Raw genomic sequence first — 192,523 nt, forward strand, 5'->3', positions numbered from 1 at the left:
TTCAGAAAGGCGGAAGCGTAGCCGGGGTAAGCCAGGGCCGCGTCGCGGGTTTTCTCCGCCGCCAGCGCCTGGAAGCGTTCGGCGAAGGTGGTCCACAGCTGGTGGATATCGTTCAGTCGCTGCTCGCGTGCGGCGGCGGCGTCGCGAATGCCGAGCTGGCCCGGCAGGCCGCAGTAGTTAAGCAGCAAGTTGCCGATGGCGGTGCCGATATCGAAGCCAATGGGGCCGAAATAGCCGAACTCGGCGTCGATGGCCTTCAGGCTGCCTTCGGCAACGAAGATCGACCCGCTGTGGATATCGCCGTGCAGCAATGCTTCCGCATGGGCAAAGAAACGGTGCTTCAGCGCCGCCACCGCCAGCTTAAGCTGGGCGTCGTCGCGCAGGGCGGCGACATCGGCCTCCAGCTCCGCCGGGTAGTTATTACGCTCGTGGATCTGATACGGGTCGTTAAAGAACAGATCCTCGGTGATCTCGCACATCGCCGGGTTACTAAACTGCGCCACCTGCGCTTTTTTCTCGTGGGGATGGAGATAGAAATCGCTGGTGTGAAACAGCACCTGCGCCAGATAGTCGCCAAGCTGGCGGGCCGCCTGCGGGTAGTAGACGTTAGCGATAAGCTCCCCGCGCCAGATGCGGTGGTCGGAAAGATCTTCCATCACCATCACCGCCAGCTCAGGATCAAAATGGTGGATTTTTACCGTGTGCTGCGGGCTGTGCTGATAGTGGGCGACCAGGGTCTGCGCTTCCAGACGGGCACGGTCGAGGGTCAGCGGCCAGGATTCGCCGACACAGCGCACGTAGGGCAGGGCCTGTTTGACGATCGCCCGGCTGACGCCCTGGCGATCGAACACTTTAAACACCAGATTGAGGTTGCCATCGCCCACTTCCTGCGCGCTGACCAGCTCCGATGGGTTGTCGATGCCGGCGAACTGCTGCGCGTAAGCCACGGCATCGTGGGCGGTGAAGGTATGGTATTGCGACATTGCCTCGATCCTCGAATTCTGATTAAGCCGTTCAGACGTCTATACTTCTGAATTCCATCCTGACACAATGTGATACAACAACGCAACAGGGATTTAACGACATGCAGACATTACAGACCACCAGCCTGCGGGTGAGTGAAAATCAGCTTTTTATTCTCGACCAGCAGGCCTTGCCGCAGGAAAAACGCTGGCTGGCGGCGGATAACGTTGCGCTGCTGGTGGACCATATTCACGCCCTGCGGGTGCGGGGCGCGCCGCTGATTGGCCTGTCCGCCAGCCTGCTGCTGGCCCTGCTGGCCCAGCGCGGACTGAACCGGGATGAACTCCAGCAGGCGCTGGAGACGCTGCGCGCGGCGCGGCCGACGGCGGTCAACCTGATGAATAATCTGGATCGCATGAAGCAGGCGCTGGCCCGGGAAGATTACCCGCAGGCGCTGGAAGCGGAAGCTTTGCGTCTGGTCGAAGAAGATAAACAGCTGTGCGACCGCATCGCTGAGGCGGGCAGTGCGCTGGTGAAGTCCGGCAGTCGACTGCTGACCCATTGCAACACCGGTGGCCTGGCGACCGCCGGGGTGGGGACCGCCCTGGGCGTTATTGCGCTGGCGCACCGGCAGGGAAAGGTGGCTAACGTGTGGGTCGATGAAACCCGGCCGCTGCTGCAGGGCGGACGTTTAACCGCCTGGGAGCTGGGCGAACTGGGCGTGCCGTATCAGTTGATCACCGATTCAATGGCCGCCAGCCTGATGGCGCAGGGGCAGGTGGACGCGGTGTGGGTCGGCGCCGACCGTATCGCCGCCAACGGCGATGTGGCGAATAAAATCGGCACCTACTCTCTGGCGGTTTTGGCCCATTATCACCAGATCCCGTTTTACGTCGCTGCCCCGCAGACCACCCTCGACCGCTATTGCCCGAACGGCGCGGCGATCCCCATTGAGCAGCGCGCCGCGGCGGAAGTGACCGGGGTGGCGGGCAGCTTCGGCGCGGTACAGTGGGCGCCGACGGGGGCTGCCGTTTACAATCCGGCGTTCGACGTCACGCCTGCTGGGCTGATAAGCGGCTGGGTGCTGGACAGCGGGGTGGTCACCCCGGCGCAGGTCGCCGCCGGGGCGTTTGCGCCGGACAACGGATAGCAGACACCGTGCCGGGCCTGGAAAAAACGGCTTTCCCAGGCCCGCGCCGCTACGGCAGAACCATCGTTATCGTGGGGGCGGACGGCCGGTCGATACGCTGACCGAGGGCGGTAATAGCCGCCTGGAAGGGACACAGCGTACCGACGTCGGTCTGACGGCAGCCCGGCTGACGCCACTCCTGACGCAGCATCGGGTGCTGCGCGTCCGGCGTCTGCAGACGACGCAGGTCGTCGAGGCCCTGGGCCTGGAAATAGATCCGCAGATAGCGTTCCCCGCTCTTCGCGTTGCGCCAGCGCTCCAGCACCAGGCTACTGCCCGGCGGGATATTTCCCCGGCTGTAGCCCGGCAACTGCCAGCTAAAGTTCATCAGCGTGCGCACCATGGCGATATTGGTGTCATGCGCCACCAGCAGCAGCCAGCGTACGTTCGGGGTCGCCTCCGGTTTGACGCCGTCGAGCATGGCGTTGAGCAGCACCGACCCGCGTTTTTGCGCGGTATACAACACATCGTTACTCAGATCGTAGTTTTCCGTTAACAGCGGCAGCAGGGCAGTGATCTGACTGGCCTGGGTGATCTTGCCCCACGCCAGCTGGCTGAGAGGCAGGTTTTCACTCCAGCCGAGACGCAGCGTCTCCACCATATTGGCCATCACGCTCAGTCCGCTAATGGTGGTCTTTCCGCTTTTGCTCTGCTCGATCTGCCAGGGGGTGTCGAAGATCGGGCAGGGTTTATCGGCCTGACAAACTGCCTGTTTCAATAATTGGATAGTCGGCGCCAGCGCCTGCCTGCGCTGCGCCAGATCCCCGGCCTTCTCTTTCACCGCCGCCAGCTGGCGGGCGGGGTCGGTTTGCGTGGCGGCGAACTTGTCGGTCTGAAACAGGGGATCGGCATCCCCGCTGACATAATGGATAGCAACGCCGCAGCCCGGGAAGGCGCCATCCACCAGCGCCTGGGCGGTCGCCCGCGTCCGCTGCAGCGGGCTGGCGCGCACGTAAATCGACTCCGCCGTCGGGCATCCCGCCTGCAGCAGGCCAAGCTGGCGATAGTGCTGGCCTTCCTCACGTCCTTTGTTAACCACGGCGGCATAGCCATGGCCGGTGAGCTCGCCGTCATGGGTGGTCCACTCGGTCCATGGTCGTCCGGTGGCGGCCTCGATGGCTTCCCGGTTGCCGGCTGTCGGCGGACGAATACCGTGGCGGCTGAGCTCGACCACTTTCTCCAGTTGCCAGTCCGCGGCGGCGGCAGATTGCAGCGCCAGCAGCGGCAGCGCACAGGCGATAAACAGGCGTAACAGCCCCTGATGTCTTACAGGCATCATATCTTCTTCCTTATTCGTTAATCGGTTATGAGGAGAATGAGGTCTGCCGTTCGACGGCATGGCGTCGGGCGACGATGGCGGCAGTGGTAAAACAGAGTAGCGCGGAACCCAGACCGGTACCCACCCAGAACAGCGCCAGCGTGCTGAAATCATACAGCGTTTTGCCGTTCTCGAGGATCGCCGTTTTATCAATAATGATCCCGGTGAGAAACTCGCCCAGGCCGGCGCCGGCGTAGCTGGCGATGCCGATGGTGCCGAGCGCGGCCCCGGCGGCTTTGCGCGAGGAGATATCGACCGCGATCAGCCCGCCGAGGAAGCAGGTCAGAGCGCCAATGGTGGCCCCGAAGATAATCATCGCCAGAATATCAGTGTAATAATTGTGCGGCGACCAGAGCATCAGGGCGAAGCCGGCGGTGTTCAACAGGCTGATAAAACCAGCCATCACGCTGCGGTTGCGCGGGAAAAAGCGGTCGGAGAGCATGCCGGCGATAATGGTCCCGGCGATCCCGGCGATGGCGTTGACGCCGATAATCCCGGACGCCTCCAGCGTGGAATAGGCTTTATCCTGCTCGAGAAAGAAGATCCCCCACGAGTTGACGGCGTAGCGGTCGATGTACATAAAGGCGGAGGCGAGGGCGAGGGTCCACAGCGCCGGGTTGCGCAGCGCCAGCAGCTGGTTTTTAAACACTGAGCCGCGCGCTTCGGTCTCCTCCTGCGGTTCATCGCGGATGACGTTGATGGACGGGAAGCCGCTGCTCTGCGGCGAATCGTGCATGAACAGCACCAGCAGCACCACCCCGGCGGCGCCGAGCGCGGCGGTGGACAGGTAGCCCATCTGCCAGCCAAATCCGGCGATCACCGCGGCGATCACCATATAGGTCACCGCCTCGCCGATATTATGCGCCGTCGACCAGATGCCATAGAAAGTGCCGCGCTCCTTAACGCCGTACCAACGCGCCAGCGAGACCGCGCAGGGGCCGACGCCCATCGACTGGGCCCAGCCGTTGATCCCCCAGAAGATGGCCAGCAGCAGGGCGTTAGTGGTCATCCCCATCATCAGGTTCATCCCGGCGCTGAGCAATAAACCGAGGCTCATATAGCGCACCACGTTGGCGTGATCGGCGATAAAGCCGTTGACCAGTTTGCCGATGGCGTAGCTGAAGAACAGGGTAGAGCCGATCATACCGAGCTCCGTCGGGGTGATCCCCAGCTCCACCAGCGCGCTTTTGGCGACGGTGAATGATAACCGGCAGACGTAAAAGGTGACGTAGGCCAGGGTCATGGCGATAAAGGTTTGCCAGCGCACCCGGCGAAAACGGTGTTCATCAAACTCGGCGCCCGCTTTCGGCGGCGACGCCCGGAAAAAAGCGATAATTCCAGACATAGGTGGTTCTCCGCAGGTCGGAGGCGTGACTGATTGATGTGGTTCGTCCGTGAGTGAAGTTATTGTTACTGTGTAGAGTACATAATCAGAGATAGCCTGACCCGTAAGGGTTAATGTAAGGGTTGTGGGATCATCTTTTTCAGCTGCGGGTAGAGCGTCTGGCTGGCCAGCAGCAGCGGATTGCCGCGCTGGATCCCCTCCTGCGCCAGAAAATCGTTGCTGGCGCCGCCCGCTTCGCGCATCAGCACCAGCCCCGGCAGGGCGTCCCACGGGTTCATGTGCGGCTCGTAGTAGCCAATCAACCGGCCCGCCGCCGCCCAGGCGCTCATCAACGCCCCGGAACCGTTGCGGATAAACATGCCGCCGTCGATGAGCAGCGCCTGCAGAAACGGCAGAAAGTCCGCCGGGGTGACGCGATGCGAGGTGCCGACGCCTATCACGCCCTCTTTGACCGTCGCCCCAGGGTGCGGACGGATCGGGGCGTCGTTGAGCCAGGCGCCATGGCCCCGCAGGGCATGAAATAGCTCGCGATGGTTGGGGTCGTAGACCACGCCGATGACCGGTTCGCCGTCGGCGACGATCGCCAGCGACAGGCACCAGGCATGCAGGCCGTTGAGGAAACAGCTGGTGCCATCGATGGGGTCGACCACCCACAGGATCCGGGCGTCGGGCAGGCGGGTGCCGCTCTCTTCGCCGAGAAAGCCATCTTGCGGAAACGCGCTCTGAATGCGCTGTTTGACAAAGGCCTCCACCCGTTTGTCGGCCACGCTGACCACATCCTGCAGGTCGTCGCCTTTATGGTCGACGGTCAGCGCCTCGCGCTGTTGATAGTATTCAAACGCCAGCTCAGCGCCCGCTTTCGCCAGCTCGCAGGCCAGACGGTAGCGGGCCTGTAGCGCTTCTGATTCCTGAGATTGCATAGTGACTCCCTATTTTTGCACACGTGTGCATTTTGCGTGAAAAAAACAGCCCCGAAGGGCCGAATGAGTGTGGCCGGGTTTCGCAGAAGATTCTGTGATCGCTCCAGCATAAAATGATTTTTTCATTTCGCACTATGACGAATAATTAGTTTCACTGGCACTTCGCGATGGCGTGAGGGCAGGCTGAAGCGGGCGATCCGCGTCATTAACAGATCCACCGCGTGGTGGGCCAGCAGGGCGGTATTCTGCTGAACGGTGGTGAGCTGATAGGGCTGCCAGTCCGCCTGCGGGATATCGTCAAAACCGACGATGGCCGGCAGCGGGGCGGGGGCGTCCCGCAGGCCATCCAGGGCGCCCAGCGCCAGCATATCGGTGGCGCAGAACAGCGCCTGCACCCCGGGGTTTTCAGCAACCAATTCTCTGGCGGCCTGGTAGCCGGCCTGATAGCCGCCGCCGTCGCAGAAGCGGCTGCTCACCGTCATGCCCGACGTCCGGGCGATAAAAGCCTCATAGCGCTCGCGGGTGCTGAAGTTCTCGCGATTTTCGCCAATAAAGCCAACCTGCTGCCAGCCTCGACGACTGAACAAGCCCGCTACCAGCTTCGCTCCCTGGGCGTTATCGCTGCACACCCGGTCGCAGCCGGCGAGGTCCGCATGACGGTTGATCAGGGTGACGGGGATCTTGCGCGCCAGATACTCTTCCGCCAGCGACAGCGGCGGCGCGCCGGAGGTGATGATCACCCCGGCGACGTGATAGCTCAGCAGTTGTTTAAGCGAGGGGGCGAGCTGCTGCGGATCGTCAGCGTTCATCAGCAGCGGCATAAAGCCATTGAGCGCCAGCTGATGGACCAGCGGCGCCAGCAGTTTGCTGCGAAACGGGTTGTCGAAACCGGCGGTGACGATGCCGATAAAATTACTGCTGCCAGTGATCATCGTCCGGGCGATGATATTCACCTGATAGCCCAGGGCTTCCGCGGCGCTCAGCACCTTCTGCCGGGTCTTCTCCGACACCGAGGCGCCGGGGGTGAAGGTGCGGGAGACCGCCGAGCGCGAGACGCCGGCCAGTCTGGCCACATCCTCGGCCTTAATCCATTTTTTATCGCTCATCGTCGTTTCGCGCCGTCTGTTTTCCAGGAAGCCGACGCCCGGGCGGGCGTCGGTCACGCACACTGCCTGAAAAGGTATCACAGAAAGGCGTCGTCGCGCAGCGCCTTGCGCCCTATGCCGGGTAGCGGATGTGCTCCACCTCACGCTGCAAAATCACCTTGCCGTGGCGAATGGAGGTCAGCACCCGTGCCTGACGCCGGACGGCCTCGTAGTCGTTTTCCGCATCGAGGATCAGCAGGTTCGCCGGGCGGCCTTCGGCGAGGCCGTAGTTATCGCCCAGACACAGCGCCCGGGCGCTGTTATCGGTGACGAAGTCGAGGCAGCGCTGCAGATCGTCATAGCCGAGCATATGGCAGATGTGCAGCCCGGCATCCAGAATACGCAGGATATTGCCGTTCCCCAGCGGGTACCACGGATCCTGAATCGAGTCCTGGGCAAAGCAGACGTTGATGCCGGCGCGATCCAGCTCCGCCACCCGGGTGACGCCGCGCCGTTTCGGCCAGCTGTCAAACCGGCCCTGCAGATGAATGCTTTCGGTCGGGCAGGAGATAAAGTTGATGCCCGAGGCTTTCAGCAGGCGAAACAGCTTCGAGCAGTAGGCGTTATCGTAAGAGCCCATCGCGCAGGTGTGGCTGGCGGTGACCAGGGCCCCCATGCCGCGCACCCGCGCCTCCTCCGCCAGTACTTCAAGGAAACGCGACTGCGGATCGTCGATTTCATCGCAGTGGACATCCACCAGGCGGCCGTAGCGCTGGGCGAGGTCCATCAAAAACATCACCGAGCTGACCCCTTTGTCGCGGGTATTCTCATAGTGGGGAATGCCGCCCACCACGTCGGCGCCCATCTCGATGGCGCGGGTCATGAGTCCGCGGCCGTCGGGGTAAGATTCGATCCCCTCCTGCGGGAAGGCGACAATCTGCAGATCGATAAGATCGGCGGCCTCTTGTTTCACCGCCAGCAGCGCCTTCAGGGCCGACAGCGACGGATCGGTGACATCCACATGGGTCCGGACGTGCTGGACGCCGAAGTCGCGCAGCATGCCGATGGTTTTCAGCGCCCGCTGGCGGGTGTCCTCCGGGGTAATACTCGCTTTGCGCTGGCTCCAGCGGGTGATGCCTTCAAACAGGGTGCCGCTGCGGTTCCACTCCGGCTCGCCCGCGGTGAGGGTGGCGTCAAGATGAATATGCGGCTCGACGAAGGGCGGGATCGCCAGCCGGCCCTGGGCGTCGATATCCCCGGCGTCGGCAGTCTGCATCGCGGCCTGGGCGGTGATGCGGTGAATCATCCCGTCCTGCAGGTCAAGAGTAAACAGCGCCTCCTGGCGGCGCAGGCGAGCGTTAATAATTTTCATGGTGGGTCCTGTAAATGGTTTTGCGATAAACGCCAGATCACCAGCGCGACCGAGGCGTTGAGATGAAACTGAGGGTGGCTGACCGGGTAGCCGGTCAGTTTTTCAATACGCTGGATGCGTTGATGCAATGTGTTGCGATGCAGGCCCAGCCGGTCGGCGGCCCGCACCACGTTGCCGTTCTCCTGCAGCAGCGTCTCGAGGGTCTCCAGTAGTAGCCATGGCGCTTTGCGGCCCGGCTCGATCAGGCAGCCCAGAGTGTCGTGCATAAAATCGTTGAGCAGCGCCGGGTCGCTGACCGCGGACAACAGTTTGATAAACCCCAACTGCTGATAGTCGCTGATACGCTGGGTCGGCCGCAGGGTATCGCACAGATCCAGTGCCTGGCGCGCCTGCGACAGCGCCCGCGGGTAACCCTGCAGCTGCCTGACCGGCGCGGAGAGGCCGCAGAGCAGCGACAAACTATCCTCTCCGTCCGCCAGCGCCTGCAGCCACTGCTGCAGCCATTTTTTCTGCTGAAAGCCTTCCCCCTCCTCATCCGGCAGCAGGAAAAGGAACATGTTGCTGCGCTCCAGCAGCGGGAAGGGGTTGCCCTGCTGGTTGAGCTGCTGCTGCAGCTGCTGACGCACGCTGCGGTGGGCCTGCAGCAGCCAGGCTTCGGCCTGTTCGGGCGGGAACTGGCGAAACAGGCGGGACAGCCCCTCCAGACGCAGCGCCGCCAGCCGCAGCGGACGGGTAAAATCGAGCTGCTGGTGGAGGGCGCGCTGATGGAGCATCTGCAGATCCGGATAGTCGCCGGTGACCAGCTGCATCAGAATGTCGCGCTGTGACTGCAGGGCGTTTTCGCTGCGGACCAGCGCGGTGCCGATGCGCTCGGTGACAATCACCATCTTCAGCAGGTAGGGCTGCTCAATCAGCGGAATGCCCAGCTCGTCGGCAAGGGCGATCAGCGTGGCGGGAATGGCGTGGATATAGGCCTCGCCGGTGAGGATCACCATCCCGGCGATGCCGCGCTGTTTCCCCTCCATCAGCAACTGGATCAGGTTGGCTTCATCACGGGGATGGTTGATGCCGGTGATAAAGACCAGCTCGCCGCCCATGATCCACTCGGCGATATGTTCATTTTCCGCCACGTAGTACCAGCGTACGGCCCGCTGCAGCCCTTGCTTTCCCGCCCGCAGTCGCAGGGCGGAGAGTCCCTCAAGGGCCAGCAGTTCGCTGACCGTCAGGCTCATGGCTCCTGCTCCGCGACGGCGGCAGGCTGGCGTTTGCTTAGCAGGGTCAGGACGATATAGACCAGCGCGGAGACGGTGATCCCCACCAGCGGCGCGATCCACGGTGACAGATAGGCCACCACCGCGCCGGCGGCGTAGGCGCCGAGTCCCAACCAGTTAAAACGTGGCAGGCGGGCGTTCTGCAGCAGGGGATAGCGCCCGCCGCGGGCGAACCAGTAGTCGGCGAGGATCACTCCGCCAATGGGCGGAATAATGCTGCCCAGCAGCACAAGGAAGGTGATCAGCATTTCATACATACCGCCAATAGCGAGCACAATACCCACCCCGGCGGCGGCGATGGTTAGCGTCCGGCGACGTTCGCTGCGCAGCAGATGGCAGGCGGCGGCAGAGACGTTATAGATGGTGGGGCCCTGAATGGTCAGCAGGTTGAGACACAGCATGATCACCGCGGCGACCGACAGCCCCTGCAGGATCAGGACTTCCACAATATCGGCCTGTTGATAAACGATGGCGCACCAGGCGCCGGCCACGATCATCAGCCCGTTACCGATGAGGAAGCTGCCCATGCTGGCGAGAATGGCGGTCCGGCTGGAGTTAGCCAGCCGGGTCCAGTTTGTCGCCTGGGTGGCGCCGCTGGCGAAAGTCCCGAAGACCATGGTGATGGCCGCCGACCAGGTCATGGTGTCGCTCGGCGCAATGCGGGTCATTGCCTGCCAGCCGCCGGCGTGGTGCAGCGCCAGATACATGGAGACCATCAGCAGCACAAACATCAATGGCACCGACAGGCGCGACAGCGCGTCCAGTCCCTTGTAGCCCACCAGCGCGGTGACGCAGAACAAAATACCAAACAGCACCATCAACGGCTGGGTCAGCGCCTCGGGTAGGGCGAGGATCTTCACCAGCGAGATAGCGACCGTGGCGGTCCCCCAGGCGTACCAGCCCAGCTCGGCAAAGCCAAGAATAAAGTCGGCCAGCTTGCTGCCGATCTCCCCGAAGCAGAAGCGGCCCATCAGCACCGTATTCAGGCCGCTGCGCGCGGCGATCCAGCCCAGCGACGCGGCATAGAGAGCCAGCAAGGCGTTGCCGATGACGGCTATCCACAGCAGATTGACGATGGAAAAGGAGACGCCGAGTTTGCCGCCGGCAAACATCGTGCCGGTGAAAAAGGTAAAGCTGAATAACACCATGGCGATGGAAAATACGCCTTTGCGTCCGGTGGCGGGCGCTTCGACGAGGGGAAAATCATTGCTGTTTGACATCCTGGAACCTCTGGCTGGTAGATGGGCGGTGATAGCCGGAAGTAGCAAGAGATGTGCCAGGAAAAACCGGGCACGGGGAATATCACAAGATGTGCACAGTGCACAGTAATGATGGGGTAAAGACGATGAGATGCCATTTTAGTGGGCATCCTGCCATGTTTTGCACCAGTCCAGGGCAGAGGAGGGCGGCGAGCGCATCCCTGGCGCAGGAGGAGAATTTCAGCCAGGACGATCCGCCAGTTTTTGGCCAGGGAGTAGTGGAGAATAGTGGTGTACTGAAAACGGTTGGTTAAATCACTGTGAATAAAGGTTATTTAATATGCATTTATGATATAACCATTTGTCTTATGTGTGTTTCCTGAAATATTGTCCCCTCCGGTTAGCGGTGTTAGTATCGGGTAAATAGCCATTTAGACGGCTAAATAAATCATCGCTAACCTAAGGAACTGCTATGTGGCAAGAAAGACTCGCGCAACTGGTCACCACCTGTCATTGGATCGGGGCGAAAGGCTGGGCGCCGGCGACCGGCGGCAATATGTCGGTGCGCCAGGATGACACCTGGTGCTGGCTAAGCGAGTCGGGCCGCGATAAAGGCAGCCTGACAACCGAGGATTTTCTGCAGGTTGAGATCGCCACCAATCAGGCGCCTTCCGGACGGAAGCCGTCGGCCGAAACCGGCCTGCACACCCTGGTGTATCGCCTGTTCCCGGAAGCCAACGTGGTGCTGCATGTGCATACCGTCAACGCCACCGTGCTGTCGCGCATCGAAAAAAGCGACACGCTGGCGCTGCAGGGGTATGAAATGCAGAAAACCCTTAGCGGGCAGCACAGCCATCTCGATACCGTTCCGGTCGCCATCTTTGATAATGACCAGGATATTGACGCCCTGGCGGCGCGGATTGCCGATTATGCGCAAACGCGCCCGCTGCGCTACGGTTTTCTGCTGCGCGGCCACGGCCTGACCTGCTGGGGGAAAGATATTCAGGAGGCCCGCCGTCAACTGGAGGGGCTGGAGTTCCTGTTCGAGTGCGAGCTGATGCGCCGCCGCTACGAGCCCTGAGCCGGAGCAGGTATGGATTTTTATCTTGGTATTGATATCGGCACCTCGCGGGTGAAAGCGGTGCTGTTTGATCAGCATTTCACCGCCTGCGCCAGCGCCGCGGAAAACACTTCACCCCGCCTGTCAGCCAATGGCTATGCGGAACAGGATATGACCCAGCTGTGGCATTCGGTGCTGGCTATTCTGCGCCAGATTGCCCGCCACCCGGCGCTGCAGGCGGGGCGGCTGCGGGCCATCGGCCTCGCCGGGCAAGGGGAGGGGGTCTGGCTCAGCGATGAGCTGGGCGAACCGGTGGGCCCGGGGATCCTGTGGAGCGACACCCGCAGCCATGAGCTGATGAGCGACCTGCTGCGCCGACCCGGCTTCGACCGCCGCTATTTCGCCGATACCGGCACCCACCTGCAGCCCTGCAATACCAGCCTGCAGCTGTACTGGCTGAAACAGTATCAGCCGGCGCGGCTGGCGGCCGCGCGCTATCTGTTTTTCGCCAAGGACTGGATCCGCTTTCGCCTGACCGGCGTGGCGGCGCTGGAGCTGACGGACGCCAGCAGCTCGTTACTTAACCAGCAGACCGGCGGCTGGTCCTCGGTGGTGATGACGGAGATGGGGCTGGACGAACTGCTGCCGCTGTTTCCCCCGCTGCTGGCCCCGGATGCCCCGGCCGGCACGCTGAGCGACGCGGTGGCGGCGCTGACCGGGCTGCCCGCCGCGACGCCGGTGGCCGCCGGGGCGCTGGATGTCTGTAGCGCTGCGCTGGGCTGCGGCGCGGTCAACGAAGGGGATATCTACACGATCCTTGGCACCACCTGCTGCACCGGGATCGTCTGCCGCGGCCCGCAGACGGTGAACGAGGCGACGCGCTTTGTCACCCATACCGAAGCCGGACAGGTGATCTCGCTGTTTCCGATGCAGGCGGGTACGCCAAACATTGACTGGCTGCAGCAGCATATTTCGCTGGACGGCGATCTGGATCGGCTGGAGCAGGCGATCGCGGACGTGGAGCCAGGCAGCGGCGGCGTCTTCTGGCAGCCGTACCTCAATGGCGAACGCGCGCCGTTTTACAGCCCTGACGCGCGGGCCGGCTTTTTCGGCATTAGCCCGCACACCACCCGCGCCGAACTGCAGCGCGCGGTGTTTGAAGGCCTGGCCTTCGCCATTGTCGATGCGCTACAGGGTTATCCGCAGGGCGGCGAGCTGTATCTGACCGGCGGCGGCGCAGCCTCGGCGACCTGGCTGCAGATTATCGCCGACTGTACCGGGCGTACGGTGGTCTCCAGCGCCTTTAACGAACTGAGCGCGCGCGGCGCGGCGATTCTGGCGGCCCGCAGCGTCGCAGCGCTGGCCGAGACGCCTCCGCTGGCGCAGACCCGCTATCAGCCGCGCCCTCAGGCGCATGCCCGCTACGCGGCGCTGTATCCCGTTTACCGCCTGCTGCGTGAGCAGATGCTGCCGGTATGGCAGGCCAGACAGGCCGCCCTTCAACCTCTTTCTCAGGACGTACAACCATGAAAATCGTTTTTACCGCCGAGCATGCTGGCGACCTTAGCGCCTTCCACCCGCTGGGCGAACTGCTGGTGGAGGGATGGGCGCTGGGGAAACCGAAGCTCAGCGCCGGTCAGCTGATTGAGCTGGCCCATGACGCCGAGGTGCTGGTGACCAGCTATGATGAGGTGACAGACGCGGTAATGGCCGCCTGTCCGCGCCTGCAGGTGATCGCCTGCACCCGCGCGAATCCGGTGAATATTGATACCCAGGCCGCCCAGGCGCGCGGCATCCGGGTGCTCTACACCCCGGGGCGCAATGCCGATGCCGCCGCGGAGCTGACGCTTGGCCTGATGCTCAGCCTGGCGCGCCATATTCCGCAATCCCATGCGGCGCTGAAGCGGGGGGAATTCACGCAGGCTGACAATGCCGCCGCCGCCACCCAGCAGGGTCTGCGGCGGGATGTGGTCTGGGACGTGAGCCCGGAAAGCCCCTATGAAGTGTTTAAAGGCAATGAACTGCGCAATAAAACGCTGGGGCTGGTGGGGTATGGCAACATTGGCCGCCGGGTGTCGCGTATCGCCCGGGCGTTCGGCATGGCGGTGTTGGTGGTGGATCCGTTCGTCGCCGCAGAGGATATCAATGAGCCAGGACTACAGAAAACGACCCTGGAGGCGCTGTTCCGCGAGGCGGATATCGTCAGCCTGCATCTGAGCAGCGGGCCGCACAGTGACGGGCTGGTGAATGCGGCGCTGTTAAACAGCATGAAGCCCGGCGCGCTGCTGATCAATACCTCTCGCGCGGCGGTGGTCGACGAGGCGGCACTAATTGATGCCCTGCGTCACGGCCCGCTGGGCGGCGCGGCGCTGGATGTCTATCACCGCGAACCGCTGTGGCGCGATCATCCTTTTGTCACCGAGTTCGATAACGTGATTATCACGCCGCATATCGCCGGAGCCACCCGGGAGAGTATCGCCAAACACACGGCGATGATTGCCGCCGATCTTCAGCGCTATGTCGCCGGGGAGCCGCTGCTGTACCAGTGGCGTTAAGCCGCTTGCGCCGCTGCGGCGGCGCGGGCCCGGCGTCAGGGGCGATGGGCCGCCATAAAAGCCTGGGTCTGTTCCCAGTCCACTACCCCGGCATCCGATCCCATCCCGGTCGCCACCAGCGCGGCCACCGCCGAGGCGACGTCACACGCTGCTTTCACGCTGAGTCCGCGCGCCAGCGCGGCAATAAACCCGCCGCAGTAGCTGTCGCCGCAGCCGGTGGTATCCACTGCCTCGACCGGCCACGGCGCAATATGCTCCAGCGCGCCATCGCGACGGATAAGCCAGGAGCCGTTCTCGCCGTCTTTCAGAATGCAGGTGCCCACGCCGAGTGCCAGGAAGAAGCGGCCGATGGCCTCCGGCTGCGTCTCGCCGGAGAGAAAGGCGGCTTCCTCCAGCGAAGGCATGAAATAATCCACCGACGGCAACAGGGGCCGCAGTAGTTCGAGGGTGTCTTCATTCGGGGCGATAAGGTCAAAGCTGGTGGTGACTCCGCGTGCTTTAGCCGCCTGCAACAGCCGCGCGCTCTGTCCCTGGTCCATTGCCGCCAGCAGTCCGGTCCCGCCGTGATGCAGGAAACGACAGTCGAGGACGGCGTCAAATTCCGCTTCACTGACGAACAGGGCGTCGGATGCGCCCCGGCAATGCAGGGCCGGACGCTCGCCGTTGGGGCGAATCGGCAGGATCGTCGCCGAGGTCTCTTTCAGCGCGGTGCGCTGGATAAGCGAGCAGTCGATGCCCAGCCGGGCATAGCTGGCGAGGATAAAGTCGGCCTTTTCATCTTCACCCAGGCAGGCCACCGCTGCGGTGCGGATCCCCAGCTTCGCGGCGTTGATATTGGCCCCTGCGGCGGTGCCGGCGGGGTTGAGGCGAATTTGCTCAATAAAGGCGACGCCGCCGCGCGGCGGGATCGCCACCACCGGGCGCCCGGCGATATCCAGAATAGTCAGGCCGACAAACACGGCGTCAAAGGTTGCCATCGTTCTCCCGTTTAGCGATGCGTTTGGCGCAGGCGCGCCTGCCAGAAAGAAAGGGCGAGGGCCACCACCAGAATCACGCCGACCAGCGCGTCCTTCACCAGATAATTGAGCCCCATCAGGTTCAGGCCATTATCAATAATGGCAAGGAACAGCACGCCGCCGAGGGTGCCGAGGATGCTGACCCGGCCCAGACGGTTAAAGGCGGTGCCGATAAATACCGCCGCAATGGCGTCCATCAGGTAAGACTGCCCGGCCAGGGGAGTAAACTGCCGCAGGTTGGCGGAGAGGATCACCCCGCCGATGGCGCAGAGCGCCGAGGCGGCCACCAGCACGCCGAGCATGGTCAGGCGATCGCGGATCCCGGCGATACGCGCCGCTTCGCTGTTCTGGCCGATGGCGCGGACATATTTGCCCCACAGCGTGCGCTCGGTGACCAACCATGCCACCAGCCACAGCGCCAGCACAATCACCACCGGCGTGGGGATCCCACCAAGGTTGCCCACTGCCAGATCGTGATATTCCGGCGCCATCCGCCGATAAGCTATCGCGCCGCCGCCGTCGGTATAGATGCGCTCGGCGCTGCTGGCGATAAACCAGGTGCCGAGCGTGGCGAGGAAGGGGCGGATCCGGCAGATGAGGATCAGAAAGGCATTGAGCAGGCCAATCAGCACGCCGCCAAGCAGGGCGCAGCCTACCGCGGCCTGCCACGGCAGATGCCAGGTTTTCAGGGCAACGAGGGCGAAGGCGGCGCCGAAATCGAGCGCAACGCCCACCGACAGATCAATCGCCCCGGCGCTGACAATCAAGGTCATCGCCATCGCCACAATCAGCAGGATCGCGCTGCCCTGCAGCAGGTTGGCCCAGTTATCCACGGTTAAAAATACCGGATTCGCCCAGCCAAACAGGGCGATGGCCAGCAGGGTGATGACGCCAAATCCGGCTCGCGACAGCCAGGCCAGCGGGCTGCTGGCCGTCTGTTCCGCCGGAGCCGGCGTTTTCAGGGTAATTTGGCTCATGCCTCGCCTCCTTTGTGTCTGACCGCCGATGCCGCCAGCACCACCAGGATCAGGCCGCCTTTAATGGCGCCCATCCAGAAGATATTGACCCCCAGCAGGCCGAGCCCGTTAGAGAGGGCGTTGACCAGAATTGCCCCCAGCAGCGCCCCCCAGATGGTGACCACCCGACGGCGCGAGAAAGCGGCGCCGATAAAGGTCGCCAGCACGGTTTCCAGCAGCAGCGGCGTGGCCGTCCCGCTGGAACTGCCGGAGCCCTGGCTGAGCAGCGGCAGAATAGCCAGCCCGGCGGCAATGCCCGCTAACAGCCAGACCAGCAGGGTCAAGCGGCGCACGTTCAGGCCGCTCATCTGCGCCATATCGCGGTTGCCGCCCACCGCCTGCACATGCTGGCCGAAGCGGGAGTGGTGGAGCAGGAACTGGAACAGGATAAATACCCCCAGCAAGTAAATCAGCGGCCAGGGCAGGCCCAGCACGCTGTTATCGCGAAAGGCGACCATCAGCGGATCGCTGACCGCGATGCGTCGCTGGCCGGTCAACAAATCTGTCAGGCCGGTAAACGCCACGGAGGTCGAGAGGGTAGCCAGCAGCGGCGGCAGGCCGGCCGCCAGCACCAGGAAGCCGTTGATCGCCCCGCAGAGCAGGCAAACCGCCACCAGCAGGGCCAGCAGCAGGAGATACGGCGTGTGCCATTCGGCCAGCCCAAGACTGAGCAGCGCGACGCCGAGCACCGCCGTCGCCGGCAGGGAGAGGTCGATGCCGCCGGAGACCACGTCATCCCCGCCAACGGCGATGACGCAGACCAGACCGAAACAGAGGATCGCCAGCGGAACGCTCTGGACCAGCATCAGGCTGATATTTTGCCAGCTGAGGAAGAAAGGAGACTGTACGCTGAGCCATACCAGCAGCGCCAGAAACAGGATCAGGGGAAATTTTTCAATCAGCGTCGCCAGGCCCGGACGGCCGCGACGCGGGATAGCGGTACTCATGGTGAAGGCTCCTGTCCGCCGTTGATCGCCACCAGCAGGGCGTCCAGCGTTAGCCCGCGGGTGGGCAGATTGGCCGCCAGCGCGCCGCGCCAGAGGACCAGGATCCGGTCGCATAGTCCGAGCAGTTCGGGGGCATCGCTGGAGGAGACCAGCACCGCCCGTCCTTTATCGGCCAGCTGGCGCGTACGTTGATAAATATCGCGACGGGCGCCGATATCGACCCCAAGGGTGGGTTCATCGAGAATAAACAGCCGGGCATCGGTGCCGAGCCAGCGGGCGAGGATCGCTTTTTGCTGGTTGCCGCCGCTCATGTAGCGTACCGGCAGCGCCGGGCGTCCCGGGCGGATCGCCAGCTGTTCTATCCAGTAGCGCGCTTTCTGCTCGGCGATACCCCGCCGCTCCCAGCCAAAGGTGGCGGTCTCCGGAAGTGAGGCGAGATTAATATTGTCGGCGGTGGTGAAGGGCAGGATCAGCCCCTGATGGCGGCGGTCGCGCGGCACCAGCGCCATTCCGGCGCGGATCGCTTGCTTCGGCGTACGAATACGCCGCGGCTGGCCGTCGAGGTGGATCGTACCGCGTTCCGCCGGGCGTAAGCCGTAGAGTAAGTCGACCAGCACATCGCGTCCGGCGCCCAGCAGGCCGGCGACGCCGACGATTTCGCCCGGCTGAATATCAAAAGAGAGATCCTGCAGCTGCCGCCCGTCGCTCAGCTGGCGCACCGAGAGCAGCGGGGCCGCCCCGGTGTCTGCCGCCGGGTGCTGGCGCGGGGTATACAACTGGTCGATTTCCCGGCCGACCATCATGGCGATCAGCGCCTCGGTATTCTGCAGCAGGTCGCGGTCCGGGTAACCGACCACTTCCCCGTTACGCAGTACGGTGCCGCGGTCGCAGAGGGTGGCTATCTCATTGAGGTAGTGGGAAATATACAGAATGGCAATGCCCTGGTCGCGCAGGCGAAGGATGGCGGAAGAGACCAGACTGGCCTCCTGCGCCTCCAGGGGGGCGGTGGGCTCGTCGAACACCACCAGCCGCGCCGCGCCGTCGATCAGCGCGCGGGCAATCTGCACCAGCTTGCGCTCGGCCAGGCTCAGGTCGCGCACCAGCCGTTCGGGGTCGATCGCCAGCTGCCAGTTTTGCTGGAAAAATTGCGCCGTGGCGGCCTTCATCCGTCGGCGATCCAGCGCGCCCCAGCGGGTGCGATACTCCTGGCCGAGAAACACCGATTCCGCGACGGTAAAGTGCGGGATCAGGTTAAGCTCCTGGTGGATAACGCGGATGCCGGCGGCTTCAATGGCTGCCGGGTTGCCGAGGGGCAGCGGGTGACCGTCGAGGGTCGCGCTGCCGCTGTCGGCCTGATAGACGCCGGCGAGGATTTTAATCAGCGTCGATTTACCGGCGCCGTTCTCGCCAATCAGGCCATGAATTTCCCCGGGATTGAGACGCAGGGTGACTGAATTAAGCGCCGTAACGCTGGCAAAACGTTTGCCGATCTGGTCCATGACCAGACCCGCGGCGGGGCGCTCCCCGCCAGGGTGTTGATTTATCACTGCAGTTCGCCGTATCCCAACTGTTTATACACCGCTTTCGCTTCCTGCGGACCTTTCACCGGTATCACCGGGATAAAGGTTTGCACCGGCAGTTTCTGACCGGCAAAGTAGCGGGCCACGTTGTCGGCGGAGGTCTGGCCAATCAGATGCGGCTGCTGCGCGACGTTAGCCACAAACGGGCTGCCAGGCTCTGCCATGATCTCCAGCGTCTCCGGACCGGCGTCGATGGCCGTCACTTTCACGTCCTTATCACGGCCGGTCTCTTCCAGTGCCTGGACGATACCGATGGCCGGTTGATCCCAGCAGGCGACATGGATCGCATCCAGTTTGCCTTTCGGATACTGGCTGAGTAATTCGAGGGTTTTCTTCCGCGCGTCTTCTGGCGAGTTGGCGAACTGCTCCGCCAGCTCAGGCTGGATAATATGAATATCCGGATAATCCTTAAGGACATATTTCCACTGATCGTAACGAATTCCGCAAATACGCAGCGCGCTGGAGAACGCGTTAAATACGGCGACGTTGCCTTTACCGCCTAATTCATCCGCCATGTAGCGACCGATGGTCGAGCCTAAGGTGTAGTTATCGGAGGTGGTATTGTTGACCGAATATTGAGAAACATGATCCACGGTAAATACCGGGATACCAGCATCACGCAATGCTTTAAATTTTGGTTCGACGGCGCTGTCGCCGAGAATACTAATTACCGCGTCCACCTTGCGTGACAGTAAAATATCGTGATTATTGGCATGAACCTGATTATCGCGGCCGCCATCGACGCCAATGACTTTGCCTCCCAGTTTCTCCACTTCCTCTGTCGCACCTTTAAAGGCCTCGCGATCCCAAAAATGCTGAGTGCCAACAACGGCAACGCCAATGGTTTTTCCCTGTAAGGAGAGGGCGTCTGCGGCAGTGACGCTCAGCGAGGCAAGGGAAAGCACTCCCAGCGCGGCAGGCAATAATTTTCTCTTCTGCGACATTGTTATTATGATCCTGTGATGAAGGTGGTTGCGGACCGGTAGCATGACAAGAAGCACCTCGCCACCTCAAATACAAAATAAGTCTAAGTTATGCCGGGAATGTTATATCGCAGAAACGCCAGAGAAAAAGGTTATTTTGCCACCGGGAACCTGAAAATATTTCATGATGCAAAATATACCTTTTTATTTTGTGGTTTTATTTTTTGCTTATTCCGTGTTTATTTAACGGATAAAGACGGCTTTCTGTTTATTGTGATGGCGTGGAGAAATAAGGCCCTTGCAGGGAAATGCAGGTGATTGCGCGGGCTAATAGTTTTTTTAGCAGAGTAATGTCTGGCTGGGGCGGGGATATTTCCGTCATTTCCTCGATTTATATTAACGAGTTTTTTGGCTGAGAAGAACGCGAGTGCTATGAAGAAACAGCATAATTATACGGTGATGCACTGGGGAACGTGGCAGGTGGAGAGCCGCGAGGGCGATATCGTGGCGGTTAATCCGGTGCCCTGGGATAAAAATCCGTCACGCATCGGTCAGTCGCTCCCCGACGCGGTGACCAGCCAAACGCGCATTCGCCGTCCGGCGGTGCGCGCCGGCTATCTTCAGCAGGGGCCGGCGTCACGAGAAGGGCGAGGCAAGGAGCCCTTTGTCGAAGTCAGCTGGGAGGTGGCGCTGGACCTGCTGGCTCGCGAGCTGCGCTCGGTCAAGGCGCGCTGCGGCAATGAGGCGATCTACGGCGGCTCTTACGGTTGGGCCAGCGCTGGACGCTTTCACCATGCGCAGAGCCAGCTGCACCGTTTTCTTAAGGGCTTTGGCGGGTACACCGCCAGCACCAATACCTATAGCAGCGCCGCGGGCGAGCGCATTCTGCCGCATATTCTCGGGCCGTTGAGCCCACTGCACCGTCAGCATACCCATTTTTCCGAGCTGGCGCGGGAGTGTCAGCTGTTTGTCGCGATTGGCGGTCTGCCGCTGCGCAATGCCCAGGTCAACGGCGGTGGCGCCAATGACCATATGCTGCCGTACTGGCTGGATAAGATGCAGGCCAACGGCACCCGGTTTATGAATATCAGTCCGGTGCGCAATGACCTCAGCGCGGTGCCCGACGCCGAGTGGCTGGCCATTCGGCCGGGCACCGATACCGCACTGCTGCTGGCGCTGAGCTATGTGCTGATCGCTGAGTCCCTTTACGACCAGGCGTTTGTTGCCAGCCATACCGTCGGGTTTGCCCCTTACCGCGCTTATCTGTTGGGCGAGCACGACGGCGTAGCGAAAACCCCGGCGTGGGCGGCGGCGATTACCGGCCTGGATGCCCAGCGCATCGCCGACCTGGCGCGGGAGATGGCCCGCCACCGGACGATGGTGAATATCTCCTGGTCTATCCAGCGCGCCCGTCAGGGGGAGCAGGCCTATTGGGCGACGGTGGCCCTGACCGCGCTGCTGGGACAGATCGGCACGCCGGGCGGCGGCCTCGGGTTTGGCTATGCCTGCACTAACCTGGCGGGCGCGGTGCGAAAAGCGTTTTCCGGCCCACGCTTACCCGCCGGGGAGAATGCGGTGGATAGCGTTATCCCGGTGGCGCGGCTGTCCGATATGCTTCTGCACCCGGGAGAAGCCTATGAGTTCGACGGTCAGCAGCTGCGCTATCCCGACATCCGTCTGGTTTACTGGGCGGGAGGCAATGCGTTTCATCATCATCAGGACATCAACCGACTGTGCGAGGCCTGGCGCCGTCCGGAGACGGTGGTGGTGCATGAGCAGTACTGGACCGCGCAGGCTAAATTCTCCGATATCGTCCTGCCAGCCACCACCTCGCTGGAGCGAGAGGATATCGGCAGCGGCGGTCACGACGGGTTCATGATCGCCATGAGCGCGCAGATCCCGCCGGTGGGCGAAGCGCGTGACGATTACGCCATTTTCCTCGATCTGGCCGATCGGCTGGGCTTCGGAGAACAGTTCAGCGAGGGGCGGGACGCCGGGCAGTGGCTGCGTCATCTCTATGAGGAGTCAAGACCGCGGGCGCAGGAGGAGGGTATTGCGCTGCCTTCGTTCGAGGACTTCTGGCAGCAAGGGGTACTGGAGTACAGCGCGCCGGAGCGGCCGCAGATCTTTCTCGCCGATTTTCGCGCCGATCCGCAGCGCTATCCGCTCTCCACGCCCTCCGGCAAGATTGAACTCTTTTCCGCCACCGTCGCCGGGTTTGGCTATCGTGAATGCCCTGGCCATCCGTGGTGGGATGAACAGGAGGCCGCCCGGCAGCGGCAGGAGGCGGCGCGCTGGCCGCTTCATCTGCTCTCCAGCCAGCCGCGCGCCCGCCTGCACAGTCAGTACGACCACGGCAGCGTCAGCCGGGCGACGAAAATTCAGGGACGCGAGCCGCTGTGGATGCATCCGAGCGATGCGCAGGCAAGAGACATCCGCGAAGGCAGCGTGGTGAAGGTCTATAACGACCGCGGGGCGATTCTGGCGGGTGTGCACCTGAGCGAGCAGATTTTGCCCGGCGTGGTACAGATGTCCACCGGCGCCTGGTATGACCCTCTGGATCCGAATGAAAAAGGATCGCTCGATAAGCACGGTAATCCCAACGTGTTAACCGAGGATCGCGGCAGTTCGCGCCTGGGGCAGGGCTGTAGCGCCCAGAGCTGTTGGGTGGAGATCGCCCCGTGGCGTGAGGAACTGCCGCCGATCACCGCCTTTGATCCGCCGAGGTTTATTGCGGTTTAGGTGTGGGGGAGCGCCAGCGGCGGGGCGGGTAGTCCGGAGGAGGCGCGGTATGCACCGCCTCCTGCAAAGCCCGCGCCTGGCGGTTTAAGACTGACGACAGTTTGACGTTACGCCAGCCGCGGGTAGGCGCTGGCGATATCGTCACCGGTAAACTGGGCGATCCAGCCTTCCGGGTTATCAAAAATGCGAATGGCGGTGAAGTTCGGTTCTGAACCCATATCAAACCAGTGCGGGGTGTGGGCAGGCACCGAAATCAGATCATTCTTTTCGCACAGTACCTGGAACACCTCTTCGCCAATGTGCAGGCAGAACAGGCCGGCGCCCTCGACAAAGAAACGCACCTCGTCTTCGCCATGGGTGTGCTCGTTAAGGAATTTCTCCCGCAGCGCCGCTTTCTGCGGGTTATCGGCGCGCAGGCTGATGACGTCCCAGCTCTGGTAGCCCTTCTCGGCGACCAGTTTGTCAATCGCATGCTGATAGGCGGCAATCACCGTTTCTGCGCTGGGGGCTGCGCCCAGATCGCGGTCGGCCTGCCAGCGCTCGAAGCGGACGCCTTTGGCGTTAAGTTGATCCTGAATCGCTTTGGCGTCGGTGCTGTGCCAGAGCGGTGTTTGCGGATCGGTCACGGAAAAAAGGGTTAATGCGCTCATGCTGGGATCTGCTCCGGATGAATGTCGTCAAAACGCTGAACCTGGGGATGGTGGCTCGCCGGGTCGCGGTCGCCGCGTACCAGCTGGATCGTGCGCAAACCCGCGGCCTCGGCGGCGTCGAGTTCCTGATGGATATCCGACAGGAACAGGATGGTGCCGGGGGCATGGCCCAGGTGTTCAGCAATGTTACGGTAGGATTGCACTTCGCGTTTGGCCCCTACCAGGGTATCGAAATAGCCCGTGAACAGATGAGTAATATCACCTTCATCGCTGTAGCCAAATAACAATTTCTGCGCGGCGACGGAGCCTGAAGAATATACATACAGATCAATGCCCTGCGCTTTCCATTTCTCCAGGGCCGGCAGTACGTCCGGGTAGAGATGGCCGGTAAAGTCGCCGTTGACGTAGCCGTCACGCCAAATGATCCCCTGCAGCGCCTTTAGCGCCGTGGATTTACGGTCTTCGTCCATAAAGGCGAAGAGGGTAGTGATAAGGTCGGCGGTGCTGGCGGCCGGAGCGTCTGTCTCGCGGCGCAGGTTGTCGAGAATGGTTTTGACGGGCTCAGCGTACTGCTGAGCGGTCACAAAGCCGGCCAGTCGTTCGCGGGCGTAGGGGAACAGCACGTTATGCACGAAGCGGATGTCGCTGGTGGTGCCTTCTATGTCGGTCACGATGGCGCGGATCATGGTTTCTCCAGAGTGGGCGTGGCGCGGAATAACATTAGCATTTAGACGTCTAAGCGTCTTGATTGCCAAATATTAACATCGTGTTATAGTGGCTTCAACAACAGCATTACAATCGGTATAAAAAGAATGAGTAATAACCCTTTGATTCCAGAGAGTAAACTCCCGGCGCTCGGCACCACGATTTTTACCCAGATGAGCGCCCTGGCCCAGCAGCATCAGGCCATCAACTTGTCACAGGGCTTTCCCGATTTCGACGGCCCGCGCTATCTGCAGGAGCGTCTGGCGTACCATGTGGCGCAGGGGGCGAATCAGTACGCCCCGATGACCGGCGTGCCAGCGCTGCGCGAGGCGATCGCCGGGAAGACGGCGGAACTGTATGGTTACCTGCCCGACGTCAATAGCGATATCACGGTCACCGCCGGGGCGACGGAGGCCTTGTACGCGGCGATCACCGCTCTGGTGCGCCGCGGCGACGAAGTGATCTGTTTCGATCCCAGCTATGACAGCTATGCTCCCGCGGTGGCGCTGGCCGGCGGCGAGTTACGCCGTATTGCGCTGCAGCCGCCGCATTTTCGCGTCGACTGGCAGCAGTTTGCTGCGGCGCTGAGCGATAAAACCCGGCTGGTGATCCTCAATACCCCGCACAATCCATCAGCTACCGTCTGGCAGCGCGAGGATTTTGCTGCCCTGTGGCAGGCAATCGCCGAACGCGAGATCTATGTCCTCAGCGATGAGGTTTATGAGCATATCAACTTCGCCGCTGACGGCCACGCCAGCGTACTGGCGCATCCTCAGCTGCGCGAGCGGGCGGTGGCGGTCTCCTCGTTTGGCAAAACGTTTCATATGACCGGCTGGAAGGTCGGCTACTGCGTGGCCCCGGCGGCCATCAGCGCCGAGCTGCGCAAGGTGCACCAGTATCTGACCTTCTCGGTGAATACCCCAGCGCAGCTGGCGATCGCCGACATGCTGCGCGAAGCGCCGGAGCACTATCGTGAGCTGCCGGCGTTCTATCGGGAACGTCGCGATCTGTTTATTGACGCGCTGCGCCCGAGCCGGCTGGAACTTCTGCCCTGTGAAGGGACCTATTTCCTGCTGGCGGACTACAGCGCTATCTCCGATCTTGACGACGTTAGCTTCTGCCGTTGGCTGACGACCGAAGTCGGGGTGGCGGCGATCCCGCTCTCCGTCTTCTGCGCCGATCCGTTCCCGCACAAGCTGATCCGCTTGTGCTTCGCCAAACAGCCGGCGACCCTGCTGGCCGCGGCGGCGCGTTTGTGTCAGCTGTAGTTACTTAATCGTCCACGCCTGAGAGAACTGGCGGCCAGCGAACATCTCCGTCAGGCCGCTAATTTGTTTCAGGCGCAGCACCTCATCGGCATCCATTCCCAGCTCTTTGCCGATCTTCTGCGGCGTCCAGCCGAGCTGGGTCAGTTCGCGGACGATTTCCGACATGGCATGAATTTGGTGACGTCCGCGCGCCCGGTTGTGGCGAATGGTCGCCGCTATCAGCCCGTCACGCGAGGCAACGTCGTCCGTCAGGCAGGTCACCGGCAGGTAACCTTTCAGCGTTTTTTTCAGCGCGGCTTTGTTGCAGGCCAGCTCATGACGGTGAAAACCGTCGACAATCGTATACGCCTGCGGGCTTTGCTGGATGACGACGACCGGCTGGGTAAAGCCATCGGTTTCCAGCGAGGTCTGTAACAGGCGTTTTTCCGGTGGCGCCACGTTATTCGGGTTGTAGTCGTTGGGGATGACCTGTTCCTGTTTTACCCACAGCACGCAGTCAACGGGCTGGGAGCGGAAGGGGCTGCGCTGGTGGAGCACTCGGCGAAACTCGTTGATTGCCTCGATGCGTGCCTCGTCATCCAGCGTTTGCAGATAAGCATCCAGCGCCTGCGTCAGTTGTTGTTGCATAATATCCCCCATTGTTGGCGATGTTTTTCCATGCGTTTACGGTAGCGCTGATAGTGGCTGCTTTTGGTCGGGCTAAACGAGAGCTGGCGGCACCAGTAGTCGTTATTGAGCAGCACCTTGCAGACTCGCCGCCAGGACGGGATATCTTTGGTGCCAATGTCTGCGGGCTGGGTGTCGGGAATATCCTCCATGCCTTTTTTCAGATACCAGCGCAGATAAACGGCAATTTTGTTACGGTAGTGCTCGGCAGTGGTTTCCGGCATGCTGTCGAGCAGGAACAGGGCGTAGCTTTTCCACGTCAGGTGGTCGGGCTTGTCGATTTTTCGATGACCGTAGAATTGATTATCATGCCCGGCATAGACCCCACCGCTGTGCGCGCCGCTCACCCGCTGACACATCGCAGCCCAGCGTTCAGGCTCCAGCACATGGTAGAGCCACAGTCCCTGGCGCTGCTCCGGACCGAACGGTTCGCAGATGCGCATATAGCGCAGCGGTACCCCAGCCTGATACATCAGATCGTACAGTGGGTTATAGGACTGACCGCTTTTGGCAAACCAGGTCCAGATGTCGGCGGTTTTCCAGTCATAGAGTGGGTAGATGTACCAGGCATGGCCGCCCGGCGCCGAGGTGGTCCACGGTTTATCGTCGGCGAAACGCTGTTTGCGCTGCGAAGAGATGGTCATAAAGCGATTCAGTGACTCGTCGGCGCGAATGCCGACCAGCACGGCAGCGGGGCGCCGCTGTGAAAACCACTCGGCAAAGTGGCTGACAAAGGACTCAAAGCTCATCCCCGGTTGGTAAAACGAAAAATAGCCCGGGTGGGTAATTGCCCAGGGCGGCGGCTGACGGACCCAGTCGGTCCCGGGCTCCCAGCATTGCCATTGCGGTTTATACTGCGTCAGGGCATTTTGGGTTGTTAGCGGCAGGGCAACCCAGTAAAAGGCGTCGATCACATCCTGATACTGGAGGCGTAGTTTTTCGCAGTGGGCGATGGTGCAGGAGAACTGCGCTTCCCAGTCAATAAACAACACACTGATTTTTTTCCCCTGTAACCGTGCCGCCTGGGCGGTTAAATGCAGCATGACGGTGGAGTCTTTTCCACCCGAGAAAGAGACGCAAATACGTGAAAAATTATCCAGCACCCACTGGATGCGCTGCTCAGTTGCCTGCAGCACCGATTCCGGTAAGGGATATTTGATGAACGACATGACCATTAATCCTTTAACAGTAGAAATTCCCGTTCGCTCAGTATAAACGATGAGGGCTGCGAAATTAATGGTCGATTTGCATTCTGACAGGGTGCGAAAAATAGGCGGAAAAGTTACTCGCTGTTATTAAGTTGGGGGCGTGATACATCTCTGTTATTCATTAAGATTGTGATTAATTCAGATAAGAAATGATTTTGTGTTGATGATTGGTGATAGTTAATATATATCGTGATGTCCGGAAATAGCTCGTCTATATTGATGACGTGAAGTTGCATGGCCGGTGAAATAAAGTCATGTAAATAGGAAGGGACGAAGCCAATTAAGTCGGTTTTATTGATCATGTTAAGAATGGTCATAAAAGAGTCGCTGCGAAAGGCAATATTCCGCGGATTTAACCATGGCGTGCTGCTTTGCTGGACACGCTGAATGACAGGATCGTTGGTGATATAGTGGGTGAAAAATTCCTGCGCCAGCGCATCAATCGACGTGAGTTGATCTCGCCGCGGATGGTCCGCCCGGCAAACCGCCAGGGTCTGCACTGTCTGATAGGGCTGACACAAAGTGGCACGGTTGATAATGGGCATTCGGGTGAACACCAGGTCTGCCTGGCGATACGCCAGCAGCTCCTCAGCCGATTCCGTAGTGGTCAGGTTATGGTGCTCAATCTGTAAATTGGCCTGATGACAGAGCTGGTTAATCATAAAATGGCTATTGACTGAACAGAACAGCGGGGGGCCATATATCACAATACGTTTACGCAGTTCGGAGCGATTATTGAGATTGATGGTTTTTTCCAGCTGTTCAAGATTTTGTTGCAAATGATAATGAAGATTGACGCAGGCGGTGGTGGGTGTCATCCCTTTCCCGACGCGAACAAATAACGGATCGTCTAACTGCTGGCGCAAACGCTGCAACGACTGACTCACCGCTGACGGGGTGATAAATAACATGGCGGCTGCTTTGCTGATGCTTAAATGTTGATAAATACACTCAAAAATAACCAATAAATTTAAATCGAACTTTTTCAGATCGTAAAGATTTGCCATTAATGCAGTCCTGTGTATTATCAGCGCGGGTAGAAATATTCTTAGTGAGAATGTTGGTTGGCTTAATATTTGCGGTGTGAATTTAATTACCGGGCTATAACGTTAAGTTCTGCTTAATATATCTTATTGTCGACAGGGGCGCCAGCGGTCCTTGTTATCCGGCGCCATTATGCAATGAGATTATTCTTGTTCGCCCATCATGATATGCAGCTTTTCTTTATCTGGCAGACCGACCACCTGCTGTAACATATTATCCTTATTCATATAGTAAATGGCTGGCGTAACGTTGGCCCCCAGCTCGTCCATCAGCTGCTGATTAACGTTGAGCACTTTCATCTTCTCCGGTGGGATAGTCTGCGGGAGCGTCAGGGCCATTTTCCCGTTTGATTGCTCGTAATCATGCCAGGTCTTCGCCGGATCCTTGGCGGCAAGAATGGCGGCGGCGGTGGCCGGGCTTTCTGGCTTGATCACGCCCACCAGCAGGGTGCGAATCTGTACTTTACCGGCTTCCACCCAGGGACGGGACTGCTGCCAGAACTGTTTACAGTAGGGGCAGAAGGGATCGGCAAAGACATACAGCACGATGGGGGCGTCCTTGTGGCCATCCTGCAGCCAGTTGGCCTGAGCCATCTTCTGCCACATCTCCTGTCCTGCCGGAGTATAGAGTTCTTTCTGAAACAGCTGCTCGCTGAGGTTGGTGCCGTTCTCATCATACATATAGCCGGAGATCGCGTGTTTACCGTCTGGTGTTAGGTAGATGGCGACCCCCATGTCCTGATATTTTCCCAGCCAGCCTTTCATTCCCCCCGGTGCGTCAAAAGGTTTGATGATAGTAATGCCCTGTTTTTCAATCGCTTTTACCGGGGCGGGTAGGTCCTCCGCATGGCTGCATAACGGGAAAAGGCTGAGTAACAGCAGACGCTTTAACATGAGTATTCCTTGTAAAATCAGCAGGTAAGGGAAAAGCATTGCCGAACCTATTACAGTCATAGGTAAGAACAGCTGAACGATGGATTGCCCTTTCCTGGCATGGGTGATGTAATCCTGGATGCTGTTACATTAAGGTAATGTAGAGCGCAACACATAGCCAGTCTGACTGGCGCTGAACCTACCTTCGGGTATTTCAGGTAACGGGGCCGCCTGAAAGGGTGGCCTTTTTACTTTTGTCGCGGCAAATGATGCGAAAAACAGCGAACAGCGCTGAACGCGTCGACAGGTTCACATAGTTGTCTTGTTCCGGTTGTTAGATAACGCTTATTGATTCGATAATGTAAACGCATTGGTCGGGTCAGGAAAAATTCGTTAACTTAGACCTCAACGAAAACACGGAGGAAGTATAGATGTCCTTAATTAACACTAAAATCAAACCGTTCAAAAACCAGGCATTCAAAAATGGTGAATTCATCGAAGTCACCGAGAAAGACACCGAAGGCCGCTGGAGCGTCTTCTTCTTCTATCCGGCTGACTTCACTTTCGTCTGCCCGACCGAACTGGGCGACGTGGCTGACCATTACGAAGAGCTGCAGAAGCTGGGCGTAGACGTTTACTCTGTGTCTACCGATACCCACTTCACCCACAAAGCGTGGCACAGCAGCTCTGAGACCATCGCGAAAATCAAATACGCGATGATCGGCGACCCGACTGGCGCCCTGACCCGTAACTTCGACAACATGCGTGAAGATGAAGGTCTGGCTGACCGTGCCACCTTCGTGGTTGACCCGCAGGGTATCATCCAGGCGATCGAAGTTACCGCTGAAGGTATCGGCCGTGATGCGTCTGACCTGCTGCGTAAAATCAAAGCGGCGCAGTACGTTGCTTCTCACCCAGGCGAAGTCTGCCCGGCTAAATGGAAAGAAGGCGAAGCGACACTGGCTCCGTCTCTGGACCTGGTCGGTAAGATTTAAGTCTGTTTGTGCCCGGCGGCGCTACGCTTGCACGGGCCTACAAGATTGTAGGCCGGGTAAACGGCGTGCCACCCGGCAATCAATGGGCGCTTTGGCGCCCATTTTATTCCAACACCATGATGCAAGCGCATTCAGGCCGCCTGGACGAGGCCGCTTGCATGATGATGTTTTAAGCCCAGGAGATAACAATGCTCGACACCAACATGAAAACCCAGCTCAAGGCCTACCTTGAGAAGCTGACCAAGCCTGTTGAGCTGATTGCCACGCTGGATGACAGCGCTAAATCGGCAGAGATCAAGGAACTGTTGGCTGAAATCGCTGAACTGTCAGACAAAGTCACCTTTAAAGAAGACAACACGCTCGCGGTACGTAAGCCATCATTCCTGATTACGAACCCAGGTTCCGACCAGGGTCCACGCTTTGCGGGCTCCCCGCTGGGCCACGAATTTACCTCGCTGGTGCTGGCGCTGTTGTGGACCGGCGGTCATCCGTCGAAAGAGGCCCAGTCGCTGCTGGAGCAGATCCGTGATATCGATGGCGATTTCGAGTTCGAAACTTACTATTCGCTCTCCTGTCATAACTGCCCGGATGTGGTGCAGGCCCTGAACCTGATGTCGGTGCTCAACCCGCGTATCAAGCACACGGCGATTGACGGCGGGACCTTCCAGAATGAAATTACCGATCGTAACGTCATGGGCGTTCCCGCGGTGTATCTGAATGGTCAGGAGTTTGGTCAGGGGCGGATGACGCTGACGGAAATTGTCGCCAAAGTGGATACCGGTGCGGAAAAACGCGCAGCGGAAGAGCTGAACCAACGTGACGCTTACGATGTGCTGATCGTCGGCTCCGGCCCGTCCGGCGCGGCAGCGGCGGTCTACTCTGCGCGTAAAGGTATTCGTACCGGCCTGATGGGCGAACGCTTCGGCGGCCAGGTGCTGGATACCGTGGATATCGAAAACTATATTTCGGTGCCGAAAACCGAAGGCCAGAAACTGGCCGGCGCGCTGAAAGCGCACGTCAGCGACTATAACGTCGATGTGATCGACTCCCAGAGCGCGACCAAACTGACGCCAGCGGCGACAGAGGGCGGCCTGCATCAGATTGAAACCGCCTCTGGCGCGGTGCTGAAGGCGCGTAGCGTGATCATCGCCACCGGGGCGAAATGGCGCAATATGAACGTACCGGGCGAAGATCAGTATCGCACCAAAGGCGTGACCTACTGCCCGCACTGCGACGGTCCGCTGTTTAAGGGCAAACGCGTAGCGGTAATTGGCGGCGGGAACTCTGGGGTAGAAGCCGCTATCGACCTGGCGGGCGTCGTAGAGCACGTGACCCTGCTGGAGTTTGCTCCAGAGATGAAAGCCGACCAGGTGTTGCAGGATAAAGTCCGCAGCCTGAAGAATGTCGACATCATTCTCAATGCGCAGACCACGGAAGTGAAAGGCGATGGCAGCAAAGTCACCGGCCTGCAGTATCGTGATCGGGTAAGCGGTGATGAGCACCATGTCGCGCTGGCGGGGATCTTCGTCCAGATTGGCCTGCTGCCTAACACCACCTGGCTGGAAGGCGCCGTTGAGCGCAACCGCATGGGTGAGATCATCATCGATGCGAAGTGCGAAACCAATGTCAAAGGCGTATTCGCCGCTGGCGACTGCACCACCGTGCCGTACAAGCAGATTATTATCGCGGCAGGGGAAGGGGCAAAAGCGTCGCTGAGCGCCTTCGACTACCTGATCCGCACGAAAACCGCATAACAAGTCAGACAATAAACCTGCATAACAAAGAGGCTACCCCAGGGTAGCCTCTTTTTTTATCCTTTATTTCGTCACGCTTACCTGACGACCATCACCGGGATATGGGCATGGCGGATCACGCTCGAGGCATTGGATCCGAGCAGGTGGGTACTGATGGACGGGTTGCGTGAGCCAATCACCACGACGTCGGCGTTAATTTCGCTGGCCAGTTCGTTGACCATATCGCGCACGCTGCCGAAACGGACATGCAGCTTGATACGCGATGGGTCAATGCTGAAATGGCTGACCATCGTCTGCAGACGGGTTTCCGCCTCATGCTGCAGGTGTTCTTCAAACCGCCGCAGATCGGCGGTAAAGCGGCTCATGGTGAAGCTCGCAGAACCGGGTAATACGTGGAGCAGATGGATCACCCCGTCCTGCTGGGCCAGAAACTCCGCATGCCGGACGGCCTTATCGCTCAGCGCCATCTCAAAGACATCAACGGGCATAATGATAGTCTTATACATATGCATTCCTCCTTGTTCGTTTGCGTCTATATCAACATATTATATGCGGATATAGTGTCATTCAGGTCGCAAAACTGTCAGTCAGGCAGGTGCAAAGCGTAAAAAAAGTTAGCGGGGGAAGAAACAGCAGAAAGAGGATGTATGGACATCCTCTGAATAAAGCGCGAAACGCCTCAGGCAGCAGGGATTAGCGGTGGAATTCGCCAGCGGCTTCCGGCTGGTACAATAGCTCCAGCACTTCCAGGTGTGTCGATGCACCGCCCGGCAGCTCCCAGTGAATGGTGCTGCCGACTTTCAGACCCAGCAGCGCGGCGCCCACCGGCGCGAGGACGGAGAGCTGGCTGGCGCTGTCAGTTACCTGTGACGGAAACACCAGCGTCCGCACGCGCTCTTCGCCGCTGGTTAAATCGCGGAATTTTACCTTACTGTTCATGGTGACGACGTCATGCGGCATCGCTTCCGGCGCCAGCATTTGCGCGCGGTCGAGCTCGTCATTCAGGGCATCGGCAACCGGTAAGTTGGCGAAAGCCGGCTGCTCCAGCAGCCTGTCGATACGTTCGGCATCCAGTTCGTTAATGATGATTGCGGGTCTGGTCATTGCATACTCCATGTTATCCAGGAACCTGTCCGTAAAAGAAAACCCTCGCCGAAAAGGGCAAGGGTTAAGGTTTTACCATCATACTGAGAGTTGCCGGCGGTTTGAAGTGATGAAACGCACATTCAGCGTGCAACGCCACCCGGAGGGCGGCGTTTTCTGCTCAGCACGTCGCTTTGCGCTACTCACCAACCTTATCCAGGATAAACTGGGTTCCACAGTTGCCCGGGTGAGGCTGTGGCAGAAAGGCGGAAGTGGCCAGCGGGGCGTTAATCGTGGCGGCGTTGAGGGAGATTTGCATCTCAGTCAGATAGGCCGGATTACCGTTACAGGTTAATTTAAACGCCTTCACGCTTTGTGGACCCCAGGCGCGGGCCACCGCGGCATCGAAGTCGGCGCGGCTGACGGTTTGACCATAATGCTTCGCGAGGAAATCGCCTACCGGGCTATGCTTAATTTCCCCATTCAGGCGCACCATGGTGCCAAAATAGCTATCGGGATCAAAGCCGAAGCAGACGCCATGTTTGGCGTATTCGTAGCGCTCCAGGCAGGAGGTGCCGCCCGAACCCGGCATCACGTTATTGAGCTTATTGGCCATCTCCAGCGACAGGCCGGTTTCCGCTGCCTGGCATTTGCGGTTCGCTTTCACTTCCGGCATGTCGGGCACCGGGCGCGTGGCGCAGCCGTAGCGCATCCAGCGTCTTTCATCCACGCCGCGTGCGGCAATCGATTTTGGCAGTCCGGGCCACAGGCCGTGCACGGTCAGAAAATCGGCTTTGTTCGCCGTGTCCTGTTGCAGGCGGCACTCTTCCGGTTCGCTACGGTTGCGGTCAAGCATGCTCTGACAGAATCCGGTTTGCCAGGAGAGGGCAAGGACGTAGCGGTCAAAATCAGCGTATCGCGTCGCGGTGAGCGGTTCAGCGCCGGCCTGAGTGGCGGTGAGCACAAGGGCTATCGCGGCGAAATCCTTCCTGAACATGTTTATTCCTGATTGTGGATGACAAAAGATAACGGGGAGTTATTAAAGCATAAAAAAGGCGCCTGCTGGCGCCTTTTCGCGTGGTTAGACCATTAGTGGACTGCGCTGCCGGGCACCAGAATCTCAGTGGCGATAATCACCACCAGCAGGCCAACCATCACCGGCACGGAGGTGCGTTTAACCACTTCGAACGGCGAAATTTTCGCCATCCCGGCAACGGCGACCACTACCCCAGAGACCGGCGATATCGTGCGGCCGAGGTTAGAGGCCTGCAGCATCGGAATCGACAGGTAAGCCGGATTGATGCCGGAAGAGTGCGCCAGCTTGGGGATCATCTCAACAAAGGCATAGAACGGGGCATTACCGGAGCCGGTAGTCATCGCCGCCAGCATGGTCAGGATCACCAGCACCAGCATCAGAATAATACTGGCCGAGCCGAACGACGTGGCGATGGAGATCAGCCCGTTGATAAAGCCGATGGTGCTTAACCCCTGGGCAAAGACGCCGGCAGCGACCAACAGCATTACCACGCCGGCGAAGGCGTCAGCCATCCCGCGGTAGGCGACTTCCAGCCCGCTGAAGACATTCTTGGTGTTAAACCCGCGCAGGAACTCAAGGATCGCCGCCAGCAGCATGCAGCCGACGAGGATAGTGATAATGTGCAGTTCCGGTCCCCATTTACCATCAAAGATCAGTACGCCGATGATCGGGGTAAACGGCAGAATGGCGTACAGCGCCGGGGCGGTGGTGGTGATGTCGTTGACATCCAGCATTTCGTGGGAAATGTTCTCTTTTTTATCCAGATAACGCTGCCAGAAGAAGTGGGCAATCGCCATGCAAATAATGGCCGCGATGGAAATAGGCAGCGTGGTCTTGAAGGCAAAGTCGATCAGCGGCATTTCAGCGGCTTTCGCCGCCAGCACGACATCGCCAGAGGTAGGCGAGAGGATAATGGCCGCTGGTGAAGCGCAGATGGCGGCAGCCGCCCCGCGACTGATACCGACGTTCACCATCACCGGGAACAGCGTCGCCATCAGCAGCACGCCAAGGCCGGTCGCAGAGGAGACCGCCAGCGACATCAGGCAGGCGACAAAGTAGGCGGCAATCATCAGCAAATAGGGCGAATTAATATAGCGCAGCGGCTTTGACGCTAATTTCACCACCATATCATTGGCGCCAATATGGGTCATATAGGTGGCGAAGCCGCACAGCATCATAATCATCATACCCAGATCGCCACCGCGGCTCATGAGTAGAATCTTAATGTATTCAATAATATCGGTAGCGGAATAGCCGGTGCTGTCGGTGTTTCCCGGCAAGACTTTATGCCCCAGCAGGGCGCTGACGATCAATAAGATTAAGCCCCCGACGAACAGCACCCCGGTGGCCGAGTAGCCCTTAATGATATAGCGGGCGACGCCCACAATGACCACAATCCCGATCAGGATCTCAACAAACGTCAGCATTTATTACCCCTAAGCCCAAAGAATATGTAGATAAAAAGCGTCACACCAAATTTTAATGTGCGAATGTGCCGAAAAAACGGACAAAACTCGCTGATGCAAATCAATAAAGCGATAAGAACTACGTGTCACCCGTCTCGCCTGGATATAATCACCAGATGGATAGTTAAAAGGTTCTGATGGTCACCGGGCGAAAATCAGGAGTTTGCCTTATTTCGTTCAACCTGTATTGAGGCTATCTTTGCTATTTTAGGCGGCTTTTAAATGAAAGTGGTAATGGAAAAGTGTTGATGTTACGTCGTTTTTCACTGTTTTCTCTTGGTTTTTTTGGATGGTTGTTGGTATCCGTAAACGCCAGCGCGTCGTTTTCATCGACCCTCAGCGAAGGTTACCATACCTTAAGTAATAACGTGGCGCAGACCTGGAATGAGCCGGAGCACTATGACTTGTACGTTCCAGCCATCACCTGGCACGCGCGGTTTGCCTACGATCAGGAAAAGATTGATAAGTATAACGAACGCCCCTGGGGGGCGGGTTTTGGTGTCTCCCGCTGGGATGACAAAGGAAACTGGCACGGCCTGTACCTGATGGCGTTTAAAGATTCTTTCAATAAGTGGGAGCCTATCGGTGGCTATGGATGGGAGAAAACCTGGCGGCCACTGTCTGACCAGAACTTCCGTCTTGGCCTCGGCTATACCCTCGGGGTAACGGCGCGCGATAACTGGAACTACATTCCTATCCCGGTGATCTTGCCATTAGCATCAATAGGTTACGGTCCAGCAACCTTTCAGATGACCTATATTCCAGGCACTTACAATAACGGTAACGTTTACTTCGCCTGGGCTCGTATACAGTTTTAATTCGCTAAGTCTTAGCAATAAATGAGATAAGCGGTGCGTCTTGTGGAAAAACAAGGACTAAAGCGTTACCCACTAAAAAAGATAGCGACTTTTATCACTTTTTAGCAAAGTTGCACTGGACAAAAGGTACCACAATTGGTGTACTGATACCCGACACAGCATTAGTGTCGATTTTTCATATAAAGGTAATTTTGATGTCTAAGATTAAAGGTAACGTTAAGTGGTTTAATGAGTCCAAAGGATTCGGTTTCATTACTCCGGAAGATGGCAGCAAAGATGTATTCGTACACTTCTCTGCAATCCAGTCCAACGGTTTCAAAACTCTGGCTGAAGGTCAGCGCGTAGAGTTCGAAATCACTAACGGTGCCAAAGGCCCTTCTGCTGCAAACGTAATGGCTATCTAACCAACACGTCAGTAGAATATAAAAACCCGCTTTAAGCGGGTTTTTTTTTGCCTGTTTTCAGGGTCTTAACGGCTGGCAGCCTGCGAGAAAAGCCAGAAGGCGGCCGCTGTCATAGCAAACGACCCCAGCAAATTCACCAGCACGTTGAGGAGTGCCCAGCTCACCCGTCCCTGTTGCAGGAGAAAGACCACTTCTGCAGAGAAAGTGGAGAAGGTCGTCAGCCCACCGCAGAATCCGGTGGTAATCAGCAACTTCCACATCGGGTCAATATCGGTTAGACGATTAAACCACGCCAGCCCGGCGCCAATCACAAAGGCACCTACCAGGTTGGCCGTCAGCGTCCCAATCGGGATAGCATGATGCACAGGATTGAGCTTCATGCCGAGCCACCAGCGCAATACGCTGCCGGTGCCACCGCCGATAAAAACGGCGCAAAGAAGTTGAAACACGGTTGTTTCCTGCTATTTGATATAAGAGAGCCTCAAGTGTAGCGCGCGACGGGCGCGGTTGGCTATTCATAACCTGACGGAGAAAAACATGCGGGTAGCGGCAGGACAATTTGCCGTCACGCCAGTATGGCGGACGAATGCGCAGACCTGTGTGGCGATGATGCAACAGGCTGCGCGTGAAGGGGCGGCGCTGCTAGTGCTGCCGGAGGCGTTGCTGGCGCGGGATGACAACGACCCGGACATGTCAGTGAAATCGGCTCAGTCGCTGGATGGGGAATTTTTGCAACTGCTGCTGGCTGAGAGCGGGCGTAACCGTTTGACCACGGTTCTGACGCTGCACGTGCCGTCAGGAGAGGGCAGAGCGACCAATACGCTGGTGGTATTGCGGGGTGGCGAAGTGATAGCGCATTATCACAAGCTCCATTTATACGATGCCTTCGCAATGCAGGAGTCGCGGCGGGTGGATCCTGGCCAGCAGATCCCGCCGGTGATTGAGGTGGCAGGATTACGCGTTGGCCTGATGACCTGCTATGATCTGCGCTTTCCGGAACTGGCGCTATCGCTGGCGCTGAACGGGGCGGAGCTGCTGGTACTGCCCACCGCATGGGTGAGGGGGCCGCAGAAAGAGCACCACTGGGCGACGCTGCTGGCGGCGCGCGCCCTTGATACCACCTGCTATATCGTGGCGGCAGGCGAGTGCGGGACGCGGAATATCGGCCAGAGCCGCATTATTGATCCGCTGGGAACGACGCTGGCGGGGGCAGGGAGTGAGCCGCAGGTGATCTTTGCCGATGTCTCCGCGGAATACCTTGCCCGGGTTCGCGAGCGTTTGCCGGTGCTGCAGAACCGACGATTTGCGCCACCGCAATTATTGTGATGTTTTTTTAAACAAGGCTTGATTCACCTTGTTACAGATTGCTATTGTGTCCGCGCGTCAAATACCCGTATTGTTTATCCGAATAATTCGCTGTGCACGTCAGGATGGACACCCCTGCACTAACTCCTTGAGGAGAAGGCTCTGGGCCGAATCACGCAGCCCACGCACAGGTGGATTACAATATGACGGATAAATGCGTGTATGATGGCGTATTCGCAGCTTGTATAGAGAAGAAGGTTAGCTATGGGTGAGATTAGTATTACCAAACTGCTGGTAGTCGCAGCACTGATTATCTTAGTGTTTGGTACCAAGAAATTACGTACGCTGGGCGGCGACCTGGGTTCGGCTATCAAGGGCTTTAAAAAGGCCATGAACGAGGATGACGATAGCGCGAAGAAAGCCACCGTGGAAGAAGAAGCGCCGGCGCAGAAGATCTCTCATAAAGAGTAATTGACCCGATGCGTCCCTCCGGAGGGATGCTGGCGGAACGGCGAAGAGGCCGCGACGAATATCGTTGCGGCCTTTGTCGTTTTTGGCGATGCCGCGCAGAAAAGATGCAACGAACTGTTACGAAAACGCGAAGCAGAGGAAGCGGAGAGGGGCCGCTGCGGCGAAAAATCGCGCAGCGGCAGAAGCGGCAGTTACTTCACTTCCATCCCTTTAGCCTGCAGGTCGGCATGGTAGGAAGAGCGAACGAAGGGACCGCAGGCGGCGTGGGTGAAGCCCATCGCCATTGCTTCCGCTTTCATCTCTTCGAACTCTTCCGGGCTGACGTAGCGCTGTACTGGCAGGTGGTGACGGCTCGGCTGCAGATACTGGCCTAACGTCAGCATGGTGACGCCATGGCGACGCAGGTCGCGCATTACTTCAATGATCTCGGCGTTGGTCTCACCCAGACCGACCATCAGGCCGGATTTCGTCGGGAGCTCCGGGTGCGCTTCTTTAAAACGCTCCAGCAGCTTCAGCGACCAGTTGTAATCCGCACCCGGGCGCACCTGACGATAAAGACGTGGTACGTTTTCGAGGTTATGGTTAAAGACGTCCGGCGGGGTCACCGTCAGGATTTCGAGCGCGCGATCCATACGGCCGCGGAAATCCGGCACCAGCGTTTCGATCTTAATTGACGGGTTTTTCTCGCGAATGGCGCTAATGCAGTCGGCAAAATGTTGCGCTCCGCCATCGCGCAGGTCGTCACGGTCCACTGAGGTGACCACGACATAGCGCAGACCCATATCGGCGATGGTTTGCGCCAGCTTCTGTGGCTCGTTCGCATCTGGGGTGACCGGACGTCCATGCGCAACATCGCAGAACGGGCAGCGACGGGTACAGATCGCGCCGAGGATCATAAAGGTCGCGGTACCGTGGTTGAAGCATTCTGCAAGGTTCGGGCAGGAGGCCTCTTCACACACGGAGTGCAGGCCGTTCTTACGCATCGCTGCTTTGATACCCTGGATACGGGACGAATCTGCCGGAAGTTTGATTTTCATCCATTCCGGTTTTCTGAGCAGAGCTTCACGCTCAGTTGCCACGTTTTTCACCGGGATAAGGGCCATTTTATCGGCGTCGCGGTACTTAACACCGCGTTCCATCACAATGGGTTTACTCATAGCGTGCGTGTTCCAGTTGCGAGTCACGAAGGAAAGCGAATTAATTCAATGAAATGTTGCAATTATCAACTATTTTTGAATCAAGAGCAGGCAGTATACCATTGAAAAGGGGCAGAAAGCAGCCTGCCTGCCTCGCAAATTGTAAAATAGTTGTTGTTTTATCCTTTTCCTTTCCGTGCGCTACGCCTTAAATGCCTGGATTACCGTCTCGATAATCTCTTTCAGCAACGGCTCCTTCCCACTCTGTTTATTGTAGTGCAGTGCGACATTAATTTTTTCGTCCTGCAGGGAGTGAAAATCCAGGGTTTGCAGTGACCAGAGCCGGGATACCATGGCGAACAGGCGCTCGGTGGTCAGCCCCAGCATGTCGCTCTCGGCGATCATGGCTGCCTGGGTCAGCAGGTTAAAGGTGCTGAATCCGCAGCGTCGTTCGCCCATCTCTTCCTGCAGTCGGCGGTGAAGGGTGGGGTAGCGCTGGCCTTCCGGCAGCAGCAGCGCAAACTCATACTGAGCGAGGTGAGCTTCATCCTGCGGGCCGTGCAGCGCGGGGTGTTCAGCACGGCAGTACATCCGCACCCGATCCTGGTACAGCACGTGATGGCTTATCGCCTGGCCGCTGTGCAGATGAGTGTCAATTAACAGATCCACCTGGCGCTGGTCGAGCTGTCGCGCGGCGTCGGTGATGGCGATGTTGTGCAACAGGATCTGCGGAAAGGCCGGTTTCAGCGCGCTGGCCACGATTGGCATCAGCAGCGCCCCCATCCCTGGCGTGGTGGCGATAGTGATCACCCTCTGCTGGTGGGGGCTACCGGCGATATCCAGCGCACTGAGGAAAGCCTCCATACCCCGGCTGATGTACTGATGAAGATGGGTGGCATACGCGGTGGGCATCACGCCTTGCCCCTTGCGGATAAACAGCGGGTCAGGAAAAAGCGCCCGCAGTTTGTTAATCGACTGGCTAATAGCCGACGGTGTGATATTCAGTATCTTAGCGGCGTTGACGATGCCTTTATGGACGTAAACGGCTTCGAAAATAGTTAACAGGTTGAGGTCAATATTGCGCAGGATGCGAAACATCTGGCGGTCATAACGTTCATCCTGTCGTTCAGGGGATTCTGACGGAGACGTATTCTCTGGCACGCGATGAGTCCGGTTGGGAATGATAGGGCAAGTATAGCGGCCCACCGCATCCCGTACGTGACAATTGATTGCAAAAATAATGTGTTAATCGTTTAGCGCCCCGCCGCCAGCGGGGCGCTGATCTACCGTTTACGGCTGGGGGAGATATTCGTGCGGGGGATGGTCCAGCAGTGCCAGCAGATTGGCGACCAGCCGCGGGGCGACAGTCTGCGGAGAGACCTCTGGCTGCCACTGGCGCATTTGCGTCATCTCCATGCCGGCATAGCCGCAGGGATTGATGCGCAGAAACGGCGCGAGATCCATCGCGATATTGAGCGCCAGGCCGTGGAAGGAACACCCTTTGCGGATCCGCAGTCCCAGTGAGCAGATTTTGCGATCGCCGACGTAGACGCCTGGGGCGTCGGCGCGGGGATGCGATTCGATGCCGTACTCGGCCAGGGTATTGACGACCGTTTGCTCCAGCAGCGTCACCAGCTCGCGCACACCCAGCTTGCGGCGTTTAAGGTTCAACAGGACGTACATCACCTGCTGTCCTGGGCCGTGATAGGTCACCTGGCCGCCGCGGTCGCTCTGGATCACCGGAATATCGCCGGGCACCAGCACGTGTTCCGCTTTGCCAGCCTGGCCCTGAGTGAAAACCGGGTGATGTTCCACCAGCCAGATCTCGTCGAGGGTGTCTTCATCGCGGGCGTTGGTGAATTCATGCATTGCCTGCGAGATGGGTTCGTAAGGTTGCAGGCCAAGCTGCCGGATAAGAATTTTATTGTGCTGCAAAACAACATCTCCGCCGGGAAGAGAGGACTCAGGGCGGGGAGTATATCACAGCAGGGCGGAAGGGGATGAAAGGACCCGGCACGGCAGCCGGGTCGAGGAAAAGGTTACAGCACCATCCGTACGATATCGATATTGCCTAACTCTTCGTACAGCGTTTCCACTTGCTCAATGTGGGTGGCGTTGATGGTGATGGAGACCGAGTGGTAGTTACCTTTGCTGCTCGGTTTTACTGACGGCGAGTAATCACCAGGCGCATGGCGCTGTACCACTTCCACCACCTGATCAACCAGCTCCGGCAATGCCTGCCCCATTACTTTGTAAGTAAAGGGTGTAGGGAATTCCAGCAGTTCGTTAAGTTTGGTTTTCATGTCAGCTCCGGTGTTACGACAAAATAATAACTCCCACCAAGGGCGGGAGTTATCAGGTTACTTGGATGAATAGTATATGGGGATGGAAATCACACTTTCAAGTGTTCGATTTTTAACCAAACCAGTGGTGGAACATTAACTTAATGTAATCAATAATTTTGCCGAAGAAATTCCCTTCCGGAATTTCCTGCAGCACCACCAGCGGGCGCTGATCGATGGTTTTGCCATCCAGCTGGAAGTTGATGGTGCCGACCACCTGATTTTTCTGCAGCGGGGCGTGCAGTTCAGTGTTATTCAGCACATAGCTGGCTTTCAGATCTTTCATCCGGCCACGCGGGATGGTCAGGTAGACATCTTTATCCACCCCCAGCGAGGCGCGATCGCTGTCGCCGAACCAGGCCGGTTCGGACGCAAACTCTTTGCCGGCTTTAATCGGGTTGACGGTTTCGAAGAAGCGGAAACCCCAGGTCAGCAGTTTTTTACTTTCCGACTCACGACCTTTGAAAGTACGCCCGCCCATGACCGCCGAGATAAGACGCATCTGGCCTTCGGTGGCAGAGGCGACGAGGTTATAGCCCGCTTTGTCGGTATGACCGGTTTTGATGCCATCGACGTTCAGGCTGTTATCCCACAGCAGGCCGTTACGGTTCAGCTGGCGGATACCGTTGAAGGTAAACTCTTTCTCACGATAGATGGAGTACTCATTCGGCACATCGCGGATCAGCGCCTGGCCAATCAGCGCCATGTCGCGCGCGGAGCTGTACTGCCCGTCGGCATCAAGACCGTGAACGGTCTGGAAATGGGTGTTTTTCAGGCCCAGGGCGTTAACATAGTTGTTCATCAGGCTGACGAAGGCGTCCTGGCTACCGGCAACAAAGTCGGCCATGGCCACGCAGGCATCGTTACCCGACTGCAGGTTGATACCACGGATCAGCTGCGAAACCGGAACCTGCATTCCTGGCTTGAGGAACATCAGGGAAGAGCCTTTGAAAACCGGGTTGCCGGTGGCCCAGGCATCGTTGCCGACAGTGACCAGATCGGACTCTTTGAATTTACCCGCTTTCATCGCCTGACCGATAACATAGCTGGTCATCATTTTAGTCAGACTGGCCGGGTCGCGACGGGAGTCGGCGTTATTTTCTGCCAGCACTTTGCCGGAGTTATAATCAATTAGCACCCAGGATTCGGCGTCAATCTGCGGGGCGCCTGGGATCATCGTTTTGATATTCAGGTCATCGGCGCGGGCAGCGGAGGAGAGCGCTGCAACGGAGAGCGCCGTGATGAGTAAACGAGCGGTGAAAGAGGTCTTCATGGTCAGAACAACGGCATCCGTGATGGAGTTAAAAAAAGTGCCTTACTATAGCAAATGCTCTGCGGGCCAGCATCCGACATTGCGCATGAGTTTGTTAATGACTTTTACATGCGCATCTTGAGCGGGCCGCCCGCGGCGTTTAGTTGGCGTGAGTAATAAAGGACTGCAGCTGCGCTTCGCTTTGCAGGCGCTGCTGAACCGCACTGGCCTGCGCCTTGTCAGCAAACGGGCCCAGCTGAATACGCCATACCGCGCCATTCTGCGTGACCCGGCCTGGTACGGAGAACTGCTGGCTCAGGCGCTGTTGATACTGCTTCGCCCGCGCCTGATCGCTCACCGCGCCAACCTGGACGACAAAATTACCGCTGGCGCTGGAGGTGGCGGTAGAGGAGGCGGCAACGGCGCCGGCGGTCGCGGCAGTGGCCGCTGTAGCCGCTACGCTACCCTGGATGGAGCCTGGCGCGGTGACGGGAGCCGTTTGCGTCGCGACGGCAGCAGCAGGGGCCGCAGTGGCAGCAGTCGTGGCTGCCGGCTCGCTACTCTCCAGCACGCCGCTGTTCAGCGGCGTCGGGGCGCCGAGGAAACCGCCGCTGTTCACCGGGGCGCCGACACTGTCTTCCGGCTTCAGGGTGTTGTTGCTGATCGGGCGAACGTCGGCAGGCGCAGGCTGGCTCATGCCTGTGGCGTCACCGCCGTCCAGATTCGGTCGAGCGGGCAGGGCGTACGTTTGTTTGGCGACGGTGGTGCAGGCCATTCCCGGACCGGAAAGCGAACCGTCAGGCGCAACGATGATGGGGTCGATACGCACCTTGGTGTTGTTCGAGGTGTTCAGACGGTCAGCGGACGCACGGGAAAGCGAGATGACGCGATCGTTGCCATACGGGCCGCGATCGTTAATCCGCACGACGATCATGCGCCCGTTAGCGAGGTTGGTGATCCGCGCATAGCTCGGGATTGGCAGTGTGGGGTGCGCTGCGGTCAGTTGGGTCGGATCGAAGGCTTCGCCGCTGGCAGTCAGGTTACTGTTGGGCTCAGCGTCATAGATCGCCGCAAAACCGGTCTGAGTAAAGTTTGCCGGATCCTGAACGACTTTGTAGCTTTTGCCGTCGCGCTCATAATCCTGATTCGCCGTGGCGTTCGGCGTTTCATACTGCGGATCGGCACCACTGATCTCAACCGTCGGGCCATTACAGACGGCCGGCTGTGGAGTACTGACCGTTTTTTGTTGCACGTCATCACTCGAACATGCCGCCAGCAGCCCCGCTGCTATGCAGATCCCCAGCCATTGCTTACGCATTGCAAACCCCTTTAAACGCTTTTCGACAACATTTTTCTGTGGGTATGGATCGACATCACGATACCAAACCCGGCCATCAATACGATCAGGGCGGAGCCCCCGTAGCTCACCAGCGGCAACGGTACGCCCACCACCGGTAAAATACCACTCACCATACCAATATTTACGAAGACATAAACGAATAAAATCAACATTAAACCACCGGCCATGACCCGGCCAAAGGTGGTTTGCGCCTGGGCGGCGATCCACAGTCCGCGCATGATCAGCAGGATATACAACGCCAGCAGGATCAGCACGCCAATCAGCCCCAGTTCTTCGGCCAGTACGGCGAAGATAAAGTCGGTGTGGCGTTCCGGCAGGAACTCCAGTTGCGACTGCGTGCCGTGCAGCCAGCCTTTGCCGCGCAGACCGCCGGAGCCAATGGCAATTTTAGACTGAATAATGTGATAGCCGGCGCCCAGCGGGTCGGTTTCCGGATCGAGGAGCATCATCACGCGCTGGCGCTGATAGTCATGCATCAGGAAGAACCACAGGATCGGAATAAAGGCGGCGACCAGCACCACGGCGATCCCGATAAGACGCCAGCTCAGGCCGGAAAGGAACAGCACAAACAGCCCGGAGAGAGCGATCAGAATCGAGGTGCCGAGGTCGGGTTGTGCTGCCACCAGCAGGGTCGGCAGAAAAATCAGCACCAGCGCAATCGCGGTGTTCTTCAGCGAGGGCGGACAGACGTCGCGGTTAATAAAGCGCGCGACCATCAGCGGCACGGCGATTTTCGCTATCTCCGACGGCTGAAAGCGAACGATACCGAGATCCAGCCAGCGCTGCGCCCCTTTGGAGATGGCGCCGAAAGCATCAACGGCCACCAGCAGAATAATACAGAAAATATAGAGATAGGGCGCCCAGCCTTCATAGACCCGCGGTGGGATCTGCGCCATGACAATCATGATCACCACGCCCATGGCGATCTGGCCGATTTTACGCTCCATCATGCCGACGTCCTGACCGCTGGCGCTCCAGATAACCAGCGCGCTATAGGTCAGCAGCGCCAGTAAGATCAGCAGCATGGTGGGGTCAAGATGGATTTTATCCCACAGCGATTTTTTGTTCGGATTATCCGTCATTATTGATCCTCCCCTGCGGTGACCGCCGGGTTTTCGCTTGGCAGCGTGGTGTTGTTATCGCCCAGCATAATGTGATCGAGGATTTGGCGCATAATGGTGCCGACCGCCGGGCCGGCGCCGCCGTTTTCCAGGATCATCGCCACGGCAACCTGAGGGTTGTTATAAGGCGCAAACGCCGTCATCAGTTTGTGGTCACGCAGACGTTCAGAGATCCGATGCGCGTTATAGGTTTCGTTAGCTTTCAGACCGAATACCTGGGCGGTACCGGACTTGGCCGCGATCTTATACGGCGCGCTGGCGAAGTATTTGTGCGCGGTGCCGTTGCCGCGGTTGGCCACGCCGAACATGCCGTCTTTGGCGATTTCCCAGTAGCCTGAATGGATGTCGCCCACCGGCGGCTCATGCGGCTGGACCCACGGAACGGGCTTGCCGTCTTCCACGGTGCTTTGCAGCAGATGCGGCACTTTCACCACCCCGTCGTTAATCAGGATCATCAGCGCTTTGTTCATCTGGATGGGAGTGGCAGTCCAGTACCCCTGACCGATGCCCACCGGAATGGTGTCCCCCTGGTACCAGGGTTTCTTGAAGCGCTTGAGCTTCCATTCACGGGTTGGCATGTTGCCCGAGCGCTCTTCAGAAAGGTCGATACCGGTGTAGTGGCCGTAGCCAAACTTGCTCATCCACTCTGAGAGGCGATCGATGCCCATGTCATAGGCGACCTGATAGAAATAGGTATCCGCAGACTCCTCCAGCGCTTTGGTGACGTTGAGATGGCCGTGACCCCATTTTTTCCAGTCACGATAGCGTTTATCGGAGCCAGGCAGCTGCCACCAGCCAGGGTCGAACAGGCTGGTATTGCGGGTGATCACCCCGGCGCTCAGCGCCGAGACGGCGACGTACGGTTTTACCGTCGACGCCGGCGGATAGACCCCCTGCGTCGCACGGTTGACCAGCGGCGTGTTCGGATCGTTGAGCAGGCCGGAGTAATCTTTACTGGAGATGCCATCGACGAACAGGTTCGGGTCGTAGCTCGGCGTAGACACCAGCGCCAGAACGGCGCCGGTACGTGGATCGGTGACCACCACGGCGGCACGGCTACCGGCCAACAGGGTTTCGATATACTGCTGCAGCTTGAGATCGAGGGTGAGGTAGATATCGCGTCCGGCCTGCGGCGGCACCTCTTTCAGCTGACGAATGACGCGGCCGCGGTTGTTCACTTCAACCTCTTCGTAACCGGTCTGACCATGCAGGACGTCCTCATAATAACGCTCAATACCCAGCTTACCGATGTCGTGGGTCGAGGCGTAGTTAGCCAGCTTGCCCTCTTTGTCGAGGCGGTCGACGTCTTTATCGTTAATTTTTGAGACGTAGCCAATGACGTGCGTCAGCGCGGAGTTATAGGGGTAGTAGCGACGCTTGTAGCCTTTGACTTCCACACCGGGAAAGCGGTACTGGTTGACGGCAAAGCGGGCAACCTGCACTTCACTGAGGTTGATCTTTACCGGAATCGAGGTAAAGCGATGGGAGCGGGCTCGCTCCTTTTTGAAGCCGGCGATATCGTCGTCGGTTAAATCGACGACGTCACGCAGCGCATCCAGCGTCTGCTGCACGTTATCGACTTTCTCCGGCATCATCTCCAGCTGATAAATGGTGCGGTTAAGCGCCAGCGGGGTGCCATTGCGATCGTAAATAATGCCGCGGCTCGGCGGGATCGGCACCAGCTTGATGCGGTTTTCGTTCGAACGCGTCTGATAGTCATTGAAGCGAACGATTTGCACATTGTACAGGTTGGCGACCAGAACGCCGGTAAGCAGCAAAATCCCCAAAAAAGCGACCAGCGCCCGGCGCACGAACAGCGAGGATTCAGCCGTATAGTCGCGGAAAGAATTCTGTAATTTCATTCGCTGCTTAGTCTACCCTGATCATCATTACTCACGGTGGTACGGGTGGTTGGTGGTAATGCTCCACGCCCGATACAGACTCTCGGCCACCAGTACGCGCACCAGCGGGTGAGGTAAGGTGAGGGTGGAGAGCGACCAACTCTGTTCCGCCGCTGCTTTACAGGCTGGAGAGAGGCCTTCCGGGCCGCCTACCAGCAAACTGACGTCGCGCCCGTCCTGTTTCCAGCGTTCCAGTTCGCGCGCCAGCTGCGGCGTATCCCATGGTTTTCCCGGAATATCCAGGGTCACGATACGGTTCTTACCGGCAGCGGCCAACATCATCTCGCCCTCTTTTTCGAGGATGCGCTTGATATCGGCGTTCTTGCCGCGTTTACCGGCGGGGATCTCCACCAGTTCAAACGGCATATCTTTGGGAAAACGGCGCAGATACTCGCTAAAGCCGGTCTGTACCCAGTCCGGCATTTTGGTGCCAACGGCCACCAGCTGCAACTTCACGCATTAACTCCAGAGTTTTTCCAGCTCGTACAGACGACGGCTCTCTTCCTGCATGACGTGAACCATCACGTCGCCGAGGTCGACGACGATCCAGTCGGCGGCGGCTTCCCCTTCAACGCCCAGCGGCAGCATGCCGGCGGCGCGGGATTCCTGAACCACGTGGTCGGCGATGGACATCACGTGACGGGTGGAGGTGCCGGTGCAGATAATCATGCAATCGGTGATGCTGGATTTGCCATGTACATCAATGGCGACGATGTCCTGACCTTTCAGGTCATCAATTTTGTCGATAACAAAATCCTGGAGTGCTTTACCCTGCAAGTGTTCCCCCTGGGTGCATGAAGATTGATAATGATAAAGAGCCTGACAGTATACCTGAACTGATGAAAAAGTCGGGTGAAATGTCTGTCGGCAGGCGTTCGTGGCGGGGTATCATCCCATCCCTCGCCGCGGATTGCATCGCCATTTTTGTAAAACAATTTCTGCAAACATACTGTGGCGGATGCTGCCCGGCAGCGGAGAATAACAGCCTGCCGTGGCCTGTCAATGGTCTGGCGGGAATTCTTCTTGCGGCTGCCAGACAGCCTGGCTATTTAATACGCGCAGGGTGGTGAAATCGTCGCGCATATCGAGGAGGCTCCAGGCGCCATGGGCAATGGGGAAATGCCACATCGCCGCCGCGGGCATCTGCAACAGCAGGGCCGTCAGCAGGCTCAGGACGCCCTGATGGCCGACAATTAGCAGGTGGTCAAGATGGCGGCAGTCGGCCAGCGTTGTGGTGAATCCGCTGACGCGGCGGGAAAACTTCTGAAAGCTTTCGCCGTTGGTCGGGGCCGCGTGCTGCCAGTCATCACACCACGCGGCATAGTTTTGCGCATCCTCCCGCTGGAGATCGCGATGATGACGCATCTCCCAGTCGCCGAAAAACATTTCATTGAGCGCGGCATGGCACTCACGCGGGATATGGCGATCGCCAAGCAGCAGATCGGCCGTTGTTCCGGTTCTCGCCAGCTCACTACAGAATACTTTATCGAAAGGCACCGCGCGCAGCCGTTCGCCGAGTGCTCGCGCCTGGGCGACGCCGCGCGGCGTCAGAGGAGTGGGGGCATGGCCGCTGTATAACCCGGCAACGTTGGCTTCGGTTTCACCGTGGCGAACTAACCATAATTTCATGATGATGCTCAGACAGGCGGTGGAGACGTGGCGCTACGATAGCGCTTTTTTAGCGTCAGGCCCAGTCCGGGATCAGCAATAGAGTCCCTGATCGCGGATGTAGTCCAGCACGGTGGCCGGTAGCATCTCGGCGCAGGATTCCCCGCGCTCGAGGCGCTGGCGGATAATCGTCGCCGAGATATCGAACCATGGCGTCTCAGCCAGGTAGATGGCCCCGGCGGGGCGGTTATGCAGGCGCTCTACGTCGTGAGTTAAGTGGCGATCCAGCCAGCGCTGATCCGCGCCGTGCGCCATGGTCAGCGGGTAACCCGGGCGGCGGCAGACGATCAGATGAACGTTATCAAGGATGGTTTCATAGTGGTGCCAGGTGGGGAAGGTGAGCAGCGAATCCTGGCCGATGATAAACGCCAGTGGTTTTTCTGGCCCCTGCTCCTGACGCCACGCCTGCAGCGTGTCTGCCGTCCAGGAGGGGGTGTCACGCTGCAGTTCGCGTTCGTCGAGCGTGAACAGCGGCTTATCGGCGATCGCCAGCTTAAGCATATGCACGCGCTGGGCGCTGGTGGCTTCCGGCTGGGGACGGTGCGGCGGGACGTTGTTAGGCATGATGATGACCTTGCTCAGGCCAATCTGATTCGCCAGGATCTCGACCGGCTTGAGGTGACCATAATGCACCGGATCGAAGGTGCCGCCATAGATTGCCTGCAACTGAGTCATATCAACCATCAATAAAAACGTCCGCCAGGGCTTTGTGGCAGAGCAACAACGAAAGACTTTCCAGTTCGGGCCAGACGTCGTGCCCGTAATCCTGTTTAAAGGTCAGTTCTGCACGGGTCAGGAGGGTCACCGCCTGGCGCAGCTGTTCCCCGCTCAGTCGGGCGAGGGCATCGCTGAGCAGCTGACGGCGGTTTTGCCAGACCCGATGTTTATCAAACAGCGAGCGCAGCGGCGTGTGCGTCGACTGGCGTTTGAGCGTGACCAGCAGCAGCAGCTCCCGCTGTAGCGTACGCAGCAGGATCGCCGGCTCGCAGCCTTCAAGGCGGAGCTGTTGCAGAACATGCAGCACGCGCTTGCTTTTGCCTGCCAGTAGCGCATCGACCCAATGGTAAGGGGTAAAGTGGGCGGCATCGTTTACCGCCTGCTCAACCCGGGGCAGGGTCAGCTTACCGTCCGGCCAGAGCAGCGCCAGACGCTCCAGCGCCTGCGCCAGCGCCAGCAGATTACCTTCGTAACAGTAGCACAGCAGCTGACTGGCCGCGTCGTCGAGCTGCAGCTGATGCTGTTTGGCCCGGGCGGCCAGCCAGCGCGGCAGCTGTGCGTATTCCGGCGTCTGGCAACTGACCTGGACGGCCCGCTGCGCCAGGGCGGTAAGCCACGCGGCATTCTCCTGGGCTTTGGTCAGCTTATTCCCGCGAACTATCAGCAGCAGGTCGTCGTGCAGCAGGCCGATCAGGGTCGCCAGCTGTTCGTTGATCGCCGCGTTAGGGCCGTTTTCCGGCAGGATTAGCAACAGCGTTTGCCGGCTGGAGAACAGACTCAACGCCTGGCTTAACGCGAAAATCGCCTGCCAGTCGGTGCTGTTATCGATGGTGAAGGTGTGGTGCTCGGTAAAGCCCTGGGCGGCAGCGGCTTCACGAATGGCGTCCTGGCTTTCCTGCAACAACAGGGGATCGTTGCCAAGCAGCAGATAGGCCGCGCGCAGCCCTTCAGTGAGCTGCGCGCGGAGCTGTTCCGGGTACAACCGAATCATCATTGACCCAGAGTGGTGGAGACGCGGTTACCCGAGGAAGCCGGTGCCGTGCTGCTGGCGACCGGTTTCTCTTCCTGCTGGGTTGCTTCAACATCTGCAACCTGTACGCTCGGCAGCTTACGAATCAGCTGTTCCGCTGCTTTGTCGTACATTTCCTGGATAATCATATCCTGCTCGGCGTCTTTCGCTAACGCCGCCTGCGGGTTATCGAAGAACGAACGATAGACCTTAGTGGTAATCGGATAGATATCGTGACCCGGGATCAGGACGCTGGCATGAACGGTCATGACCATCTGATATTCCGCGGTACGACCATCCTGGAACACCGAGGCGGTATCTTTCTGAATCGACGATCCATCGAGGCGCAGAGAAGGAACATCTTTACGCAGCGTGCTGGCGTCGATCAGGTCCACGCCATTAAGACGCAGCTGATTACGTACCGCGCGACTTAACGGCCCGTTCGGATCGCTCGACTGAAGAATCATGGTTTTCATGGTGGTGGGCACCTTCGTAGTGCTACGCAGATGCCAGCCACAGCCGGCGGTGACAAGCACCGCCAGGGATAACAACATTGTTACCAGATATCGCACGCTTCCTCCCGCGCTTAGCCAACGACCAGATTGAGCAGTTTACCCGGAACGTAAATCACTTTACGTACGGTTTTACCGTCGAGATATTTTGCGACCAGATGTTCCTGGCCGGCACGCTCGCGGACCTGCTCTTCAGTTGCATCTACCGCAACGGTAATTTTACCACGAACTTTGCCATTGACCTGGACGACGACGAGGGTGCTGTCTTCCACCATCGCGCTTTCATCCGCCACCGGCCACGGCGCGTTGTCGATATCGCCTTCGCCGTTCAGCTCGCGCCACAGGGTGAAGCTGGCGTGCGGGGTGAACGGGTTCAGCATACGCACCACCGCCAGCAGCGCTTCCTGCATCAGGGCACGATCCTGTTCGTCTTCCTGCGGCGCTTTCGCCAGCTTGTTCATCAGCTCCATGATCGCCGCGATGGCGGTGTTGAAGGTCTGACGACGGCCGATGTCATCAGTCACTTTGGCGATAGTTTTGTGAATATCGCGACGCAGCGCTTTCTGATCTTCACTCAGCGCCGCCACGTTAAGTGCCGCAACGTCCCCTTTGGTGGTGTGCTCGTAGACCAGCTTCCAGACGCGTTTCAGGAAGCGGTTAGCCCCTTCAACGCCAGATTCCTGCCACTCGAGGGTCATATCCGCCGGGGACGCAAACATCATGAACAGACGCACGGTGTCCGCGCCATAACGCTCAACCATCACCTGCGGGTCGATGCCGTTGTTTTTCGACTTGGACATCTTGCTCATGCCGGTGTACACCAGCTCATGGCCTGCCGCGTCTTTCGCTTTCACGATGCGGCCTTTTTCGTCGCGCTCAACGATGGCGTCAACCGGGGAAACCCAGTTACGTTCGCCGTTTTCGCCTACGTAGTAGAAGGCGTCAGCCAGCACCATGCCCTGGCACAGCAGCTGCTTCGCCGGCTCATCGGAGTTGACCATGCCCGCGTCACGCATCAGCTTGTGGAAGAAACGGAAGTAGAGCAGGTGCATGATGGCGTGTTCGATACCGCCGATGTAGATATCTACCGGCAGCCAGTAGTTGGCCGCTTTCGAATCCAGCATCCCTTCCTGATACTGCGGGCAGGTGTAGCGCGCATAGTACCAGGAGGATTCCATAAAGGTGTCAAAGGTGTCGGTTTCGCGCAGCGCCGGCTGACCGTTAACGGTGGTCTTCGCCCACTCAGGATCGGCTTTGATCGGGCTGGTGATGCCGTCCATGACCACATCTTCCGGCAGGATCACCGGCAGTTGATCTTCCGGTGTCGGCAGCACGGTGCCATCTTCCAGGGTCACCATCGGGATCGGCGCGCCCCAGTAGCGTTGACGGGACACACCCCAGTCACGCAGGCGGAAGTTAATTTTACGCTCGCCCACGCCCATGGCAGCCAGTTTGTCGGCAATGGCGTTGAAGCCGGCTTCATAATCGAGGCCGCTGAACTCGCCGGAGTTAAACAGAACGCCTTTCTCGGTCAGCGCCTGTGCGGAGAGATCCGGCTCGGAGCCGTCGGCAGCCAGGATAACCGGCTTGATGTTCAGACCGTACTTGCTGGCGAACTCATAGTCACGCTGGTCGTGGCCCGGAACGGCCATGACCGCGCCGGTGCCGTATTCCATCAGCACGAAGTTTGCCGCCCAGACAGGAATTTCTTCGCCGGTCAGCGGATGAATGGCTTTAAATCCGGTATCGACGCCTTTTTTCTCCATCGTCGCCATGTCGGCTTCGGCCACTTTGGTGTTACGGCATTCGTCGATAAAGGCAGCCAGTGTCGGATTGTTCGCTGCAGCCTGCTGCGCCAGCGGGTGACCCGCCGCGACGGCCAGGTAGGTGCAGCCCATAAAGGTGTCCGGACGGGTGGTGTAGACGGTCAGCTTATCGGCGTAGTTGTTGACGTCAAAGGAGATTTCCACCCCTTCGGAACGGCCGATCCAGTTGCGCTGCATGGTCTTCACGGTGTCTGGCCAGTGATCCAGTTTATCCAGATCGTTCAGCAGTTCATCGGCGTAGGCGGTGATTTTAATAAACCACTGCGGGATCTCTTTACGCTCGACTTTGGTATCGCAGCGCCAGCAGCAGCCGTCAATAACCTGTTCGTTGGCCAGTACGGTCTGGTCGTTCGGGCACCAGTTCACCGAGGAGGTTTTCTTGTATACCAGGCCTTTTTTGTACAGCTCGGTGAAGAATTTCTGCTCCCAGCGGTAGTATTCCGGGGTGCAGGTCGCCAGCTCGCGGCTCCAGTCATAGCCAAAACCCAGCATTTTGAGCTGGTTTTTCATGTAGGCGATGTTGTCGTAGGTCCATGGTGCTGGCGCGGTGTTGTTTTTCACTGCCGCGCCTTCCGCCGGCAGACCAAACGCATCCCAGCCAATCGGCTGCAGGACGTTTTTGCCCAGCATACGCTGATAACGGGCAATCACATCGCCGATGGTGTAGTTACGCACGTGACCCATGTGTAGTCGACCAGAAGGATAAGGAAGCATCGACAGGCAGTAATACTTCTCTTTGCTCTCGTCTTCAGTTACTTCAAATGTACGATTTTCGTCCCAGTGAAGCTGGACTTTCGATTCTATCTCTTCCGGGCGGTATTGCTCTTGCATGGCAGCCAGTGGTCCTGTTTTCAATACAGCTACAAAATGTAGCCAATGGATGTGTTATTTCAGATCGGCATAGCATAGCCCAAACGCCCCCGTCAAAACAGCCTTTCGCACATTAACATCGGCAAAAGCCGCGCTGATTATTTCGCGACTCTGTGGCTTGTCAGACACAGCGGGAGAGGAATAAGGTCTATTATCAGAAGACGTTAACCACACCGGAGGCGAAATGATGAACAAGGTTGCTCAATATTACCGTGAACTGGTCTCCTCGCTCAGCGAACGGCTCCGCCATGGAGAGCGAGACATCGATGCGCTGGTGACGCAGGCGCGTGAAAAAATCGTCCGCGCCGGCGATCTCACGCAGAGCGAGGTCGAGTCGGTGATTGCGGCGGTGAAGCGCGATCTCGAGGAGTTTGCCCGCAGCTACGAAGAGAGTCATGAAGACGAGAGCGACAGCGTGTTTATGCGGGTGATCAAAGAGAGCCTGTGGCAGGAGTTGGCTGATATCACCGACAAAACGCAGCTCGAGTGGCGCGAAGTCTTTCAGGATCTGAATCACCACGGCGTGTACCACAGCGGAGAGGTGGTTGGTCTGGGTAATCTGGTCTGCGAGAAGTGCCACTATCACCTGGCGGTATATACCCCGGACGTGCTGCCACGCTGTCCGAAGTGTGGCCACGATCAGTTCCAGCGTCGGCCCTTCGAACCTTAAGCAGTGTGAAAAAACGATGCGCGAGCCTTCGCGCATCGTGGACTGCCTTATTTCACGGTGTTGATTTCGGTGCTTTTGAAAAACTGATAGCCACCCATATCGCTGGCATATTTCTGCGATGAGTTAAGCACCAGCTTGTTAGCGCGGAGGGTGCCGACGTCACAAGTGTTAAACCCTAACCAGCCGCAGCCGCGACCGCTGTTAACGACCTTTTTCGCGTTCATCGTTAACGTCCCATCCGCCTGAATCAGATAATAGTTGGAGATGTTGCCTTTGTTCAGCGTGTCAAGCAGCAGGTCTCCGGTACTATAGATTGTCCCTTCGTTCGTGATGTCGCCTTTCACAGTGAGTGCAATATTCTGGGCTGAGATTTTGCCGTAGTTATGCACGACGCCATGATCGGTCGTAATATCAGCCGCTTTCATATAACCATTCTGATTCAGCCAGTAGCTGTGAGCGGTAATGGCATTGGTGGCTTCCATGCGACCACTGGTGCTTTGCGCCAGCGTGCCGTTGGTCTGCAGGTTGATATTTTCGCCGGTGATATTACCGAGGTTATAGATTTCCCCGCTGTTTGCGCTGCCATCCTGCTTAAGGGACTGAACGGTGGTTTGGCCGGTAGAGTTAATGTTGCCGGTGTTTTTAAAGCTGTCGCCAACAAATGTCAGGCTGGTATTTTTGGCGCTGATTTTTCCTTCATTGAAGAAATCGCCCATCGCCGTGATGGAAATCTGGTTATTCGAGAGCAATGAGGATTTTTCCTCGTTGCTGATTTTCCCGCCGCTGGTCAGCGTTAAACCGTTGGTGCCGGTGATCGAACCGGATTTAAAGCTCGTGATGTTACTGTTGGCGGAGGCAATCAGCTGGCCGCCGGTGAGCGATCCAGTATTGACGATAGAGCTCCCACTGGAAAGCATTAAGTAATAAGCGCCGGCGATGCTGCCGTCATTGGTGATCCCCGTGGCGGTGGAAACCTGGCTCAGCAGACCGTTGCCTTTTATCGTCCCTTTGTTCAGCAGATTACCGTTGCTGGTGAGCTGCAGCGTGCTACTGGCGATAATTGAGCCATTGTTACGTACGCCAAAGCCGATGTTATTGCCGACCATGCTGATGCTATTGGCGGTGATGCCGCCAAGGCTGCTGACGTCGATGCTGTATTGCGGGTTGACCGTCATTTCGATAAGCGTCGCTTGTTTACCTGCAGAGGTTATCGCGCCAGAGCTGTTATCCATGGTGAAGCGACCTGCGCTGACCAGGGCATTATTGGCCTGCACTTTACCATTAATCTTAATTGCGTCGGCGAGCAGAACTGCATAGCTGTTGGCGGCGTTCATGCCGTTTTCGCCGATGGTGAGGGTGCCGCCCGTCACGGTATAGCTGCCGATAGCGCCATCGCTGGTCATGTTGACTTTACCGGTGGTCAGGATGGCCTTGTTGGTATTGACAAAGCTACAACCGGAGCAGGTGATGCCGTTCGGGTTGGCGATCACCACATCCGCTTTCTGGCCGTTAACTTCGATAAAGCCCTTCAGGCTACTGGCGTTTTTGGAGGTGACTTCGTTCAAAATCACCGAGGCGCTGCCGGCGGTCAGGTTGTTGTTGCGGGCAATATTGCCCAGCGTGCCGTGGCTGACATCCTCGCCGCTGTTATTAAGGACGGTGCCATTAGTACCGACGTTGAAATCGCGGTACAGGTTATGGGAGACGCCGGCGGCGTTCGGCTTTTCAATATCGATAACCGTGGCGCCGGACGAATGCGTATAGCTGGTCGGGTCGGCATAGACCACCGACGAGGTTAATACTGCCGCCAGCGCGACATAAGAAGCTTTAAACTTAAACATTTTATTTATTCCTTTAAATTAAGATTAATAAACAACGTAGCTGAAAGGGTCGATAATGACTGAATTAATACCTCCACTGTAATGAAAAGCCCATATTCAGGGCGTCGCTATGAAACTTATCCGGCTTACTGAGCGGGGTGCTAATAAACAGATCGTATTGCGTTGACCATAATTGTCCGCGCAGGCCGCTGACGGCGCCGGAGAGCACTTTGCCTTTTTGATACAGATCGGCGCCGATAAGGCGACCCACATCCGCGCCCAGATAGAATTGCCGCTCGTGGGTGGGCAGATCCCAGATAAAATCGTTGCGCCAGTACCATCCCTGATTGCCGGACAGGCTGTTTTCACCGTCAAAACCGCGCACGCTCCAGCGGCTGCCAATATTGAATTTATTATCGGAAGCGAGTTTATCCGGACTGAACTGCGCGCTCACTCGCGGAGCCCAGGTAAATTTGTCGCCGGTGGCGTCAAATTTCATCATCGCCTGCAGATTGCCATGGACGATACGCGACAGCGGGCTGTATAGCCCGGCTTTCTCTTCTGGCGTTGGCATCGAGCTGAGCCACGGCAGACTGCGCTGGATGCCGATGCTGGCATCGACAATCTTTTTATTAAAGTAGTGCTGGTGGTTGAGGGTGAACTCCCAGGCGGGCGTTTGCTTGCGCATTACCTGTAGTTCACTGCCGCCGAAGTAATAATGCGAGGTGCTCTTGGCAATCCGCAGATCGGCGGTGGTTTTTTGCTGCCGGGTGTGGGAGAGCAAACGGCTCAGCGTGGCGCTGTAGTAGCGATTCTTGCTCTTATAATCCATCGTCGACCAGTTGCCGTTAAACTGCTGGCGATACTGGCTGTATGCTCCGTAGGCGCTCAATGACCAGTAGCCGAAGGGAATAGAATAATACAGGCTGCCGTTGTGGTTACCGTCGTTATGCTGATTGAATTCAATATCGCCCCCGCCGGAAAGGTACAGGATATCGTTGAGAGTGGTCAGGTCGTAGAGATAGAGGGCGCCGCCGGCCTAGTAGCGGCCGCTGGCTTTGCTGCCGGCGTCGTCAAGCCAGGCGCCAAGCTGCCATTTTTTCTCCAGGCTGCGGGCAATCTGGATATCGCTTTCCCCCTCGTGCTGCCCCGGCAGCAGTTTCATGTGCGCGGTGGCGCCGGGCAGGCGCTGCAGATTGACCATGCCCTGCTCGAGGTCGCTTAAGCGCAGGATCGTGCCGGAAGAGGTTGGCAGTGAATTCCACAAGCGGGTGGTGTCTGAGCCGTCGGCATAGTCGATAGCGCCCACTTTGCCATAGTGCAGCGTCAGCCTGAGAATGCCTTGCTCCAGCGACTGGGAGGGCACATCAATCAGGGAGGTGATGTAGCCTTGCGCGATCAGCTCATTTTGCAAGGTATAGGCCAGCAGACGAATGCCTTCACCGCCCAGACAGCGCCCCTGCGCCTGCTGCGCCGTTTTCGCCAGTAATTGGCGGGTAAGCATCTGGTTATCGGAATCGATATCGACCCGGTTGATCAATTTGCAATGCGTTTCCTCAGGAAAAGGGATACCCTGCGGCGCCACGCGCTGTTGTGAAGACTGAAAATCCTGTTGCTGCGGCGTCAGCGCCTCCTGACGGGCTTTATCCTGCTCCGTCTGGTGAGCAGAGGTGGTCAATTGTGTGGCCCCGGCGGCTGAGGTGCCCGCCAGCGTGATACACAGCAGCCCGGTGAGCGTGCGAGATTGAATTAACATGAAGCAATATCCATTTGTTTCATTGGTTCGGTGACGCATCAGTTATCCTGCGGGTGGCAGAGAACACTGATGGTCTTTATTTCGGCGCAGGCGAGGTCAGGCAAGAATATTATATTCAATTAATAAAATAATCGTGCGACGAACCTGTTACGAGGCGTTATATGCTAGCGGTGGTAGTGAGGCAGATCCACGAATTCATTATTGAATTCTTTATGAATTGATCGATTTAATAAATAAGTTCAGGTTTTATCGGTGAGGTTTATTTAGTACGTAAATGGTAGTGGCGATAACCAGCCGCATAAATAATATTGACGAATAACATGGCGGGAAAGATAAGCTGCGCATACCGGGCGGTATGCGCAGAGAAAAACCATTAATGAAGTATTTTGGCGAGGAAATCTTTGGCGCGATCGGATTGCGGATTGGCAAAGAAGGCTTCTTTATCGGCATCTTCGACAATCTTCCCTTCATCCATAAAGATCACCCGGTTCGCCACCTTGCGGGCAAAGCCCATTTCATGGGTCACAACCATCATGGTCATCCCCTCGTTGGCCAGTTCGACCATGACGTCCAGCACCTCGTTGATCATCTCCGGATCAAGCGCTGAGGTGGGTTCATCAAACAGCATGGCGATCGGGTCCATACACAGGGCACGAGCAATGGCCACACGCTGCTGCTGGCCGCCGGAGAGCTGTGCCGGATATTTTTCCGCATGCGCCGCCAGGCCAACGCGCTCCAGCAATTTGAGGCCCTTCTTGCGCGCTGATGCTTTATCGCGGTTAAGCACTTTGACCTGAGCCAGCGTCAGGTTGTCGATAATCGACAGATGCGGGAACAGTTCAAAATGCTGAAATACCATCCCGACGTGCGAACGCAGTTTGGCCAGATTGGTCTTTTTATCGTTAACCACGGTGCCGTCGACGATAATCTGCCCCTGTTGCACGGGCTCAAGGCCGTTTACCGTTTTAATCAGCGTGGATTTACCCGAGCCTGACGGCCCGCAGACCACCACGACTTCGCCTTTTTTCACTTCCGTGGAGCAATCGGTCAGCACCTGAAAGTGACCATACCATTTTGAAACATTTTTCAGGGTAATCATTACACAGTCCTTTTCTTCAACCAGCTGACCAACAGCGAGGCGCTGAGACTAATCACAAAATAGACGCCGCCCGCGAACAGGATCATTTCGACCTGGGTTCCGTCACGCTCGCCAATCGTGGAGGCGGTACGGAAGAAGTCGGCGAGGCTCAATACATACACCAGCGAGGTATCCTGGAACAGGACGATCCCCTGGGTTAGCAGCAGTGGCACCATGGCGCGGAAGGCCTGTGGCAGGATCACCAGCCGCATTGACTGCCAGTGGGTCATCCCCAGCGCCAGCGCGGCGCCGGACTGGCCGCGGGAGATGCTCTGGATGCCGGCGCGGATAATCTCTGAGTAGTAGGCGGCTTCGAACATCGAAAAGGCCACCATCGCCGAGATCAGGCGAATATCCGTCTTCGGCGACAGGCCCAGCACGTTCTGCAGGAAGCCCGGGACAATCAGGTAGAACCACAGCAGGACCATCACCAGTGGGATAGAGCGGAACACGTTGACGTAGGTTTTAGCAAACCAGGCCAGCGGCAGAAAGCTGGACAGGCGCATCACCGCCAGCAGGGTGCCCCAGACGATGCCGAAAATAATGGCTATCACCGTAATTTTCAGGGTGATCACCAGCCCCGCCAGCAGATAGGGCATGGACGGAACGATCGAACTCCAGTCAAAATCGTACATTATTTGCCTCCCAGATTGCCAGGCAGGCGAACCTTACGCTCGACCACATACATAATCAGCATAATCACCGCGTTGATGAAGACGTAGGCCAGGGTGATGGCCGTAAAAGACTCCCAGGCATGAGCGGAGTAGTCCAGCAGTTTGCCCGCCTGCGCGGCCATATCGGCAAGACCGATGGTAGAGGCGATGGCCGAGTTCTTCACCAGGTTCATCATTTCCGAGGTCATCGGCGGCACGATAACGCGATAGGCGTTCGGCAGCAGCACGTAGCGGTAGGTTTGCGGCAGGGTCAGGCCCATCGCCAGACCGGCGTTCTTCTGCCCGCGCGGTAGCGACTGAATGGCGGCGCGAACCTGTTCGCAGACGCGCGCGGCGGTAAACAACCCCAGGCACAGCATGGAGGAGACAAAGAACTGAATGTTCGGATCCAGCTCGGATTTAAACCACATGCCGATATTTTCTGGCAGGAATTCCGGCACCACCAGGTACCAGGTAAAGAACTGCACGATCAGCGGCACGTTGCGAAACAGTTCGACATAGCAGGTGCCAATCCCTGAGAGCAGACGATTGGGGACCGTGCGTAAAATGCCAAACAGTGAGCCGACGAGAAAAGCGATGATCCAGGCCGAGATGGAGAGGGCGACGGTTATCTGAAAACCGCTCCACAGCCAGCCCAGGTAGGTAGTGTTGCCGAAGGGGGCCTGTTGCAGGAAAATCCCCCAGTTCCAGTCTATTGACATACATGACTCCTGGAAAAAAAAGGGTAGCCATTGCTACCCTCGAAGACGGTTGTCCAGCTTGTTTCGGTATTCGCGGCGGCTGGGGAACGACCAGCCACCGTATAGTCTGTCCGTGCTGTGACAATCATCGGGAGGGCAGGATATCCTGCCCCTGGTTGTTATAATTAGTTCAGTGCTTTGTCATTAGGTGATTTGAACAGCGCTTTCATGTCGTCAGACAGTTCGAAGTTCAGGTTAAGGTTTTTCGGCGGAATTGGATTTTTGAACCATTTATCAAACCATTTCGCCGCTTCGCCAGAGGTCTGGGCTTGGGCAACGGTTTCATCGACCAGCGCTTTGAACGACGGATCGTCTTTACGCAGCATGCAGCCATAGGCTTCTTTCGACTGCGCAGTGCCGACGATTTCCCAGTTATCCGGTTTCTTCGCCTTCGCGCGTTCGCCCGCCAGCAGGGCGTCATCCATCATAAAGGCCACGGCGCGTCCGCTTTCCAGGGTGCGGAAAGAGTCGCCATGATCTTTGGCGCTGATAATGCGCATATTCATTTTTTTCTCATCGTTCAGCTTATGCAGCAGGATCTCTGAGGTGGTTCCGGAGGTGACAACAACGGCTTTGTCTTTCAGGTCCGGGAAATCTTTGATCGGACCGTCTTTCTTCACCAGCAGACGGGTGCCGACCACGAAGATGGTATCGGAGAAGGCGGCCTGTTTCTGGCGCTCGAGGTTGTTAGTGGTTGAGCCGCACTCGAAATCAAAGGTGCCATTCTGCAGCAGCGGGATACGGTTCTGCGAGGTGACCGGGATCAGTTTGACCTGCAGGTCAGGTTTATTCAGCTTTTTCTTGATGGCATCAACGATGGCGTTGGAATAGTCCTGAGAGTAGCCCACAACCTGCTGCTGGTTATCGTAGTAAGAGAAAGGGACTGAAGATTCACGATGACCGACAACGATAACCCCATTTTTGGCGATCTTATCCAGGGTGCTCTGGCCTGCCGCCGGGGCGGCATCTTCTGCGTGTGCCACACCGGCGGTCACACCCATGACCAGCATTGCGGCGGCCAGTTTACGTAATTGCATATCCAACTCCTTATCCGTAGCGTCAGCGACGCTATTGATACCCATTGTGATTGTGTGTGTTGTTATTCGGGGCACGCGTCCACGTGCCGCATTTGTATGTGTTTGTTAGCATTTAGTTTGGCTTAATGTAAAGATTTTGCTGTTTTATTGTTTATTTTTGCGAAGTGCTCCGCACCAATGGGAGGCAAATATCTTCCATTGCACCAAAATAGCGCGACCGCCGAACGTTTATGGTGCAACCTGGTTGCACTGGGTCGGACGATGTCGCTACCAGGGAAAATAAAGCAATGACTGTGCCAGGATGGCAAACAGGGTGAGAAAAAACGCCGGCGACGGGCGTCGCCGGCGGAGAGACTTATCGGCGACGCTGACGCAGGCTCATCAGCAGCGCAGCGAAGCCAAACAACGCCGTCAGCGCCCATAGCGGCCAGTTGCCGGTGCGGGCATAGGGGGTTAAGCCGCTGGTGGGTGTCACGGTGGTCGTCAACACTTCGCGGGTAAACTGCGGGATCATCTTCTGGATCTCGCCGCGCGGGCCGATCACCGCAGTAATGCCATTATTGGTGCTGCGCAGGAGCGGTCGGGCCAGCTCCAGCGCACGCATCCGCGCCATCTGGAAGTGTTGCCACGGACCGATGGACTTACCGAACCAGGCGTCGTTGGAGATGGTCAGCAGGAAGTCGGTGTCCGGCCGGAAGTTATCGCGTACCTGTTCCCCGAGGATGATCTCGTAGCAGATGGCGGCGGTCAGCTTCAGGTTATGTGCCATCAGCTGCGGCTGCACGTAGGGGCCGCGGCTGAAGGAGGACATTGGCAGGTCAAAGAACGGCGCCAGCGGACGCAGAATCGATTCCAGCGGCACAAACTCACCGAACGGCACCAGATGGTTCTTGTTGTAACGGTTGGTCGAGTCGTAGCGGTACGGGTTATCTTTACCGAGGGTAATGATGGTGTTGTAGGTATCGTAGCGGTTCTGCTTATTGAGACGCGCATCGACAATGCCGGTGATCAGCGAGCTGTCTTTTGCGCGCAGCAGATCGTCCATCATGCTGAGGAACTGCTGCTGGTTGATCTCCAGATCCGGGATCGCCGACTCGGGCCAGATAATCAGCTGCGAGTGGCCGATATGAGGCTGGGTCAGCGCCAGGTACGTTTTCAGGGTGTTGACCAGCTGCTTCTCGTCCCACTTCATGGCCTGCGGAATGTCGCCTTGCACCAGCGAGACCTGGGTCGCGCGCTCCGGCAGCAGCTGATACCACTGGATATAGCGCAGCGGGAACGGCAGGGCGAACAGCAGCGCGGCAATAGCCAGCGGCTTCCAGTTGCGCTGGACGAGGGCCAGGGCCAGCAGGCCGCTAACCATCATCAGCAGGAAGTTGATCGCCTCGACGCCCATCACCGGCGCCAGGCCTTTCAGCGGGCCGTCAATCTGGCTGTAGCCGAACTGCAGCCACGGGAAACCCGTCAGCACCCAGCCGCGCAGGAACTCGGTGATTTGCCAGACGACGGGGGCGGCGATAGCCACCCGCAGCCAGCTGGTTTTGGGCCACAGCCGGGCGAGCAGGCCGGCAAACAGGCCGGTATAGAGCGAGAGATAAGCCGCCAGCAGAACGACGAGGAAGACGTTAACCGGACCTGGCATACCGCCGAATTGCGCGATGCTGACATAGACCCAGTTGATACCGGTGCCAAACAGCCCGAATCCCCAGAAATAGCCGATCCCGGCGCTTTGCAGCGGGCGTCGGTTGAGGGTCAACGCCTGCAGACCGGCCAGCGAAACGATAGCTGCCGGCCAGAAATCATAAGGTGAAAAAGCCAGCGTTCCGCTGGCTCCGAATAGCAGCGCCAGCAGCAGACGTACGCGCTGACGTTCAAGAAGAGAGGCAAATACCATTTAGGCTAATCGTCCCGTAAATTAACGCCTGTTGCCACAGGCTATGCTGTTTGCCAGCAGGGAGAGGGGACAGCCGGGGATCGCCCACGGTCTGTCTCCCGGCTGGCCGTGACCTTCAGCGCCGCGGCTTACTCTTCCAGCTTCGGCTGGGGAGCGTCATCGGGCAGCTTTACATGCACCTGAATGATACGACGGCTATCTGCCATTGCCACCTTGAATTGGTAACCATCAATGTCGATAGATTCGCCGCGGGCCGGCAGATGGCCGAAGGCCTGCATCACCAGCCCGCCAATGGTATCCACTTCTTCATCGCTGAAGTGCGTGTCGAAGGCGTCGTTGAAGTCTTCGATGGAGGCCAGAGCGCGCACCGTCCAGGTGTGGCGGCTCAGCTGGCGGAAATCAATATCTTCTTCTTCGTCGTATTCGTCTTCAATTTCCCCGACGATGAGCTCAAGGATATCCTCGATGGTCACCAGGCCGGAGACGCCGCCGAATTCGTCAATAACGATCGCCATATGGTAGCGCTGTGAGCGAAACTCTTTCAGCATGCGGTCGACCCGCTTGCTTTCCGGGACGACAACCGCCGGCCGTAACACTTTTTCCATGCTGAAGGCTTCGGCATCGCTGCGCATAAACGGCAGCAGATCCTTAGCCATCAGAATCCCTTCGATGTGATCTTTGTCTTCACTGATGACCGGGAAGCGCGAGTGAGCGGATTCGATGATGACATCAAGGCACTCGTCCAGCGTCTGGTTGCGTTTCAGGGTTATCATTTGTGAACGGGGGATCATAATGTCGCGGACTCGCTGGTCGGCGATATCCATTACCCCTTCGAGCATGTCACGCGTATCTTCATCGATAAGATCGTTCTGCCCGGAATCACGGATCAGCGCCAGCAGTTCATCACGGTTTTTCGGTTCTCCGTGAAAAAGCTGGCTGAGTAACAGGGAGAAAAATCCCTTTTTGCTGTTTACTGTGTCACTACTGTGTGAATTGTCGTCGCTCATGGCGTCGTTTGGGTTCTCATGTTGATTTAACTGTCGCTCGTCGCGCGTAAACTCAGCGCCGGACGGCATGGGTTGCCTGACGATCAGGCTGGTAAAATGCAGGAACAGCGGCCGGATGCGGCGCAAGCGCCGCCATCCGGCAGGAGGCTATTCAGCAATCTTCTCGGAAATGTACGGGTCCTCATAGCCCAGAGCAAGCATTATCTCTGTTTCGAGGCCTTCCATCTCTTCCGCTTCGTCGTCTTCGATATGATCGTAGCCCAGCAGATGCAGGCTACCGTGCACCACCATATGGGCCCAGTGTGCTTCCAGCGGCTTCCCTTGCTCGCTGGCTTCCTGCTCCACCACCTGACGGCAGATGATCAGATCGCCGAGCAGCGGCATTTCAATCCCCGGCGGCGCTTCAAACGGGAAGGAGAGAACGTTGGTCGGTTTATCCTTGCCGCGGTAGGTCAGGTTCAGCTCGTGGCTTTCTGCAACATCGACCAGACGAATCGTTAACTCTGACTCCTCCTGAAATGGCGGAATGACGGCATCGACCCAGCGCTGAAAAAGGGCTTCGTCCGGCAGGCCGCTGGTCTCTTCGCAGGCCAGCTGTAAATCGAGGATCACCTGACTCATTTTTGCTCCTGTTCCTGGGCTTCGCGTTTGCGCTCGGCGGCCAGTTCTGCTTTACGTTTCTGGTCTGCGGCTTCCCACGCCTCATAGGCGTTAACGATGCGGGCAACCACCGGATGGCGCACCACGTCTTCGCTATGGAAGAAGTTGAAGCTGATCTCATCGACTTCGGCCAGCACTTCGATGGCGTGGCGCAGACCGGATTTGGTGCTGCGCGGCAGGTCAATCTGCGTGATGTCGCCGGTGATCACCGCCTTGGAGTTAAAGCCGATGCGGGTCAGGAACATCTTCATCTGTTCGATGGTGGTGTTCTGGCTTTCATCAAGAATGATAAAGGCGTCATTCAGCGTTCGTCCGCGCATATAGGCCAACGGAGCCACTTCGATGACGTTACGCTCAATCAGCTTTTCCACTTTCTCAAAGCCGAGCATCTCAAACAGCGCGTCATACAGCGGGCGCAGATATGGGTCGACCTTCTGGCTCAGATCGCCGGGCAGGAAGCCGAGCTTTTCGCCAGCCTCGACGGCCGGACGGGTCAGCAGAATACGGCGGATCTCCTGGCGCTCCAGCGCATCGACTGCCGCCGCCACCGCCAGATAGGTTTTACCTGTACCCGCCGGGCCGACACCAAAGGTAATGTCGTGATCGAGAATATTGGCGATGTATTGTGCCTGGTTCGGCGTACGCGGTTTGATCACCCCGCGCTTGGTCTTGATATTGACGGCTTTCCCGTACTCCGGCACGCTCTCGGCGCTCTGCTCCAGTACGCGTGCTTCTTTGATCGCCAGGTGGATCTGCTCCGGCTCAATATCCTGAATCTGACCGCGCATCGGCGCCGTATCGACATACAGGCTGCGCAGAATATCGGCGGCGGCGTGTACGCAAATGGCGCGTCCGGTCAGTTTAAAGTGATTGTCACGGCGGTTGATCTCAATGCCTAACCGACGCTCCAGCTGTTTGATGTTGTCGTCAAACGGGCCGCACAAGGCTAACAGGCGTGCGTTATCCGCTGGCTCCAGGGTAATTTCACGAGTGTCTATGTTCAAACTGTTCCTCTTTACGCAGGTGGCCGGACGCGGCGCGTGGCCGGCTAATCAGGAAATTATTTACGTCACAGGAAAATGGCGCAAGCATCGCTGTAGATATAGGGACGGAGAGAGGAATTACAAGGCCTGCCGGAACCGACAGGCCTGAAGGGATCACGGATGATAGATACCCACGCCAAGATCGTTCTCTTTACGGGTGCGGGCAATCACTGATTCAGGTGATTCAGCGATGCGCAGACCCATCTCCGCTTCGGTACGCACGATTTTGCCGCGCAGCGAGTTGGTGTAAACATCGACGATTTCAACATCGACGAATTTACCGACCATATCCGGCGTACCTTCGAAGTTGACCACGCGGTTGTTCTCGGTGCGCCCGGAAAGCTCCATCAGGCTCTTACGCGACGTGCCTTCCACCAGAATGCGCTGTACCGTGCCGAGCATGCGACGGCTCCAGGCCATTGCCTGCTGGTTGATCCGCTCCTGGAGAATATACAGACGCTGCTTTTTATCCTCCTCCGGCACGTCATCGACCATATCGGCCGCCGGGGTGCCCGGACGAGCGGAGAAGATAAAGCTGTAGCTCATATCGAAATTGACGTCGGCGATAAGCTTCATCGTCTTTTCGAAATCGTCTGTGGTTTCGCCAGGGAAGCCGACAATAAAGTCGGAGCTTATCTGAATATCCGGGCGCGCCTCACGCAGCTTGCGAATAATCGCTTTGTACTCCAGCGCGGTATGGGTGCGTCCCATCAGATTCAGAACCCGGTCAGAACCGCTCTGCACCGGCAGGTGCAGGAAGCTCACCAGTTCCGGCGTATCGCGATAGACCTCGATGATATCGTCGGTAAATTCGATCGGGTGGCTGGTGGTGAAGCGAATACGGTCGATGCCGTCGATGGCGGCGACCAGACGCAGCAGATCGGCAAAGCTGCCGGTGGTGCCGTCGTAATTCTCACCGCGCCAGGCGTTAACGTTCTGGCCCAGCAGATTGACCTCACGCACGCCCTGCGCCGCCAGCTGGGCGATTTCAAACAGGATATCGTCGCACGGACGGCTGACCTCTTCTCCGCGGGTGTACGGCACCACGCAGTAGGTGCAGTATTTGTTGCAGCCTTCCATAATCGAAACAAAGGCGGTCGGGCCGTCGGCGCGCGGCTCTGGCAGGCGATCGAACTTTTCAATTTCCGGGAAGCTGATATCCACCACCGGGCTGCGGTTGCCGCGCACGGCGTTAATCATCTCCGGCAGGCGGTGCAGGGTTTGCGGCCCGAAAATAATATCGACATAGTGCGCGCGCTGGCGAATATGGTCGCCTTCCTGGGAGGCCACGCAGCCGCCAACGCCAATAATCAGGTCCGGATTCTTCTCTTTCAGCAGCTTCCAGCGTCCGAGCTGATGGAAAACTTTTTCCTGGGCCTTCTCACGAATTGAGCAGGTATTGAGCAACAGCACATCTGCTTCTTCCGCCACTTCGGTCAGTTGATACCCATGTGTCGCATCCAGCAGATCGGCCATCTTTGATGAATCATACTCGTTCATCTGACAGCCCCAGGTTTTAATATGGAGTTTTTTTGTCATTGACTTGCTCATGCTCAGTAATAGATATCCAAAACGCGGGGATATATACAGGGTGAATTTCGCATTCCAGGGCGCGTATTGTAATGCTTTGGTCGCCCCCTGACCAGTGCGAGCGTTATCACCGCAAGGGGACAAAAAATCCGGTAAACTTAACGGATTCTGCTTTAAGGATAATAGCCATGACAATTCACGCAACAGATGTCGCCATCGTGGGCGGCGGCATGGTCGGCGGCGCCCTGGCGTTAGGGCTGGCGCAACAGGGATTTACCGTGACGGTGCTTGAGAAAGCGGCGCCACCGGTTTTCGATCCGGCATCCGCCCCGGATGTGCGGATCTCGGCTATCAGCGCGGCTTCGGTCGGCCTGCTGAAGAGCCTCGGCGTCTGGGATACCGTAAGGGCGATGCGCGTCCACGCTTATCGTCGTCTGGAGACCTGGGAGTGGGAGAGCGCGCACGTCGCCTTTGACGCCGCAGAGCTCAAACTGCCGGAACTGGGCTATATGGTCGAGAACAAGGTCCTGCAATGGGGCCTCTGGCAAGCGCTGGCGGCGCATGAAGGGGTCACCCTGCGCGTTGGTAGCGAACTGGAGGCGATGCAGCGCGGCGAGGCGCATACCGCGCTGCATTTACGCGAGGGGGAGGCGATCCACGCCCGGCTGGTTATCGGCGCCGACGGCGCCAATTCCCAGGTGCGGGAGATGGCCGGCATCGGCGTACACGCCTGGCAATATCAGCAATCCTGTATGCTGATCAGCGTCGAATGCGCCGACGATCCCGGTGACAGCACCTGGCAGCAGTTTACCCCCAGCGGACCGCGCGCCTTCCTGCCGCTGTTCGACAACTGGGCCTCGCTGGTCTGGTACGACACGCCGGCGCGGATCCGTCAGCTGCAGGGCATGACCATGGTGCAGCTCCAGCAGGAGATCGCCAGTCACTTTCCGGCACGGCTGGGTCGTGTGACGCCGCAGGCGGCGGGTGCTTTTCCGCTCACCCGGCGTCATGCGCTGCAGTATGTCCAGCCCGGCCTGGCGCTGGTGGGCGATGCGGCACATACCATTCATCCGCTGGCGGGGCAGGGGGTTAACCTTGGCTACCGCGATGTGGATGCCCTGCTGGAGATCCTGGCGGAAGCGCGCGGTCGAGGCGAAGACTGGGCCAGCCTGCCGGTGCTGAAGCGCTACCAGGCGCGGCGGCGAGCGGATAATTTTATCATGCAGTCGGGGATGGATCTGTTTTATGCCGGATTCAGTAATGACCTGGCGCCGGTGCGGATGCTGCGCAATATTGGCCTGATGGCGGCTGAACGCGCCGGGGTATTGAAGCGCCAGGCGCTGAAGTATGCGCTAGGCTTGTAAAACTGACTTCCCGGGCAGGGGCGGAGTGGAAAGCGCCTGCCCGGCAGTCAGTACCGAGTATGGTCGTCAGGACGCCAATAGCAAAAAAGCCCACCGAAGTGAGCTTTTTTGCATTTAAGTGGCTGGGGTACGAGGATTCGAACCTCGGAATGCCGGAATCAGAATCCGGTGCCTTACCGCTTGGCGATACCCCAATTGTCTGTTGCGCTTTACCGTAACTACCCCGGTTGAGGGCTACAGTGCGTTCATTGCTGAGCGACTTTTTAATTTGGCTGGGGTACGAGGATTCGAACCTCGGAATGCCGGAATCAGAATCCGGTGCCTTACCGCTTGGCGATACCCCAACAAACTGTTTACGGATTTATCGATGTGTATCGATACGTCCTGAATATGGTGGCTACGACGGGATTCGAACCTGTGACCCCATCATTATGAGTGATGTGCTCTAACCAGCTGAGCTACGTAGCCAAATTGTCTTACTGTTTCTTCGATGGCTGGGGTACCTGGATTCGAACCAGGGAATGCCGGTATCAAAAACCGGTGCCTTACCGCTTGGCGATACCCCAATACCGTCGCGGTGAACCGCAAATATCGAAGAAATATGGCTGGGGTACCTGGATTCGAACCAGGGAATGCCGGTATCAAAAACCGGTGCCTTACCGCTTGGCGATACCCCATCCGTACAACGCTGACTGGTGAATGGTGCGGGAGGCGAGACTTGAACTCGCACACCTTGCGGCGCCAGAACCTAAATCTGGTGCGTCTACCAATTTCGCCACTCCCGCAAAAAAGATGGTGGCTACGACGGGATTCGAACCTGTGACCCCATCATTATGAGTGATGTGCTCTAACCAGCTGAGCTACGTAGCCATCTTTTTTCGCGTAACCTTATCGGCGTTGCGGGGCGCATTATGCGTATTGGGCCTGCGAGCGTCAACCTCTTTTTCAAGGAAAATCGTTGTAATGTGACTGTTTGGTTAGGTTGCGAACAGCTCGCTGCAATATTCGGCAATTATTGGTTATTTATCGTTTTTCAGCGGTATAAATCCTGCAAAAAGAAAACGGACCCCGGAGGGTCCGTTTGGCGTTTCAGCACCCGTCAGGGCTTATTTGTAGGCCGACTGGTGGACGCCCACCGCGCGGCCTGATGGATCGTTCATGGTCTTGAACGCTTCATCCCACTCAATGGCTTTCGCTGAAGAGCAGGCCACCGACGGACCGCCTGGGACACACTCTGCCGCGCTCGGCAGCGGGAACAGCTCTTCGAAGATCTCGCGGTACAGATAGCCTTCTTTGGAGGTCGGCGTGTTGTACGGGAAGCGGAAGCTCGCCGTTTCCAGCTGCTGATCGCTGACCTGTTTCGCGGCCACTTCTTTCAGCGTATCGATCCAGCTGTAGCCGACGCCGTCAGAGAACTGTTCTTTCTGCCGCCAGGCAACGCTAGCCGGCAGGTAAGATTCGAAGCATTCACGCAGCACGTGTTTTTCCATTTTGCCGTTGCCGCACATCTTATCCTGCGGGTTAATGCGCATCGCCACGTCGAGGAACTTCTTATCGAGGAACGGCACGCGGGCTTCCACGCCCCAGGCGGACATCGCTTTGTTGGCGCGGGCGCAGTCAAACATATGCAGCGCCTGCAGCTTACGCACCGTCTCTTCGTGCAGTTCTTTGGCGTTCGGCGCCTTATGGAAATAGAGGTAGCCGCCGAACACTTCGTCCGAGCCTTCGCCGGAAAGCACCATTTTGATGCCCATGGCTTTAATTTTACGCGACATCAGGTACATCGGCGTCGAGGCGCGAATAGTGGTCACATCGTAGGTTTCGATGTGATAGATAACGTCGCGGATCGCATCCAGCCCTTCCTGGACGGTAAAGTGAATTTCGTGGTGCACGGTGCCGAGATGGTTGGCCACTTCCTGCGCTGCTTTCAGATCAGGAGAGCCTTCCAGACCGACCGCGAAGGAGTGCAGCTGCGGCCACCAGGCTTCGCTACGTTCCTGATCTTCGACGCGACGGGCGGCGAATTTCTTGGTGATAGCCGAGATGACCGATGAATCAAGACCGCCGGAGAGCAGCACGCCGTAAGGCACATCGGACATCAGGTGGCTTTTCACCGATTCTTCCAGCGCCTGACGCAGCTCGTTCTTATCGGTAACGTTGTCTTTCACCGCGTCGTAATCGAACCAGTCGCGCTGATAGTACTGGCGAATTTCGCCGTCTTTGCTCCACAGGTAGCTACCCGCCGGGAACTCTTTAATAGTGCGGCATACCGGCACCAGCGCTTTCATTTCGGAGGCGACATAGAAGTTGCCGTGTTCGTCATGGCCCATATACAGCGGAATAATACCGATATGGTCGCGACCAATTAAGTACGCGTCTTTCTCGCTGTCGTACAGGGCGAAGGCGAACATCCCCTGCAGGTCGTCGAGGAACTCAGGGCCTTTTTCCTGATACAGCGCGAGGATCACTTCGCAGTCAGAGCCAGTCTGGAACTGATAGCGGTCACCATACTCCGCGCGTAGCGCCTGATGGTTGTAGATCTCGCCGTTAACGGCCAGCGCATGGGTTTTTTCGGCGTTGTACAGCGGCTGGGCGCCGGCGTTGACGTCGACAATAGACAGGCGCTCGTGCGCCAGAATCGCTTTGTCGCTGGCATACACGCCAGACCAGTCCGGACCGCGATGGCGCATCAGGCGGGAAAGCTCCAGCGCCTTTTTACGCAGCTCGCCTGCGTCAGTTTTAATATCCAGTACGCCAAAAATAGAACACATAGCCTTCTCCATTACCCTGTCGTGTTTGATGTTGTGCTGGCTTCGTCTCGTGGCGAAGCCTGAGTGCGTGCTTAAGAAAATGCCGTAAAGGGGGCGCTGGCGCAAGGGTTTTGCGGCCTGAAAAAGAAAAAACGCAACTGTGATTGTTGAACAGTAAAAAAAGAGTATCTTTTGAGCGACTTTATTGAAGAATACGCATTTATAGGCCGTTTTTATTAGATGGATGACTTTTGGCAGGCGCTATAAATGAAAAACCACGTCCTGCGACGTGGTTGGCATCAGAAAATATCGATTTCCGCGACGGAAGGGTAAATCCACGACGGGCGAAACGGCATGCTGTCGATGTCATCGAGGGTGGAGACGCCGGAGAGCACCAGAATAGTCTCCAGCCCCGCCTGGAAGCCGGCCAGAATGTCAGTGCGCAGGTTATCGCCGACGATCACTGTCTGCTCGGAGTGAGCCTGCATTTTGTTCAGCGCTGAACGGATGATCCACGGGCTGGGTTTACCGACGTAAAACGGCTTACGGCCGGAGATCTTCTCGATCCCGGCGCACAGCGCGCCACAGGCCGGGTAGAAGCCGCGACCGTGAGTATCCGGGTTGGTGGCAATGAAGCGGGCGCCGTTGGCAACGAAGAAGGCGGCCTTATGCATCATCTCCCAGTTGAATGAACGGGTTTCCCCGACGATGACAAAATCCGGGTTCACATCGGTGATGGTAAAGCCGGCTTTGTACAGTTCGTGGATCAGCGCCCCTTCACCCACCACATAGGCTTTCTTGCCTTCCTGGCGGCGCAGGAAATCGGCGGTGGCCATCGCCGAGGTGTAAAACGCGGTATCCGGCACGTCGATGCCGGCGGTGGCGAAACGGTTGGCCAAATCCTGGCCGGTTTGCGACGGGTAGTTGGTCAGCATTACCAGCGGCATGCCTTTATCGAGGATGCGTTTGATAAACTCGGCAGCGCCGGGAACGGCGACGTTATCGTGCATCAGCACGCCGTCAATATCACAAATTATGTTTTGAATGGTCATGGTGGGTCCAGAATCATTAACAAAGACGAAACTATACTCGTCATCGATGAGGTTTCACATCGCTGGTGGACCATACCCACCAGCGACAGGGTGATGCGGATCGTTTCGCGCTATCAATAAAGAGGCGATTAGCTCTCAAGCAAGCGCTGCAGCAGCGTGCCATTGAGCATAGCGCGTTTGACCAGCGCGAAGGCGCCAATCGCTGAGCGATGGTCGAGGGTAGAACGCACCACCGGCAGGTTCTTGCGAAACGCTTTCAGCGCCTGGGCGTTAATGCAGCCTTCGATGGCCGGAAGAAGGACCTTTTCAGCTTCCACTATTTCGCCGGCGACAACGATTTTTTGTGGGTTGAACAGGTTAATCGCGATGGCGATCGTTTTCCCGAGGTGACGCCCCACGTACTCAATCACCTCGCAGGCCAGGGCATCGCCCTTGTTGGCCGCTTTGCAGATAGTTTTGATCGTGCAGTCATCCGGCGTCAGACGGCTCTGGTAGCCCTGCTCAAGCAGGTGGCGAACCCGCTGTTCGATGGCGGCATTGGCCGCGACGGTCTCCAGACAGCCGAAGTTGCCGCAGTGGCAGCGCTCGCCCAGCGGATCGACCTGAATGTGGCCAATTTCGCCGACGTTGCCGTTCCGGCCAATAAAAATGCGCCCGTTAGAGATGATGCCCGCGCCGGTACCGCGGTGCACGCGCACCAGGATGGAGTCTTCGCAGTCCTGACTTGCACCGAAATAGTGCTCGGCCAGCGCCAGGCTGCGGATGTCGTGCCCGACATAGCAGGTGACGTTGAAGCGTTTTTCCAGCGCCCCGACCAGGCCCCAGTTTTCCACCGCAATATGCGGCATATAGCGGATCACGCCGCTTTCCGGGTCGACGAGGCCTGGCAGGATCACCGAGATGGCGATCAGCTCGCGAATTTTGCGCTGACAGTTTTCGATAAAGGTGGCGATGATATTCAGCAGGGCGTGTTCCAGCGTTTCCTGGGTGCGCTCGGGCAGGGGAAAATGTTCCTCTTCCAGGGTCTTGCTGCTTAAATCATACAGGGTCAGAGTGGCGTCATAGCGGCCAAGCCGCACGCCGATGGCGTTGAAGTTGCGGGTTTCAGCGATGATAGAGATAGCGCGGCGGCCTCCGGTGGAGGCCTGCTGATCGACTTCTTTGATCAGGCCGCGCTCAATAAGCTGACGCGTGATTTTGGTCACGCTGGCAGGGGCAAGCTGGCTTTGTTCGGCTATCTGAATGCGCGAGATAGGCCCATGCTGGTCAATCAGGCGGTACACGGCCGCGCTGTTCAGTTGTTTTACGAGGTCAACGTTACCAATTTGAGCTTGTCCGCCTGCTGTCATACTTTTACTTACTCAGTGACGACCTCGTTACCATTAACGATGGTCTTGGTGATTTTATAATCGCGTGTAAAGGCGGTCAGGTTAGCGACCATGCCCGGCGCAATGCTGCCGAGCTGCTTGTCCACACCGATAGCGCGCGCGGGATAGAGCGTCGCCATCCGCAATACTTCGTCCAGTGCCACGCCGCAATGCTCCACCAGATTACGCACCCCTTCAATCATGGTCAGGGAGGAGCCGCTGAGCGTGCCGTTTTCATCTACGCACAGTCCATTGCGGTAGTATATTGTTTTCCCGGCAAAAATGAACTGGTCAATATTCGCCCCCGCCGGCGCGGTGGCGTCGGTGACCAGGCACAGTTTGTCGCCTTTCAGGCGCTTGGCGTTACGTACGTTGGCATAATCGACATGCATCCCGTCGACAATAATACCGCAGTAGACATCCGGCTCGTCAAAAATCGCCCCGGCCAGACCCGGTTCGCGTCCGGTAATGTACGGCATCGCGTTATACAGGTGAGTGGCGAAGGTAATGCCGGCGCGGAAGCCGACTTTCGCCTCTTTCAGCGTGGCGTTGGAGTGGCCGGCGGAGACGACGATCCCGGCGGCAACCAGCTTGCGGATCACTTCCGGCTCAACGCGCTCAGGGGCGAGGGTCACCTTGGTGATCACATCGGCGTTATCGCACAGGAAATCGACCAGCGCGGCGTCCGGTTTACGCACGTAGTCCGGGTTGTGGGTGCCTTTCTTGACGATATTCAGCCACGGTCCTTCAAGATGCAGACCCAGCGCCTGATTCGGGTGTTTTTGCAGGTATTCGCGCATGACGCGGATACCTTGCTTCATCAGATCGTCACTGGAGGTAATCAGCGTCGGCAGGAAGCTGGTGCAGCCTGAACGTTCGTTCGCCTTCTGCATGATCTCCAGCGTTTCAACGGTGACCGCCTCTGGGCTGTCGTTAAACTGCACGCCGCCGCAGCCATTGAGCTGAACGTCGATAAAACCGGGGGCAATTATTGCGCCGTTGACCGAGCGCTGCTCCATGTCAGACGGCAAATCCGCCAGCGGACAGAGACGTTCGATTAGGCCATCGGCGATAACAACCGCATGGTCATCGAGAATTTCATGACCGGTATAAACCCGGCCCTGGGTTAATGCATACATTACGACCCCCGGTATATACGCCCCATCAGGTCAGCGATCGTTCGTTTGCCGCCGGCATGATGATGCATACAAAGAAAAAGAGGGTCCCGCGCAAGTGGCGGGACACGACTACATTACAGACCTTTAATATTTTCAGCTTCTAATTCGTTGAAATATTTCAGGGTTTTCACTTTCAGCTCCATGGTGGACGGCTCGTCGCAGACAATCACCGCCTTCGGATGCAGCTGCAGGCAGGTAATGGTCCACATATGGTTGACGTTACCTTCTACCGCCGCCTGCAGCGCCAGCGCTTTCTGATGACCCAGCACCAGAATCATCACTTCTTCTGCATCCAGCAGGGTGCCTACGCCCACGGTCAACGCGTATTTCGGCACCAGATCCACATCACCATCGAAGAAGCGGGAGTTCGCCACACGGGTGTCATGGGTCAGGGTCTTAATACGGGTGCGGGACGCCAGAGAAGAGGCCGGTTCGTTGAACGCGATGTGACCATCGTTGCCTACACCGCCCATGAACAGGTGGATTTTACCGTAGGAACGAATTTTTTCTTCATAGCGACGGCATTCCGCATCGATATCCGGCGCGTTACCATTCAGCAGGTTGATATTTTCTGCCGGAATATCAACGTGGTCAAAGAAATTACGGTGCATGAAGCTATGATAGCTTTCCGGATGCTCTTTTGGCAGGCCGACATATTCGTCCATATTAAAGGTGACGACGTGTTTGAAGCTAACCTGGCCTGCTTTATGCATTTCAACCAGCGCTTTGTAGGCGGTCAGAGGAGTGCCACCGGTTGGCAGACCCAGCACGAACGGGCGGTCCGCAGTCGGTTTGAATGCATTAATACGGTTAACGATGTGGCGGGCAGCCCATTTACCGACCTGCTCAGCGGTTACCAGGGGGATCAGTCTCATTCTTCACCTCTATAGTTAAAGTAGATTCTGGCGGATTGGCGCCAGCACTCTGAGGAGAGTATTGCAGCAACTGCGCCGACCGGGGTCAATCCGTGTTGATTTTTTGAATGATAAAATAAGTTTTCGATGTTAGCCAGTGAAAGGGAGGGGTGAATACGATATTTGGTGATAAAAGTCACAAAAAATACCCGTTTAATTTGCGATACGAATTAATTTTTCACACACTTTGCCGGTAAGTGATAAAACCGACCTTGTTACACAATAAAAAAGTGGCTTAGAAAATGAGCCTCATCGGGGTCTCATAGGGGGAATAAGATGAATATTTTAGGTTTCTTTCAGCGACTGGGTAGGGCGTTGCAACTCCCTATCGCAGTGCTGCCGGTCGCGGCATTACTGCTGCGTTTCGGGCAACCAGACCTGTTGAATGTACCCTTCATCGCGCAAGCGGGTGGGGCAATCTTTGACAATCTGGCGCTGATCTTCGCGATTGGTGTGGCATCAAGCTGGTCCAAGGATAACGCCGGTTCTGCGGCGCTGGCCGGTGCAGTAGGTTATTTCGTGATGACCAAAGCGATGGTCACCATCAACCCGGAAATTAACATGGGCGTACTGGCCGGTATCATTACCGGTCTGGTGGCAGGGGCGGTGTACAACCGCTGGGCCGGCATTAAGCTGCCGGATTTCCTGAGCTTCTTCGGCGGCAAACGCTTCGTGCCGATCGCCACCGGCTTCTTCTGTCTGATCCTCGCCGCACTCTTCGGTTACGTCTGGCCGCCGGTACAGCACGCTATCCACGCGGGTGGCGAATGGATCGTCTCCGCTGGTGCGCTGGGTTCCGGTATCTTTGGCTTCATCAACCGTCTGCTGATCCCAACCGGTCTGCATCAGGTGCTGAACACCATCGCCTGGTTCCAGATTGGTGAGTTCACTAACGCCGCAGGCGCTGTGTTCCACGGCGACATCAACCGCTTCTACGCCGGCGACGGCACCGCGGGGATGTTCATGTCCGGCTTCTTCCCGATCATGATGTTTGGTCTGCCGGGTGCGGCGCTGGCGATGTATCTGGCGGCGCCGAAAGCGCGTCGTCCGATGGTCGGCGGTATGCTGCTGTCTGTTGCCATCACTGCGTTCCTGACCGGGGTAACCGAGCCGCTGGAATTCCTGTTCATGTTCCTGGCTCCGCTGCTGTACCTCCTGCACGCGGTGCTGACCGGTATCAGCCTGTTCATCGCAACAGCGCTGGGGATCCACGCAGGCTTCTCCTTCTCCGCGGGTGCAATCGACTACGTGTTGATGTACAGCCTGCCGGCCGCCAGCAAAAACGTCTGGATGCTGCTGGTGATGGGCGTGGTGTTCTTCTTTGTCTACTTCCTGCTGTTCAGCGCGGTTATCCGCATGTTCAACCTGAAAACGCCGGGTCGTGAAGACAAAGCCGACGACGTCGTCACTGAAGAAGCCAACAGCAACACCGAAGAGGGGCTGACCCAGCTGGCGACCAGCTATATCGCTGCGGTGGGCGGCACTGACAACCTGAAAGCGATTGACGCCTGTATCACCCGTCTGCGTCTGACCGTGGGCGATTCGGCGAAAGTGAACGACGCCGCCTGTAAACGTCTCGGCGCATCCGGGGTGGTGAAACTGAATAAGCAAACCATCCAGGTTATCGTCGGTGCGAAAGCAGAGTCTATCGGCGATGAGATGAAAAAAGTGGTTACCCGTGGCCCGGTAGCGGCAGCGGCAGCCGCACCGGCTGGCAATGTCGCCACCGCAGCGCCAGCGGCTAAACCGCAGGCGGTAGCGAACGCGAAGACCGTTGAGTCGCTGGTTTCACCGATTACCGGTGACGTAGTGGCCCTCGAGCAGGTGCCGGACGAAGCCTTCGCCAGCAAAGCCGTCGGCGACGGTATCGCGGTGAAACCGACCAGCAATATCGTGGTGGCCCCGGCCGCTGGTACCGTGGTGAAAATCTTCAACACTAACCATGCGTTCTGCCTCGAAACCAACAACGGTGCGGAAATTGTCGTCCACATGGGTATCGACACCGTGGCGCTGGAAGGCAAGGGCTTCAAACGTCTGGTTGAAGAGGGCACGGACGTGAAGGCCGGTGAGCCGATTCTGGAAATGGATCTGGACTTCCTCAACGCCAACGCGCGCTCGATGATCAGTCCGGTAGTCTGCAGCAACAGCGATGACTACAGCGCGCTGGTGATACTGGCGAGCGGTAAGGTTGTTGCCGGCCAGACGCCGCTGTATGAGATTAAAGGCAAGTAAGGCTCCTGAGTCGAGTTTATGCCTCAGCGGCGAAGGGAAACCTTCGCCGCTTTTTTTTCCAGCAATCGGCCCCATAATCCTCTTCTGATACCCATTTTACGTAACTAATAGTTGTCACTACGTCCTGCTTGTAAGATCATGTGCCGTTATACGTTGTTTACGCTTTGAGGAACCCGTGATGAGTGAGGCAGAAGCCCGCCCGACTAACTTTATCCGTCAGATCATTGATGAAGATCTGGCTACCGGTAAACATACCACCGTTCACACCCGCTTCCCGCCGGAGCCGAACGGTTATCTGCACATTGGCCATGCGAAATCCATCTGCCTGAACTTCGGCATCGCGCAGGATTATCAGGGCCAATGCAACCTGCGTTTCGATGACACCAACCCGGTGAAAGAAGATATCGAATACGTTGAGTCGATTAAAAACGACGTGCAGTGGTTAGGTTTCCACTGGTCCGGGGACGTTTGCTACTCGTCTGATTACTTTGATCAGCTGCATCAGTATGCGGTTGAGCTGATCAACAAAGGTCTGGCCTATGTTGATGAACTTTCTCCTGATGAAATTCGCAAATACCGCGGCACCCTGAAAGCGCCGGGTAAAAACAGCCCGTATCGCGACCGCAGCGTGGAAGAAAACCTGGCGCTGTTCGAAAAAATGCGCAGCGGCGGCTTCGAAGAGGGCAAAGCCTGCCTGCGTGCGAAGATCGATATGGCGTCGCCGTTCATCGTGATGCGCGACCCGGTGCTGTACCGCATTAAGTTCGCTGAGCATCATCAGACCGGCAACAAGTGGTGCATCTACCCGATGTATGACTTCACCCACTGCATCAGCGATGCGCTGGAAGGCATCACCCACTCGCTGTGTACCCTGGAATTCCAGGACAACCGCCGCCTGTACGACTGGGTGCTCGACAACATCAGCATTCCGGTTCACCCGCGTCAGTATGAATTCTCGCGTCTGAATCTCGAATACACCGTGATGTCCAAGCGTAAGCTGAACCAGCTGGTGACCGAGAAGCACGTGGAAGGCTGGGATGACCCGCGTATGCCGACTATCTCGGGTCTGCGTCGTCGCGGCTACACCGCTGAATCCATCCGCGAGTTCTGCAAGCGCATCGGCGTGACCAAGCAGGACAACACCATCGAGATGGCGTCGCTGGAGTCCTGCATTCGTGAAGATCTGAATGAAAACGCCCCGCGCGCGATGGCGGTGATCGATCCGGTGAAACTGGTTATCGAGAACTATCCGCAGGGCGAAAGCGAAATGGTGGCGATGCCGAACCATCCGAACAAGCCGGAAATGGGCAGCCGCGAAGTGCCGTTCAGCGCCGAAATCTGGATCGATCGCGCTGACTTCCGCGAAGAAGCCAACAAACAGTACAAGCGTCTGGTGCTGGGTAAAGAAGTGCGTCTGCGCAATGCCTACGTGATCAAAGCGGAACGCGTGGAGAAAGATGCCGAAGGCAATATCACCACTATTTTCTGCACCTACGATGCCGATACCCTGAGTAAAGATCCGGCCGACGGTCGCAAGGTCAAAGGCGTGATCCACTGGGTGAGTGCGGCGCATGCGCTGCCGGTGGAGATCCGTCTTTACGATCGCCTGTTCAGCGTACCGAACCCGGGTGCGGAGGAAGATTTCCTCGCGGTGATCAATCCGCAATCACTGGTGATCAAACAGGGATATGCGGAGCCGAGCCTGGCGCAGGCCGAAGCAGGCAAAGCTTACCAGTTTGAACGTGAAGGTTACTTCTGCCTCGACAGTCGCTATGCAACCGCAACCAGTCTGGTGTTCAACCGCACTGTCGGGCTGCGTGATACCTGGGCGAAAGTCGGCGAATAAATTTCCCTTCCTGTAAAAGCGCCGCACCTTGCGGCGCTTTTTTTGTTTCAGAATCAGCTAATTAAACTTTTTATTTTCGCGATGCGAATTAATCCTGTTACTGCACGGTAATAAATAGCGCTTCTGATGTTTCCCGTCACATACAAAAAACCAATGTAATCGCTTTCAATTCTCGCTTTTTTCCCTGATTTTGCAATGACTTCCATAACAAAATCATCAGAGATAAGACTGTAACAAAAAGACATAAATTATGTGCGCTTTGTCATAATCTTAAGCTTTGCCTCACGAAAAACATTGATAATTCGCGTCACGAAAAATAGTCTATCTACAGTGGTTTCGCGGCCTTTTTCACCGCCCCACATTTTGCAGTTTTATTTATTTTTTTAGCGAATGACCGTTGGTCTTCGCCTTTTAAAACGTCAAAGAGGATATGCACATGCGTACGTTTAGTGGCAAACGTAGTACGCTGGCGCTGGCTATTGCCGCCGTCACCGCGATGTCGGGCTGGGTTGTGATTCCGCAGGCCAGTGCAGCAGGATTTATCGATGATTCAACCTTAACCGGCGGTATCTATTACTGGCAGCGTGAGCGTGACCGTAAAGATGTGACCGACGGCGACAAATATAAAACCAACCTTTCCCACTCCACCTGGAACGCCAACCTGGACTTCCAGTCCGGCTATGCCGCCGATATGTTTGGCCTTGATATTGCTGCATTTACCGCGATTGAAATGGCTGAGAACGGCGATAGTGGCCACCCGAACGAAATCGCTTTCTCGTCGCGCAACAAAGCCTATGACGAAGATTACTCTGGCGATAAGAGCGGCATCAGCCTGTATAAGGCCGCTGCAAAATTCAAATACGGTCCGACGTGGGCGCGCGCGGGCTATATCCAGCCAACCGGCCAGACCCTTCTGGCGCCGCACTGGAGCTTTATGCCAGGTACCTATCAGGGGGCGGAAGCCGGGGCTAACTTCGACTACGGTACTGCGGGCGCATTAAGTTTCTCCTATATGTGGACGAACGAGTATAAAGCGCCATGGCATATCGAGATGGACGACTTCTATCAGAACGACAAGAAAACCAAAGTCGATTATCTCCACTCCGTCGGTGCCAAATATGATTTCAAAAATGACCTGGTGCTGGAAGCGGCATTTGGTCAGGCACAAGGCTATATCGATCAGTATTTTGCAAAAGCCAGCTACAAATTTGACGTCGCCGGCGCGCCGTTGAGCACCAGCTACCAGTTCTATGGTACCCGCGATAAGGTCAGCAACGGCGGCATCAACGATATCTATGACGGCACCGCATGGCTGCAGGCACTGACCTTTGGCTATAAAGTGGCGGATGTGCTGGACCTGCGTCTGGAAGGTACCTGGGTGAAGGCCGAAGGCCAGCAGGGCTACTTCCTGCAGCGTATGACCCCAACCTACGCCTCTTCCAACGGCCGTCTTGATATCTGGTGGGATAACCGCTCCGACTTCAACGCCAATGACGAAAAAGCGGTCTTCTTCGGCGCGATGTATGACATGAAAAACTGGGACATGCCGGGCTGGGCGTTTGGCGCGTCTTATGTGTACGCCTGGGATGCGAAGCCGGGGAGAATGTCCTCACCGGATGCGTACTACGATCCGAACTATCGCCTGAAAGAGTCAGCTTACAGCCTGGATGCACTGTATACCGTGCAGGAAGGCCGGGCGAAGGGCACCCTGTTCAAACTGCACTTTACCCAGTACGACAACCATTCCGATATTCCGAGCTGGAGCGGCGGCTACGGCAACATCTTCCAGGATGAGCGCGACGTGAAGTTCATGGTTATCGCCCCGTTCACTATTTTCTGATGCCTGCGCGGCGGGCGTGAGCCTGCCGCACCTCTGGGAGAACGACAATGAAAAAAATGCTGCTTATTGCCATGATGGCATCGGGTTTGGTGGCCTGCGCCACGTCACCAGCGCCAAAAGAAGACACCAAACTCAAAGATGCCTATAGCGCCTGTATTAATACGGCGGAAGGGAATCCGGACAAGATTGAAGCCTGTCAGAGCGTACTGAATGTGCTGAAAGAGGATAAACAGCACCAGCAGTTTGCCAACCAGGAGAGCGTTCGCGTGCTGGATTACCAGCAGTGTATTCAGGCCACTCGTACTGGCAACGATCAGGCGGTGAAAGCGCGCTGCGACCAGATCTGGAAAGAGATCCGCAGCAATAATAATACCCCCCATTAAGTCAGACGGCTGTGGCAAACGGGCGGAGCGCATCTCCGCCCGTTTGTTTTTTTAGCGTTGACTCTCCGCCGGTTGATAGCCGCGGCTCAGGCGTACAAACAGTAGCGCGGTGGCAACGAATCCGCACAGCGCAGCGCACATCAGCCACCAGCCCGGTGAACTTTTATCACCGGTAAGCTCGACCAGGGCGGTAGAGATAGCCGGCGTCAGGCCGCCAAAAATGGCAGTAGCGAGACTAAAGGCCAGAGAGAAGCCCACGGTGCGGACGTACACCGGCATCACTTCGGTGAGCGCCGCCACCATCGCGCCGTTATACATGCCAAAGAAGAACGAGAACCACAGCAGGACCAGCGTCATACGGGTGAAATCGGGCGCGGCGGTGAGCCAGTGCATCACCGGCCAGGTGGTGAGCAGCGCCAGCAGCGTAATGCCCATCAGCACCGGGCGACGACCGATCCGGTCAGAGATCGCCCCACCAATCGGTAACCAGATAAAATTAGAGATGCCCACCAGCATGGTCACCAGCAGGCTATCGCGAGCGCTGAGGTTCAGCACTGCTCTGCCGTAGGTCGGCGTATAGACGGTGATAAAATAAAAGGTGGTGGTGGTCATCGCCACCAGTAACGTCCCCGCGGTAATAATGCGCCAGTTCCTGGCGATGGTGGTCAGGATCTCTTTGGTATCCGGGCGATGTTTACGCTGCAGGAACTCTTCTGTCTCCTGCAGCGAGCGGCGCAGCACGAAAATCAGCGGAATGATCAGACAGCCAATGAAGAAGGGAATGCGCCAGCCCCAGTCAGCGATCTCCTCATGCTCCAGCGTGGCGTTCAGCGCATAGCCAATCAGCGCCGCCATGACGATAGCCACCTGCTGGCTGGCGGACTGCCAGCTGGTATAGAACCCTTTATTGCCCGGTGTGGCGATTTCCGACAGATAGACCGACACCCCGCCAAGCTCGACGCCCGCGGAGAACCCCTGCAGCAAGCGGCCCACTAACACCAGGATCGGCGCCAGCACGCCGATGGTCTGGTAGCCAGGGACCAGGGCTATCAGAAGCGTCCCGCAGCCCATGATCGCCAGGGTGACCATCAGCCCTTTGCGGCGCCCGATTCTGTCGATATAGGCGCCGAGGACCACCGCGCCGATGGGGCGCATCAGGAAGCCCGAACCAAATACCGCAAAGGTCAGCATCAGCGCCGCAAAGTCGCTCTCCGCCGGAAAGAAGGTGCGGGCGATATAGGTGGCATAAAAGCCAAACAGGAAAAAGTCGAACTGTTCAAGAAAATTACCGCTGGTCACGCGGAGGATAGCGCCGACGGTGCCGGCGCGCGTGGGTTGTTGCGTCATAGGGTGTGCTCTCCATTGTCTTTATCTTGTTGTTATTGGGTTCAGAGGAAGTGGGTCAGTCGCCGGCGACGCCCACCTGTTTTCCGCGCCGCTTCTCAATCGCCCACTTGAGTAACGCCGCACAGCGGTAAAATCCGTGGGCAAATTTTCCGTAGGGAAGGGTTAAAAACAGCGCCATCACCACCCCGAGATGAACAGCGAGCAGGATGCCCATCCACGAAGTATCTCGTACCGCCAGCAGGGCCAGTCCGGTGAAACTGGTCAGCAGCAGCAGCAGGATAAAGCCGCGATCCATCGGTTTTTGTTGCGCATCGCCGTGCAGTGGCGACCGGCGCAGGTTCAGCCATAGCAGGCCAGCCGGGCCGACCAGCAGGCCGATGCCGCCGAGGGTCCCCAGCAGCACCGGGACGCTGAAGAACGGGTAGGGGGCTTCCAGGCCGGCGAAATAGTGATAGCCGGTGGCCACCACGGTGGCGGCGAAGCAGAGCATAAAGCCGTAGAAGGTGAAGTGGTGGAAACGGCGGCGCATCAGCGTGAAGGCGTCATCGGCTTCGTTGCAGCCTTTGCCGTGCCCGCCATCGAGATATTTCAGCGTCAACGCATCCTGTGAGGCCTTTGCGATATCAACAGGCTGCGGCTGGCCCGGGGAGATCTCGCGCCAGAAGCGGATCACCCCGGTCATCAGTAAGCCAATCGCCAGCACGAAGACCGAACCAAACATCCACGCCAGCAGGTTATGCGGGAATATCTGATAGAAATCGCCGGCCAGAGGAGAGTGAAGCAGCGAGCCTTTAAGCCCCATCGCCAGCAGCAGAAAGAAAATCAGTCCGCCGACCAGCGCCAGCACGGTGGTCACGCCAGCCCGGCGGTACAGGCTGCCAAAGGCGGCGGGCTGGGCGTAATGCTGATAGGTCTCGAGCCGAACTTCGGCCATCGCCTTTGGCACGTTAATCGCGAATTCGTGCGGCGGCGCGTACTGACAGGCGTGCAGGCAGGCGCCGCAGTTATGACACAGGTTAGCCAGATAGTTAATATCCGCTTTGCCAAAGGCCAGGCGCTGGGTCATCGCCGGAAATACGGCACAAAACCCTTCGCAGTAGCGGCAGGCGTTACACACCTGCATCACCCTTTCCACTTCCGCCTCCGGCTCGGTGATGATCTGCGCCTCAATGATCAGCTTCTCAAGCGACTTCATGGTGTTTCTCCTGCTGTGCCGCCCGGGCGGCTTGCTGGCCGGCGATGCGGCCGAAGGTCGTGCCGATCGACATCCCGACGCCGGCGGTGTAGCCCTTGCCCAGCACGTTGCCGGCCATCATTTCCCCGGCGACAAACAGATTACGGCTGGGTTTGCCGGCGAAGTGGACGGCGGCGGTTTTGTCGACGTAGAGCCCGAGGTAGGTGAAGGTGATCCCCGGACGGAGGGCGTAGCCGTAGTAAGGCGGCGTATCGAGGGGCCGCGCCCAGTGGGTCTTTGGCGGCGTCAGGCCTGCCGTCGCGCAGTTATCCAGGCGGGTATGATCGAACTGGCCCGGCGCGCAGGCGGCATTATATTCGGCGATGGTTTGCGTTAAGCGTTCGCTGTCCAGGCCGAGCTGGCGGGCCAGCTCGGGAAGGGTGTTGGCCTGAGCGCCGGGAAAGACGGGCGGCATAAAGTGGCCGATGGCTTTGCTGTCGATGATCGAGTAGCCGATCTGTCCGGGCTGGTGGGCGACCAGCCGGCCCCAGATGGCATAGCGTTTGGGCCAGAAATCTTCCCCTTCATCGTAAAAGCGGTCGGCATCGCGGTTGACCACCACCCCCAGCGACACGCAGTCGACGCGGGTGCAGATCCCGCCATCGTAGAGCGGCGCCCGGGCGTCAATGGCGACGCAGTGGGACTGCGAGGGATCGCCGATGATATCTGCCCCGGCGTCGATCATAAACTTGAGCAGCCCCCCCTGGTTGAAGCGGGTGCCGCGGATGAGGAAGTTATCGGCGGGCCATTCACCGCGGTCATTTTGCCCCCAGGCCTCGCGCAGCCACTCGCGGTTGGATTCAAATCCGCCGGCGGCGAGGACGCAGCTTTTTGCAACAATCCGTTCCTCGCCCGCCAGCGCGGCGACAAATTCGCCGTTGCGCAGCTCGAGAGCCTGCACCGGCGTGTTGTAGCGGATCTGCACCCCCATCTGCTCCGCGCTGCGGTAATAGGCATTGACCAGCGCTTTGCCACCACCCATAAAAAAGGCGTTGGTGCGGGCCACGTGCAGGGCGCCGGAGAGCGGTGGCTGAAAGTTCACGCCGTGCTGGCGCATCCAGTCCCGGCATTGTGACGAGGTGCGGATCACCAGTCGGGCCAGCGCTTCGTTGGTGTTACCCTCGGTGACGCGCAGCAGATCTTGCCAGTACTCTTCTTCCGGGTAGCTGTCGACCAGCACGTCCTGCGGCGCATCGTGCATACAGCGCAGGTTACGCGTGTGCTGCGAGTTGCCGCCGCGCCACTCCCGCGGCGCCGCCTCCAGCAGCAGCACCGAGGCGCCAGCTTCCCGGGCGGTTAAGGCGGCGCATAGCGCGGCATTGCCGCCGCCAATCACCAGTACATCCACCATTATCGGCTCCCTTACAATTTAATTAATTGTTAAATTTGTAATGGAAATGTAGGTGGTAACGGCAGTGGGGCGCTATGGTGTAGTGCTAAAGAGGGGTTTAGTGAGCGTAAAGGGTAGCGCCTGGCCAGCGGTCAGACTCCACCAGCTGACGCATGACTTTGCTGAGTATCACTCGAGCCGCAAGGCCTGCCGGAGTGAGTTCATCATCGGACAGACTGACCAGAAAGTTGGGGCGACTGAGTACCGGATTAACGACGTCGATCACCCTTAGCGCCTGATGATCGAGATGGGAAATGGCGGCCCCGGGCTGCAGGGTGGCCCCCAGTCCGCTGCGCACGGCCTGCATCAGCAGAGCCAGACCGTCAATGTCCGCCACCACCTCAACGCTGAGATTGTGTTGCTGGCAAACCGCCTCCAGCCTGCCGCGCAGGCCGTGGCCCTGGCTTGGCATAATCAACGGCAGGGAGGTGAGCTGGTCAGGAGAGATGTGGTCCTCCTGCAGGGGGGCCAACAGCGTATGGGTGCCAATCAGGAACAGGCGCTCTTCCAGCACCGGTCTGGCGCTCCAGCGCAGGATCTTTTCCTGCTGGAAAACGATAGCTAAATCGAGCTGGCGGGTGTTAATCATCCGCTCCAGATTACCGGAGAGGCTTTCCACCAGATGCAGGCGCACGTCGGGATAGCTTTCGCGCATCGCATTGATGAACGGGACGCCGAGAACGGAGGCGGTGCTGGGGGCCATGCCGACGCTAACGTGGCCTGACAGGCGCGCCTCGCGGGCGGCGAGGATGGCATCATCGGCATGGCGCAGCGCCAGCTGTGCCTGCGAGTAGAAAGCGAGACCCGCGCTGGTGGGCGTGACCCCGCGGGAGGTCCGCTGCAGCAGGCGAATGGCCAGTTCGTTTTCCAGGCGCGCGATCTGCTGGCTGAGCGCCGAGACGCCGATATTGAGATCGAGCGCGGCGCGCCCCATGCTGCCGGTTTCAACAATGCGCACAAAATAGCGTAGCTGGCGAAGTTCCATATCAACTCTCCGGACAAAACGGGGACGCGGGAAGGTCACCTTTGGGATGAGAGCGAGAAGGGCGGCAGAGGCGCCCATAAAAAAGCCAACCGGCAGGTTGGCTTTTCAGTCTCAGCGAAGCGGGAAATTATTTTTCCACCGCGTCGTGGGCGTGTTCGTCCTCGCGGCAATCACCTTCCGCACAGTGACCATACAGATACAGACTGTGGTTGGTCAGGCGGATGCCGTGGCGGGAGGCAATTTCACGCTGGCGCAATTCGATCGAGTCATCGCTGAATTCGATCACTTTGCCGCAGTCGAGGCAAATCAGGTGATCGTGGTGATGCTGCTGGGTCAGTTCGAAAACGGATTTACCGCCTTCAAAATTATGACGAGTCACGATACCGGCATCATCAAACTGGTTGAGTACGCGGTAAACAGTCGCCAGACCGATCTCCTCGCCCATGTCGATCAGGCGTTTATATAAGTCTTCCGCACTGACATGATGGTTATACGGTTCCTGCAGCACTTCAAGGATTTTCAGTCGAGGAAGTGTGACTTTCAGGCCAGCCTTCTTTAATGCGGTATTGTTGTCAGTCATGCGGAATCTGTCCTGTTGCTAAACGATCTACTTCCTTCAACGGAAGTCATACAGAAATTAACCCGACGTAATGCGTCTCATTATAGAACTGCCACTGGTAAATGAAAACTGCAAGCATCAGGCCTGGTTTGCTGTCAAAAACGAGGCACCAGCTACAAACTGCGTCACGTGCCTCGTAGAATCAGAGGACATTGTACAGATATGTGATTAAAAGTTAAAAACTTGTAGCTATTAGTTTGATTGCTTTTGTCTATTAATGCGACGCAACTCAATGATTGCGCCGCTTAATCATCAGGCGTTTTTGATTTCTTCGAGGTGCAGCTCTTCGGCAACCTGCTTCACCCATTTCTCAACGCGCTCGTTGGTCAGCTCCGGCTGGCGGTCTTCATCGATGGCGAGGCCGACGAAGTGGTCGTCATCCGCCAGGCCTTTGGAGGCCTCAAAATGATACCCGGCTGTCGGCCAGTGACCGACGATGGTCGCGCCGCGCGGCTCAATGATGTCGCGGATGGTGCCCAGCGCGTCGCAGAAGTATTCTGCGTAGTCTTCCTGGTCGCCACAGCCGAACAGCGCCACCAGTTTACCATTGAAGTCGATCTCTTCCAGCGTCGGGAAGAAGTCGTCCCAGTCACACTGCGCTTCCCCGTAGTACCAGGTGGGGATACCGAGCAGCAGAATGTCATGGGCTTCCAGGTCTTCTTTGCTGCTTTTGGCAATGTCGTGAACATCAGCAACATCTTTACCAAGCTGCTTTTGAATCATTTTTGCAATATTTTCGGTGTTGCCGGTGTCGCTGCCAAAAAAGATGCCGATGATTGCCATGAGTAAAATAACCTCTTGAAACTTAAATGATGTGGTAGGGACGCGATGCCCATAGATAACGGCAATCATAGCAGAACAGGCAAGGGCGCGGAAACAGCAATCACGCCCGACTGCACACTCTGCTACACGAATGCGGATTTTTCGCGGAAAGTTAGACTTTTCCCTGGCTGTGCAGGGCGCGCAATTGGGTCATCAGCATCTCTTCAATGAGATCGCTGCGGCTCATATTACGCGCTTCCGCCAGTTCATTGAGCGCATCGACCGCGTCGGCGTTGAGTTTTAACTCGACGCGCTTCAGCCCGCGAACCTTATCGCGTTTCAGCTGGTTACGTTTGTTGATGCGCAGTTGTTCATCGCGCGACAGCGGATTGGTTTTCGGTCTTCCCGGGCGACGCTCGTTTGCGAACAAATCTAATGTCGTACGGTCCGTTTGTTCTTTTGCCATGATTCTGAGTGACTTCGGGGAAACAAGCAGCCGGGCTCTAGCCGGCGCAGATAGCGCGCCATCATACATCAGGCGAACGGCTGCGCCAACGACCGCGGGCATTCTGCGGCGCGGTCGGGCATATTTTAGCCAATCAGGCGGCGATGCTCGTCAGATAGCGGCGGATGGCGCGTAACACCGCTTCGGGTTTCTCGGCATGCACCCAGTGTCCGGCGCCAGCGATGACGTGCGCCCGGGCCTGCGGGAACTGCGCCAGCAGCGCGTCGCGGTAGGCGTCGGTCACATAGGGCGAGTTGCCGCCGGGAATAAACTGCGTCGGATGCGGCCAGGCTGGAATAGTTTCCCAGCCGACAATATGCGGGTACTGGTCCCACAGCACCGGCACGTTAAAGCGCCATTCGCCGTCGACAAAAGATTTCAGCAGAAACTGAATCACGCCTTCTTCCCGCAGATGCTCGCGCATCACCTGCGCCGCCTGCTGGCGGCTGCTGGCGGGGGATTCGCTGACGGCGCGGATAGCGGTGAAGATCTCGTCATGGCGGCGCACATGATAATCCACCGGCGCGATATCGATCGCCACCAGTCCGCTGATGCGTTCCGGCGCCAGGGCGGTCAACGCCATCACCGCTTTCCCGCCCATCGAATGGCCGATAAAGGTGGCGCGCTCGATCTGGTGCGCGTCGAGCGTATCGAGCAGATCCTGCGCCATCGCGGGGTAGGTCATCTCTGGCGATCGCGGCGACAAACCGTGGTTGCGCATATCGACCTGCACAATATCGTGGTCGGCGATCAGGTCGCGGGCGAGGATGCCCAGGTTGTCCAGGCTGCCAAACAGACCGTGGACCAGCACGATCGGGGAGTGGTTGTGCGGATTCTGTGCAGATTGCGCTCGGCTATTTAATTTCATGGCAAAGTTCTTTTTTTCGCTCCGTCGGGTTAGGGTATTATGTTGGACATTCTGCCATCCGGCTGCAAGACCCAGAAGTTTTCTGAGTTTTACCGCCATCCTGGTTTGACGCTATCCGCGGTTGGGATTTGTACTTATAATCCCAACGATTTGTATTCAGAAAAGATATCGCACTGGATTAAGATGAAAACAATTGAAGTTGATGATGAACTCTATCGCTATATTGCCAGCCACACTCTGCATATCGGCGAGAGCGCATCCGACATTTTACGGCGCATGCTGAAATTTTCCGCCGTTTCCCAACCGGCTACACCGGTCAGCAAAGCCGCGCCGGCACTGGCGCCAGCGCCTGCCGTGGAGGTGAAACCCGCTAACCCGGCGAAAGATAAAGTCCGCGCCATGCGCGAGCTGCTTTTATCTGATGAATACGCCGAGCAGAAGCGCGCGGTGAACCGTTTTATGCTGGTGTTGACGACCCTCTATTCCCTGGACAATAAAGCATTTGCCGAGGCGACCGAGTCTCTGCATGGCCGCACGCGCGTCTACTTCGCAGAAGATGCGCGTACGCTGCTGAAAAGCGGTAATCAGACCAAACCAAAACAGGTTCCTGGTACACCGTGGTGGGTTATCACTAATACCAATACCGGCCGTAAATGCAGCATGATTGAGCACATCATGCAGTCGATGCAGTTCCCTGCGGAGCTAATCGAAAAGGTTTGCGGCACGATCTAGCTTTTTAACATTTGCACCAGAAGGATCAGGCAATGGCAATCGATAAACGTGCGGGGCAGCCTGCGCAACAGAGTGATTTGATTAACGTCGCCCAACTGACTGCTCAGTACTACGTGCTGAAGCCTGAAGTCGGTAATGCGGAGCATGCGGTAAAATTCGGCACCTCTGGCCATCGCGGTAGCGCGGCGCGCCACAACTTCAACGAACCGCATATCCTGGCCATCGCCCAGGCCATTGCGGAAGATCGTGCGAAGAACGGGATCACCGGTCCGTGCTATGTCGGCAAAGATACCCACGCTCTCTCCGAGCCGGCGTTTATTTCGGTGCTGGAAGTGTTAACCGCCAACGGCGTTGACGTGATCGTGCAGGAAAACAACGGCTTCACTCCGACGCCGGCGGTCTCCAATGCGATTCTGGTGCATAACAAGAAAGGCGGTCCGCTGGCAGACGGCATTGTGATCACCCCGTCCCACAACCCGCCGGAAGATGGTGGTATTAAGTACAACCCGCCAAACGGCGGCCCGGCTGATACCAACGTCACCAAAGTGGTGGAAAACCGCGCCAACGAACTGCTGGCCGCGGGCCTGCAGGGCGTGAAACGCATTTCTCTGGACGCGGCGCTGGCTTCTGGTCACGTTAAAGAACAGGATCTGGTGCAGCCGTTCATTGAGGGGCTGGCGGATATCGTCGACATGGCGGCGATCCAGAAAGCGGGCCTGACGCTGGGCGTCGATCCGCTGGGCGGGTCTGGTATCGAATACTGGAAACGCATTGGCGAACACTACAAGCTCAATCTGACCATTGTGAACGATCAGGTTGACCAGACTTTCCGCTTTATGCACCTCGATAAAGACGGCGCCATCCGTATGGACTGCTCCTCAGAGTGTGCGATGGCGGGCCTGCTGGCGCTGCGCGATAAGTTCGATCTGGCGTTTGCTAACGATCCGGATTACGACCGCCACGGGATTGTCACCCCAGCCGGGCTGATGAACCCGAACCACTACCTGGCGGTAGCGATCAACTACCTGTTCCAGCATCGTCCGCAGTGGGGCAAAGAGGTGGCGGTGGGTAAAACGCTGGTCTCCTCCGCGATGATTGACCGCGTGGTGAACGATCTGGGCCGCAAGCTGGTGGAAGTGCCGGTGGGCTTTAAATGGTTTGTAGACGGCCTGTTTGACGGCAGCTTCGGCTTCGGCGGCGAAGAGAGCGCCGGGGCTTCCTTCCTGCGCTTCGACGGCACGCCGTGGTCCACCGATAAAGACGGCATCATCATGTGCCTGCTGGCGGCGGAAATCACCGCGGTGACCGGGAAAAACCCGCAGGAGCATTATAACGAACTGGCTGAACGCTTCGGTGCGCCGAGCTATAACCGTTTGCAGGCTTCCGCAACCTCCGCGCAGAAAGCGGCGCTGTCCAAGCTCTCTCCGGAAATGGTCAGCGCTGACACGCTGGCGGGCGATCCAATTACTGCCCGTCTGACCGCGGCGCCGGGCAACGGGGCGGCGATTGGCGGCCTGAAGGTGATGACCGACAACGGCTGGTTCGCGGCGCGTCCGTCAGGCACCGAAGACGCCTACAAGATCTACTGCGAAAGCTTCCTCGGCGAAGAACATCGCAAGCTGATTGAAAAAGAAGCGGTAGAGATTGTGAGTGAAGTGCTGAAGAACGCGTAACGCAGCCAAACATCAGGCCCCTTGCGGGCCTGATTTTTTTCGCAAGGATAGCGATGAAAATACAACGGAAGACCCTGTTTTTATTCTGGGCGTGGATGGATCTCTTTTTCGTCCTGCAATTCTTATGGTGGAATATTGCCCACCGCCGCCTCCCTTTTTACGACGATCTGCTGGCTTATCTCCAGCTATTGCACACCTGGGGCTCCGCGGCGGTCTGGCTGTACCCGCTGAATGTTCTGCTGATTATCAGCATCCCGCTGTCGATGATCCTCTTTTTTCGCCAGAGCCGCTATGCGCTGTGGCTGGCCTGGGGGCAGGCGCCGCTCAGGCTGGTGTTTATGCAACCTTCGCTGTCACTGGGTCTGTGGCTGATTCAGGCTGCCGGCATCAGGCATGTAGCGATCCTGGCAGGTTTTCTGCTGCTCTCTGAAGGGCTGAAACTCGCCAGCCTCTGGTACTGCAGAGGCGGGATTCACGGCATAAAGCGATAGCCAATGCCGGTTTCGGTCAGCAGATGCTGCGGCCGTGCCGGATCGGCCTCCAGCTTTTGTCGCAGATGACCCATATAGATCCGCAGATAGTGGCTGTGCTCCACGGCGTTAGGCCCCCACACCTGATTCAGCAGCTGACGCTGGGTCAGTACTTTACCGGGATTATTCAACAACGCCGCCAGCAGGCGAAACTCGATGGGCGTCAGGTGGATCTCTTCGCTGCCGCGCAGGATGCGGCGGGCGGGGATATTGACCTCCAGGTCGGCGAAGCGCACCACTGGCTCATCGTCCTGCGCCGCGCCGTGGCGACGCAGCGCAACGCGCAGGCGGGCCTGCAACTCGCCGATGCCAAAGGGTTTACTTAAGTAGTCATCAGCGCCGGCATCCAGGGCGGCAATTTTGTCATGCTCTTCGCTACGCGCTGACAGGACGATAATCGGCATCTGGCTCCACTGGCGCAGGTCGCGAATAAAATCAATGCCGTCACCATCCGGCAGGCCCAGATCGAGGATCACGAGGTCGGGCTTACGAGTGGCGGCTTCAATCAGCCCACGCTGCAGGGTTTCTGCTTCAAATACGCGCATGCCGTCGGCTTCCAGCGCGGTGCGCAGAAAGCGACGGATAGCGTGTTCGTCTTCGATAATCAGAACGTTAATCACAATTCCTCAGGTAGCTCTTCCAGTTCAGGGGGCGCTTCTCTCGGCAGTGTAACACGGAAAGAGGCACCTCCCTCGGGCCGGTTGCTGGCGGAGATGGTCCCGCCGTGGACGTCGACGATGGCCTGACAGATGGCAAGGCCCAGCCCGACGCCAGGGATCGCCGACTCTTTGTTGCCGCGGGCGAATTTATCAAAGATAGCCTGTTCCTGGCCCGTCGGGATCCCCGGACCATTATCCCATACTTCCAGCGACAGCTGCCTGGCGTCCGCCTCGGCGCGGATGCCGATGTCTGCCCGGGCGCCGGCATACTTATGGGCATTTTCCAGCAGGTTGATCAGCACCCGCTCGAACAGCGGCCCATCGACATGCACCAGTTGGAGGGGATCGGGTAAATCCAGCTGAATGTGCTGGCCGCCGAGACTCGGTTCGAGCATGCGCAGCGCGCTGCCGACCACTTCCTCCAGCGTCAGCCACTCCTTATGCAGATTAAAGCCGCCGGACTGGATCCGCGCCATATCCAGCAGGTTGTTCACCAGTCGCGTGGTGTTGAGTACATGCTGGCGAATTTCGTTGGCCTGCGGAGCATGTTTTGAACCTTCGCTGGCCAGATCGAGAGTCAGGATTTCCGCCTGGCCAAACAGCACGGTCAGCGGAGTACGCAGATCGTGCGACAGGGCAGCGAGCAGCGAGTTACGCAGGCTTTCGCGCTCGCTGGTCAGCCGGGCCTGCTCTTCGCTGGCGGTCAGAGTGAGGCGCTCCAGGGCGCTGGCCACCAGCAGGGTGAAGGTCTCCAGCAGCCGCTGCTGTTCCGGGATCATCAGCTGGCGCAGATTCTCCGGTTCCACCACTAAGAGCCCCCAGGTTCGGACGGCGCTCTTCAGGGGTAAAATCTGGTACGGCACGCCGGGCAGGGTATCGGTGCCGGCGCCGGCAGGTTGGCCCTTATCAAAGCTCCAGCGGGCGATGGCATCATCCCACGGGGTCAGCCCTGGCTGGTGGGTTAAGGGCAGCAGTTTTCCCTGGGCGTCCGGCAGCAGCAACTGGCTGCGGGCCTGAAAGGTGGAGGCGATAAACCGCTCGCTGGTGATGGCGATATCCAGCGGGCTGCGACCTACCGCCAGCGCTTTAGACATCTCATACAGGTGACGGGTACGGCGTTCACGGTAGCGCGCCACCCGTGCCTGGTAGCGCACGCCGGCGGTAAGGTTACCGATAAGCAGGCCCACGGTGAGCATCACGCCGAAAGTGAGCAGATACTGGACATCTGACACCGCCAGCGTCCCGCGCGGGGCGACAAAAAAGAGATCGAAGCTGATAACGTTGATCACCGTCGCCAGCACCGACGGCCAGCGGCCATAGACCAGGGCGATGATCACCACCCCCAGCAGATAGAGCATTACCAGGTTGGCGGCTTCGAAGGCCATCAACCACTGCATGGCCACCAGGGTAATGATGGCGCATAGCGCTACCGCCACCGCGCAGCCCTGCAGCTGCAGACGCCACTTTTCCAGCGCCGTACGGCTGTCGTTGGCCCGGGCAGGGAGGGGGGACGGTTTTTCATCGAGGGCGATCACCACCAGATCGAGGTCCGGCGCATGGCGAGCCAGACGGTCGGCGAAGCCGCTGCGATCCCACCAGCGGCGTTTGCGCTGGCGGCCAATGACGATTTTGCCGAGGTTATGCTCGCGGGCGTAATGGAGGACCGCTTTCTCTTCCGACGGGTCGGAGAGGGTGGCGGTTTCGGCCCCCAGCTCCTGGGCCAGACGCAGCGCGGCGAGGATAGCCCGTCGCCGGGCTTCCGGCAGGCGGTGCAGGGAAGGGGTCTCGACATACACCGCATGCCAGACGCTGCCCAGGCGGGCGGCGAGCCGGGCGGCGGCGCGCACCAGCTTTTCGCTGCCGGTGTTGTGCCCGATACAGAGCAGGATCGCATCGCGGGTATGCCAGACTTTCTCCTGACCCTGGCGGTCGCGCCAGGCGCGCATCTGTTCATCGACGCGGTCGGCGGTGCGGCGGAGGGCCAGTTCACGCAGCGCGATCAGGTTTCCTTTGCGGAAAAAGTTTTCGATGGCGCGCTCGGCCTGGCCGCCGATATAGACTTTGCCCTCATTGAGCCGCTGGCGCAGATCGTCAGGGGGGAGGTCCACCAGCACCACGTCGTCTGCGGCGTCAAAGAAGGGATCGGGGACGGTCTCCCGCACCTGAACGCCGGTGATCCCGCTGACGACGTCATTCAGGCTTTCCAGATGCTGGACGTTGACGGTGGTAAAGACATCAATCCCGGCATCCAGCAGTTCATCCACATCCTGCCAGCGCTTCGGATGGCGGGACCCGGGTGCATTGCTGTGCGCCAGCTCATCCACCAGAATCAGCGCCGGACGGCGGGCGAGGGCGGCGTCGAGATCGAACTCATAGACGTACCGCCCACGATGAGCGAGCCGCCGCGGCGGCAGAGTGCTCAGGCCCTGCAGCATCGCAGCGGTCTCTTTTCGGCCGTGGGTCTCCGCCACGCCAATCAGAATATCCAGCCCCTGGGCGCGCAGCCGCTGCGCTTCCGCCAGCATCGCCCAGGTTTTCCCCACTCCGGCGCAGGCGCCGAAGAACACTTTCAGTTTGCCGCGATGCGGGGCGGCGGTGTGCTGTAGCAGGCGGTCAGGGTCCGGGCGCAGCGGCTCGTCACTCATTTACTTATCCTTCAGGGCATCCAGCGCCATATTGAGTTGCAGTATATTCACCACCGGCTGACCAAGGAAGCTCAGCAGCGGGGTTTGTGTGGCCTGGTTCACCAGCAGGGTGACCTGCTCAACGCTCAGCTGGCGCGCTTTAGCCACCCGGGGCACCTGCCACAGTGCGGCGGCCGGGGTCAGGTTGTTATCGAGACCGCTCGCTGAGGTGGTGACCAGCTCGACCGGTACCCGCGGGTCGGCGTCCGGGTTAGCGGCGCGCAGAGCCTGTACGCGCTCGCTCACTGCTTTATCCAGCGCCGGGTTGCTGGCGGCGAGGTTGCTGCCACCCGAGGCCATCGGATTATCCGCCGTCTCAGCGGTGGCCGACGGGCGGCTCTGGAAATAGCCAACTGCGCTAAAGTTCTGGCCAATCAGTCCGGAGCCGCGCACCTCACCGTTCAGGCGGATCAGCGAGCCGTTGGCCTGTGAGTTAAACCACCATTGTCCCAGACTGGTGGTGAGCAGAGGATAGACGCCGCCAGTGAGCAGCGTTAACAGAATAAATAGCACAAGTGCTGGACGAATCAATGACATAGTTTTTTCCTCACACCAAACCGCTCAGGGTCAGCAGCAGGTCAATGGCTTTAATACCGATAAAGGGCACCAGCAGACCGCCGAGGCCGTAGATCCACAGGTTGCGGCGCAGCATCGCCGACGCGGAGAGCGGACGATAGCTCACGCCTTTCAGGGCCAGCGGGATCAGGAAGACGATGATCAGCGCGTTAAAGATGACGGCGCTAAGGATCGCTGACGACGGCGAATGCAGGCCCATCACGTTCAGCATGGCCAGCTGGGGATAGACCGCGGCAAACGCTGCCGGAATAATGGCGAAATATTTCGCCACGTCGTTGGCAATACTGAAGGTGGTCAGCGAGCCGCGCGTCATTAACATCTGTTTGCCGATATGGACCACCTCAATCAGCTTGGTGGGGTTGGAATCCAGGTCGACCATGTTGCCCGCTTCCTTCGCCGCCTGGGTGCCGGAGTTCATGGCCACCGCCACGTCGGCCTGAGCCAGCGCGGGCGCATCGTTGGTGCCGTCGCCGGTCATCGCCACCAGCCGACCTTCCGACTGGTACTGGCGGATCAAGGCCAGCTTGGCTTCCGGCGTCGCTTCGGCGAGGAAATCATCGACCCCGGCCTCGGCGGCGATCGCCGCGGCGGTCAGGCGGTTATCGCCGGTGATCATCACCGTTTTAATGCCCATTTTGCGCAGCTGGGCGAAACGTTCTTTGATGCCGCCTTTGACGATATCTTTGAGCGAAATAATCCCCAGCACCTTTTCCCCTTCGGCGACCACCAGCGGCGTGGCCCCCTGGCGGGCGACCTCTTCGACCTGCTTATCGACATCGGCAGGGAAGTGGCCTCCATTGGCCTCCACGTGGCGGCGAATGGCGTCCACCGACCCTTTGCGGATCATGCGTTGATCGATATTGATGCCGCTCATCCGCGTTTGCGCGGTAAAGGGGACAAAGGTGGCGTGCAGCGACTGCAGATCGCGTTCGCGCAGGTTAAAGCGCTGTTTCGCCAGCACCACGATGCTGCGTCCCTCAGGGGTTTCATCCGCCAGCGAGGAGAGCTGGGCGGCGTCGGCGAGGGTTCGCTCTTCCACGCCGCGCGCCGGCAGGAAGGCAGAGGCCTGGCGGTTGCCGAGGGTAATGGTCCCGGTTTTATCCAGCAGCAGGACATCGACGTCGCCAGCGGCTTCCACCGCGCGGCCGCTGGTGGCAATCACGTTGGCGCCGAGCATACGGCTCATCCCGGCGACGCCGATGGCCGACAGCAGCCCGCCGATGGTGGTCGGGATCAGGCACACCAGCAGGGCGACCAGCACGGTAACGCTGACCGCATTGCCGCTCCACGCCGAGAACGGCCAGATGGTGGCGGTGGCAAGCAGGAACACCAGCGTCAGGGCGATCAGCAGGATCGTCAGGGCGATCTCGTTCGGCGTTTTACGGCGCTGGGCGCCTTCCACCATGGCGATCATCCGGTCGAGGAAGGTTTCTCCCGGGTTCACGCTGCAGCGGATCACCAGCCAGTCGGAGAGAATGCGCGTCCCGCCGGTCACCGAGGCAAAATCGCCACCGGATTCACGGATCACCGGGGCAGACTCGCCGGTAATGGCGCTTTCGTCCACCGAGGCGCCGCCTTCGATGACTTCACCGTCGCAGGGGATAATATCCCCGGCTTCCACCAGCACCACGTCGCCCTTGCGCAGGTCTTCCGCCGGCACGTGGTCGACCGTCGCGTCATGCTGCGGGGCGCGCAGTTTGCGGGCGAAGGCCGTTTTTTTCACCCCTTTCAGGCTGTTGGCCTGGGCTTTGCTACGGCCTTCCGCCATCGCTTCGGCAAAGTTGGCGAACAGCACGGTAAACCACAGCCAGATACTAACGGCGGCGGTAAAGGTGGCGCTACCGGTCAGGGCGCCGCCAGCCATCGCGATCGCCAGCAAGGTAGTTAACAGACTGCCCACCCAGACGATAAACATCACCGGATTGCGCCATTGCACCATCGGGCTGAGTTTTTTCACGGCATCCAGCAGCGCCTGGCGCACCAGCGTCGGCTCCAGCAGGGCTAATTGTTTGCGACTCATAACAGGGTGCTCCGCATCGCTCAAAGTAAGGTAAAGTGTTCAGCCAGCGGGCCAAGCGCCAGCGCAGGAATAAAGGTCAGGGCGCCCACCAGCAGCACGGTACCGATCAGCAGACCGATAAACAGGGCGTCGTGGGTGGCCAGGGTACCGGGACTGGCTGGTTGAATTTTCTTCACCACCAGCGAGCCGGCGATAGCCATCACCGGAATGATGACGGCGAAGCGGCCGACCAGCATGCAGAACGCCAACAGCAGGTTCCAGAACGGCGTCGCCGCACCCAGACCAGCGAAGGCGCTGCCGTTGTTATTGGCTGCCGAGGTGACGGCGTACAGCACCTCGCTAAAGCCGTGTGGTCCGGGGTTGAACATCCCGGCGCGGCCAGCTTCGGTCATCATCGCCAGTGCCGTGCCAAGCAGTACCAGCGTCGGGGTGACCAGAATGGCCAGGGCGATCATTTTCATTTCCCGGACATCGATTTTCTTCCCGAGGTACTCCGGGGTGCGGCCGACCATCAGTCCGGCGATAAACACCGCCAGCATGACGAACAGCAGCATGCCGTACAGGCCCGAGCCGACGCCGCCGAACACGACTTCGCCAATCTGCATCAGCCACATCGGCACCATGCCGCCCAGCGCGGTGAAGGAGTCATGCATGGCGTTGACCGCGCCGCAGGAGGCCGCAGTGGTGATCACCGCAAACAGGCTACTGGCGAGAATACCGAAGCGGCTCTCTTTACCTTCCATATTCAGGCTGCTGTCGGCGCCCAGCGTCAGCAGGTGGGGGTTACCGCGAGTTTCCGCCCACATCACCACGGCGACGCAGAGGATAAAGATCAGCGTCATTGCCCACAGGATGGCGCGCCCCTGGCGGCGATCGCTCACCACCTCGCCGAAGGCGAAGCACAGCGCCGCCGGGATAAGGAAGATCGCCAGCATCTGCACGAGATTGGTCAGCGCGGTCGGGTTTTCAAACGGGTGAGCGGAGTTGGCGTTAAAGAAACCGCCGCCGTTGGTGCCCAGCAGCTTAATCGCTTCCTGCGAGGCGACAGGCCCCATCGGCAGCAGCTGGTGCGCCCCTTCGAGGGTGGTAAAGGGCTGGTAGGCCAGCAGATTCTGCGGTACCCCTTGCTGAATAAAGAACAGGGCGACCAGCAGGGAGAGCGGTAGCAGCAGCCACAGGGTAATGCGTGTCAGGTCGACCCAGGCATTGCCAAGGGTGGACATTTTCTGCCGGGCAAAGGCACGGGTCAGGGCGAAGACCACGGCGATCCCGGTGGCGGCAGAGAGGAAATTCTGTACCGTCAGGCCGACCATCTGGCTGAGATAGCTCATGGTGCTTTCGCCGGCGTAAGCCTGCCAGTTGGTATTACTGACAAAGCTGATCGCCGTGTTGAGCGCCAGATCCCACGACAGCCCCGGCAGGTGCTGCGGGTTAAACGGCAGCACGCCCTGGAGCATCAGCAGGGCAAACAGCGCCAGGCCGCCGAGCGCGTTAAACAGCAGGATTGCCAGCAAATACTGCAGCCAGCCCATCTCCTCGGCGCGGATCCCGGCCACGCGCCACAGGACGCGCTCGACCCCGGCCAGGCCGGGAAGCGGGATATCGTTCACCATCCTCGCCAGACACGTCCCCAGCGGGCGCGCCAGCACCAGCAGCACCAGCAGGTAGCTGGCTAATAATAAAAATCCCTGGGCAGCCATCAGAATGCCTCCGCGTGTATCAAGGCATAAACCAGATAAGCCAGTAACAGGAACACCAGCCCAACGCCAGTGAGTACGCCTGCAGTCACAATCCACCTCCGGGTGTCTTTTTGATTTACCAGGAGAATAGGAATTACGGCGCAAAGATTTTGCAAAAATCGGCGGGCACGGTGTAAAAAAAGTATAAAAATGGCAAAGGCACAATTTAACTGATGATTAGTATTAATTTAACTTTTTCGTAACTAATTTACGTGGTGAATGTAAATTAAGTATAAATACGTGCTTTTTAGTGGTCGGATGAGTAGTAAAATTACAACCAGAGCGGTATTATTTTGCTCAGACAAACATGGTTATTTTTACCGGCGCTGCTTGCCGGCCTGACAAAGGGGAGAGAAATGATGGCGTTGTACAAAGCTTATCCTGCTCATATTATTTTGCTGCGTCGTGCTTTCGCCGTCGTGGCTGGCGTCGCGGCGCTGCCGGTGATGCTGTTCTGGAAAGATCGCGCCCGCTTCTACAGCTGGCTGCACCGGGTGTGGTCGAAAACCAGCGAGCAGCCGGTGTGGATGGCGCAGGCGGAAAAAGCCGCTCACGATTTCTATTAATCCGCCCTGCTGCGACGCAGAACAATAACCGCCGGTTGCCCCCGGCGGTTTTTTTTCGTCGCTTGTCTACACTCGTTTTCATGCGCCGCAGTGGAATTGGCAGGTGCTTATTTTGCCGGAGCGCGCTATTTTTTCCGGCTTATATCATGAGATGAGTTTTGCTGACGGATATCGAGGAGTTATATGGCCACCCATCTGGTCTGGTTACGCACGGATTTACGCATTCACGATAACCTGGCGCTGGCTGCCGCCTGCCGCGATCCGCAGGCGCAGGTGCTGGCGCTGTATATCGCCACTCCGGGGCAGTGGCGTGAGCATCACCTGGCGCCGCGGCAGGCCTCGTTTATCGCCAGCCATTTGCACAGTCTGCACGCCGCGCTGGCGGAACGGGGCATACCGCTGTGGGTCGAAGAGGCGGACGATTTTACCGCCAGCGTCGAACGGCTGGCCCATTTCTGCCAGCAGCACCAGGTCAGTCACCTGTTCTACAACTATCAGTACGAATTCAATGAACGTCAGCGCGATGCCGCCGTTGAGAACACCTTGCGCGATGTCATTTGCCAGGGCTTTGACGACAGCGTCCTGTTGCCGCCCGGCAGCGTCATGACCGGCGGCGGAGAAATGTATAAAGTTTTCACGCCGTTTAAGAATGCGTTTATTCGCCGTCTGCGGGACGGGCTGCCGGCGTGCGTGGCGGCCCCGAAGCCGCGACAGGCACCTGCCCGCCAGGCGCCGCCGCTGCCTGAGCTCAACTATCCGCAAACGCCGTTCGATGGGCTACTGTTTGCCGCGGATGAAAAAACGGCGCTGGCGCGGCTGCGCGCGTTTTGTCAGCAACCGGCGGCGGAGTATGAGGAACAGCGTGACTTCCCCGCCGTGGAAGGGACCAGCCGCCTGTCGCCCTGCCTGGCTATCGGGGTACTGTCGCCGCGCCAGTGCCTGCATCGTCTGCTGACGGAACACCCCGCCGCGCTGGACGGCGGGGCAGGCGCCACCTGGCTTAATGAGCTGATCTGGCGCGAGTTTTACCGCCATCTGATGGTCTACTATCCGAAACTCTGTAAAGGACGCCCGTTTATCGCCTGGACCGATAAGGTCGCCTGGCGCAAAGATGATGCCGCCCTGCAGGCGTGGCAGCGTGGGGAGACCGGCTTTCCGATAGTCGATGCCGCGATGCGCCAGCTTAACGCCACCGGCTGGATGCATAACCGGTTGCGCATGATTGTCGCCAGCTTCCTGACGAAAGATCTGCGCCTCGACTGGCGGGCAGGGGAGCGTTACTTCATGAGTCAGCTGATTGATGGCGACCTGGCGGCGAACAACGGCGGCTGGCAGTGGGCGGCCTCGACGGGCACCGACGCCGCGCCCTACTTCCGCATATTTAATCCCACCACCCAGGGCGAGAAGTTTGATAAGCAGGGGGTGTTTATGCGTCGCTGGCTTCCTGAGCTGGCAAAGGTGCCGGAGAAGGCGCTGCATCAGCCGTGGGCGTGGGCGGATAAACAGGGGATCAAACTGGATTATCCGCGCCCGATAGTCGATCACAAACAGGCGCGGCAGGAGACGCTGGCGGCCTGGGAGGCCGCCAGAAAAGGAATTACTCCACCGCCAGACGGCGGGTCCTGACCTTCAGCGAGTGATACAGCCAGATGACCAGCACCACGCCGACACAGGCCAGCGCGCCCCAGGTGATCTGGCTGAAGACCTTGATGTAGGCGTCAATGGAGTAGTTCACTGCCCCGGCGGCGTCGAAGGACGCCTGCGAGGTCTGGTCGGCGATGACGCCGGCCAGATAGTTGGCGATGGCCCCGGAGAGCAGCATATAGATACCGGTCAGCACCCCGGTGACCCCCGGGATCTCAATGCGGGTGATTTGCGACATGGCGACCGGGTCGATAAACAGTTCGGCAAAACCCATCACCGCCAGCCCCAGCACCATCAGCGGCATGGACGACTGGCCATAGGCCGCGGACCAGCGGGCGCTGAGGGTCAGGATGCAGAACCCGGCGCTCATCAGGCCCAGACCGAGGGCAAATTTCCCCCAGATGCGCACGGTGCGATTGCCACCGACGCTCTCTTTCACCAGCCACGCCAGCACCATCCCGCAGAGCATCACCGCGAAGGCGTTGACCGACTGGAACATGGCGGTAGGGACTTCGTAGCTCATGATATGGCGATTAACGAAGCGGTCAATATACAGGCTGATGGAGCTCCCGCCTTGCTGGGCGAAGGCCCAGAACAGTAGGCTAAACGCGGTGAGGACGACGATCAGGCGCAGATCCTTACGCTGTTTATCGGTTTCAGCGCGCAGGTAGATCCGCGCCAGCACCGCCAGGCCGATAACGGTGGCCACGATCAGGGCATACACCGACCACTCCTGCCAGAACAGCACGGCGATCAGCAGCGGGGCGGTAACCAGCAGCACCAGCAGCCAGCCCCAGTTCGGCAGCAGGAAGCGGCGCGCGCACAGCGCCTGGCGGTTGACGCCGGCGGTATGCTGGAAGTGACGGTTGCCGCAGAGGAAAATCACCAGTCCCGCCACCATGCCGATGGCCGCCAGGGCAAAGCCCATCGCCCAGCTATACTCCTCCTGTACGTAGCCGCAGGCGATAGGCGCGATAATCGAGCCGATATTGCCCGCGGCATACATCAGCGAGAAACCGCCATCGCGACGCGGATCGGCGGGTTCGTAGAGTTCTCCCAGCAGACAGCTGACGTTGGATTTAAACAACCCGTAGCCGCAGACGATGATCGCCAGCGACAGGTAGAGGAAGACCGGAGCGGTTTCGCTGGCCCCGAGCACCAGGTGACCCATCGCCATCAGCAGCGCGCCGAGCATGACCGCCATCCGGTTGCCCAGCAGCTTATCGGCCAGATAGCCGCCGAGGATCGGCGTCACATAAACCAGCGAACAGTAGGCGCTGAACAGCGCGTAGGCGTGGTTATCGTCATATTTGAGCTGATTGGTGAGATAGAGGATCAGCAGGGCGCGCATGCCGTAGAAGCTAAAATACTCCCAGATTTGCAGCGCCACGACGTAGTAAATCGCCCGCGGCTGCGATGATGATGTCTTCATGTGAAGTGTGTTTCCTGACGTAAAGCGAAAGTCGATCGTTCTGCATGAATAGCGCTTAATTAGTCATATTCATGGCTTGAGGGGCTTTCTGGTTATTTAATATGCTTTATTAGTGCATAAATATACACGAATGCGCGACGGGGTGGGTAGACAAAATGCGGGATCCGGTAAAAAGTCATGGTCGGTGCCGGTAGTGGACTATCGACGGCCCGAATGGATCTGGTTATGTTATGCCTTTGTATACCCTGATTATCTGCTGGAGTGGCGATGAAAAATAGCGAACTGGAACAACTGATAAACGACAAGCTCAATAGTGCGGCCATCAGTGATTTCGCCCCTAACGGTCTGCAGGTGGAAGGTCGTGACACGGTGCACACGATCGTCACCGGGGTGACGGCCAGCCAGGCGCTGCTGGATGAAGCCGTTCGGCTGCAGGCGGATGCGGTGATCGTCCATCATGGCTATTTCTGGAAAAACGAGTCGCCAGTGATCCGTGGCATGAAGCGCCGCCGCCTGAAAACGCTGCTGGCCAACGATATCAATCTCTACGGCTGGCACCTGCCGCTGGATGCCCATCCGGAGCTGGGCAACAACGCGCAGCTGGCGCATCTGCTGGGGATTAACGTGCTGGGTGAAATCGAACCGCTGGTGCCGTGGGGCGAACTGTCGATGCCGGTTTCCGGCCTCGAACTGGCCTCCTGGATCGAAGCGCGGTTGGGGCGCAAGCCGCTGTGGTGCGGCGATACCGGGCCGGACACCGTCAGCCGCATCGCCTGGTGTACTGGCGGCGGCCAGGGCTTTATTGACGCCGCGGCGCGCTTTGGGGTGGACGCGTTTATCACCGGCGAGGTGTCGGAACAAACCATTCACTCTGCCCGCGAACAGGGGCTGCATTTTTATGCCGCTGGCCACCACGCCACCGAGCGCGGCGGCATTCGCGCCCTCAGCGAATGGCTGACGGAAACGACCGACCTGGATGTCACCTTTATTGATATTCCTAACCCAGCCTGACGGGAGAGAGAAAAGTGCAGCGAGCGCGTTGTTATCTGTTAGGAGAAACGGCCGTCGTGCTGGAGCTGGAGCCGCCGGTCACGCTCGAGAGCCAGCAACGGATCTGGGGATTGGCCCAGCGTCTGTCTCACCATGAGGAGGTGGTTGACGCCATTCCCGGTATGAACAATATCACCGTAGTGCTCCGCCGCCCGCAGGAGATGGCGTGGGAGGCGATAGACCGTCTACAGCGCTGGTGGGAGGAGAGTCTTGCGCTGGCGCCGGAGTCGAGGTCATTGACCATCCCGGTGGTGTACGGCGGCGAGGCCGGGCCGGATCTCGGGGTGGTGGCGCAGCACAGCGGCCTGAGTGAAAAACAGGTTGTGGAGCTGCATGCCTCGGTGGAATACCTGGTCTGGTTTATTGGTTTTCAGCCGGGATTCCCCTACCTGGGCGGGCTGCCGCCGGCGCTGGCGACCCCGCGTCGCGCCGAACCGCGCGTGCGGGTCCCGGCCGGTTCGGTGGGCATCGGCGGCGCGCAAACCGGTATCTATCCACTGGCGACGCCCGGCGGCTGGCAGCTGCTGGGGCGGACCGCGTTGACGCTGTTTGACCCGGCGCGTAAGGAGCCTGCGCTGCTGCGCGTGGGGGATAAAATTCGCTTTGTGCCGCAAAAGGAGGGGGTATGTTGACCCTGATCCGCGCCGGTCTGTACACCTCGGTACAGGACGGTGGACGAGAAGGCCTGCGCCAGTCTGGCATCAGTCGCTGCGGCGCCCTGGATTATCCGGCGCTGGTGATTGCCAATCTGCTGGTTGGCAACGAGGCGAACGCTGCCGGGCTGGAGATAACCCTCGGCCAGGTGGAGATTGAATTTGCCCGCAGCGGCTGGTTCGCGCTGACCGGCGCCGCCTGCGAAGCGACGCTGGACGGCAAAGCGGTCTGGGTGGGCTGGCGCACCGCTTACCGGGCCGGGCAGCGGCTGGTGCTGAAAACGCCGCAGCATGGCATCCGCAGCTATCTGGCGGTGGCGGGCGGGATTGCGGTCCCGGTGGTGCTTGGCTCGCGCAGCACGGATCTTAAGGCGGGGATTGGCGGTCTGGAAGGACGCCGCCTGCAGGATGGCGACCAGCTGAAGCTCGGGAAAGCCGCCCGGCGCTTTACCACCTCGCGCGGCGTCAAGCAGCTGCCGCTGGACAATCGCATTCGCGCGCTGCCGGGCCCGGAATATCACGAGTTTGATGCGGCCTCGCAGGCCTCGTTCTGGCGCTCTCCCTGGCAGCTCAGCCCGCAGAGCAACCGCATGGGTTACCGCCTGCAGGGGCAGCCGCTGAAACGGACTACCGATCGCGAAATGCTGTCGCACGGTCTGCTGCCTGGCGTGGTGCAGGTGCCGCACAACGGCCAGCCCATCGTGCTGATGAACGATGCGCAAACCACCGGCGGTTATCCGCGCATCGCCTGCATTATTGAGGCTGATATGTACCAGCTGGCGCAGATCCCGCTGGGGCAGCCGATCCACTTCGTCGCCTGCTCGCTGGAGGAGGCGCTGAAGGCGCGGGCCGATCGTCAGCGTTATCTTGAACAACTGGCCTGGAGACTCCACGATGATGATTGATCTCAATGCCGATCTCGGGGAAGGGGGCGCGAACGATAGCGCGCTGCTCCAGCTGGTGTCCTCGGCGAATATCGCCTGTGGTTTTCACGCCGGCGATGCCCGGCTGATGGTGCAGAGCGTGCGCGAGGCGCTGAAGTACGGCGTGGCGGTGGGCGCCCATCCGGGGTATCCCGACCGGGAAAATTTTGGTCGTACGGCGATGGATCTGCCGCCGGAAACGGTCTATGCCCAGACGCTGTATCAGATTGGCGCCCTGGCGGCGATCGTTCAGGCGCAGGGCGGCGAGCTGCAGCATGTGAAGCCGCACGGCATGCTTTATAACCAGGCGGCCAAATCGCCGCCACTGGCGGATGCCATCGCCCGCGCGGTCCGTGATGTTAACCCGAAGCTGGTGCTGGTGGGGCTGGCGGGCAGCGAACTGATCCGTGCCGGGCAGCACTATGGCCTGACGACGCGCCAGGAGGTGTTTGCCGACCGCGGCTACCTGGCCGACGGTAGCCTGGTGCCGCGTAGCCAGCCCGGCGCGCTGATCGACAGCGAAGAGCAGGCCCTGGCGCAAACCCTCGAGATGGTGCAACACCACCGGGTGCGCAGCATCAGCGGCGAGTGGGCCAACGTGGTGGCGCAGACGGTGTGTCTGCACGGCGATGGCCCGCACGCGCTGGATTTTGCCCGCCGTCTGCGGGCGGCGTTTGCCGGGCGCCATATTCTGGTCAGCGCGCAACTGGACGCTGAAGCGTGACAACCTGAATGACCGGGAAGGAGAGGATGATGGCAGGCGTGTTGTTAACCGGTTTTGAACCCTTTGATGGCGAGACGGTTAACCCTTCATGGGAAGTGGTGAGGCAGCTGAACGGGACGATGATTGCCGGGCAGCAGGTGATCGCCCGTCAGCTCCCCTGTGTGTTTGGCGAGGCGCTGTCGGTGCTCTACGCGGCGATAGAAGACCTGCAGCCGAGGCTGGTCATTGCCGTGGGGCAGGCTGGTGGTCGCGTCGATATCAGCGTTGAACGTGTGGCTATCAACGTCGATGATGCGCGCATTCCCGATAACAACGGCCAGCAGCCTGTCGACACGCCGATCGTCGACGGGGGGCCGGCGGCGTGGTTCAGCACCTTACCGATCAAAGCGATCGTCAGCGCGTTGCGCAATCGCGGGATCCCGGCTTCGGTCTCCCAAACCGCCGGCACCTTCGTCTGCAATCACGTGATGTATGGTTTGCTACATAAGCTGCAGGAGCAGGCTGGCGTCAGGGGCGGCTTTATCCATATTCCATGGCTACCGGCGCAGGCGGCGGCCCATCCCGGCGAGCCGAGTATGGCGACCGCCACCGTGCGGGAGGCGCTGGAAACGACCATTGCCGTGGCGCTGCGCCAGTCGGTGGATAGTAAACTGGGCGGCGGCGCCACCCATTAACAGAAGGATGACAGTATGCCGGAAGGTCCGGAGATCCGCCGCGCGGCGGATAAACTGGAGGCGGCAATCAAAGGCGAACCTTTAACCGACGTCTGGTTTGCCTTTCCCCAGTTGCAACCCTACCAAACCCCGCTGATGGGTCAGCGGGTTACCCATATTGACACCCGGGGGAAAGCCCTGCTGACCCGCTTCTCCGGCGGGTTGACTCTGTACAGCCATAATCAGTTGTACGGTGTCTGGCGCGTGGTCGATGCCGGGGAACAGCCCGCCTCTAACCGGGTGCTGCGCGTCAGGCTGCAGACCGCCCGCAAGGCGATTCTGCTCTACAGCGCGTCGGACATTGAAATGCTCACGGCGGAGCAGGTTGCCCATCACCCGTTTTTACTGCGCGTGGGGCCAGATGTGCTGGATATGACGTTAACCGCGGAGGAGGTGAAAGCGCGGCTGCTGTCGGCCAAATTCCGCCATCGTCAGTTTTCCGGCCTGCTGCTGGATCAGGCCTTTCTGGCCGGGCTCGGTAACTATCTGCGGGTGGAGATCCTCTGGCAGGTGGGATTAAGCGGAAAGCGTAAAGCCGCTGAACTGAGCGATAGTCAGCTGGATGCGCTGGCGCACGCGCTGCTGGATATCCCGCGGCTTTCTTATCGAACCCGCGGCCAGGCGGATGACAACAGGCATCACGGCGCGCTGTTTCGCTTTAAGGTCTTCCATCGTGACGGGGAAAGGTGCGAGCGCTGCGGGGGGGTGATTGAGAAGACGACACTCTCCTCACGGCCGTTTTACTGGTGTCCCGGATGCCAGCATTAAGCCGGCTGTCAGGTAGATAAAAAAACGCGCCAGTTGGCGCGTTTATTGTTATCCGGTACGACAAGATTACCGCTTAATGTCAGACTGGTAATCGCGTTTGGTGTAGCCGGTGTACAACTGACGCGGACGGGCGATCTTCATGCCATCGTTGTGCATTTCGTTCCAGTGCGCAATCCAGCCCACGGTACGCGCCATGGCGAAGATAACGGTAAACATGGAGGACGGAATACCCATCGCTTTCAGGATGATACCGGAGTAGAAGTCGACGTTCGGGTAAAGTTTCTTCTCGATGAAGTACGGGTCGTTCAGCGCGATATGCTCCAGCTCCATGGCCACCTGCAGCAGGTCGTCTTTAGTGCCCAGCTCTTTCAGCACTTCATGGCAGGTTTCACGCATCACAGTGGCGCGCGGGTCGTAGTTCTTGTAAACACGATGGCCGAAGCCCATCAGGCGGAAAGAGTCATTTTTGTCTTTCGCACGACGGACAAATTCCGGAATGTGTTCAACGGAGCTGATCTCTTCCAGCATTTTCAGCGCCGCTTCGTTGGCGCCGCCGTGTGCCGGTCCCCACAGGGAGGCGATACCGGCTGCGATACAGGCGAACGGGTTAGCGCCGGAGGAGCCGGCGGTACGTACCGTCGAGGTCGACGCGTTCTGCTCGTGATCGGCGTGCAGGATCAGAATACGATCCATCGCGCGCTCAAGCACCGGATTGACTTCATACTCTTCGCACGGTGTGGCGAACATCATGCGCAGGAAGTTGCCGGCGTAGGAGAGGTCGTTGCGCGGATAAACAAACGGCTGGCCGATAGAATACTTGTAACACATGGCTGCCATGGTTGGCATTTTGGACAGCAGACGGTAGGCGGCAATCTCGCGGTGACGCGGGTTATTCACGTCGAGGGAGTCATGATAGAACGCCGCCAGGGCGCCAGTGATCCCGCACATCACCGCCATCGGGTGGGAATCGCGACGGAACGCATGGAACAGACGGGTGATCTGCTCATGAATCATGGTGTGGCGGGTGACGGTGGTTTTGAATTCGTCATATTCGGCCTGAGTCGGTTTTTCACCGTACAGCAGAATATAACAAACTTCGAGATAGTTAGATTCGGTCGCTAACTGGTCGATCGGGAAGCCGCGGTGCAGCAGGATCCCCTCGTCACCATCGATAAACGTAATTTTAGATTCACAAGAAGCGGTGGATGTGAAACCTGGGTCAAAAGTAAATACGCCTTTTGAACCAAGACTACGAATATCAATAACATCCTGACCGAGCGTGCCTTTTAGCACATCCAGTTCAATAGCAGTGTCACCACCCAGGGTGATTTTTGCTTTAGCATCAGACATTTATGGTCTCCTTAGCGCCTTTATTGCTTAAGACTGCCGGGTGGTGGATTTGCTTTCGGCCCGCGCCTGCATACGTTACCAGTTTGTTATGTTGCACACAGCTCTGCGTCAGCGAAAAGGGCAGGGTACAGAGCAACGGCGCTTGATGGTACGTCCTTCAGGGCTGCGGTGAAACAACAGCAAATCAGCGTTTTAGCAGTCCGAATATTAAAACCTATATACCACTAATAACTGTCCTGATTACATCGGTCAATACTGACACACTGTTACATAACTTATTCTCAGGTGAAAGAGTGACCCCATAACTTTTGAGCATTATTGCATTTAACTGGTAATGGTTGTAACAAGAATGTTTAATATTTGTCAAATCAGGTGATTAAAAATTAAAAAAATGTTGTTATCGTGACCTTGATCACTGTTCCGGAGAAAACCCAACAAACTATATGTAGGTTAATTGTAATGATTTTGTGAACGGCCTATACTGCGGCCAGGTCTCCGGAACACCCTGCAATCCCGAGCCACCCAGCGTTGTTTAGTGATGTTTTAATGCCTGAAAAGACGTTTTAACATGACTTCTGGTTATAGAAAGGACGCTGTCTGACCCGCAAGCAGACCGGAGGAAGGAAACAATAAGAACAGCATGTGGGCGTTATTCATGGTAAGAAATGTGAAAAAACAAAGACCTGTCAATCTGGATCTACAAACGATACGGTTCCCAATCACGGCGATAGCGTCCATTCTCCATCGCGTTTCCGGTGTCATCACCTTCGTGGCGGTCGGAATTCTGCTTTGGTTGCTGGGCACCAGCCTTTCCTCCCCAGAAGGTTTTCTGACGGCGGCCTCAATCATGGATAGCTTCTTTGTGAAGTTCATCATGTGGGGCATTCTGACCGCGCTGGCCTACCACGTGGTTGTCGGTATCCGCCATCTGCTGATGGACTTTGGCTACCTGGACGAAACCCTCGAAGCAGGGAAACGTTCCGCCAAAATCTCTTTTGTTATTACTGTCGTGCTTTCACTTCTCGCAGGAGTCCTCGTATGGTAAGCAACGCCTCAGCACTGGGACGCAACGGCGTACATGACTTTATTCTGGTCCGTGCTACCGCCATCGTTCTGACCCTCTACATCATCTACATGGTTGGCTTCTTTGCCACCACCGGTGAAATCTCATGGGAAGTGTGGACCGGATTCTTTGCCTCCGGTTTCACTAAAGTCTTCACTCTGCTGGCTCTCGTCTCCATTCTCATCCATGCCTGGATCGGGATGTGGCAGGTGTTAACGGACTACGTTAAACCACTGGCCCTGCGCCTGGTTCTGCAACTGGCTATCGTTGTGGCGCTGGTGGCTTACGTTCTTTATGGATTTGTTGTGGTGTGGGGTGTGTAATGAAATTGCCAGTCAGAGAGTTTGATGCTGTTGTTATCGGTGCCGGCGGCGCAGGCATGCGCGCGGCGCTACAAATTTCCCAGAGCGGACAGACCTGTGCACTGCTCTCCAAAGTGTTCCCTACCCGTTCCCATACCGTTTCCGCGCAGGGTGGTATCACCGTCGCGCTCGGTAACTCCCATGAAGATAACTGGGAATGGCATATGTACGACACCGTAAAAGGGTCGGACTATATTGGCGACCAGGACGCCATCGAATATATGTGTAAGACCGGCCCGGAAGCGATTCTTGAGCTGGAACATATGGGCCTGCCGTTCTCCCGTCTTGATGACGGCCGTATTTATCAGCGCCCGTTCGGCGGCCAGTCGAAAAACTTCGGCGGCGAGCAGGCGGCACGCACCGCGGCGGCGGCTGACCGTACCGGCCACGCGCTGTTGCACACCCTGTATCAGCAGAACCTGAAAAACCACACCACTATCTTCTCCGAATGGTATGCCCTCGATCTGGTGAAAAACCAGGACGGCGCGGTGGTCGGTTGTACCGCCCTGTGCATCGAGACCGGCGAAGTGGTCTACTTTAAAGCCCGCGCCACCGTGCTGGCGACCGGCGGCGCAGGCCGTATCTATCAGTCCACCACCAACGCCCACATCAACACCGGTGACGGCGTCGGGATGGCCATCCGCGCAGGCGTTCCTGTGCAGGATATGGAAATGTGGCAGTTCCACCCGACCGGTATCGCCGGGGCAGGGGTGCTGGTCACCGAAGGTTGCCGCGGCGAAGGCGGTTACCTGCTGAACAAACACGGCGAGCGCTTTATGGAGCGTTATGCGCCGAACGCGAAAGACCTGGCGGGTCGTGACGTGGTGGCGCGTTCCATCATGATCGAAATCCGTGAAGGTCGCGGCTGCGATGGTCCGTGGGGCCCGCATGCGAAACTGAAACTGGATCACCTGGGCAAAGAGGTTCTGGAATCTCGTCTGCCAGGTATCCTTGAGCTGTCCCGTACCTTTGCTCACGTTGACCCGGTTAAAGAGCCGATCCCGGTTATCCCAACCTGCCACTACATGATGGGCGGTATTCCGACCAAAGTCACCGGCCAGGCGCTGACCGTGAATGAGAAGGGCGAAGACGTGGTGATCCCGGGTCTGTTCGCGGTAGGCGAAATTGCCTGTGTATCGGTACACGGCGCCAACCGTCTGGGCGGCAACTCACTGCTGGACCTGGTGGTCTTCGGCCGCGCGGCGGGCCTGCATCTGCAGGAGTCCATCGCCGAGCAGGGCGCCCTGCGCGCAGCCAGCGAATCCGATGTCGAAGCCTCTCTGGACCGTCTCAACCGCTGGAACAACACCCGCTCCGGCGAAGACCCGGTTGCTATCCGCAAAGCGTTGCAGGAATGTATGCAACATAACTTCTCGGTATTCCGTGAAGGCGATGCGATGCACAAGGGCCTGGAGCAGCTGAAAGTGATCCGCGAGCGTCTGAAAAATGCGCGCCTGGACGATACTTCCAGCGAGTTCAACACCCAGCGCGTCGAGTGCCTGGAGCTGGATAACCTGATGGAAACCGCCTATTCAACGGCCGTATCCGCCAACTTCCGTACCGAAAGCCGTGGCGCCCACAGCCGCTTCGACTTCCCGGATCGTGATGATGAAAACTGGCTGTGCCATTCCCTGTATCTGCCAGAGTCGGAATCCATGACGCGTCGTAGCGTCAACATGGAACCGAAACTGCGTCCGGCATTCCCGCCGAAGATTCGTACTTACTAATGCGGAGACAGGAAAATGAAACTCGAGTTTTCAATTTATCGCTATAACCCGGATGTTGACGACGCTCCGCACATGCAGGATTACACCCTCGAAGCGGAAGAAGGTCGCGACATGATGCTGCTGGATGCGCTGATCCAGCTGAAAGAAAAAGATCCGTCGCTGTCGTTCCGCCGCTCCTGCCGTGAAGGGGTTTGCGGTTCCGATGGCCTGAACATGAACGGGAAAAACGGTCTGGCGTGCATCACGCCGATCTCCGCGCTGAATCAGCCGGGCAAGAAGATTGTTATCCGTCCACTGCCAGGATTACCGGTTATCCGTGATTTGGTGGTAGACATGGGGCAATTCTATGCACAATATGAGAAGATTAAGCCTTACTTGTTGAATAATGGGCAAAATCCTCCGGCTCGCGAGCATCTGCAGATGCCTGAGCAGCGTGAGAAACTCGATGGTCTGTACGAGTGTATTCTGTGCGCATGTTGTTCAACCTCCTGCCCGTCGTTCTGGTGGAACCCGGACAAGTTCATCGGCCCGGCAGGCCTGTTGGCCGCGTATCGCTTCCTGATCGACAGTCGCGATACTGAAACCAGCGAGCGCCTGGACGGCCTGAGCGATGCTTTCAGCGTATTCCGCTGTCACAGCATTATGAACTGCGTCAGTGTGTGTCCTAAAGGGCTTAACCCGACGCGCGCCATCGGCCATATTAAGTCGATGCTGCTGCAGCGCAGCGCGTAAGCAACACGGTCTGTCCCGGATGGCGCTTGCGCTTATCCGGGCTACCAAAGCAGTAGCCCCGGCAAGCGTAAGCGCTGCCGGGGGACAGATAGCAGGAAATCTTTAAAAACCGCCAAATATGTACCAGTAATCGAGGCGTTCAGTGCGAGGTAAGGCGGCAACTGAGCGCATCCCCGGGAGCATAGTGAACTATGTGACCGGGGTAAGCGAAGGCAGCCAACGCAACCGCAGCCTGAACGCTGAAGATTAATGGCAGTTTTTAAAGGTTCCTTAGCGGATAGAAACCACAACTCGTCCGCAAAAAGTGAACCCCGGCACGTGCACTCGGTGTGCGTGGTAGTTTCTACGGCGAAATAAGCATAAAAATGCTTAAGGGATCACGATGCAGAACGGCGCAATGAAAGCCTGGCTGGACTCTTCTTTCCTCTCTGGTTCGAACCAGAGCTGGATAGAACAGCTCTATGAAGACTTCTTAACCGATCCTGACTCTGTTGACGCCAACTGGCGTTCGATGTTCCAGCAGTTACCTGGCACCGGAGTTAAACCGGATCAATTCCATTCCAAAACACGTGATTATTTCCGTCGACTGGCGAAGGATGCCTCACGTTACACTTCTTCGATTTCCGACCCTGACACCAATGTGAAGCAGGTTAAAGTCCTGCAGCTCATCAACGCATACCGTTTCCGTGGCCACCAGCATGCGAATCTCGATCCGCTGGGGTTGTGGAAGCAAGAGAGAGTGGCGGATCTTGATCCGGCCTACCACGATCTGACCGAGGCCGATTTCCAGGATAGCTATAACGTAGGTTCATTTGCCATCGGTAAAGACACGATGAAGCTGGGCGAGCTGATTGCCGCCCTCAAGCAAACCTACTGCGGCTCCATCGGCGCGGAATACATGCATATCACCTCTACTGAGGAAAAACGCTGGATCCAGCAGCGTATTGAGTCGGTAGCGGGTAAAGCGAGCTTCACCGCGGCAGAGAAAAAACGCTTCCTCAGTGAACTGACCGCTGCAGAAGGGCTGGAACGCTACCTCGGCGCCAAATTCCCGGGGGCGAAACGCTTCTCGCTGGAAGGCGGTGATGCCCTGATCCCAATGCTCAAAGAGATGATCCGCCATGCAGGCAAAAGCGGCACCCGCGAAGTGGTGCTGGGCATGGCGCACCGCGGCCGTCTGAACGTGCTGGTCAACGTGCTGGGTAAAAAACCGCAGGACCTGTTCGACGAGTTCGCGGGCAAACATAAAGAACATCTCGGCACCGGCGATGTGAAGTACCACATGGGCTTCTCTTCCGATATGGAAACCGAAGGCGGTCTGGTTCACCTGGCGCTGGCGTTTAACCCGTCGCACCTGGAGATCGTCAGCCCGGTGGTTATCGGTTCCGTACGCGCCCGTCTGGATCGTCTGGACGAGCCAAGCAGCAACAAAGTTCTGCCTATTACTATTCACGGCGACGCCGCCGTTACCGGCCAGGGCGTGGTTCAGGAAACCCTGAACATGTCGAAAGCCCGCGGTTACGAAGTCGGCGGTACCGTGCGCATCGTTATCAACAACCAGGTTGGCTTTACCACCTCCAACCCGCTGGATGCGCGTTCTACGCCATACTGTACCGATATCGGTAAGATGGTTCAGGCGCCGATTTTCCACGTTAACGCGGATGACCCGGAAGCCGTTGCTTTCGTTACCCGTCTTGCGCTGGATTTCCGTAATACCTTCAAACGCGATGTCTTCATCGATCTGGTGTGCTACCGCCGTCACGGCCACAACGAAGCCGACGAACCAAGCGCTACCCAGCCGCTGATGTACCAGAAAATCAAAAAGCATCCGACCCCGCGCAAAATCTATGCTGACAAGCTGGAGCAGGACAAAGTCGCGACGCTGGAAGACGCGACCGAGCAGGTTAACCTTTACCGCGATGCGCTGGATGCCGGCGAGTGCGTGGTGGAGGAGTGGCGTCCGATGAATATGCACTCCTTTACCTGGTCTCCCTACCTTAACCACGAGTGGGATGAGAGCTATCCGGATAAAGTGGAGCCAAAACGTCTGCAAGAGCTGGCCAAACGCATCAGTACGGTGCCGGAAGGTATCGAAATGCAGTCTCGTGTGGCGAAAATCTACGGCGATCGCCAGCTGATGGCCGCCGGTGAGAAGATGTTCGATTGGGGCGGTGCCGAAAACCTGGCTTACGCCACTCTGGTTGACGAAGGCATTCCGGTGCGTCTGTCCGGTGAAGACTCCGGTCGCGGCACCTTCTTCCACCGTCATGCGGTTATTCATAACCAGAGCAACGGTTCTACCTATACCCCGCTGCAGCATGTGCACAACGGCCAGGGCCAGTTCCGCGTCTGGGACTCGGTGCTGTCTGAAGAAGCCGTCCTGGCGTTCGAGTACGGTTACGCCACCGCAGAGCCGCGTACGCTGACCATCTGGGAAGCGCAGTTCGGCGACTTCGCCAACGGCGCGCAGGTGGTCATTGATCAGTTCATCTCCTCTGGCGAACAGAAATGGGGCCGGATGTGCGGTCTGGTGATGCTGCTGCCGCACGGCTACGAAGGGCAGGGTCCGGAGCACTCCTCCGCGCGTCTGGAACGTTATCTGCAGCTGTGCGCTGAGCAGAACATGCAGGTTTGCGTCCCGTCCACCCCGGCACAGGTTTACCATATGCTACGTCGTCAGGCGCTGCGCGGTATGCGCCGTCCGCTGGTGGTGATGTCGCCGAAGTCTCTGCTGCGCCACCCGCTGGCGGTCTCCAGCATGGACGAACTGGCGAACGGCACCTTTATGCCGGCCATCGGCGAAATCGACGATCTCGATCCGCAAGCCGTGAAGCGCGTCGTACTGTGCTCTGGTAAGGTTTACTATGACCTGCTGGAACAGCGTCGCAAAAACGAGCAAAAAGATGTCGCCATCGTGCGTATCGAACAGCTCTACCCGTTCCCGCATCAGGCGGTGCAGGAAGCGCTGAAAGCTTACTCGCACGTACACGATTTTGTCTGGTGCCAGGAAGAGCCGCTCAACCAGGGCGCATGGTACTGCAGCCAGCACCACCTTCGTGAAGTAGTTCCATTTGGGGCCTCTCTGCGTTATGCAGGCCGCCCGGCCTCCGCCTCTCCGGCGGTAGGGTACATGTCCGTTCACCAGAAACAGCAACAAGATCTGGTCAATGACGCGCTGAACGTCGATTAATTAAAGGATACACAATGAGTAGCGTAGATATTCTGGTTCCCGACCTGCCTGAGTCCGTAGCTGACGCAACCGTCGCCACCTGGCATAAAAAACCGGGCGACGCGGTCGTCCGTGACGAAGTTCTGGTCGAAATCGAAACTGACAAAGTGGTACTGGAAGTACCGGCATCAGCGGACGGCATTCTGGATGCAGTGCTGGAAGATGAGGGCGCTACCGTCCTGTCTCGCCAGATCCTTGGCCGCCTGCGTGAAGGCAACAGCGCAGGTAAAGAAACCAGCGAAAAAGCGGATGCGAAAGCGTCCACCCCGGCGCAGCGCCAGCAAGCCTCTCTGGAAGAGCAGAACAATGACGCGCTCAGCCCGGCGATCCGTCGCCTGCTGGCGGAACACAACCTCGATGCCGCTGCCATCAAAGGCACCGGCGTGGGTGGCCGTCTGACTCGTGAAGACGTCGAGAAGCATCTGGCGAAAGCCCCGGCGGCGGCTGAAGCCAAAGCGCCAGCGGCTACCGCGGCGGCAGCACCAGCGCCGCAGCTGGGTCACCGTTCAGAAAAACGCGTCCCGATGACCCGTCTGCGTAAACGCGTGGCCGAGCGTCTGCTGGAAGCGAAAAATTCCACCGCCATGCTGACGACCTTTAACGAAGTCAACATGAAGCCGATTATGGATCTGCGTAAGCAGTACGGCGATGCCTTCGAAAAACGTCACGGTATCCGTCTGGGCTTCATGTCCTTCTACGTGAAAGCGGTTGTTGAAGCGCTGAAACGCTACCCGGAAGTGAACGCTTCCATCGACGGCGACGACGTGGTTTACCACAACTACTTCGACGTCAGCATGGCAGTATCAACTCCGCGCGGCCTGGTAACCCCGGTTCTGCGTGACGTTGACCTGCTGGGCATGGCGGACATCGAAAAGAATATCAAAGAGCTGGCAGTGAAAGGCCGTGACGGCAAGCTGACCGTAGATGACCTGACCGGCGGTAACTTCACCATTACCAACGGCGGCGTCTTCGGTTCCCTGATGTCCACGCCGATCATCAACCCACCGCAGAGCGCCATTCTGGGTATGCATGCCATTAAAGACCGTCCGATGGCGGTGAATGGCAAGGTAGAGATCCTGCCGATGATGTACCTGGCGCTCTCCTACGACCACCGTCTGATCGATGGGCGTGAATCGGTTGGCTTCCTGGTGGCGATTAAAGAGCTGCTGGAAGATCCGACTCGTCTGCTGCTGGACGTGTAGTCAGTAAGAGTATGACTTACCGTAGGCCGGATAAGGCATTTATGCCGCCATCCGGCGTTGATGAGATGCCTGATGGCGACGCTAGCGCGTCTTATCAGGCCTACAGGTTTAAAGATAATTACACCCTGAAGGATGGACTGAACACATGAACTTACATGAATATCAGGCAAAACAACTTTTTGCCCGCTATGGCTTACCGGCGCCGGTGGGTTATGCCTGTACTACTCCGCGTGAAGCAGAAGAAGCCGCTTCAAAAATCGGTGCGGGTCCGTGGGTAGTGAAATGTCAGGTTCACGCTGGTGGCCGCGGTAAAGCGGGCGGTGTGAAAGTAGTTAAGAGCAAAGAAGAGATCCGCGCATTTGCTGAGCACTGGCTGGGCAAACGCCTGGTGACCTACCAAACAGATGCCAACGGCCAGCCGGTCAACCAGATTCTGGTGGAAGCAGCGACCGATATCGATAAAGAGCTGTATCTGGGCGCGGTCGTTGATCGTAGCTCCCGTCGCGTGGTGTTCATGGCGTCTACCGAAGGCGGTGTGGAAATCGAAAAAGTCGCGGAAGAAACCCCGCACCTGATCCATAAGATCGCTATCGATCCGCTGGCGGGCCCGATGCCTTACCAGGGGCGCGAACTGGCGTTCAAACTGGGTCTGGAAGGTAAACAGGTTCAGCAGTTCACCAAGATTTTCATGGGGCTGGCGACCATTTTCCTTGAGCGCGACCTGGCGCTGATCGAAATCAACCCGCTGGTTATCACTAAGCAGGGCGACCTGATCTGCCTCGACGGCAAACTGGGCGCTGACGGCAACGCACTGTTCCGCCAGCCGGATCTGCGCGAAATGCGCGACCAGTCTCAGGAAGACCCGCGTGAAGCGCAGGCGGCGCAGTGGGAACTGAACTATGTGGCACTGGATGGCAACATCGGCTGCATGGTTAACGGCGCAGGCCTGGCGATGGGCACCATGGACATCGTTAAGCTGCACGGCGGCGAACCGGCTAACTTCCTCGACGTAGGTGGCGGCGCGACCAAAGAGCGCGTGACCGAAGCGTTCAAAATCATCCTTTCTGATGACAATGTGAAAGCGGTGCTGGTTAACATCTTCGGCGGCATCGTACGTTGCGACCTGATCGCTGACGGCATCATCGGTGCGGTAGCGGAAGTTGGGGTTAACGTTCCGGTCGTCGTACGTCTGGAAGGTAACAACGCCGAACTGGGCGCGAAAAAACTGGCTGACAGCGGCCTGAATATTATTGCAGCGAAAAGTCTGACGGACGCAGCACAGCAGGTTGTTGCCGCAGTGGAGGGGAAATAATGTCAGTTTTAATTAATAAAGATACCAAGGTTATCTGCCAGGGCTTCACCGGTAGCCAGGGGACCTTCCACTCTGAACAAGCGATCGCTTACGGTACGCAAATGGTTGGCGGCGTAACGCCAGGCAAAGGCGGCACCACCCACCTGGGCCTGCCGGTATTTAACACCGTGCGCGAAGCTGTTGAAGCGACCGGCGCGACCGCGACCGTTATCTACGTTCCGGCACCGTTCTGCAAAGACTCCATTCTGGAAGCGATTGATGCGGGCATTAAGCTGATTATCACCATCACCGAAGGTATCCCGACGCTGGATATGCTGACCGTGAAAGTGAAGCTGGACGAAGCGGGCGTACGCATGATTGGCCCGAACTGCCCAGGCGTTATCACCCCGGGCGAGTGCAAAATCGGCATCATGCCTGGCCACATTCACAAGCCGGGTAAAGTGGGCATCGTTTCCCGTTCCGGTACCCTGACTTATGAAGCGGTTAAGCAGACGACCGACTATGGTTTCGGCCAGTCTACCTGCGTCGGTATCGGCGGCGACCCGATCCCGGGCTCCAACTTCATCGATATCCTGAAGCTGTTCCAGGAAGATCCGCAGACCGAAGCGATCGTGATGATCGGTGAGATCGGCGGCAGCGCGGAAGAAGAAGCGGCAGCCTACATCAAAGAGCACGTGACCAAGCCGGTTGTCGGCTACATCGCGGGCGTGACCGCGCCGAAAGGCAAGCGTATGGGCCACGCTGGCGCCATCATCGCTGGCGGTAAAGGCACTGCTGATGAGAAATTTGCCGCTCTGGAAGCCGCCGGTGTGAAAACCGTTCGCAGCCTCGCTGATATCGGCGAAGCGCTGAAAGCTATCATCAAGTAAACCCTCTCTGCTTCTCCGCAAGCAGAAATCTGTCCGATTTCGACATGGTTGGCCACCGTCAGGTGGCCTTTTTTATGGGCGTTATCCATCTCGCCAGAACATCCGCTGAACCGGCGGAATGCCTGCTCCGCGAAAAACCTTACCTATCATATTGATTTTATGAATTATTTCATGAATATTATCTCGGCAGTGTTGTCACTGAAGAAAATAATTCCGCAGTGGCTGACAGGCAAGGGTTTGAGACAGAGAAAAAAACATCAGGAGAGGGCGTAAGAAAACAGGAAAAATACTGTGAGCAGTCTAGCATTATTTAGATCGGCTCATTTTTTTTCATTTTTTTCCTCGGCGTTAAATAATATTACCTATGATTCTCATATCTCTCTTTTCAGTAACCAAGCAAGCCATACTTTAAACACAGCATTAACATTAAATTCACCAATATTCTTTATTGAGCTACATAATTAACACGTAGAGTAAAAATTGATTTATATCAATGCTTAATGCTTGGAAAAATCCTTCAAAAAACGTTAAATTGTTGCAAGTCAAATTGGCCTAAACCGGCCATCTTCGCTATATATTGATCACCGTCGAAAAATGTAAAACTGGAACAATAAAAACATATTTATTGTAAGGTTATTGCGGCGTAATATATTGGGGAATCAATTGGGTTTTCGTTAACGTATTTGTAACCTTATCGTGGCGTGGCTTCACTTTCAGTTGAAACGTGCTGCGGACGGGCAACAAATAACATTTGTATTGGGGCATGCGTATGAACCAGAGCTTCTCGGTTCATTTTCGGAGTCTTCATGCGATGAGCAAGGAGTCATGATGTTAGATATAGTCGAACTGTCGCGCTTACAGTTTGCCTTGACCGCGATGTACCACTTCCTTTTTGTGCCGCTAACGCTCGGTATGGCGTTCCTGCTGGCCATCATGGAAACGGTTTACGTCCTTTCCGGCAAACAGATTTATAAAGATATGACCAAGTTCTGGGGCAAGTTGTTTGGTATCAACTTTGCGCTGGGTGTGGCGACCGGTCTGACCATGGAGTTCCAGTTCGGGACTAACTGGTCGTATTACTCACACTACGTGGGCGATATCTTCGGTGCGCCGCTGGCCATTGAAGGTCTGATGGCCTTCTTCCTCGAATCCACCTTTGTAGGTCTGTTCTTCTTCGGTTGGGATCGTCTGGGTAAAGTTCAGCACATGGCGGTCACCTGGCTGGTCGCGCTGGGCTCCAACCTCTCCGCGCTGTGGATCCTTGTCGCCAACGGCTGGATGCAGAACCCTATCGCATCGGACTTCAACTTCGAAACCATGCGTATGGAGATGGTCAGCTTCTCTGAACTGGTGCTCAACCCGGTCGCCCAGGTGAAGTTCGTGCACACCGTGGCGTCTGGTTATGTCACCGGCGCGATGTTCATCCTGGCCATCAGCTCCTGGTATATGCTGAAAGGCCGCGACTTTGCCTTTGCTAAGCGCTCCTTTGCCATCGCCGCCAGCTTCGGTATGGCAGCGATCCTCTCCGTTATTGTGCTGGGTGACGAATCCGGTTACGAAATGGGTGACGTGCAGAAAACCAAACTGGCGGCTATCGAAGCAGAGTGGGAAACCCAGCCTGCACCGGCGGCCTTTACCCTGTTTGGTATTCCCGATCAGAATGCGCAGACCAACCACTTCGCGATCCAAATCCCTTACGCGCTGGGCATCATCGCCACCCGCTCGGTGGATAAGCCGGTTATCGGCCTGAAGGATCTGATGGTTCAGCATGAAGAGCGTATCCGTAACGGGATGAAAGCGTACGCGCTGCTGGAGCAGCTGCGCGCCGGTTCGACCGACCAGGCCATTCGCGACCAGTTCAACAGCGTGAAGAAAGACCTCGGCTATGGCCTGCTACTGAAGCGCTATACTCCGAACGTTGCTGACGCCACGGAAGAGCAGATCGCCAAAGCGACCAAAGACTCGATTCCAAGTGTCGCCCCGCTGTACTTCGCCTTCCGTATCATGGTGGCGTGCGGCATCCTGATGCTGTTGATTATCGGCGCCTCCTTCTGGAGCGTGATTCGTAACCGCATTGGCGAGAAAAAATGGCTGCTGCGCGCCGCGTTCTTTGGTCTGCCGCTGCCGTGGATTGCCGTGGAGTCAGGCTGGTTTGTTGCCGAATATGGCCGTCAGCCGTGGGCGATTGGTGAGGTCCTGCCGACGGCGGTGGCCAACTCGTCGCTGACCGCGGGCGATCTGATCTTCTCAATGTTGCTGATCTGCGGCCTGTACACGCTGTTCCTGGTGGCTGAACTGTTCCTGATGTTCAAGTTTGCCCGCAAAGGACCTAGCAGCCTGAAAACCGGCCGCTATCACTTTGAACAGTCCTCTGCGGCTATTCAGTCGGCACGCTAAGACAGGAGTCGTCAAATGATCGATTATGAAGTATTGCGTTTTATCTGGTGGCTGCTGATTGGCATTCTGCTGATTGGCTTCGCTGTCGCCGACGGGTTCGACATGGGGGTGGGCATGCTCACCCGTTTCCTCGGCCGTAACGACACCGAGCGTCGGATTATGATCAACGCCATCGCCCCGCACTGGGACGGTAACCAGGTGTGGCTCATCACCGCCGGCGGCGCGCTGTTCGCGGCCTGGCCGATGGTTTACGCCGCGGCGTTCTCTGGCTTCTATGTGGCGATGATTCTGGTACTGGCCTCGCTGTTCTTCCGTCCGGTAGGTTTTGACTACCGTTCCAAGATCGAGGACACCCGCTGGCGCAACATGTGGGACTGGGGCATCTTCATCGGTAGCTTCGTGCCGCCGCTGGTGATTGGCGTGGCCTTCGGCAACCTGCTGCAGGGCGTGCCGTTCCACGTCGATGAATACCTGCGTCTGTTCTATACCGGTAACTTCTTCCAGCTGCTGAATCCGTTTGGTCTGCTGGCCGGTATCGTCAGCGTGGCGATGATCCTGACACAGGGCGCCACCTACCTGCAGATGCGTACCGTAGGCGAACTGCACCTGCGTACCCGCACCGTTTCCACGGTGGCGGCGCTGGTGACGTTGGTCTGCTTCGCGCTGGCGGGTGTGTGGGTCTACTACGGCATCGACGGTTATGTGGTGAAATCGGTAATGGATCATAGCGGCCCGTCTAACCCGCTGACTAAAGAAGTTGTGCGTGAGGCCGGCGCATGGATGGTGAACTTTAATAACATGCCAGCGCTGTGGGCCGTTCCTGCCCTGGGCGTGGTGCTGCCGCTGCTGACCGTCGTCTCGACTAAAGCGGATAAAGGCGCGTGGGCATTCCTGTTCTCCTCGCTGACCCTGGCCTGCATCATTCTGACCGCCGGTATTGCGATGTTCCCGTTCATCATGCCGTCCAGCACCATGCTGAACGCCAGCCTGACGATGTGGGACGCGACTTCCAGCCAGCGGACGCTGAACCTGATGACCTACGTGGCGATTATCTTCGTGCCAATCATTCTGGCCTACACCAGCTGGTGTTACTGGAAGATGTTTGGCCGCATCACGCGCGAAGACATCGAAAAGAACACCCACTCGTTGTACTAAGGTAAGGAGCTATATATGTGGTACTTCGCATGGATTTTGGGAACGCTTCTTGCCTGTGCCTTTGGGGTGATTACCGCGCTGGCGCTTGAGCACGTGGAAGCCACCAAAGCAGGTAAAGAAGAACACTGATGAGTATTATCGTGATGCGATATACGAAATCATTCGGGTTGCATCGAGGCGGCAAGTCTGTGAATCCCCAGGAGCTTACACCAGTAAGTGACTGGGGTAAGCAGACGTAGCCAACAAAGAGGCGACGTGAATGATAAAGTATATGTATGCGATAATGGACAAGCGCCCGTTAAGGGCGCTTTCCTTATTGATGGCGCTGCTGCTGGCAGGCTGCATTTTCTGGGATCCGTCGCGCTTTGCGGCGAAGACCAGCGAGCTGGAAATCTGGCATGGTTTCTTGCTGATGTGGGCGGTTTGCAGCGGCGTTATTCACGGCGTGGGCTTCCGTCCGCGTGCCGTTCACTGGCAGGGGATTTTCTGTCCGCTTATCGCTGATATTGTGCTCGCTTTAGGTCTCTTCTTTTTCTTCTTTTGAATAAGAGATCTCTGTTAATGGTATGGGCTTGCATAAGCCCATAAAAATTTACGCCCCGTTTACTTTCCCCCATTCCAAACCACCTTTCCCGCGCGTATAGTAGCGAAGTTTGAAAGCTCTAACCTTTTTTTGCATTACCGGGATGTAAAGTGAATACAACGCTGTTTCGATGGCCGGTTCGGGTCTACTACGAAGATACCGACGCCGGTGGTGTGGTTTACCACGCCAGTTACGTCGCTTTTTATGAAAGAGCACGCACAGAGATGCTGCGCCACCATCACTTTAGTCAACAGGTTCTGTTGGCTGAACGCGTTGCCTTCGTGGTTCGCAAAATGACGCTGGAGTATTTTGCCCCCGCCAGACTCGACGACATGCTCGAAGTCCAGACGGAAATTACCTCGATGCGCGGCACCTCTTTGGTTTTCACGCAGCGAATCGTCAACGCCGAGAATACAGTGTTAAACGAAGCTGAGGTTCTCATTGTGTGCGTTGATCCACTCTTAATGAAGCCACGTGCGCTTCCCAAGTCTATTGTCGCGGAGTTTAAGCAGTGACTGACATGAATATCCTTGATTTGTTCCTGAAGGCGAGCCTTCTGGTTAAACTTATCATGTTGATTTTGATTGGTTTTTCTATCGCTTCCTGGGCTATCATTATTCAGAGAACGCGTATCCTCAACTCGGCCGTGCGTGAAGCTGAAGCGTTCGAGGACAAATTCTGGTCCGGGATCGAACTGTCCCGTTTGTATCAGGAGAGCCAGGGGCGTCGCGATAATCTGACCGGTTCGGAGCAAATCTTCTACAGCGGCTTCAAAGAGTTTGCGCGCCTGCATCGGGCCAACAGCCATGCGCCGGAAGCGATTGTCGAAGGGGCATCGCGCGCGATGCGTATTTCGATGAACCGCGAGCTGGAAACGCTGGAGACGCATATCCCGTTCCTCGGCACCGTCGGTTCCATCAGCCCGTATATCGGTCTGTTTGGTACCGTCTGGGGGATCATGCACGCTTTTATCGCCCTTGGCGCGGTGAAGCAGGCCACCCTGCAGATGGTGGCCCCGGGTATCGCCGAAGCGCTGATCGCCACCGCGATCGGTCTGTTCGCTGCTATCCCGGCGGTCATGGCGTATAACCGCCTGAACCAGCGCGTGAACAAACTGGAACTGAACTACGACAACTTTATGGAAGAGTTCACCGCCATTCTGCACCGTCAGGCCTTTACCACCAGCGAAAGCAATAAGGGGTAAGCCATGGCCAGAGCACGTGGACGCGGACGTCGCGAACTGAAGTCCGAGATCAACATCGTTCCGCTGCTGGATGTCTTGTTGGTGCTGTTGCTGATCTTTATGGCAACGGCGCCGATCATTACGCAGAGCGTGGAAGTCGATCTGCCGGACGCCACGGAATCGCAAGCGGTGAAAAGCAATGACGATCCGCCGGTGATTGTAGAAGTCTCCGGGGTAGGGCAGTACAGCGTGAAAGTGGGGCAGGAGACGCTGTCCCAACTGCCGCCGGAGCAGGTGATTGCCGAAGCGAAGCGACGTCTTGAAGCCAATGAGAAAACGGTGTTCCTGATCGGCGGTGCGAAAGACGTCCCTTACGATGAAATTATTAAAGCGCTGAACCTGTTGCATAGTGCAGGGGTTAAATCGGTCGGCTTGATGACCAAACCTATTTAATCGCTTCAGGTATGTGCGTCCGCGCGGCGTCCGGTGGCGAGTATCGCTCGCCGTCGGTGCGTATCGCGGGTACAGGCGAACAGTTTTTGGGAACCGATAGTGTCAAAGGCAACCGAACAAAACGACAAGCTTAAACGAGCGATCATCATTTCAGTCGCGCTGCACATCATTCTGATCGCGCTGCTGATCTGGAGTTCGTTTGACGAGCATCTGGATGCCTCTGCCGGCGGCGGCGGGGGATCGACCATTGATGCCGTCATGGTCGATCCCGGGGCGGTGGTAAATAACTATAACCGTCAGCAACAGCAGCAGGCCAGCGCACGTCGCGCCGCTGAACAGCGTGAAAAACAGGCGCAGCAGCAGGCGGAAGAGTTACGTGAGAAACAGGCGGCGGAACAGGAACGGCTGAAACAGCTCGAACAGGAGCGACTGCAGGCGCAGGAAGCGGCGAAAGAAGCGAAGGAACAGCAGAAGCAGGCTGAGGAAGCGGCTGCCAAGGCCGCCGCGGCGGCGAAAGCCAAAGCGGATTCGCAGGCTAAAGAAGCGCAGGAAGCAGCAGCCAAAGCGGCTGCCGACGCAAAAGCGAAGGCGGATGCCCAGGCAAAAGCGGCTGAGCTGGCAGCGGCTAAAGCCGCCGCTGACGCGAAGAAACAGGCCGATGCCGCCGCCGCGAAAGCGGCAGCCGATGCGAAGAAACAGGCGGAAGCCGAAGCGGCGAAAGCCGCAGCAGAGGCGCAGAAGAAAGCGGAAGCGGCAGCGGCGAAGAAAGCGCAGCAGGAAGCAGAGAAGAAGGCCCAGCAGGAAGCGGCCAAGCAAGCCGCGGCTGAAAAAGCGGCTGCAGAAAAAGCCGCCGAAAAAGCAGCTGAGAAAGCCGCCGCCCAAAAAGCGGCCGCAGAGAAGGCCGCCGCCGAGAAAGCCGCCGCAGCTGAAAAAGCGGCGGCAGCCAAAGCGGCTGCGGCTGAGAAGGCAGCTGCTGATAAAGCGGCCAAAGCGGCAGCAGCAAAAGCGGCAGCAGCGAAGAAAGCGGCCGCTGCGAAAGAAGCGGACGGCGTTGATGACCTGCTCGGCGATCTGAGTTCGGGTAAGAATGCGCCTAAGACAGGCGGTGGGGCCAAAGGCAGTGGTCAGCCAGCGAAAGATAGCGGAACCTCTGGTGCCAACGGTGGTGCTACGGGAGCCGATATCAGTTCCTATGCGAAGCAAATACAAATGGCGATTCAAAGCCGCTTGTATGATGCAAGCCTCTATCAAGGCAAGCGTTGCGTATTGCATATTAACCTGGCTGCTGATGGTACGTTAAAGGACATAACGTCCGAAGGCGGCGACCCTGCTCTGTGTCAGGCAGCTTTAACGGCAGCCAAAACGGCGACTATTCCTAAACCGCCAAGTCAGGCTGTTTATGAGAAAATAAAAAATGCCACACTAGACTTTAAACTGTAATGATTTTTCCCCGAATAATCGGGGAAAACAATCTATCGTAGTCACAGGGTTTTGGTAGTTTTGTGTATTTGAGTTTGTTAACATTCTGCTAAATTATCGTGGGCTTTCCGCCCGGATAAGGGAGATATGATGAAGCAGGCATTACGAGTAGCATTTGGTTTTTTAATGCTGTGGGCAGCGGTGCTGCACGCAGAAGTACGTATCGAGATCACCCAGGGGGTGGACTCGGCACGCCCTATCGGCGTGGTACCGTTCCAGTGGGCTGGCCAGGGCGCTGCGCCTGAAGATGTCGGCGGTATCGTGGCAGCTGACCTGCGCAACAGCGGTAAATTCAACCCGCTGGATCGCTCGCGTCTGCCGCAGCAGCCGACCAGTGCCCAGGAAGTGCAGCCTGCTGCCTGGTCTGCGCTGGGTATTGACGCCGTGGTCGTTGGTCAGGTCACCTCAAACCCGGATGGTTCTTATCAGGTGGCGTATCAGCTGGTGGATACCGGCGGCGCGCCGGGCACAACGCTGGCACAAGGTTCTTTCAAAGTCACTAAACAGTATCTGCGCTATGCGGCGCATACTGCCAGTGACGCGGTATTTGAAAAGCTGACCGGTATTAAAGGCGCATTCCGTACTCGTATTGCCTACGTGGTGCAGACCAACGGTGGTCAGTTCCCGTACGAGCTGCGCGTCTCCGATTATGATGGCTACAACCAGTTCGTGGTTCACCGTTCCTCCCAGCCGCTGATGTCCCCGGCCTGGTCCCCGGACGGTTCTAAACTGGCTTACGTGACCTTTGAAAGCGGACGTTCTGCGCTGGTGGTGCAGACCCTGGCGAACGGTGCTGTGCGTCAAATCGCCTCCTTCCCGCAGCACAACGGCGCGCCGGCGTTCTCACCGGATGGCTCTAAACTGGCCTTCGCACTGTCGAAAACCGGTAGCCTGAACCTGTACGTGATGGATCTGGGCTCGGGTCAGATTCGTCAGATAACTAACGGTCGCAGCAACAACACTGAACCTAGCTGGTTCCCGGACAGCCAGAACCTGGCCTTCACCTCTGACCAGGCCGGTCGTCCGCAAGTGTATAAAGTCAACATCAATGGCGGCACGCCGCAGCGTATCACCTGGGAAGGTTCACAGAACCAGGACGCCGACGTGAGCGCAGATGGTAAAACGATGGTAATGGTCAGCTCGGCCGGCGGTCAGCAGCACATTGCCAAACAAGATCTGGAAGCGGGTGGTGTACAGGTTCTGTCATCAACGTTTTTAGACGAAACGCCAAGTCTGGCACCTAACGGCACTATGGTAATCTACAGCTCTTCTCAGGGGATGGGATCCGTGCTGAATCTGGTTTCTACAGATGGGCGTTTCAAAGCGCGTCTTCCGGCAACTGATGGACAGGTAAAATCACCTGCCTGGTCGCCGTATCTGTAATAATAAATAATTGATTATTAAAGGAATCAAAGAAATGCAACTGAACAAAGTGCTGAAAGGGCTGATGATCGCTCTGCCGGTTATGGCAATCGCGGCATGTTCTTCTAACAAGAACGCCAGCAACGACCAGAGCGGTGAAGGCATGTTGGGTGCCGGCACTGGTATGGACGCTAACGGTAACGGCGGCAACATGTCTTCTGAAGAGCAAGCTCGTCTGCAGATGCAGCAGCTGCAGCAGAACAACATCGTTTACTTCGATCTGGACAAGTACGATATCCGTTCTGACTTCGCTGCCATGCTGGACGCGCACGCTAACTTCCTGCGTAGCAACCCGTCCTACAAAGTGACTGTAGAAGGTCACGCGGATGAGCGCGGTACACCGGAATACAACATCGCTCTGGGTGAGCGTCGTGCTAACGCCGTTAAGATGTATCTGCAGGGCAAAGGTGTTTCTGCCGATCAGATCTCCATCGTTTCTTACGGTAAAGAAAAACCAGCAGTACTGGGTCATGACGAAGCGGCATATGCCAAAAACCGTCGCGCCGTACTGGTTTACTAAGAGAATTGCATGAGCAGTAACTTCAGACATCATTTATTGAGTCTGTCGTTACTGGTTGGCATAGCGGCCCCCTGGGCCGCTTTTGCTCAGGCGCCAATCAGTAGTGTCGGCTCAGGCTCGGTCGAAGACCGCGTCACTCAACTCGAGCGTATTTCCAATGCTCACAGCCAGCTTTTAACCCAACTCCAGCAACAACTCTCTGATAACCAGACTGACATTGATTCTCTCCGTGGCCAGATCCAGGAGAACCAGTATCAGCTGAATCAGATCGTTGAGCGCCAGAAGCAGATTCTGCTGCAGATAGACAGTCTGAGCAGCGGTGGCGGCGCAGCGGCGGCATCAGGTGCGCAGGCTCCGTCGTCTTCTGGCGATCAGAGCGCGGCTGCCACCAGCGCAGCGCCAGCGGCCTCGTCAGGCGCCCCGGCGATGACGGGCGATGCGAACACCGATTACAATGCGGCCATTGCCCTGGTGAAGGATGCTTCACGCCAGGATGACGCCATGGTGGCGTTTCAGAACTTCGTTAAAAAGTACCCGGATTCAACTTATCAGCCGAACGCCAACTACTGGCTCGGACAGTTGAACTACAACAAGGGGAAAAAAGACGATGCGGCGTTTTACTTCGCCTCGGTGGTGAAGAACTACCCGAAATCGCCTAAAGCGCCCGACGCCATGTTTAAGGTCGGCGTGATCATGCAGGACAAAGGTGATACCGCGAAAGCGAAAGCGGTTTACCAGCAGGTGATCAGTAAATTCCCCGGCACCGACGGTGCAAAACAAGCGCAAAAACGTCTTAATGCTCTTGGTTGATTACGGCATGACCAGAAATCGCGTTATTTCTGGTCTTGTCGCCTGAATCACCAGCAGTTAAGTGATCTTTATCGAAATTTTAGTTGCGCTGAATTCTGAAATCAGTAATATATGCCGCCGTTGCCAAGGGATATCAAACAAGCCCAAAGCGATGCCAGAGTGGGTCGTTAGCTCAGTTGGTAGAGCAGTTGACTTTTAATCAATTGGTCGCAGGTTCGAATCCTGCACGACCCACCAATCGTTCTGGTGGAACGCGATAGTAAAACGTGAAGGATAACGTTGCGACAGCAACGGCCCATAGGGCGAGGCGAAGCCGAGTCATCCTGCACGACCCACCATTTAGCAGTATCCAGCGTAGTATCGGGTGATTAGCTCAGCTGGGAGAGCACCTCCCTTACAAGGAGGGGGTCGGCGGTTCGATCCCGTCATCACCCACCACCGGGTCGTTAGCTCAGTTGGTAGAGCAGTTGACTTTTAATCAATTGGTCGCAGGTTCGAATCCTGCACGACCCACCATCTTTAACATCGAACGTCGGTGTTAAACGTGAAGGATAACGTTGCTTCAGCAACGGCCCGAAGGGCGAGCGAAGCGAGTCATCCTGCACGACCCACCATCTTAATGACGGGTCGGTGGACGCAGTATCGGTAGTATCCAGCGCAGTTTCGGGTGATTAGCTCAGCTGGGAGAGCACCTCCCTTACAAGGAGGGGGTCGGCGGTTCGATCCCGTCATCACCCACCACTCGGGTCGTTAGCTCAGTTGGTAGAGCAGTTGACTTTTAATCAATTGGTCGCAGGTTCGAATCCTGCACGACCCACCAATTTCAATATTGGTGTCGAGTGAAATTATTCAGGTAATACCAGAGCGGGTCGTTAGCTCAGTTGGTAGAGCAGTTGACTTTTAATCAATTGGTCGCAGGTTCGAATCCTGCACGACCCACCATCCTGAATGATTACAGTAGCAAAATCCCGCAAGGGGTCGTTAGCTCAGTTGGTAGAGCAGTTGACTTTTAATCAATTGGTCGCAGGTTCGAATCCTGCACGACCCACCAATGTAAAAAGGCGCCCTAAAGGCGCCTTTTTGCTATCCGCCATACTTCAAAATTCGACTTCAGCATGACTCCACGGTCACGCTGCGCTTACCGTGGCTACCCAGGGTGCGAACCGGTCGCTCGGGCAGATGCGCACCATCGTCCGCGGAATACGGACGGATGTACAAAATTCATCACGACTTTTTGCGCGTAATCCGCTATCTTGTTTAGCATATAAAACACCATGACCGTATTAAGGCGCAGACAGGCCATACTGACGGTCTTAGAGTTAAGCCAGTAAAACGAGATTGCATGATGAGCGTAATGTTTGATCCTGAAACGGCGATTTATCCTTTCCCAGCGAAACCACAGCCGCTGACCGTCGACGAAAAGCAGTTTTATCGCGAAAAAATCAAGCGCTTGCTGCGCGAGCGCGACGCCGTAATGGTGGCGCATTACTACACCGATCCTGAAATTCAACAGCTGGCGGAAGAAACCGGCGGCTGTATCGCCGACTCGCTGGAGATGGCGCGTTTTGGCGCCCGTCATTCGGCCTCCACGCTGCTGGTCGCCGGGGTGCGATTTATGGGGGAAACCGCCAAAATCCTCAGCCCGGAAAAGACCATTCTGATGCCGACCCTGAACGCGGAGTGTTCGCTGGATCTGGGCTGTCCGATTGAGGAATTCAACGCCTTCTGCGATGCCCATCCCGATCGCACCGTGGTGGTTTATGCCAATACGTCCGCCGCGGTGAAGGCCCGCGCTGACTGGGTGGTCACCTCCAGTATCGCCGTGGAACTCATTGATCATCTGGACAGCCTTGGCCAAAAGATCCTCTGGGCGCCGGACCGCCACCTTGGCCGCTATGTCCAGCGTCAGACCGGCGCAGACGTGCTGTGCTGGCAGGGGGCGTGCATCGTGCACGATGAGTTTAAAACCCAGGCACTGACGCGTATGAAGGTCCTCTATCCTGAGGCTGCTGTACTGGTCCATCCTGAGTCGCCGCAGGCGATTGTCGAGATGGCGGATGCCGTGGGCTCCACCAGCCAGCTGATTGCGGCGGCGAAAAGCTTGCCCCAGCGTCAGCTGATCGTGGCGACCGATCGCGGTATCTTCTATAAAATGCAGCAGGCGGTACCGGAGAAAACGCTGCTGGAAGCGCCCACCGCTGGCGAAGGGGCGACCTGCCGCAGCTGCGCGCACTGTCCGTGGATGGCGATGAACGGCCTGAAAGCCATTGCCGAGGGACTCGAACAGGGCGGTGCGGAACACGAAATCCACGTCGACGAAGCGCTGCGCACCGGGGCATTGATTCCGCTTAACCGGATGCTGGATTTTGCGGCTACACTACGGGGATAACGTATTGTCGCGTCGCAAGACGCTGAGGGGATGAAATGGATTTTTTTAGCACGCAGAATATCTTAGTACATATACCCATCGGCGCCGGGGGGTACGATCTCTCCTGGATAGAGGCCGTGGGGACCATCGCCGGGCTGCTGTGCATCTGGCTGGCGAGCCTGGAGAAGATCAGTAACTATGCTTTCGGGCTGGTCAACGTCACACTGTTCGCCATCATCTTCTTTCAGATCCAGCTGTACGCCAGCCTGCTGCTGCAGTTGTTCTTCTTTGCCGCTAACGTTTACGGCTGGTATGCCTGGTCGCGGCAAAGCAGCAACCATGAGGCTGAGCTGCAGATCCGCTGGCTACCGCGCAATAAAGCCCTGGGCTGGCTGGCGGCCTGTGTGGTGGCGATCGGCTTGCTGACCCTGTTTATCAACCCGTTCTTTGCTTTCCTGACGCGGATCGCGGTCAGCCTGATGCAAGCGCTGGGTCTGCAGGTCTCCATGCCGGTGCTGCAGCCGGATGCCTTCCCGTTCTGGGACTCTTGCATGACGGTGCTGTCGGTGGTGGCGATGATCTTAATGACCCGCAAGTATGTTGAGAACTGGCTGCTGTGGGTGATCGTCAACGTGATAAGCGTGGTGATTTTTGCCCGCCAGGGCGTCTATGCCATGTCCCTGGAATACCTCTTGCTGACGTTCATTGCGCTGAACGGCAGCCGGATGTGGATAAACAGCGCGCGTGAGCGAGGTTCTCACGCGTTTTCTGGCTAATGGTGGTGGTGATGATCGTGCCCGGCGTGCATCGTGTTGAGATGGCACTCCGGGCCGCTGCAGGGCTGGTACTCCATCTGCACTGTGGCATGCTCAATTTCATATTTATGTTCCAGGAAATGCAGGATGCGGTTGAGTAACGCATCATGATCGTGCGGCGGGACCACCTGAACATGCAGCGTCATCACCGGTTTTTCCCCCACCAGCCAGACGTGGACGTGGTGAACATCGCGTACCTCCGGGATAGAGCGGCGAATATCCCGCTGCAGGGCCGCGACGTCCAGCGAACGCGGCGCGCCTTCCAGCAGTTCATTCAGACTCTCCTTTAGCAGCCGCCAGGCGCTACGTAATACCAGGCAGGAAACCAGCACGGAAAGAATCGGGTCGACAGGCGTCCAGCCGGTGGTGAGGATCACCACGGCTGCCACGATCGCGCCGACCGAGCCCAGCAGGTCGCCCAGCACGTGTAGCGCTGCAGCGCGCACGTTGAGATTCTGCTCTTCACTCCCCCGATGCAGGATCCAGAAGGCCAGCACGTTGGCCAGCAGGCCGGCGACCGCAATCACCATCATCGTCACGCCGGCCACCGGCTGCGGATGCTGGAAGCGCTGAATCGCCTCCCAGACAATCAAAATGGTAATCACCACCAGGGCAATGGCATTGAGAAACGCCGCCAGGGTGGTCAAACGCAACCAGCCAAAGGTATGGCGGGTATTCGGTGGGCGGCTGGCGAAGCGAACCGCCAGCAGCGCAAACAGCAGGGCGGCGGAATCGGTGAGCATATGGCCGGCATCCGCCAGCAGGGCCAGCGAACCGGAGATCGCGCCGCCGACGGCTTCAATCAACATAAAACCGGCGGTGACGATAAATGCCCACAGCAGCCGGCGAGCGTTACTGCTGTCCGGAGCCTGAGCAGGAGAGTGCGAATGCGGGTGGGCCATCGTGTCGTCCCTTGATAGTTATCATTATTATTCTATGACATCATAAACAGAGGTCGATAACAAACAGAGAAAAGGCGAGCTGGGCCCGCCTTTTCTCTGTTGGTGCCCACCGCATTACTTACTGGGTGGTACCGTCGGTTTTGCTGTTGTCGTGGTTCATGCTGCCGCCATTGTCCAGTTTCTTACCGGTGTCTGGACAGCGGCCATCTTTACACATCGAGTTTTTATGCACTTCATCGCTCGACATATTGTCCTGGCTCATCGTCGAGCCGTCAGGATGGAGCATGGTGCCGCCAGAGCCGGAATTGATCTGGTTATTGTCCACATTGTTTGGCGCCACGTTCTCACGGGCATCTGGCGCCACCTGACCGGCATCCGCGGAAGAGTTAGCCTGGCCATTGTTGGACTGTGCGCCAGTGTCTGCCGCCAGGGCCGCGCCGTTGGCAAGACCTAAGGTGGCGGTGAGCAAAAGGGTCGTCAGTTTTTTCATATTCATCGGATACTCCTGTTAAGCCGGGAAGGGGGAAATGCACTTCCCGCGGTGAGTGTGCCAGGGATCTGACTCGCTATGGTTAAAGACTCCGCAGACGATCGCAGTGTCACTATATAATCCTGAAACGTAAGGCTTAATTAGCTTTAACAGTTAATTATTGTAGTGCATGAGCCTGGTTTCGCTACTTTATGGCGTATTTTTGCCTATTTCCAGGATTATTCCATCACTACTGTAAAATCACGTTTACACTTTTTCGGCGAAGAGATAGATTGGAGGGATTGCATTTCATTGAATAAGTATGGCAACGCTGGAAAGAAGATGAATTATCAGAACGACGATTTACGTATTAAAGAGATCAACGAATTATTACCTCCCGTTGCGCTCCTGGAAAAATTCCCTGCTACCGAAAATGCTGCAAATACCGTTGCACATGCTCGCAAAGCGATCCATCAGATCCTCAAGGGTGACGATGACCGTCTGCTGGTAGTGATTGGGCCCTGTTCGATTCACGATCCGGCAGCGGCGAAAGAGTACGCTTCCCGTCTGCTGCCCCTGCGCGAGGCGCTGAAGGGCGAGCTCGAGATCGTCATGCGGGTCTATTTTGAAAAGCCGCGCACCACCGTCGGCTGGAAAGGGCTTATCAACGATCCCCACATGGATAACAGCTTCCGCATCAACGACGGGTTGCGCATCGCGCGCAAACTGCTGCTGGACATTAACGACAGCGGCCTGCCGGCGGCGGGGGAATTCCTCGATATGATCACCCCGCAGTATGTCGCCGATCTGATGAGCTGGGGCGCCATTGGGGCACGTACCACCGAATCCCAGGTTCACCGTGAACTCGCCTCCGGACTCTCCTGCCCGGTGGGCTTTAAGAATGGTACCGATGGCACCATCAAGGTGGCTATCGACGCGATTAACGCCGCTGGCGCACCGCACTGTTTCCTGTCGGTCACTAAGTGGGGCCACTCCGCTATCGTTAATACCAGCGGTAACGGCGACTGCCATATTATTCTGCGCGGCGGCAAAGAGCCGAACTACAGCGCGAAGCACGTGGCGGACGTGAAGATCGGCCTGGCGAAAGCGGGCCTGCCGGCCCAGGTGATGATCGACTTCAGCCATGCCAACTCCAGCAAGCAGTTCAAAAAGCAGATGGAAGTGGGCGCCGACGTATGCCAGCAGGTTGCCGGCGGTGAGCGGGCGATCATGGGCGTGATGATTGAAAGCCATCTGGTGGAAGGCAACCAGAGCCTCGAGAGCGGTGAACCGCTGACCTACGGCAAGAGCGTCACCGACGCCTGCATCGGCTGGGAGGATACCGAAACGATCCTGCGTCAGCTGGCGGAAGCGGTGAAAACCCGCCGCGGCTAAGCGAATCTGCGCTGGCGCAGGCAATAAAAAAGCGTGGAGATTTCCACGCTTTTTTGTTCTCACCGGGAGGAATTACTTCGCTTTACCCTGGTTGGCGACGGCAGCAGCTTTCGCCGCGATCTCTTCCGCATTGCCCAGATAGTAATGTTTGATCGGCTTGAAGTTTTCATCGAACTCATACACCAGCGGTACGCCGGTCGGGATGTTCAGTTCGAGGATCTCGTCTTCGCCCATGTTGTCGAGGTATTTCACCAGCGCGCGCAGGGAGTTACCGTGAGCGGCGATGATCACGCGCTCACCGCTTTTCAGGCGCGGCAGAATGGTTTCGTTCCAGTAAGGCACGACGCGGTCGATGGTCAGCGCCAGGCTTTCAGTGGTCGGCAGTTCTGCGTCGGTCAGTTTTGCATAGCGCGGATCGTGGCCCGGGTAGCGCTCGTCGTCTTTGGTCAGCTCCGGCGGAGTGACAGCGAAGCCGCGACGCCACTGTTTAACCTGCTCGTCACCGTATTTCTCAGCGGTTTCCGCTTTGTTCAGGCCCTGCAGCGCGCCGTAATGACGCTCGTTCAGCTTCCAGGATTTCTCGACCGGCAGCCAGGCCTGATCCAGTTCGTCCAGCACGTTCCACAGGGTGTGGATGGCACGTTTCAGCACGGAGGTATAAGCAAAATCAAAGCTGAAGCCTTCAGCCTTCAGCAGTTTACCTGCCGCTTTCGCTTCGCTAACGCCTTTCTCGGACAGATCAACGTCGTACCAACCGGTGAAGCGGTTTTCGTTGTTCCACTGGCTTTCGCCATGACGAACCAGTACCAGCTTAGTTACAGCCATTCTCTTACTCCTCTCTACACGCCATCCCTCGCGCCGCGAACGGTGCGCTGAATATGTTGGTGTATGTGTTATTGATTGATAACTATTCTCATTATATTGCCGTGATTTGGCTCACGGCAATGCTTATCCCTAACCATAGCGAAAATAGTGGCTCAGTGTAAGGTGCTTGTAAAACACAGGTTATTTTTTTGTCCTTTGGTGACGGAAAATAGAGCAGGTTGCTGAAAAAAGAGGCGGCAGAGAGGAGGGCGGGGACGAAAAGCAGCGCCCCCGGCGGGGGGCGCATGCGGTTATCGGGCGATAAACTGATATTCCGTCAGGCTGACGTACTCCTGGCCCGGACGTAACACACAGTCCGGCTGCGGCCATTCCGGATGATTCGGCGAATCCGGCAGGAATTCGCTCTCCAGCGCCAGCCCCTGCCAGTCGGCGTAGGGCTCCGTCGTCTGCGACGGGGTGCCGCCGAGATAGTTGCCGGAGTAAAACTGCAGCGCTGGAGCGGAGGTATAGACCGTCATCTGCAGCTTGCCGTCCTGCGACCAGACCTGCGCTGCAGGCTGGCTGGCGTCGCCTTTGGCATCCAGCAGGAAGGCATGATCGTATCCCTTCACCTTTTGCTGATCGGCGTCGGCGAGGAAGTCGGCGGCGATGGTTTTCGGCTGGCGGAAATCAAAGCTGGTGTTAGCAACATCTTTGAGTTCACCACCTGGGATACCGTCGCTTTCCACCGGCAGATACCTCTGGGCGAGGATCTGCAGCTGGTGCTGGCGCACGTCGCGCTGGTCACCGTCGAGGTTGAAATAGACGTGATTGGTCATGTTCACCGGGCAGGGGTGGTCCACGGTGGCGCGATAGGTAATCGCGATGCGGTTATCGTCGGTCAGACGATAGTGTGCGGTGGCCTGCAGAGTGCCCGGAAAGCCTTGATCGCCATCGGGCGAGGTCAGGGCGAACAGCACTTCCTGCTCGTCGGCGCGGACAATGCGCCAGCGGCGTTTATCAAACCCTTCCGGGCCGCCGTGGAGCTGGTGACCCGCGTCGTTTGACGGCGTGACGTTGACGAGCTGGCCGTCAAGCGGGAAGCGGCTATTGCCGATACGGTTGGCGTAGCGGCCTACCGAGGCGCCAAGAAACGCGGCCTGGTGGGCATAGTCCTCCAGCTTTGCACAGCCCAGCAGCGGACGGCGCAGGCTGCCATCGGCCAGCGGCACCTCGGCGCTGAGCAGCGTCGCGCCCCAGTCCGCCACGGTAACGGTCATCCCCGACTTATTGCGCAGGGTCACCTGCTGCCAGGGTTGGCCGTCCGGCGCCAGTGCGGTGGTTTGCGTTACCATTGGCCAGCCCCCTGTGACGGTTTGCAGACATAGAATGTCTCTTTAATACCGGTTTTCGCTTCATACGTTTTGGCAACGGCCTGCTGAACGGTATCGACCAAATCTTCCGGGATCAACGCTACCACGCAGCCGCCAAAGCCGCCGCCGGTCATGCGCACGCCGCCTTTATCGCCGATCGCGGCCTTAACGATCTCCACCAGAGTGTCGATCTGCGGGACGGTGATCTCGAAATCATCGCGCATCGAGGCGTGGGATTCGGCCATCAGCTCACCCATCCGCTTCAGGTCGCCTTTTTCGAGGGCGCTGGCAGCTTCCACAGTGCGGGCATTCTCCGTCAGCACATGGCGTACGCGCTTCGCGACGACCGGATCCAGCTCATGGGCGACGGCGTTAAATTGCTCGAGGGTAACATCGCGCAGGGCGGGCTGCTGGAAGAAGCGCGCCCCGGTTTCGCACTGTTCACGACGGGTGTTGTACTCGCTGCCGACGAGGGTGCGCTTAAAGTTGCTGTTGATGATCACCACCGCCACGCCTTTCGGCATCGAGACGGCTTTGGTGCCCAGCGAACGGCAGTCGATCAGCAGCGCATGGTCTTTTTTGCCCAGCGCCGAAATCAGCTGATCCATGATCCCGCAGTTGCAGCCGACGAACTGGTTTTCCGCCTCCTGGCCGTTGAGGGCGATTTGCGCGCCGTCCAGCGGCAGATGATAGAGCTGTTGGAACACGGTGCCGACAGCCACTTCCAGCGAGGCTGAGGAGCTTAACCCCGCACCCTGCGGCACATTGCCGCTGATCACCAGATCCGCGCCGCCAAAGTGGCTGTTCCGCTGCTGCAGATGCTTTACCACGCCGCGGACATAGTTCGACCACTGCTGGGTATCGTGGCTGATAATCGGCGCGTCGAGAGAGAATTCATCGGTTTGATTGTCGTAATCGGCGGCAATCACCCGCACGGTACGATCGTCGCGCGGCGCACAGCTGATCACCGTCTGGTAGTCGATGGCGCAGGGCAGCACAAAACCGTCGTTATAATCGGTATGCTCGCCGATCAGGTTGACGCGGCCTGGCGCCTGAATGACATGGCTGGCCGGATAGCCGAAGGCGTCAGCAAACAGGGTTTGGGTTTTCTCTTTCAGACTCATCATTACACTCCGGATTCACGAAAATGGACGTCGCTGACGGCGCGCAGTCGTGCGGCAGCTTGCTCGGCGGTCAGATCGCGCTGCGTTTCGGCCAGCATTTCATAACCAACCATAAACTTGCGGACCGTCGCGGAGCGCAGCAGCGGCGGATAAAAGTGGGCATGAAGCTGCCAGTGGTGATGGTCTTCGTCGTTAAACGGCGCGCCGTGCCAGCCCATGGAGTAGGGGAATGAGCACTGGAACAGGTTGTCGTAACGGCTGGTCAGCTTTTTCAACGCCAGCGCCAGATCGCTGCGCTGGGCGTCGGTGAGATCGGTAATACGCTGCACGTGCGCTTTCGGCAACAGCAGCGTTTCGAACGGCCAGGCGGCCCAGTAGGGCACGACCGCCAGCCAGTGCTCGGTGTCGACCACCGTGCGGCTGCCGTCGGCCAGTTCGCGCTGAACATAGTCCAGCAGCATCGGCTGACCTTGTCCGGCGTAATACTCTTTCTGCAGACGGTCTTCCCGTTCCGCTTCATTGGGCAGGAAGCTGTTGGCCCACACCTGACCATGCGGATGAGGGTTGGAGCAGCCCATCGCTGCCCCTTTGTTTTCAAAGACCTGGACCCACGGGTAGCGTTTCCCGAGGTCCGCGGTCTGTTCCTGCCACGTTTTAACCACGCCTTCCAGTGCTTCAGGGCTCAGTTCCGGCAGCGTTTTGCTGTGGTCTGGCGAGAAGCAGATCACCCGACTGGTGCCGCGCGCGCTCTGACAGCGCATCAGCGGATCGTCACTCTCCGGTGCGTCCGGGGTGTCGGTCATCAGGGCCGCAAAGTCGTTGGTAAACACGTAGGTACCGGTGTAATTCGGGTTGGTGTCGCCGGTGACCCGGGTATTACCCGGGCACAGGAAACAGTCCGGATCGTGGGCTGGCAAGGTCTGTTTTGCCGGCGTTTCCTGCGCCCCCTGCCAGGGGCGCTTGGCGCGATGCGGAGAAACCAGAATCCACTGCCCGGTTAACGGGTTATAACGACGATGTGGATGGTCAACGGGGTTAAATACGCTCATGAAGGTTCCTTAGTCTGGATAACCCTGCGGATGACGGGACTGCCAGTGCCAGGTGTCCTGCGCCATTTCGTCCAGGTTGCGCGTCACGCGCCAGTTCAGCTCGCGGTCGGCCTTGGCAGCATCCGCCCAGTAGGCCGGGAGGTCGCCATCGCGGCGCGGCGCGAAATGGTAGTTAATGGGTTTGCCGCAGGCCTTGCTGAAAGCATTGACCACGTCGAGCACGCTGCTGCCGACGCCGGCGCCAAGGTTGTAGATATGTACCCCGGCTTTGTCAGCCAGTTTTTCCATGGCCGCGACGTGGCCATCGGCGAGGTCCATCACGTGGATATAATCGCGTACGCCGGTGCCATCTTCGGTCGGATAGTCGTTACCAAACACGGCCAGCGAGTCGCGACGGCCGACGGCGACCTGGGCGATGTAGGGCATCAGGTTGTTAGGGATCCCCTGCGGGTCTTCCCCCATGTCGCCCGACGGGTGGGCGCCGACCGGGTTGAAGTAGCGCAGCAGGGCAATGCTCCACTCCGGCTGGGCTTTCTGCAGGTCGGTCAGGATCTGCTCCACCATCAGTTTGCTTTTGCCATAAGGGCTTTGCGGGGTGCCGGTCGGGAAGCTTTCGACATACGGGATTTTCGGCTGATCGCCGTAGACGGTGGCGGAGGAGCTAAAGATGAAGTTCTTCACGCCCGCGGCGCGCATGGCAGAAACTAATTTCAGTGTGCCGGTGACGTTATTATCGTAATATTCCAGCGGCTTGGCGACGGACTCCCCGACGGCTTTCAGCCCGGCGAAGTGGATCACCGCCTCAATGGCGTGATCGTGGAGGATCTCCGTCATCAGCGCTTCGTTACGAATATCGCCTTCAATAAAGGTGGCTTCTTTGCCGCCGAGACGCTCAATCACCGGCAGTACGCTGCGCTTGCTGTTGCAGAGATTGTCGAGGATCACCACCTCATGTCCCTGCAGCAGCAGTTGAACGCAGGTATGACTTCCAATGTAACCGCTACCACCTGTAACCAGAACTTTCATGATTCGCTCCATTCGGCTTATCGTGTATGAGGAAGATAGCATATCAAAGAAGTGAAAAGTGTGACACAGGGCAAGTTAGTGGAATCGTTTACACTTGATGGTGAAACGACATAAATTAAATTTTTTTATCTTTAATACAGATGGTTAGGTGGTTTTGCCGCTATTTTTCTGAAAAATACCAGGGATCTTTCGACCCCCGGCAGGGGGCATCAGGCCACAGGACCGAGCTGATAAGTGTAACCGTCTCCACTGGGAACGAACGTCAGGCGATGGGTAATACAGTCCGGGGCATCTTCCGCATGGTGCGAGACAAACAGCAGCTGTGTGGCCCCTTCGCCAATCAACACGTCGACAAAGCGGCGCACCAGCTGGCGATTCAGGGGGTCCAGCCCCTGCAGCGGTTCATCGAGGATCAGCAGGGTCGGATGCTTCACCAGCGCGCGAACGATAAGCGCCAGCCGTTGCTGGCCCCACGACAGGCTATGAAACGGCGCGTCGGCGGTGCGTTTATCAATGCCGAGAATATCCAGCCACTGTTGCACCAGCTTGTGCTGCTTGTCCGAGACCGCCTGATAAATGCCGATAGAGTCAAAATAGCCCGACAGGATGACGTTGCGGACGTTGGTGCTGACCCGGTAGTCCAGATGCAGGCTGCTGCTGACGTAGCCGATATGCTTTTTAATATCCCAGATGGTCTCACCGCTGCCGCGACGGCGGCCAAAGAGCGTCAGATCGTTGCTGTAGCCCTGCGGATGATCGCCGGTGATAAGGCTCAGCAGCGTGGATTTACCGGCGCCGTTGGGGCCGAGGATCTGCCAGTGTTCGCCCGGGTTCACGCTCCATGAGAGGTGATTGATGACCGGGCGATCGTTGTAGGAGACCACACCGTCATTGAGCACGATACGTGGCGCCGAGTCTGCCAGCGCATGACGGGCTGATGGGACATCCGGCTCCGGCAGGGTGATGCCGTCCAGTTTTTCACTGTGCGCCAGCTGGGCGACCAGCGCCTGCTGCAGCAGGGAAGACTTCTCGCCGGTCTCGCTGAGGGTGCAGTCAGCCAGCACGCCGGCGAATTGCACAAACTCCGGGATCTCATCGAAGCGGTTGAGGACCAGCACCAGGGTGATGCCGGCGCGGTGCAGGTCGGCCAGCAGGGCAGCCAGCTGCTGGCGGGAGTTGACGTCGAGGCCGTCGAAAGGTTCGTCGAGGATCAGCAGTTGCGGATCGGTCATCAGGGCCTGGCACAGCAGGGTCTTACGCGTTTCCCCGGTCGACAGGTACTTAAAGCGGCGGTCCAGCAGGGCGCTGATGCCAAACTGTTCGGCCAGGCGCGCGCAGCGGGCAGGATCTTTCACCTCATCCTGGATAATCTCCGCGGTGGTGCGGCCGGTGTCTTCTTCACCGGGGCTCAGCAGGTCGGTGTTATTGCGCTGCCACTCGTCGCTGACCAGCTTCTGCAACTGCTCGAAGGAGAGGCGGGTTACGCGGGAGAAGTGGCTTTCGTGCTGGCCGCTGAGCAGAGTCAGGTCGCCAGCCAGAGCCCGCGCGAGGGCGGATTTGCCGCTGCCGTTGCTACCGACAAACGCCCAGCTTTGACCCACTCTCAGGTTCAGCTGGTCTATTTTTAAGGTTTTTGTATCGCTCAGGCGAAATGTGCCTTGCGAAATTTGCAATGATGACATGATGTATCCCATTTTTTGCAGCGATGTGCATCAGGGATACGACTTCAGGCGCGTAATGTCAATGGGGTCAGCATAACGTCGCGAGAATGATGCGATCGGCATTGAAGTAAGCGATCGCCTCCGTCCCTTCCGCCAGGCCAGATGTCTGCGCCTGTGGCAGAGTGGCGCACAGGGTCTGACCGTCGGCCAGCGTCATCAGTACTTCGCACTGCCCGGACCCGCATTCGATATGGCTGATACGTCCCGACAGCTGGTTATCGGCCTGGCGGGCCACGTCGGGGTCGAGGGTGATGCCGACCCAGGGTGCCTTCAGCAGGACCAGCACCTCCTGGCCCTCATCGAGCCCCAGCTTCTCAGCGCTTTGTGCGGTGATGGCGACGCTCAGACGTGTCTGCCCATCGGCCAGCAGTACCTCGACGTGCTGCTGCACCTGCTGGCGATCGCGGCCGGTAATGGTGCCGAACCACTGGTTGCGGGCGCTGGTCTGCAGGGAAAAGCGTGAGATGGCCGCCAGCAGGCTGTCCAGCGGCAGGGCATCGTCATCGCTGAGCACATCAAACGCTTTCTGCTGGATCTGCGCCAGCAGATCGTACAGCTGGATCAGACGCTGCCCATAGCGGGTCAGCACCGCGCCGCCGCCGCCTTTACCGCCGGTGGCGCGGTCCACCAGCGGTTGTTCGCTGAGCTGGTTCATCTCGTTGATGGCATCCCACGCGCTTTTGTAGCTGATACCCGCGTGCTTCGCCCCCTGGCTTATCGAACCGGTCTGGTCAATTTGTTTGAGCAGGGCGATCCGCCGGGGATCGGCAAACAGGCGCTGCTGTAGCTTAAGGGTAAGAAGAATTTCGGCCTGCATAATCGTTTCCTGACAAAAAAGGGTATTGTGACCGATAGTCACCCACTTGCAAAACCTCTGTGCGCGGTTTTGTCATTACCCACCGCACAAATGGGGCGTGTTTTTTCGGCTGAAACCGTTACAATCAGCAAATCATACTATCTGGAGTGAACCATGTTAGAGCTTTTGAAAAGTCTGGTTTTTGCGGTCATCATGGTACCGGTGGTGATGGCGGTCATCCTGGGATTGATTTACGGTCTTGGCGAAGTGTTTAACCTCTTCTCCAGCGTGGGCCACAAAGATCGCAGCCAGCAAAATCATTGATTTCCCGGCGCCCGGTTTAACCGGGCGCTGTGCTATTTCCCTCCTGTATCATTTCCCTTCGTTTTATTGTCCTGTGTCACTATAAAAATGCTCTGCATATCGTTATATTGTCGAATACATAACGCATTGACAGGAGATTCAGATGGCAGGTTCTTGGTTACGCGGGGTTATCGGGGTATCACTCACGCTGTGCGTCGCGGGTCAGGCGCTGGCGGCAGAGGGGAAAGTGACCGTTTTCGCCGCCGCATCGTTAACCAACGCGATGCAGGATATTGCCCAGGCGTATAAGAAAGAGAAAAACGTCGATGTCGTGTCGTCGTTTGCTTCGTCGTCGACGCTGGCGCGGCAAATTGAAGCGGGCGCACCAGCCGATCTGTTTATCTCCGCCGATCAGAAATGGATGGATTACGCGGCAGACAAAAAGGCCATCGACCCGGCAACCCGTGCCACCCTGCTTGGCAACAGCCTGGTGGTGGTCGCGCCGAAAGCCAGCGCGCAGGGGGCGATAACCATTGATGAGAAAACCGACTGGACAAGCTTGCTGAAAGGAGGCCGTCTGGCGGTGGGCGATCCGCAGCACGTTCCGGCAGGCATCTACGCCAAAGAGGCGCTGCAGAAACTCGGCGCCTGGGAGACCCTGTCGCCGAAACTCGCCCCGGCTGAAGACGTTCGCGGCGCGCTGGCGCTGGTGGAGCGTAACGAAGCGCCGCTGGGGATTGTCTATGGCTCCGATGCCGTGGCCAGCAAGGGAGTGAAAGTGGTCGGCACCTTCCCGGAAGCCTCGCATCAGAAAGTCGAGTACCCGCTGGCGATTGTCGATGGTCACCGCAATGCGGCCGTGAGCGCTTTCTATGACTACCTGAAAGGGCCGGAAGCGTCCGCGATTTTTAAACGTTACGGATTTACCACCCGCTGATGTTTCTGAGCGAACCCGAATGGCAGGCGGTGCTGCTGAGCCTGAAAGTCTCCTCCCTGGCGGTGGCCTTGAGCTTGCCTTTTGGCATCTTTTTTTCCTGGCTGCTGGTTCGGCGCACCTTTCCCGGCAAGGCGCTGCTCGACAGTATTCTCCATCTGCCGCTGGTGCTGCCGCCGGTGGTGGTGGGGTATCTGCTGCTGGTGGCTATGGGGCGGCGCGGGTTTATTGGCAGTTGGCTGTATGACTGGTTTGGCATCAGCTTTGCCTTCAGCTGGCGCGGGGCGGTGCTGGCGGCGGCGGTGATGTCTTTCCCGCTGATGGTGCGCGCCATTCGCCTGGCGCTGGAAGGGGTGGACGTCAAACTGGAGCAAGCGGCGAGAACCCTCGGGGCCAGCCGCTGGCGGGTGTTTTTGACCATTACGCTGCCGCTGACCCTGCCGGGGATTATCGTCGGCACGGTGCTGGCCTTCGCCCGCTCGTTAGGGGAGTTTGGCGCGACCATCACGTTCGTCTCCAATATTCCCGGCGAAACGCGCACCCTGCCTTCGGCGATGTACACTTTGATCCAGACCCCGGGCGGGGAGGGGGCGGCGGCCCGCCTCTGCCTCATCGCCATCGGACTGGCGCTGGTTTCGCTGCTGATTTCGGAATGGCTGGCCCGCGTGAGCCGCCAGCGCATGGGAGGATAATGATGCTGGAGCTGGACTTTACCCAGACCCTCGGCAGTCACTGCCTGCAGATCCGTGAAACCCTGCCCGCCAGCGGGATCACCGCCATCTTTGGCGTCTCCGGCGCAGGCAAAACCTCGTTGATTAACGCCATTAGCGGCCTGACCCGGCCGCAGACGGGGCGCATCGTGCTCAACGGCAGGGTGCTGAACGACACCGCGCAGCGTATCTGCCTGGCGCCGGAGCAGCGCCGTATTGGCTATGTGTTTCAGGACGCGCGCCTGTTTCCCCACTATAAAGTGCGCGGTAACCTGTGCTACGGGATGGCGAACTCCATGGTCAGCCAGTTCGATAAGCTGGTGGAATTGCTGGGGATCGCGCCCTTGCTGGATCGCCTGCCGGGTCGGTTATCCGGCGGCGAAAAGCAGCGAGTGGCTATCGGCCGCGCCCTGCTGACCGCACCGGAGTTACTGCTGCTGGATGAGCCGCTGGCCTCGCTGGATATTCCGCGCAAACGCGAACTGTTGCCCTACCTGCAGCGGCTGGCGCAGGAGATCCATATTCCGATGCTTTACGTCAGCCACTCGCTGGATGAGATCCAGCATCTGGCCGATCGCGTGCTGGTACTGGAGGCCGGTAAGGTGAAGGCTTTTGGTCCGCTGGAGGAGGTCTGGAGTAGCAGCGTGATGCACCCCTGGCTGCCGGCGGAACAGCAGAGTACGATCCTCAGCGCCACGGTCGCCGCGCAGCATCCGCAGTACGCGATGACGGCCCTGACGCTGGGCGACCAGCTACTGTGGGTCAACCGGCTCGAACGTCCCCCAGGAGACACCGCGCGGATCCGTATTCAGGCGTCGGACGTTTCGCTGGTGCTGGCGCAGCCGTCCGGGACCAGCATCCGCAATATCTTACGCGCCGAGGTGGTTCAGTGTCTCGAAGTCAACGGGCAGATTGAGGTCCAGCTTAGGGTGAGCGGCCATCCTCTGTGGGCTCGAATCAGCCCCTGGGCGCGGGATGACCTGGCGATAGCGCCAGGTCAGCTGATGTTTGCTCAGATCAAAAGCGTGTCGATCGCCGCCTGATTACAGCAGTTGGCGGTAGATAAACTCGGCGATGCTGGTGGACTCATTGTCACCGATGACCACCCTGGCACGGGCTTTCACCTCGTCCACCGCATTGCCCATCGCCACCCCGGTGCCCGCCGCTTCCAGCATGCTAAGGTCGTTGTAATTATCACCGAAGGCCACCACATCCTGCATCGACAGCCCCTGGTCGGCTACCCACTGCGCCAGACGTTTGCCTTTGCTGTTGCCGGCGCGCGCGATATCCACCTGATCGTGCCACGACCATTCGCACTCCAGGCCCAGCGTCTCGCCGACCTGGCGGGCAAAGTGCTGCAGGCGGGGAATATCTTCATCGGTGAGGGCGAATTTCCATACCGCGTTGACCTCGCGGACCGCCTGCGCCAGCGAGTCGACCTGGCGGAAGACCGGGCGCTGATCCTCCGGTAGCGCCTGCGCCCAGTTGCGGGTGCGGATCACATGCCCGGTGGGTTGTTCATAAAGCATCGCATCATCCACATACGCCAGGCCATGGATCTGCTGTTCGGCGAGCATGGCCGTCAGGCTGACCGCTTGCGCTACCGGCATAGGATCGGCTGCCAAAACCTCTTTTGCGTGATAATCATACAAATAAGTGCCATTACAACAAATTGCAGGTGTATCGAGAGCCAGTGCCTGATAAAAAGGATGAATAGCGACGTGATGACGTCCGGTAACGACGATAACCTGGTAGCCCGCCTCTCTGGCGCGGGCCAGCGCCTCCAGCGAAGCGGGCAGGATGGTTTTTTTGCTGGTGAGCAGGGTGCCGTCTAAATCCAGGGCAATCACGCGTGTTGTCATGTGTTATTTCCGGTTGATGTTGAAAAGTGACCTGGCCATGATGGTACACCGCCGTGGCGTCAGGACCAATTTTTCCACATCTGCCGTGAATGCCTGTATGCCCTTTGTGCCGCCGTCCGTCGGAAATTCAGCGGACTTTGCGAGTATCATGGGCGGATGTCTTATAATTTTCAGGGTGCTGTTATCCTGAAAATGAAAATTCCACGTGCAGTGAGGGAAGGAGTAGTCATGAAACAAACCGTTTATACCGCCAGCCCGGAAAGCCAACAAATCCACGTCTGGAGTCTTGAAGCGGACGGCAAACTGACGCTGGTGCAGGTGGTTGATGCCCCGGGGCAGGTACAGCCGATGGTGGTCAGTCCCAACAAGGAGTATCTGTACGTTGGCGTTCGTCCGGAGTTTCGCGTGTTAGCGTATCGCATCACGCCGGATAACGGGGCGTTGACCTTCGCGGGGGAAGCGGCGCTGCCGGGCAGCCCGACCCACATTTCTACCGATCATCATGGCCGTTTTGTCTTCAGCGCCTCCTACAATCAGGGCTGCGTTAGCGTGACCCCGCTGCAGGACGGCCTGCCGGGCGAAACCGTCACCGTGGTGGAAGGGCTGGAAGGTTGCCACTCGGCCAATATCTCCCCTGACAACCGCACCCTGTGGGTGCCGGCGCTGAAGCAGGATCGTATTTGCCTGTTTACCCTCAGCGAGGATGGTTTTCTCTCCGCTCAGGAGCCGGCGGAAGTGACCACCGTCGAGGGCGCCGGTCCACGCCACATGGTGTTCCATCCGAACCAGCAGTATGGTTATTGCGTCAATGAACTGAACAGTTCCGTTGACGTCTGGGAACTGAAAGACCCGAATGGCAACATCGAATGTGTACAAACCCTGGATATGATGCCGCAGGATTTCACCGGCGTGCGCTGGGCGGCGGATATTCACATCACCCCTGACGGTCGTCATCTGTACGCCTGCGATCGTACCGCCAGCATCATTACGGTGTTCAGCGTCTCGGAAGATGGCAGCGTGCTGGCAGTGGAAGGCTATCAGCCGACGGAAACTCAGCCACGCGGCTTTAACCTCGATCACAGCGGTAAGTATCTGATTGCCGCAGGGCAGAAGTCGCACCATATCGCAGTGTATGAAATTGAAGGTGAGCAGGGGCTACTGCAGGAGAAAGGCCGTTATGCGGTCGGTCAGGGCCCGATGTGGGTGGTGGTCAACGCCCACTGAGGCGTCAGGCGGTAAAAGAAAAACCTCGCGTCAGCGAGGTTTTTTGATCAGAGCGGACAGGCTCTTTAGGGAAGGGGCCGCCAGCACTGGCAGGCCTGAAACGCAGAGCGGTTAAATATCGTCCATGGTGTAGCCGACGACAATTTCCAGCGTTTTACGGATCACGTCAGCAGTGACCACGTCATCGGTGCTTTCCAGCGCCTGAATCAGCCATAATATAATGGCTTTATTGTTCAGGTGCCCTTCGGACTGAAGAATACTGTTGATGGCGAGCGACATGACGGCGGACTCATCAACCAGTTTATCACCGGCGTTACGGAAATAATCTGAGAGCGCGGTGTCCTGCAGTCCTGCGTAAATATCGGGTTGCTGATGCATAGTCTGTCTCATCACATTCTCACTCTGTTTTATTCACCATGGTTGGGACAATCAGTGGATTTTTTTAGCTTCCGGCGCCATGCTGCTCTGCGCCAGAGTTCCTCTGCTTTCCCAACGGCCATTGATTTTCTTAACCTGCAAAGGCGCGTGCTTCCGCTGGAGGGCGAGCTTCGCGCAAATTTCTTCAATAACGGCAGCGATGATTTTCCTTCGCTGGCGATCTGACTCTGTGGCCTGCATCAACCGAAGCCGAACCAGCAGGGTCGGGGTGGTAATCGGGCGATTCGTTTTCAGAAGCGCGAGCACCGCCTCGCCGATGATCTCATCGGTTATTTCCTCAGTATCACTGCTATTCATAACCGTCTCTCTGCATGCCACACTCTTCCTGAATCTGATAACGGGCATTCAGGTCAGCAGCAGGTTTATGGAAGCGATCGCCCCTCATCTGCTACTGCGGTTGCAACAGGCGACGATCGATGACGTTATTCCTGACCGGCAAACAACAAACCAATTAAGGTTTGATAGTGGCTCTCTTCCTCTGGCGCACGGGCGCTGTCAAGGCGGCTCAACAGTTTGGTGCACAGTGCCTTGCGGTTGAGATGGCGCCCTTCGTTGAGAATATCCATCACGATCTGACCCAGCGTTTCCTGCTGGGAAGGTAACGATGCTTTGTTGAAATACTGGGCAATTGCGTTCGCTGTATCTGGAATGTAACCATTCTGCTGCATATGTGCTCCTTTCATTTCATTCATCTGTTAACTGCAAATAAACTTATACAATAATTATTAAGTTGTACACATAAAGTTGCGCAATATTGCTGCGATTGTTACTACTTTATTGATTTTTAATAAATTAATTTTATTGCGTGATTGTTTTTTAACCTGTTTGGGTGGGGTTTTATGTTGTACATTGTACAAGGTGAGAGGGTGGGGGACGCCGGGGTGGGGCGTAATGCGTTTGAGTGTATATTTTTTGTTAAGATAAACCGTAGTTTTGCAAGACGATTAGCCTGATAACTGCTACTGTGAATGCTTATCCCTCCCATCTGGAATCACTATGCTTACCACCATCATTTATCGCAGCCATATTTGCGACAATGTCTCATTCAAATCGATCGAGGCCATGGTTGCCAGGGCAAACGAGAGAAATGGGCAGGCGGATGTCACCGGTATATTACTGTTTAACGGGACGCATTTTTTTCAACTTATTGAAGGACCAGAAGAAAAGGTACGGGATATTTATCAAAAAATTTTCCTCGATCCCCGTCATTATAATCTGGTGGAGTTGTTTTGCGATTATGCACCGTCCCGTCGATTTGGTAAGGTCGGTATGGAACTGTTTGATTTACGGGAACATGATCGCGAGGAAGTACTACAGACAGTGATGGACCGGGGCACGACAAAATATCAGCTCACCTATGATGACCGGGCGCTGCAATTTTTCCGTACTTTTGTCGAATCCACGGAAAAAGCGAACTATTTTGAGATCCCTTCCGCGGACAGTTGGGTATTTATTGCTGATAACGAGACCTTTTTCCCTGACACTCCTATTATCGATAATACGGAAAGCTGGTCTTTTGCCTTTCAGCCGATCGTCGATCCTTTCGCCTGTGAAATTATCTCGTGGGAAGCACTGCTGCGCACACCGGATGGTCAATCTCCTGGCGCCTATTTTGCCGGGCTGGCAGGGGACGATATTTATCTTGCCGACCTGCACAGTAAACGCGTCGCGCTGTCTCTGGCGGGGAAATTAGGTTTACGTAATAAGGCGTTAAGCATTAATTTGCTGCCGATGACGCTGGTGAAAGCGCCTGACGCGGTGGCTTTTCTGCTCGATGAAATTAAGCGCAATGATCTTATTCCGGAACAGATTATTGTGGAGTTTACCGAACGGGAAGTGATCTCACGGATGGACGATTTTACCGACGCGGTACGTAAGCTGAAGGGCGCGGGGATTAATCTTGCCATCGATCACTTCGGCGCAGGCTTTGCCGGGCTATCGCTGCTGGCGCAATACCAGCCTGACCGGATTAAAATCGACCATGAACTGATCCGCAATATTCATCAGGACGGCCCGCGACAGTCGATTGTACAGGCTATTATCAAATGCTGTTTTTCGCTGGAAATTGCGGTATCTGCCGTCGGTATCGAGCGTGCTGAAGAGTGGATGTGGCTGGAGTCAGCCGGTATCTCACAGTTTCAGGGAAATTTATTCGCGGGTGCCCGCCTGGGGGGCCTGCCCGCTATCGCCTGGCCGGAGAAAAAATGATTCACCGCGAAATCAGCTAACTTTTTTTTTCATCTTTTTCCCCGCGCGCTGTGAGCCACAACCTGATATCTTTATCTGTACAAGAAAATAGAGTTGTACAGGATGCCTGAATTCGTTAGTTTAGGTATTAAAGTATCAGGTTGATGTGAGGCTGCTATGGCGTTTTACAGTATCGGTGAAGTCGCCGAACGTTGCGGAATCAATCCGGTTACATTGCGCGCATGGCAGCGGCGTTACGGTCTACTGAAACCGCAGCGCAGCGAAGGCGGGCATCGACAGTTTGATGAAGAAGATATCCTGCGCATAGAAGAGATCAAGCGCTGGATAGAGCGCGGTGTTTCCGTCGGGAAAGTCAAAGCGCTGCTGGAGGACAACCTGCCGGCGGCGCGCGACGAATCCGCGCATCTTCAGGAAGAGATGATGTCCATTCTGCGTTATATGCAGCCCGCCAGAATCCGCGCCAAATTAATGGCGTTGAGCCATCAGCACCCCGTCGACACCCTCATCGATAGCCTGTTAGTGCCGGTACGACAGCGGCTGAAACTCGATCAGAATACCTCGCTGGTGATTAGCAGCATGCTGGACGGCTTGTTAATCGACTGTGTGGCGCTGTTTCTCGCCGAAGCGCGTAAAAAAAATGGCAAAGAGACGCTGCTGGTGGGCTGGAGTAATGAAGACCGGACTCGCCTGTGGCTGGAGGCATGGCGTCTTTCCCAGCGCGGTTGGCATGTCAACGTTCTCGCGGAGCCGCTGGAGTCGCCACGGCCCGAGCTGTTCCCCGGGCAGCATACCTTCGTCTGGACCGGACGCGCCGTCACCCCTCTGCAGCAAGAGCTGCTCAGCCACTGGCAGGAGCAGGGCTTCAGCATTCATTTTCACAGTACGCAATAGCCCCGTCTGCGGGGACAGGCCGGGGCTGGTGCGCCTGGCTAGAGGTGAATCTGACTCCAGGATTTAAAGGTTTCGCTACGACTGATATTAAAAAAATCGGTCCTACCGCTACAGCCGAGCTTTTTAATCAGATTCAGCCGGATCTGATAAATGGTTTTGATGTGCAGATTCAGCGAACGACCAATGCTGGCAACCGCTTCGCCATTGCTGATAAGCTGAATAACTTTCTTTTCCCGCTCAGTAAACTGTACCGAGGCGCCCGGCGCCGGGTGGGTTTTGTAATAGCGGGTAGGCTGATGCAGAAATATTTTTAATTCTTCCGGCGTCGAATTTGCCGGTAACCGCAACATAGGCAGTTCACTGAGGAAATTAAGATCGTTGCCCTCAGTTAACAGAATAAATAACGTATCCCGACGATTATAGTTATGCTCAAGCACTGCGAAATAATTATCGCTGGTAAAGAAAACATGTTTTTTACGGAAATAAGATGCCGGCAAGGTATTCAGGATCAGCGACATCCCGTAGAGAAGAAAACGATTATCAAACCACAGATCGTAATGCTCAGAATGATAGCAAGTATTATGGTGTGACATTTTTTGAGCCCCAGTTAGCAGATGAAAACCCAGGCGTGCCGGCACAGCAGGGCTGTCCCTGCTGTCGGCGCGGTGGGATCACTTAATGATGATGTTTGCTGTACAGCATATCCAACGCCTGCAGATAGAGGTCGGAAAGTATTTCATTACTTTCCGTTTGCAGGCGGTGCTGGATTTCCGTAATCATCCGCTCATTATTGATCGTGCTGTGCTGCTTCATGAGCGTGTTTTCAATATTCTTCATCAGGGCTGAATTAAAGACAAACTCTGCTGGAATGGTATTTTTAATATGCATAGCTCGAACTCTCCCACGTATAAAGCAAACTGACCATAAAAGTCGCAGCGTACCGGTGGTACGCGCAAAGTTGCGAACAGAAAATGCAAAACCAGGAACCACCGCCAGGCTCACCGCGCAACCGTTAAGCATCCCCGCTTCGTTGCGCAACAAGCAGTTAACACTCCAAAACTATAGTCGGTGATTTCAGTATGTACAACTTTTTTCATAATAATATGTACAACGAGACGGCTTGCTCTTTTTGTATTTATTTATTCATTGATTTAAAAGGATATTTTTATGTTTCTCTAAGTTGTACACAAAAGTGACTTTGTGCAGAATAGGGGGCGGGCAATCAAAACGGGGATAATGACGCAGACACGATCGAAATACGGGCGTTGTCGGTTTACGTCACTTGCGCAGAAACAGCGCCGACGCAGGAAGGGGTACACAGCAACTCTGTCGTCGACAGGTGGCTAACTTCCGCGTCGGACCCTGAGCATAGCGGAAAACAGGTGAGGTTTTGTCTGTTTTTTGCACAGTAAGGTAAAGAGAGAAATATCAACCACTCCGCTATTGTCATGGCCGGTTTGTTGGCGGATTAGGCGTGTGCTACGCTTTTCTATAACCACTTTTTCATTTCGGCACGGTTATCTTTCCCCCATTTTCCTGTCGGGTGTCGCACCAGCATAACGACCGGTAAATACGGCATAAGCATTCTGTCCATGGACAGGCATAGAGGATTGAGGAGGGATGATGCGCGGTAAAAGCGTGATGCTGCTGGCCGGGTTAGCCACCTTCGCGCAGGCGAAGGAAATTAATCTCTATTCGGTGAATACTGGTTCCTATGTTTACCATCTGACCAATAACCACGGACAATATACTGAGAATTTTGAAAACCACTTTTTCTCGGTGGAGCGGAAATTCTCAGAAGACTCGAAATACAGTCTGCTGATTGGCACCATGAACAACAGTTTCGACGATCGCTGCCTGGCGCTGGGGGTGAGAAGAGACTGGTACCACAACGGCAGTGGATGGACCTTTAAAGGGGTCTACGGTTACACCGGTGAATTCTTCTTCGATGCCTTTGAGCACTGTGGCGACCACGGCTCCTACAAAGATTTTAAGGACGCCACCGGGATCGGCTTTTCCCCCTATATCTACCATGCCATCCAGTACAACTTTACCGACTATTTCGCCCTTGAGAGCGGCATTATTATTCCCAGCGTGTTTGTGATCAGCATCCAGTGGAGCTTCCGCTAAATCGCCGCGTCGTTTGTCACAGGGTTATCACTTTCTTGAGCAGCGTACTGGAGAGCACGGCGAGGGAAATGAGCACCGACAGGACAAACGTCAGCGCAATCACGCCCAGCTTGGTGGCTAACGAGTGAATAGGGATCAGCATCACCAGCAGGTGAAAAACGGAGTAATGCAGAATATAGACCCCGGTCATCGCTTTACTGACCGTCGCCAGCAGCGTCTCTTTCAGCTCGCGGTTCTTTTTAAACTGCACGGCGTTAGCGGCAATCACCAGCAGGACGATCAGAATATAAATTTGCGACCCCGTCAGAATGAACGCATTACGGTCGGCTTTAAACAGCGCGAAGAAAAAATGGCGTTCATAAAACCAGGTGAATAAATAGACAAAGGGCAGGGCGATAATTGAGGCTTTAATTACCCGCGGGTCGCGTATCCACTCCGTGACCCGCGGATCGTTAAACAACTGCCCGGTTAAATAAAAGAGTAGCCATGTCCACAGACGATACTGCGGCGGCAGGCTGAAGAGATGTTTGTCCGGGTAGAGCACCGAGAGCAGGTCGTAACCATAGGAGCAGCACAGCAGCGTCAGGACCACGCTGAAAAACAGGCCGCGCCGCTGGCTGAGCCAGGCGATCAAGGGATGGAAGGTGTAGATCACGATCAGGGCGAAAATAAACCAGGGCTGGATCAGGTAGCCGCGCTGATAAGGCTCCCAGACATAATAGACCGTTACCCAGAACAGAAAGACGATGACCACGCTTTTAATTTTACCAATCTGCCAGTTGGCATCGTGGCGCGTCTGCGCATCAAGATAACCGGCCACCACAAAAAACAACGGCGTCGCGATGGTCGAGATAAAGGTCAGCAGCCCGAGGATCCAGTGATAGTCATAATCATAGTGATCCCAGGTGTTATAGATAGTGAAAAAGGTCACCGCTGTCATACAGCCTAATGTCTTGATAATGCTCAAACCGGTACTGTTCATCGTTGAGGCGTCATATCCTTATGGTGGAAGCAAGCGTAAATGACCGGCAGAACCAGCAGCGTCAGTACGGTGGCAAAGGCCAGTCCGAACATAATCACCACCGCCATACTCTGGAAAAAGACATCGCGCAGCAGCGGGGCAAGGCCAAGCACGGTGGTAAAGGCGGTCAGCAGGATCGGCCGCAGACGAGAGGTTGCCGCATCAATGATAGCTTGTCGTTGATCTTTCTCCTGTTTTTGTTGCTCTATCTCTTCCACCAGTACAATGCCGTTGCGGATCAGCATACCGCTGAGGCTAAGCAGGCCGATTAAGGCCATAAAGCCGAAGGGGATGCCGGTCAGCAAAAAGCCGGGCGTGACGCCGATCAGCGCCAGCGGCACGGTTAGCCAGATGGCAACGGCGTTTTTCAGCGAACTGAACATCAGCACCGTAATGATAAACATCACCAGATAGCCAAGCGGCAGGGTCGTGAACAGCCCTTGCTGTGCTTCACTGGAGTTCTCCGCATCGCCGCCCCATTCGATGCGGTAGCCATGCGGCAGGGTCAGCGCGTCAATGCGCGGTTTCACCCTGGCAAGGATATCGCCCGACGTTTGGCCACTTTGCGGGCTGGGGTCGGTCTGAACGGTAAGCACCCGGGTGCGATCGCGGCGGAGAATCAATGGATCTTCCCACTCCAGCGAGAAGCCATTGATGACGTTACTCAACGGAATATACTGCTGCCGGCTCTGGCTCCAGACCAGCACGTTATTCAGGTGGTTGGCATCCTGTCGCTCCGCTTCCGGCGGACGGACGATAACCGGCAACAGGTCGGCGCCCTCGCGATATAACCCGGCGCGACTGCCGGAGAAATTCATCTCCAGCGCGCTATCAATATCCTGTTTATCCACCCCCAGCTCACGTCCCAACGCCAGAGAGTATTGCGGGCGGATCACCTTGCTGCGGTTCTGCCAGTCGTTACGTACGCTGTCGGTCGCCGGATCCGCGGCGAGAATGTCGCCCACCTGACTGGCCAGCGCGCGCAGGGTATCCGGATCAGGACCCTTAATGCGCACTTCAATCGCGCTATCGCCGGAGGGGCCGAACATAATGCGTTTGGTGCTGGCGTTCACCTGCGGGTAGTTTCTGGCAATCCAGGCCTCTACGTGGCGGGTGACGGGGGCGATACTGCGCTGGTCATCCATCCGCACCATAATCTGTGCGTAGTTGCTGTACTGCCGCTGGCCGCTGTAGGTAAGAATAAATCGCATACTGCCCTGGCCGATGGTGGAGACGGTGGTAGCCACTCCCGGCTGGCTGGCGATCGACCGCTCAATATCGCGGGTCATCTGCTCGGTGGCGTTAATATCGGTACCGTAGGGCAGCCACAGGTCGACAAAGAAAATGGGCGTATTCGATGACGGAAAGAAATTCTGCCGGACGAAGGTGAAGCCCCAGATCGCCCCGGCTAACAGCGCGCCCATCAGCACCAGGGTCAGGGTCTTTTGCTGCAGCAGTATTCGCAGCGTCTGCTGATAGCCGCGGTAAAAGCGGCCGCGGTAGGGATCGGCTTTTTCCTCCGGCGCGGCGGCCGGCGGGGCGTTTTTAAACAACCACCACTTAATGAGCACCGGGGTGATGGTCAGGGCGGAAAACCAGCTCAGCATCAGGGAGATCAGCAGCACCTGGAACAGGGATTTGCAATACTCCCCGGTAGAGTCCTGTGAAAGGCCAATTGGCGCGAAGGCGAGGATGGCAATAACGGTGGCGCCGAGCAGCGGCAGGGCGGAGCGGCGGATCACATAATTAATCGCGCCCAGCAGCGGAGATCCTTGCTGGCGGGCAATCAGCACCCCTTCGACAATGACAATGGCATTGTCCACCAACATACTCAGGGCGATGATCAGCGCCCCGAGGGAGATTCGCTGTAACTCGATCCCCCAGATATACATGATAAGCAGAGTGCCGAGGACGTTGAGCGCCAGCGACAAAGCAATAATGATCCCGCTGCGCACCCCCATGAACACCAGCAGCACGCCGACGACGATCGCCAGGGCCATCAGGAAGTTGGTAATAAAGCCATTGACCGAGTGGGCGACCTCTGCCGCCTGATCGTAAAAAATGGCGATGTCGATACCCGCCGGTTTATCGGCGGCCATCTGCTGAAGTCGGGCTTCGAGGGCATGCCCCACGTCAATGACGTTAACGCCAGGGATAAAGGAGACCCCCATGGTCACCGCCTGGCGGCCGTTGGCATGATAGATACTGGAGGGAGAGTCGGTCAGCCCGCGCGACAACGTGGCAATATCCCGTAGTCGGGTGGTGGCGCTGGCGCCATGAGGGCTGACCAGCAGATCCCCCAGCTCATCGATATTCTGAAACTCCCCGGTGGGGTGAAGGCGGATCGATTCGCTGCCAGCGCGGATCTCCCCGGCGCTGGACACCACGTTGAGCCGGGTCAGGATAGCGGCAAGCTGGTTAAGGGTAATACCGCGCGCCGCCATTTTCGCCAGCGAGATATCAACATTGATCTGTTGTGGAATCGCGCCGCCAATGGCGACTTTGCCGACGCCCGGCACCAGCACCAGCTCGCGGCGCAGCTGCTCGGCATAGCGCACCAGCTCAGGGTTGGTAAAACTGTCGCCCGAAATGGCGAAGAAAAAGCCAAACACATCGCCAAAGTCATCATTGACGAAGGAGGGGACTACCCCCGGGGGAAAAAGCCGGCTGGCGTCACCGACGCGGCGACGCAGCTCATCCCAGATTTGCGGCAGTTCGCTGGAATGGTATTGCGAAGCAATATTCACCGTAATTTGCGATAAGCCATTCGAGGAGATGGAGCTGACGTTATCCAGCGAGGGAAGTTGCTGAATCGCGTTTTCCAGCGGCAGGGTCACCTCCTCCTCCACCTGCTGGGCAGACGCGCCAGGGTAGTGGGTGACGATCACCGCCGTTTTAATGGTGAAGGCAGGATCTTCCAGACGGCCGATATTGAGCAGGGCGAACAGGCCACCCACCCCCAACAGCAAAATGGCTAACCAGACGCGGGTCGGGTTGTTAATAAACTGGCGGGAAATGTCCATTTATAATCCTCGTTCACGCGTCCAGATCCGCACCGGCTGCCGGTCGTGGAGTTCGCTCACGCCTGCGGCAACCACTTGTTCACCCGCGCGGAGCCCTTCGGTGATCATCACTCCCTGCGAGGTCACTTCCCCCACCGTGACCCTGCGCTCCTCAAGATACAGATGCGTGTTGTCGCCTTTTACCACCCAGACGACCGGTTCATTCTTCGGCCGGTTATCGGGGTTAAACACCGCTTCCACTGGCACCACGAGGGTTTCCCGCCCGGCGCTGGCCGGTAAATTACCGAGATTGACCGTCACGGTGCCGCTGACCCCGCCGACGGTAGGGAAATCATCCGGCCGCGGCATGGTTAAAATGATCTGCCAGGTGAGGGTGCTGTTGTCGCTGCTGCCGGTATGCTCTTTGTATTCCGCGGTAAACTCGCGGCCCGGCAGAGTATTGATCCTGACGACGGGGCGGTAGGCGGTATTGCGGATATCCAGCGAGGTGAACAGATTTTCCGGAATGCTGAAGACCACATCGAGCAGGTCGGTACGCGTCAGGGTAATCACCGGCTGGCCAGCGGCGACCACCTGATGATTACGGATGTGCACGCCAGCGGCAATCCCGCCGAAGGGGGCGGTGAGACTCATTTGCGCCAGCTCTTCACGAGCGATTTTTAAGGCTGCGTTGGCGGCATCGCGATTGGCGCGCTGCACGTCCATCTCCGCCTGGGAAATCGCCTGACGTCCCGCCAGGGTCTGGAAACGATCAAACTGACGCTGGGCGAGGGTCGCCGCCGTTTGTCGCTCATTGACTCGCTGCTGGGCTTCGCGGGCATTCAGACGCGCCAGCGTTTGTCCCTGGGTTAGGGTTGCGCCCTGGCGAATATCCAGTGACTCCACCTGACCACCCCGTTTAAACGACAGCTCGGTGGAGTCGCCAGACTCGATGCGGGCTGGAAACGTCCGCTGCTGGGTGTTACCCACGGCGGTAACTTGCGCCACCTTGACCATCCGGGGGGCGGCTTCGACGGACGGTGCTTTCTGATCGCAAGCGGTTGTTAATAAAATAACAACCGGGATGAGAGAAAAATAACGGTTCACAGTATTCCCCTCAGACTCATGATTTATTTTACGTTTTTATTACGCGGCGCACGCTTATTCTGCGAGGGCGGCGACAACCAGATAAGTGAATAGTCCTACCAGCGTACAGGCGACAATGGCCAGCGCGACAAACAATCCCAGACGTAACAGGCTATAACCAAACATGATTTTCTCCCTTAACTCCCACCCGAACCGCGAATGTCATTTCGTCCGGCACGACGTGTGACCGTCGGACATTCGGTGCGGCACTCCTGCTTGTTATCAGCATAGTCGGAGAAAACATGAAGTGTTAAAAAAGAGAATACCGCGTCGCTGTTGGCGTCAAGGGGGTAAGGGCAGGAGATCTGCAGGCATTCGCGGGTTTTTATAATATTTTTCAGTCTATTAATGGCTCATTTTCTAATGTTAATTTTCCTGTGCTACGTTTAATAACATCTATTCCGTTTTCCGCTTCTGTTGTTGAGATTTGCTTCCTCCCCAAGAATGGGGCTATTCATCACTACGCATTGTATTGGTAATAAAAGGATTATCTCATGTATAAAAATATCGTTGTTCCCGTTGACGTGTTTGATGCAGGCCTGGCCGACAAAGCCCTCTCTCATGCGAAATTCCTCGCCCAGCACTCTGCCGGGCAAATACATCTTGTCCATGTTATTCCGGCATTTTCACCGGTATTAACGCGAGGATTTATCTCTGATGCACGAAAGATGGAGGAACATCTGATTTCTACTGCTAAGGAAAAACTAAGCGAACTGGTAAAGAAAAATGGCCTTGCGGAAGACGCCAGCCATCTGTATGTGCGCAGTGGCAATATTCGCGATCAAGTGATCGCCCTGGCCGATGAGTTGAAAGCGGACGTGGTGATTGTCGGTTCGCGTAATCCGGGGATCCAGACCCATCTTCTGGGCTCCGAAGCGGCAAACATCGTGCGCTACGCCCATGTACCGGTTTTCGTTGTGCGCTGATGACGGCGGGATGTCGTCCTGACTTCCGCTTCAGAAATCGAGGGAGAGAGTATGAATACAGATAAACCGGGGGCGCCCTTCTATCAGCGCTCCGTCGAGGAGACGCTCGCCAGCGTGCAAAGTACGCCGGAGGGTATTAGCGGGACAGAAGCGGCCACACGCCTGCAGCAGTATGGCGAAAACGCCCTGCCGCAGAAGCCGGGTAAGCCAGCCTGGCTGCGTTTCATCGTGCATTTTAACGATGTGCTGATCTACGTGCTGCTGGCGGCGGCGCTGCTGAAGGCGGTGATGGGCCACTGGATCGACATGGCGGTGATCCTCGCTGTGGCGGTCGTCAATGCGCTGATCGGCTTCATTCAGGAGAGTAATGCGGAAAAATCGCTGCAGAGTATCCGCAATATGCTGTCCAGCGAAGCGGTGGTGATCCGTCAGGGTAACCATGAAACCATCCCCACCACCTCGCTGGTACCCGGCGATATTGTGGTGATCCGCGCGGGCGACCGTATCCCCGCCGATTTACGCGTGATTGAGGCGCACAACCTGCGGGTGGAAGAGGCGATCCTCACCGGGGAGTCGACGGTGGTGGAAAAAACCACTGAGCCGCTGAGCGGCGATTTACCGCTCGGCGATCGCAGCAACCTGTTGTTTTCCGGGACCACCGTCAGTTCAGGGGCGGGCAAAGGGATTGTTGTGGCCACCGGCGGCGATACCGAGCTCGGTCACATCAACCAGATGATGGCGGGCATTGAGAAACACCGCACGCCGCTGCTGGTGCAAATGGACAAACTGGGCAAAGCCATCTTTATCCTCATTCTGGTGATGATGGCGGCTCTGTTCGTCTTTAGCCTGCTGTTCCGCGATATGCCGGTCTCCGAACTGATGCTGTCGCTGATTAGCCTCGCGGTGGCGTCAGTCCCGGAAGGCTTGCCGGCGATTATCTCGATTATTCTGTCGCTCGGTGTGCAGGCGATGGCGCGCCAGAAAGCGATTATCCGCAAGCTGCCGACGGTGGAAACCCTCGGCGCGATGACGGTTATCTGTTCGGATAAAACCGGGACCCTCACCATGAACGAAATGACGGTGAAGGCGGTGATCACCGCGGACAGCGTCTATCGGGTGGAAGGGGACAGCTATGAGCCGGTTGGTAAGATCCACGCCATTGATGACCCGACGCCGGTCGCGGTTGCACCTGGCACGCTATTCGAGCGCTATCTGCGTACCATCGATCTGTGTAACGACAGCCAGCTTATTAAAGATGAGAGCGGGCTGTGGAAAATCACCGGTGGCCCGACCGAGGGGGCGCTGAAGGTACTGGCGGCGAAGGTCACTCTGCCGCCGCTGACCAGCGAGCTGCGCAGTAAAATTCCTTTTGATTCGCAATATAAATACATGTCGACCCTCTACCGGCTGGGTGAAGAGGAGGTGGTGCTGGTCACTGGCGCGCCGGATGTTCTGTTCCGCCTGTGTCAATATCAGCAGAGCGACAGCGGATTACAGCCTCTGGATCTGCCGTACTGGGAAGCCAAAATTGAAGAGTACGCGCGGGAAGGGCTACGGATGGTGGCCGCGGCCTGGAAGCCGGCTTCCGCAGGCCAGACGGAGCTGACCCATCAGGATCTGCAGCAGGGGGTGATTTTGTTAGGGGTTGCCGGGATGATGGATCCGCCGCGTCCGGAGGCCATCACGGCGATTGCCGACTGCCTGCAGGCCGGGATCCGCGTGAAGATGATCACCGGCGACCACCCGCAAACGGCAATGAGTATCGGCAAGATGCTGGGGATTGGCAATGCCGGGAATGCCATTACCGGGCGTGAGCTGGAGGTGATGGACGACGCACAGCTGAGCGTGGCCGCACAGCAGTTTGATATCTTCGCCCGAACCAGCCCGGAAGATAAGTTCCGTCTGGTGCAGGCCCTGCAGAGCAAGAAAGAGATTGTCGGGATGACCGGCGATGGGGTGAACGATGCCCCGGCGCTGAAGCAGGCTGACGTCGGCGTGGCGATGGGGATCAAGGGGACCGAGGTGACCAAGGAAGCCGCCGATATGGTGCTGACCGATGATAACTTCGCCACCATCGCCAGCGCGGTCCGCGAGGGGCGTCGGGTGTATGACAACCTGAAGAAAACCATTCTCTTCGTCATGCCGACCAACCTTGCGCAGGGGTTACTGATCGTGATCGCGCTGCTGGCGGGCAACGTACTGCCGCTGACGCCGGTGCTGATCCTGTGGATGAACATGGCCACCTCCGCCACGTTGTCGTTTGGTCTGGCGTTTGAAGCCGGTGAGAAAAATATTATGCGGCGGCCGCCGCGTGATCCGAAAATTCACGTCATGGACGGCTTTGCCATCTGGCGCGTGGCGTTTGTGGGGTCGATGATTGCGGTCAGCGCATTTATTCTCGAAGCCTGGCTGCAACCGCGCGGCTATTCGCCGGAGTTTATCCGTACCGTGCTGTTGCAGACCCTGGTCACCGCCCAGTGGTTCTATATGCTGAACTGCCGCGTGTCGGATGGTTTCTCGTTGACGAAAAGTCTGCTGGCCAACAAAGGGATCTGGATTGTCAGCGGCGTGCTGCTGGTGCTGCAGTTGCTGATTATCTATGCGCCGTTTATGCAGATGCTGTTCGGTACCACCGGGCTGCCGTTCCGCTACTGGGTGATCACCTTCATCATCGGCTTCGCGATGTTCCTGATCGTTGAACTGGAAAAACCGCTGACCCGCAAATGGCGAACCGCCTGACGGCGTGACGTGCAGTACGCAAAAGAGAACACGCAAAAGAGAAGAGGGGGCATCGCCCCCTCTTTTATGATGGTTTTCGGTTATTGTGCTTTACTGTTTCGGCTCGGCGACCACAGTGCTTCCCACGCCGCGGTTGTTATATTCCCACATGCGATTGACGCTATTGTCGTTGAGGTTGCGCTGCAGATTACCTTTGGCATCTACTGCGCCAACGTTACCGCTAAAGGCACGGTTTGAACCGACCGCTGCCGCCCACGGCTGGGCGATGTTAAAGCCTTCATTGATGACGCTGTCGCGGATCACGACCTGGCCGTTGCTGTCGCCGTCAACGTCCAGCGCGCGGCCCAGCTGCGCGACGTTATCGCCGGACGCGGTGAAGCGGCTGTTGGTCGCCAGGAAGCCGTAGGTCACGCTCTTCAGGGTAGCCGGCGCGAAAACATAGGCTTCTTTCTGAGTACGCGAGTTCACCACGCGGAAATCGGTGTTATCAAATACCACCGCGCCGCGACCGGACACGATATCCACATCGCCTTCAATATAGCTGTTGGTCACCAGGGTGCGGGTCTGGCGGTTATCCTGCAGACGGTTCTGCACGCCGCTGTTGGTCACAAAGAAGGTGTTCTGACGGCCAAGAATATTGACCTTGTTGATCTGCACCTGATCGCCATCGGTGCGCAGGGCGACGGCCTGGTGAGTCCCGGCGTCGACGCTGTCGCCAAGGTTGTTGGCGATGGTCAGGTTCTGCAACTGCAGGCCGTTATTCTGCGACCAGAAGACCGCGGAGCACATCACGCCGACGGTGGCCGCGGATTTATTCTGGCAGCTGTCGAACATATACCATGCCGGTTTGCCCGGCATATATTTACCGCCCGGATTGACCAGACGGCGCCAGGTGTTGCGATCCATTTCAGAATCAATGGCTTCGCTGATTTTCACGTCAATCGGTTTATCGCCGGTACCATACAGGGTCAGGGCGCCAGGCGCCGCCGGTACGTAAATCGTTCCCGGGTACTCGCCAGGCATGATGGCAATAAACAGACGGCGATTTGAATGACGGGCAATCGCCGCATCGACCGCCGCCTGGACGGTGGTATGGGTCACGCCCTGGGTTCCCGCCGGGCCAACGATAAAGTCAGGCTGCGCCGGCAGGCTGATGGCGGACGGCGTCCAGGCCGCGGCATTGGGGGTCAGCGACTGGAAATAGGCCGCCGGGGTGAAGTTCTTCGCTTCATCGGCGTTCAGAATGGGACGCGCGGTGGTGCCCGGTGCAGTCTGCGTAGAGGGCTGTTGATCGGCAGGCGTCGAGCTACAGGCGGACAGCGTCACGCCGAAGGCCAGCGCCAGCGCCAGACGGGAAACGGAATATGTGTTCATGTTGCTCCGGGCAAAATTAAGCGTAGTGAAATACCCCGGCTGAGACGCCAGGGTATAAGTCCTTTAAAACCTGCTGTTTTATACTAACTTGAACGAAACGGGAAGACGTGGGCTGAAAAACTTACCTTCTTTACGCAATACGCCGCGTCGTCGAACGGCCTCCAGTCACAAAAAAATAACATTTACTCGCGCTTTTGTTGACATTACCGGCGTTATGAAAATAAATGTCTATACAACCCATGACAAGTTGAGCGCTATGACTGAAGCCACCCCCGAACTCGTTGTCTGGCGAAACGCGCGTCTCGCCACCCTGAACCCTGATTACTCTCAACCCTACGGTCTGCTGGAGCGCCATGCGCTGCTGGTGCGCAATGGCCGCATTGAGGCAATTGTCGCCGACGCTGACGCCCCCAGCGGGCGCAGTATCGATCTCGAAGGCCGGCTGGTTACGCCGGGTTTAATCGACTGCCATACCCACCTGATCTTTGGCGGCAGCCGGGCGCAGGAGTGGGAGCAGCGGCTGAACGGCGTCTCCTATCAAACCATCAGCGCTAACGGTGGTGGGATTAATTCCACTGTGCGCGCCACGCGCGACAGCAGCGAAGCGGAACTACTGGCGCTGGCGCAGCCGCGTCTGGCGCGCCTGCTGCGTGAAGGGGTGACGACCCTGGAGATCAAATCCGGTTACGGTCTCGATCTGCAAAACGAACGCAAAATGCTGCGGGTCGCCCGCCAGCTGGCTGACGACAATGGCGTGGAGCTGTCGGCGACGTTGCTCTCCGCCCACGCCACGCCGCCGGAATATCATGGCGACGCCGATGGCTATATCTCACTGGTCTGCGAGACCCTATTGCCGACGCTGTGGCAGGAGGGGCTGTTTGAAAGCGTTGACGTCTTTTGCGAAAACGTTGGCTTCAGCCCGCAGCAAACCGAGCGCGTCTTTCAGGCCGCGCAGGCGCTGGGCATTCCGGTAAAAGGCCACGTTGAGCAGCTCTCGTCGCTGGGCGGCGCGCAGCTGGTGAGTCGCTATCACGGACTGTCCGCCGACCATATCGAATATCTGACGGAAGAGGGCGTGGCGGCGATGCGCGAAAGCGGCACCGTGGCGGCTCTGCTGCCCGGTGCGTTCTACTTCCTCAATGAAACCCGCAAACCGCCGGTGGAACTGCTGCGCAAGTACCAGGTGCCGATGGCGGTGGCGACCGATTTCAACCCCGGCACCAGCCCCTTCGCCAGCCTGCATCTGGCGATGAACATGGCCTGCGTCAAGTTTGGTTTAACCCCGGAAGAGGCGTGGGCCGGGGTAACGCGCCATGCCGCGCGGGCGCTGGGGCGGCAGGACAGCCACGGTCAGCTGGCGGCGGGCTTTGTGGCTAACTTTGCCATCTGGGATGCTGAGCATCCGGTCGAGATGGTGTATGAGCCGGGGCGCGCGCCGCTCTGGCAGCGCGTGGTGCGAGGAGAAATGCAATGATGCTATGGCAAGCCACGCCCGCCAGTCTCTGGCAGGGGCGTGATGATAGCGCGGAAGCGCCTAATGCGCTGCGCCTGTTCCAGACTATCGCCCGCGCGGAACGCTTCGCGCCGCAGGCGATGCCCGGCGATATCGCGCTGCTCGGCTTCGCCTGTGACGAAGGGGTCCGGCGTAACAAAGGGCGTACCGGTGCCGCGCTTGGCCCGGAAACGCTGCGCCGGGCGTTGGCCAATATGGCCAGCCATCAGGGCCACGACCGGTGCGTGGATATGGGCACCATCAGCGTCGATGGCGAACAGTTAGAAGCCGCGCATCAGGCGCTGCGCGAGGCGGTGGCCGCCTGCCAGCGTGCCGGTAAACGTACGCTGGTCCTGGGCGGCGGCCACGAGACGGCCTTCGGCCACGGCGCTGGGGTACTGGATGCCTTCCCGGGCGAAAAAGTGGGCATTATTAATCTCGATGCGCATCTTGATTTACGCTTTGCCGAATGCGCCAGCTCCGGGACGCCGTTCCGCCAGCTGGCGCTGGAGTGTGACGCGCAGCAGCGCGGTTTTCACTATACCTGCATCGGCGTCAGCCGGGCGGCCAACACTCAGGCGCTATGGGATGAAGCGGCGCGCCGCCAGGTGGCTATCGTTGAGGATCTGGCGGTGCTGGCGGCCTTCGACACTCACGTGTTGCCGGAGCTGGAGCGTAATATCGCGCAGTACGATCGTCTGTATCTGACCATCGATCTCGACGTGCTGCCGGCGCGGGAAATGCCGGCGGTGTCGGCCCCGGCGGCGCTGGGCGTGCCGCTGGCAATCCTGCTGCGCATCGTTGAGCCGTTGTGCCGCAGCGGTAAGCTGCAGGCGGTAGATTTGGTCGAGTTTAATCCGCAATTTGACATCGACGGACAGGGCGCCCGCGCGGCGGCCCGTCTGGCATGGCAAATCGCCCATTGGTGGCGCTAGCGATCCGCGCTATTATTTTCGTTTCGCCGCTCCGCTTATTACGCATAAGGAAAGCCAGGCCATGTTTGCACAACAACCTCGTTCCGCGCCCGCGCCTTTCTATGAAAAGGTGAAGCAGGCGATCAGCGAAAAAATCTACCGCGGCGAGTGGCGTCCGCACGACCGAATTCCCTCGGAGGCTGAACTGGTAGCCCAGTTCGGCTTCAGCCGGATGACCATCAACCGCGCGCTGCGCGAGCTGACGGATGAAGGCCTGCTGGTCAGGCTGCAGGGGGTCGGTACCTTCGTCGCCGAGCCGAAAGGGCAGTCGGCGCTGTTTGAAGTGCGCAGCATTGCCGATGAGATTGTCTCTCGTCGCCATCAGCACCGCTGTGAAGTGCTGCTACTGGAGGAGACCGAAGCCGATCTCATTCAGGCGGAGGCGCTCACCGTCGCCGAAGGCACGCGCATCTTTCATTCACGGATGGTGCATTTCGAAAACGAGGTTCCGGTACAAATCGAAGATCGCTGCGTCAATGCCGCGGTGGTGCCGGATTATCTGTTACAGGATTACACCACCACCACGCCGCATGATTATCTGTCACTGATCGCGCCATTAACCGAAGGCGAACATATTGTCGAGGCGGTGCAGGCGACGTCAGAGGAGTGCGCGCTGCTGCGCATTCTGCCGCACGATCCCTGCCTGCTCATTCGCCGTCGCACCTGGTCGAAGACGCATATTGTCTCTCATGCTCGCCTGCTGTTCCCCGGCGCACGCTACCGTCTGCAGGGCCATTTCAGCTCCTGATCCTTCCTCGCGTCAGCAAAACGTGATTGCTGACGCAATATAACAAAATTGTATCATTTCTGTTAAATCCTGGCTTGCGCAGAGTTGTATAGACAAGTATATGTATCTACGTACACAACGTTAATTGTCAGGAGAAACCCCGATGTCGCAAAGCAAATATCGCCAGCTGGACGTCCGTGCACCGAGAGGCACGACGCTGACCGCCAAGAGCTGGTTGACCGAAGCGCCGCTGCGTATGTTAATGAATAACCTCGATCCCGATGTCGCTGAAAACCCGCATGAGCTGGTGGTCTATGGCGGTATTGGTCGCGCTGCGCGCAACTGGGAATGCTATGACGCTATCGTGAAGGCGCTGAAAAACCTGGAAAGCGACGAGACCCTGCTGGTGCAGTCCGGTAAACCGGTCGGCGTATTTAAAACGCATGAAAACTCGCCGCGCGTGCTGATCGCTAACTCCAACCTGGTCCCGCACTGGGCCACCTGGGAACACTTCAACGAACTGGATGCCAAAGGGCTGGCGATGTACGGCCAGATGACCGCCGGCAGCTGGATCTACATCGGTAGCCAGGGCATCGTGCAGGGCACCTACGAAACCTTCGTCGAAGCCGGTCGCCAGCACTATCAGGGCAGCCTGAAAGGCCGCTGGGTATTAACCGCCGGTCTGGGCGGCATGGGTGGCGCGCAGCCGCTGGCCGCGACGCTGGCAGGCGCCTGCTCGCTGAACATCGAATGTCAGCAGAGCCGTATCGATTTCCGTCTGCGTACCCGCTACGTGGATGAACAAGCCACTTCTCTGGATGACGCCCTGGCGCGCATCAAAAAATACACCGCCGAAGGCCGCGCCATCTCCATCGCGCTGTGCGGCAACGCCGCGGATATCGTGCCAGAGCTGGTGAAACGCGGCGTGCGCCCGGATATGGTCACCGACCAGACCAGTGCCCACGACCCGCTGCATGGCTATCTGCCGAAAGGCTGGAGCTGGGAAGAGTATCAGCAGAAAGCTGAATCCGATCCGCAGGGCACCATGCTGGCGGCGAAACGCTCAATGGCCGACCACGTGCAGGCGATGCTGGCCTTCCACGAGATGGGGGTGCCGACCTTCGACTACGGCAACAATATCCGTCAGATGGCGCAGGAAGTGGGTGTCAGCAACGCCTTCGATTTCCCGGGTTTCGTGCCGGCGTATATCCGCCCGCTGTTCTGCCGCGGTATCGGCCCGTTCCGTTGGGTAGCGCTGTCCGGCGATCCGCAGGATATCTACAAAACCGACGCGAAAGTGAAAGAGATCATTCAAGATGATCAGCACCTGCACCATTGGCTGGATATGGCGCGCGAGCGCATCAGCTTCCAGGGACTGCCGGCGCGTATCTGCTGGGTAGGTCTGGAGTGGCGTCAGAAGCTCGGACTGGCGTTTAACGAAATGGTGCGCCGCGGCGAAGTTTCCGCGCCGATCGTGATTGGCCGCGATCACCTTGACTCCGGCTCCGTCGCCAGCCCGAACCGCGAAACCGAAGCCATGCGCGACGGCTCAGATGCGGTATCCGACTGGCCGCTGCTGAACGCGCTGCTTAACACCGCCAGCGGCGCGACCTGGGTGTCGCTGCATCACGGCGGCGGCGTAGGCATGGGCTTCTCGCAGCACTCCGGGATGGTTATCGTCTGTGACGGTACCGATGAAGCAGCGGCGCGTATTGCTCGCGTCCTGCGCAACGACCCGGCGACCGGTGTGATGCGTCATGCCGATGCGGGTTACGATATTGCTATTGAATGCGCAGCAGAACAGGGTCTGAATCTTCCGATGGTGGCAGCAACGCAGGGGAACGCTAAATGAAATCGTTAACGCTCATTCCGGGGAAACTGAGCCTGTCGCAGCTACGCGAGGTTTACAGCCACCCGCTGAACATTACCCTCGACAGCAGCGCGTTTGCCGCCATTGATGAGAGTGTGGCCTGCGTCAACGCCATCCTTGCCGAAGGGCGGACGGCCTACGGTATCAACACCGGTTTTGGCCTGCTGGCGCAAACCCGTATCTCGACGGACGATCTGGAGAACCTGCAGCGTTCACTGGTGCTGTCCCATGCGGCGGGCGTGGGTGAGCCGCTGGACGACGACCTGGCGCGCCTGATTATGGTGCTGAAGATTAACAGTCTGTCCCGCGGTTTCTCCGGGATCCGCCTGAGCGTGATCCAGGCGCTGATTGGCCTGGTGAATGCCGGCGTGACGCCGTGGATCCCGGCGAAAGGTTCCGTCGGCGCCTCCGGTGACCTCGCGCCGCTGGCGCATATGTCGCTGACCCTGCTGGGTGAAGGCAAAGCGCGGGTTCGCGGTGGCGAATGGCTGCCAGCGACCGACGCGCTGCGTCAGGCGGGGCTGGAGCCGATTACCCTGGCGGCGAAAGAGGGTCTGGCGCTGCTGAACGGCACCCAGGCGTCGACGGCTTTTGCGCTGCGCGGCCTGTTCGAAGCCGAAGATTTGTTCGCCTCCGCAGTGGTGTGCGGGGCATTAACCACCGAAGCGGCGCTGGGTTCCCGTCGTCCGTTCGATGCGCGTATTCATGAGGTGCGCGGCCAGCGTGGTCAGATTGATGCGGCGGCACTGTATCGCCACCTGTTGACCGATGACAGCGCGATCTCACGGTCACACCATAACTGCACCAAGGTACAGGATCCGTATTCTCTGCGCTGTCAACCGCAGGTGATGGGCGCCTGCCTGACGCAGATCCGCCAGGCGGCTGAGGTATTGTTAGCCGAAGCGAACGCGGTTTCCGATAACCCGCTGGTCTTCGCGGCTGAGAATGATGTGATCTCCGGTGGCAACTTCCACGCCGAACCGGTAGCGATGGCGGCGGATAATATCGCGCTGGCGATCGCGGAAATCGGCTCGCTTTCCGAGCGTCGCATCGCGCTGATGATGGACAGCCATATGTCGCAGCTGCCGCCGTTCCTTGTGAAGAATGGCGGCGTCAACTCCGGCTTTATGATTGCTCAGGTCACGGCGGCAGCCTTGGCCAGTGAAAACAAAGCGCTCTCGCATCCGCATAGCGTTGACAGCCTTCCGACGTCCGCAAACCAGGAAGACCACGTCTCGATGGCGCCGGCTGCCGGTCGTCGCCTGTGGGCGATGGCGGAAAACACCCGCGGAGTGCTGGCCGTCGAGTGGCTGGCGGCGGCGCAGGGGCTGGATATGCGCGAAGGGCTGACCACCAGTCCGCTGCTGGAAGAGGCGCGTCATCTGCTGCGCGAACGCGTGCCGCATTATACCCAAGACCGTTTCTTCGCTCCTGATATTGAAAATGCCACCGAGCTTTTGGCCGCACGTCACCTGACGCGTCTGCTGCCTGCCGTATTGCCTGGCCTGAATTAATCACCGTTGTTCTCTGTACCCGCGTCGGGGGGATGTCATCCCCCCGGCCGTCCTACATCGCATATTTGTCGTCATATAAAAAAACCAGGACACCTGTATATGCAACAACACAAACCGCATCTGCTGCGCGGGCTGAATGCCCGACACATTCGTTTTATTGCGCTCGGTTCCGCTATCGGCACCGGGCTATTCTACGGTTCGGCCTCCGCCATTAAGGCGGCGGGGCCGGCGGTACTGCTGGCCTATCTGATAGGCGGCGCGGCGGTCTTTATGGTCATGCGCGCGCTGGGTGAAATGGCGGTGCGCAATCCGGTTTCCGGCTCCTTCGGCAGCTACGCTCGCCAGTATCTCGGGCCGCTGGCCGGATTTATTACCGGCTGGACCTACACCTTTGAGATGGTGATCGTGGCGCTGGCCGACGTCACCGCGTTCGGTATCTATATGGGGTTGTGGTATCCCGATGTGCCGCGCTGGATCTGGATCCTTAGTATCATCTTCTTTATTGGCGCGATGAACCTGTGCAACGTACGGGTGTTCGGCGAGATGGAGTTCTGGCTGTCGCTGATTAAAGTGGTGGCGATTATCGCCATGATGGCGGCGGGCGCGGGGATCATCTTCTTTGGCTTTGGCCATAGTTTCCCGGCCACCGGGCTGGAAAATCTGTGGAGCCATGGCGGCTTTGCGCCAAATGGCTGGCAGGGGGTCATCGCCTCGCTTGGCATCGTGATGTTCGCTTTTGGCGGTGTGGAAATTATCGGCGTCACCGCGGCGGAAGCGCAGAACCCGAAGAAGGTTATCCCACAGGCCATCAACACCATTCCGCTGCGTATTATCCTGTTTTACGTCTGCACCCTGGCGGTGCTGATGGCGATATTCCCGTGGAATAGTTTTGGCGAGCAGGGCAGCCCGTTTGTGCTGATCTTCGATGGCCTCGGGATCCCGGCGGCGGCGACCGTGCTGAATATCATCGTGATTAGCGCCAGTATCTCGGCGATTAACAGCGATATTTTTGGCGCCGGACGCATGATGTACGGTATGTCGAAAGAGGGGCTGGCGCCGAAGTGCTTCCAGCGGATCGCCAGCAACGGCGTACCCTGGATGACGGTCGTGGTGATGGGCGTGGCGCTGCTGGTGGCGGTGGTGCTTAACTATCTGATGCCGGAACAGGTATTTGTCCTGATTGCCTCGCTGGCGGCGTTCGCCACCGTCTGGGTGTGGCTGATGATCCTGCTCTCTCATTTCTCAATGCGCCGCGGTTTGTCGGCCGAAGAGCGCAGTAAGATCGAATTCCCGATCCCCTTCTGGCCGGTTGGCCCGCTGTTGACGCTACTGTTTATGGGGCTGGTGATCGCCGTGCTGGGAATGGTGGAAGAGACGCGCGTGGCGCTGTTAGCCGGGCTGGTCTGGCTGGGGCTGCTGACGGTGGTGTGGTATGCGCGGGTGCGTAAAACCGCGCTGCAGGTGGCCACTGAACAGTAAGGTCAATCTCCCCGGTGGCGCTGCGCTTACCGGGGCTACAAATGGCACTGACGTAGCAAGTAGCCCGGATAAGGCGCAAGCCGCTATCCGGGGGGATAATTAACTGAACAGGGCGGTGATCGAGGCGCTGGAGAGGGAATGGAAATGGACGTTAAAGCCGACCATCGCGCCGCTGGCCTCGGCATCGACATCAATCTTATCGATATCCAGGGCGTGCACGGTAAAAATGTAGCGGTGGGTTTCGCCCTTCGGCGGCGCCGCGCCGCCGTAGCCTGCCTTACCAAAATCGGTGCGGGTCTGAACGGCCTCTTCCGGTAGCTCCGCCTGACCGGAGCCGGCACCCTGTGGTAGCACCCGAGTATCGGCAGGCAGGTTGGCTACCACCCAGTGCCACCAGCCGGAGCCGGTCGGCGCATCCGGGTCGTAGCAGGTGACGACAAAGCTTTTGGTGCCCGCGGGCACATCATCCCACATCAGGTGCGGCGAAATATTGTCGCCATCATAGCCCATGCCGTTGAAGACGTGACGATTAGGCAGCTTGCCGCCGTCCTGGAGATCGTGACTGATCAGTTTCATGCTTCATCCTCATTGATAATGTGCAGATTAACAAAGAAGTGTAGCCTTCCCGGCGGCGCAAATCCGCTGTTTATTCGCTAAAAAATGTTTCGTCCTGCACGGCCAGGTTGACCGCACGGGTCAGGCGGGTCAGCTGTTTGGGCGTGATGATGTACGGGGGCATCAGATAAATCAGGCGGCCAAACGGGCGGATCCATACCCCTTGCTCAACGAAAAAGCGCTGCAGAGCGGCCATGTTCACCGGATGACGGGTTTCAACCACGCCAATCGCGCCGAGTACGCGCACGTCGGCGACCCATTCTGACTCTCGTGCCGGAGCCAGCTCGGCCTTCAGCTGGGCTTCAATCGCCGCTACCTGCTGTTGCCATTCGCCGCTCTCCAGCAGGCGCAGGCTTTCGCTTGCCACCGCGCAGGCCAGCGGATTACCCATAAAGGTGGGGCCGTGCATAAAGCAGCCGGCTTCGCCATTGCTGATGGTTTCAGCTACCGTTCGGGTGGTGATGGCGGCGGAAAGGGTCATGGTACCGCCGGTCAGCGCCTTACCCAGACAAAGAATATCGGCGGAGATACCGGCATGCTCGCAGGCGAACAGTTTGCCGGTGCGGCCAAAGCCGGTAGCAATCTCATCGGCGATCAGCAAAATCCCTTCCCGGTCGCACATTTTACGCACCCGCTTCAGCCACTCCGGATGATACATCCGCATGCCGCCCGCGCCCTGGACGATGGGTTCGAGGATCACCGCGGCGATGTCGTGACGATGCGCGGCCATCAGGCGGGCAAACGGCACCATATCCAGCTCATCCCACTCGCCGTCAAAGCGGCTTTGCGGCGCGGGGGCGAACAGGTTATCCGGCAGGTAGCCCTGCCACAGGCTGTGCATTGAATTTTGCGGATCGCAGACCGACATCGCGCCAAAGGTATCGCCGTGATAGCCGTTGCGGAAGGTCAGAAAACGACGGCGCGGCTGGCCTTTGGCCTGCCAGTACTGCAGCGCCATTTTCATCGCCACCTCTACCGCCACCGAACCGGAATCGGCGAGGAAAATGCACTCCAGCGACTCCGGGGTCATCGCCACCAGCTGGCGGCATAGCGCCACTGCCGACGGATGGGTGATCCCGCCAAACATCACGTGCGCCATTTTGTCGATCTGCGCTTTCATCGCCGCATTGAGGCGCGGGTGATTGTAGCCGTGGATCGCCGCCCACCAGGAGGACATACCGTCAACCAGCTGTTCGCCGCCGGCGAGGGACAGCTCGCAACCGTGGGCGGAAACCACCGGATAGACCGGCAGGGGGGAAGTCATAGAGGTGTAGGGGTGCCAGATGTGGCGCCGATCGAAGGCGAGATCGTCCAGTGTCATAATCGACTTGTAAACCATTTTGAAAACATTTAGGTTTACAAGTATAAACCGAACCGTAAATTAACAAAACCCTTTGGAGAGACCAATGGCTCACCGTGCACGCTGGACAATGTCGCAAGTAACTGAGTTATTTAATAAACCACTCATCGATCTGTTATTTGAAGCGCAGCAAATCCATCGTCAACATTTTGACCCGCGCCAGGTGCAGGTCAGTACCCTGCTGTCGATCAAGACCGGCGCCTGCCCGGAGGATTGTAAATATTGTCCGCAGAGCGCGCGCTATAAAACCGGCCTCGAAACTGAGCGCCTGATGGAAGTGGAGCAGGTGCTGGAGTCGGCACGCCAGGCGAAAAACGCCGGCTCGACCCGCTTCTGCATGGGTGCGGCGTGGAAGAACCCCAATGACCGCGATATGCCCTATCTGGAGCAGATGGTGAAAGGCGTGAAGGCGCTGGGACTGGAGTCGTGCATGACGCTCGGTACGCTCACCGACAGCCAGGCGCAGCGTCTGGCCGGCGCAGGTCTTGATTACTACAACCACAACCTCGACACCTCGCCGGAATTTTACGGCAACATCATCACCACCCGTACCTATCAGGAGCGTCTGGATACGCTGGATAAGGTGCGCGATGCCGGGATCAAAGTGTGCTCCGGCGGCATCGTCGGGCTGGGAGAGACCGTAAACGATCGCGCCGGGCTGCTGCTGCAGCTGGCTAATCTGCCGACGCCGCCGGAGAGTGTGCCGATCAACATGCTGGTGAAGGTCAAAGGCACGCCGCTGGCGGATAACGACGATGTCGACGCTTTCGATTTCATCCGCACCATCGCCATTGCACGCATTATGATGCCCACCTCTTACGTGCGTCTCTCCGCTGGCCGCGAACAGATGAACGAGCAGACCCAGGCGATGTGCTTTATGGCCGGGGCGAACTCGATTTTCTACGGCTGCAAGCTGCTCACCACGCCGAACCCGGAAGAGGACAAAGACCTGCAGCTGTTCCGCAAGCTGGGGATCAACCCGCAGCAGACGGCGGTACTGGAAGGCGACAATGAGCAGCAGCAGCGCCTGGAACAGGCCTTACTCACCCCGGACACTGAGGAATACTACAACGCGGCGGCGCTATGACCTGGCAGCAACGAATCGAGCGGGCGCTGGACGAGCGGCGGCAGGCGGATGCGTTTCGCCGTCGCCTGCCGGTAAGCCACGGCGCCGGACGCTGGCTGGAGCGCGAAGGGGAGCGCTGGCTCAACTTCTCCAGCAATGATTACCTGGGCCTGAGCCAGCATGCCGGCATTATCGCCGCCTGGCAGCAGGGGGCGGAACGTTATGGCGTCGGCTCCGGTGGCTCGGGCCACGTGAGCGGCTATAGCGAAGCCCATCGCGCGCTGGAGGAGGAGCTCGCCGACTGGCTGGGCTATCCGCGCGCGCTACTGTTTATCTCTGGCTTTGCCGCCAATCAGGCGCTGGTTGCCGCGCTGGCGGAAAAAGACGATCGCATTGTGGCCGACCGCCTGAGCCACGCCTCCCTGCTGGAGGCGGCGAGCCTGAGTCCGGCGCAGTTGCGCCGTTTCGCCCACAACGATCCGCAACAGCTCGCGCAACTGCTGGCGAAACCGCTGGACGGCCTGCAGTTAGTGGTGACTGAAGGCATTTTCAGTATGGACGGCGACAGCGCGCCGCTGACGGCCATTCACGCCGCAGCGCAGACCGCCGGGGCGTTATTGCTGGTGGATGATGCCCACGGGGTTGGGGTCGTCGGCGATGAAGGTCGCGGGAGCTGCGCGGCGCAGAACGTACGCCCGGATCTGCTGGTGGTGACCTTTGGCAAAGCGTTTGGGGTGAGCGGTGCGGCGGTACTGTGCAGCGAAGCGATGGCCGATTATCTGCTGCAGTTTGCCCGTCATCTGATCTACAGCACCGCAATGCCGCCCGCCCAGGCGGTGGCGCTGAGCGCGGCGTTGCGGATCATTCGCAGCGATGAGGGGCAGCAGAGGCGTGAAACCCTGGCCGCCCGCATCCGTCAGTTCCGCGCAGGGATGGGCGATGTATCGCTGGGGTTGACCGATTCCGTCAGCGCGATCCAGCCGCTGATCGTCGGGGATAACGCCCGGGCGCTGAGCCTGGCCTGCCGTCTGCGCGAGGCCGGTTGCTGGGCAACGGCGATCCGTCCACCGACGGTGCCGGTCGGCAGCGCTCGTTTGCGCCTGACCCTGACCGCCGCCCATCAGGCTGAGGACATTAACCGTTTACTGGAGGCGCTGCATGGCCACGGTGAATAAGCAGGCGGTGGCCGCGGCGTTTGGCCGGGCGGCCAGCGGCTATACGCAACATGATGAACTGCAACGGCGTAGCGCCGATCTGCTGCTGCGCCAGCTGGCGCGCCGCGATTTTGCTCAGGTGCTGGATGCCGGCTGCGGCCCCGGTAGCATGAGCCGCTACTGGCGTGAGGCGGGCAGCGTGGTGACCGCGCTGGATCTCTCCGCCGGGATGCTGGCGGAGGCGCAGCGCCGCAACGCCGCACAGCATTATCTGCAGGGCGATATCGAAGCGCTGCCGCTGCCGGATGGCTGCGTCGATCTGGCATGGAGCAACCTGGCGGTGCAGTGGTGCGACGATCTGCGCGCGGCGATCGGCGAGCTGTGCCGGGTGGTGCGACCCGGCGGGCGGGTGGCGTTTACCACGCTGCTGGCCGACTCGCTGCCGGAGCTTAACCAGGCGTGGCGGGCGATCGACGACCGTCCACATGCCAACCGTTTTCTCAGCGAACCGGCGGTGCGGGCGGCGATGAGCGGGCTGCGCGCCGAAGGCGTCGTTCATCAGATTCGCCTGCCGTTCGCCGATGCGCTGAGCGCTATGCGCTCGCTGAAAGGCATCGGCGCTACCCATTTGCACCAGGGGAGGGCATCCGCCCCGCTTGGCCGCGGCAAACTGCGCGAACTGCAGCTGGCCTGGCCGCAACAGCAGGGCGTCTGCCCGCTGACGTATTATCTTTTTACAGGAGTCATTGAACGTGACTAAACGTTTTTTTGTCACCGGAACCGATACTGAAGTCGGAAAAACGGTTGCCAGCAGCGCGCTGCTGCAGGCGGCGAATCAGCTGGGTTTTAACACCGCTGGCTATAAACCGGTGGCTTCCGGCAGCGAGCATACCGCTGCTGGGCTGCGTAATGAAGACGCGCTGGCCCTGCAGCGCCATAGCCGGGTTGCGCTGCGCTACGACCAGGTGAACCCCTATACCTTCGCCGAGCCGACCTCACCGCACATCATCAGCGCCGATGAAGGCCGGCCGATCGCCGCGGCGACGCTTTCCGGTGGGCTGCGCGAGTTAGAAAGTCTCGCCGACTGGGTGCTGGTTGAAGGGGCCGGAGGGTGGTTTACGCCGCTCTCGGATACGCTGACCTTCGCCGACTGGGCGCAGCAGGAGCAACTGCCAGTGATTTTGGTGGTGGGCGTCAAGCTCGGCTGCATCAACCATGCCATGCTCACCGCCCAAGCGGTACGCCAGGCAGGGCTGCCGCTGGCGGGATGGATCGCCAATGACGTGCAGCCGCCGGGCAAGCGCCATAATGAGTATCTGGCGACGCTGAAAAACCGGCTGGCCGCGCCATTCCTCGGCGAAATACCGTGGCTTGCCGATATCGCGCAGCGCGACGATCTCGGCCAGTATCTGGATCTCAGCGCGCTGGATCTGGCGTCATCCACTGCGCCAGCAGCGGTTCATCCAGCGCCATAATATCGCCCTCGGCGACATTACGCCCTCGGTGTAATACACAGAACCGATCCGCCACCCGGCGGATAAAGGGCAAGTGCTGCTCGGCGAGCAGCACCGTCAGGCCGATATCGCGATTTAACCGCAGCAGCAGCTCCGCCAGCTTTTGCAGGCAGCGTGGCCCTGTGCCGCGCGAGGGTTCGTCGAGGATCAGCAGTCGTGGCCGGACGATCAGTGCCCTGGCCAGCGCCAGCTGGTACTGATCGTCGGCGCTCAGCGAGGCGCCTTTGCGCTGCCGTAGCGCATAGAGTTCGGGAAAGTGCTCATAAATTTCACCGCCGCTGGCGCTGACCCCGGGTTTCCCGGCAGCCAGGGCAATATGCAGATTCTCTTCCACGCTGAGCTGGGAAAAGATGCGTTTATCCTGCGGCACGTAGCCGATGCCGATAGCGCTGCGCGACTGAGCTGACAGGGGGGTGAGATCGCACGGCGGGGCGCCAATGTCATGCCAGGTCATCCGACCGCTGGCCACCGGCAGATGGCCGGCAATGCAGTTGACCAGGGTGGTTTTTCCCATTCCCTCGCGTCCCAGTACGCCAATGCACTCTCCCGGGCGTAGTTCAAGATCGACATTCCACAGCGAGTGCTGGTTACCGTAAAAATGATTTACTGCCTGTAAATTCAACATGGACGTTTTCTCCTTATCCTGGCGTCAGGGCGACAGAAAGATGCTGCAAAACTCTTGCCAGGAAAAAGAACGCTCGGAAAAAAACGCGAAACGCCGACACCATCGGGCACAGTCAGCGCGGGCGCTGCACTTTTCCGGTGCCCGACGCTAAAGGGTGGTGCAAAAAGCAGCAAAAATCGAGCGGCTTTAAACGGATAGTTATCAAAAATAGTTCGATAAAAATTTTTCGCCGCACGGTTGACGGCAAAAGTCGATTTGCGCCGGGCGGCGGTGGTCATGGGCTGCAGACAGTTATCCACTATTCCTGTGGATAACCTTGTGTATTAGAGTTAGAAAACCTGCGGTAAGCTAGAGCGTACGCGGCCTGCGGCTGAATTGGCGCGAAAGGCGTCTTTTCTTTAAAGTCATTAAATATCAGCTTGTTAGATAAAATCAATGGGTGTAAGAAAAGCGTCATCTACTGCCATAAAACTTTCACCCGTCTGCTTGACAAATGTTAAAAGGTGAAATTTTTTGGGGATAACCCTACCGGCCGGAGGATTATCCCACCCGGCGCGCGCTTTGTGCGCACCATGGCGGCAAAATAAGCCGTTTACTGACGCAATCATAGTGATGCACTGTTTAAATATCCAGTATAATTTGTTGGCAAAAAATGGCCCGGAGGGTAGAATTAAACACCGGCCGCTAAATCCATCTTCAGGTTTTGATCAATGAGTAAATCGTTTGTTCTGCATTCTGCCTTTCGCCCCTCCGGAGACCAACCGGAAGCCATCCGCCGCCTGGAAGAGGGGCTGGAGGATGGGCTTGCGCATCAAACGCTTCTGGGGGTTACCGGCTCCGGTAAAACCTTTACCATCGCCAACGTGATTGCCGATCTGCAGCGGCCGACGATGGTGCTGGCGCCAAACAAAACGCTGGCGGCCCAGCTCTACGGCGAGATGAAAGAGTTTTTCCCGGAGAATGCCGTCGAGTATTTCGTCTCCTACTACGATTACTACCAGCCGGAAGCCTACGTCCCCAGCTCAGATACCTTCATTGAGAAGGACGCCTCGGTGAACGAACATATCGAGCAGATGCGCCTGTCGGCGACCAAAGCGCTGCTCGAGCGGCGCGACGTGGTGGTGGTGGCATCGGTCTCGGCTATCTACGGCCTCGGCGACCCGGACCTGTACCTGAAGATGATGCTGCACCTGACGGTCGGGATGCTGATTGACCAGCGCGCTATCCTGCGCCGCCTGGCCGAGCTGCAATACACCCGCAACGATCAGGCTTTCCAGCGCGGCACCTTCCGCGTTCGCGGCGAGGTGATCGACGTCTTCCCGGCGGAATCCGACGATATCGCGCTGCGCATTGAGCTGTTTGATGAAGAGGTCGAGCGCCTGTCGCTGTTTGATCCCCTGACCGGCCATGTGGAATCCGCGGTGCCGCGCTTCACCATTTATCCCAAGACCCACTACGTGACGCCGCGGGAACGCATCGTCCAGGCGATGGAAGAGATTAAGCTGGAACTGGCGGATCGTCGCAAGGTACTGCTGGCTAACAACAAGCTACTGGAAGAGCAGCGTTTAACCCAGCGCACCCAGTTCGACCTCGAAATGATGAACGAGCTGGGCTACTGCTCGGGCATTGAAAACTACTCGCGCTTCCTCTCCGGTCGCGGGCCCGGCGAGCCGCCGCCCACCCTGTTTGACTATCTGCCGGCAGACGGTCTGCTGGTCATTGACGAATCCCACGTCACGGTGCCGCAGATCGGCGGCATGTACCGGGGCGACCGGGCGCGCAAAGAGACGCTGGTGGAATATGGCTTCCGCCTGCCGTCAGCGCTGGATAACCGACCGATGAAGTTTGAAGAATTCGAAGCGCTGGCCCCGCAAACTATCTACGTGTCGGCGACCCCGGGAGCCTATGAGCTGGATAAATCCGGCGGCGATGTGGTGGATCAGGTGGTGCGGCCGACTGGTCTGCTTGACCCGATCATCGAAGTGCGACCGGTGGCCACTCAGGTCGATGACCTGCTGTCGGAGATCCGCCTGCGCACGGCCATCAACGAGCGCGTGCTGGTGACCACCCTCACCAAGCGGATGGCGGAAGATTTAACCGAGTACCTTGAGGAGCATGGCGAGCGGGTGCGCTATCTTCACTCGGATATCGACACCGTCGAACGCATGGAGATTATCCGCGACTTACGCCTTGGCGAGTTTGACGTGCTGGTCGGGATCAACCTGCTGCGTGAGGGGCTGGATATGCCGGAGGTGTCACTGGTGGCAATCCTGGATGCGGACAAAGAGGGCTTCCTGCGCTCCGAACGCTCGCTTATCCAGACCATCGGCCGCGCGGCGCGTAACATCAACGGTAAGGCCATCCTGTACGGCGACAGAATCACTCCCTCTATGGCCAAAGCCATTGGCGAGACCGAGCGTCGACGGGAGAAACAGCAGCGCTATAACGAAGAGCATGGCATCGTGCCGCAGGGGCTCAACAAGAAAGTGGTGGACATTCTGCAACTGGGCCAGAGCCTGGCGAAGACCAAAGCCAAAGGGCGCGGCAAATCGAAGGCCGCCGAACCTGCGGGGCTCAGCGGGGTGGATATGACGCCAAAAGCGCTGCAGCAGAAAATTCACGAGCTGGAAGGACAGATGATGCAGCACGCCCAGAACCTCGAGTTCGAAGAGGCGGCGCAAATTCGCGACCAGTTGCATCAACTGCGTGAGCTGTTTATCGCGGCCTCCTGATGGGCAGGGGCGTACTCCCGGACGTTCGGATGAAAGGTCTGTTTTCCGCGTCTCGCCGCCCACCAGTCAAATGCCAGAGAAGAAAAAGGCCGCATTGCGGCCTTCTTAATGTTTGCTTAATCTCACCAGGCGACACTATCCTCAACATGATGAGGATAGCGCCCATGCAAAAAATTAACTTCCGTGAATATCTGGCGGTTGCCACCGCCCTGGTCATTATTGTTGCCTTTTTCCATCAGTGGGTACTGACGTTCTGACGCGCCCGCCGCGGGAATAACACCCACGCGCGGACGCCGGGCCCCGGCTGGCGGTTGTGCAGGAAGAACTGGGCGTCATGCAGCTGAGCAATGCGCGTGACGATGCTCAGTCCGAGGCCTATGCCGCCGTAGCGACTGTCCATGCGCACAAACGCTTTACTGAGTTCGCCGCTTTTCGCCTCATCAATTCCCGGACCTTCATCTTCCACCGCCATCACCGGCATCAAGCCCGCTTTCACCGAGATGCGGATAGTTGACCCTTCCGGACTGTAGCGGTGAGCATTTTCCACCAGGTTGCGCAGGATCACACGGATTAACGTTGCGTCGCCAGAGACAATGGCTTCGCTTTCGATATCCGTCAGCAGCAGTCGCTGCTGACGCTGCGCCAGCATGGTTTCCAGCTCTTCCTGCAACGGTTTCACTACGTCATCCAACAACAGCACCTGCTGATAGCTACCGGCGGAAAAAGACTGTCCGACGCGCGCCAGCTGCAGCAGCTGGGAAATGCTGTTGGTCATCTGGTCGAGGCGTTGGATCAGCGGGTCGACGCCCACGCCGTGCACTTTCGCCAGCAGTTCGAGGTGCAGGCGCAGGCCGGCCAGCGGGGTACGTAGCTCATGCGCCACGTCGGCGGTAAACAGCCGCTCACGGTCGAGGGTCAGATTGAGGCGGGAAACCAGCTGATTCAGGGCGGTGGTCACCGCCGTAACCTCGGGAACCGATTCGCTGAGCACGATAGGGGTGAGGTTGTCCGGCGTGCGGCTCTCAAGCTCGCTTTGCAGTCGTGAGAGCGGGCGGGTGATCTTGCGCACCGCCAGCACGCTGATATACAGCGCCAGAGCAACAATCAGCAGGCTCGGCACCAGCAGGCTGGCGACCGCTTCCCGTACCTCATGCTCCACATGTTTCTGGTTATTGTGGCCTTCGACGGCGCTGGCCACCAGCAGCTGGATCTGCTCTTTACTCTCATGCCATAGCCAGAAGACGCTGATCAGCTGACAGACCACCAGAATGGTGCCGATGGTCAGCAGCAGCCGGTGGCGCATGGTCCAGGATTCCGTTGCAAACAGAGCCATGGTCTATTCCGTGTCGATGTGGTTAGCCAGCATATAGCCAAAACCCCTGACGGTGCGGATCCGCGATTTGCCAATTTTATCGCGCAGGTTATGAATATGCACCTCAAGGGTATTGGTCGCCGGCTCATTGTCCCAGCTGTAGATGTCGTTGTAGAGGATTTCACGATGCACCGGGCTACCGGCTTTCATCATCAGCCGCGACAGCAGGGCATACTCTTTCGGCGTCAATTCCAGCGCCGTCTCACCCAGCCACACCAGGCGGCGGGTGACGTTGAGGCGCAGATCGCCGACGCTGATTTCGTTATCGCCCTGGTTATTATGCCGGCGGAGCAGGGCGCGAATGCGCGCATTCAGCTCTTCCAGGGCAAAGGGTTTCACCAGATAGTCATCCGCGCCGGTATCGAGACCGCTAATGCGATCCTCAAGCGTATCGCGGGCGGTGAGGATCAGCACCGGCTGGGTCATCTTTTCCCGCCGCATACGGGTGAGAAAATGCAGACCGTCTTCATCCGGCAGGCCGAGGTCGAGTACGATCAGGCTGTAGTGATTGCTGGCCAACGATAGCGCCGCTTCGTGCGCTGTGGAGACGCCGTCGCATACGTATCCTTCACTTTGCATCGCCAGAATCAACCCCTGTAACAGCAGCGCATCGTCTTCAATGACTAAGATTTTCATCAACCAGCCTCTCTACATGGCGTTAAAATATCGTCTGCTGCCTGGTACTCGTGGGTGCTGACGCCGAGCAGGCCGAGCAGGGTGGAGAACAGATTATCTTGAGAATAATCCTTCGTCTTAGCCTGTTGTTGCAAACACTGGCTGGAAACACCATAACGTTGCTGGTAATCCGGCGACAGCCACAGCAGCATGGGGACGTGTTTTTGCGTATCCGGCGCGATGGAGTACGGCAGACCATGCAAATAGACGCCATCTTCACCCAGCGATTCGCCGTGGTCGGACAAATAAACCAGGCTAGTGGTAAATTTATCCTGTTTGGATTGCAGTAATTTTATCGCCTTATCAACGATATAGTCGACATACAGAATGGTGTTGTCGTAGGTATTGGTCAACTGTTGCTGCGTACAACTTTGGATTTCATTGGTATCGCAGGTCGGGGTGAATTTTTTGAATTCAGCCGGATAGCGGTTGTAATAGGTCGGACCGTGGCTGCCGATAGTATGCAGTACGATAATGCCATCCTGTTTCAGGTTGTCGATGTAACTGTCCAGATTATGGAACAGGACGTCATCGTAGCACTCGCCGTCGATGCACTGACCGCTGAGATTCAGGTCGGTGACGTTTTGGTGCGGTACCCGGTCACAGGCGCCCTTACAGCCACCGTCATTGTCGTTCCACAGCACCTGAACACCGGCGCGCTGCAGAATATCCAGGACGCCTTCCTGATGGTGCGCCAGTTCTTCATCGTAATGCGCGCGCGGCATATTGGAGAACATGCAGGGGACGGAAACCGCTGTTGCCGTGCCACAGGAGGTGGTTTTCGGGAAGTACACCACATCGTCCTGTTGCAGGCGTGGGTTAGTCTGCCGATCGTAGCCGCCCAGCGAGAAATTCTCGGCGCGCGAGGTTTCGCCCAGCACCACAATCGTCAGGTTCTTACGGGGGCCGTTATGCATCACCGGTTTCTGTGTGGCATCTTCGCCAATCTTCACCAGCGGCAGGTTGTCCATGCGGTTGTGCGCATACCACGAGTTCAGCGCCACAATGCTGTTGGAGGGACTCAGGGATTTCACCAGCTCTTTGTTGTTACGGAATACCGAGGCGTAATCTTTATAGAACAGCGCGGCCACCAGAATAATCAGCAGCGCCGAAACGGCGATATTGAGCAGGCGCATCGCCGCGCCGCGCCAGAAAGAGGCGGGTTTACGAACTTTAATCCACCAGGCGACCAGAACCATCAACAGCCCGGAAAGCCCCAGCACGATGACCATTTTCGTCGACAGCAGAGCAAAGCTTTCCGCCGGGGTGGTATCGAAGATATTGGCGATCATCGAACGGTCAATCACCACGCCGAAGTTCCAGATAAAGTACTGCGCCGACGCGCTGAGCAGAATAAACAGGCTGATGACCACCCGATCGAGCTTCAGGAACGAGGCGAGGGTGGTGATGATATTCATCACGCTAATGGCCACGATCGGCATACTGAGGAATACCAGCCAGTTATGCAGGCTGTTTACCGGCAGTAACGGGAAAACCTGGCGATAAAAAGCCAGGTTGAGAAAGATACCGATATAGCAAGCAAAGAGAATCAAATAAGTCGTGCGGCTGAGAACTGGCCGACGTAAAGGTAATAACGACATAATACCTACCCACAGAAAGAGATAAGGGTATAGTGCCAGTCCTATTTTAAGACAACCTTAAGATTTTAAGGTGCGCCGAAGGTTGGCCCTCCGGCGCGCAGCGTCAGCCAGGAAGCTGAATCGCCTTTTCCAGCGCGCCGCGAAGCAGCGCCCGGTCATGGCGATAGGGCACGTCGCTGGCCTCCAGCGGCGTCTGGATCACCAGCCGGTCGTTGATGCCGTGGATATCGGCTTTTGGCCCGGCGATCACTGCATCCACCACCCGCTTACCCACATAGCGCTCCATAATCGCAATGCGCTCCGCCAGCGACAGCCTCGCCGCCGGGCTGTGCTCTTTGCCGAGGTTATCGATAAACACCATCGGCGCCGGGGTGCGGCGCAGCGCCTGAGCCATCTCGTCGAGCAGCAGGATCGGCAGCAGGCTGGTGTAAAAGCTACCCGGGCCGATGAGGATCAGATCGGCTTCGGCGATCGCTTCCACCGCCTCGCGGGTGGCGGGTACCGGTGGGGTAAGCATCAGCTCCTGCGGTAGGTTGCCGAGCTGATCGATATTCACTTCGCCGTAAACTTCATGGCCTTCATGATCGAGCGCCATCAAATCCACCGGTTGTTCCGACATCGGGATAAGAAACGCGTCTACTTTGAGCAGGTTTCTGATTAAATTGATAGCTTCTAAAGGCCGCACGCTCAGATGGTCCAGCGCCTTTAACATCAGATTTCCGAGGTTATGCCCGGAAAGTTCGCCATTACCGCTAAAACGATACTCAAACATCGCCGACGCCACGCTGGGCTCGGCAATTAACTGATTGATGCAGTTGCGCATATCGCCCCAGGCAATGCCGCCTTCCGAGCGGCGGATCCGTCCGGTGGAACCCCCGTTGTCGGTGGTGGTGACAATGCCGGTCAGCCGCGAGCCGAGCGAGGAGAGGGAGGACATCACCCGGCCCAGACCATGCCCGCCGCCGAGCGCGACCACCCGATCGAGGTCAGCGAATGTACGATTGCGCATAGAAATTCCTTATTTCACATAAACGGCCACACACTACCCGATCTACCCCTAAAAGACGATGGGAGGAGCCCGACAAACTGACCGACATCAAGGCAAAAAAATGATTTATGGCTATTCTGTAGCGAAAATGCACGAAGGTAGCGATATATACAAGGTTATATAGCGAAATCGCAAATGGCGAAACCGTCCGTAACGCGCTACTATCGGCATAACCTGTTAACACTCTAGCCTCTTCGCCTGTGTCAAAAGATATGGCGATTTGGCCGCGACCCCTCCGGGTGTCGCCAGGGCGTGGGAAGAAATGACCGCGCCTCCCGTATTTGGAAAGGTGTATATGGCCTCACAGCTTACCGATGCATTCGCGCGTAAGTTTTTTTACCTGCGTCTGTCGATTACCGATGTGTGCAACTTCCGTTGCACCTACTGCCTGCCGGACGGCTACAAACCCGGCGCCGTCAATAACAACGGCTTTCTTAGCGTAGACGAAGTGCGCCGCGTCACGCGCGCTTTCTCCGCCCTGGGCACCGAAAAAGTTCGCCTCACCGGTGGGGAACCCTCTCTGCGTCGCGACTTTACCGAAATCATTGCCGCGGTGCGTGAAAACCCGGCGATCCGTCAGATTGCGGTCACCACCAACGGTTACCGCCTGGCACGTGATGTCGAACGCTGGCGCGATGCCGGGCTGACGGCGATTAACGTCAGCGTTGATAGTCTCGACGTCCGTCAATTTCAGGCCATCACTGGCCAGGACAAGTTCCACCAGGTGATGGACGGCATTGACGCCGCTTTCGCCGCGGGCTTTGACAAGGTGAAGGTCAATACCGTGCTGATGCGTGATGTTAACCATCACCAGCTCGACACCTTTCTCGCGTGGATCCAACCCCGCCGTATTCAGCTGCGTTTTATTGAGCTGATGGAAACCGGTGAGGGCAGCGATCTGTTCCGCCGTCACCATCTTTCCGGCATGGTGCTGCGCGACGAGCTGCTTCGCCGCGGTTGGATCCATCAGATCCGCCAGCGCAGTGATGGCCCGGCGCAGGTCTTTTGTCACCCGGATTACGCCGGTGAAATCGGCCTCATCATGCCGTATGAAAAAGACTTCTGCGCCACCTGCAACCGTCTGCGCGTCTCATCCGTTGGCAAACTGCACCTGTGCCTGTTTGGCGAAGGCGGCGTCGACCTGCGCGACCTGATGGCTGAGGACGAGCAGCAGGCCGAGCTGGAGGCGCGGATCGCCGAAGCCTTAACCCATAAAAAGCAGACCCATTTCCTGCATCAGGGCAACACCGGTATTACGCAGAACCTGTCCTATATTGGCGGTTAATCGTTTTCGAAAGGAGCATTCAGATGAGCCAGGCTAGCGCTGAGTTTATCCCGACCCGTATTGCTATTCTTACTGTTTCCAGCCGCCGCGGCGAAGAGGATGATACCTCCGGCCACTGGCTGCGTGAGGCGGCGCAGGAGACGGGACATCATGTCGTCGATAAGGCGATTGTGAAAGAAAACCGCTACGCCATCCGCGCCCAGGTGTCGGCGTGGATCGCCAGCGATGACGTGCAGGTGGTGCTGATCACCGGCGGGACCGGGTTCACCGAGGGTGACCAGGCGCCGGAAGCGCTGCTGCCGCTGTTTGACCGAGAGGTCGAAGGCTTTGGCGAAGTGTTCCGCATGCTGTCGTTCGAAGAGATCGGCACCTCGACGCTGCAGTCCAGGGCCGTGGCCGGCGTCGCCAATCGCACGCTGATTTTTGCCATGCCGGGCTCGACCAAAGCCTGCCGCACGGCGTGGGACAACATCATTGCCCCGCAGCTGGATGCCCGCACCCGTCCGTGTAACTTCATTCCTCACCTGAAGAAATAATCTATGTCACAACTGACCCATATTAACGCCGCGGGCGAAGCCCATATGGTGGATGTCTCCGGCAAAGCGGAAACGGTGCGCGAAGCGCGTGCCGAGGCTTATGTCGAAATGCAGGCGGCGACGCTGGCGATGATTATCGACGGCAGCCACCACAAAGGCGATGTGTTCGCCACCGCGCGTATCGCCGGGATCCAGGCGGCAAAACGTACGTGGGAGCTGATCCCGCTGTGTCATCCGCTGATGCTGAGCAAAGTGGAAGTCAATTTGCAGGCGCAGCCGGAGCATAACCGGGTGCGCATTGAGTCACTTTGCCGTCTGACCGGTAAAACCGGCGTTGAGATGGAAGCATTGACCGCCGCCTCCGTTGCCGCGCTGACCATCTACGACATGTGCAAGGCGGTGCAAAAAGATATGGTCATTGGTCCGCTGCGCCTGCTGGCGAAAAGCGGCGGCAAGTCCGGCGATTTTAAGGTGGACGAACGCCATGATTAAGGTTCTGTTTTTCGCCCAGGTGCGCGAACTGGTCGGCACCGATGCTCTGACCCTCGACGCCAGCGACCTGGCAACCGTCGAGGCCGTGCGCCAACAGCTTGCCGCCCGCGGCGACCGCTGGGCGCTGGCCCTGGAAGAGGGCAAGCTGCTGGCGGCAGTCAACCAGACGCTGACCGCGTTTGACCATCCTGTCGCCAGCGGTGACGAAGTGGCGTTCTTCCCGCCGGTCACCGGAGGCTAATAAGATGACGCAAACTCGTATTGTCGTCAGCCCGGCACGCTTTAGCGTCGGTGAGGAATATCCCTGGCTGGCTGAACGCGATGAAGACGGTGCGGTGGTCACCTTCACCGGTAAAGTGCGCAATCATAATCTTGGCGACAGCGTGAAAGCGCTGACGCTGGAGCACTATCCGGGAATGACCGAAAAATCTCTGGCGGAGATCGTCGACCTGGCGCGCGAGCGCTGGCCGCTGGGCCGGGTGACGGTTATCCACCGCATCGGCGAAATGTGGCCGGGGGAAGAGATTGTGTTTGTCGGCGTCACCAGCGCCCACCGAGGCAGCGCCTTCGCCGCCGGCGAGTTTATTATGGACTACCTGAAAACCCGCGCGCCGTTCTGGAAGCGCGAGGCGACGCCGGAAGGCGAACGCTGGGTCGACGCTCGCGACAGCGATCGTCAGGCGGCAGAGCGCTGGTAGTGTGATACGCTTACAGGGTGAAACTTTGTTAATCAGGAGAGAGTCATGGACAGATTTCCGCGTTCCGATTCAATAGTGCAGGGCCGTAGCGGTCTGCAGACTTACATGGCGCAGGTGTACGGCTGGATGACGGTCGGCCTGCTGCTGACGGCGTTTATCGCGTGGTTTGCGGCGAATACCCCGGCGGTGATGATGTTCGTCTTTTCGAGCAAAATCACTTTCTTCGGGCTGATTATTGCCCAGCTGGCGCTGGTGTTTGTGCTGTCGGGAATGGTGCAGCGGCTGAGCGCCGGGATGGCCACCACGCTGTTTATGCTCTATTCGGCGCTGACCGGGCTGACGCTGTCGAGTATTTTTATCGCCTATACCTACTCATCGATTGCCAGCACCTTTGTGGTCACCGGCGGGATGTTCGGGGCGATGAGCTTGTATGGTTACACCACGAAGCGCGATCTGAGCGGCTTCGGCAGCATGCTGTTTATGGGGCTGATTGGCATCGTGCTGGCATCGCTGGTCAACCTGTGGCTGAAGAGCGAAGCGCTGATGTGGGCGGTAACCTACATTGGGGTGGTGCTGTTTGTCGGTTTGACGGCGTATGACACCCAGAAGCTGAAAAACATCGGCGAGCAGATTGACACCCGCGACAGCGCCACGCTGCGTAAATACTCGATTCTCGGGGCCTTAACGCTGTACCTGGACTTTATCAACCTGTTCCTGATGCTGCTGCGTATTATGGGCAACCGCCGGTAACATATTAATATCAAAGGATTACCGGCTACGTAGGCCCGGCAAGCGCAGCGCCGCCGGGCGAGATATCAGGCACGATACCCGTGATGTTGCCGGGTGGCGGCTGCGCCTTACCCGGCCTACGGTGCGTGCCACCTGTCGTTAATTTATTCACCTTTCTTGCTGAAACTGCCGGTGCTGGCCGCCCCCTGTGCGCTCCCTGCGCCGTAAGAGACATAACGCAGAAGACTAACCGGGAGCGCAAACTACGCTGAAGCCACAGATAACATAAACAACCACACTGCAGTGCTTCCCCTCACCCTGTCCCTCTCCCGGAGGGAGAGGGAACCGTCCGGCTGGCGTTTAGGCCCGTGCAAGCGCAGCGCCGCCGGGCGAGATATCAGGCACGGTACCCGTGATGTTGCCGGGCGGCGGCTGGCGCCTTGCCCGGCCTACGGTTCGTGTGACCTGCCGTTAATTTATTCACCTTTGTTGCTGAAACTGCCGGTGCTGACGGCCTCAAAATCGCTGAGACGTTCCCGGAAGGCCGGGGCAGCCCGCATGGATGCGGGCTGAGGGCCGTGTTTTGCACGGACGCTGCCTCGGCCCGACCCGAAGCCTGCAGGGATAAGTCGAAGGTACCACGCAGTGGCGATTTTGCTGGCCGGAGCCCGGGGGTACAGGGGGCGGCGGCGACTGGCCGCCCCCTGTGCGCTCCC

General features: G+C 57.9%; 175 protein-coding genes, 14 tRNA genes, 3 pseudogenes and 1 riboswitch (1 of these 193 running past the window's edge). Of the genes and pseudogenes, 86 read left to right on the forward strand and 106 right to left on the reverse strand.

Annotated elements, in window-relative coordinates:
• Nucleotides 1-983: the 5' portion of an S-methyl-5-thioribose kinase gene (gene mtnK, locus CWM58_RS17430; RefSeq protein WP_049155958.1), read on the reverse strand. 217 nt of this gene lie to the left of the window's left edge; 983 of the gene's 1,200 nt are visible here — the first part of the coding sequence; its start codon is at nt 981-983; its stop codon lies off the left edge, out of view.
• 101 nt (nt 984-1,084) lie between these two features.
• Between mtnK and mtnA the strand changes: the two genes are divergently transcribed.
• Nucleotides 1,085-2,113 (forward strand): S-methyl-5-thioribose-1-phosphate isomerase, encoded by a 1,029-nt coding sequence (gene mtnA / locus CWM58_RS17435; protein WP_100681438.1) that lies wholly within the window; start codon nt 1,085-1,087, stop codon nt 2,111-2,113.
• Nucleotides 2,114-2,162: 49 nt separating this feature from the next.
• Here mtnA and CWM58_RS17440 read toward each other — a convergent pair whose 3' ends face one another.
• From CWM58_RS17440 to codB, 7 genes are all read right to left on the reverse strand, one after another.
• Complete coding sequence (locus CWM58_RS17440) at nt 2,163-3,431, reverse strand: histidine phosphatase family protein (RefSeq protein WP_100681439.1); 1,269 nt, start codon at nt 3,429-3,431, stop codon at nt 2,163-2,165.
• 25 nt (nt 3,432-3,456) lie between these two features.
• Nucleotides 3,457-4,815 carry an MFS transporter gene (locus tag CWM58_RS17445; RefSeq protein ID WP_100681440.1) on the reverse strand — a complete coding sequence of 453 codons (1,359 nt, stop codon included), beginning with the start codon at nt 4,813-4,815 and terminating at the stop codon, nt 3,457-3,459.
• Between the two features lie 110 nt (nt 4,816-4,925).
• Nucleotides 4,926-5,735: an inositol monophosphatase family protein gene (locus tag CWM58_RS17450; protein ID WP_100681441.1), complete on the reverse strand. Its 810-nt coding sequence runs from the start codon at nt 5,733-5,735 to the stop codon at nt 4,926-4,928.
• Nucleotides 5,736-5,857: 122 nt separating this feature from the next.
• Nucleotides 5,858-6,808, reverse strand: coding sequence for a LacI family DNA-binding transcriptional regulator (locus CWM58_RS17455; RefSeq protein ID WP_162678331.1), 951 nt, complete (start codon nt 6,806-6,808; stop codon nt 5,858-5,860).
• A gap of 145 nt (nt 6,809-6,953) precedes the next feature.
• Entirely contained in the window at nt 6,954-8,192 is a 1,239-nt protein-coding gene (codA, locus tag CWM58_RS17460; RefSeq protein ID WP_100681442.1) for a cytosine deaminase, read from the reverse strand.
• Entirely contained in the window at nt 8,189-9,424 is a 1,236-nt protein-coding gene (locus CWM58_RS17465) for a PucR family transcriptional regulator (RefSeq protein WP_061155376.1), read from the reverse strand. The genes codA and CWM58_RS17465 overlap by 4 nt, the downstream gene beginning before the upstream one ends.
• Nucleotides 9,421-10,683: a cytosine permease gene (gene codB, locus CWM58_RS17470; protein WP_100681443.1), complete on the reverse strand. Its 1,263-nt coding sequence runs from the start codon at nt 10,681-10,683 to the stop codon at nt 9,421-9,423. Before codB ends, CWM58_RS17465 begins: the two co-directional genes overlap by 4 nt.
• Before the next feature lie 451 nt (nt 10,684-11,134).
• Between codB and CWM58_RS17475 the strand changes: the two genes are divergently transcribed.
• From CWM58_RS17475 to CWM58_RS17485, 3 genes are read left to right on the forward strand one after another with little or no spacing between them, the layout of a single operon-like run.
• Nucleotides 11,135-11,743, forward strand: coding sequence for a methylthioribulose 1-phosphate dehydratase (locus tag CWM58_RS17475; RefSeq protein ID WP_008805607.1), 609 nt, complete (start codon nt 11,135-11,137; stop codon nt 11,741-11,743).
• A gap of 12 nt (nt 11,744-11,755) precedes the next feature.
• The gene (locus tag CWM58_RS17480) at nt 11,756-13,252 is read left to right on the forward strand and encodes an FGGY-family carbohydrate kinase (RefSeq protein WP_100681444.1); all 1,497 of its coding nucleotides are present in this window, start codon (nt 11,756-11,758) and stop codon (nt 13,250-13,252) included.
• A complete protein-coding gene (locus tag CWM58_RS17485) occupies nt 13,249-14,277 on the forward strand; it encodes a 2-hydroxyacid dehydrogenase (protein WP_100681445.1) in 1,029 nt (342 codons plus the stop codon). The genes CWM58_RS17480 and CWM58_RS17485 overlap by 4 nt, the downstream gene beginning before the upstream one ends.
• Nucleotides 14,278-14,312: 35 nt before the next feature.
• On the opposite strand, the gene CWM58_RS17490 is transcribed toward CWM58_RS17485, so the two are convergent.
• Genes CWM58_RS17490 through CWM58_RS17510 form a run of 5 tightly spaced genes read right to left on the reverse strand, consistent with a single transcriptional unit; the run spans nt 14,313 to nt 19,780 of the window.
• Entirely contained in the window at nt 14,313-15,254 is a 942-nt protein-coding gene (locus tag CWM58_RS17490; protein WP_074386559.1) for a carbohydrate kinase family protein, read from the reverse strand.
• Between the two features lie 11 nt (nt 15,255-15,265).
• Nucleotides 15,266-16,270 (reverse strand): ABC transporter permease, encoded by a 1,005-nt coding sequence (locus CWM58_RS17495; protein ID WP_046622420.1) that lies wholly within the window; start codon nt 16,268-16,270, stop codon nt 15,266-15,268.
• A complete protein-coding gene (locus tag CWM58_RS17500; protein WP_100681446.1) occupies nt 16,267-17,256 on the reverse strand; it encodes an ABC transporter permease in 990 nt (329 codons plus the stop codon). Before CWM58_RS17500 ends, CWM58_RS17495 begins: the two co-directional genes overlap by 4 nt.
• Nucleotides 17,253-18,755, reverse strand: a complete 1,503-nt coding sequence (locus tag CWM58_RS17505; protein WP_165785821.1) for a sugar ABC transporter ATP-binding protein — start codon at nt 18,753-18,755, stop codon at nt 17,253-17,255. Before CWM58_RS17505 ends, CWM58_RS17500 begins: the two co-directional genes overlap by 4 nt.
• A gap of 44 nt (nt 18,756-18,799) precedes the next feature.
• Nucleotides 18,800-19,780 carry a sugar ABC transporter substrate-binding protein gene (locus CWM58_RS17510; protein WP_100681448.1) on the reverse strand — a complete coding sequence of 327 codons (981 nt, stop codon included), beginning with the start codon at nt 19,778-19,780 and terminating at the stop codon, nt 18,800-18,802.
• Nucleotides 19,781-20,191: 411 nt separating this feature from the next.
• Between CWM58_RS17510 and CWM58_RS17515 the strand changes: the two genes are divergently transcribed.
• A complete protein-coding gene (locus CWM58_RS17515) occupies nt 20,192-22,501 on the forward strand; it encodes a molybdopterin-dependent oxidoreductase (protein ID WP_100681449.1) in 2,310 nt (769 codons plus the stop codon).
• A 107-nt stretch (nt 22,502-22,608) separates the two neighbouring features.
• Here the strand turns inward: CWM58_RS17515 and CWM58_RS17520 are convergent, their stop codons facing one another.
• Together CWM58_RS17520 and mtnC are read right to left on the reverse strand one after the other, a co-directional pair.
• Complete coding sequence (locus tag CWM58_RS17520; RefSeq protein WP_100681450.1) at nt 22,609-23,151, reverse strand: 1,2-dihydroxy-3-keto-5-methylthiopentene dioxygenase; 543 nt, start codon at nt 23,149-23,151, stop codon at nt 22,609-22,611.
• Nucleotides 23,148-23,837, reverse strand: a complete 690-nt coding sequence (gene mtnC, locus CWM58_RS17525; protein WP_100681451.1) for an acireductone synthase — start codon at nt 23,835-23,837, stop codon at nt 23,148-23,150. Before mtnC ends, CWM58_RS17520 begins: the two co-directional genes overlap by 4 nt.
• 141 nt (nt 23,838-23,978) lie before the next feature.
• Here mtnC and CWM58_RS17530 point away from each other — a divergent pair, with 141 nt between their 5' ends.
• On the forward strand, nt 23,979-25,124 hold the full coding sequence (locus CWM58_RS17530; RefSeq protein ID WP_162678329.1) for a pyridoxal phosphate-dependent aminotransferase: 1,146 nt from the start codon (nt 23,979-23,981) through the stop codon (nt 25,122-25,124).
• On the opposite strand, the gene CWM58_RS17535 is transcribed toward CWM58_RS17530, so the two are convergent.
• The 4 genes from CWM58_RS17535 to dsbG all read right to left on the reverse strand — a co-directional run bounded on the left by CWM58_RS17535 (nt 25,125) and on the right by dsbG (nt 28,935).
• On the reverse strand, nt 25,125-25,751 hold the full coding sequence (locus tag CWM58_RS17535) for an IbrB-like domain-containing protein (protein WP_100681452.1): 627 nt from the start codon (nt 25,749-25,751) through the stop codon (nt 25,125-25,127). It abuts the gene before it with no gap.
• Nucleotides 25,736-26,959 (reverse strand): phosphoadenosine phosphosulfate reductase, encoded by a 1,224-nt coding sequence (locus CWM58_RS17540; RefSeq protein WP_100681453.1) that lies wholly within the window; start codon nt 26,957-26,959, stop codon nt 25,736-25,738. Before CWM58_RS17540 ends, CWM58_RS17535 begins: the two co-directional genes overlap by 16 nt.
• Nucleotides 26,960-27,072: 113 nt before the next feature.
• Entirely contained in the window at nt 27,073-28,005 is a 933-nt protein-coding gene (gene citR / locus CWM58_RS17545) for a DNA-binding transcriptional repressor CitR (RefSeq protein ID WP_100681454.1), read from the reverse strand.
• A 180-nt stretch (nt 28,006-28,185) separates the two neighbouring features.
• A complete protein-coding gene (gene dsbG, locus CWM58_RS17550) occupies nt 28,186-28,935 on the reverse strand; it encodes a thiol:disulfide interchange protein DsbG (RefSeq protein WP_100681455.1) in 750 nt (249 codons plus the stop codon).
• Between the two features lie 410 nt (nt 28,936-29,345).
• On the opposite strand from dsbG, the gene ahpC reads away from it, so the two are divergent.
• Both ahpC and ahpF read left to right on the forward strand, forming a co-directional pair.
• On the forward strand, nt 29,346-29,909 hold the full coding sequence (gene ahpC, locus CWM58_RS17555; RefSeq protein ID WP_002894394.1) for an alkyl hydroperoxide reductase subunit C: 564 nt from the start codon (nt 29,346-29,348) through the stop codon (nt 29,907-29,909).
• Nucleotides 29,910-30,097: 188 nt separating this feature from the next.
• Nucleotides 30,098-31,663: an alkyl hydroperoxide reductase subunit F gene (gene ahpF / locus CWM58_RS17560; protein WP_008805622.1), complete on the forward strand. Its 1,566-nt coding sequence runs from the start codon at nt 30,098-30,100 to the stop codon at nt 31,661-31,663.
• 77 nt (nt 31,664-31,740) lie between these two features.
• Here the strand turns inward: ahpF and uspG are convergent, their stop codons facing one another.
• The 4 genes from uspG to dcuC form a co-directional block, all read right to left on the reverse strand.
• Nucleotides 31,741-32,169, reverse strand: a complete 429-nt coding sequence (gene uspG / locus CWM58_RS17565; RefSeq protein WP_002894401.1) for a universal stress protein UspG — start codon at nt 32,167-32,169, stop codon at nt 31,741-31,743.
• Nucleotides 32,170-32,356: 187 nt separating this feature from the next.
• A complete protein-coding gene (gene rnk / locus CWM58_RS17570; protein WP_008805623.1) occupies nt 32,357-32,767 on the reverse strand; it encodes a nucleoside diphosphate kinase regulator in 411 nt (136 codons plus the stop codon).
• A gap of 178 nt (nt 32,768-32,945) precedes the next feature.
• Nucleotides 32,946-33,743, reverse strand: coding sequence for a ribonuclease I (gene rna, locus CWM58_RS17575; protein WP_061155359.1), 798 nt, complete (start codon nt 33,741-33,743; stop codon nt 32,946-32,948).
• Between the two features lie 92 nt (nt 33,744-33,835).
• The gene (gene dcuC, locus CWM58_RS17580) at nt 33,836-35,209 is read right to left on the reverse strand and encodes an anaerobic C4-dicarboxylate transporter DcuC (protein ID WP_008805625.1); all 1,374 of its coding nucleotides are present in this window, start codon (nt 35,207-35,209) and stop codon (nt 33,836-33,838) included.
• Between the two features lie 335 nt (nt 35,210-35,544).
• Between dcuC and pagP the strand changes: the two genes are divergently transcribed.
• Nucleotides 35,545-36,066: a lipid IV(A) palmitoyltransferase PagP gene (pagP, locus tag CWM58_RS17590; protein WP_319823392.1), complete on the forward strand. Its 522-nt coding sequence runs from the start codon at nt 35,545-35,547 to the stop codon at nt 36,064-36,066.
• Between the two features lie 194 nt (nt 36,067-36,260).
• Nucleotides 36,261-36,470 (forward strand): transcription antiterminator/RNA stability regulator CspE, encoded by a 210-nt coding sequence (gene cspE / locus CWM58_RS17595; protein WP_012542460.1) that lies wholly within the window; start codon nt 36,261-36,263, stop codon nt 36,468-36,470.
• 65 nt (nt 36,471-36,535) lie between these two features.
• Here the strand turns inward: cspE and crcB are convergent, their stop codons facing one another.
• Nucleotides 36,536-36,919 (reverse strand): fluoride efflux transporter CrcB, encoded by a 384-nt coding sequence (gene crcB, locus CWM58_RS17600; protein WP_074386548.1) that lies wholly within the window; start codon nt 36,917-36,919, stop codon nt 36,536-36,538.
• A gap of 88 nt (nt 36,920-37,007) precedes the next feature.
• Here crcB and CWM58_RS17605 point away from each other — a divergent pair, with 88 nt between their 5' ends.
• Nucleotides 37,008-37,796 carry a deaminated glutathione amidase gene (locus tag CWM58_RS17605; protein ID WP_074386547.1) on the forward strand — a complete coding sequence of 263 codons (789 nt, stop codon included), beginning with the start codon at nt 37,008-37,010 and terminating at the stop codon, nt 37,794-37,796.
• Nucleotides 37,797-38,039: 243 nt separating this feature from the next.
• On the forward strand, nt 38,040-38,246 hold the full coding sequence (gene tatE / locus CWM58_RS17610) for a twin-arginine translocase subunit TatE (RefSeq protein WP_008805630.1): 207 nt from the start codon (nt 38,040-38,042) through the stop codon (nt 38,244-38,246).
• 191 nt (nt 38,247-38,437) lie between these two features.
• On the opposite strand, the gene lipA is transcribed toward tatE, so the two are convergent.
• The 15 genes from lipA to leuS form a co-directional block, all read right to left on the reverse strand.
• Nucleotides 38,438-39,403: a lipoyl synthase gene (gene lipA, locus CWM58_RS17615; RefSeq protein WP_061155356.1), complete on the reverse strand. Its 966-nt coding sequence runs from the start codon at nt 39,401-39,403 to the stop codon at nt 38,438-38,440.
• A gap of 180 nt (nt 39,404-39,583) precedes the next feature.
• Entirely contained in the window at nt 39,584-40,543 is a 960-nt protein-coding gene (locus CWM58_RS17620) for a YbeF family transcriptional regulator (RefSeq protein WP_100681456.1), read from the reverse strand.
• Nucleotides 40,544-40,672: 129 nt separating this feature from the next.
• On the reverse strand, nt 40,673-41,317 hold the full coding sequence (gene lipB / locus CWM58_RS17625; RefSeq protein WP_100681457.1) for a lipoyl(octanoyl) transferase LipB: 645 nt from the start codon (nt 41,315-41,317) through the stop codon (nt 40,673-40,675).
• A 104-nt stretch (nt 41,318-41,421) separates the two neighbouring features.
• Nucleotides 41,422-41,685 (reverse strand): DUF493 family protein YbeD, encoded by a 264-nt coding sequence (ybeD, locus tag CWM58_RS17630; RefSeq protein WP_002894474.1) that lies wholly within the window; start codon nt 41,683-41,685, stop codon nt 41,422-41,424.
• Between the two features lie 112 nt (nt 41,686-41,797).
• Nucleotides 41,798-42,997, reverse strand: coding sequence for a D-alanyl-D-alanine carboxypeptidase DacA (gene dacA / locus CWM58_RS17635; RefSeq protein ID WP_061155353.1), 1,200 nt, complete (start codon nt 42,995-42,997; stop codon nt 41,798-41,800).
• A gap of 139 nt (nt 42,998-43,136) precedes the next feature.
• Nucleotides 43,137-44,294 (reverse strand): endolytic peptidoglycan transglycosylase RlpA, encoded by a 1,158-nt coding sequence (gene rlpA / locus CWM58_RS17640; RefSeq protein WP_061155352.1) that lies wholly within the window; start codon nt 44,292-44,294, stop codon nt 43,137-43,139.
• Nucleotides 44,295-44,305: 11 nt separating this feature from the next.
• The gene (gene mrdB, locus CWM58_RS17645; protein ID WP_008805635.1) at nt 44,306-45,418 is read right to left on the reverse strand and encodes a peptidoglycan glycosyltransferase MrdB; all 1,113 of its coding nucleotides are present in this window, start codon (nt 45,416-45,418) and stop codon (nt 44,306-44,308) included.
• The gene (mrdA, locus tag CWM58_RS17650) at nt 45,418-47,319 is read right to left on the reverse strand and encodes a peptidoglycan DD-transpeptidase MrdA (RefSeq protein WP_061155351.1); all 1,902 of its coding nucleotides are present in this window, start codon (nt 47,317-47,319) and stop codon (nt 45,418-45,420) included. The genes mrdB and mrdA overlap by 1 nt, the downstream gene beginning before the upstream one ends.
• A 27-nt stretch (nt 47,320-47,346) precedes the next feature.
• Nucleotides 47,347-47,814 carry a 23S rRNA (pseudouridine(1915)-N(3))-methyltransferase RlmH gene (gene rlmH / locus CWM58_RS17655; protein WP_002894620.1) on the reverse strand — a complete coding sequence of 156 codons (468 nt, stop codon included), beginning with the start codon at nt 47,812-47,814 and terminating at the stop codon, nt 47,347-47,349.
• Between the two features lie 3 nt (nt 47,815-47,817).
• A complete protein-coding gene (gene rsfS / locus CWM58_RS17660) occupies nt 47,818-48,135 on the reverse strand; it encodes a ribosome silencing factor (RefSeq protein WP_002894623.1) in 318 nt (105 codons plus the stop codon).
• A gap of 222 nt (nt 48,136-48,357) precedes the next feature.
• On the reverse strand, nt 48,358-48,987 hold the full coding sequence (locus tag CWM58_RS17670) for an adenosylcobalamin/alpha-ribazole phosphatase (protein ID WP_100681459.1): 630 nt from the start codon (nt 48,985-48,987) through the stop codon (nt 48,358-48,360).
• A 72-nt stretch (nt 48,988-49,059) separates the two neighbouring features.
• On the reverse strand, nt 49,060-49,710 hold the full coding sequence (gene nadD, locus CWM58_RS17675) for a nicotinate-nucleotide adenylyltransferase (RefSeq protein WP_165785818.1): 651 nt from the start codon (nt 49,708-49,710) through the stop codon (nt 49,060-49,062).
• Entirely contained in the window at nt 49,703-50,734 is a 1,032-nt protein-coding gene (holA, locus tag CWM58_RS17680; RefSeq protein WP_032691138.1) for a DNA polymerase III subunit delta, read from the reverse strand. Before holA ends, nadD begins: the two co-directional genes overlap by 8 nt.
• Nucleotides 50,734-51,324 (reverse strand): LPS assembly lipoprotein LptE, encoded by a 591-nt coding sequence (lptE, locus tag CWM58_RS17685; protein ID WP_061155347.1) that lies wholly within the window; start codon nt 51,322-51,324, stop codon nt 50,734-50,736. Before lptE ends, holA begins: the two co-directional genes overlap by 1 nt.
• Before the next feature lie 14 nt (nt 51,325-51,338).
• Nucleotides 51,339-53,921, reverse strand: a complete 2,583-nt coding sequence (gene leuS, locus CWM58_RS17690) for a leucine--tRNA ligase (protein WP_100681461.1) — start codon at nt 53,919-53,921, stop codon at nt 51,339-51,341.
• A 226-nt stretch (nt 53,922-54,147) separates the two neighbouring features.
• Between leuS and CWM58_RS17695 the strand changes: the two genes are divergently transcribed.
• Nucleotides 54,148-54,630 carry a zinc ribbon-containing protein gene (locus tag CWM58_RS17695; RefSeq protein WP_061156401.1) on the forward strand — a complete coding sequence of 161 codons (483 nt, stop codon included), beginning with the start codon at nt 54,148-54,150 and terminating at the stop codon, nt 54,628-54,630.
• A gap of 47 nt (nt 54,631-54,677) precedes the next feature.
• Here CWM58_RS17695 and CWM58_RS17700 read toward each other — a convergent pair whose 3' ends face one another.
• The 11 genes and pseudogenes from CWM58_RS17700 to miaB all read right to left on the reverse strand — a co-directional run bounded on the left by CWM58_RS17700 (nt 54,678) and on the right by miaB (nt 67,938).
• On the reverse strand, nt 54,678-56,471 hold the full coding sequence (locus CWM58_RS17700) for a filamentous hemagglutinin N-terminal domain-containing protein (RefSeq protein ID WP_100681462.1): 1,794 nt from the start codon (nt 56,469-56,471) through the stop codon (nt 54,678-54,680).
• Nucleotides 56,472-56,535: 64 nt separating this feature from the next.
• A pseudogene (locus CWM58_RS17705) lies at nt 56,536-58,206 on the reverse strand (ShlB/FhaC/HecB family hemolysin secretion/activation protein).
• Nucleotides 58,207-58,579: 373 nt separating this feature from the next.
• On the reverse strand, nt 58,580-59,305 hold the full coding sequence (locus CWM58_RS17710) for an amino acid ABC transporter ATP-binding protein (protein WP_008805645.1): 726 nt from the start codon (nt 59,303-59,305) through the stop codon (nt 58,580-58,582).
• Nucleotides 59,305-59,979: a glutamate/aspartate ABC transporter permease GltK gene (gltK, locus tag CWM58_RS17715; RefSeq protein WP_074386537.1), complete on the reverse strand. Its 675-nt coding sequence runs from the start codon at nt 59,977-59,979 to the stop codon at nt 59,305-59,307. Before gltK ends, CWM58_RS17710 begins: the two co-directional genes overlap by 1 nt.
• Nucleotides 59,979-60,719 (reverse strand): amino acid ABC transporter permease, encoded by a 741-nt coding sequence (locus CWM58_RS17720; RefSeq protein ID WP_061155342.1) that lies wholly within the window; start codon nt 60,717-60,719, stop codon nt 59,979-59,981. The genes gltK and CWM58_RS17720 overlap by 1 nt, the downstream gene beginning before the upstream one ends.
• A 164-nt stretch (nt 60,720-60,883) precedes the next feature.
• Nucleotides 60,884-61,795, reverse strand: a complete 912-nt coding sequence (locus CWM58_RS17725; protein ID WP_061155341.1) for an amino acid ABC transporter substrate-binding protein — start codon at nt 61,793-61,795, stop codon at nt 60,884-60,886.
• Between the two features lie 355 nt (nt 61,796-62,150).
• Nucleotides 62,151-63,689 carry an apolipoprotein N-acyltransferase gene (gene lnt, locus CWM58_RS17730; RefSeq protein WP_061155340.1) on the reverse strand — a complete coding sequence of 513 codons (1,539 nt, stop codon included), beginning with the start codon at nt 63,687-63,689 and terminating at the stop codon, nt 62,151-62,153.
• Between the two features lie 128 nt (nt 63,690-63,817).
• Nucleotides 63,818-64,696, reverse strand: a complete 879-nt coding sequence (gene corC, locus CWM58_RS17735) for a CNNM family magnesium/cobalt transport protein CorC (RefSeq protein ID WP_004197606.1) — start codon at nt 64,694-64,696, stop codon at nt 63,818-63,820.
• A 147-nt stretch (nt 64,697-64,843) separates the two neighbouring features.
• The gene (ybeY, locus tag CWM58_RS17740) at nt 64,844-65,317 is read right to left on the reverse strand and encodes an rRNA maturation RNase YbeY (protein ID WP_002894722.1); all 474 of its coding nucleotides are present in this window, start codon (nt 65,315-65,317) and stop codon (nt 64,844-64,846) included.
• The gene (locus CWM58_RS17745; protein ID WP_008805649.1) at nt 65,314-66,360 is read right to left on the reverse strand and encodes a PhoH family protein; all 1,047 of its coding nucleotides are present in this window, start codon (nt 66,358-66,360) and stop codon (nt 65,314-65,316) included. Before CWM58_RS17745 ends, ybeY begins: the two co-directional genes overlap by 4 nt.
• A gap of 153 nt (nt 66,361-66,513) precedes the next feature.
• Nucleotides 66,514-67,938, reverse strand: coding sequence for a tRNA (N6-isopentenyl adenosine(37)-C2)-methylthiotransferase MiaB (miaB, locus tag CWM58_RS17750; RefSeq protein ID WP_100681463.1), 1,425 nt, complete (start codon nt 67,936-67,938; stop codon nt 66,514-66,516).
• A 179-nt stretch (nt 67,939-68,117) separates the two neighbouring features.
• Here miaB and ubiF point away from each other — a divergent pair, with 179 nt between their 5' ends.
• Nucleotides 68,118-69,293 (forward strand): 3-demethoxyubiquinol 3-hydroxylase, encoded by a 1,176-nt coding sequence (ubiF, locus tag CWM58_RS17755; protein ID WP_100681464.1) that lies wholly within the window; start codon nt 68,118-68,120, stop codon nt 69,291-69,293.
• A 119-nt stretch (nt 69,294-69,412) separates the two neighbouring features.
• On the opposite strand, the gene CWM58_RS17760 is transcribed toward ubiF, so the two are convergent.
• The 12 genes from CWM58_RS17760 to nagB form a co-directional block, all read right to left on the reverse strand.
• Nucleotides 69,413-69,487 (reverse strand) — tRNA-Gln (locus CWM58_RS17760).
• Nucleotides 69,488-69,562: 75 nt separating this feature from the next.
• Nucleotides 69,563-69,637 (reverse strand) — tRNA-Gln (locus tag CWM58_RS17765).
• A gap of 47 nt (nt 69,638-69,684) precedes the next feature.
• Nucleotides 69,685-69,761: transfer RNA gene (locus tag CWM58_RS17770), tRNA-Met, on the reverse strand.
• A 23-nt stretch (nt 69,762-69,784) separates the two neighbouring features.
• Nucleotides 69,785-69,859, reverse strand: a tRNA-Gln gene (locus CWM58_RS17775).
• 36 nt (nt 69,860-69,895) lie between these two features.
• Nucleotides 69,896-69,970, reverse strand: a tRNA-Gln gene (locus CWM58_RS17780).
• 23 nt (nt 69,971-69,993) lie between these two features.
• Nucleotides 69,994-70,078: transfer RNA gene (locus CWM58_RS17785), tRNA-Leu, on the reverse strand.
• 8 nt (nt 70,079-70,086) lie between these two features.
• Nucleotides 70,087-70,163, reverse strand: a tRNA-Met gene (locus CWM58_RS17790).
• Between the two features lie 236 nt (nt 70,164-70,399).
• The gene (gene asnB, locus CWM58_RS17800; RefSeq protein WP_061155338.1) at nt 70,400-72,064 is read right to left on the reverse strand and encodes an asparagine synthase B; all 1,665 of its coding nucleotides are present in this window, start codon (nt 72,062-72,064) and stop codon (nt 70,400-70,402) included.
• Nucleotides 72,065-72,342: 278 nt separating this feature from the next.
• A complete protein-coding gene (locus CWM58_RS17805) occupies nt 72,343-73,095 on the reverse strand; it encodes an HAD-IIA family hydrolase (protein WP_022065694.1) in 753 nt (250 codons plus the stop codon).
• 128 nt (nt 73,096-73,223) lie between these two features.
• Entirely contained in the window at nt 73,224-74,444 is a 1,221-nt protein-coding gene (nagC, locus tag CWM58_RS17810; RefSeq protein ID WP_008805654.1) for a DNA-binding transcriptional regulator NagC, read from the reverse strand.
• 8 nt (nt 74,445-74,452) lie between these two features.
• Nucleotides 74,453-75,601 carry an N-acetylglucosamine-6-phosphate deacetylase gene (nagA, locus tag CWM58_RS17815; RefSeq protein WP_012542447.1) on the reverse strand — a complete coding sequence of 383 codons (1,149 nt, stop codon included), beginning with the start codon at nt 75,599-75,601 and terminating at the stop codon, nt 74,453-74,455.
• A 113-nt stretch (nt 75,602-75,714) separates the two neighbouring features.
• Complete coding sequence (gene nagB, locus CWM58_RS17820) at nt 75,715-76,515, reverse strand: glucosamine-6-phosphate deaminase (protein ID WP_012542446.1); 801 nt, start codon at nt 76,513-76,515, stop codon at nt 75,715-75,717.
• A gap of 315 nt (nt 76,516-76,830) precedes the next feature.
• Here nagB and nagE point away from each other — a divergent pair, with 315 nt between their 5' ends.
• Together nagE and glnS are read left to right on the forward strand one after the other, a co-directional pair.
• Entirely contained in the window at nt 76,831-78,786 is a 1,956-nt protein-coding gene (nagE, locus tag CWM58_RS17830) for a PTS N-acetyl glucosamine transporter subunit IIABC (protein WP_100681465.1), read from the forward strand.
• 178 nt (nt 78,787-78,964) lie between these two features.
• Nucleotides 78,965-80,632 (forward strand): glutamine--tRNA ligase, encoded by a 1,668-nt coding sequence (glnS, locus tag CWM58_RS17835; protein ID WP_100681466.1) that lies wholly within the window; start codon nt 78,965-78,967, stop codon nt 80,630-80,632.
• Between the two features lie 53 nt (nt 80,633-80,685).
• Here glnS and CWM58_RS29570 read toward each other — a convergent pair whose 3' ends face one another.
• A complete protein-coding gene (locus CWM58_RS29570) occupies nt 80,686-80,838 on the reverse strand; it encodes a hypothetical protein (RefSeq protein WP_413773491.1) in 153 nt (50 codons plus the stop codon).
• 230 nt (nt 80,839-81,068) lie between these two features.
• Here CWM58_RS29570 and chiP point away from each other — a divergent pair, with 230 nt between their 5' ends.
• Both chiP and chiQ read left to right on the forward strand, forming a co-directional pair.
• Nucleotides 81,069-82,472 (forward strand): chitoporin ChiP, encoded by a 1,404-nt coding sequence (gene chiP / locus CWM58_RS17845; RefSeq protein ID WP_061155334.1) that lies wholly within the window; start codon nt 81,069-81,071, stop codon nt 82,470-82,472.
• Nucleotides 82,473-82,519: 47 nt separating this feature from the next.
• Nucleotides 82,520-82,855 carry a ChiQ/YbfN family lipoprotein gene (gene chiQ, locus CWM58_RS17850; RefSeq protein ID WP_061156400.1) on the forward strand — a complete coding sequence of 112 codons (336 nt, stop codon included), beginning with the start codon at nt 82,520-82,522 and terminating at the stop codon, nt 82,853-82,855.
• A 51-nt stretch (nt 82,856-82,906) separates the two neighbouring features.
• Here chiQ and CWM58_RS17855 read toward each other — a convergent pair whose 3' ends face one another.
• The 8 genes from CWM58_RS17855 to ybfF form a co-directional block, all read right to left on the reverse strand.
• Entirely contained in the window at nt 82,907-84,202 is a 1,296-nt protein-coding gene (locus CWM58_RS17855; RefSeq protein ID WP_100681467.1) for an MFS transporter, read from the reverse strand.
• A gap of 55 nt (nt 84,203-84,257) precedes the next feature.
• Nucleotides 84,258-85,397: a tricarballylate utilization 4Fe-4S protein TcuB gene (gene tcuB / locus CWM58_RS17860; RefSeq protein WP_100681468.1), complete on the reverse strand. Its 1,140-nt coding sequence runs from the start codon at nt 85,395-85,397 to the stop codon at nt 84,258-84,260.
• A complete protein-coding gene (gene tcuA, locus CWM58_RS17865) occupies nt 85,384-86,787 on the reverse strand; it encodes an FAD-dependent tricarballylate dehydrogenase TcuA (protein ID WP_100681469.1) in 1,404 nt (467 codons plus the stop codon). The genes tcuB and tcuA overlap by 14 nt, the downstream gene beginning before the upstream one ends.
• Nucleotides 86,788-86,884: 97 nt before the next feature.
• A complete protein-coding gene (tcuR, locus tag CWM58_RS17870; RefSeq protein WP_100675904.1) occupies nt 86,885-87,811 on the reverse strand; it encodes a tricarballylate utilization LysR family transcriptional regulator TcuR in 927 nt (308 codons plus the stop codon).
• A gap of 127 nt (nt 87,812-87,938) precedes the next feature.
• A complete protein-coding gene (fur, locus tag CWM58_RS17875; RefSeq protein ID WP_100681470.1) occupies nt 87,939-88,391 on the reverse strand; it encodes a ferric iron uptake transcriptional regulator in 453 nt (150 codons plus the stop codon).
• A 291-nt stretch (nt 88,392-88,682) separates the two neighbouring features.
• Entirely contained in the window at nt 88,683-89,213 is a 531-nt protein-coding gene (fldA, locus tag CWM58_RS17880) for a flavodoxin FldA (protein WP_002894765.1), read from the reverse strand.
• Between the two features lie 151 nt (nt 89,214-89,364).
• Nucleotides 89,365-89,658: a LexA regulated protein gene (ybfE, locus tag CWM58_RS17885; RefSeq protein WP_012542441.1), complete on the reverse strand. Its 294-nt coding sequence runs from the start codon at nt 89,656-89,658 to the stop codon at nt 89,365-89,367.
• 133 nt (nt 89,659-89,791) lie between these two features.
• Nucleotides 89,792-90,565 (reverse strand): esterase, encoded by a 774-nt coding sequence (ybfF, locus tag CWM58_RS17890; protein WP_074386524.1) that lies wholly within the window; start codon nt 90,563-90,565, stop codon nt 89,792-89,794.
• Nucleotides 90,566-90,748: 183 nt separating this feature from the next.
• Between ybfF and seqA the strand changes: the two genes are divergently transcribed.
• From seqA to CWM58_RS17905, 3 genes are read left to right on the forward strand one after another with little or no spacing between them, the layout of a single operon-like run.
• Complete coding sequence (seqA, locus tag CWM58_RS17895) at nt 90,749-91,297, forward strand: replication initiation negative regulator SeqA (protein ID WP_012542439.1); 549 nt, start codon at nt 90,749-90,751, stop codon at nt 91,295-91,297.
• A gap of 32 nt (nt 91,298-91,329) precedes the next feature.
• Nucleotides 91,330-92,970: a phosphoglucomutase (alpha-D-glucose-1,6-bisphosphate-dependent) gene (gene pgm / locus CWM58_RS17900; RefSeq protein ID WP_002894773.1), complete on the forward strand. Its 1,641-nt coding sequence runs from the start codon at nt 91,330-91,332 to the stop codon at nt 92,968-92,970.
• Between the two features lie 53 nt (nt 92,971-93,023).
• Nucleotides 93,024-93,461, forward strand: a complete 438-nt coding sequence (locus CWM58_RS17905) for an arginine:ornithine antiporter (protein ID WP_100681471.1) — start codon at nt 93,024-93,026, stop codon at nt 93,459-93,461.
• Here the strand turns inward: CWM58_RS17905 and kdpE are convergent.
• From kdpE to kdpF, 6 genes are read right to left on the reverse strand one after another with little or no spacing between them, the layout of a single operon-like run.
• Nucleotides 93,443-94,120, reverse strand: coding sequence for a two-component system response regulator KdpE (gene kdpE, locus CWM58_RS17910; RefSeq protein ID WP_061155327.1), 678 nt, complete (start codon nt 94,118-94,120; stop codon nt 93,443-93,445). The two genes, CWM58_RS17905 and kdpE, sit on opposite strands and share 19 nt — an antisense overlap.
• On the reverse strand, nt 94,117-96,804 hold the full coding sequence (kdpD, locus tag CWM58_RS17915) for a two-component system sensor histidine kinase KdpD (RefSeq protein WP_074386521.1): 2,688 nt from the start codon (nt 96,802-96,804) through the stop codon (nt 94,117-94,119). Before kdpD ends, kdpE begins: the two co-directional genes overlap by 4 nt.
• Nucleotides 96,805-97,380, reverse strand: a complete 576-nt coding sequence (kdpC, locus tag CWM58_RS17920; protein WP_100681472.1) for a potassium-transporting ATPase subunit KdpC — start codon at nt 97,378-97,380, stop codon at nt 96,805-96,807.
• Between the two features lie 10 nt (nt 97,381-97,390).
• On the reverse strand, nt 97,391-99,439 hold the full coding sequence (kdpB, locus tag CWM58_RS17925) for a potassium-transporting ATPase subunit KdpB (protein ID WP_008805672.1): 2,049 nt from the start codon (nt 99,437-99,439) through the stop codon (nt 97,391-97,393).
• Nucleotides 99,440-99,459: 20 nt separating this feature from the next.
• Nucleotides 99,460-101,139 carry a potassium-transporting ATPase subunit KdpA gene (kdpA, locus tag CWM58_RS17930; protein ID WP_074386519.1) on the reverse strand — a complete coding sequence of 560 codons (1,680 nt, stop codon included), beginning with the start codon at nt 101,137-101,139 and terminating at the stop codon, nt 99,460-99,462.
• Nucleotides 101,139-101,228 (reverse strand): K(+)-transporting ATPase subunit F, encoded by a 90-nt coding sequence (kdpF, locus tag CWM58_RS17935; RefSeq protein WP_020323459.1) that lies wholly within the window; start codon nt 101,226-101,228, stop codon nt 101,139-101,141. Before kdpF ends, kdpA begins: the two co-directional genes overlap by 1 nt.
• 306 nt (nt 101,229-101,534) lie before the next feature.
• Between kdpF and CWM58_RS17940 the strand changes: the two genes are divergently transcribed.
• Nucleotides 101,535-101,744 carry a DUF2517 family protein gene (locus CWM58_RS17940; protein WP_162677839.1) on the forward strand — a complete coding sequence of 70 codons (210 nt, stop codon included), beginning with the start codon at nt 101,535-101,537 and terminating at the stop codon, nt 101,742-101,744.
• Nucleotides 101,745-101,927: 183 nt separating this feature from the next.
• Nucleotides 101,928-103,370, forward strand: coding sequence for a deoxyribodipyrimidine photo-lyase (gene phrB, locus CWM58_RS17945; protein ID WP_100681473.1), 1,443 nt, complete (start codon nt 101,928-101,930; stop codon nt 103,368-103,370).
• Here phrB and CWM58_RS17950 read toward each other — a convergent pair.
• Nucleotides 103,342-104,820: an MFS transporter gene (locus CWM58_RS17950; RefSeq protein WP_100681474.1), complete on the reverse strand. Its 1,479-nt coding sequence runs from the start codon at nt 104,818-104,820 to the stop codon at nt 103,342-103,344. The genes phrB and CWM58_RS17950 overlap by 29 nt on opposite strands.
• A gap of 267 nt (nt 104,821-105,087) precedes the next feature.
• Between CWM58_RS17950 and CWM58_RS17955 the strand changes: the two genes are divergently transcribed.
• The 6 genes from CWM58_RS17955 to nei are packed head-to-tail and all read left to right on the forward strand — an operon-like array spanning nt 105,088 to nt 109,651.
• Nucleotides 105,088-105,831, forward strand: a complete 744-nt coding sequence (locus CWM58_RS17955) for a type 2 GTP cyclohydrolase I (RefSeq protein WP_100681475.1) — start codon at nt 105,088-105,090, stop codon at nt 105,829-105,831.
• A 14-nt stretch (nt 105,832-105,845) separates the two neighbouring features.
• On the forward strand, nt 105,846-106,502 hold the full coding sequence (gene pxpB, locus CWM58_RS17960) for a 5-oxoprolinase subunit PxpB (RefSeq protein ID WP_061155320.1): 657 nt from the start codon (nt 105,846-105,848) through the stop codon (nt 106,500-106,502).
• The gene (gene pxpC, locus CWM58_RS17965; RefSeq protein WP_061155319.1) at nt 106,496-107,428 is read left to right on the forward strand and encodes a 5-oxoprolinase subunit PxpC; all 933 of its coding nucleotides are present in this window, start codon (nt 106,496-106,498) and stop codon (nt 107,426-107,428) included. The genes pxpB and pxpC overlap by 7 nt, the downstream gene beginning before the upstream one ends.
• Nucleotides 107,418-108,170 (forward strand): 5-oxoprolinase subunit PxpA, encoded by a 753-nt coding sequence (pxpA, locus tag CWM58_RS17970; RefSeq protein ID WP_100681476.1) that lies wholly within the window; start codon nt 107,418-107,420, stop codon nt 108,168-108,170. The genes pxpC and pxpA overlap by 11 nt, the downstream gene beginning before the upstream one ends.
• A gap of 29 nt (nt 108,171-108,199) precedes the next feature.
• On the forward strand, nt 108,200-108,844 hold the full coding sequence (gene pcp, locus CWM58_RS17975) for a pyroglutamyl-peptidase I (RefSeq protein WP_100681477.1): 645 nt from the start codon (nt 108,200-108,202) through the stop codon (nt 108,842-108,844).
• Between the two features lie 15 nt (nt 108,845-108,859).
• Entirely contained in the window at nt 108,860-109,651 is a 792-nt protein-coding gene (gene nei, locus CWM58_RS17980) for an endonuclease VIII (RefSeq protein ID WP_061155316.1), read from the forward strand.
• 66 nt (nt 109,652-109,717) lie between these two features.
• On the opposite strand, the gene gltA is transcribed toward nei, so the two are convergent.
• Nucleotides 109,718-111,001 (reverse strand): citrate synthase, encoded by a 1,284-nt coding sequence (gene gltA, locus CWM58_RS17985; protein WP_061155315.1) that lies wholly within the window; start codon nt 110,999-111,001, stop codon nt 109,718-109,720.
• 640 nt (nt 111,002-111,641) lie between these two features.
• Here gltA and sdhC point away from each other — a divergent pair.
• The 28 genes from sdhC (at nt 111,642) to pnuC (ending at nt 134,643) form a co-directional block, all read left to right on the forward strand.
• Entirely contained in the window at nt 111,642-112,046 is a 405-nt protein-coding gene (sdhC, locus tag CWM58_RS18000) for a succinate dehydrogenase cytochrome b556 subunit (RefSeq protein WP_061155314.1), read from the forward strand.
• On the forward strand, nt 112,040-112,387 hold the full coding sequence (sdhD, locus tag CWM58_RS18005; protein ID WP_002894949.1) for a succinate dehydrogenase membrane anchor subunit: 348 nt from the start codon (nt 112,040-112,042) through the stop codon (nt 112,385-112,387). Before sdhC ends, sdhD begins: the two co-directional genes overlap by 7 nt.
• The gene (sdhA, locus tag CWM58_RS18010) at nt 112,387-114,153 is read left to right on the forward strand and encodes a succinate dehydrogenase flavoprotein subunit (RefSeq protein ID WP_061155313.1); all 1,767 of its coding nucleotides are present in this window, start codon (nt 112,387-112,389) and stop codon (nt 114,151-114,153) included. Before sdhD ends, sdhA begins: the two co-directional genes overlap by 1 nt.
• Before the next feature lie 15 nt (nt 114,154-114,168).
• The gene (gene sdhB / locus CWM58_RS18015) at nt 114,169-114,885 is read left to right on the forward strand and encodes a succinate dehydrogenase iron-sulfur subunit SdhB (RefSeq protein ID WP_002894954.1); all 717 of its coding nucleotides are present in this window, start codon (nt 114,169-114,171) and stop codon (nt 114,883-114,885) included.
• Nucleotides 114,886-115,267: 382 nt separating this feature from the next.
• A complete protein-coding gene (gene sucA, locus CWM58_RS18020) occupies nt 115,268-118,075 on the forward strand; it encodes a 2-oxoglutarate dehydrogenase E1 component (protein WP_061155312.1) in 2,808 nt (935 codons plus the stop codon).
• 14 nt (nt 118,076-118,089) lie between these two features.
• On the forward strand, nt 118,090-119,316 hold the full coding sequence (gene odhB, locus CWM58_RS18025) for a 2-oxoglutarate dehydrogenase complex dihydrolipoyllysine-residue succinyltransferase (protein ID WP_061155311.1): 1,227 nt from the start codon (nt 118,090-118,092) through the stop codon (nt 119,314-119,316).
• Nucleotides 119,317-119,461: 145 nt separating this feature from the next.
• Complete coding sequence (sucC, locus tag CWM58_RS18030; protein WP_002895039.1) at nt 119,462-120,628, forward strand: ADP-forming succinate--CoA ligase subunit beta; 1,167 nt, start codon at nt 119,462-119,464, stop codon at nt 120,626-120,628.
• Nucleotides 120,628-121,497, forward strand: coding sequence for a succinate--CoA ligase subunit alpha (sucD, locus tag CWM58_RS18035; protein ID WP_004885990.1), 870 nt, complete (start codon nt 120,628-120,630; stop codon nt 121,495-121,497). Before sucC ends, sucD begins: the two co-directional genes overlap by 1 nt.
• 828 nt (nt 121,498-122,325) lie before the next feature.
• Nucleotides 122,326-123,894 (forward strand): cytochrome ubiquinol oxidase subunit I, encoded by a 1,569-nt coding sequence (gene cydA, locus CWM58_RS18040; protein ID WP_061155310.1) that lies wholly within the window; start codon nt 122,326-122,328, stop codon nt 123,892-123,894.
• 15 nt (nt 123,895-123,909) lie between these two features.
• Nucleotides 123,910-125,049, forward strand: coding sequence for a cytochrome d ubiquinol oxidase subunit II (gene cydB / locus CWM58_RS18045; protein ID WP_074386512.1), 1,140 nt, complete (start codon nt 123,910-123,912; stop codon nt 125,047-125,049).
• 15 nt (nt 125,050-125,064) lie between these two features.
• Entirely contained in the window at nt 125,065-125,178 is a 114-nt protein-coding gene (gene cydX, locus CWM58_RS18050) for a cytochrome bd-I oxidase subunit CydX (RefSeq protein ID WP_004100325.1), read from the forward strand.
• A gap of 130 nt (nt 125,179-125,308) precedes the next feature.
• Nucleotides 125,309-125,593, forward strand: coding sequence for a cyd operon protein YbgE (gene ybgE / locus CWM58_RS18060; protein WP_008805691.1), 285 nt, complete (start codon nt 125,309-125,311; stop codon nt 125,591-125,593).
• 149 nt (nt 125,594-125,742) lie between these two features.
• Nucleotides 125,743-126,147, forward strand: coding sequence for a tol-pal system-associated acyl-CoA thioesterase (gene ybgC / locus CWM58_RS18065; protein WP_002895056.1), 405 nt, complete (start codon nt 125,743-125,745; stop codon nt 126,145-126,147).
• Nucleotides 126,144-126,836 (forward strand): Tol-Pal system protein TolQ, encoded by a 693-nt coding sequence (tolQ, locus tag CWM58_RS18070; RefSeq protein ID WP_074386511.1) that lies wholly within the window; start codon nt 126,144-126,146, stop codon nt 126,834-126,836. The genes ybgC and tolQ overlap by 4 nt, the downstream gene beginning before the upstream one ends.
• A 3-nt stretch (nt 126,837-126,839) precedes the next feature.
• Complete coding sequence (gene tolR / locus CWM58_RS18075; RefSeq protein WP_002895061.1) at nt 126,840-127,268, forward strand: colicin uptake protein TolR; 429 nt, start codon at nt 126,840-126,842, stop codon at nt 127,266-127,268.
• 99 nt (nt 127,269-127,367) lie between these two features.
• The gene (gene tolA / locus CWM58_RS18080) at nt 127,368-128,708 is read left to right on the forward strand and encodes a cell envelope integrity protein TolA (RefSeq protein WP_100681478.1); all 1,341 of its coding nucleotides are present in this window, start codon (nt 127,368-127,370) and stop codon (nt 128,706-128,708) included.
• A gap of 129 nt (nt 128,709-128,837) precedes the next feature.
• Nucleotides 128,838-130,130 carry a Tol-Pal system beta propeller repeat protein TolB gene (gene tolB, locus CWM58_RS18085; RefSeq protein ID WP_061155306.1) on the forward strand — a complete coding sequence of 431 codons (1,293 nt, stop codon included), beginning with the start codon at nt 128,838-128,840 and terminating at the stop codon, nt 130,128-130,130.
• Between the two features lie 34 nt (nt 130,131-130,164).
• Nucleotides 130,165-130,689 carry a peptidoglycan-associated lipoprotein Pal gene (pal, locus tag CWM58_RS18090; RefSeq protein WP_002895068.1) on the forward strand — a complete coding sequence of 175 codons (525 nt, stop codon included), beginning with the start codon at nt 130,165-130,167 and terminating at the stop codon, nt 130,687-130,689.
• A gap of 9 nt (nt 130,690-130,698) precedes the next feature.
• Nucleotides 130,699-131,499, forward strand: a complete 801-nt coding sequence (gene cpoB / locus CWM58_RS18095) for a cell division protein CpoB (RefSeq protein WP_100681479.1) — start codon at nt 130,699-130,701, stop codon at nt 131,497-131,499.
• Between the two features lie 161 nt (nt 131,500-131,660).
• Nucleotides 131,661-131,736: transfer RNA gene (locus CWM58_RS18100), tRNA-Lys, on the forward strand.
• A 125-nt stretch (nt 131,737-131,861) separates the two neighbouring features.
• A tRNA-Val gene (locus tag CWM58_RS18105) sits at nt 131,862-131,937 on the forward strand.
• A 2-nt stretch (nt 131,938-131,939) separates the two neighbouring features.
• Nucleotides 131,940-132,015, forward strand: a tRNA-Lys gene (locus tag CWM58_RS18110).
• A gap of 149 nt (nt 132,016-132,164) precedes the next feature.
• A tRNA-Val gene (locus CWM58_RS18115) sits at nt 132,165-132,240 on the forward strand.
• 3 nt (nt 132,241-132,243) lie between these two features.
• Nucleotides 132,244-132,319, forward strand: a tRNA-Lys gene (locus CWM58_RS18120).
• 46 nt (nt 132,320-132,365) lie between these two features.
• A tRNA-Lys gene (locus CWM58_RS18125) sits at nt 132,366-132,441 on the forward strand.
• Between the two features lie 33 nt (nt 132,442-132,474).
• Nucleotides 132,475-132,550, forward strand: a tRNA-Lys gene (locus CWM58_RS18130).
• 294 nt (nt 132,551-132,844) lie between these two features.
• Nucleotides 132,845-133,888: a quinolinate synthase NadA gene (nadA, locus tag CWM58_RS18135; protein ID WP_100681506.1), complete on the forward strand. Its 1,044-nt coding sequence runs from the start codon at nt 132,845-132,847 to the stop codon at nt 133,886-133,888.
• A 35-nt stretch (nt 133,889-133,923) separates the two neighbouring features.
• Complete coding sequence (gene pnuC / locus CWM58_RS18140; protein ID WP_061155304.1) at nt 133,924-134,643, forward strand: nicotinamide riboside transporter PnuC; 720 nt, start codon at nt 133,924-133,926, stop codon at nt 134,641-134,643.
• On the opposite strand, the gene zitB is transcribed toward pnuC, so the two are convergent.
• Both zitB and CWM58_RS18150 read right to left on the reverse strand, forming a co-directional pair.
• Nucleotides 134,640-135,584 carry a CDF family zinc transporter ZitB gene (gene zitB / locus CWM58_RS18145; protein ID WP_061155303.1) on the reverse strand — a complete coding sequence of 315 codons (945 nt, stop codon included), beginning with the start codon at nt 135,582-135,584 and terminating at the stop codon, nt 134,640-134,642. The two genes, pnuC and zitB, sit on opposite strands and share 4 nt — an antisense overlap.
• Before the next feature lie 118 nt (nt 135,585-135,702).
• A complete protein-coding gene (locus CWM58_RS18150; RefSeq protein WP_064144029.1) occupies nt 135,703-136,080 on the reverse strand; it encodes a YbgS-like family protein in 378 nt (125 codons plus the stop codon).
• Between the two features lie 315 nt (nt 136,081-136,395).
• Between CWM58_RS18150 and aroG the strand changes: the two genes are divergently transcribed.
• Nucleotides 136,396-137,448: a 3-deoxy-7-phosphoheptulonate synthase AroG gene (gene aroG, locus CWM58_RS18155; protein ID WP_061155302.1), complete on the forward strand. Its 1,053-nt coding sequence runs from the start codon at nt 136,396-136,398 to the stop codon at nt 137,446-137,448.
• Between the two features lie 72 nt (nt 137,449-137,520).
• Here the strand turns inward: aroG and gpmA are convergent, their stop codons facing one another.
• The 7 genes from gpmA to modE form a co-directional block, all read right to left on the reverse strand.
• Nucleotides 137,521-138,273, reverse strand: a complete 753-nt coding sequence (gene gpmA / locus CWM58_RS18160; RefSeq protein WP_002895089.1) for a 2,3-diphosphoglycerate-dependent phosphoglycerate mutase — start codon at nt 138,271-138,273, stop codon at nt 137,521-137,523.
• Nucleotides 138,274-138,563: 290 nt separating this feature from the next.
• Nucleotides 138,564-139,607, reverse strand: coding sequence for a galactose-1-epimerase (gene galM / locus CWM58_RS18165; RefSeq protein ID WP_100681480.1), 1,044 nt, complete (start codon nt 139,605-139,607; stop codon nt 138,564-138,566).
• Nucleotides 139,601-140,749: a galactokinase gene (gene galK, locus CWM58_RS18170; protein WP_100681481.1), complete on the reverse strand. Its 1,149-nt coding sequence runs from the start codon at nt 140,747-140,749 to the stop codon at nt 139,601-139,603. The genes galM and galK overlap by 7 nt, the downstream gene beginning before the upstream one ends.
• Nucleotides 140,750-140,751: 2 nt before the next feature.
• The gene (gene galT / locus CWM58_RS18175; RefSeq protein ID WP_100681482.1) at nt 140,752-141,798 is read right to left on the reverse strand and encodes a galactose-1-phosphate uridylyltransferase; all 1,047 of its coding nucleotides are present in this window, start codon (nt 141,796-141,798) and stop codon (nt 140,752-140,754) included.
• Nucleotides 141,799-141,807: 9 nt separating this feature from the next.
• The gene (gene galE / locus CWM58_RS18180; RefSeq protein ID WP_022065235.1) at nt 141,808-142,824 is read right to left on the reverse strand and encodes a UDP-glucose 4-epimerase GalE; all 1,017 of its coding nucleotides are present in this window, start codon (nt 142,822-142,824) and stop codon (nt 141,808-141,810) included.
• A 209-nt stretch (nt 142,825-143,033) separates the two neighbouring features.
• On the reverse strand, nt 143,034-144,506 hold the full coding sequence (modF, locus tag CWM58_RS29050) for a molybdate ABC transporter ATP-binding protein ModF (protein ID WP_100681483.1): 1,473 nt from the start codon (nt 144,504-144,506) through the stop codon (nt 143,034-143,036).
• A 67-nt stretch (nt 144,507-144,573) separates the two neighbouring features.
• A complete protein-coding gene (gene modE, locus CWM58_RS18190; RefSeq protein WP_100681484.1) occupies nt 144,574-145,362 on the reverse strand; it encodes a molybdenum-dependent transcriptional regulator in 789 nt (262 codons plus the stop codon).
• 153 nt (nt 145,363-145,515) lie between these two features.
• Here modE and CWM58_RS18195 point away from each other — a divergent pair, with 153 nt between their 5' ends.
• From CWM58_RS18195 to modC, 4 genes are all read left to right on the forward strand, one after another.
• Nucleotides 145,516-145,665 (forward strand): AcrZ family multidrug efflux pump-associated protein, encoded by a 150-nt coding sequence (locus CWM58_RS18195; protein WP_064774530.1) that lies wholly within the window; start codon nt 145,516-145,518, stop codon nt 145,663-145,665.
• Between the two features lie 142 nt (nt 145,666-145,807).
• Entirely contained in the window at nt 145,808-146,581 is a 774-nt protein-coding gene (gene modA / locus CWM58_RS18200; protein WP_012542417.1) for a molybdate ABC transporter substrate-binding protein, read from the forward strand.
• On the forward strand, nt 146,581-147,270 hold the full coding sequence (gene modB, locus CWM58_RS18205) for a molybdate ABC transporter permease subunit (RefSeq protein ID WP_002895159.1): 690 nt from the start codon (nt 146,581-146,583) through the stop codon (nt 147,268-147,270). The genes modA and modB overlap by 1 nt, the downstream gene beginning before the upstream one ends.
• A gap of 2 nt (nt 147,271-147,272) precedes the next feature.
• On the forward strand, nt 147,273-148,331 hold the full coding sequence (gene modC / locus CWM58_RS18210) for a molybdenum ABC transporter ATP-binding protein ModC (protein ID WP_100681507.1): 1,059 nt from the start codon (nt 147,273-147,275) through the stop codon (nt 148,329-148,331).
• Here modC and CWM58_RS18215 read toward each other — a convergent pair whose 3' ends face one another.
• Nucleotides 148,332-149,150, reverse strand: a complete 819-nt coding sequence (locus tag CWM58_RS18215; RefSeq protein WP_100681485.1) for a pyridoxal phosphatase — start codon at nt 149,148-149,150, stop codon at nt 148,332-148,334.
• Nucleotides 149,151-149,378: 228 nt separating this feature from the next.
• On the opposite strand from CWM58_RS18215, the gene pgl reads away from it, so the two are divergent.
• Nucleotides 149,379-150,374 carry a 6-phosphogluconolactonase gene (gene pgl / locus CWM58_RS18220; RefSeq protein WP_074386502.1) on the forward strand — a complete coding sequence of 332 codons (996 nt, stop codon included), beginning with the start codon at nt 149,379-149,381 and terminating at the stop codon, nt 150,372-150,374.
• 111 nt (nt 150,375-150,485) lie between these two features.
• Here the strand turns inward: pgl and CWM58_RS18225 are convergent, their stop codons facing one another.
• The 3 genes from CWM58_RS18225 to ycgZ all read right to left on the reverse strand — a co-directional run bounded on the left by CWM58_RS18225 (nt 150,486) and on the right by ycgZ (nt 151,480).
• Entirely contained in the window at nt 150,486-150,752 is a 267-nt protein-coding gene (locus CWM58_RS18225) for a biofilm development regulator YmgB/AriR family protein (RefSeq protein ID WP_004886050.1), read from the reverse strand.
• Between the two features lie 51 nt (nt 150,753-150,803).
• Nucleotides 150,804-151,109, reverse strand: a complete 306-nt coding sequence (locus CWM58_RS29055; RefSeq protein ID WP_008805712.1) for a hypothetical protein — start codon at nt 151,107-151,109, stop codon at nt 150,804-150,806.
• Nucleotides 151,110-151,234: 125 nt separating this feature from the next.
• Nucleotides 151,235-151,480, reverse strand: a complete 246-nt coding sequence (gene ycgZ, locus CWM58_RS18235) for a regulatory protein YcgZ (RefSeq protein ID WP_012542413.1) — start codon at nt 151,478-151,480, stop codon at nt 151,235-151,237.
• A gap of 328 nt (nt 151,481-151,808) precedes the next feature.
• Between ycgZ and CWM58_RS18240 the strand changes: the two genes are divergently transcribed.
• Complete coding sequence (locus CWM58_RS18240; protein ID WP_061155292.1) at nt 151,809-153,020, forward strand: diguanylate phosphodiesterase; 1,212 nt, start codon at nt 151,809-151,811, stop codon at nt 153,018-153,020.
• Between the two features lie 156 nt (nt 153,021-153,176).
• Nucleotides 153,177-153,911, forward strand: a complete 735-nt coding sequence (locus CWM58_RS18245; RefSeq protein WP_061155291.1) for a MerR family transcriptional regulator — start codon at nt 153,177-153,179, stop codon at nt 153,909-153,911.
• A gap of 38 nt (nt 153,912-153,949) precedes the next feature.
• Here the strand turns inward: CWM58_RS18245 and CWM58_RS18250 are convergent, their stop codons facing one another.
• A complete protein-coding gene (locus CWM58_RS18250) occupies nt 153,950-154,504 on the reverse strand; it encodes a helix-turn-helix transcriptional regulator (RefSeq protein WP_074386501.1) in 555 nt (184 codons plus the stop codon).
• A gap of 82 nt (nt 154,505-154,586) precedes the next feature.
• The gene (locus tag CWM58_RS18255) at nt 154,587-154,799 is read right to left on the reverse strand and encodes a biofilm development regulator YmgB/AriR family protein (protein WP_061155289.1); all 213 of its coding nucleotides are present in this window, start codon (nt 154,797-154,799) and stop codon (nt 154,587-154,589) included.
• Nucleotides 154,800-155,176: 377 nt separating this feature from the next.
• Between CWM58_RS18255 and CWM58_RS28740 the strand changes: the two are divergent.
• Both CWM58_RS28740 and CWM58_RS18260 read left to right on the forward strand, forming a co-directional pair.
• A pseudogene (locus CWM58_RS28740) lies at nt 155,177-155,328 on the forward strand (hypothetical protein).
• Nucleotides 155,329-155,534: 206 nt separating this feature from the next.
• On the forward strand, nt 155,535-156,041 hold the full coding sequence (locus CWM58_RS18260) for a hypothetical protein (protein ID WP_061155288.1): 507 nt from the start codon (nt 155,535-155,537) through the stop codon (nt 156,039-156,041).
• 16 nt (nt 156,042-156,057) lie between these two features.
• On the opposite strand, the gene CWM58_RS18265 is transcribed toward CWM58_RS18260, so the two are convergent.
• From CWM58_RS18265 to CWM58_RS18275, 3 genes are read right to left on the reverse strand one after another with little or no spacing between them, the layout of a single operon-like run.
• Complete coding sequence (locus tag CWM58_RS18265) at nt 156,058-156,981, reverse strand: acyltransferase (RefSeq protein ID WP_162678323.1); 924 nt, start codon at nt 156,979-156,981, stop codon at nt 156,058-156,060.
• A gap of 38 nt (nt 156,982-157,019) precedes the next feature.
• On the reverse strand, nt 157,020-160,085 hold the full coding sequence (locus CWM58_RS18270) for an efflux RND transporter permease subunit (protein ID WP_100681486.1): 3,066 nt from the start codon (nt 160,083-160,085) through the stop codon (nt 157,020-157,022).
• Entirely contained in the window at nt 160,086-161,171 is a 1,086-nt protein-coding gene (locus tag CWM58_RS18275) for an efflux RND transporter periplasmic adaptor subunit (protein ID WP_100681487.1), read from the reverse strand.
• Between the two features lie 533 nt (nt 161,172-161,704).
• On the opposite strand from CWM58_RS18275, the gene CWM58_RS18280 reads away from it, so the two are divergent.
• Both CWM58_RS18280 and CWM58_RS18285 read left to right on the forward strand, forming a co-directional pair.
• Nucleotides 161,705-162,136, forward strand: a complete 432-nt coding sequence (locus CWM58_RS18280; protein WP_100681488.1) for a universal stress protein — start codon at nt 161,705-161,707, stop codon at nt 162,134-162,136.
• A 51-nt stretch (nt 162,137-162,187) separates the two neighbouring features.
• Entirely contained in the window at nt 162,188-164,875 is a 2,688-nt protein-coding gene (locus CWM58_RS18285; RefSeq protein WP_061155283.1) for a cation-transporting P-type ATPase, read from the forward strand.
• A 90-nt stretch (nt 164,876-164,965) separates the two neighbouring features.
• Here CWM58_RS18285 and CWM58_RS18290 read toward each other — a convergent pair whose 3' ends face one another.
• Entirely contained in the window at nt 164,966-166,249 is a 1,284-nt protein-coding gene (locus CWM58_RS18290) for a putative acyl-CoA thioester hydrolase (protein ID WP_100681489.1), read from the reverse strand.
• Nucleotides 166,250-166,463: 214 nt separating this feature from the next.
• Between CWM58_RS18290 and hutI the strand changes: the two genes are divergently transcribed.
• The 6 genes from hutI to CWM58_RS18320 all read left to right on the forward strand — a co-directional run bounded on the left by hutI (nt 166,464) and on the right by CWM58_RS18320 (nt 174,305).
• Entirely contained in the window at nt 166,464-167,723 is a 1,260-nt protein-coding gene (gene hutI, locus CWM58_RS18295) for an imidazolonepropionase (protein ID WP_162677829.1), read from the forward strand.
• Nucleotides 167,720-168,676, forward strand: a complete 957-nt coding sequence (hutG, locus tag CWM58_RS18300; protein ID WP_061155280.1) for a formimidoylglutamase — start codon at nt 167,720-167,722, stop codon at nt 168,674-168,676. Before hutI ends, hutG begins: the two co-directional genes overlap by 4 nt.
• Nucleotides 168,677-168,737: 61 nt before the next feature.
• Nucleotides 168,738-169,463, forward strand: a complete 726-nt coding sequence (locus CWM58_RS18305; RefSeq protein ID WP_008805728.1) for a histidine utilization repressor — start codon at nt 168,738-168,740, stop codon at nt 169,461-169,463.
• 142 nt (nt 169,464-169,605) lie between these two features.
• Nucleotides 169,606-171,294, forward strand: coding sequence for a urocanate hydratase (hutU, locus tag CWM58_RS29320; RefSeq protein WP_061155279.1), 1,689 nt, complete (start codon nt 169,606-169,608; stop codon nt 171,292-171,294).
• Nucleotides 171,291-172,826 carry a histidine ammonia-lyase gene (hutH, locus tag CWM58_RS18315; RefSeq protein WP_100681491.1) on the forward strand — a complete coding sequence of 512 codons (1,536 nt, stop codon included), beginning with the start codon at nt 171,291-171,293 and terminating at the stop codon, nt 172,824-172,826. Before hutU ends, hutH begins: the two co-directional genes overlap by 4 nt.
• A gap of 99 nt (nt 172,827-172,925) precedes the next feature.
• Complete coding sequence (locus tag CWM58_RS18320; RefSeq protein WP_100681492.1) at nt 172,926-174,305, forward strand: amino acid permease; 1,380 nt, start codon at nt 172,926-172,928, stop codon at nt 174,303-174,305.
• 99 nt (nt 174,306-174,404) lie between these two features.
• Here the strand turns inward: CWM58_RS18320 and CWM58_RS18325 are convergent, their stop codons facing one another.
• Nucleotides 174,405-174,881, reverse strand: a complete 477-nt coding sequence (locus CWM58_RS18325; RefSeq protein WP_100681493.1) for a kinase inhibitor — start codon at nt 174,879-174,881, stop codon at nt 174,405-174,407.
• Between the two features lie 70 nt (nt 174,882-174,951).
• Complete coding sequence (gene bioA / locus CWM58_RS18330) at nt 174,952-176,241, reverse strand: adenosylmethionine--8-amino-7-oxononanoate transaminase (protein ID WP_100681508.1); 1,290 nt, start codon at nt 176,239-176,241, stop codon at nt 174,952-174,954.
• 85 nt (nt 176,242-176,326) lie between these two features.
• On the opposite strand from bioA, the gene bioB reads away from it, so the two are divergent.
• The 4 genes from bioB to bioD are packed head-to-tail and all read left to right on the forward strand — an operon-like array spanning nt 176,327 to nt 179,975.
• The gene (gene bioB, locus CWM58_RS18335; RefSeq protein WP_061155277.1) at nt 176,327-177,367 is read left to right on the forward strand and encodes a biotin synthase BioB; all 1,041 of its coding nucleotides are present in this window, start codon (nt 176,327-176,329) and stop codon (nt 177,365-177,367) included.
• Complete coding sequence (gene bioF / locus CWM58_RS18340) at nt 177,364-178,521, forward strand: 8-amino-7-oxononanoate synthase (RefSeq protein ID WP_100681494.1); 1,158 nt, start codon at nt 177,364-177,366, stop codon at nt 178,519-178,521. The genes bioB and bioF overlap by 4 nt, the downstream gene beginning before the upstream one ends.
• The gene (bioC, locus tag CWM58_RS18345; RefSeq protein ID WP_100681495.1) at nt 178,505-179,260 is read left to right on the forward strand and encodes a malonyl-ACP O-methyltransferase BioC; all 756 of its coding nucleotides are present in this window, start codon (nt 178,505-178,507) and stop codon (nt 179,258-179,260) included. Before bioF ends, bioC begins: the two co-directional genes overlap by 17 nt.
• Entirely contained in the window at nt 179,253-179,975 is a 723-nt protein-coding gene (gene bioD / locus CWM58_RS18350; RefSeq protein ID WP_061155274.1) for a dethiobiotin synthase, read from the forward strand. The genes bioC and bioD overlap by 8 nt, the downstream gene beginning before the upstream one ends.
• Here the strand turns inward: bioD and CWM58_RS18355 are convergent.
• Together CWM58_RS18355 and CWM58_RS18360 are read right to left on the reverse strand one after the other, a co-directional pair.
• Nucleotides 179,917-180,639, reverse strand: coding sequence for an ABC transporter ATP-binding protein (locus CWM58_RS18355; protein ID WP_100681496.1), 723 nt, complete (start codon nt 180,637-180,639; stop codon nt 179,917-179,919). The two genes, bioD and CWM58_RS18355, sit on opposite strands and share 59 nt — an antisense overlap.
• An 89-nt stretch (nt 180,640-180,728) precedes the next feature.
• Nucleotides 180,729-180,938: pseudogene (locus tag CWM58_RS18360) on the reverse strand (hypothetical protein); the annotation flags it as partial.
• Nucleotides 180,939-181,349: 411 nt separating this feature from the next.
• On the opposite strand from CWM58_RS18360, the gene uvrB reads away from it, so the two are divergent.
• On the forward strand, nt 181,350-183,371 hold the full coding sequence (gene uvrB / locus CWM58_RS18365) for an excinuclease ABC subunit UvrB (protein WP_061155272.1): 2,022 nt from the start codon (nt 181,350-181,352) through the stop codon (nt 183,369-183,371).
• A gap of 235 nt (nt 183,372-183,606) precedes the next feature.
• Here the strand turns inward: uvrB and pmrB are convergent, their stop codons facing one another.
• The 4 genes from pmrB to yvcK form a co-directional block, all read right to left on the reverse strand.
• Nucleotides 183,607-184,704: a two-component system sensor histidine kinase PmrB gene (gene pmrB, locus CWM58_RS18375; protein ID WP_100681497.1), complete on the reverse strand. Its 1,098-nt coding sequence runs from the start codon at nt 184,702-184,704 to the stop codon at nt 183,607-183,609.
• A gap of 3 nt (nt 184,705-184,707) precedes the next feature.
• Nucleotides 184,708-185,379, reverse strand: coding sequence for a two-component system response regulator PmrA (pmrA, locus tag CWM58_RS18380; protein WP_061155271.1), 672 nt, complete (start codon nt 185,377-185,379; stop codon nt 184,708-184,710).
• A complete protein-coding gene (gene eptA / locus CWM58_RS18385; RefSeq protein WP_100681498.1) occupies nt 185,379-187,019 on the reverse strand; it encodes a phosphoethanolamine transferase EptA in 1,641 nt (546 codons plus the stop codon). The genes pmrA and eptA overlap by 1 nt, the downstream gene beginning before the upstream one ends.
• A 103-nt stretch (nt 187,020-187,122) precedes the next feature.
• A complete protein-coding gene (yvcK, locus tag CWM58_RS18390) occupies nt 187,123-188,028 on the reverse strand; it encodes a uridine diphosphate-N-acetylglucosamine-binding protein YvcK (protein WP_100681499.1) in 906 nt (301 codons plus the stop codon).
• Nucleotides 188,029-188,236: 208 nt separating this feature from the next.
• A riboswitch (molybdenum cofactor riboswitch) is annotated at nt 188,237-188,375 on the forward strand.
• Here yvcK and moaA point away from each other — a divergent pair.
• The 6 genes from moaA to CWM58_RS18425 all read left to right on the forward strand — a co-directional run bounded on the left by moaA (nt 188,363) and on the right by CWM58_RS18425 (nt 191,828).
• The gene (moaA, locus tag CWM58_RS18400; RefSeq protein ID WP_100681500.1) at nt 188,363-189,352 is read left to right on the forward strand and encodes a GTP 3',8-cyclase MoaA; all 990 of its coding nucleotides are present in this window, start codon (nt 188,363-188,365) and stop codon (nt 189,350-189,352) included. Its footprint overlaps the riboswitch before it by 13 nt.
• 23 nt (nt 189,353-189,375) lie before the next feature.
• Nucleotides 189,376-189,888: a molybdenum cofactor biosynthesis protein B gene (gene moaB, locus CWM58_RS18405; protein WP_100681501.1), complete on the forward strand. Its 513-nt coding sequence runs from the start codon at nt 189,376-189,378 to the stop codon at nt 189,886-189,888.
• 3 nt (nt 189,889-189,891) lie between these two features.
• Nucleotides 189,892-190,380 (forward strand): cyclic pyranopterin monophosphate synthase MoaC, encoded by a 489-nt coding sequence (gene moaC / locus CWM58_RS18410; RefSeq protein WP_008805748.1) that lies wholly within the window; start codon nt 189,892-189,894, stop codon nt 190,378-190,380.
• The gene (moaD, locus tag CWM58_RS18415) at nt 190,373-190,621 is read left to right on the forward strand and encodes a molybdopterin synthase sulfur carrier subunit (protein ID WP_008805749.1); all 249 of its coding nucleotides are present in this window, start codon (nt 190,373-190,375) and stop codon (nt 190,619-190,621) included. The genes moaC and moaD overlap by 8 nt, the downstream gene beginning before the upstream one ends.
• Before the next feature lie 4 nt (nt 190,622-190,625).
• Entirely contained in the window at nt 190,626-191,078 is a 453-nt protein-coding gene (gene moaE / locus CWM58_RS18420) for a molybdopterin synthase catalytic subunit MoaE (protein WP_046622772.1), read from the forward strand.
• Nucleotides 191,079-191,123: 45 nt separating this feature from the next.
• Nucleotides 191,124-191,828 (forward strand): Bax inhibitor-1 family protein, encoded by a 705-nt coding sequence (locus CWM58_RS18425; RefSeq protein WP_061155267.1) that lies wholly within the window; start codon nt 191,124-191,126, stop codon nt 191,826-191,828.
• Nucleotides 191,829-192,523: the final 695 nt, after the last annotated feature.

Source organism: Klebsiella sp. H-Nf2 (genome assembly GCF_002806645.1).
Taxonomy (GTDB): domain Bacteria; phylum Pseudomonadota; class Gammaproteobacteria; order Enterobacterales; family Enterobacteriaceae; genus Klebsiella; species Klebsiella variicola.

Excerpts from the sequence above, each read along its gene's own strand:
- mtnA (WP_100681438.1), top strand. The coding sequence starts at position 1,085 with ATGCAGACATTACAGACCACCAGCCTGCGGGTGAGTGAAAATCAGCTT.
- CWM58_RS17440 (WP_100681439.1), bottom strand. The coding sequence starts at position 3,431 with ATGATGCCTGTAAGACATCAGGGGCTGTTACGCCTGTTTATCGCCTGT.
- CWM58_RS17445 (WP_100681440.1), bottom strand. The coding sequence starts at position 4,815 with ATGTCTGGAATTATCGCTTTTTTCCGGGCGTCGCCGCCGAAAGCGGGC.
- CWM58_RS17450 (WP_100681441.1), bottom strand. The coding sequence starts at position 5,735 with ATGCAATCTCAGGAATCAGAAGCGCTACAGGCCCGCTACCGTCTGGCC.
- codA (WP_100681442.1), bottom strand. The coding sequence starts at position 8,192 with ATGAAAATTATTAACGCTCGCCTGCGCCGCCAGGAGGCGCTGTTTACT.
- CWM58_RS17465 (WP_061155376.1), bottom strand. The coding sequence starts at position 9,424 with ATGAGCCTGACGGTCAGCGAACTGCTGGCCCTTGAGGGACTCTCCGCC.
- codB (WP_100681443.1), bottom strand. The coding sequence starts at position 10,683 with ATGTCAAACAGCAATGATTTTCCCCTCGTCGAAGCGCCCGCCACCGGA.
- CWM58_RS17475 (WP_008805607.1), top strand. The coding sequence starts at position 11,135 with ATGTGGCAAGAAAGACTCGCGCAACTGGTCACCACCTGTCATTGGATC.
- CWM58_RS17480 (WP_100681444.1), top strand. The coding sequence starts at position 11,756 with ATGGATTTTTATCTTGGTATTGATATCGGCACCTCGCGGGTGAAAGCG.
- CWM58_RS17485 (WP_100681445.1), top strand. The coding sequence starts at position 13,249 with ATGAAAATCGTTTTTACCGCCGAGCATGCTGGCGACCTTAGCGCCTTC.
- CWM58_RS17490 (WP_074386559.1), bottom strand. The coding sequence starts at position 15,254 with ATGGCAACCTTTGACGCCGTGTTTGTCGGCCTGACTATTCTGGATATC.
- CWM58_RS17495 (WP_046622420.1), bottom strand. The coding sequence starts at position 16,270 with ATGAGCCAAATTACCCTGAAAACGCCGGCTCCGGCGGAACAGACGGCC.
- CWM58_RS17500 (WP_100681446.1), bottom strand. The coding sequence starts at position 17,256 with ATGAGTACCGCTATCCCGCGTCGCGGCCGTCCGGGCCTGGCGACGCTG.
- CWM58_RS17505 (WP_165785821.1), bottom strand. The coding sequence starts at position 18,755 with ATGGACCAGATCGGCAAACGTTTTGCCAGCGTTACGGCGCTTAATTCA.
- CWM58_RS17510 (WP_100681448.1), bottom strand. The coding sequence starts at position 19,780 with ATGTCGCAGAAGAGAAAATTATTGCCTGCCGCGCTGGGAGTGCTTTCC.
- CWM58_RS17515 (WP_100681449.1), top strand. The coding sequence starts at position 20,192 with ATGAAGAAACAGCATAATTATACGGTGATGCACTGGGGAACGTGGCAG.
- CWM58_RS17520 (WP_100681450.1), bottom strand. The coding sequence starts at position 23,151 with ATGAGCGCATTAACCCTTTTTTCCGTGACCGATCCGCAAACACCGCTC.
- mtnC (WP_100681451.1), bottom strand. The coding sequence starts at position 23,837 with ATGATCCGCGCCATCGTGACCGACATAGAAGGCACCACCAGCGACATC.
- CWM58_RS17535 (WP_100681452.1), bottom strand. The coding sequence starts at position 25,751 with ATGCAACAACAACTGACGCAGGCGCTGGATGCTTATCTGCAAACGCTG.
- CWM58_RS17540 (WP_100681453.1), bottom strand. The coding sequence starts at position 26,959 with ATGTCGTTCATCAAATATCCCTTACCGGAATCGGTGCTGCAGGCAACT.
- citR (WP_100681454.1), bottom strand. The coding sequence starts at position 28,005 with ATGGCAAATCTTTACGATCTGAAAAAGTTCGATTTAAATTTATTGGTT.
- dsbG (WP_100681455.1), bottom strand. The coding sequence starts at position 28,935 with ATGTTAAAGCGTCTGCTGTTACTCAGCCTTTTCCCGTTATGCAGCCAT.
- ahpC (WP_002894394.1), top strand. The coding sequence starts at position 29,346 with ATGTCCTTAATTAACACTAAAATCAAACCGTTCAAAAACCAGGCATTC.
- ahpF (WP_008805622.1), top strand. The coding sequence starts at position 30,098 with ATGCTCGACACCAACATGAAAACCCAGCTCAAGGCCTACCTTGAGAAG.
- uspG (WP_002894401.1), bottom strand. The coding sequence starts at position 32,169 with ATGTATAAGACTATCATTATGCCCGTTGATGTCTTTGAGATGGCGCTG.
- rnk (WP_008805623.1), bottom strand. The coding sequence starts at position 32,767 with ATGACCAGACCCGCAATCATCATTAACGAACTGGATGCCGAACGTATC.
- rna (WP_061155359.1), bottom strand. The coding sequence starts at position 33,743 with ATGTTCAGGAAGGATTTCGCCGCGATAGCCCTTGTGCTCACCGCCACT.
- dcuC (WP_008805625.1), bottom strand. The coding sequence starts at position 35,209 with ATGCTGACGTTTGTTGAGATCCTGATCGGGATTGTGGTCATTGTGGGC.
- cspE (WP_012542460.1), top strand. The coding sequence starts at position 36,261 with ATGTCTAAGATTAAAGGTAACGTTAAGTGGTTTAATGAGTCCAAAGGA.
- CWM58_RS17605 (WP_074386547.1), top strand. The coding sequence starts at position 37,008 with ATGCGGGTAGCGGCAGGACAATTTGCCGTCACGCCAGTATGGCGGACG.
- tatE (WP_008805630.1), top strand. The coding sequence starts at position 38,040 with ATGGGTGAGATTAGTATTACCAAACTGCTGGTAGTCGCAGCACTGATT.
- lipA (WP_061155356.1), bottom strand. The coding sequence starts at position 39,403 with ATGAGTAAACCCATTGTGATGGAACGCGGTGTTAAGTACCGCGACGCC.
- ybeD (WP_002894474.1), bottom strand. The coding sequence starts at position 41,685 with ATGAAAACCAAACTTAACGAACTGCTGGAATTCCCTACACCCTTTACT.
- dacA (WP_061155353.1), bottom strand. The coding sequence starts at position 42,997 with ATGAAGACCTCTTTCACCGCTCGTTTACTCATCACGGCGCTCTCCGTT.
- rlpA (WP_061155352.1), bottom strand. The coding sequence starts at position 44,294 with ATGCGTAAGCAATGGCTGGGGATCTGCATAGCAGCGGGGCTGCTGGCG.
- mrdB (WP_008805635.1), bottom strand. The coding sequence starts at position 45,418 with ATGACGGATAATCCGAACAAAAAATCGCTGTGGGATAAAATCCATCTT.
- mrdA (WP_061155351.1), bottom strand. The coding sequence starts at position 47,319 with ATGAAATTACAGAATTCTTTCCGCGACTATACGGCTGAATCCTCGCTG.
- CWM58_RS17670 (WP_100681459.1), bottom strand. The coding sequence starts at position 48,987 with ATGAAATTATGGTTAGTTCGCCACGGTGAAACCGAAGCCAACGTTGCC.
- nadD (WP_165785818.1), bottom strand. The coding sequence starts at position 49,710 with ATGGTTGATATGACTCAGTTGCAGGCAATCTATGGCGGCACCTTCGAT.
- holA (WP_032691138.1), bottom strand. The coding sequence starts at position 50,734 with ATGATTCGGTTGTACCCGGAACAGCTCCGCGCGCAGCTCACTGAAGGG.
- leuS (WP_100681461.1), bottom strand. The coding sequence starts at position 53,921 with ATGCAAGAGCAATACCGCCCGGAAGAGATAGAATCGAAAGTCCAGCTT.
- CWM58_RS17695 (WP_061156401.1), top strand. The coding sequence starts at position 54,148 with ATGAACAAGGTTGCTCAATATTACCGTGAACTGGTCTCCTCGCTCAGC.
- CWM58_RS17700 (WP_100681462.1), bottom strand. The coding sequence starts at position 56,471 with ATGTTTAAGTTTAAAGCTTCTTATGTCGCGCTGGCGGCAGTATTAACC.
- CWM58_RS17710 (WP_008805645.1), bottom strand. The coding sequence starts at position 59,305 with ATGATTACCCTGAAAAATGTTTCAAAATGGTATGGTCACTTTCAGGTG.
- gltK (WP_074386537.1), bottom strand. The coding sequence starts at position 59,979 with ATGTACGATTTTGACTGGAGTTCGATCGTTCCGTCCATGCCCTATCTG.
- CWM58_RS17720 (WP_061155342.1), bottom strand. The coding sequence starts at position 60,719 with ATGTCAATAGACTGGAACTGGGGGATTTTCCTGCAACAGGCCCCCTTC.
- CWM58_RS17725 (WP_061155341.1), bottom strand. The coding sequence starts at position 61,795 with ATGCAATTACGTAAACTGGCCGCCGCAATGCTGGTCATGGGTGTGACC.
- lnt (WP_061155340.1), bottom strand. The coding sequence starts at position 63,689 with ATGGTATTTGCCTCTCTTCTTGAACGTCAGCGCGTACGTCTGCTGCTG.
- corC (WP_004197606.1), bottom strand. The coding sequence starts at position 64,696 with ATGAGCGACGACAATTCACACAGTAGTGACACAGTAAACAGCAAAAAG.
- ybeY (WP_002894722.1), bottom strand. The coding sequence starts at position 65,317 with ATGAGTCAGGTGATCCTCGATTTACAGCTGGCCTGCGAAGAGACCAGC.
- miaB (WP_100681463.1), bottom strand. The coding sequence starts at position 67,938 with ATGACAAAAAAACTCCATATTAAAACCTGGGGCTGTCAGATGAACGAG.
- ubiF (WP_100681464.1), top strand. The coding sequence starts at position 68,118 with ATGACAATTCACGCAACAGATGTCGCCATCGTGGGCGGCGGCATGGTC.
- asnB (WP_061155338.1), bottom strand. The coding sequence starts at position 72,064 with ATGTGTTCTATTTTTGGCGTACTGGATATTAAAACTGACGCAGGCGAG.
- CWM58_RS17805 (WP_022065694.1), bottom strand. The coding sequence starts at position 73,095 with ATGACCATTCAAAACATAATTTGTGATATTGACGGCGTGCTGATGCAC.
- nagC (WP_008805654.1), bottom strand. The coding sequence starts at position 74,444 with ATGACAGCAGGCGGACAAGCTCAAATTGGTAACGTTGACCTCGTAAAA.
- nagA (WP_012542447.1), bottom strand. The coding sequence starts at position 75,601 with ATGTATGCATTAACCCAGGGCCGGGTTTATACCGGTCATGAAATTCTC.
- nagB (WP_012542446.1), bottom strand. The coding sequence starts at position 76,515 with ATGAGACTGATCCCCCTGGTAACCGCTGAGCAGGTCGGTAAATGGGCT.
- nagE (WP_100681465.1), top strand. The coding sequence starts at position 76,831 with ATGAATATTTTAGGTTTCTTTCAGCGACTGGGTAGGGCGTTGCAACTC.
- glnS (WP_100681466.1), top strand. The coding sequence starts at position 78,965 with ATGAGTGAGGCAGAAGCCCGCCCGACTAACTTTATCCGTCAGATCATT.
- CWM58_RS29570 (WP_413773491.1), bottom strand. The coding sequence starts at position 80,838 with ATGGAAGTCATTGCAAAATCAGGGAAAAAAGCGAGAATTGAAAGCGAT.
- chiP (WP_061155334.1), top strand. The coding sequence starts at position 81,069 with ATGCGTACGTTTAGTGGCAAACGTAGTACGCTGGCGCTGGCTATTGCC.
- chiQ (WP_061156400.1), top strand. The coding sequence starts at position 82,520 with ATGAAAAAAATGCTGCTTATTGCCATGATGGCATCGGGTTTGGTGGCC.
- CWM58_RS17855 (WP_100681467.1), bottom strand. The coding sequence starts at position 84,202 with ATGACGCAACAACCCACGCGCGCCGGCACCGTCGGCGCTATCCTCCGC.
- tcuB (WP_100681468.1), bottom strand. The coding sequence starts at position 85,397 with ATGAAGTCGCTTGAGAAGCTGATCATTGAGGCGCAGATCATCACCGAG.
- tcuA (WP_100681469.1), bottom strand. The coding sequence starts at position 86,787 with ATGGTGGATGTACTGGTGATTGGCGGCGGCAATGCCGCGCTATGCGCC.
- tcuR (WP_100675904.1), bottom strand. The coding sequence starts at position 87,811 with ATGGAACTTCGCCAGCTACGCTATTTTGTGCGCATTGTTGAAACCGGC.
- fur (WP_100681470.1), bottom strand. The coding sequence starts at position 88,391 with ATGACTGACAACAATACCGCATTAAAGAAGGCTGGCCTGAAAGTCACA.
- fldA (WP_002894765.1), bottom strand. The coding sequence starts at position 89,213 with ATGGCAATCATCGGCATCTTTTTTGGCAGCGACACCGGCAACACCGAA.
- ybfE (WP_012542441.1), bottom strand. The coding sequence starts at position 89,658 with ATGGCAAAAGAACAAACGGACCGTACGACATTAGATTTGTTCGCAAAC.
- ybfF (WP_074386524.1), bottom strand. The coding sequence starts at position 90,565 with ATGAAATTAAATAGCCGAGCGCAATCTGCACAGAATCCGCACAACCAC.
- seqA (WP_012542439.1), top strand. The coding sequence starts at position 90,749 with ATGAAAACAATTGAAGTTGATGATGAACTCTATCGCTATATTGCCAGC.
- pgm (WP_002894773.1), top strand. The coding sequence starts at position 91,330 with ATGGCAATCGATAAACGTGCGGGGCAGCCTGCGCAACAGAGTGATTTG.
- CWM58_RS17905 (WP_100681471.1), top strand. The coding sequence starts at position 93,024 with ATGAAAATACAACGGAAGACCCTGTTTTTATTCTGGGCGTGGATGGAT.
- kdpD (WP_074386521.1), bottom strand. The coding sequence starts at position 96,804 with ATGAGTGACGAGCCGCTGCGCCCGGACCCTGACCGCCTGCTACAGCAC.
- kdpC (WP_100681472.1), bottom strand. The coding sequence starts at position 97,380 with ATGTCATTGATTCGTCCAGCACTTGTGCTATTTATTCTGTTAACGCTG.
- kdpB (WP_008805672.1), bottom strand. The coding sequence starts at position 99,439 with ATGAGTCGCAAACAATTAGCCCTGCTGGAGCCGACGCTGGTGCGCCAG.
- kdpA (WP_074386519.1), bottom strand. The coding sequence starts at position 101,139 with ATGGCTGCCCAGGGATTTTTATTATTAGCCAGCTACCTGCTGGTGCTG.
- CWM58_RS17940 (WP_162677839.1), top strand. The coding sequence starts at position 101,535 with ATGATGGCGTTGTACAAAGCTTATCCTGCTCATATTATTTTGCTGCGT.
- phrB (WP_100681473.1), top strand. The coding sequence starts at position 101,928 with ATGGCCACCCATCTGGTCTGGTTACGCACGGATTTACGCATTCACGAT.
- CWM58_RS17950 (WP_100681474.1), bottom strand. The coding sequence starts at position 104,820 with ATGAAGACATCATCATCGCAGCCGCGGGCGATTTACTACGTCGTGGCG.
- CWM58_RS17955 (WP_100681475.1), top strand. The coding sequence starts at position 105,088 with ATGAAAAATAGCGAACTGGAACAACTGATAAACGACAAGCTCAATAGT.
- pxpC (WP_061155319.1), top strand. The coding sequence starts at position 106,496 with ATGTTGACCCTGATCCGCGCCGGTCTGTACACCTCGGTACAGGACGGT.
- pxpA (WP_100681476.1), top strand. The coding sequence starts at position 107,418 with ATGATGATTGATCTCAATGCCGATCTCGGGGAAGGGGGCGCGAACGAT.
- pcp (WP_100681477.1), top strand. The coding sequence starts at position 108,200 with ATGGCAGGCGTGTTGTTAACCGGTTTTGAACCCTTTGATGGCGAGACG.
- nei (WP_061155316.1), top strand. The coding sequence starts at position 108,860 with ATGCCGGAAGGTCCGGAGATCCGCCGCGCGGCGGATAAACTGGAGGCG.
- gltA (WP_061155315.1), bottom strand. The coding sequence starts at position 111,001 with ATGTCTGATGCTAAAGCAAAAATCACCCTGGGTGGTGACACTGCTATT.
- sdhC (WP_061155314.1), top strand. The coding sequence starts at position 111,642 with ATGTGGGCGTTATTCATGGTAAGAAATGTGAAAAAACAAAGACCTGTC.
- sdhD (WP_002894949.1), top strand. The coding sequence starts at position 112,040 with ATGGTAAGCAACGCCTCAGCACTGGGACGCAACGGCGTACATGACTTT.
- sdhA (WP_061155313.1), top strand. The coding sequence starts at position 112,387 with ATGAAATTGCCAGTCAGAGAGTTTGATGCTGTTGTTATCGGTGCCGGC.
- sdhB (WP_002894954.1), top strand. The coding sequence starts at position 114,169 with ATGAAACTCGAGTTTTCAATTTATCGCTATAACCCGGATGTTGACGAC.
- sucA (WP_061155312.1), top strand. The coding sequence starts at position 115,268 with ATGCAGAACGGCGCAATGAAAGCCTGGCTGGACTCTTCTTTCCTCTCT.
- odhB (WP_061155311.1), top strand. The coding sequence starts at position 118,090 with ATGAGTAGCGTAGATATTCTGGTTCCCGACCTGCCTGAGTCCGTAGCT.
- sucC (WP_002895039.1), top strand. The coding sequence starts at position 119,462 with ATGAACTTACATGAATATCAGGCAAAACAACTTTTTGCCCGCTATGGC.
- sucD (WP_004885990.1), top strand. The coding sequence starts at position 120,628 with ATGTCAGTTTTAATTAATAAAGATACCAAGGTTATCTGCCAGGGCTTC.
- cydA (WP_061155310.1), top strand. The coding sequence starts at position 122,326 with ATGTTAGATATAGTCGAACTGTCGCGCTTACAGTTTGCCTTGACCGCG.
- cydB (WP_074386512.1), top strand. The coding sequence starts at position 123,910 with ATGATCGATTATGAAGTATTGCGTTTTATCTGGTGGCTGCTGATTGGC.
- cydX (WP_004100325.1), top strand. The coding sequence starts at position 125,065 with ATGTGGTACTTCGCATGGATTTTGGGAACGCTTCTTGCCTGTGCCTTT.
- ybgE (WP_008805691.1), top strand. The coding sequence starts at position 125,309 with ATGATAAAGTATATGTATGCGATAATGGACAAGCGCCCGTTAAGGGCG.
- tolR (WP_002895061.1), top strand. The coding sequence starts at position 126,840 with ATGGCCAGAGCACGTGGACGCGGACGTCGCGAACTGAAGTCCGAGATC.
- tolB (WP_061155306.1), top strand. The coding sequence starts at position 128,838 with ATGAAGCAGGCATTACGAGTAGCATTTGGTTTTTTAATGCTGTGGGCA.
- pal (WP_002895068.1), top strand. The coding sequence starts at position 130,165 with ATGCAACTGAACAAAGTGCTGAAAGGGCTGATGATCGCTCTGCCGGTT.
- cpoB (WP_100681479.1), top strand. The coding sequence starts at position 130,699 with ATGAGCAGTAACTTCAGACATCATTTATTGAGTCTGTCGTTACTGGTT.
- nadA (WP_100681506.1), top strand. The coding sequence starts at position 132,845 with ATGAGCGTAATGTTTGATCCTGAAACGGCGATTTATCCTTTCCCAGCG.
- pnuC (WP_061155304.1), top strand. The coding sequence starts at position 133,924 with ATGGATTTTTTTAGCACGCAGAATATCTTAGTACATATACCCATCGGC.
- zitB (WP_061155303.1), bottom strand. The coding sequence starts at position 135,584 with ATGGCCCACCCGCATTCGCACTCTCCTGCTCAGGCTCCGGACAGCAGT.
- CWM58_RS18150 (WP_064144029.1), bottom strand. The coding sequence starts at position 136,080 with ATGAATATGAAAAAACTGACGACCCTTTTGCTCACCGCCACCTTAGGT.
- aroG (WP_061155302.1), top strand. The coding sequence starts at position 136,396 with ATGAATTATCAGAACGACGATTTACGTATTAAAGAGATCAACGAATTA.
- gpmA (WP_002895089.1), bottom strand. The coding sequence starts at position 138,273 with ATGGCTGTAACTAAGCTGGTACTGGTTCGTCATGGCGAAAGCCAGTGG.
- galM (WP_100681480.1), bottom strand. The coding sequence starts at position 139,607 with ATGGTAACGCAAACCACCGCACTGGCGCCGGACGGCCAACCCTGGCAG.
- galK (WP_100681481.1), bottom strand. The coding sequence starts at position 140,749 with ATGAGTCTGAAAGAGAAAACCCAAACCCTGTTTGCTGACGCCTTCGGC.
- galT (WP_100681482.1), bottom strand. The coding sequence starts at position 141,798 with ATGAGCGTATTTAACCCCGTTGACCATCCACATCGTCGTTATAACCCG.
- galE (WP_022065235.1), bottom strand. The coding sequence starts at position 142,824 with ATGAAAGTTCTGGTTACAGGTGGTAGCGGTTACATTGGAAGTCATACC.
- modF (WP_100681483.1), bottom strand. The coding sequence starts at position 144,506 with ATGTCATCATTGCAAATTTCGCAAGGCACATTTCGCCTGAGCGATACA.
- modE (WP_100681484.1), bottom strand. The coding sequence starts at position 145,362 with ATGCAGGCCGAAATTCTTCTTACCCTTAAGCTACAGCAGCGCCTGTTT.
- CWM58_RS18195 (WP_064774530.1), top strand. The coding sequence starts at position 145,516 with ATGTTAGAGCTTTTGAAAAGTCTGGTTTTTGCGGTCATCATGGTACCG.
- modA (WP_012542417.1), top strand. The coding sequence starts at position 145,808 with ATGGCAGGTTCTTGGTTACGCGGGGTTATCGGGGTATCACTCACGCTG.
- modB (WP_002895159.1), top strand. The coding sequence starts at position 146,581 with ATGTTTCTGAGCGAACCCGAATGGCAGGCGGTGCTGCTGAGCCTGAAA.
- modC (WP_100681507.1), top strand. The coding sequence starts at position 147,273 with ATGCTGGAGCTGGACTTTACCCAGACCCTCGGCAGTCACTGCCTGCAG.
- CWM58_RS18215 (WP_100681485.1), bottom strand. The coding sequence starts at position 149,150 with ATGACAACACGCGTGATTGCCCTGGATTTAGACGGCACCCTGCTCACC.
- pgl (WP_074386502.1), top strand. The coding sequence starts at position 149,379 with ATGAAACAAACCGTTTATACCGCCAGCCCGGAAAGCCAACAAATCCAC.
- CWM58_RS18225 (WP_004886050.1), bottom strand. The coding sequence starts at position 150,752 with ATGCATCAGCAACCCGATATTTACGCAGGACTGCAGGACACCGCGCTC.
- CWM58_RS29055 (WP_008805712.1), bottom strand. The coding sequence starts at position 151,109 with ATGAATAGCAGTGATACTGAGGAAATAACCGATGAGATCATCGGCGAG.
- ycgZ (WP_012542413.1), bottom strand. The coding sequence starts at position 151,480 with ATGCAGCAGAATGGTTACATTCCAGATACAGCGAACGCAATTGCCCAG.
- CWM58_RS18240 (WP_061155292.1), top strand. The coding sequence starts at position 151,809 with ATGCTTACCACCATCATTTATCGCAGCCATATTTGCGACAATGTCTCA.
- CWM58_RS18245 (WP_061155291.1), top strand. The coding sequence starts at position 153,177 with ATGGCGTTTTACAGTATCGGTGAAGTCGCCGAACGTTGCGGAATCAAT.
- CWM58_RS18250 (WP_074386501.1), bottom strand. The coding sequence starts at position 154,504 with ATGTCACACCATAATACTTGCTATCATTCTGAGCATTACGATCTGTGG.
- CWM58_RS18255 (WP_061155289.1), bottom strand. The coding sequence starts at position 154,799 with ATGCATATTAAAAATACCATTCCAGCAGAGTTTGTCTTTAATTCAGCC.
- CWM58_RS18260 (WP_061155288.1), top strand. The coding sequence starts at position 155,535 with ATGCGCGGTAAAAGCGTGATGCTGCTGGCCGGGTTAGCCACCTTCGCG.
- CWM58_RS18265 (WP_162678323.1), bottom strand. The coding sequence starts at position 156,981 with ATGACAGCGGTGACCTTTTTCACTATCTATAACACCTGGGATCACTAT.
- CWM58_RS18270 (WP_100681486.1), bottom strand. The coding sequence starts at position 160,085 with ATGGACATTTCCCGCCAGTTTATTAACAACCCGACCCGCGTCTGGTTA.
- CWM58_RS18280 (WP_100681488.1), top strand. The coding sequence starts at position 161,705 with ATGTATAAAAATATCGTTGTTCCCGTTGACGTGTTTGATGCAGGCCTG.
- CWM58_RS18285 (WP_061155283.1), top strand. The coding sequence starts at position 162,188 with ATGAATACAGATAAACCGGGGGCGCCCTTCTATCAGCGCTCCGTCGAG.
- CWM58_RS18290 (WP_100681489.1), bottom strand. The coding sequence starts at position 166,249 with ATGAACACATATTCCGTTTCCCGTCTGGCGCTGGCGCTGGCCTTCGGC.
- hutI (WP_162677829.1), top strand. The coding sequence starts at position 166,464 with ATGAAAATAAATGTCTATACAACCCATGACAAGTTGAGCGCTATGACT.
- hutG (WP_061155280.1), top strand. The coding sequence starts at position 167,720 with ATGATGCTATGGCAAGCCACGCCCGCCAGTCTCTGGCAGGGGCGTGAT.
- CWM58_RS18305 (WP_008805728.1), top strand. The coding sequence starts at position 168,738 with ATGTTTGCACAACAACCTCGTTCCGCGCCCGCGCCTTTCTATGAAAAG.
- hutU (WP_061155279.1), top strand. The coding sequence starts at position 169,606 with ATGTCGCAAAGCAAATATCGCCAGCTGGACGTCCGTGCACCGAGAGGC.
- hutH (WP_100681491.1), top strand. The coding sequence starts at position 171,291 with ATGAAATCGTTAACGCTCATTCCGGGGAAACTGAGCCTGTCGCAGCTA.
- CWM58_RS18320 (WP_100681492.1), top strand. The coding sequence starts at position 172,926 with ATGCAACAACACAAACCGCATCTGCTGCGCGGGCTGAATGCCCGACAC.
- CWM58_RS18325 (WP_100681493.1), bottom strand. The coding sequence starts at position 174,881 with ATGAAACTGATCAGTCACGATCTCCAGGACGGCGGCAAGCTGCCTAAT.
- bioA (WP_100681508.1), bottom strand. The coding sequence starts at position 176,241 with ATGACACTGGACGATCTCGCCTTCGATCGGCGCCACATCTGGCACCCC.
- bioB (WP_061155277.1), top strand. The coding sequence starts at position 176,327 with ATGGCTCACCGTGCACGCTGGACAATGTCGCAAGTAACTGAGTTATTT.
- bioF (WP_100681494.1), top strand. The coding sequence starts at position 177,364 with ATGACCTGGCAGCAACGAATCGAGCGGGCGCTGGACGAGCGGCGGCAG.
- bioC (WP_100681495.1), top strand. The coding sequence starts at position 178,505 with ATGGCCACGGTGAATAAGCAGGCGGTGGCCGCGGCGTTTGGCCGGGCG.
- CWM58_RS18355 (WP_100681496.1), bottom strand. The coding sequence starts at position 180,639 with ATGTTGAATTTACAGGCAGTAAATCATTTTTACGGTAACCAGCACTCG.
- uvrB (WP_061155272.1), top strand. The coding sequence starts at position 181,350 with ATGAGTAAATCGTTTGTTCTGCATTCTGCCTTTCGCCCCTCCGGAGAC.
- pmrB (WP_100681497.1), bottom strand. The coding sequence starts at position 184,704 with ATGGCTCTGTTTGCAACGGAATCCTGGACCATGCGCCACCGGCTGCTG.
- pmrA (WP_061155271.1), bottom strand. The coding sequence starts at position 185,379 with ATGAAAATCTTAGTCATTGAAGACGATGCGCTGCTGTTACAGGGGTTG.
- eptA (WP_100681498.1), bottom strand. The coding sequence starts at position 187,019 with ATGTCGTTATTACCTTTACGTCGGCCAGTTCTCAGCCGCACGACTTAT.
- yvcK (WP_100681499.1), bottom strand. The coding sequence starts at position 188,028 with ATGCGCAATCGTACATTCGCTGACCTCGATCGGGTGGTCGCGCTCGGC.
- moaA (WP_100681500.1), top strand. The coding sequence starts at position 188,363 with ATGGCCTCACAGCTTACCGATGCATTCGCGCGTAAGTTTTTTTACCTG.
- moaB (WP_100681501.1), top strand. The coding sequence starts at position 189,376 with ATGAGCCAGGCTAGCGCTGAGTTTATCCCGACCCGTATTGCTATTCTT.
- moaC (WP_008805748.1), top strand. The coding sequence starts at position 189,892 with ATGTCACAACTGACCCATATTAACGCCGCGGGCGAAGCCCATATGGTG.
- moaD (WP_008805749.1), top strand. The coding sequence starts at position 190,373 with ATGATTAAGGTTCTGTTTTTCGCCCAGGTGCGCGAACTGGTCGGCACC.
- moaE (WP_046622772.1), top strand. The coding sequence starts at position 190,626 with ATGACGCAAACTCGTATTGTCGTCAGCCCGGCACGCTTTAGCGTCGGT.
- CWM58_RS18425 (WP_061155267.1), top strand. The coding sequence starts at position 191,124 with ATGGACAGATTTCCGCGTTCCGATTCAATAGTGCAGGGCCGTAGCGGT.